Annotated in this window: 173 protein-coding genes and 3 tRNA genes (1 of these 176 cut by a window edge); 66 read left to right on the forward strand and 110 right to left on the reverse strand. The window is 71.2% G+C overall.

Annotated elements, in window-relative coordinates:
- The 4 genes from JOE64_RS13520 to JOE64_RS13535 all read left to right on the forward strand — a co-directional run.
- Positions 1–530: the final stretch of a transglutaminase family protein gene (locus JOE64_RS13520; protein WP_239531781.1), read on the forward strand. 2743 nt of this gene lie to the left of the window's left edge; only the last 530 of its 3273 coding nucleotides appear in the window; its start codon lies off the left edge, out of view; the stop codon is at positions 528–530.
- Positions 527–3040: a circularly permuted type 2 ATP-grasp protein gene (locus tag JOE64_RS13525; protein WP_204964725.1), complete on the forward strand. Its 2514-nt coding sequence runs from the start codon at positions 527–529 to the stop codon at positions 3038–3040. Before JOE64_RS13520 ends, JOE64_RS13525 begins: the two co-directional genes overlap by 4 nt.
- A complete protein-coding gene (locus JOE64_RS13530; protein ID WP_204964726.1) occupies positions 3037–3972 on the forward strand; it encodes a transglutaminase family protein in 936 nt (311 codons plus the stop codon). The genes JOE64_RS13525 and JOE64_RS13530 overlap by 4 nt, the downstream gene beginning before the upstream one ends.
- Before the next feature lie 65 nt (positions 3973–4037).
- Positions 4038–5039 (forward strand): zinc-binding metallopeptidase family protein, encoded by a 1002-nt coding sequence (locus tag JOE64_RS13535; protein ID WP_204964727.1) that lies wholly within the window; start codon positions 4038–4040, stop codon positions 5037–5039.
- Positions 5040–5134: 95 nt separating this feature from the next.
- Here the strand turns inward: JOE64_RS13535 and JOE64_RS13540 are convergent, their stop codons facing one another.
- Positions 5135–7660, reverse strand: a complete 2526-nt coding sequence (locus tag JOE64_RS13540) for an ATP-dependent Clp protease ATP-binding subunit (protein ID WP_204964728.1) — start codon at positions 7658–7660, stop codon at positions 5135–5137.
- A 383-nt stretch (positions 7661–8043) separates the two neighbouring features.
- On the opposite strand from JOE64_RS13540, the gene JOE64_RS13545 reads away from it, so the two are divergent.
- Positions 8044–8832, forward strand: coding sequence for a hypothetical protein (locus tag JOE64_RS13545; protein ID WP_204964729.1), 789 nt, complete (start codon positions 8044–8046; stop codon positions 8830–8832).
- Positions 8829–9062, forward strand: a complete 234-nt coding sequence (locus JOE64_RS13550; RefSeq protein ID WP_204964730.1) for a helix-turn-helix domain-containing protein — start codon at positions 8829–8831, stop codon at positions 9060–9062. The genes JOE64_RS13545 and JOE64_RS13550 overlap by 4 nt, the downstream gene beginning before the upstream one ends.
- Before the next feature lie 154 nt (positions 9063–9216).
- On the opposite strand, the gene JOE64_RS13555 is transcribed toward JOE64_RS13550, so the two are convergent.
- The 4 genes from JOE64_RS13555 to JOE64_RS13570 all read right to left on the reverse strand — a co-directional run bounded on the left by JOE64_RS13555 (position 9217) and on the right by JOE64_RS13570 (position 13099).
- Entirely contained in the window at positions 9217–9957 is a 741-nt protein-coding gene (locus tag JOE64_RS13555; protein ID WP_239531782.1) for an endonuclease domain-containing protein, read from the reverse strand.
- A gap of 541 nt (positions 9958–10498) precedes the next feature.
- Complete coding sequence (locus JOE64_RS13560; protein WP_204964732.1) at positions 10499–11221, reverse strand: hypothetical protein; 723 nt, start codon at positions 11219–11221, stop codon at positions 10499–10501.
- A gap of 181 nt (positions 11222–11402) precedes the next feature.
- Entirely contained in the window at positions 11403–12863 is a 1461-nt protein-coding gene (gene cls, locus JOE64_RS13565; protein WP_204964733.1) for a cardiolipin synthase, read from the reverse strand.
- Between the two features lie 44 nt (positions 12864–12907).
- A complete protein-coding gene (locus JOE64_RS13570) occupies positions 12908–13099 on the reverse strand; it encodes a hypothetical protein (RefSeq protein WP_204964734.1) in 192 nt (63 codons plus the stop codon).
- Positions 13100–13201: 102 nt separating this feature from the next.
- Here JOE64_RS13570 and JOE64_RS13575 point away from each other — a divergent pair, with 102 nt between their 5' ends.
- A complete protein-coding gene (locus tag JOE64_RS13575) occupies positions 13202–14347 on the forward strand; it encodes a DUF4192 family protein (RefSeq protein ID WP_204964735.1) in 1146 nt (381 codons plus the stop codon).
- Positions 14348–14372: 25 nt separating this feature from the next.
- On the opposite strand, the gene JOE64_RS13580 is transcribed toward JOE64_RS13575, so the two are convergent.
- From JOE64_RS13580 to JOE64_RS13630, 11 genes are all read right to left on the reverse strand, one after another.
- Entirely contained in the window at positions 14373–15065 is a 693-nt protein-coding gene (locus tag JOE64_RS13580; protein WP_204964736.1) for a LysE family transporter, read from the reverse strand.
- Positions 15066–15074: 9 nt separating this feature from the next.
- Positions 15075–16601 (reverse strand): lysine--tRNA ligase, encoded by a 1527-nt coding sequence (lysS, locus tag JOE64_RS13585; protein WP_204964737.1) that lies wholly within the window; start codon positions 16599–16601, stop codon positions 15075–15077.
- A gap of 71 nt (positions 16602–16672) precedes the next feature.
- Positions 16673–17509, reverse strand: a complete 837-nt coding sequence (locus JOE64_RS13590; RefSeq protein ID WP_204964738.1) for a serine hydrolase — start codon at positions 17507–17509, stop codon at positions 16673–16675.
- Positions 17506–18570, reverse strand: coding sequence for a C45 family autoproteolytic acyltransferase/hydrolase (locus JOE64_RS13595; RefSeq protein WP_204964739.1), 1065 nt, complete (start codon positions 18568–18570; stop codon positions 17506–17508). Before JOE64_RS13595 ends, JOE64_RS13590 begins: the two co-directional genes overlap by 4 nt.
- Positions 18567–19409: a serine hydrolase gene (locus JOE64_RS13600; RefSeq protein WP_271202494.1), complete on the reverse strand. Its 843-nt coding sequence runs from the start codon at positions 19407–19409 to the stop codon at positions 18567–18569. The genes JOE64_RS13595 and JOE64_RS13600 overlap by 4 nt, the downstream gene beginning before the upstream one ends.
- Positions 19406–20398: a S66 peptidase family protein gene (locus JOE64_RS13605; protein ID WP_271202495.1), complete on the reverse strand. Its 993-nt coding sequence runs from the start codon at positions 20396–20398 to the stop codon at positions 19406–19408. Before JOE64_RS13605 ends, JOE64_RS13600 begins: the two co-directional genes overlap by 4 nt.
- A complete protein-coding gene (gene nikE / locus JOE64_RS13610) occupies positions 20395–22053 on the reverse strand; it encodes a nickel ABC transporter ATP-binding protein NikE (RefSeq protein WP_204964740.1) in 1659 nt (552 codons plus the stop codon). The genes JOE64_RS13605 and nikE overlap by 4 nt, the downstream gene beginning before the upstream one ends.
- 3 nt (positions 22054–22056) lie before the next feature.
- Positions 22057–22971: an ABC transporter permease gene (locus JOE64_RS13615; RefSeq protein WP_204964741.1), complete on the reverse strand. Its 915-nt coding sequence runs from the start codon at positions 22969–22971 to the stop codon at positions 22057–22059.
- Complete coding sequence (locus tag JOE64_RS13620) at positions 22968–24008, reverse strand: ABC transporter permease (RefSeq protein ID WP_239531783.1); 1041 nt, start codon at positions 24006–24008, stop codon at positions 22968–22970. The genes JOE64_RS13615 and JOE64_RS13620 overlap by 4 nt, the downstream gene beginning before the upstream one ends.
- 86 nt (positions 24009–24094) lie before the next feature.
- On the reverse strand, positions 24095–25945 hold the full coding sequence (locus tag JOE64_RS13625; protein WP_204964743.1) for an ABC transporter substrate-binding protein: 1851 nt from the start codon (positions 25943–25945) through the stop codon (positions 24095–24097).
- Between the two features lie 291 nt (positions 25946–26236).
- Entirely contained in the window at positions 26237–27394 is a 1158-nt protein-coding gene (locus JOE64_RS13630) for a M20/M25/M40 family metallo-hydrolase (protein ID WP_271202496.1), read from the reverse strand.
- Positions 27395–27570: 176 nt separating this feature from the next.
- Here JOE64_RS13630 and JOE64_RS13635 point away from each other — a divergent pair, with 176 nt between their 5' ends.
- Genes JOE64_RS13635 through JOE64_RS13665 form a run of 6 tightly spaced genes read left to right on the forward strand, consistent with a single transcriptional unit; the run spans position 27571 to position 34300 of the window.
- Positions 27571–28305, forward strand: coding sequence for a GNAT family N-acetyltransferase (locus tag JOE64_RS13635; protein WP_204964744.1), 735 nt, complete (start codon positions 27571–27573; stop codon positions 28303–28305).
- Positions 28302–28994, forward strand: a complete 693-nt coding sequence (locus tag JOE64_RS13640) for a MurR/RpiR family transcriptional regulator (RefSeq protein WP_204964745.1) — start codon at positions 28302–28304, stop codon at positions 28992–28994. The genes JOE64_RS13635 and JOE64_RS13640 overlap by 4 nt, the downstream gene beginning before the upstream one ends.
- Positions 28991–30115 (forward strand): o-succinylbenzoate synthase, encoded by a 1125-nt coding sequence (gene menC / locus JOE64_RS13645; protein ID WP_204964746.1) that lies wholly within the window; start codon positions 28991–28993, stop codon positions 30113–30115. Before JOE64_RS13640 ends, menC begins: the two co-directional genes overlap by 4 nt.
- Positions 30116–30139: 24 nt before the next feature.
- A complete protein-coding gene (locus JOE64_RS13650) occupies positions 30140–30994 on the forward strand; it encodes an aminodeoxychorismate lyase (RefSeq protein ID WP_204964747.1) in 855 nt (284 codons plus the stop codon).
- 4 nt (positions 30995–30998) lie between these two features.
- Positions 30999–32843, forward strand: a complete 1845-nt coding sequence (locus JOE64_RS14850) for a membrane dipeptidase (RefSeq protein WP_307821684.1) — start codon at positions 30999–31001, stop codon at positions 32841–32843.
- Positions 32840–34300, forward strand: coding sequence for a serine hydrolase domain-containing protein (locus JOE64_RS13665; protein WP_204964748.1), 1461 nt, complete (start codon positions 32840–32842; stop codon positions 34298–34300). Before JOE64_RS14850 ends, JOE64_RS13665 begins: the two co-directional genes overlap by 4 nt.
- 22 nt (positions 34301–34322) lie before the next feature.
- Here the strand turns inward: JOE64_RS13665 and JOE64_RS13670 are convergent, their stop codons facing one another.
- The 12 genes from JOE64_RS13670 to tilS form a co-directional block, all read right to left on the reverse strand.
- Positions 34323–35018, reverse strand: coding sequence for a DUF2520 domain-containing protein (locus tag JOE64_RS13670; RefSeq protein WP_204964749.1), 696 nt, complete (start codon positions 35016–35018; stop codon positions 34323–34325).
- On the reverse strand, positions 35015–36538 hold the full coding sequence (locus JOE64_RS13675; protein ID WP_204965101.1) for a PH domain-containing protein: 1524 nt from the start codon (positions 36536–36538) through the stop codon (positions 35015–35017). Before JOE64_RS13675 ends, JOE64_RS13670 begins: the two co-directional genes overlap by 4 nt.
- 89 nt (positions 36539–36627) lie before the next feature.
- The gene (locus tag JOE64_RS13680; RefSeq protein ID WP_204964750.1) at positions 36628–37281 is read right to left on the reverse strand and encodes a PH domain-containing protein; all 654 of its coding nucleotides are present in this window, start codon (positions 37279–37281) and stop codon (positions 36628–36630) included.
- Positions 37217–37717 carry a DUF3180 domain-containing protein gene (locus JOE64_RS13685; RefSeq protein WP_204964751.1) on the reverse strand — a complete coding sequence of 167 codons (501 nt, stop codon included), beginning with the start codon at positions 37715–37717 and terminating at the stop codon, positions 37217–37219. The genes JOE64_RS13680 and JOE64_RS13685 overlap by 65 nt, the downstream gene beginning before the upstream one ends.
- Positions 37714–38265 carry a 2-amino-4-hydroxy-6-hydroxymethyldihydropteridine diphosphokinase gene (gene folK / locus JOE64_RS13690; RefSeq protein ID WP_204964752.1) on the reverse strand — a complete coding sequence of 184 codons (552 nt, stop codon included), beginning with the start codon at positions 38263–38265 and terminating at the stop codon, positions 37714–37716. The genes JOE64_RS13685 and folK overlap by 4 nt, the downstream gene beginning before the upstream one ends.
- Positions 38262–38657 (reverse strand): dihydroneopterin aldolase, encoded by a 396-nt coding sequence (gene folB, locus JOE64_RS13695; RefSeq protein WP_204964753.1) that lies wholly within the window; start codon positions 38655–38657, stop codon positions 38262–38264. The genes folK and folB overlap by 4 nt, the downstream gene beginning before the upstream one ends.
- A gap of 2 nt (positions 38658–38659) precedes the next feature.
- Positions 38660–39628: a dihydropteroate synthase gene (gene folP, locus JOE64_RS13705; RefSeq protein WP_239531784.1), complete on the reverse strand. Its 969-nt coding sequence runs from the start codon at positions 39626–39628 to the stop codon at positions 38660–38662.
- Between the two features lies 1 nt (position 39629).
- Positions 39630–40238 carry a GTP cyclohydrolase I gene (gene folE / locus JOE64_RS13710; RefSeq protein WP_204964754.1) on the reverse strand — a complete coding sequence of 203 codons (609 nt, stop codon included), beginning with the start codon at positions 40236–40238 and terminating at the stop codon, positions 39630–39632.
- A 7-nt stretch (positions 40239–40245) separates the two neighbouring features.
- Entirely contained in the window at positions 40246–42255 is a 2010-nt protein-coding gene (gene ftsH, locus JOE64_RS13715; RefSeq protein ID WP_204964755.1) for an ATP-dependent zinc metalloprotease FtsH, read from the reverse strand.
- 101 nt (positions 42256–42356) lie between these two features.
- A complete protein-coding gene (gene hpt, locus JOE64_RS13720) occupies positions 42357–42908 on the reverse strand; it encodes a hypoxanthine phosphoribosyltransferase (RefSeq protein WP_204964756.1) in 552 nt (183 codons plus the stop codon).
- 146 nt (positions 42909–43054) lie between these two features.
- Positions 43055–43291, reverse strand: coding sequence for a hypothetical protein (locus JOE64_RS13725; protein WP_204964757.1), 237 nt, complete (start codon positions 43289–43291; stop codon positions 43055–43057).
- A gap of 258 nt (positions 43292–43549) precedes the next feature.
- Positions 43550–44587, reverse strand: a complete 1038-nt coding sequence (gene tilS / locus JOE64_RS13730; RefSeq protein WP_204964758.1) for a tRNA lysidine(34) synthetase TilS — start codon at positions 44585–44587, stop codon at positions 43550–43552.
- A gap of 74 nt (positions 44588–44661) precedes the next feature.
- Between tilS and JOE64_RS13735 the strand changes: the two genes are divergently transcribed.
- Positions 44662–45195 (forward strand): inorganic diphosphatase, encoded by a 534-nt coding sequence (locus JOE64_RS13735; RefSeq protein WP_204964759.1) that lies wholly within the window; start codon positions 44662–44664, stop codon positions 45193–45195.
- Between the two features lie 76 nt (positions 45196–45271).
- Here the strand turns inward: JOE64_RS13735 and JOE64_RS13740 are convergent, their stop codons facing one another.
- A complete protein-coding gene (locus tag JOE64_RS13740; RefSeq protein WP_204964760.1) occupies positions 45272–46696 on the reverse strand; it encodes a M23 family metallopeptidase in 1425 nt (474 codons plus the stop codon).
- 245 nt (positions 46697–46941) lie between these two features.
- On the opposite strand from JOE64_RS13740, the gene JOE64_RS13745 reads away from it, so the two are divergent.
- From JOE64_RS13745 to JOE64_RS13765, 5 genes are all read left to right on the forward strand, one after another.
- Positions 46942–47014, forward strand: a tRNA-Glu gene (locus tag JOE64_RS13745).
- A gap of 27 nt (positions 47015–47041) precedes the next feature.
- Positions 47042–47115, forward strand: a tRNA-Asp gene (locus JOE64_RS13750).
- A 77-nt stretch (positions 47116–47192) separates the two neighbouring features.
- Positions 47193–47265: transfer RNA gene (locus JOE64_RS13755), tRNA-Phe, on the forward strand.
- A gap of 640 nt (positions 47266–47905) precedes the next feature.
- Positions 47906–48118, forward strand: a complete 213-nt coding sequence (locus JOE64_RS13760; RefSeq protein WP_204964761.1) for a hypothetical protein — start codon at positions 47906–47908, stop codon at positions 48116–48118.
- On the forward strand, positions 48115–48579 hold the full coding sequence (locus JOE64_RS13765; protein ID WP_271202500.1) for a BLUF domain-containing protein: 465 nt from the start codon (positions 48115–48117) through the stop codon (positions 48577–48579). The genes JOE64_RS13760 and JOE64_RS13765 overlap by 4 nt, the downstream gene beginning before the upstream one ends.
- Before the next feature lie 101 nt (positions 48580–48680).
- Here JOE64_RS13765 and JOE64_RS13770 read toward each other — a convergent pair whose 3' ends face one another.
- Positions 48681–51038 carry an FdhF/YdeP family oxidoreductase gene (locus JOE64_RS13770; RefSeq protein WP_271202501.1) on the reverse strand — a complete coding sequence of 786 codons (2358 nt, stop codon included), beginning with the start codon at positions 51036–51038 and terminating at the stop codon, positions 48681–48683.
- 61 nt (positions 51039–51099) lie between these two features.
- Here JOE64_RS13770 and fdhD point away from each other — a divergent pair, with 61 nt between their 5' ends.
- Positions 51100–51957: a formate dehydrogenase accessory sulfurtransferase FdhD gene (fdhD, locus tag JOE64_RS13775; protein WP_204964763.1), complete on the forward strand. Its 858-nt coding sequence runs from the start codon at positions 51100–51102 to the stop codon at positions 51955–51957.
- Between the two features lie 35 nt (positions 51958–51992).
- Here the strand turns inward: fdhD and JOE64_RS13780 are convergent, their stop codons facing one another.
- From JOE64_RS13780 to JOE64_RS13790, 3 genes are all read right to left on the reverse strand, one after another.
- The gene (locus JOE64_RS13780) at positions 51993–52307 is read right to left on the reverse strand and encodes a hypothetical protein (protein ID WP_204964764.1); all 315 of its coding nucleotides are present in this window, start codon (positions 52305–52307) and stop codon (positions 51993–51995) included.
- A 33-nt stretch (positions 52308–52340) separates the two neighbouring features.
- Positions 52341–53465 (reverse strand): carboxylate-amine ligase, encoded by a 1125-nt coding sequence (locus JOE64_RS13785; protein ID WP_204964765.1) that lies wholly within the window; start codon positions 53463–53465, stop codon positions 52341–52343.
- A 117-nt stretch (positions 53466–53582) separates the two neighbouring features.
- Positions 53583–55397, reverse strand: coding sequence for a lipase family protein (locus tag JOE64_RS13790; protein WP_204964766.1), 1815 nt, complete (start codon positions 55395–55397; stop codon positions 53583–53585).
- Between the two features lie 161 nt (positions 55398–55558).
- On the opposite strand from JOE64_RS13790, the gene JOE64_RS13795 reads away from it, so the two are divergent.
- From JOE64_RS13795 to JOE64_RS13810, 4 genes are all read left to right on the forward strand, one after another.
- Positions 55559–56722, forward strand: coding sequence for a polysaccharide deacetylase family protein (locus tag JOE64_RS13795; RefSeq protein WP_204964767.1), 1164 nt, complete (start codon positions 55559–55561; stop codon positions 56720–56722).
- Between the two features lie 121 nt (positions 56723–56843).
- A complete protein-coding gene (locus JOE64_RS13800) occupies positions 56844–57980 on the forward strand; it encodes a glycosyltransferase (RefSeq protein WP_204964768.1) in 1137 nt (378 codons plus the stop codon).
- Positions 57977–58243: a glutaredoxin family protein gene (locus JOE64_RS13805; protein WP_204964769.1), complete on the forward strand. Its 267-nt coding sequence runs from the start codon at positions 57977–57979 to the stop codon at positions 58241–58243. The genes JOE64_RS13800 and JOE64_RS13805 overlap by 4 nt, the downstream gene beginning before the upstream one ends.
- 166 nt (positions 58244–58409) lie before the next feature.
- Positions 58410–60254: an aldehyde dehydrogenase family protein gene (locus JOE64_RS13810; protein ID WP_271202502.1), complete on the forward strand. Its 1845-nt coding sequence runs from the start codon at positions 58410–58412 to the stop codon at positions 60252–60254.
- A gap of 597 nt (positions 60255–60851) precedes the next feature.
- Here the strand turns inward: JOE64_RS13810 and JOE64_RS13815 are convergent.
- On the reverse strand, positions 60852–62414 hold the full coding sequence (locus JOE64_RS13815) for a DEAD/DEAH box helicase (RefSeq protein WP_204964770.1): 1563 nt from the start codon (positions 62412–62414) through the stop codon (positions 60852–60854).
- 868 nt (positions 62415–63282) lie between these two features.
- Positions 63283–64152, reverse strand: coding sequence for a KPN_02809 family neutral zinc metallopeptidase (ypfJ, locus tag JOE64_RS13820; RefSeq protein WP_204964771.1), 870 nt, complete (start codon positions 64150–64152; stop codon positions 63283–63285).
- A gap of 46 nt (positions 64153–64198) precedes the next feature.
- Here ypfJ and JOE64_RS13825 point away from each other — a divergent pair, with 46 nt between their 5' ends.
- From JOE64_RS13825 to JOE64_RS13835, 3 genes are read left to right on the forward strand one after another with little or no spacing between them, the layout of a single operon-like run.
- Positions 64199–65260: a malate dehydrogenase gene (locus JOE64_RS13825; RefSeq protein ID WP_204964772.1), complete on the forward strand. Its 1062-nt coding sequence runs from the start codon at positions 64199–64201 to the stop codon at positions 65258–65260.
- 16 nt (positions 65261–65276) lie between these two features.
- The gene (locus JOE64_RS14855; RefSeq protein WP_204964773.1) at positions 65277–67016 is read left to right on the forward strand and encodes a cation:proton antiporter; all 1740 of its coding nucleotides are present in this window, start codon (positions 65277–65279) and stop codon (positions 67014–67016) included.
- A 49-nt stretch (positions 67017–67065) separates the two neighbouring features.
- On the forward strand, positions 67066–67494 hold the full coding sequence (locus tag JOE64_RS13835) for a recombinase family protein (RefSeq protein WP_204964774.1): 429 nt from the start codon (positions 67066–67068) through the stop codon (positions 67492–67494).
- Positions 67495–67578: 84 nt separating this feature from the next.
- On the opposite strand, the gene JOE64_RS13840 is transcribed toward JOE64_RS13835, so the two are convergent.
- The 14 genes from JOE64_RS13840 to JOE64_RS13905 form a co-directional block, all read right to left on the reverse strand.
- Complete coding sequence (locus JOE64_RS13840) at positions 67579–67962, reverse strand: hypothetical protein (RefSeq protein ID WP_204964775.1); 384 nt, start codon at positions 67960–67962, stop codon at positions 67579–67581.
- 182 nt (positions 67963–68144) lie between these two features.
- Entirely contained in the window at positions 68145–68441 is a 297-nt protein-coding gene (locus JOE64_RS13845) for a WXG100 family type VII secretion target (protein ID WP_204964776.1), read from the reverse strand.
- A gap of 93 nt (positions 68442–68534) precedes the next feature.
- On the reverse strand, positions 68535–73016 hold the full coding sequence (locus JOE64_RS13850; protein ID WP_204964777.1) for a type VII secretion EssC family protein: 4482 nt from the start codon (positions 73014–73016) through the stop codon (positions 68535–68537).
- A complete protein-coding gene (locus JOE64_RS13855) occupies positions 73013–73810 on the reverse strand; it encodes an FHA domain-containing protein (RefSeq protein WP_204964778.1) in 798 nt (265 codons plus the stop codon). Before JOE64_RS13855 ends, JOE64_RS13850 begins: the two co-directional genes overlap by 4 nt.
- Entirely contained in the window at positions 73807–75486 is a 1680-nt protein-coding gene (locus JOE64_RS13860) for a serine/threonine-protein kinase (protein WP_204964779.1), read from the reverse strand. The genes JOE64_RS13855 and JOE64_RS13860 overlap by 4 nt, the downstream gene beginning before the upstream one ends.
- The gene (locus tag JOE64_RS13865) at positions 75483–77021 is read right to left on the reverse strand and encodes an FHA domain-containing protein (RefSeq protein WP_239531785.1); all 1539 of its coding nucleotides are present in this window, start codon (positions 77019–77021) and stop codon (positions 75483–75485) included. Before JOE64_RS13865 ends, JOE64_RS13860 begins: the two co-directional genes overlap by 4 nt.
- Positions 77021–77848: a PP2C family protein-serine/threonine phosphatase gene (locus JOE64_RS13870; RefSeq protein WP_204964780.1), complete on the reverse strand. Its 828-nt coding sequence runs from the start codon at positions 77846–77848 to the stop codon at positions 77021–77023. Before JOE64_RS13870 ends, JOE64_RS13865 begins: the two co-directional genes overlap by 1 nt.
- A complete protein-coding gene (locus tag JOE64_RS13875; protein WP_204964781.1) occupies positions 77845–78981 on the reverse strand; it encodes an RDD family protein in 1137 nt (378 codons plus the stop codon). The genes JOE64_RS13870 and JOE64_RS13875 overlap by 4 nt, the downstream gene beginning before the upstream one ends.
- Positions 78974–81424, reverse strand: coding sequence for a transglutaminase TgpA family protein (locus tag JOE64_RS13880; RefSeq protein ID WP_271202503.1), 2451 nt, complete (start codon positions 81422–81424; stop codon positions 78974–78976). Before JOE64_RS13880 ends, JOE64_RS13875 begins: the two co-directional genes overlap by 8 nt.
- The gene (locus tag JOE64_RS13885; protein ID WP_204964782.1) at positions 81421–82809 is read right to left on the reverse strand and encodes a DUF58 domain-containing protein; all 1389 of its coding nucleotides are present in this window, start codon (positions 82807–82809) and stop codon (positions 81421–81423) included. The genes JOE64_RS13880 and JOE64_RS13885 overlap by 4 nt, the downstream gene beginning before the upstream one ends.
- Positions 82809–83780: an AAA family ATPase gene (locus tag JOE64_RS13890; RefSeq protein WP_204964783.1), complete on the reverse strand. Its 972-nt coding sequence runs from the start codon at positions 83778–83780 to the stop codon at positions 82809–82811. Before JOE64_RS13890 ends, JOE64_RS13885 begins: the two co-directional genes overlap by 1 nt.
- Positions 83781–83818: 38 nt before the next feature.
- A complete protein-coding gene (locus JOE64_RS13895) occupies positions 83819–89878 on the reverse strand; it encodes an Ig-like domain-containing protein (protein ID WP_239531786.1) in 6060 nt (2019 codons plus the stop codon).
- A 214-nt stretch (positions 89879–90092) separates the two neighbouring features.
- Complete coding sequence (locus JOE64_RS13900; RefSeq protein ID WP_204964785.1) at positions 90093–92453, reverse strand: ATP-binding cassette domain-containing protein; 2361 nt, start codon at positions 92451–92453, stop codon at positions 90093–90095.
- A gap of 64 nt (positions 92454–92517) precedes the next feature.
- A complete protein-coding gene (locus JOE64_RS13905; protein ID WP_204964786.1) occupies positions 92518–93156 on the reverse strand; it encodes a TetR/AcrR family transcriptional regulator C-terminal domain-containing protein in 639 nt (212 codons plus the stop codon).
- 65 nt (positions 93157–93221) lie between these two features.
- Between JOE64_RS13905 and JOE64_RS13910 the strand changes: the two genes are divergently transcribed.
- Positions 93222–94178, forward strand: coding sequence for a quinone oxidoreductase family protein (locus JOE64_RS13910; protein WP_204964787.1), 957 nt, complete (start codon positions 93222–93224; stop codon positions 94176–94178).
- Positions 94179–94205: 27 nt separating this feature from the next.
- Here JOE64_RS13910 and JOE64_RS13915 read toward each other — a convergent pair whose 3' ends face one another.
- Entirely contained in the window at positions 94206–94784 is a 579-nt protein-coding gene (locus JOE64_RS13915) for a DNA-3-methyladenine glycosylase I (protein WP_204964788.1), read from the reverse strand.
- A gap of 203 nt (positions 94785–94987) precedes the next feature.
- Entirely contained in the window at positions 94988–95983 is a 996-nt protein-coding gene (locus JOE64_RS13920) for an epimerase (RefSeq protein WP_204964789.1), read from the reverse strand.
- Positions 95984–96042: 59 nt separating this feature from the next.
- On the opposite strand from JOE64_RS13920, the gene JOE64_RS13925 reads away from it, so the two are divergent.
- Positions 96043–96648 (forward strand): DUF4166 domain-containing protein, encoded by a 606-nt coding sequence (locus tag JOE64_RS13925; protein WP_204964790.1) that lies wholly within the window; start codon positions 96043–96045, stop codon positions 96646–96648.
- A gap of 182 nt (positions 96649–96830) precedes the next feature.
- Here JOE64_RS13925 and JOE64_RS13930 read toward each other — a convergent pair whose 3' ends face one another.
- Positions 96831–98948: an acyl-CoA dehydrogenase family protein gene (locus tag JOE64_RS13930; RefSeq protein WP_204964791.1), complete on the reverse strand. Its 2118-nt coding sequence runs from the start codon at positions 98946–98948 to the stop codon at positions 96831–96833.
- A gap of 320 nt (positions 98949–99268) precedes the next feature.
- Here JOE64_RS13930 and JOE64_RS13935 point away from each other — a divergent pair, with 320 nt between their 5' ends.
- Positions 99269–100756: an APC family permease gene (locus JOE64_RS13935; protein WP_204964792.1), complete on the forward strand. Its 1488-nt coding sequence runs from the start codon at positions 99269–99271 to the stop codon at positions 100754–100756.
- Positions 100753–101673 carry a universal stress protein gene (locus JOE64_RS13940; RefSeq protein WP_204964793.1) on the forward strand — a complete coding sequence of 307 codons (921 nt, stop codon included), beginning with the start codon at positions 100753–100755 and terminating at the stop codon, positions 101671–101673. Before JOE64_RS13935 ends, JOE64_RS13940 begins: the two co-directional genes overlap by 4 nt.
- An 87-nt stretch (positions 101674–101760) precedes the next feature.
- Here JOE64_RS13940 and recQ read toward each other — a convergent pair whose 3' ends face one another.
- The 11 genes from recQ to JOE64_RS13995 form a co-directional block, all read right to left on the reverse strand.
- The gene (gene recQ / locus JOE64_RS13945; protein WP_204964794.1) at positions 101761–103830 is read right to left on the reverse strand and encodes a DNA helicase RecQ; all 2070 of its coding nucleotides are present in this window, start codon (positions 103828–103830) and stop codon (positions 101761–101763) included.
- A gap of 137 nt (positions 103831–103967) precedes the next feature.
- Positions 103968–105740 carry a DUF8696 domain-containing protein gene (locus JOE64_RS13950; RefSeq protein WP_204964795.1) on the reverse strand — a complete coding sequence of 591 codons (1773 nt, stop codon included), beginning with the start codon at positions 105738–105740 and terminating at the stop codon, positions 103968–103970.
- Complete coding sequence (locus JOE64_RS13955) at positions 105704–111121, reverse strand: leucine-rich repeat protein (RefSeq protein ID WP_204964796.1); 5418 nt, start codon at positions 111119–111121, stop codon at positions 105704–105706. The genes JOE64_RS13950 and JOE64_RS13955 overlap by 37 nt, the downstream gene beginning before the upstream one ends.
- A gap of 209 nt (positions 111122–111330) precedes the next feature.
- A complete protein-coding gene (locus JOE64_RS13960; protein ID WP_204964797.1) occupies positions 111331–114009 on the reverse strand; it encodes a DEAD/DEAH box helicase in 2679 nt (892 codons plus the stop codon).
- A 38-nt stretch (positions 114010–114047) separates the two neighbouring features.
- The gene (locus tag JOE64_RS13965) at positions 114048–115199 is read right to left on the reverse strand and encodes a glycoside hydrolase family 3 N-terminal domain-containing protein (protein WP_239532292.1); all 1152 of its coding nucleotides are present in this window, start codon (positions 115197–115199) and stop codon (positions 114048–114050) included.
- Between the two features lie 222 nt (positions 115200–115421).
- Positions 115422–116879, reverse strand: a complete 1458-nt coding sequence (locus tag JOE64_RS13970; protein ID WP_204964798.1) for a sodium/solute symporter — start codon at positions 116877–116879, stop codon at positions 115422–115424.
- A 7-nt stretch (positions 116880–116886) separates the two neighbouring features.
- On the reverse strand, positions 116887–117291 hold the full coding sequence (locus JOE64_RS13975; RefSeq protein ID WP_204964799.1) for a heavy metal transporter: 405 nt from the start codon (positions 117289–117291) through the stop codon (positions 116887–116889).
- On the reverse strand, positions 117288–118082 hold the full coding sequence (locus tag JOE64_RS13980) for a LytR/AlgR family response regulator transcription factor (protein ID WP_204964800.1): 795 nt from the start codon (positions 118080–118082) through the stop codon (positions 117288–117290). Before JOE64_RS13980 ends, JOE64_RS13975 begins: the two co-directional genes overlap by 4 nt.
- Positions 118079–119296: a sensor histidine kinase gene (locus tag JOE64_RS13985; protein ID WP_204964801.1), complete on the reverse strand. Its 1218-nt coding sequence runs from the start codon at positions 119294–119296 to the stop codon at positions 118079–118081. The genes JOE64_RS13980 and JOE64_RS13985 overlap by 4 nt, the downstream gene beginning before the upstream one ends.
- 130 nt (positions 119297–119426) lie before the next feature.
- Positions 119427–119789, reverse strand: a complete 363-nt coding sequence (locus JOE64_RS14920; protein WP_372432894.1) for a YbdD/YjiX family protein — start codon at positions 119787–119789, stop codon at positions 119427–119429.
- A gap of 12 nt (positions 119790–119801) precedes the next feature.
- Positions 119802–122090, reverse strand: coding sequence for a carbon starvation CstA family protein (locus JOE64_RS13995; protein ID WP_204964802.1), 2289 nt, complete (start codon positions 122088–122090; stop codon positions 119802–119804).
- Positions 122091–122341: 251 nt separating this feature from the next.
- Between JOE64_RS13995 and JOE64_RS14000 the strand changes: the two genes are divergently transcribed.
- The 7 genes from JOE64_RS14000 (at position 122342) to JOE64_RS14030 (ending at position 129911) form a co-directional block, all read left to right on the forward strand.
- A complete protein-coding gene (locus JOE64_RS14000; protein ID WP_204964803.1) occupies positions 122342–122710 on the forward strand; it encodes a GNAT family N-acetyltransferase in 369 nt (122 codons plus the stop codon).
- Positions 122707–123726: a pirin family protein gene (locus JOE64_RS14005; RefSeq protein WP_204964804.1), complete on the forward strand. Its 1020-nt coding sequence runs from the start codon at positions 122707–122709 to the stop codon at positions 123724–123726. The genes JOE64_RS14000 and JOE64_RS14005 overlap by 4 nt, the downstream gene beginning before the upstream one ends.
- Before the next feature lie 170 nt (positions 123727–123896).
- Entirely contained in the window at positions 123897–124451 is a 555-nt protein-coding gene (locus JOE64_RS14010; RefSeq protein ID WP_204964805.1) for an ECF transporter S component, read from the forward strand.
- 898 nt (positions 124452–125349) lie between these two features.
- Positions 125350–127548: an ABC transporter ATP-binding protein gene (locus tag JOE64_RS14015; RefSeq protein ID WP_271202504.1), complete on the forward strand. Its 2199-nt coding sequence runs from the start codon at positions 125350–125352 to the stop codon at positions 127546–127548.
- Positions 127545–128354, forward strand: coding sequence for an energy-coupling factor transporter transmembrane component T family protein (locus JOE64_RS14020; protein WP_204964806.1), 810 nt, complete (start codon positions 127545–127547; stop codon positions 128352–128354). The genes JOE64_RS14015 and JOE64_RS14020 overlap by 4 nt, the downstream gene beginning before the upstream one ends.
- Before the next feature lie 154 nt (positions 128355–128508).
- On the forward strand, positions 128509–129381 hold the full coding sequence (locus JOE64_RS14025) for a siderophore-interacting protein (protein ID WP_204964807.1): 873 nt from the start codon (positions 128509–128511) through the stop codon (positions 129379–129381).
- Complete coding sequence (locus tag JOE64_RS14030) at positions 129381–129911, forward strand: ECF transporter S component (protein ID WP_204964808.1); 531 nt, start codon at positions 129381–129383, stop codon at positions 129909–129911. The genes JOE64_RS14025 and JOE64_RS14030 overlap by 1 nt, the downstream gene beginning before the upstream one ends.
- 102 nt (positions 129912–130013) lie before the next feature.
- Here JOE64_RS14030 and JOE64_RS14035 read toward each other — a convergent pair whose 3' ends face one another.
- Positions 130014–131177 (reverse strand): acyl-CoA dehydrogenase family protein, encoded by a 1164-nt coding sequence (locus JOE64_RS14035; protein WP_204964809.1) that lies wholly within the window; start codon positions 131175–131177, stop codon positions 130014–130016.
- A 159-nt stretch (positions 131178–131336) separates the two neighbouring features.
- Complete coding sequence (locus JOE64_RS14040; RefSeq protein WP_271202505.1) at positions 131337–132374, reverse strand: M15 family metallopeptidase; 1038 nt, start codon at positions 132372–132374, stop codon at positions 131337–131339.
- A 75-nt stretch (positions 132375–132449) separates the two neighbouring features.
- Between JOE64_RS14040 and JOE64_RS14045 the strand changes: the two genes are divergently transcribed.
- On the forward strand, positions 132450–133511 hold the full coding sequence (locus tag JOE64_RS14045) for an Rv2578c family radical SAM protein (protein WP_204964810.1): 1062 nt from the start codon (positions 132450–132452) through the stop codon (positions 133509–133511).
- Positions 133512–133583: 72 nt separating this feature from the next.
- Here the strand turns inward: JOE64_RS14045 and JOE64_RS14050 are convergent, their stop codons facing one another.
- From JOE64_RS14050 to JOE64_RS14075, 6 genes are all read right to left on the reverse strand, one after another.
- A complete protein-coding gene (locus tag JOE64_RS14050; protein WP_204964811.1) occupies positions 133584–134336 on the reverse strand; it encodes an ABC transporter permease in 753 nt (250 codons plus the stop codon).
- Complete coding sequence (locus JOE64_RS14055) at positions 134336–135226, reverse strand: ABC transporter ATP-binding protein (protein ID WP_204964812.1); 891 nt, start codon at positions 135224–135226, stop codon at positions 134336–134338. Before JOE64_RS14055 ends, JOE64_RS14050 begins: the two co-directional genes overlap by 1 nt.
- Entirely contained in the window at positions 135223–135522 is a 300-nt protein-coding gene (locus tag JOE64_RS14060; protein ID WP_204964813.1) for a transcriptional regulator, read from the reverse strand. The genes JOE64_RS14055 and JOE64_RS14060 overlap by 4 nt, the downstream gene beginning before the upstream one ends.
- On the reverse strand, positions 135519–136175 hold the full coding sequence (locus JOE64_RS14065; protein WP_204964814.1) for a hypothetical protein: 657 nt from the start codon (positions 136173–136175) through the stop codon (positions 135519–135521). The genes JOE64_RS14060 and JOE64_RS14065 overlap by 4 nt, the downstream gene beginning before the upstream one ends.
- Positions 136176–136332: 157 nt before the next feature.
- Positions 136333–136977: a RodZ family helix-turn-helix domain-containing protein gene (locus JOE64_RS14070; protein WP_204964815.1), complete on the reverse strand. Its 645-nt coding sequence runs from the start codon at positions 136975–136977 to the stop codon at positions 136333–136335.
- A gap of 76 nt (positions 136978–137053) precedes the next feature.
- Positions 137054–139387, reverse strand: a complete 2334-nt coding sequence (locus JOE64_RS14075; RefSeq protein ID WP_204964816.1) for a DEAD/DEAH box helicase — start codon at positions 139385–139387, stop codon at positions 137054–137056.
- Between the two features lie 275 nt (positions 139388–139662).
- Between JOE64_RS14075 and JOE64_RS14080 the strand changes: the two genes are divergently transcribed.
- Together JOE64_RS14080 and JOE64_RS14085 are read left to right on the forward strand one after the other, a co-directional pair.
- Positions 139663–140607: an aldose 1-epimerase family protein gene (locus JOE64_RS14080; RefSeq protein WP_204964817.1), complete on the forward strand. Its 945-nt coding sequence runs from the start codon at positions 139663–139665 to the stop codon at positions 140605–140607.
- 104 nt (positions 140608–140711) lie between these two features.
- On the forward strand, positions 140712–141791 hold the full coding sequence (locus JOE64_RS14085) for a DUF998 domain-containing protein (protein ID WP_204964818.1): 1080 nt from the start codon (positions 140712–140714) through the stop codon (positions 141789–141791).
- Between the two features lie 83 nt (positions 141792–141874).
- Here JOE64_RS14085 and JOE64_RS14090 read toward each other — a convergent pair whose 3' ends face one another.
- From JOE64_RS14090 to JOE64_RS14115, 6 genes are all read right to left on the reverse strand, one after another.
- Positions 141875–143395, reverse strand: a complete 1521-nt coding sequence (locus JOE64_RS14090) for an amino acid permease (RefSeq protein WP_204965110.1) — start codon at positions 143393–143395, stop codon at positions 141875–141877.
- Between the two features lie 207 nt (positions 143396–143602).
- Positions 143603–146776, reverse strand: coding sequence for an efflux RND transporter permease subunit (locus JOE64_RS14095; RefSeq protein WP_204964819.1), 3174 nt, complete (start codon positions 146774–146776; stop codon positions 143603–143605).
- A 184-nt stretch (positions 146777–146960) separates the two neighbouring features.
- Complete coding sequence (locus tag JOE64_RS14100) at positions 146961–147338, reverse strand: fluoride efflux transporter FluC (protein WP_204964820.1); 378 nt, start codon at positions 147336–147338, stop codon at positions 146961–146963.
- A complete protein-coding gene (locus tag JOE64_RS14105) occupies positions 147335–147793 on the reverse strand; it encodes a fluoride efflux transporter FluC (RefSeq protein ID WP_204964821.1) in 459 nt (152 codons plus the stop codon). The genes JOE64_RS14100 and JOE64_RS14105 overlap by 4 nt, the downstream gene beginning before the upstream one ends.
- Positions 147794–147810: 17 nt before the next feature.
- Positions 147811–148773, reverse strand: a complete 963-nt coding sequence (locus JOE64_RS14110) for a DNA topoisomerase IB (RefSeq protein WP_204964822.1) — start codon at positions 148771–148773, stop codon at positions 147811–147813.
- Position 148774: 1 nt separating this feature from the next.
- Positions 148775–149044, reverse strand: coding sequence for a DUF7218 family protein (locus tag JOE64_RS14115; RefSeq protein ID WP_204964823.1), 270 nt, complete (start codon positions 149042–149044; stop codon positions 148775–148777).
- A gap of 138 nt (positions 149045–149182) precedes the next feature.
- On the opposite strand from JOE64_RS14115, the gene JOE64_RS14120 reads away from it, so the two are divergent.
- From JOE64_RS14120 to JOE64_RS14130, 3 genes are all read left to right on the forward strand, one after another.
- On the forward strand, positions 149183–149344 hold the full coding sequence (locus tag JOE64_RS14120; RefSeq protein ID WP_204964824.1) for a hypothetical protein: 162 nt from the start codon (positions 149183–149185) through the stop codon (positions 149342–149344).
- A 652-nt stretch (positions 149345–149996) separates the two neighbouring features.
- Positions 149997–150947: a DUF4097 family beta strand repeat-containing protein gene (locus tag JOE64_RS14125; RefSeq protein WP_204964825.1), complete on the forward strand. Its 951-nt coding sequence runs from the start codon at positions 149997–149999 to the stop codon at positions 150945–150947.
- A gap of 2 nt (positions 150948–150949) precedes the next feature.
- Positions 150950–151570 carry a PadR family transcriptional regulator gene (locus JOE64_RS14130; RefSeq protein ID WP_204964826.1) on the forward strand — a complete coding sequence of 207 codons (621 nt, stop codon included), beginning with the start codon at positions 150950–150952 and terminating at the stop codon, positions 151568–151570.
- 159 nt (positions 151571–151729) lie between these two features.
- On the opposite strand, the gene JOE64_RS14135 is transcribed toward JOE64_RS14130, so the two are convergent.
- Positions 151730–152257, reverse strand: coding sequence for a universal stress protein (locus JOE64_RS14135; RefSeq protein WP_204964827.1), 528 nt, complete (start codon positions 152255–152257; stop codon positions 151730–151732).
- Between the two features lie 186 nt (positions 152258–152443).
- Between JOE64_RS14135 and JOE64_RS14140 the strand changes: the two genes are divergently transcribed.
- Positions 152444–152626 carry a DUF3073 family protein gene (locus JOE64_RS14140; protein WP_204964828.1) on the forward strand — a complete coding sequence of 61 codons (183 nt, stop codon included), beginning with the start codon at positions 152444–152446 and terminating at the stop codon, positions 152624–152626.
- A gap of 67 nt (positions 152627–152693) precedes the next feature.
- Here the strand turns inward: JOE64_RS14140 and JOE64_RS14145 are convergent, their stop codons facing one another.
- From JOE64_RS14145 to purM, 3 genes are read right to left on the reverse strand one after another with little or no spacing between them, the layout of a single operon-like run.
- On the reverse strand, positions 152694–153944 hold the full coding sequence (locus tag JOE64_RS14145) for an MFS transporter (protein ID WP_204964829.1): 1251 nt from the start codon (positions 153942–153944) through the stop codon (positions 152694–152696).
- A 52-nt stretch (positions 153945–153996) separates the two neighbouring features.
- On the reverse strand, positions 153997–155460 hold the full coding sequence (purF, locus tag JOE64_RS14150) for an amidophosphoribosyltransferase (protein ID WP_204964830.1): 1464 nt from the start codon (positions 155458–155460) through the stop codon (positions 153997–153999).
- Between the two features lie 27 nt (positions 155461–155487).
- Positions 155488–156609: a phosphoribosylformylglycinamidine cyclo-ligase gene (gene purM / locus JOE64_RS14155; protein ID WP_204964831.1), complete on the reverse strand. Its 1122-nt coding sequence runs from the start codon at positions 156607–156609 to the stop codon at positions 155488–155490.
- Positions 156610–156708: 99 nt separating this feature from the next.
- On the opposite strand from purM, the gene JOE64_RS14160 reads away from it, so the two are divergent.
- Positions 156709–157311 carry a zinc-binding alcohol dehydrogenase gene (locus JOE64_RS14160; protein ID WP_204964832.1) on the forward strand — a complete coding sequence of 201 codons (603 nt, stop codon included), beginning with the start codon at positions 156709–156711 and terminating at the stop codon, positions 157309–157311.
- Between the two features lie 36 nt (positions 157312–157347).
- Here the strand turns inward: JOE64_RS14160 and JOE64_RS14165 are convergent, their stop codons facing one another.
- Complete coding sequence (locus tag JOE64_RS14165; protein WP_204964833.1) at positions 157348–157686, reverse strand: potassium transporter Trk; 339 nt, start codon at positions 157684–157686, stop codon at positions 157348–157350.
- 81 nt (positions 157687–157767) lie between these two features.
- On the reverse strand, positions 157768–161265 hold the full coding sequence (locus JOE64_RS14860) for an HtaA domain-containing protein (protein ID WP_271202506.1): 3498 nt from the start codon (positions 161263–161265) through the stop codon (positions 157768–157770).
- Positions 161266–161425: 160 nt separating this feature from the next.
- Here JOE64_RS14860 and JOE64_RS14180 point away from each other — a divergent pair, with 160 nt between their 5' ends.
- The 4 genes from JOE64_RS14180 (at position 161426) to JOE64_RS14195 (ending at position 165598) form a co-directional block, all read left to right on the forward strand.
- On the forward strand, positions 161426–162589 hold the full coding sequence (locus JOE64_RS14180; protein WP_204964836.1) for a heme/hemin ABC transporter substrate-binding protein: 1164 nt from the start codon (positions 161426–161428) through the stop codon (positions 162587–162589).
- Between the two features lie 74 nt (positions 162590–162663).
- The gene (locus JOE64_RS14185) at positions 162664–163725 is read left to right on the forward strand and encodes a FecCD family ABC transporter permease (protein ID WP_372432906.1); all 1062 of its coding nucleotides are present in this window, start codon (positions 162664–162666) and stop codon (positions 163723–163725) included.
- A gap of 11 nt (positions 163726–163736) precedes the next feature.
- The gene (locus JOE64_RS14190) at positions 163737–164606 is read left to right on the forward strand and encodes a heme ABC transporter ATP-binding protein (RefSeq protein WP_204964838.1); all 870 of its coding nucleotides are present in this window, start codon (positions 163737–163739) and stop codon (positions 164604–164606) included.
- Between the two features lie 68 nt (positions 164607–164674).
- A complete protein-coding gene (locus JOE64_RS14195) occupies positions 164675–165598 on the forward strand; it encodes an NADP-dependent oxidoreductase (RefSeq protein ID WP_204964839.1) in 924 nt (307 codons plus the stop codon).
- Between the two features lie 58 nt (positions 165599–165656).
- On the opposite strand, the gene JOE64_RS14200 is transcribed toward JOE64_RS14195, so the two are convergent.
- Entirely contained in the window at positions 165657–166025 is a 369-nt protein-coding gene (locus JOE64_RS14200) for a sterol carrier family protein (RefSeq protein ID WP_204964840.1), read from the reverse strand.
- Between the two features lie 173 nt (positions 166026–166198).
- On the opposite strand from JOE64_RS14200, the gene purD reads away from it, so the two are divergent.
- Positions 166199–167470, forward strand: a complete 1272-nt coding sequence (gene purD / locus JOE64_RS14205; RefSeq protein WP_204964841.1) for a phosphoribosylamine--glycine ligase — start codon at positions 166199–166201, stop codon at positions 167468–167470.
- Between the two features lie 19 nt (positions 167471–167489).
- Here the strand turns inward: purD and JOE64_RS14210 are convergent, their stop codons facing one another.
- From JOE64_RS14210 to JOE64_RS14220, 3 genes are all read right to left on the reverse strand, one after another.
- On the reverse strand, positions 167490–167825 hold the full coding sequence (locus JOE64_RS14210; protein ID WP_204964842.1) for a hypothetical protein: 336 nt from the start codon (positions 167823–167825) through the stop codon (positions 167490–167492).
- Between the two features lie 256 nt (positions 167826–168081).
- The gene (locus JOE64_RS14215) at positions 168082–169575 is read right to left on the reverse strand and encodes a DHA2 family efflux MFS transporter permease subunit (protein ID WP_204964843.1); all 1494 of its coding nucleotides are present in this window, start codon (positions 169573–169575) and stop codon (positions 168082–168084) included.
- A complete protein-coding gene (locus JOE64_RS14220; protein ID WP_204964844.1) occupies positions 169572–170189 on the reverse strand; it encodes a PadR family transcriptional regulator in 618 nt (205 codons plus the stop codon). Before JOE64_RS14220 ends, JOE64_RS14215 begins: the two co-directional genes overlap by 4 nt.
- Positions 170190–170258: 69 nt before the next feature.
- On the opposite strand from JOE64_RS14220, the gene JOE64_RS14225 reads away from it, so the two are divergent.
- The 3 genes from JOE64_RS14225 (at position 170259) to JOE64_RS14235 (ending at position 173148) form a co-directional block, all read left to right on the forward strand.
- On the forward strand, positions 170259–170585 hold the full coding sequence (locus tag JOE64_RS14225) for a hypothetical protein (protein ID WP_204964845.1): 327 nt from the start codon (positions 170259–170261) through the stop codon (positions 170583–170585).
- Positions 170586–170649: 64 nt separating this feature from the next.
- Positions 170650–171597 (forward strand): phosphoribosylaminoimidazolesuccinocarboxamide synthase, encoded by a 948-nt coding sequence (locus tag JOE64_RS14230; RefSeq protein ID WP_204964846.1) that lies wholly within the window; start codon positions 170650–170652, stop codon positions 171595–171597.
- A 201-nt stretch (positions 171598–171798) separates the two neighbouring features.
- Complete coding sequence (locus JOE64_RS14235; RefSeq protein WP_204964847.1) at positions 171799–173148, forward strand: uracil-xanthine permease family protein; 1350 nt, start codon at positions 171799–171801, stop codon at positions 173146–173148.
- 634 nt (positions 173149–173782) lie between these two features.
- Here JOE64_RS14235 and JOE64_RS14240 read toward each other — a convergent pair.
- The 5 genes from JOE64_RS14240 to JOE64_RS14260 all read right to left on the reverse strand — a co-directional run bounded on the left by JOE64_RS14240 (position 173783) and on the right by JOE64_RS14260 (position 179690).
- Positions 173783–174799 (reverse strand): LacI family DNA-binding transcriptional regulator, encoded by a 1017-nt coding sequence (locus tag JOE64_RS14240; protein ID WP_204964848.1) that lies wholly within the window; start codon positions 174797–174799, stop codon positions 173783–173785.
- A 9-nt stretch (positions 174800–174808) separates the two neighbouring features.
- A complete protein-coding gene (locus JOE64_RS14245) occupies positions 174809–176302 on the reverse strand; it encodes a GH1 family beta-glucosidase (RefSeq protein WP_204964849.1) in 1494 nt (497 codons plus the stop codon).
- A 33-nt stretch (positions 176303–176335) separates the two neighbouring features.
- Entirely contained in the window at positions 176336–177244 is a 909-nt protein-coding gene (locus JOE64_RS14250; RefSeq protein ID WP_204964850.1) for a carbohydrate ABC transporter permease, read from the reverse strand.
- Positions 177241–178332, reverse strand: a complete 1092-nt coding sequence (locus JOE64_RS14255; RefSeq protein ID WP_204964851.1) for a carbohydrate ABC transporter permease — start codon at positions 178330–178332, stop codon at positions 177241–177243. Before JOE64_RS14255 ends, JOE64_RS14250 begins: the two co-directional genes overlap by 4 nt.
- An 83-nt stretch (positions 178333–178415) precedes the next feature.
- Positions 178416–179690 carry an ABC transporter substrate-binding protein gene (locus tag JOE64_RS14260; protein WP_204964852.1) on the reverse strand — a complete coding sequence of 425 codons (1275 nt, stop codon included), beginning with the start codon at positions 179688–179690 and terminating at the stop codon, positions 178416–178418.
- 173 nt (positions 179691–179863) lie between these two features.
- Here JOE64_RS14260 and purS point away from each other — a divergent pair, with 173 nt between their 5' ends.
- The 3 genes from purS to JOE64_RS14275 all read left to right on the forward strand — a co-directional run bounded on the left by purS (position 179864) and on the right by JOE64_RS14275 (position 181494).
- A complete protein-coding gene (purS, locus tag JOE64_RS14265) occupies positions 179864–180109 on the forward strand; it encodes a phosphoribosylformylglycinamidine synthase subunit PurS (protein ID WP_204964853.1) in 246 nt (81 codons plus the stop codon).
- Positions 180106–180813, forward strand: coding sequence for a phosphoribosylformylglycinamidine synthase subunit PurQ (purQ, locus tag JOE64_RS14270; protein WP_204964854.1), 708 nt, complete (start codon positions 180106–180108; stop codon positions 180811–180813). The genes purS and purQ overlap by 4 nt, the downstream gene beginning before the upstream one ends.
- Positions 180814–180894: 81 nt before the next feature.
- Entirely contained in the window at positions 180895–181494 is a 600-nt protein-coding gene (locus JOE64_RS14275; protein WP_204964855.1) for a nucleoside deaminase, read from the forward strand.
- Positions 181495–181515: 21 nt separating this feature from the next.
- Here the strand turns inward: JOE64_RS14275 and add are convergent, their stop codons facing one another.
- The 7 genes from add to JOE64_RS14310 all read right to left on the reverse strand — a co-directional run bounded on the left by add (position 181516) and on the right by JOE64_RS14310 (position 187994).
- Positions 181516–182547 (reverse strand): adenosine deaminase, encoded by a 1032-nt coding sequence (gene add / locus JOE64_RS14280; RefSeq protein ID WP_204964856.1) that lies wholly within the window; start codon positions 182545–182547, stop codon positions 181516–181518.
- Between the two features lie 23 nt (positions 182548–182570).
- Positions 182571–183428 carry an ABC transporter permease gene (locus JOE64_RS14285; protein ID WP_204964857.1) on the reverse strand — a complete coding sequence of 286 codons (858 nt, stop codon included), beginning with the start codon at positions 183426–183428 and terminating at the stop codon, positions 182571–182573.
- Positions 183425–184261, reverse strand: a complete 837-nt coding sequence (locus JOE64_RS14290) for an ABC transporter permease (RefSeq protein WP_239531788.1) — start codon at positions 184259–184261, stop codon at positions 183425–183427. Before JOE64_RS14290 ends, JOE64_RS14285 begins: the two co-directional genes overlap by 4 nt.
- Positions 184251–185060, reverse strand: a complete 810-nt coding sequence (locus tag JOE64_RS14295; RefSeq protein WP_204965112.1) for an ABC transporter ATP-binding protein — start codon at positions 185058–185060, stop codon at positions 184251–184253. Before JOE64_RS14295 ends, JOE64_RS14290 begins: the two co-directional genes overlap by 11 nt.
- A gap of 41 nt (positions 185061–185101) precedes the next feature.
- The gene (locus JOE64_RS14300; protein ID WP_204964858.1) at positions 185102–186172 is read right to left on the reverse strand and encodes an ABC transporter substrate-binding protein; all 1071 of its coding nucleotides are present in this window, start codon (positions 186170–186172) and stop codon (positions 185102–185104) included.
- Between the two features lie 125 nt (positions 186173–186297).
- Positions 186298–186861, reverse strand: coding sequence for a nucleotidyltransferase family protein (locus tag JOE64_RS14305; protein WP_204964859.1), 564 nt, complete (start codon positions 186859–186861; stop codon positions 186298–186300).
- Positions 186858–187994, reverse strand: coding sequence for an XdhC family protein (locus tag JOE64_RS14310; RefSeq protein ID WP_204964860.1), 1137 nt, complete (start codon positions 187992–187994; stop codon positions 186858–186860). The genes JOE64_RS14305 and JOE64_RS14310 overlap by 4 nt, the downstream gene beginning before the upstream one ends.
- A 130-nt stretch (positions 187995–188124) precedes the next feature.
- Here JOE64_RS14310 and JOE64_RS14315 point away from each other — a divergent pair, with 130 nt between their 5' ends.
- Together JOE64_RS14315 and JOE64_RS14320 are read left to right on the forward strand one after the other, a co-directional pair.
- A complete protein-coding gene (locus tag JOE64_RS14315; RefSeq protein WP_204964861.1) occupies positions 188125–188928 on the forward strand; it encodes an FAD binding domain-containing protein in 804 nt (267 codons plus the stop codon).
- On the forward strand, positions 188925–191663 hold the full coding sequence (locus tag JOE64_RS14320; protein WP_204964862.1) for a molybdopterin-dependent oxidoreductase: 2739 nt from the start codon (positions 188925–188927) through the stop codon (positions 191661–191663). The genes JOE64_RS14315 and JOE64_RS14320 overlap by 4 nt, the downstream gene beginning before the upstream one ends.
- Positions 191664–191748: 85 nt before the next feature.
- Here JOE64_RS14320 and JOE64_RS14325 read toward each other — a convergent pair whose 3' ends face one another.
- On the reverse strand, positions 191749–193125 hold the full coding sequence (locus JOE64_RS14325) for an amidohydrolase family protein (RefSeq protein ID WP_204964863.1): 1377 nt from the start codon (positions 193123–193125) through the stop codon (positions 191749–191751).
- Between the two features lie 72 nt (positions 193126–193197).
- Between JOE64_RS14325 and JOE64_RS14330 the strand changes: the two genes are divergently transcribed.
- The gene (locus JOE64_RS14330) at positions 193198–193815 is read left to right on the forward strand and encodes an LOG family protein (RefSeq protein WP_204964864.1); all 618 of its coding nucleotides are present in this window, start codon (positions 193198–193200) and stop codon (positions 193813–193815) included.
- Between the two features lie 439 nt (positions 193816–194254).
- Here JOE64_RS14330 and JOE64_RS14335 read toward each other — a convergent pair whose 3' ends face one another.
- From JOE64_RS14335 to JOE64_RS14365, 7 genes are all read right to left on the reverse strand, one after another.
- Positions 194255–195547 (reverse strand): allantoate amidohydrolase, encoded by a 1293-nt coding sequence (locus JOE64_RS14335; RefSeq protein WP_204964865.1) that lies wholly within the window; start codon positions 195545–195547, stop codon positions 194255–194257.
- A complete protein-coding gene (locus tag JOE64_RS14340) occupies positions 195544–196803 on the reverse strand; it encodes a pyridoxal-phosphate-dependent aminotransferase family protein (protein WP_204964866.1) in 1260 nt (419 codons plus the stop codon). Before JOE64_RS14340 ends, JOE64_RS14335 begins: the two co-directional genes overlap by 4 nt.
- Positions 196800–198440 (reverse strand): AtzH-like domain-containing protein, encoded by a 1641-nt coding sequence (locus JOE64_RS14345; protein ID WP_271202507.1) that lies wholly within the window; start codon positions 198438–198440, stop codon positions 196800–196802. The genes JOE64_RS14340 and JOE64_RS14345 overlap by 4 nt, the downstream gene beginning before the upstream one ends.
- A 318-nt stretch (positions 198441–198758) precedes the next feature.
- Positions 198759–199844, reverse strand: coding sequence for an acetamidase/formamidase family protein (locus JOE64_RS14350; RefSeq protein ID WP_204964867.1), 1086 nt, complete (start codon positions 199842–199844; stop codon positions 198759–198761).
- Positions 199841–201205, reverse strand: coding sequence for an allantoinase AllB (gene allB / locus JOE64_RS14355; RefSeq protein WP_204964868.1), 1365 nt, complete (start codon positions 201203–201205; stop codon positions 199841–199843). Before allB ends, JOE64_RS14350 begins: the two co-directional genes overlap by 4 nt.
- Positions 201187–201975, reverse strand: coding sequence for an aspartate/glutamate racemase family protein (locus JOE64_RS14360; RefSeq protein ID WP_271202508.1), 789 nt, complete (start codon positions 201973–201975; stop codon positions 201187–201189). Before JOE64_RS14360 ends, allB begins: the two co-directional genes overlap by 19 nt.
- Complete coding sequence (locus JOE64_RS14365; RefSeq protein ID WP_204964869.1) at positions 201972–203624, reverse strand: NCS1 family nucleobase:cation symporter-1; 1653 nt, start codon at positions 203622–203624, stop codon at positions 201972–201974. Before JOE64_RS14365 ends, JOE64_RS14360 begins: the two co-directional genes overlap by 4 nt.
- A gap of 234 nt (positions 203625–203858) precedes the next feature.
- On the opposite strand from JOE64_RS14365, the gene JOE64_RS14370 reads away from it, so the two are divergent.
- The 5 genes from JOE64_RS14370 (at position 203859) to JOE64_RS14390 (ending at position 209069) form a co-directional block, all read left to right on the forward strand.
- Positions 203859–204500, forward strand: coding sequence for a helix-turn-helix domain-containing protein (locus tag JOE64_RS14370; protein WP_204964870.1), 642 nt, complete (start codon positions 203859–203861; stop codon positions 204498–204500).
- Between the two features lies 1 nt (position 204501).
- Positions 204502–205032, forward strand: a complete 531-nt coding sequence (gene uraD, locus JOE64_RS14375) for a 2-oxo-4-hydroxy-4-carboxy-5-ureidoimidazoline decarboxylase (protein WP_204964871.1) — start codon at positions 204502–204504, stop codon at positions 205030–205032.
- Positions 205033–205056: 24 nt separating this feature from the next.
- Positions 205057–205377 carry a hydroxyisourate hydrolase gene (uraH, locus tag JOE64_RS14380; protein WP_204964872.1) on the forward strand — a complete coding sequence of 107 codons (321 nt, stop codon included), beginning with the start codon at positions 205057–205059 and terminating at the stop codon, positions 205375–205377.
- Positions 205378–205449: 72 nt separating this feature from the next.
- The gene (gene hpxO, locus JOE64_RS14385; protein ID WP_204964873.1) at positions 205450–206643 is read left to right on the forward strand and encodes an FAD-dependent urate hydroxylase HpxO; all 1194 of its coding nucleotides are present in this window, start codon (positions 205450–205452) and stop codon (positions 206641–206643) included.
- Positions 206644–206705: 62 nt separating this feature from the next.
- Positions 206706–209069, forward strand: coding sequence for a hypothetical protein (locus tag JOE64_RS14390; RefSeq protein WP_204964874.1), 2364 nt, complete (start codon positions 206706–206708; stop codon positions 209067–209069).
- Positions 209070–209125: 56 nt separating this feature from the next.
- Here JOE64_RS14390 and JOE64_RS14395 read toward each other — a convergent pair whose 3' ends face one another.
- Together JOE64_RS14395 and JOE64_RS14400 are read right to left on the reverse strand one after the other, a co-directional pair.
- On the reverse strand, positions 209126–210613 hold the full coding sequence (locus tag JOE64_RS14395) for a nucleobase:cation symporter-2 family protein (RefSeq protein ID WP_204964875.1): 1488 nt from the start codon (positions 210611–210613) through the stop codon (positions 209126–209128).
- Positions 210614–210787: 174 nt separating this feature from the next.
- A complete protein-coding gene (locus tag JOE64_RS14400; protein ID WP_204964876.1) occupies positions 210788–212278 on the reverse strand; it encodes a MinD/ParA family ATP-binding protein in 1491 nt (496 codons plus the stop codon).
- A 163-nt stretch (positions 212279–212441) separates the two neighbouring features.
- On the opposite strand from JOE64_RS14400, the gene JOE64_RS14405 reads away from it, so the two are divergent.
- Positions 212442–212822 carry a hypothetical protein gene (locus JOE64_RS14405; RefSeq protein WP_204964877.1) on the forward strand — a complete coding sequence of 127 codons (381 nt, stop codon included), beginning with the start codon at positions 212442–212444 and terminating at the stop codon, positions 212820–212822.
- Positions 212823–212837: 15 nt separating this feature from the next.
- Here the strand turns inward: JOE64_RS14405 and JOE64_RS14410 are convergent.
- Positions 212838–213122, reverse strand: a 285-nt coding sequence (locus JOE64_RS14410; protein WP_275587414.1) for a phosphoribosyltransferase family protein, incomplete at its 5' end; no start/stop codon positions are given.

A 213122-nucleotide genomic window follows, 5' to 3' on the forward strand; every position in this document is an offset into this window, starting at 1 on the left:
AGCTCGAGATGCGCCAGGCCATCGAGCCGTGGCACGTCCTCGGCGAAGAGGCGACGGCCGGCGGAACCGCCCGATACGTGGATTCCTCTCTCGAGCGGATGCAGATCAAGGTGTCGGGCCTCGACGCGACGCGTCACGTCGTCGTCGCCGGCGGGGCCGTGCTGCCCCTGACCTCCACCGGCCGCCACGGCGAGTACTACGCGGGCATCCGCTATCGCGCCTGGCAACCGTGGTCGGCACTGCATCCTTCGATCCCGATCCATGCCCCGCTCACGGTCGAGGTCGTCGACGCGGATGCCGGGGTCTCGCTCGGCGGCGCGACGTATCACGTCGTCCATCCCGGCGGCCGCGCCTACGAGCGCCCCCCGGTCAACGCCAGCGAGGCCGAGGCCCGCCGGTCGGGCCGATTCGAGCCTCGAGGCCACACACCCGGTAGGTTCGATGTGGCTGCGGCGCGCGAGACGGGGGCGCGTGCGGCGACACCCGACTATCCCCGCACCCTGGATCTACGGAGGGTTCCTTCCGCGTGAGCGTTCTGCGGGACTACGCGACGGCGGTGTCGCAACCGACACTGCCGCTGTCCACCGCGCTCGAACCGGCCCGGTACGACGAGGTGGTGGATGCCGACGGCGCGCTGCGCGCCCCGTGGCAGGCCCTCGCCGGTCTCGCACTCGGACTCACCGGAGACGAGCTCAGCCGGGTCGCCGGCGAGATCTCCCGCTTCCTCGCGGACGACGGCGTGTCGTACCTGCGCCCCGGCGCCGTCGCCGAACCCTGGCAGCTCGACCCGATCCCCCTGGTCATCGACGCCGCGACCTGGTCGAAGCTCGATCTCGGACTCGCCCAGCGCACCGAGCTGCTGAACGCGATCGCCGTCGACCTCTACGGCGAACAGACCCTCCTGCGCGAGGGCATCGTCCCGTCGGCGGTCGTTCTGGGGCACTCCGGCTTCGTGCGGCCGATCGCCGGCTCGCGGACGACCGACAGGCATCCGCTGCTGCTGGCCGGCGCCGACCTCGGCCGCGACGCGGCGGGCGAATGGCACGTGCTCGCCGACCGGGTGCAGGCCCCGTCGGGGCTCGGCTTCGCCGCCGAGAACCGCCGCGTCATCTCGCAGGTGCTGCCCGACCTGTTCCACGAGAGCAGCCTGCACCGGATCGACCCGTTCCTGTCCGCACTGCGGGCGGCCCTGCTGTCGTCGGCGCCGGAGGGAGTCACCGATCCACGCGTCGTGATCCTGTCGCCCGGAACGCACAGCGAGACCTCGTTCGACCAGGCGTTCCTGGCCACCGCACTCGGGTTCCCCCTGGTGCAGGGCAGCGACCTGGTGGTCCGCGACGGCACCGTGTGGATGAAGCCCGCCCGGTGGCCGGGTCGCGCACCGACCGACCGCGTCGACGTGATCGTCCGGCGCGTCGACGCGGAGTGGTGCGACCCGCTCGAGATGCGCGGCGACTCGCGCCTCGGCGTCGCGGGGCTGTCGGAGGCGGTCCGGCGCGGGCGCGTGCGCCTGGTGAACGGGCTGGGCACGGGCGTCCTCGAGAACCCGGGGCTCCTGCCCTTTCTGGCGGACGCGTGCGAGCATCTGCTCGGCGAGCATCTGCGCCTGCCGTCCGTGCGGACGCTGTGGTGCGGCGATCCCGACGCGTACCGTGATGTGCGGGCTCGCCTCATCGAGGGAGACCCGACCCTGCTGCTGCGCTCCATCGACGAGCCCCGCAAGACGTTCGCGTCACTTCCGACCGACGAGCTCGCGGCGCGAGTGGATGCCGCTCCGCACCGCTTCGTCGGTCAAGACCTGCTCTCCCTGTCGCAGGCGCCGATCTGGCGCACGGGCGGCCAGGCCCTCGCCGCCCCCCTGAACCTGCGGGCATTCACCCTGCACTACGGCTCGGCGTACCGGCCGCTGCTGGGCGGGCTGGCCACCGTCCGCGAGCATCCCGACGCTCCCCCGCGCACCAAGGACGTCTGGGTGCTGAAGGCCGACCTCGCCGACGCGGACCAGAACCTGGCCGAGATCACTCCGATCGCCACGGCCCGCACCGTGCCGGCCCTGGCTCCGCGCGCGCTCGCGGACATGTTCTGGACGGGCCGATACGCGGAGCGCGCCGAGGACTTGCTGCGCCTATCGCTCGCCGCGCAGGCATTGCTCGACCAGCCGGGAGCTCCCGCCGCGACGCGCATGCCCGAGAGCGCGCGGGTGCTGTGGCGGGTCATCGCGCGGCTCATGGGTCAGCGCTCGTCCGACCACGAGTCCGAGTTCCGCGACGTCCTGCTCGACTCTCGACGCGCCGGTACCGCCGCGCACTCCGTCCGAAGGTTGCGCGAGGCGATGGAGGGAGTGCGCGATCAGCTGTCGGGAGACACGTGGCGCGTGTTCTCGAACATCGAGCGCGCCACACGGGCGCTCGAGCTGTCGCCGCGACCGCACCGCGCCGCCGAATCCGCCGGCCGCATGCTGGCGGCCATGCTCTCGCTGTACGGGATCACCGCGAACATGATCCGCGACTCCGGGTGGCACATGATGGAGGCGGGACGATTCCTCGAGCGCGGCCTGCAGCTGACCCACCTGTTGCACGGTCTCACCGAGCGGCGTGACCCGCGACGCGAACACGAGGTGCTCGACGGCATCCTCCTCTCCGCGGAGAGCGTCGTGACCTACCGTCGCCGCTACCGCGGATCGGTGCGCGATGCCGATGTGCTCGATCTGCTGCTGCTCGATGAGAGCAACCCCCGCTCGCTCGCGTTCGCCCTGTCACGACTGCGTGAACACCTCGGTGCCATGCCGGCATCCACCGGTTCGACCCGCGCGGAGCGGCTGCTCGACCATCTCGAGTCCGACGTGGCCGAGCTCGATGTGGCGAACCTCGGACGCGCGCACAGCGGCCGCCGCGAGGACCTCGCCGACGCCCTCGACGACATCGCGACACGGCTCGAGCAGCTCGCGGTCGCGATCCACGAGCAGCACTTCGAGAGCGGCCCGCCGCCGGTGCCGCTGTCCGAGCTGTCGCTCGTCGAACTGATGGAGGCGCGCGCATGAGGCACTATCGCGTGTGGCATCGCACGGCGTACACCTACTCAAAGCCGGTGCAGGACAGCGTGGGACTCTTCCACCTCGTACCGCGCCAGCTGCCGTGGCAGCACGTCACGGCTTCGGCGGTCACCGTCGACCCTCAGCCGGGCGACATCTCGCCCGATGTCGACTACTTCGGAAACCCGTCGACCTACTTCCACCTCACCGACCCGCACGACGCCCTCGCGATCGAGGCGGCGAGCGATGTGTCGGTCGAGCTGCCCGCGTACGATCCCGAGGCTCTGGCGTCGCCCTGGGAGCGGGCACGCCCCCTCGTGCACTCCGATCTGCCGCATGCGTGGAGCGCCGCGGAGTACGCCCTCGAATCGCCGCGCGTGCGCCATGCCGCGGCGGCGACCGAGTACGGCGCGCAGTCGCTGACCCCGGGGCGCCCGCTGGGAGAGGCGGCGACCGACCTCATGCAGCGCATCTTCCGCGACTTCGAGTACGACAAGACGGCGACGACCGTCACGAGCACGGTCGACGATGCGATGCGCAAGCGCGCGGGCGTCTGCCAGGATTTCGCCCACGTCGCTCTCGCGTGCCTTCGCGGCAACGGCGTGGCCGCGCGCTACGTCTCGGGGTACCTGGCGACGCAGCCACCGCCCCGCAAAGAGCGGGTGTTCGGAGCGGATGCCTCGCACGCCTGGCTCGCCGTGTGGCTGCCGGGCACCGACCAGTGGCTCGCAATCGACCCGACCAACGACCAGTGGGCGAACGATCGCTACATCACGGTCGCCTGGGGGCGCGACTACGGCGACGTCTCGCCGGTGAAGGGCATCATCTACACGAAGGCGAAGAAGTCGACCCTGCGCGTGCAGGTCGACGTCGCCCCGGTCGAGGCGCCGGCAGACCTCCCCGCCGCTCCCCCGATTTCCCGCGCCGCGGTCACCGGCTGAGCAGTCCGCGACGGCCGGCTGTCAAGGCCCGACGCCCGGCACGCGGACGATGACATGCTGGGCGGGTGAAGGCCTACTCCTGCCGCGTCTGCGGAAACGTCCTCTACTTCGAGAACTCCGTGTGCGTGTCGTGCGGCACTCCGCTCGGCTATGCGCGCAGCGAGCGCGCGATCGTCCCCGTCGACGCGTCGGGCGTCTACGTCGATGACGAGGGGTGGGTGTGGCACGTCTGCCGCAACCTCGGGCTCTCGGGGTGCACGTGGCTCGCCCCGCTGGCAGGCGGGCAATGCGCGGCCTGCGACCTGACCCGCACGCGCCCCGCCGACGACGACGCCGCAGGGATGGCCGCGTTCCCCGTGGCCGAGCGCGCCAAGCGCCATCTGGTCGCCGAGTTGGACTCTCTCGGCTTCGACGTCGTGCCGAAGTCGGCCGACCCCGCCGCCGGTCTCGCGTTCGACGTGCTGTCGTCGGTGCACGCCCCCGTCATCATCGGCCATTCCGACGGCATCGTGACGATCGATCTGGCCGAGGGCGACGACTCGCACCGCGAGAAGATCCGCCACGAGCTCGCGGAGCCCTACCGCACCATGCTGGGGCACTTCCGCCACGAGGTCGGTCACTACATCGAGTGGCGTCTCGTCGAGTCCGACCCGACGCGACTCGCGCGGGCGCGCGAGCTGTTCGGCGACGAGAGCGCCGACTACGACGAGGCCGTCCAGCGCCACTACGCCGAGGGCGCGCCGGCCGGCTGGCAGCAGAGGTTCATCTCGGCGTACGCGACGATGCACCCGTACGAGGACTTCGCGGAGACCTGGGCGCACTACCTGCACATCTGCGACACGGTCGAGACCGTGGTCGCCACAGGCCTCCTGCCCGCCACCGACATCATCGGCTACCCGAGCTTCGCCGCGTTCGTCGCCGACGTGTGGATCCCGCTGTCGACCGCGCTCAACCTCGTGAACCGGTCGATGGGCGAAGGAGACCTCTACCCGTTCGTGATCCCGCCGGCCGTGCTCGACAAACTCGAGTTCGTCGCGTCGCTGCGCCCGGGGACCACGGAGGCGTGACCTGCCGAGGCGCCGCGTACGGCGCCTCGGGGTGAGCGAAGGGGGGTGGATGCCTGCAGGCATCCACCCCCCTTTATTCGTGCGTGTGGCTCGGCTCAGCCGCCGGCCACGATGTCCGGGGTGGCCTCGATGGCCCCCGCCGCACCGATGCCGACCGCGACCTTCTCGCCGCGCGGACCGAGCTCGAACAGGAACTTTCCGTTCTCGGCGTCGACCTTCACGTGGTCGCCGGGGTTCAGCTCGCCGTGCAGGATGCGCTCGGAGAGCTGGTCCTCGACCTCGCGCTGCATGGCGCGGCGCAGCGGGCGCGCACCGAGCGTGGGGTCGAACCCGATCTCGATGAGGCGGTCCTTCGCGGCATCCGTCAGCTCGACCGTCATGTCGCGGTCGAGGAGACGCTCGCTGAGACGCTTCGTGAACAGGCCGACGATCTGGCGCAGCTCGGCCTTGTTCAGCTGCGGGAAGACGATGACGTCGTCGACGCGGTTGAGGAACTCGGGCTTGAAGTGACGCTTGAGCTCTTCGTCGACCTTGCCCTTCATCCGCTCGTAGGTGGTCTGCGCGTTGCCCTCGACCTGGAACCCGACCGGGCCGCCGGCGATCGCCGACGAACCGAGGTTGGTGGTCATGATGATGACCGTGTTCTTGAAGTCGACGACGCGGCCCTGACCGTCGGTCAGGCGACCCTCTTCGAGGATCTGCAGCAGCGAGTTGAAGATGTCGGGGTGGGCCTTCTCGATCTCGTCGAACAGCACCACCGAGAACGGCTTGCGGCGCACCTTCTCGGTGAGCTGGCCGCCCTCTTCGAAGCCGACGAACCCGGGAGGGGCACCGAACAGCCGCGAGACGGTGTGCTTCTCACCGAACTCGCTCATGTCGAGCGAGATCAGTGCGCCCTCGTCGTCGAAGAGGAACTCGGCGAGCGCCTTGGCGAGCTCGGTCTTTCCTACGCCCGTGGGGCCGGCGAAGATGAACGAACCCGAGGGACGCTTCGGGTCCTTGAGGCCGGCGCGCTGGCGACGGATGGTGCGGCTGAGCGCCGCGATGGCCTCTTCCTGGCCGATGACACGCTGGTGCAACGCCTTCTCCATGAAGACGAGGCGGCTGGTCTCCTCCTCGGTGAGCTTGAAGACCGGGATGCCCGTGGCCTGCGCCAGCACTTCGGCGATCAGACCCTCGTCGACGACCGCGTGGGTGGCGACGTCGCCGCTGCGCCACTGCTTCTCGAGACGCAGACGCTCGGCGAGCAGGGACTTCTCCTCGTCGCGGAGCGACGCGGCCTTCTCGAAGTCCTGCTCCTCGCTGGCGAGTTCCTTGTCTTCGCGGACTTTGGCGATCTTCTCGTCGAATTCGCGGAGCTCCGGCGGGGAGGACAGGATCGACAGGCGCAGGCGGGCGCCGGCCTCATCGATCAGGTCGATCGCCTTGTCGGGCAGGAACCGGTCGGCGATGTAGCGGTCGGCGAGGTTCGCCGCCGCGACGATCGCGCCGTCGGTGATCTGCACCTTGTGGTGTGCCTCGTAGCGGTCGCGCAGACCCTTCAGGATGTTGATCGCGTGGGGGAGGCTCGGCTCGGCGACCTGAATCGGCTGGAAGCGGCGCTCGAGCGCGGCATCCTTCTCGAAGTGCTTGCGGTACTCGTCGAGGGTCGTCGCACCGATCGTCTGCAGCTCGCCGCGGGCGAGGAGGGGCTTGAGGATGGATGCCGCGTCGATCGCGCCCTCGGCGGCACCCGCACCCACGAGGGTGTGGATCTCATCGATGAAGACGATGATGTCGCCGCGGGTACGGATCTCCTTGGTGACCTTCTTCAGGCGCTCCTCGAAGTCGCCGCGGTAGCGGGAACCGGCGATGAGCGAACCGAGGTCGAGCGAGTAGACCTGCTTGTCCTTCAGCGTCTCGGGCACGTCGTTCTTGACGATCGCCTGCGCGAGGCCCTCGACGACGGCGGTCTTGCCGACGCCGGGCTCGCCGATGAGGACGGGGTTGTTCTTCGAGCGGCGCGACAGGATCTGCATCACGCGCTCGATCTCCTTCTCGCGCCCGATCACCGGGTCGAGCTTGTTGTCGCGCGCGGCCTGCGTGAGGTTGCGGCCGAACTGGTCGAGCACCGCCGAGCCGCCCTGGGCGCCCTGCTGGTTCTGCTCGCCGGCACCGGCGGCGACACCCGCGGGCTCCTTGCCCTGGTAGCCCGAGAGCAGCTGGATGACCTGCTGACGCACCTTGTTCAGGTCGGCGCCGAGCTTGACGAGCACCTGGGCGGCGACGCCCTCGCCCTCGCGGATGAGGCCGAGCAAGATGTGCTCGGTGCCGATGTAGTTGTGGCCCAGCTGCAGCGCTTCGCGCAGGCTCAGCTCGAGCACCTTCTTGGCGCGCGGGGTGAAGGGGATGTGGCCGGTCGGCTGCTGCTGCCCCTGGCCGATGATGTCCTGGACCTGCTCGCGGACGGCGTCCAGCGAGATCCCCAGGCTCTCGAGCGCCTTGGCGGCGACGCCCTCGCCCTCGTGGATGAGACCGAGCAGGATGTGCTCGGTGCCGATGTAGTTGTGGTTGAGCATCTTCGCCTCTTCTTGGGCGAGGACGACCACACGACGGGCACGGTCCGTGAATCTCTCGAACATGTCTGGCTCCTCCGGGTACCCAGTCTTCTGGCACCTACGTAGAGGCTAACGAGCAGGGCATCCGCATATGCCCGTGTTCGCTGGCGGCGTGATGACCGCATGTGACGCCCTCGGCCGTCACTCGCCTCTGTGTTCGGCGGCGCGTTCGCGTCCGGGAGTCGCCTTCACGTTCGGGGTCGCCTTCAGGTTCGGGGGCGTGTTCATGTTCGGAGGCGCCTTCACGTTCCGAGGCGTGTTCATGTTGGGAGGCGTCGATTTGTGGCGCGGATGCCACGGCATCCGCAACTCGGCGCCTTCGAACCCGCACACGATGCACCTCTTGCCCCTCAGCAGCGTGCTGCATATCGTTTATCGATAACAACGATTAACGATAGGGAGAACCTGTGGATGTCATCGGTTTGCTCGTCACCGCACTCGGCGCGATCGGGGTGATCGTGCTGGTCGCGGCGATCGCGCTCTCGCCGCGCGCGAGGAAGGACTCCACGCCGAGTAACATCCGCAACGCCGGGATCGAAAGGAGGTCCGCGGTCGTCCGGCTCGCCGGCTGGGTCGGCGGGATCTGGGCCACCGTGGCAGCCGCAGCGGCCGTCTATCTGGTCCTCACCATTCTGCTGGCGCCGTCGGTGCAGATCACGATCCCGGTGCAGACCTTCTGGCCGACTCTTCCGGCAGGGGCGACCTACGAGGGAACCACGGCGGTCCGCGAGCAAGGCGGCTTCACCAACGCGCAGGTGACGCTGACCGGCCTTTCGTTCGGTGCCCGCAGCGCATGGGCTCTCAGCCAGGCGCTCTGGTGCCTTATCCCCGGCGCCATTGCCGCGCTCGTCGCAATCGCCGCTTCCCGCTTGCAGCGCGGAGAGCCGTTCACGCCGCTCCTCTCGCGGTTCACCACGGTGACCGCCGTCATTGTGGCGCTCGGCGGGATCGTCGCACAGCTGTCGGGTGACCTCGCCGGCACCGCAGCCGCGGCCGAGCTCCTGCGGTGGTCCGGAGCAAACTACCCCGACATCCCCGTCTTCCCGGACTCCAGCATGTCCACCTGGCTGCCTCAACCCGGATCCAACGTCGAGATCGCTCTGTGGCCGCTCGCGGCAGGACTCGGCCTCGCCGCCCTGGCCGCCATGTTCCGTCACGGAGGGCACCTCCGCCGCGACACGGAAGGCCTCGTATGAGTCCGGCCGCGGAGGACGAAGAGTCCGCCGGCATCCACTGCCGGCTCGATGACCTCCTGATCGAGCGCGGGATGACCCTCACCCGACTGTCCGAACTCGTCGGCGTCTCGGTCGTCAACCTGTCGATCCTCAAGAACGACCGCGCACGCGCGATCCGCTACTCGACGCTGTCGGCCGTCTGCCGAGCGCTCGACTGCGAGGTCGGCGAGCTGCTCGTGCGCGCCGACTGAGGCTTCGGCCCTCGCGTTACCCCCTCCCCTCTCTTCAGGGGCTCACCCTGCTCAAGGTCGTGAACGCCCTCTTCCTTCCGTCCGGAGGCGCCGAATCGCGGGTCGGATGCCCCGGCATCCGCACATCGGCGCCTCCGAACGGCCGCCCACGGCCTCACCGCGCCGCGGCCCCCAGCGCACGACCCACGCGCGCGATCAGGGCGCGCGGGTCGCGGAAGACGTCCGCCTTCGTCACCCGGATCACGCGCCAACCTGCGTCGACGAGACGGTCCATGCGCGCGATATCGAGCGCCCACTGCGCCGGATCGGTGAGGTGATGCTCGCCCTCGTACTCGAGCGCGACGCGCGCCCGAGGGAACGCGAGATCCACCTGGGCAAGCCACCGGCCACCCTCGACGACGTCGACGTTCACCTCGGGCATGGGCAGGCCCGCGTCGATGATCGTCAGCCGCAGCCACGTCTCGGCCCGTGATCGCGAACGCGTGCTCACCCGCGGAATCGCGAGCCTCAGCCGATCGCGACCGATGCGCCGGCCCGCATCCAGCGCCTCCACGAGAAGATCGACCGTCGCAAGGGCAGGAGGATCCGTGGCGTGGAGGGGCTCGCGTGCAGCGGCATCCGCCACCGCGACGAGGTCGTACGGATGCCGCAGCACCGAAGCGAGCATCGCCACGGTCGTCGCGGGCGTCGTCACGGCGACCCCGGTGCGCGGATGCGGCATCACCTCGGCGAGCGCAGGTCGCACCGTATGGCCCGTCACACCCACGCCCGCCGGGCCTCGGCGGGGCGCGAAGACGCACACGTCGAGGCCACCGGAATCGACGACGTGCAGGGGCAGCGGCATCCCCCACAGCACCGCGGCGGCGCCATGGCTGAAGAATTCGTGCTCCGTCATTCTCGGCGCATACTGCATGACCCGCGCGAGAAGTCGCCCCTCCGGGGTGCGCTGCTGCTCCCGCTCGAGGCTGCGCACTCCGTGGAACGGTCGGTCGAGGTCACGTGCACGCACGCGCGATGGCGTGACGCCCGCCGCGTAGGCGGTGCGCACAGAGAACGCAGCGCCCAAAGATGCCGGGAGAGGTCCGCGATTCATGGTGCCAGCGTGGAGTGTTGCGCGCCGTGGCATCCGACTTTCCACAGCATTCGGGGGCTTCTCGCGTGATCGCCTCGTTGTGGAGGAAAGGATGCCGCGGAGCGCCCCCGCTCGGCGGCGCCGATTCGCGGGTCCGACGCGGCCACACCCACAACTGGGCGCCTCCGAACTCGGGGGGAGGGAGCCTGCACCCGTGGGCTCACCGGTCGAGGTCTCGAAGGCGCCGATGCGCGGGTCGGATGCCTCCGCACCCGCAATTCGGCGCCTCTGAACCCAGGCACCACGACCCAGGCGCCACAGCCCAGGCGCCACAGCCCGGGTCGCACCCGCGGGCGGGTCGCGCTCAGCCGAGGACGGGCACCGTGACCGGGGTCGCGAACTGCGCGTCTCCGCCGCTCAGCACGACGCTCGCGCCGGCGCGTTCGACGCCCGCGACGCTGGCGAGGGCGACACGCGGAGCCATGTCCATCGTGCACGGCCTATTCTCGGCGGGGGTCGCGAAGGTCACAGCGACGGTCGTCGGGGTGGATGCCACGGCATCCTGCACCACCGGGGCGCACGTCGACGACCCCCACGTGAGGATCGCGATCAGGTCGCCACCCACCCACCCGGCGCTCGGCGCGTAGTCGGTCGCCTCGCCCGCCACCGCGCCGGCGATCCCCGTGAGTGTTGCCTGACCGCGGTGGCCCTGGCCTCCTGTGATGACGAGGTCGACACCCTTCGCCGGGTCCACACCCTCGGGCACGCCGACGAGGGTCGCGCGCGGCGCGAGGTCGGCCGTGCAGACACGGTCGGCGGGTCCGTCGTCGAGAGTGACGGCGAGCGAGCCGTCGGGCTGCAGCGCGACGTCGGACGCCATCGGCACGCAGGTGGATGACCCCCACGTGACCAGGGCGATCTGACGGCCGCCGTCGAGCCATCCTGCTTCGACCTGCACGGGCCCCGCCTCGGACGCGACGGGCGAACCCGACCCCGCCGGAGAGGCGGTCGTGGCGCACCCGGCGAGCGCGAGAACACCCGCAGCGACCAGGGTGAGAAGCGAAGCGGTGCGACGTGCGGTGTTCATGAGGTCATCCTTGCTGTGCGGTCGAGTGCGGTGCGGGTGGCCGAGCGTCGGAAGCGTCGAGGTGCGGGTGCGTCGGCATCCGCCCCACGAATCGGCGCCTTCGAACCGGAGCGACATCCCACCCCGAGGGCGCCGACAGCACGGGCCCCACCATGGCAGTGTCGCGCCCGCCCGGTTCGTCTCATTGCAACGACGACGTGAGCCGGGCGATGTTGTCGAGCACGGTCGAGCGCAGTGGCTGCTTCATCCACTCCTCGAGCGTGAGCTCGCGGCTGAGAGATCGGTACTCGTCCTCGACCGCGCGCAGCTGACGTACGTACTCCTCGCCTCGCACCAGCAGCGAGATCTCGAGGTTGAGACCGAACGAGCGCATGTCCATGTTGCTCGAGCCGATCACCGCGACCTCGTCGTCGATCGACATCGACTTCGAGTGCAGGATGTAGGGCTTCTTGTACATGAAGATCTTCACGCCGCCGCGCAGCAGCGCCTCGTAGTAGCTGCGCTGCGCGTGGTAGACCATGGCCTGGTCGCCCTCTTCCGAGACGAACAGTTCGACGTGCACGCCGCGCTGGCACGCGGTCTGGATCGCGAGCAGCAGGCCCTCGTCGGGCACGAAGTAGGGCGAGACGATGATGAGCTTCTCGCGCGCGGCGAATAGCAGCGACATGAACAGCTTGAGGTTGTTCTGGAACTCGAACCCGGGGCCCGACGGGATGATCTGGCAGTCCAGGTCGCCCGTTCCCGGCCGCACGTCGAAGACTTCGAGGTCTTCGACGATCTCGTCGGTCTCGCTGTACCAGTCGCTGAGGAAGACCGCGTTGATGGATGCCACGACGGGCCCGTCCACGCGGGTCATCATGTCGACCCAATGCAGGCCACGACGGATGTTCTTCGGCAGGTTGTAGGTCGAGTCGGTGACGTTCTGCGAGCCCGTGAATCCGACGACGCCGTCGACCACGAGAAGCTTGCGGTGGTTGCGGAGGTCGGGCCGGGTGTACGCACCGCGGAAGGGTTGCACGGGCAGCATCAGGTGCCAGTCCGCGCCCATGGCGTCGAGGCGACGCAGCGTCTGCTTGTAGAACGGCTTGCCACGGTTGGCCCAGTGGTCCAGGAGCACCCGGACCTTCACGCCCCGCGCCGCCACCTCTTCCATGGCGGCGAAGAAGGTCTCGGTCGTGGCATCCGCCTGCAGGATGTAGAACTCGACGTGCACGTAGCGGGTGGCCCCGCGGATGGCCTCGGCCATGGCGTCGATCGAGTCCTGGTAGCCCGAGATGAGGGTCGCCCCGTTGTCGCCCGAGATCGGCATGGCCCCCAGATTGCGGTTGAGACGCACGACGGCGCGGAACCAGTGCGGCGCCCCGGGGCGGAGCGTGCCGAGGTCGAGGCCCCGGCTCATCTGGCGGATGGTCTCGTTGATGACCTCCTGCTCGCGGCGGCGCTTGCGGGGAAGACGCGGGTTCCCGATCAGCAGGAACAGCAGCACGCCGACGATGGGGATGAAGTAGATCGCCAGCAGCCAGGCCATCGCCGCAGTGGGGCGCCGATTGCGCGGCACGAAGATGATGGCGAGGATGCGCACCGTCACGTCGAAGATGAAAACAACGATGACCCAGGCGAGGGCCCACCCGGTCTGCTCCACGAATCCCCCTGCGCTGGTCGGCTCGGTTCAGCGTACCGTCAGCCTCAGACGGTGCGTCGTTCGCCGTCCACCGGCGGCAGTCCGCGCTTGGCGCGCTCTTCCGCCTCGACCCGTGAGTATGCGCGACGCTCGGAGCGGTCCATCCGCAGGATCGCCCGCACGACGAAGACGAAGAGCCCGAGAACGACCACGGTGGGCAGCAGTGACCAGGCGACGGCAGCCCAATACGAGTCCATGGCATCCATCGTACGGACGTTATCCACAAGGCGACGATTCGGCTTCCACAATCGCGCCCCGCAGGCCACGACACGATCGCCTGGCCGGGCACGCTCGTGCCCATGTCGATCACCGTCAAGGCCGCCGATGCGGCACAGTTCCTCGCTCTCGTGCCGCGCCTGCTCGGCTGCACCCCGAACCGCAGCCTCGTGCTCGTGCCGATGTCCGGTAGTCGCAGTCTGGGCGCCATGCGCCTCGATCTGCCATCCGACGATCTGGCCGACGGCGTCGCGAGCGCTGCGATCGGCATGCTCTGCCGCATCGCCGACGTCGATGCGCTGGCCGCCGTCGTGTACACGGATGCCCCGATCGGACGCTCTCCCGACGGCGACGGGCCTCCGGCCCTTCCCGGCGCCACGCTCGTCGCGGCTCTCGCCGTGCGGGCGGATGCCTGCGGGTTGCGCCTCGTCGATGCGCTGACCGTGGCCCGCGACGGGTGGGGGTCGCATGAAGACCCCGCGCTGCCGCCCGGCGGACGCGCCCTCGACGACCTCCGCGTGCACGACACGACCGCGCGGCAGCTCGCGAGCGCGGGAATCACCGCCGACGGCGATCAGGCGTCGGGGGCGACTCTCCCCCGCGTCGAGGCGTCTGCGCGGCGCGCCGTGGCCCAGGCCTTCGCCTCACTCGCATCGGCACTGGAGGTCATCTGCGGCATCCCGTCCATGTCGGGGGCGGCGTCGCGGATCGACCCGGCGGCACTCGAGGCGGCGTGCGAGCTCGACGACCTGCCGACGCTGTTCGAGGATGCCCTGTCGTGGCATCCGGGCCCGTCGCCCATGCGCGCGGCGATGCTCGGCTGGTGCCTCTCGCGGCCGTCGCTGCGCGACATCGCCCTCGTGCAGTGGGCGACCGATCAGAACGGCGGCGACGTCGCGATGGACGCGCAGCGGCGCTGGGAGGATGGCGCGGAGTACCCCGCCGATCTGGCGTCGGTGATGTGGGGCGAAGGGCCGCGACCCGACGCGGAGCGTCTCGAGGCGGCGCTCGCGATCGTGCGCGAGGTGGCGGCGCTCGTCCCGAAGAAGCAGCGCCCGGGGCCGCTCGCCCTGTGCGGGTGGCTGTCGTGGGCGCTGGGTCGCTCGTCGCATGCCGACCGGTATACGACGCTCGCCCTCGCGATCGACCGCCGCCACGGGCTCGCCGACATCGTGCGCTCGTTCGTGCGCGCCGGCCACCTGCCCGACTGGGCGTTCCGACAGCACTGAGCGCGCTCGGCCTCGCGGTGAAACGTCAGTGCAGGAATGCGAGCAGAACGGCCACGGCGAGGAACAGGGCGCCGAACACCCGATCGATCACGCGCTGGCCGCGGGCCGTGCGGGTGAAGCGCCGGAACCCCTGGGCCGCGAGAGCGAAGAAGCCCCACATGACGGCGATGTCGACCGCGACGACGGTGACAGCCACCGCGACGTACTGCGACAGCAGCGGCTCGCCGGGACGGATGAACTGCGGCAGGAACGCCAGGAAGAAGACGATCGCCTTCGGGTTCAGGAGGTTCACCCATAGCCCGCGCCGGAACATCGACCAGCGCGACTCCATGACGACGCCGGGGCCTGCGGTGGTCGCCGTGGTTTCCTCGGCGCCCGCCATCTCGGGCGCAAGATCCGCGCGCGGGTCCGAGGCCGGCTCAGTAACGACAACCGGCCGCTGCAGAATCAGCCGGATGCCGAGGTACGCGAGATACGCGGCGCCGGCGTAACGGATGATCGCGAACAGCACCGGCGACGACGCGACGAGCACGCCGACCCCGGCGGCGACGATCGCGATCAGCACGACGAGTGCCGCCTGCTGCCCGAGGATGCCCCAGATCGCCCGCCGGAACCCGTGCGTGAGCGAGTTGCCCATCGTGTTGATGGCACCGGCGCCCGGCGTGAAACTGATCACGACGCACGCCGCCAGCAGCGTGAGCCACAGCGAGAACGCCACGCGCGGCCGCTACTTCACGAGGGGGAACAGGATCGTCTCGCGGATGCCGAGCCCGGTGATGGCCATCAGCAAGCGGTCGATGCCCATTCCCATGCCACCTGTGGGCGGCATGCCGTGCTCGAGCGCGCGCAGGAACTCCTCGTCGACGCGCATCGCCTCGTCGTCACCGCGTGCGGCGAGCTTCGCCTGCTCGACGAAGCGCTCGCGCTGGATGACCGGGTCGACGAGCTCCGAGTAGCCGGTGGCCAGCTCGAACCCGCGGACGTACAGATCCCACTTCTCGACGACGCCGGGGATCGACCGGTGCTCGCGCACGAGGGGCGACGTGTCGAGCGGGAAGTCCATGACGAACGTCGGACGCGTGAGGCCGCCCTTGACGAAGTGCTCCCACAGCTCCTCGACGTACTTGCCGTGCGTCGCGACCTTCTCGGGCACCTCGATGCCGGAGTCGGAGGCGAGGTCCTTCAGCTGGTCGAGCGGCGTGCGCGGGGTGATGCGGTGGCCGGATGCCTCCGACAGCGATTCGTACATCGAGATGCGGTCCCACTGTCCGCCGAGGTCGAACTCGGTGCCGTCAGCCCACGTGACGGTGGTCGATCCGGAGACCGCGACCGCGGCGTTCTGGATGAGCTCCTGCGTGAGGTCGGCGATGCCGTGGTAATCGGTGTAGGCCTGGTAGGCCTCGAGCATCGCGAACTCGGGGCTGTGGGTCGAGTCGGCGCCCTCGTTGCGGAAGTTGCGGTTGATCTCGAACACCCGGTCGATGCCCCCGACGACGGCGCGCTTGAGGAAGAGCTCGGGCGCGATGCGCAGGAACAGCTCCGCGTCGAACGCGTTCGAGCGCGTGACGAACGGGCGCGCCGCGGCACCGCCGTGCTGCACCTGCAGCATGGGCGTCTCGACCTCGAGGAAGTCGTGACCGGCGAAGGTCTGGCGCAGCGACGCGTTGACTCTCGCCCGGGCGATGACCGTCTCGCGGGCCTGGTCGCGCACGATCAGGTCGAGGAAGCGCGAACGCACGCGACTCTCCTCGCTCAGCTCGCTGTGCAGGTTCGGCAGCGGCAGCAGCGCCTTGGCGGCGATCGCCCAGGCGCTCACCATGATCGACAGCTCGCCCCGACGGCTCGAGATGACCTGACCGGTCACCGAGACGTGGTCGCCCAGATCGACGAGGTCCTTCCAGGCCTGCAGAGACTCGTCACCGACCTCGGCGAGCGAGACCATCGCCTGGATGCGGGCGCCGTCGCCGGACTGCAGCGAGGCGAAGCAGAGCTTGCCGGTGTTGCGGCTGAACACCACGCGTCCGGCGACCGATGCCGTGACGCCGGTCTCGGCGCCGGCGTCGAGGTCGGCGTAGCGAGCCCGGAGCTCGGCGATCGTGTCGGTGACGGGGACGGCCACGGGGTACGGGCCCCCGGCGGCATCCGTCCGCTCCGCGAGCAGACGGTCGCGCTTGCTCAGCCGGACCGCCTTCTGCTCGATGACGTCGTCTTCTGCGTCGGCAGAGACGGGGGACGCGGCGGACGGGTCAGTCATGTCGGGCGGCTCCTCGGTATCGACCCTCGATTCTATCCGGGCGACCCGGACGGTCCGCGCCCCGCACCGCGTCAGAGAGCGAGGTGCTTCCGCAGCGTGTCGCCCGCTGCGCGCATCGCGGCGAGCGCAGCGTCGCGCGCAGGGATGCCCGAGGGCCAGTTGACGAGCACCGCGTACGCGATCCGCCGTTCCGGCGACATGACGAGGCCCGTATCGGCGCGCACCGTCGAAATCGTGCCGGTCTTGTTCCACAGCCACACGTCGCGGTCGAAGTAGTAGTGCGCGAGCGGATCGAGGCCGAACGCGGAGGCGACCATCGACAGGTCCATGCCCGCTCCGAGCCAGCGCTGCAGAGTGTCGGCCGACGCCGGCGACAGATCCTCGGCCCGCGCCGTGCGGGTCACGAACCTGACCAGCTCGCGTGCCGTCGCGTGCGACAGTGTGCGGGGTGCCCCAGGCGGAAGCGGCCAGCGCACGACGTCGTCGAGCGCGGATGCCTCGTAGCCGAGGCGGCGCGTGTGCTCCTGCACCAGGGGCAACCCGATGACGCGCGCCAGCGTGTTGGTGGCCGCGTTGTCGCTGACGGCGCCGATCAGCGCGGCGACGTCGTAGAGCGAGAGCTCGTCAGCCTGCAGCAGGTACCAGAGACCCGAGTTGTCCATCCACTCGACGGGGCGCCGCGTGACCCGCTCCTCGAGAGAGCGCGTTCCCTCGTCGACCTCGGTCAGCAGGCGATGCAGAAGGAAGATCTTGCCGACGCTCGCGGTATCGAGTGCCGCGTCCGGACGGTGCGAGAACACCGTTCCGCCTGTGTCTGCGTCCGCGGCGTCCAGGTCGACGGCGAGCGCAGAGACGACGAGGCCCTCGAATCTCGATTCGAGTTCCTCGAACGGCGCGAACGCGCTCATGCGTCCACCCGCTCGCCTCTGGCGAAGGCGCCGAGGCTCCCCCGCCACGGTTCGCCCTCGGCCTGCACGGTGACGAGGTCGGCGCCGGTGTCGACCATCGCCGTCGCCAGCGTGAACAGATCGTCGCGGAGGTTGCGCACACCGTCGGCGCGCAGCGCGCCCCATACGGCGTCGGCATCTGCCGCATTCCGCGAGACGTCCGAGAGCACCGCGAGCCGCGCGCGGCTCTCGGCCAGCCATTCGTCATCGGCGGCGACGGCGAGATCACCGCGGGCACCGTCGACGACGCGCAGGTGATTCGTGTGTCGGATGACGCCGCCCTCCTGCATGGCGCGCACACCCGCCGCATTCTCGATGAGGTCGACGCGCCCTGCCTCGGCGTCGGCGACGTCGAAGGCGAATCCGCCTGCGCACCCGAATCGGGTGAGTGCGTCGCGGGCCTGAGCGCCCGAGTGCTGGCGCTGCGCATGGCGGGCGACGAGATGCCGACCGCATCCGCGCAGGTCGGCGACGCGCACCGGAACGTGGTCCATCCCGAACGACAGGCCGGCAGAGGTGGTGACGAACGAGTTCGACGGGAGCATGCCCGGGTACCAGACGACGGTGATCGACGGGTCGCCCTCGATATCGAGGGTCACCAGACGCAGGAGACCGCGCAGGCCGGCATCGCCGTCTTCGTTGTGGCCGAGCACGACGGATGCGCCGTGCAACAGCGACAGGTCGCTGCAGCCGGTGCCGTCGCGTCCCAGGTCACCGCGCAGGTTCTGCGCCCACAGTTCGTCGGGCGCGATGTCCGCGCCTTCGGCGATCCAGTCGAGTTCCTGCGATTCGACCGGCAATGCCGCGCGGGTCGAGTCGGCGACGGCCGCGAATCTCTCGGCGGCGACGCCCCGCGACCGGCGCACGTTCGCGCTCCACCCGCCATCGGAGTCGGCACGTTGCGCCTCGATGAGCGCTGCGTGCTCGGCCCCGAGCGCCCGCATGACATCGGCGCGGGCGCCGCGCAGCACGGTCCATCCCATCCCGGAGACCGCATCGCGCCGTTCGATGACGACGCTCACGACACCGTCCCGGCGTCACGCGGCAACCCGGTCGCATACGCCCGGATCGACTCCCCGATGGCGGCCATGGCGTCGAGCACGGGCGCCCTCAGGTCCTCGTCGATTCCGCGCCAGTTCGCGCAGACGGCGTAGGCCACCGCGCCGGCATCCGCGCTCACGTGTCCGACGTCGACCCGGGTCACCTCGGTCGTGCCGGTCTTGTGGCGCAACACGACGCGCTGGTACTCCGGGTCGAGGTGCGCCAGCGGGTCGAGGAGAAATGCGGAGGCGACCATCGAGGTGTCGGTGTCGACGCCGAGCCACGCGAGCACCTGCGCACTGACGTCCGGCGAAATGACGTCGCCGGCGCCGAGACGCCGCATCAGATCGCTCAGCTCCGCCCCGGTGCCGTGCGACGGCGTCCACGGCATCCCCTCCAGCCGTTCGTTGCGGATGTAGTCGAGAAGAGTGGTGTCGCGATAGCCGAGGTCCGTGGCGACGGCGCGCACCGCGCCCAACCCGCACAACGAGATCAGCGCGTTCGTGGCGAGGTTGTCGCTGACGGCGCCGACGAGCAGGGCGAGATCGGCGACGCCGAGCCGCTGATCGCGCATGAGGTAGAGAAGCCCGGAGTCGGCCACCCGGTGCTCGTCGGGGATATCGACGGGCTGGTCGGGTGAGAGCGCGCCGGATGCCAGGCGCGATGCGACCTCGATGAGCAGGAACACCTTGCCGACGCTCGCCGTCTCGCACACGACGTGCGGGGTGTGCTCGGCCAGGATCTCGCCGGAACGGGCATCCTCGACGCGGATCGACCATCGGACGCGATCATCCAACACGGGCAGCGCGATGCCGCTCACGGCGCCTGCTCCGAGCCGCGCGGGCCGGTGACCTCGATCCGCGGATCGTCCGCGTCGGCGATGAGAAGACCATCGACGTTCAGGGGCACACTGATCGCGTTCGGGTCATGGCCGAACCCGACCTCCCAGAGCACGGGGATCCCGCGCGCGCCGAAGAACTCGTCCATGAGCGGGCGGAGACCCTCGACCGGCGTGCACTCCTGCCACGAACCGAGGGCGACGGCGGTCGCCGCATCGAGCCGACCGGAGCGCTCCAGGGCGAGCAGGAAGCCGTCGAGACGATAGATCTCCTCGGCGACGTCTTCGAGGATGAGGATGCCGTCGTGGTCGGCCCCGAGCGACTCCGGTGAGCCGAGGCTTCCGGTCAGCAGCGCGAGACAGCCTCCGGTGATCCGTCCGCGCGCCGTCCCCGGCGCAAGGACCGCCGTGCGAGGCCCCGCGATGCGCCCGCCGCGCCAGGGCTCGAACAGCCAGCGGTGCACATCCCGGCGGATGATCTCCGAATCGAGGAACACCTGGTTCCCCGCCATGGGGCAGAACAGCGTCGGTCCCCCGATGTGGAAGCGGAAGGCCTCGTGCAGAGCCGTGATGTCGGACGATCCGGTCAGCAGCTTCGGACGTCCGTCAGGGCGAATCGCCGCCGCCGCCATCTGCACCCAATCGATCTCGTCGAGCAATCGCATGGCGCCGTATCCGCCGCCCAGGCTGACGACGGCGGCGATCTCGGGATCGAGCCAGGCCTCGACGAGATCGCTGCGCCGCCCCGCATCCGCTCCGGCGAGGTAGGGAGCGCGCGGCGGATGCGGCTCGAGCACGTGCGCCCCGAGCGTCACGTCCAGTCCCCAGTCGCGGTAGTGACGGATGGCCTGTGCCACCCGGTCCGCGCGGCCCGGACCCGACGGAGTGATCATCGCGACGCGATCGCCGGGCTGGAGGGGGGCGACGTCGAGATAGGCATGGCGGTCGATGCCGCCCGGCAACGCGCTCACGCCCGCGGCTCGATCGCCGCGACGGCCGACAGGAGCGTGCGGGTGTACGGATGCTGTGGCGAGAGGAGCACCTGCTCGGTCGGCCCGTACTCGACGATCTCGCCCTCGTACATCACGGCGACGGTGTCGGCGATGTTCCATGCGAGTCCCAGGTCGTGCGTGATGACGAGGGCCGACAGCCCGAGCCTGCGACGCAGCGACAGCAGCAGCGAGAGGATCTCGCCGCGCGCCGAGGCATCCAGCGAGGCGACCGGTTCGTCGGCGACGAGCAGCTGCGGGCCGACGGCGAGCGCCCCCGCGATCACCACGCGCTGGCGCTGACCTCCGGAGAGCTCCTGCGGGATCGCGTTGACGTACTTCTCCGGCGGGGTGAGCTCTGCGTCCGTCAGCGCCTGCAGCACCCGTTCGCGCTCGTCGCCGCGATAGTGCTGCACGCGCAGACCCTCGGCGACCGACTCGTAGACGCTGAGTTTGGGGTTGAGGGCGGCCGACGGGTCCTGCAGCACCATCTGCACGTCGTGCCGGAACGCGCGCAGCGACGCGCCCCGCCGGGGCAGGTCGGTACCGCGGAAGCGGACGGTCGATCCGGCATCGGGCTGCTGGAGTCCCACGAGGGTACGGGCGAGCGTGCTCTTGCCCGATCCCGACTGACCGACCAGCGCGACGATCTCGCCGCGGTGCACCGTCAGGTCGACGCCGCGGACGGCCCTCAGCCACGTACCGCGCGCACGGTAGGTCACGGTGAGGTCCTTCGCCTCCATGACGACATCGGCCTCGCCGGGTACGTACTCGTGGACGGTCTCCGGATCGATGTCGACGGGCGCCCGGTTCGTGGCCGGGTTCATGCGGGATGCCGGATCCCCGATTTCGGGGAACGCCGCCGCGAGCTGCTGCGTGTACGGGTGGTTCGGCGCCGTGCAGATCATGACCGACTCGCCGACCTCGACCAGCTCTCCGCCGCGCATCACGGCGATGCGCTCGCAGACGCTCGCGAGCACAGAGAGGTCGTGGCTGATCATGAGGAGCGAGATGCCCCGCTCGGTGACGAGGCGTCCGATCATGTCGAGGATCTGCTTCTGCACGATGACGTCGAGCGCCGTCGTCGGCTCGTCGGCGACCACGATGTCGGGCTCGCACGCGAGGGCCATCGCGATCATGATGCGTTGCTTCTGACCGCCCGACAGCTCGTGCGGGTACGCATCGGCCTTCGCCGCCGGGAGGTCGACGGCGTGCAGCAGCTCGCCGACGCGGGCCTTGCGCGCCTTCTCCGTCTTCCACTTCTCGGCGACGTGCAGCTCGAGCGCCTCGATGATCTGCTGCCCCACCGTGCGCACGGGGTTCAGCGAGTGCATCGCGCCCTGGAAGATGATGGATGCCTCCGCCCAGCGAACGGCGCGCAGCCGCCCGAAGCTGAGCTCGGCGACATCCGTGTCACCGATGAGGACGCGCCCGTCCAGACGCGCGGACTTCGGCAGCAGGCGCAGCACGCTCATGGCGAGCGTGGACTTGCCCGAACCGGACTCGCCGGCGATGCCGAGCGTGCCTCCGGCGGGCAGCGTCAGCGAGACACCGCGGACAGCGGGCACCTCGCCCCGGTCGTTTCGCCCCGACGTGCGGTAGGTGATCGAGACATCGTCGAACACGAGATCAGGCATCGGTCACCGACTCCTCAGGGTGGGGTTGACGATGGTCTCCACGGCACGGCCGACGAGAGTGAAGGCGAGCACGACCAGCACGATCGCGAGGCCGGGGACGACGACGTACCACCAGTACCCGCTCGTGGCGGCCGAGACATCCATCGAGTTCTTCAGCACGGCGCCCCACGACTGCTGCGTGGTGTCACCGAGCCCGAGGAAGGAGAGGGTGGATTCCGCGATGATCGCCGAGCCCACCGTGAGCGTCGTGTTCGCCAGCACGAGCGGGAGCACCGCCGGCAGCAGGTGCTTCACGATGATGTGCCCGTGCCCGGCTCCCAGCACGCGGGAGCGCTCGACATAGTCGCGCGCCTCCACCGACAGCGTCTGAGCACGCACGACACGCGCCGTGCCGGCCCACGACGTCAGACCGATCGCGATCACGATCGTCCAGACGCCCCGACTGAGCACCGAGGCCAGCACGATCGCGAGGATCAGCGAGGGAAGCACGAGGAAGAAGTCGATGACGCGCATGAGCGCCCCGCCGGCCCATCCCCGGAAGTGACCGGCGGCCAGACCCACGATCGTTCCGAGGATCATCGACATGGCCGTCGCCGCGAAGCCGACCAGCAGCGAGACCCGGGCACCCCACAGCATGCGGACCCAGAGCTCACGCCCCTGATGGTCCGTGCCGAGCGGATGCTCCCATGACGGCGGCGCGAAGCGCGGGTTGTCGATCACCTGCGTCACGTCGAGCATCGACGCGGGTGCCAGCAGGGGGGCGAGCAGCGCGAGGACGACGATGACCAGGAGGAAGACCAGGCCGACCATTCCGGCACGTTCGTGGGAGAACTCACGGCAGAACTGCGCGAAGGCACGCCCGCGGCGCTGCCACGCCATGGCCAGAGGGGAGCGGATGGAGGTCGCGGCGGTGCTCATGAGCGCCTCACTCTCGGGTCGAGCTGGCGGTAGACGAGATCGGCGAGCAGATTCATCACGATGATGATCGCCGAGAAGACGACGAACGTCCCCTGCAGAAGCGGCAGGTCGGGCCCGCTGATCGCCTCGAAGGTCAGTTTGCCGAGGCCCGGCCACGAGAACACGGCCTCGACCGTGACCGCGCCCGCGATGAGCCCGCCGATGTGCATGAACACCAGGGTGACAGCGGGGAGGAGAGCGTTGGGCACGACGTGGCGGGTACGCACGAGATCGTCGCGCAGGCCCTTGGCGCGAGCGGTGGTGATGTAGTCGGCGTTCATCTCCTCGATCACCGAGGCCCGCATCACCATGACGTACTGCGCGTAGACGACGGCGACCATCGTCAGCACCGGCAGGACCATGTGCGAGAGGACGTCCAGCACGTCGGCGAAGCCACCGGGCGGGTCGGGCGAGGTCATGCCGCCGGTCGGGAACCAGTGCAGCGTGCCGCCGAACACCATGAGCAGCAGCAGCGCGAGCCAGAAGGTCGGTACCGACCACAGGACCAGCGAGATACCGGAGGTCACCCTGTCGAACATGCTTCCGTGGCGCCATCCGGCGCGCTGGCCGAGCCACAGCCCCAGGGCGATCGCGATGACCGCCGAGGTGCCCGTGAGCAGGATCGTGTTCCAGAAGTACTGACCGATGAGGCTCGACACCGACGTCTTGTAGACGTAGCTCTCACCGAAGTTCAGGGTGAAGACGTTGCCCAGATAGTCCCAGAACTGCTGCAGGAGCGGCTTGTCGAGACCGAGCTGCTCACGCAGCTGGGCTATCTGCTCGGCGGACATCTGGCGCTCGCGCGCGATGCGTGCGACGGGGTCACCGGGAAGGATCTTGAAGGCGAAGAAGCCGAGCAGGATCACCATGACGAGGCTGATGGCAGCCCCGCCCAGCTTCGAGCCCAGGTATCCCCACCCGGAGCCGCCGCGCGGGCTGCTCTCGGGACCCTCCTCTTCGAGGATCACCGCCTCGGTGGGGGGAACTGTTGTCGACAACGTCATACTCCTCACTCGTGTCGTCGGATCGTTCCGCGAGATCTGCGCGCGACGCCCGGCGGGGCGTCGCGCGCAGATCTCATGTGCTACTCGCGGTCGCCGGCCCGGCGGCGGCGGATCACGGCGATCACGATCGCCAGGATGACGGCGAGCGCGACGATCACGCCCACGACGATGAGGCCGACGTTCACGCCGCCGCCCGCGTCGCCGCCGCTGGCGGGCTCGACGGTGAGGAAGCCCCAGTACCCGGCCTGGTTCGCGATGATGCCGTCCTTCTCGGGCTGCAGCGAGAAGTTCGTGAATCGGTCGGAGCGGTACGCCTCGAGTCCGTTCGCGTACCAGAGGACGACCTGGGCGGCATCCTCGTAGTTCATCGCGAGCATGTCGTGGACGATCGACTGACGCTTGCCTTCGTCGAGCTCGGAGCGCTGCTGCGCGTAGAGCTTGTCGAACTCCGGGTTGCAGTAGCCATCCTGGGTCGTGCCGCCCGAGCCGTCGACGTCGGTGGGCAGGTTGGCGCAGGTGTTGATGCCGAGCTGGTAGTCGGGGTCGGGGTTGACGCTCCACCCGGTGAAGTAGATGTCGTAGTCGCCCTTGACCGAGCGCGTGCTGATCGTGTCGTCGTCGGTCGACTCCACCTGGATGTCGATGCCGATCGCCTTCATCCACGGCACGAAGTACTCGGCTGTCGACTGCTCGGTCACGTCCGACGCGTCCACGAGGAGCCGCAGGCTCAGACGGTTGCCGTCCTTGACGCGGATGCCGTCCGCCCCGGCGACCCAGCCGTCGGCCTCGAGGAGGGCCTTGGCCGCGTCGGGGTCATAGGACTTCACGACCGAGTCGTCGGCGGGGAGGGTCCATTTCGCGAACGAGGCGGGGATGAACGACGTTCCGGGCACGCCCTGGTCCTGCAGGACGTTCTTCAGGAGCGCCTTCGTGTCGATGCCCTGACGGATCGCCTGACGCACCTTGACGTCGGCGAGGGCGGGGTTGCCCGTGCCGAAGCTCTGGCCGTCGCGGGTCTTCATTCCGGCGTTGAAGCTGTACGAGGCATACCGGCGACCCTCACCGGAGTGCGTCGTGATGCCCGGCGCCCCCTTCAACGCGTCGAACTGCGTCGGCGTGAGGCTGCCGACGAAGTCGACCTCGCCTGCGCGCAGAGCCTGCACCTGAGCGTCGGAGTTCGTGTAGTAGATGTACTGCAGTCGGTCGATCTTCGGAGCGCCGCGCCAGAACGTGGGGTTGGCCTTCAGCGTGATCGACTGGTTCGCGCTGTAGGAATCGATCAGGAACGATCCCGAACCGACGACGTTGCTGTCGTTCGCGTAGGTGGACCGGTCGGCGATCTTCTCCCACACGTGCTTCGGGACGATCGGGATCTCGCTGCCCGGGTTGGGAGCCTGGGGCGCCTTCAAGGTGATGACGACGGTCTTGTCGTCGGGTGCATCGACGGACGCGAAGTTCGAGACCAGGTTGCCGTTGGCGACGGCGAGCGCCGGCACCGTCAGCATCTGCTCGTAGGTGTAGACGACGTCGGCGGAGGTGATGGGCTCACCGTCCGACCAGGTCAGTCCGTCCTGCAGGGTGTACGTCCACTTCTGACCACCGTCGTCCGTGGTCCACGAGTCGGCGAGACCCTTCGTCGGCGAGCCGTCCTGCTGGTCGTTCTGCACCAGGTTCTCGTACATGTACCGGATGAGGTTGGTGGGAAGCAGGTAGATCGACGTGAACGGGTTGAACGAGTCCACGTGACCCGACGTCGCGATGCGCAGCGTGGTGGCCGATGCGCTCGTATCGGGCGCGGGCGTGGCGTCCGCCGCCACCGAGAGCCCTGCGGGAGATTGAGCATGCGCCGCGCCGACAGGCAACGCCACGAGAGCGGCCGCCACAGCGAGCGTCAGCGCTCGTCGGACGCCCACACGGTTACGAATCGACATTCCGGTTCCTTTCCGCCGGGGTCGACCTGGCCGACCCCGATGATCACTGGCATCAGTGAACATGATGGTTCGCGTCGAGACAAGCCCTTACGTACCGCATCCTTGCATTCTTCACACGCTCGTAACAGGGCGGAGGCGGATCGCACCCATCTGTGAATCCGCCGCCTCGCCCCCATATCACATCGACAACACCTGGTTTCACCAGGGAATCGGGGCATGAGTGCACCAGCACGAGCGAGTGCATCAGCGGCACGACCCGCCACGCATCCCGACGAAATTGTCGATGATTCGTTACATATCCTCGGCACACACGTCGTCGTCGACGTCGGCCAGGAACTCGGTGAGCAGCGCGATGCGCTCGGCGAGGGATGCCAGGACGATGTGCTCGCCGACGGCGTGCGCCCCGCCGCCCCGGGGGCCCATGCCGTCGACCGTCGGAAGGCCCCACGACCCGAGCGCGTTCGTGTCGCCCGCACCCGCCGCCGGGCGCGACTCCAGCTGCTGCCCCACCCGCGCCGCCGCGCGAGCGAGGCGGCGCGCCACGTCACGATCGCGCTCCGTGGCCGCCCACGCGGGGCGATGGCTCAGCACCTCGATCCGCACATCCGCACCGGCGCGAAGGGGAGTGAGCGCATGCAACTCGGCGAGCACCTTGTCCTGGGCCTGGGCATCGATGAACCGCAGGCCGATCTCCGCCTCGGCCTCCGCCGCGACGACGTTCGCGCGGGTGCCGCCCGACAGCGACCCGACATTGCAGAGCACCTCCGACGGCAGACCGGGGTCGCTCACGATGCGACGAACGCGCAGCAGCTGGTCGACGAGCTCGTCCACCGCCGAAATCCCTGCGCCGGGATCGAGAGCCGCATGCGCGGCGCGGCCGGTCACCGCCAGACGGATCCGTGTGCTCCCCCGCCGGCCCACCTTCAGAGCACCGTCCGGGTGCGGCGACTCGAAGCCGAGAACGGCCGAGACACCGGCGGATGCCTCACGGAGAAGCCCTCCGGTGGTCGGCGAGCCGACCTCTTCGTCAGCGACGACGACGACGCGCACCGCACGTCGGTCACGGCCCGTCGAGGCCTCGACGGCCGCAAGCATCGCCGCCAGCCCGCTCTTCATGTCGTAGACGCCGGGACCGCGGAGGATGCCTCCGTCCTCTCGCAAGGGCACTTCCCCGGCCAGCGTTCCGTGCGGCCAGACCGTGTCGGAATGCCCGACGAAGAGCACGGGGTCTCCGCGCCCCGGGAGGTCGGCGATCAGCGAGACACCGGCCCCGGTGGTCACCAGTCGGGTCTGCGCGCCGGCGTCTCGCCACCAGGCATCCAGCAGATCGGCGATCCGCGCGCTCGACTCCACATCGAAGGAGGGAGACTCGATTCGCACGAGCGAATCGAGTCGTTCACGGCAGCGGTGGAGGATCTCGTCGGTGACGGAGTTCATCGGTGTGTCCACCTCTCCATCCTCGCCTCACGGCGCCAACAAGTCGAGATACGAAACATATCTGTCACATTCGTCATCTTGTATGGCGTTATCTGATGCCATAAATTCAGTGATGTCCGCCCGACTCTCGCAAACTTAGGTTCCGTATCGTGCCCCCCTCCCTTCTCTCCTCCGTTCGAGTGGAGACGTTGTCCACGGCCGACGACTATCGCCGCGCCGCAGAGCTCTATTCCCGCGTGTTCGGATACGCGGGATCCGATCTGGGGCTCAACGCCAACCTCCTGAGCGCGCTGCGCAAGAACGGCGGAGCGACTCTGGGAGCGGTCGACGATTCCGGAGAGCTCGTCGGCTTCGTCTACGGGTTCGAAGGAACCGACGAGTCGCGCGCCCGCTACCACTATTCACAGGCGGCCGTCGTGGACCGCCGATACCAGGGCACGGGCATCGGCCGTCGCCTGAAGACCGCGCAGCGAGAGGTCGCGCTGGGCTGGGGTCAGACGCACATGCGATGGACGTTCGACCCGCTTCTCGTGCGCAACGCCCACTTCAATCTCGTGACCCTGGGCGCCGAGGGCATCCGGTACGAACGTGACTTCTACGACCGCCCGGGGTCGGACCGCCTCGTCGTGGACTGGAACCTCTCACGGACCGATGACCCTCATCAGGCGTACCGGCGCGCGCACGCGCCGGCGACGCTGGCGGGGCGGCCCGGCGCCGTGGTCGACGCGGACGGACTGGGTGACGGGGCGTGCTGGATCGCGATCCCGAGCGCTCCCTCCGTCGGCGCGGACCCCGTCGCCGACCGGGCCCGCCTCGCTCTCGCAGAGGCCATGAACGGCCGGATCCTCGTGACCTGCACCCGCATCGACGAAGCGACCAGCGCCTATCTCGCCGTGCCGACGACAGAAGGGGAGACCCCATGAGCGACGACAGTGTGGAGTCCCGCGATCGCCGCCTCCGGTCGCCCGGAGACAGGTACGGCGACAGGTTCCGCACGAACGTGTCGGCCGAAGCGCTGCTCGCCCGCGTGATCGACACCGAGAGCCGTTCACTCGCGCTGACGTTCGCCGAACTGGCATCCAGCGGCGATGTGTCGCGCGCGGCGGGCCTGATCCTCGGTGCACGCCGGCGGTATCTGACAGGCCGGGGCAAGAGCGCCGCCTACGCCGAGCTGCTCGGCGCGGATCTGGCCACCACACTGTCGAACGTGTTCGTCGTCGACGGGCGCAGCCTCACCGACCTCACCGTGCTCAGCGACGTGCGGGCATCCGATGTGCTGATCGCGTTCAGCATGCGCCGCTACCGCGAAGAGACAGTGCGGTTCGGTGAACTCTTCCGCCGCGCAGGCGGCGAGGTCATCGTCATCACAGACACAGTCGATGCACCGCTCGCGGCGGCGGCGACGGTGCTTCTGCCGGTGCACACCCACTCCGCATCCTCGTCGGACTCGCCGACCTCGGTCGCCGCGGTATGCCATCTGCTCAGCACTCTCACCGCGGCCAGCGCGAAGGGTGCCCGCCGACGTCTCGCGGCACGCGACGTGATCGCGGCCGATCTGGACCTGTACCACCCCGACGACCACTTCCCCGCGGGAACGGAGACGACGCCATGAGAGTCGACCGCGTACGGCTGCACCGCGTGCTGCTGCCCCTCGTGCACGAGTTCCAGACGAGCTCGCACCGAAAGAGCTCCCTGGAGCACGTGCTCGTCGAACTCACCGACGAGTCCGGCCTCACCGGCTGGGGCGAGATCGCCTCACCGGCCGATCCCTACTACGGCTCGGAGACGACCGAGACCGCTCTTCTCATCGCCGAACGCTACCTCGCACCGGCCGTGCTGGGCGCGTCGTGGGACACACCCGCCGAGCTCGAAGCAACGTGGGCGCGGATCCGCGGCAACGAGTTCGCGAAGGCCGGATTCTCGATCGCCGCGTGGGACCTCTTCGCCCGCGCGGGCGCACAGCCACTGGCCGCGGCCCTGGGCGGCACGCGCACACGCGTGGACGCGGGGGTCTCACTCGGCATCGAACCGACCATTCCCGCACTGCTCGAACAGGTCGCCACCCACGTCGGCGCGGGGTACCGCCGAGTCAAGCTGAAGATCGCGCCCGGCTGGGACGTCGAGCCCGTCCGCGCCGTGCGAGCGGAATACCCCGACCTCGATGTGCACGTCGACGCCAACGGCGCCTACCCCGACTGCGACGAGTCGTTCGCCGTGATGACCGCGCTCGACACGCAGCGGCTCACCATGATCGAGCAGCCGTTCGCGCCCCGCGCCTTCGCCACGCACGCGCGCCTGCAGAGCAGTATCGACACCCCCGTCTGCCTCGATGAGAGCGTCGAGACCCTCGATGACCTGCGCACCATGCTCCTCACCGGGGCCGGACGAATCCTCAACGTGAAGGTCTCCCGCATGGGCGGTCTGAGCGTGGCACGCGCAGCGCACGACCTCGCCCGCGACGCGGGCGTCCCGGTCTGGTGCGGCGGCATGCACGAATTCGGCATCGGTCGCGCCGCGAACGTCGCCCTGTCGTCGCTGCCCGGATTCACCCTGCCCTCCGACGTGTCGGGATCGGACAAGTACTACGCGCGCGATGTCATCCTTCCTCCCGTGATCGCCGTCGACGGTCGCGTGCAGGTTCCCACCACCCCCGGGCTCGGGCACGAGATCGACCTCGCCTGCATCCGGGAGCACACGGTCGACCTCGTCGAGGTCGACGCCGCACTGCGCTGAGCCCCTCACTCCACGGAAAGAGCCATGACCCCCGACGTCCTGTTCCTCGTCGACGCGACCGCCGCCGCCCCGATCGAGGTCTCCCCCCACGATCCCGCCCTGACCGTCACCCAGCTCGCCGCCACCCGCGGCGACGGGATCTTCGAGACGATCGTGGTCGTGCACGGCGTACCGCAGGCGATGCGGGCCCACCTCGATCGATTCGCCCGGTCGGCACGCATGCTCGACCTGCCCGCGCCCGACCTCGACGCGTGGGAGGCGGTGATCCAGGCCGCCGCTGATCGGATGCGAGCCCACCCGCGAGCGGCGATCAAGTACGTCCTGTCCCGCGGCGACGAGGCCGGAGAGAACGCGACGATGGGCTGGGTCCTCGGTTTCGTGTCGCCCCCGCGACAGGCCGGTCCGATCCGGGTCGTGACCCTCGATCGCGGCTACCGCTCCGATGTCGCGCAGACCTCGCCCTGGCTGCTGCAGGGGGCGAAGACCCTCTCATACGCCCTGAACATGGCGGCGCTGCGCGAAGCCCGGCGTCGCGGAGCGGACGATGTGGTGTTCGTCTCCACCGACGGGCTGGTCCTCGAAGGCCCGAACTCGACGGTGATCGCCCGTGTCGGCGACACGTTCGTCACCCCGCCGGTCGACCTCGGCATCCTTCCCGGCACGACGCAGCACGATGCCTTCGTAGTCCTCGCCGCAGCGGGGCACGCGACGGCGGTCCGAACGGTCACCGTCGACGAGCTCCGTGACGCCGACGCTCTGTGGCTGTGCTCGTCGACACGGGGCGCGGCCGCCGTGTCGCACCTGGACGGCGTGGAACGATCGACGGATGACGACATCACCGCGCTCATCGCGACGGGACTGGACGCACGGAAGGCCTGACGGCATGCACCTCGTGATCGACGGACACAACGATCTGCCGTGGGCGCTGCGCAGCTCTCACGGCTCCCGGGTCGCGGGCGTGGCATCCGCCCTGCCCGACCTGCACACCGACATCCCGCGACTGCGCCGTGGCGGCGTCGGCGGCCAGTTCTGGTCGGTGTGGGTCGACCCGACGTTGCGCGGTGCCGAGCAGGTCACGGCGACCCTGGAGCAGATCGACCTTGTGCGCCGCCTCGTCGACGCTCATCCCGATCACCTCGCCTGGGCGCCGACGGCCTCGGACCTGCGCGCCGCGATGAAGCGGGGACGCATCGGCTCGCTCATCGGCGTCGAGGGCGGCGCACAGATCGACGGGTCGCTCGGTGTGCTGCGGCAGTATGCCCGATTGGGCGCGCGCTATCTCACCCTGACGTGGTCGCGCACGATCGCTTGGGCGGATTCGGCGACCGACGCGGCCCGGCACGGCGGCCTCACACCGTTCGGTCGTGACGTGGTGCGTGAGATGAACCGCATCGGGATGCTGGTCGATCTCGCCCACGTGTCGCCCGACACCATGCGCGACGCCCTCGACACCTCCGTGCGCCCGGTCATCGTCAGCCACTCCGGCGCGCACGCGGTGTGCGGGCACCCCCGGAATGTACCCGACGACGTCCTGGCCCGCATCGGAGCTTCCGGCGGGGTCGTGATGGTGACCTTCGTCCCCTCCTTCCTCTCCCCCGAGCGACGCGCCTGGGTCGAGGCGGGCGAGGTCGGACCGGCTCCCGTCGTCGATGTGGCGGCCGTGGCCGACCACGTCGAGCACGTACGTGCCATCGCCGGGATCTCGGCGGTCGGGCTCGGCGGCGACTACGACGGCACGGATGCCATGCCCGCCGGACTCGACGATGTCGCAGGCTACCCGGCGTTGGTGGACGAGCTGGCTCGCCGGGGGTGGACGTCCGACGATCTCGACGCGCTGACGCACGGCAACATCCTGCGGGTGCTCGGCGTCGTCGACGAGGACTACCGCACCTTCCTCGCCGGAACGGCGGGCGAGCCGGTCGGCATCCGCCCCGCCGTCGACCTCACGGCCGCGGGCGAGGGCACCACCCGACGCCCCCGGGTCCTGGTGGTCCAGAATGCGAAGCCCTCCGGCCCGCGCCGATTGAGCGGGTGGCTGCGCGACGAGGGCCTCGACCCCGAGGTCATGCTCGGCGCCGGCGGTCTTCCCTCGAGCCTCGAGGGATTCGACGGCCTGGTGATGCTCGGCGGCGGACTCATGCCCGACGACGACGCGGCGGGCCCGTGGCTCGCCGCGGAGCGCGCACTCGCCCGTCAGGCGATCGACGGCGACATCCCCACCCTCGGCATCTGCCTCGGCGGCCAGATCCTGGCGCACGTCGGCGGCGGCGAGGTCGCAGCCGACACCGGACCGAAGGAACGCGGGGCGACCGAGATCCTCCCGACCGCCGCAGGGCGCACCGACGCGGTCATCGGCGGCCTCGGCACGAGCGCGCACATGATCGAGAACCATCAGGACATGATCACGCGACTCCCTCCCGGAGCGGTGCTGCTCGCGTCGAGCCGTGCCGTCGCGAACCAGGCCTTCCGCCTGGGCGAGAACGTGCGCGGCCTGCAGTTCCACCCTGAGGTCGGTGCCGACGACCTGCTCGGCTGGGAGGAGCCGACCACGCCCGCCCCTGGCGACGAACCCCTCGCCGTGGTGTTCGCCGGCGCGCAAGCGGTCGAAGCCGAGAGCACGCGCGCCAGCCGGGCGCTCGTCGCGGGATTCGCCGCGGACGTGCGCCGGGAGGCGTCGCTCAACTCGCAGGATCCTGCCGATGCCGGTGCCCCGGGAGGCACGGCGTGACGGAGGATGCCTCGTTCGGGTCCGTCTTGGAGCAGGCGCTCTCGGAGGATGTCCGCCGCCTCGCGATCGGCGGGATCGCGGCGGTCGTGCGGGACGGATCGGTCATCGCCGTGCATCCGTTCGGCGAGCTGCGGCGCGACGGCGGCTCCACCGCCCGCGGGAGCGTCTTCCGCGTCGCGTCGATCACGAAGAGCTTTCTCGCCGCGACCGCGCTGTCGCTCCGGGACGAGGGTCGGCTGGATCTGCACGCTCCCCTGACCGCGTACCTCCCCGAGATGTCCGCGACCCGTCTGCGCGGCGCGCCCGTCGAGATCGCCCTCGACGATCTGCTCTCCAATCGGTCGGGCCTTCCCGAAGACAACCCGTGGGGCGACGAGCACCTCGGCGCGAGTCGAGAGGAGATCGGTGCGCTCATCGCCGCGGGCCTGCAGCTCTCGGCCGCCCCCGGCGAGCGCTACCAGTACTCCAACGTGGGAATGTCGCTCGTCGGCCGTGTCATCGAGGCAGTCGAGGGTCGACCTGTCGAGCAGGTCGTCAGTGAGCGGATCCTGGTTCCTCTCGGGCTTTCCGACACCCGGTGGGATGCTGCGGCGTTCCCCGCCGGGGCGGATCTCGCTGCAGGTTTTCGCACCTTCGATGACGGAGCGACGTTCGCGCCCGAGCCGTACGTCGGGTCGGGCGCACTGGCCTGCATCGGCAGCCTGTTCTCCACGGTGGACGACATCGGCCGGTGGGTCGGCTTCCTGGCATCCGCGTTCGAGGACGCCGGCGCCACGGGGTCGCCCGAAGCGGACGCTGTGCTCAGCCGCCGCTCACGTCGTGAGATGCAGCGCGTCCACACCGTCAACCCCGCGCGCATCACCCGGTTCGGGGACCGTCCCCTGCTGGCGACCGGATACGGCTACGGCCTCGTGGTCGAGCACGACGACGTGCACGGCGTGACGGTCGGCCACTCCGGGGGCCTGCCGGGGTTCGCCGCGCACATGCGCTGGCACCCCGAGTCACGGTTCGGTGTGGTCGCCTTCGGCAACTCCGACGCATTCCCCGCATGGCAGGTCACCGCGTCCGCCCTCGATGCCCTGTTGAGCGCACGCGATGCCCCCGCGGTGGGCGCCATCGTCTGGCCGCAGACGCGGCGCGCCGCGGGAGCGATCGACGAGGCCATCCGACACGGAGCCTCGTTCGCCGACCTGCCGATCCCCCTCGCCCGGAACGTGCTGCGCGACATCCCGACGAAGGTGCGTGATGACCGGCTGCGCGCACTGATCGAGAGCGTGGGCGCGCCGCTGACGGATCCGCCGACCCTCGACGCACGCGTGGTCGCCGCCCCCGAGGCGTCGACGCTGCGCTGGCGGATCCCGACTGCGCGGGGAGCGCTCGTGTGCTCCGTGCATCTCATGGGCCTCTCGACCCCGATCGTGCAAGCGATCGACGTGTCGCCCGAGACGGCGGTCTGACCGGCGCGTACGCCCCGGTCGGTCAGAGCTCGAGGTCGGGCTCGGCGCCGCCGTCCTGCAGCGCCCGATCGACGGCGGAGTGCACGAGCGTCGACAGATACCGCCCGGGGGCGGTCACGCCGACGTCGCGCAGCAGCGACGTCGACTGGCGGACGACCGAGGCCGAGAACTCCGTGGCGGTCGCGATCGCCTCGCCGTACGCCGGCCGGTCGGCCTCGGCGATGACGACCGGCTCGCAGCCGAGCTCGACGGCGAGCGCCTGCGCGATCGGCAGCACCGCCGCGGGCGCCGTCACCGCGGCGAACGCGTCGTGCAGCTGTCGCACATCGATCGAGGTCCCGGTGAACGCGATCGCGGGATGCACGGCGAGCGGAATGGCTCCGCGGGATGCCGCCGGCGCGAGCACCTCGACGCCGAAGCCGGGCGCGGTGTGCAGCACCAGCTGGCCCACCTGCCACGCGCCGAGCTCCGCCAGGCCCGCGACGACGCCGCCCAGCTCCTCGCTCGGCAACGCGAGGATCACCAGCTCGCTGCGGCGGACGATCTCATCGGCCGCCAGCACCGGGATACCGGGGAGGATGGCCTCGACCCGATCGGGGTCGGAACCCGCCGTGATCCCCGTCAGCGCGTGCCCCGCGCCGGCCAGTGCGGCGCCGACGACCGGCCCCACCCGCCCGGCTCCGATGATCCCGACGCCCAGTCTGCTCGCGGCGCTCATCGTTCGCTCTCCTCCCACCGGTGCGACCGGTCGCGGGCAGCCGCGTCGATGACGGATGCCTCGATGTCGTTCCAGACCGCGAGCGCGTCGTCGCGGTCGATGATCCCGAGTCCGCCCGACACGCGTCCGATCACGGTGTGGCCGGTGAGGTTCGCGACGCGCAGGGCCCGATCGAGCGGCCCCTGCGAGATCCGCACCGACTGCAGTCGGGCGAGAGGCAGAAGAACGAGCCCCCGCCGAATGGCACCTCGGCGCAGCAACAGGGCGCGCGGGGTCAGCAACAGTCCGTTGCGACGCCACGACAGCGGGCGCAGCCAGCGTGCGCGTCGCGGCGTCGCGGTGAACGGGTCGTCGTCGGTGCGGCGGCGCAGCGCCAGCATCCCGTCGGTGGCGAGGGTGTCGATCTCGGCCTCGGTGAGACCGCTGAGGAAGAGCCCGAGCACACGTTCGACGTCGGCGCGGGTACCGACCGGAAGTACCTCGGCGAACTGCAGCGACTGCGAATCGGTCGCCGAGCGGCCCGACATGCGGTTGACCCGGATCGACCACCACCCGAACGGCCGCCACATCAGCGGCTGATGGATCTCGTACGCGTGCACACGCCCCGGCGGCAGGGTCTCGGTGATGGTCGTGAACAGTCCGAACGTGATGCGCACACCCGACGCGGTGGGGGCGATCGAATAGCGCAGGGACCGCGTGATGGAACGGAACCAGTACGCGCCGAACGCGATCACCGTGGGAACGATCGAGAAGAGCACCCAGGGCGTGCCGAAGACGGCACCCGCGATGACCGCGGCGATGAGCCCCAGCATCCACAGGGTCGAGCTCGACAGCAGATGCGAGGCGATCAGCCGGCCCGGCGGGATGTGCACGACGGATGCCGGTTCGGCGGCCTCGGTGTCGACGCCCTCGATGAGGCCGGTGAGTCCGGCCGAGACCACGCCTGCGGCGGCACGCACGCGAGGCCCGCCGCGGCGCTCCGCGGCCTGCGCCTCGGCGAGCCGGCGCCCGGAGGCCAGGCGCAGGATGTCGGCACGCACGGCCTCGGCGTTCGCGGTGGACAGGTACTCCAGCTTGACGTTGGCGTCGAGGCCCGCCCCGACCACCTCGAGCTTCGCCGTGCCGAGCAGGCGCGCGACCATCGGCCGGGTGAGGTTCACCCCCTGCACGCGGTCGAGGGGCGCGCGCCGATGGGTGCGGAACAGCACGCCGCTGCGCACCTCGACGTCGTCGCCGGTGATGCGGAACGTGTGGAATCGCCACGAGAGCCAGAACACTCCGAGCAGGATCAGCAGCGCACCGAGGACGACGAGGCCGGCGACGAGCCAGAGATTGTTCTCCCAGACGTAGTCGACGGGATCGCCCTCGTACCTCTCCCACTCGCCGAGCCCGGGAAAGAAGAGGACGACGAGCCGGTCGCGCAGGTTGGCGACGACGAACCCGATCACGACGATGAGGAAGAGCCCGCCGCGCAGCACCGGCGTGAGCGGGTGCAGGCGATGCCACTCGCCGTCGCTCAGCGGAGAGCGGACGTCGGCGACGGCGGTCGGCGCGAGAGGCGCGCTCCCTGGGGCCGGGCCGGACTCGTGAGGAGTGCTGTCGGAGTCGCTCACAGGCCGGTCCGCCGGGTCTCGGCGACGGCGATGAGAGTGTCGCGCAGCCGCTCCGCGGCATCCTGACGCAGCCCGGGGATCGTGACGCCGGTCGTCGCGGCCGCCGTCACGAGCTTGAGCTGGGCGATGCCGAATCCGCGGTCGAGCGGCCCGTGGGTGATGTCGACGAGCTGCATCCGCCCGTACGGGACGGCGACCATGCGCTGCCAGAGGATGCCACGACGAAAGACCAGGTCGTCGGTGCGCAGCTGATAGCCGTAGGCGCGTGCCTGCCGCGGGAGGATCGCGAGGGTCCAGAGGCAGATGATGGCGACGACACCGCCGGGGATCAGCGGCCACGGCATCCCGGTCACGAACCACACCACGAGTGCGGCTGCGACGGCGAGGACGAGGACCGCCCCGGTGGAGATCAGCTGCACCGTGACGTACCTCGGTGAGATCTGGTGCCAGACCCCGTCGCCGAGCGGCAGCCGATTCTCGCTGCGCGGCTCGCGCAGCCGGTCGTAGGTTCCCGCGTCGAGCACCTCGTCGGCGGGCGGCTGCACCGCAGCCGCGTCCATCGCGGTGGGGCCGGTCGGAGCGGGGTCAGTCGCGGTGGGAGAGCCCGAGTCCCGGCTCGGGAGGCCCGTCGGGTTCGGCGTGTTCGTCATCGTCGTCCTTCCGGATGGTGCACAGGTGCTCGGCCACGAGGGCCGCGGCCAGGAGCACGAGGCTCGAGACAAGCGTCGTGACAACGGCTACCACCGAGCCTACGGGGGCGACCGGACGCGTGAGCAGGAAGGCCAGCAGACCGGCGGACAGACCGGCCATGATCGCGCCGACGAGGCTGGATGCCTTGGCGAGCATCGCGACGCGCACGGCGCGGAACGGATCGACCGGGGTACGGTCGCGCCCGGTGATCGCACGGCGGATGGGCAGGGCCAGCAGCACGGTCGCCGCGGCGAGCAGGACGAGCAGCACCGGGAGCAGGAGCGAGGGGGTGAACGTCGCTCGGCCAGCACTCGTCAGCAGCTGATCGACGCCGAAGCCGACGACGGCGCCGAGCACCGCCGCGATGATGAGGACACTGGGTCGGGTGCGTCTCATGCGTCGGCGTCCGTCCGGAGGTGCGCGAGGAGATCCGCCACACGCCCGGCGCCCGGCAGCACGGCATCCGGGTCGACGACGAGCCACGGGGCGAGCACGAAGTCGCGCTCCGCGGCGCGCGGATGCGGCAGCTGCAACGCGGGATCGGTGCTGCGGACGTCGCCGTACGCGATCAGATCGAGGTCGAGAGTGCGGTCCTGCCAGCGCGGCTGATCCGCTCCCCGCGGTGCCCGCCCGTGCCGCCGCTCGATCGCGTGCAGATACGCCAGCAGGACGCTCGGAGCGAGGCGGGTCGTCAGCAGGGCGACCGTGTTGAGGTAGGCGGGGGCGGAGGCATCCGGCCCGTCGAGCGTCAGGGCGACCGTCTCGATGGGCGCCGCCGCCCGGATGTCGGTCGTGAGCGGCAGGCGGGCGAGGTCGCGCAGTGCCTCGTCGATCGTCGCAGCGCGATCGCCGAGGTTCGCACCGATCGCGACGACGGCGGTGGTCTCGGGCGTCGTGGGGGTGGGCGGCTCGGCGCCGATACCCTGGGCGAGCCGACGGTTCACGCGGCGCCTCCCGGCATCGAGGCATGCGGTGCGGTGCGGCGGATGGTGACGGCGACGTCGGCGAAGGGCACGGGGATCGGCGCGGCGGGCTTGTGCACCGTCACGGTGACAGCGGCGACGCCGTCGCGTGTCAGCAGGTCGTCGGCGATCCGCGCGGCCAGGCGTTCGAGCAGGTTCACCGGTTCGGCACCGACGAGCTCGACGACGCGTTCGGCGACCTCGCCGTAGTGGATCGTGTCGGTGACCTCGTCGGTCTCGGCCGCGCGACGCGTGTCGACCGACAGCGTGAGGTCGACCACGAACTCCTGCCCGTCGCGGCGCTCGTGCGCGTAGACGCCGTGGTGCCCGAAGGCACGCACGCCCGTCAGCACGATCTCGTCGGTGGCATCCACTCTCAGCATCCTCCTCGGTCCCAGGCCCGCAGCACCGCCAGCGCATCGCGCGTCGCGGACACGTCGTGCACGCGCACTCCCCAGGCACCTGCCTGTGTCGCCAGCACACTCGTGACGGCGGTCGCCAGATCGCGCCGCCCCTCGTCGACCTCATCCACCCGGCTCACCGATCCCCGCGAGACCTCCCCTATGTACGCTTTTTCGGCGTCTAACGGTACATACGCGAGGTTTCGCGGGGACTCCGCAGCGGCAGAAGCGGCGGCGGCAGAAACCGCACCAGGAGCGGCCGGCGCGGCGGCGGCAGAAGCCGCACTAGACGCGGCGGCGAGGGTCTCGGCGAGGAAGCGTTTGCGGCTCGTGCCGACGAGCACGCGCGGCCCGATCGAGACGATCCGGTCGAGTGCGCGCAGCGCCTGCCAGTTCTGGCCGCCGCGCTTGCCGAATCCGATGCCCGGATCGAGGATGATCCGGGCGGGCGAGATCCCGGCCGCCGCGGCGGCACGCACACGCGCCTCGAGCTCGCCGGTGAGCTCGGCCGCGAGGTCGGCATAGTGCGCCTGGGCGTACATCTCGGCGGACGGGCCGCGCCAGTGCTGCAGCACGACGTCGGCGCCGGATGCCGCGACGACGCCCAGCATCTCGGGGTCGGCGAGGCCGCCCGACACGTCGTTGACGATGCGGGCCCCGGCAGCGACGGCGGCGGCGGCGGTCTCCGCACTCATCGTGTCGATGCTCACGACCGCTCCCGCCGCGGTGAGGGCGGCGACGACCGGCAGCACGCGCTCCTGCTCCGTCGCGGCGACGACCCGCGCCGCGCCGGGCCGGGTCGACTCCCCGCCGACGTCGAGGATCGCGGCCCCCGCGGCGTGCAGGGCGAGACCGTGCGCGACGGCGGCATCCGTGTCGAGGTAGCGTCCGCCGTCGCTGAACGAGTCGGGCGTGACGTTGACGATGCCCATGATGACGGTCATTTCAGGCTCCCAGGCCCGCGCCCGAGCCCGAGCCGGTGAGGAGCATCATGATCTCGGCGCGCGCCGCCGGTTCGGCGAGCTCTCCGCGCGCGGCGATCGTGATGGTCGCGGCATCGGGCTGGCGACCGCCGCGCATCGTGACGCATTCGTGGCGCGCCGAGAGCACCACGATGACGCCGCGGGTATCGAGCGATCCCGCGATCGTGTCGGCGATCTGCTCCCCGAGCCGCTCCTGCACCTGCGGGCGCGCGGCGAGGATGTCGACGACTCGCGGCAACGCGCCGAGCCCGACGACCTGCTCGCCGGGCAGGTAGGCGACATGGGCGAACCCGGCGAACGGCAGCAGGTGGTGCTCGCACACCGACCGGAAGCGGATGTCACGCAGCAGCACCGCGCCGGACGGGAGCGTATCGGGGGCCGGCCCGCGCGACACGGAGATCGTGTGCGCGAGCGGCGCCCCGGCATCTTCACCGACTCCGGCGAAGAACTCGGCGTAGGCATCCGCGACACGCTGCGGCGTCGCCTTCAGGCCCGGACGCTCGGGATCCTCCCCGATCGCGGCGAGGATCTCGCGAACGGCGGCGGCGATGCGGTCACGATCGACGGCCACAGCGTCCTCAGGCCGTGGCAGGTCGCGCCTGACCCGCCTGACGCCGTGCGGGAGCCTTCTCGGCGGCTTGCTCGGTCGTCACGGCGGTGGATGCCGCGAGCCCGGCCTCGCCCTGACGGCGCGGCACCTCGACCGGCGGCAGCGTCGAGACGGGGCGGTCGCTGCTCGAGAGCCACTGCGGGCGCGGGGGCAGCCTCTTGACATCGCGGAAGATCTCGGCGAGCTCGAGGTGGTCGAGCGTCTCCTTCTCGAGGAGCGCGAGAGCAAGCTTGTCGAGCACGTCGCGGTTCGCGTTGATGACCTCGTACGCCTCGTTGTGCGCCTGTTCGATGAGCAGGCGCACCTGCTGGTCGACGCGCTCGGCGATGCGCTCGCTGAAGTCGCGGCCGTGGCCCATGTCGCGGCCCATGAAGACCTCACCCGACGATCCGCCGAGCTTGACGGGGCCGACATCGGTCGTCATGCCGTACTCGGTGACCATCTTGCGGGCGATGCCGGTGGCCTTCTCGATGTCGTTGGATGCCCCGGTCGTCGGATCGTGGAAGACGATCTCCTCGGCGACACGTCCGCCCATCGCGTAGGTGAGCTGATCCTGCAGCTCATTGCGCGTCACGGAGTACTTGTCCTCGAGGGGCAGCACCATCGTGTATCCGAGGGCCTTGCCGCGGGGCAGAATCGTGACCTTCGTCACGGGGTCGGTGTTGTTCATGGCCGCGGCGGCGAGCGCGTGACCGCCCTCGTGGTACGCGGTGATGAGCTTCTCGCGGTCCTTCATCACGCGCGTGCGACGCTGGGGGCCGGCGATGACGCGGTCGATGGCCTCGTCGAGGGCGCGCATGTCGATCAGCTGCGCGTTCGAGCGCGCCGTGAGCAGGGCCGCCTCGTTCAGCACGTTGGCGAGATCGGCGCCGGTGAAGCCGGGGGTCTTGCGGGCGATCACCGACAGGTCGACCGACGACGAGAGCGGCTTTCCGCGGCCGTGCACCTCGAGGATCTTCTGACGGCCCTTCAGATCCGGGGCATCCACACCGATCTGACGGTCGAAGCGGCCGGGGCGCAGCAGAGCCGGGTCGAGGATGTCGGGGCGGTTGGTCGCCGCGATGACGAGCACCGAGACCTTGGGGTCGAAGCCGTCCATCTCGACGAGCATCTGGTTCAGCGTCTGCTCGCGCTCGTCGTGACCGCCACCCATGCCGGCGCCGCGGTGACGGCCGACGGCATCGATCTCGTCGATGAAGATGATCGCGGGGGCGTTCTCCTTGGCCTGCGTGAACAGGTCGCGTACGCGGCTCGCGCCGACGCCGACGAACATCTCGACGAAGTCCGAACCCGAGATCGAGTAGAAGGGGACGCCCGCCTCACCGGCGACGGCGCGGGCGAGCAGGGTCTTGCCGGTTCCGGGAGGGCCGTACAGCAGCACGCCTTTGGGGATGCGGGCACCGACGGCCTGGAACTTGGCCGGGTCCTTCAGGAAGTCCTTGATCTCCTGCATCTCTTCGATCGCCTCGTCGGCGCCGGCGACGTCGGCGAAGGTGACCGTCGGGGTCTCTTTCGTGACGAGCTTGGCGCGCGACTTGCCGAACTGCATGACCTTGCTGTTGCCGCCCTGGGCGGCCGAGAAGAAGAACCAGAAGAGCAGGCCGAGCAGCAGCAGCGGCAGCAGGAGCGAGATCATGCTCTCGAAGAAGGTCGTGCGCGGCACGACGTCGTTGAAGCCGTCCTTGGGGTTCGCGGCATCGATGGCCGAGACGACCTCCTGCGAACGGGCTCCCACGTAGTAGAACTGCACCTGCGTCGCGCCCTCGTAGGGCTTCGACAGGGTCATGTCGACGCGCTGGTCGCCGTCGGTGGTGGTCACCTCGGTGACGGACCCCTCTTTGAGCAGCGTCATGCCCTCTTGCGTCGTGATCTGCTTCGCGCCGGTGAGCGACGAGATGAGCGTCATGCCGGCGATCAGGAGGGCGCCGATCAGCAACACGTAAACGAACGGGTTGCGTGCGAGCTTCTTGAAATCCATGGTCCGCTCAGGCTACCTCGCCGGGACTATGCCTCGTCTGTGCATTCGCCACAGGCGAACCCGGAACGCCGGGCCGTCGGATGCCGCGCCGGAAGGAGTTCTCAGCTGTACACGTGCGGGGCGAGAACGGCGACGTCGCGCAGGTTGCGGTAGCGCTCGTCGTAGTCGAGTCCGTAGCCCACGACGAAGTCGGTCGGGATGTCGAAACCGACGTAGCGGCAGTCGATCTCGACCTTCGCCGCTTCGGGTTTGCGCAGCAGGGCGAGGATCTCGATCGAGGCTGCACCGCGCGAGGCGAAGTTCTCGAGCAGCCAGCTGAGCGTCAGCCCCGAGTCGATGATGTCCTCGACGATGAGCACGTGCTTGCCGTGCAGGTCGGTGTCGAGGTCTTTGCGGATCTGCACGACACCGCTGGACTTCGTTCCCGCGCCGTACGACGAAACCGCCATCCAGTCGATCACGACGTCGCGGTGGAGGCGGCGGGAGAAGTCGGCCATCACCATGACGGCGCCCTTCAGCACGCCGATGAGCAGGAGGTCCTTGCCTTCGTAGTCGGACTCCACCCGCGCGGCCAGTTCGGCCAGCTTCTCGTGGATCTCCTCCTCGGTGACGAGGACGGTCGTGAGCTGATCAGCGATGTCGGCTGCGCGCATAACTCGATGCTAGGCGACGGATGCCCAGCATCAGCACGCTCAGCAGCGCGACGGCTGCCCACACACGTCTCGTCATCATGTGATCTTCACGTATCCGGGCGTGCACGCCGGGGGCCGATGCGCCCCGGTGTCAGCGATGGCGCGCCTCAATGGTCGCCGCGCACCGTCTCGGGGCTCACGATCGCGAGGTCGAGCGCTTCGGCCTTGCCCGCGACGGTGGCGTACCAGGCGATGTCGGTGTACCAGCCGTCCTTGCGAAACCCGCCCACCGTGCGCTCGTCATCGGAGCGTACGAGCTTCTCCGTCCACCCGTCGGCGGTGAGGTGAGCCGCGATCGCCGCCGCCGCGTCCTTGGCGGCGTTCGCGACGGGAGCGGGGGTCACCGATTGGTCGACGCTCCACCACGCGGGCGCTCCCGCCCCCCTCGTGCGAAGAGATGTCGGCTCCGAGAGTCATGCGCGAGTTGAGCACTCCGGTCGAGCCCGCCAGCTCGGCGGGGATCGCGGCGATGAGCTCGCCACTCAGTCGCTCGGCCTGACCGCGGTAGTCGTCGAGCCGGCTCTGCGGCGGGGTGGACGCGCACCCTCCCAGAGCGAGGGATGCCGCGGTGACCGCGGCGAGGACGAGCAGGCGTCGCGTCGTCATGTGCGCTCGTCTCGACGCGGGCCACTGTCCGTCGACCCGGCCGCCGCGGTGAACTCCAGCCGAGCGCCGAGGCGCGCGGCGCGGCATCCGGGAAGGTCGATCGGCCCCTGGCCCCGCCAGTCGGTCACGAGGCGTGCGACTTCGAGGGTCTGGGCGCGGGTGAGACTCACGCCGAACTCGCTCGCGACGACGTGGCGGATGATGCGGTGGCGGAGCGCCGGCGGGTTGGCGGCGAGCGCGGCGACCGACACCGCGATGCCCGCCTCGGCATGCTCGACGATGTCTTCGATCGTCTCGTCGATCATCTCGGTGAAGGCAGCCGCATCTTCCCGCAGCTGGTCGCTCGTGCGGGCGAGGGCATCGGCGACGCCGGGGCCGAGCTCGGCTTCGAGCACCGGCATGACGTCTTGGCGCACGCGCACCCGAAGAAAGCGGCGATCGAGGTTGTGGGGGTCTTCCCACACCGGCAGCCCCTGCGCGGCGCAGGCGGCGCGGGTCTGCGTGCGGCGCACCTCGAGGAGCGGGCGGATGATCCGGATGCCCTCCTCGACCCGGTCGGGGGCCATCGCGCCGAGGCTCGCCGCACCCGAGCCGCGGGCGAGGCCGATGAGCACGGTCTCGGCCTGGTCGTCGAGGGTGTGAGCGAGCAGCACGGCTTCGGCCCCCGCCGTGCGTGCGGCATCGAGGAGCGCGCGACGGCGGGCGTCGCGGGCCGCGGCTTCGGGGCCGCCGTCGAGGCCGACATCGACCTGCACGACGCGCGCCGGCACGCCGAGCGATTCGGATACCGCCGCGGCGCGGGCGGCGACTCGGTCCGATCCGGGCTGCAGTCCGTGGTCGATCACCGTCGCGGTGACGACGACGCCGACCTTGGGAGCCTCGAACGCGACGGCCGCGACCAGAGCCAGAGAATCCGCTCCGCCGGAGAGCCCGACCAGCACAGGGCCGGTGATCGTCGAGAGCGATTCGCGCACCGCTCGGCGGATCTCGGCGACAGCGGGATCGAGGCTCGGACGGTGCTCCACGGCATCCACGCTATCCCTCGCGCGTGTGTGCCCCGACTAGGCTGATGCGCGGAATCCACCAGACTCTCCGAAGGAGCACCAGCATGGGCGCATACGACGCCGTCATCGAGATCCCGCGCGGCAGCCGCGTGAAGTACGAGGTCGACCACGGCACGGGTCGCGTGTTCCTGGACCGCGTGCTGTTCACGCCGATGGGCTACCCCGCCAACTACGGCTTCTTCGAAGACACTCTGGGTGAAGACGGCGACCCGCTCGACGTGCTGCTGCTGCTCGACCGCGACCTGTACCCGGGCGTCATGGCGAAGGTCCGCCCCGTCGCCGTGCTGAAGATGCTCGACGAGGCCGGCGGCGACGACAAGGTCGTCGCCGTGCTCGCGAAGGACCCGCGCTGGGACCACATCCAGGACGTCGGCGACCTCGACGAGTGGACCAAGGGCGAGATCGGTCACTTCTTCGAGCACTACAAGGACCTCGAGCCGAACAAGTGGGTCAAGGTCGACCAGTGGGGCGACGCCGCCGAGGCCGAGCGCCTGGTCGGCGAGGCCTTCGAGCGCTTCCAGCAGGAGGGCGCCCAGACCGCCACGCAGGGCGAGGGCCACGCCCCCAAGACCATCTGACGCGACGCGTCGAACGAGAAGAGCGGATGCCTCCGGGCATCCGCTCTTCTGTGGTTTCGGGCTCGGTGCGCTCGCGTCAGTAGACGTCGATGCCGCGATCGAGCAGGTAGGGGGCGGGGTCGATGCGGCCGCCGTCGATCCAGACCTCGAAGTGCAGGTGGCATCCGGTCGACGCGCCCGTGCTGCCGACGTAGGCGATGACATCGCCGGCGTTGACCCACTGGCCGTCGTTCACGTTGTAGCCGCCCGGCATGATGTGGGCGTAGGCGGTCTGCGTGCCGCCGCCGTGGTCGACCTTGACGTAGTTGCCCCAGTCGCCCGTGTACTGCGCCCAGACCACCGTGCCCGAGGCGGCGGCGTAGATCGGCGACCCGCAGCCGGTCGCGAAGTCGATGCCGCGGTGCCCGCTGCTCGTGCACGAGCCGTTGCCGCAGACACTGCCGCGCACGCCGTACCACGAGCTGATGTAGCCGGATGCCGGGCGCACCCAGCCGCCGGTGCCGGCCGATCCGCCGGACCCGCCCGATCCGCCGGTGCCGGCCGAGCTGCCGCCCCCGCCGTTGTCGCCACCGCCGCCTCCCCCGCCACCGCTGTTGGCATTGGCGTTGGCGGCAGCTGCGGCCGCGGCGGCTGCGCGCGCGGCGGCCGCTGCCGCCTGGCGTGCCTCTTCTTCTTTGCGCGCCTGCTCGACGCCCGCCTGGTACTGGGCGACCGTCTTCGCGGTGGTGTCTTGCAGGGCGGCCAGCTGCGCCTGCAGCGTGCCGAGATTCTGGTTCTGCGCGTCGAGCGCGGCCTGGGCAGCAGTCGCGGCGTCACGGGCCGCGTCGGCCTTCTGCTCGGCCTCTTTGCGCAGGCGGTCGCATTCGTCACGGGCGACCTGGGCCAGGTTGCTGAGGTTCTGCGCGTTGTTGCGGGCACTCACCGCGTCGGCGTAGACGCCCTGGTTGGCCGCGACCAGGCGATCCATCGTGCCGAGCTTCGCCAGCAGGTCATCGGCGCTCGCGGCGGATCCCGAGAAGAAGAGGTCCATCGCCGCATCGTCGCCGCCGGCACGGTACTGCTGCGCGGCCAGGCGGCCGAGCTTCTTCGCCGACTCGGTGGCGCGGGCCGCCTCGGAGTCTGCTTGCGCCTGCAGGTCGTTGGCCTTGTCGACGGCGGTCTCGTAGGCGATCTGGGCGGCGACGTACTCGTTGGCGAGACGCTCGGCCTCGGCCTGCTTGGCCGCGACGTCGCCCTGCAAGCTCGAGATCAGCCCCTGGATGCGCTGGATCTCGGCGCCCTTGGCCGACTCGTTGGCTTTTGCCGCCTGCACGTCGTCCCACGAGGGGTAGTCGGCGGCGAACGCGGTCGAGCCGAAGCTCCACCCGAGAACACCCAGGCCCACGACGCCCAGGCCGCCGAGCCCGAGCGCGGTGCGCCGCGACAGGGGCGAGCGCAGCGCCGTCAGTTCGCGCGCACTCGGCGCGCAGCCGCAGTCCTCTGAGGATCCGGCTTCGTCCATCACCACGTTCTGGCTCTCTTTCCGCGCGCCCGGGTTTTCGCACGCCTGAGGCTCGGAGTCACTCCGACACCACGAGTCACACTAACAACATTCGCCACAGAGACAAGGGGTTCGATGGCATCCGCGACCGCCGCCATCCTCTCCCCGCAACGCGGCGTTCGAGGGACCCCACGCCCTCGATTTCGTATTTGGCGCAGGATCTCTTATGCTTGAGCGTCGGTAAGAATGAGCCTCCGGGTTCGCTCGGCCCCATCGTTTAGCGGCCTAGGACGCCGCCCTTTCACGGCGGTAGCACGGGTTCGAATCCCGTTGGGGTCACTCTCCGGCACACAATTGAATACGTATGGCCCTGTAGCGCAGTTGGTTAGCGTGCCGCCCTGTCACGGCGGAGGTCGCGGGTTCAAGTCCCGTCAGGGTCGCTCCAAGCGACGGGCCCTTTCTTTCGAGATCAGGGCCCTTCGTGTAGGACGCGGCAGATGTTCATCGGATGCCGCGCGGCTCTGTAGCTCAGTTGGTAGAGCGCACGACTGAAAATCGTGAGGTCACGGGATCGACGCCCGTCGGAGCCACAAGGACCGTCGTTACAACGGTCCCAGAAACCCTCGCCTAGCTTCTACATGGCGGGGGTTTTGCTTTGCCCTGGTCAGAGTGAGGTTCCGGGCTACGCCGACACGACGACGTGGAGAAGACGCCGCCGCAAGTTCACTCAGGCGCGCCTTATAGCGCCGTCACCGTGACGTGAACGGGTCGACCGTGTCGCCCGAAGGTTGCGGACGCCGCTTTCCACCGCGAGCTCGCATCCAACGCACGCACCCGGGAATGAGGGCCACAATCGCGATCGCCCAACACACGTAGTTGAGGGGTGTTGAGCCGAGAAGAACGGCGTTTGCGATGAAGGTGACGACCGCAAGCGCTGCGACGACAACCTCAAACGGCTTGATCATTTCTGCCACTCCATTCGGGTGAGTTGTTCGACTTTCGACCACGCGGAGGCGACTGTCGCTCGAAGAACTCGACGTTCCCGGCGTTCCGGGGCAACTCATTGCTCCGGCCAGCGGGATCACTACGCCCATCCTCAATGTAGGGAATCCGCTCAGTGTCGACAATGGTGTTCCGCCGGCAGCACCCCACCCCACCCATGTCCATACCGACGCGGATGTCGGCGCCCATCGGTATCGTGAGGTCGATCGGACGGGAGGCCGATGAATCATGAGTGAGACCGCGACACTGGTCTGGGCACAAGTCGAAGCCGGCTTCTACGTCGCCAGCCTTCCCGGAGTGTTCGTCGGGTGCGTCGAGCGCACGTCCGACGGCCGCTACCTGGCCCGCGACGGCTTCAGCAACCCTCTCGGCACAGCCGACGAGCTGGCGGGGGCGACGGAGCTGGTGACCTCCGCGTCGACGGCGGGAGGCATGCTGTGACGCTCATCGACCCCCTGAACGACGCATCGGGGGCATCCGATCTGTACTCGCTCATCTATATGAGCACCGCCACCTCACCCGCCATGCCCGAGGATCTGGAAGCCCTGCTCGTCCAGAGCCGCGCGAACAACGTCGACGAAGACATCACCGGCATGCTGCTCTACCGTCGCGGTCGGTTTCTGCAGTTCCTCGAAGGCCCCGAGACCGCGGTGCGCGCCCTGCTCGACCGCATCCGCGCCGACCCGCGGCACACCGGCATCCGGGTGCTGCTCGACGGGTATTCCCCCGAACGGCAGCTGCCGGACTGGACGATGGGCTACGAGCGGATCTCCGCCGAGCCCACCCCGCCGCCACCCGGTTTCCGCGACACGTTCGACGACCTGGAGAACGCCGACGACACGCAGGCGGCCATACGGGCCCTGCGCGAACTCACCCTCTGGTTCCGCGTCCGCGCCGGCTGAACAGCCGACCCCCGCGATCCGACGCGGAGGCTCCGCCGCCCGAGCGAACAGCCGACCCCCGCGATCCGACGCGGAGGCTCCGCCGCCCGAGCGAACAGCCCTCAGGCGACCTCGCGCTCGGCGCTCGGCGTGATCCGCACGCGGATGTCCTTCATCAGCGGCTGATCGCTCTGCGCACTGAAATCGTTCACGCCGATCAGCACGTTGAGCTCGGGCATGTACCCCGCCGCGCTGCCCCGGGGGATGTTGTACTCCAGCGCACGGAACGCCCGCACCGAGCGCGTCGAACCGTCCTTCACCGACGTCGCGACGATGTCGACGACATCGCCCTCGCCGATTCCCCGCTCGCGCATGTCTTTGCGGTTCATGAAGACGAACTCGCGGATGTTCCGGATGCCCCGATACCGGTCGTCGTTCGTGTAGATCGTGGTGTTCCACTGGTCGTGCGAGCGCATCGTCTGCAGCACGAGCACATCGGCCTCTTCAGGAATCACGTTCGGCAGCGGCGCGTGCGAGAACTCGGCGCGCCCCGACGGCGTGCGGAAGTCGCGCTCGCGCGCGGGCTGCGGAATGCGGAACCCGTACCGCTGGCGCACGAGCGTGTTGTACCCCTCGAACCCCGGCAGCACCCGGGCCATCACATCGCGGATGCGGTCGTAGTCGTCGATGTAGTCCTGCCACGGCGTCACCGTGTCGGTGAGGGTCGCCATGGCGATGCCGGCGATGATCGCGGGCTCGCTGCGCAGGTGGGCGGATGCCGGGCGCCGCGCCCCGAGCGAGAGCTGCACCGAGCTCATCGCGTCTTCCATCGAGATCGACTGGCGCCCCGCGCGCTGCTGGTCGGTCTCGGTGCGGGCGAGGCACGGCAGGATGAGCGCCTTCTCGCCGTGCACGATGTGACTGCGGTTGAGCTTGGTGCTCACCTGCACGGTCAGCTCGCAGCTGCTCATGCCGGCGGCAGTGAACGGTGTGTCGGGCGCGGCGAGCACGAAGTTGCCGCCCATACCGACGAAGACCTTGACCTCACCCGAGTGCATGCCGGCGACCGTGTGCACGGTGTCGAGGCCGCGCTCACGCGGCGAGCGGATGCCGCACACCTCGTCGAGCTTCGCGAGCCATTCCTCGGTCGGGTGGTGGTTGATGCCGCAGGTGCGGTTGCCCTGCACGTTGCTGTGGCCGCGGACGGGCGCGGGCCCGGTGCCGGGCCGGCCGATGTTGCCCTTCAGCAGCAGCAGGTTGACGATCTCGCGCACCGTGTCGACGCCGTGCTCGTGCTGGCTGACGCCCAGGCACCAGCTGATGATGGTCCGCTCCGACGCCAGGTAGATCTCGGCGGCACCGCGGATGTCGGCCTCACTCAGCCCCGACTGCTCGACGAGCTCGTCCCACCCGCTCGCCTCGACGAGGGCGCGATAGTCGTCGAGACCCGTGGTGTAGGCGTCGAGGAAGGCCTGATCGAGCACCGTCGGGTCGGTCGCGGCCGCCTCGAACACGACCTTCGCCATGCCGCGGATGAGAGCGAGGTCGCCACCCGGACGCACCTGCAGGTTGCCGGTGCTCGTGTCGGTCGCTTTGAAGCGCGCCATGTCGAGGATCTCGTGCGGCACGATCGTGCGGGTCTCGGCGACCTCGATGAGCGGGTTCACGTGGATGACCTGGGCCCCGCGGTCGACCGCCTCGGCGAGGGTCGTGAGCATGCGCGGCGCGTTCGAGGCGGCGTTGACCCCGAGCACGAACAGCGCGTCGCACTGCGCCCAGTCCTCGAGAGACGCCGTGCCCTTGCCGGTCGCGATCGAGGCGGTGAGCGCCCGTCCGGATGCCTCGTGGCACATGTTCGAGCAGTCGGGCAGGTTGTTGGTGCCGAGCTCGCGCGCGAAGAGCTGGTACAGGAAGGATGCCTCGTTGCTGAGGCGACCCGAGGTGTAGAACGCCGCCTGATCGGGGCTGTCGAGCCTCCGCAGCGTCTCACCGATGAGGCCGAAGGCGTCGTCCCACGAGATGGGCACGTAGTGGTCGGTCTCGGGGTCGTAGACCATCGGCTCGGTGAGCCGGCCGGCCTTCTCGAGGGCGTGATCGGTCCACTGGCTGAGCTCCGCGACGGTGTGCGCGGCGAAGAAGGCGCGGTCCGCGCGCTCGCGGGTCATCTCCCACGTGACGTGCTTGATGCCGTTCTCGCAGATGTCGAGCGTGACGCCCTGATCGTCGGGCCACGCGCATCCGGGGCAGTCGAATCCGCGCCCGGGGTGGTTCATGGTGAACATCGCTTTGGTGCCGATGATCGGCTCGCGCTCGCGCAGCAGCACCTCTCCGACCGAGATCGCCGCGCCCCATCCGGCCGCCGGGTGGCGATAGGCGCCCTTGCTCTCCCACGGTCCCGTGGTCGCGGGGCCGAATCCGCCCTGCCGCGGGGCATCCGTCATCAGTCCGAACGCCGAACCCTCGTTACTGTCGATCGCCACACAGGTCATCCTCCTCCCGCCGTCCGGCGACGGCAAGGCGAGCGCGGTCTAGGCTCGGCACGTGGGACGGATCACGACCAGACGACCGGTGCTGAGCGTCTCGCTCGACGCCTCACCGCGTCGTCGTGCCGACACCCTGGCGGTGGAAGAGCCCCTCGAGCTCCGTATCGACGGATCGCCGCTCGTCGTCACGATGCGCACGCCGGGGCACGACGTCGAGCTCGCCGCCGGCTTCCTGCTGTCGGAGGGGATCATCCGCGACGACAGCGACTTCCGCGGCGCGATCCATTGCGGCGGACCGGGCACCGGCGGCGCCGAGAACACCTACAACGTGCTCGACATCGCACTCGGCGCCGGCGCCCGCCTGCCCGAGTCGCCCGCCCGAAGATTCACCGTGACGAGCGCCTGCGGCGTCTGCGGCCGGGAGAGCATCGACGAGGTGGAGCGGCACTCGTCCTTCGATCTGTCGGCGGATGCCAGTCGCGTCGACGCCGCTTGGATGCTGACCCTGCCGGACCGACTGCGCGCGGAGCAGGCGGCCTTCGACAAGACGGGCGGCCTGCACGCGGCGGGACTGTTCGACACCGCCACCGGTGACCTGCTCGTCGTACGCGAAGACGTCGGTCGCCACAATGCGGTCGACAAGGTGCTCGGCTGGGCCCTGCTGCAGGGGCATCTGCCCCTCACCGGCACCGTGCTGCAGGTCTCGGGGCGCGCGAGCTTCGAGCTGGTGCAGAAGTGCGTCATGGCGGGAGTCCCGTTCCTGTCGGCGGTCTCGGCGCCGTCGTCTCTCGCCGTCGACCTGGCCGAGCGCACCGGGCTCACCCTCGCCGGATTCGTGCGCGGGGCATCCATGAACGTGTACAGCCACGGCGAGCGGCTTGTGCTGCCCTCAGCGTCCGCCTCCGCCCCGGCCTGAGCGCCGCGCGAGCGCGTGCGGCGCGGGCGCCGGAGTCAGGAGCGCGCGACGACGATCGCGGCGATCGCCGATTCGAGATCGGTCGCCTGCGCGATCTCGACGGCGCGATGATAGTCCGGGCCGGCGAGCGCGACATACACTGAGCCGACGACGTCGACGAAGCCGACGGTGTCGGCGTCGCACGTGACCGCGTAGGCGTCGACGTCGATGAGCTCCCATACGATCCCGCGGACGGGCGACGGAGGCGCGGACGGGGCGGGGGAAGACAGCTCAGCGGCAACCGGCTCGGCGCCGGCGACCCTCGTCGACGCCGGAGCAGAGCCGACCTCGGCAGTTCTCGGTTCGATCATGATGTGCTCCTCGCTGCGCATCGCGCATGCTCCTCAGTCGCCCGCGACGCGCGAGCGGTACAGTCCGGCCAGTTCCCCTGCGGCATGGGCCCGCCGCTGACGCGACGCTCCCGTTCCCGACCGCTCCAGCTCGGCGAAGAATCCGTCCACCTCGCGCCGCCCGTCGGCGTCGAGGTGGCGTTCGACGATCGAGCGCAGCGCCTCGATGACCACGACCGCGGGAACGGGATGCCCCGACGCCGGATCGATGAGGGTCGATGAGGTGCCGTGGCGTGCCGCGTGCCAGTGCGCGGCATCCCACCCTTCGTAACGGGTCGGACGCGGGGTGACGGTGTCGAACCCCTCGACCACCAGCGCACGGATGATCGCGGCGAGTGCCACCGACGAGCGCGGATCGAGCTGGGCGTCGCACACACGGACTTCGAGGGTGGGATGCCGCTGCGACAGCCGCGCGTGCCAGTTGATGGTCCCGGCATCCGATGTCGCACCGACCCCCGCCAACCGGTCGAGCGCGTCGTCGTACTCGACCGCGTCGGCGAAGTACGGAGGTGTGCTGTGCGTCGTCCACCGCCTGCTGTGGATCGCCCGCCAGCTGGCGAAGCCCGTGTCGCGCCCCTGCCAGAACGGCGAGTTCGCCGACAGCGCGAGAAGGGCGGGCAGCCACGGCCGGAGGAAGTTGGATGCCCGCACGCCCGCATCGCGGTCGGCGATGCCCACGTGCACGTGCAGTCCGTTGAGCTGATGGTCGGGGGCGAGCCCGGCGATCTCGTCCGCGATGACGGCGTATCGCCCTGACCAGTCGTCACCGCGCGTCAGCGTGCGAAACGGCGTACCCGTTCCCGCGACGACGACACCGGCGGCATCCGCGAACGCGGCGAGCGCCCGGCGGAACGCCAGGATCGCGGCGAGCGCCTCATCGGTGCGCGTGCACACCGGCGTCGCGTACTCGATCTGCGACGGGAAGAACTCGGCGGCCACCGCACCGGCGGCGTCGGCGCCGAGCTCGGTGATCGCCGCCGGGCCCAGGTCGATCGTCTGCAGCGTGCGGCGGTCGACGAAGACGAACTCCTCTTCGATGCCGAACGTCACGGCGGAGCGAACGGCGTCGGCGACGAGACCGGGGCGATCACCGGTCAGAATCCCGACGCTGTGGTCCATCTCCCCAGCAGACGCGCTCGGGAGGCATCGGACGAGGGACTTGACATCGCGTCGACGACCTGCGCTCGTGGCCTCGCTCGCCCCGCTCCGGCGGCCGGCGGCCGGCGGGTCAGCCGATCAGCACGTCGAGGGCGGCGCCGCGCGCCCGGCGAACCGGTCCGCGGTCCACGAGACCAGCAACGGCAGAAAGCCCGATCCCTCCGTCACGACGCCCATGTGCGAGAGCCCCGGGTACTCGTGCGAGGTCAGATCGACCCCCGCGGCGCAGAGCTCGCCGACGTAGTCGTGCTGCAGTGCGGGGGCGATGACCTCGTCCGACCCACCCCACGCGATCAGCAGGGGCGCACCCCAGGGGCCGAGGGTCTTGTTGTCGTCGAGGCGGGCGCCGAGCACCCCGCCGGTCAGATCACCGAGGTACAGCCGATCGCCCGAGCCGACGCCGATCGCACTCAGCACGCTGACGAGCAGACCCGGCTGGCTGGCGCAGCGGGCCGACATCTCGCGGACGATCGCGCGCCCCGCGGGGGCGACCTGCGCCGCGAAGTCGACGTCGTCGTATGCCTGGCTATAGGGGATCAGCACCCACGCGACCGCGAGCGTCGTCACGGGACTGGATCCCGCGGCGCCGATGATCCGCTGCGCGAGACCGCGCGGGTCGGCCGCCGGAGAGACGGCTGCGACGCCGAGGATGTGCAGTTCGGGCGCGTACTCCGCGGCGAGCGCGCCGGTCCACAGTGCGGCGTGACCGCCCTGCGAATGCCCCCAGACGACGGCCTCGGCGGGCAGGTCGAGCCCGTCCAGGTGACGCGCGGCGCGGAACGCGTCGAGCGTCGAGCGCGCCTCGCCCTGACCGATCAGATAGGGAAAATCGCCCGCCGCGCCTTGACCGGAGTAGTCCGTCGCGACGATGACCCATCCGGCGGAGACCGCCTGAGCGACGGCAGGGATGCCCTGGATGTCGAACATGTTCATCATGAGGCTCGGCGCGCAGTCGCGGGCGATGCCGGTGGTGCCGTGATCCCAGAGCACCACCCGCGCCTGTCCGTCCGGCAGCGTGTCGGGAATCACGACGATCGCGCTCGCCACGGCGGGGGCGCCGTGCAGGTCGGTCGTCGTGTAGAGGATGCGTTCGACGTGCGCGCCTGCCGGCGCCGTCCCGGGCCACGCGTCGGCCCGCAGCAGCGCGCCGGGGGCATCCGGCACCTCCGCCGGTGTCGAGTAGAACGCGTCGACGACAGGGAGCCCCGCCCGCAGGTCGAGGCTGACCATCCACGCGCCCGCCGAGACCGCCACCACCAGCAGCGCCGCCACCCAGCGGCCCACAGCCGCCGCGATGATCCGTCCACGCGGCGCCGGATCGCGCGACGCCCGCGTCGCTCGCAGGCGACGACGCCACGGCGCCAGCGCGCGCCAGAGCAGGGTGAGGCCGAACACGACGGCGCGCAGCCCGAACAGCACCGCCACCGTCACCGAGGTCAGATCGGGCCACAGCAGCGCGAGCACGCCGAACGCGATCTGCGCGAGAATCCACGCAGCCGTCAGGACGCGGGCGCTGAGGGGCCCCTGGCGCAGCCGCGGCAGGTCGGAGAGACCGCCCACCACGAGCAGCGCCGCCATCACGATCGGCAGCAGCGCGATGCTGACACCGAGCCACGCGATGAGCGCGATGCCCACGACGATCCAGACGACGCCGACGACCATGCGCAGGATGCCCGGGCGCCGCCCCCGGACGAGCTCGGCGACACCCGAGAGGATGCAGCTCGCGCCGGCGTAGACCGCGAGCACCCACAGCGACGTCAACGGGCGCACCGCGATGAGCGCACCCAGTACGACGAGCGCCGCCCCCACCGTCGCGACCAGCCAGGTCGGCGCTTCAGCGAAAAGGCCGGGCAGGGCCCGGAACCGGCGCAGTCGCACGTCGGGATCGCTCACACGATCACCCTACGCATCCGCGCCGACGCCGCCCAGCATCTGGCTCCGCGACGCGCGCGAGGGACGGGGCCCAGTCGAGGCCCGTCGTCCAGATCGTCGATACCCGCGACCTCTAAGATGTTCCCGGCGCGAGCGGCGCCCGGCACCGGGGGTAGTACGACATGAGCATCATTCGCGCGCAGCGGCGCGGCTTCGCGCGAGCGCTGACCGTGGGCATCCTGGTCGCCGTGACGTCCGCGGGGCTGTCCGCCTGCGCCGGCGCGACCACGGATGCCGCCACGCCCGACGTCAGCGCGACCGCGGCCACCCCGACGCCGACTCCGACGCCCCAGACGCCCGGCGAGAAGCTGCTCGCGGCGCACACGGGCCAGGCCGGCGCCTGCGCCGTGTCGTTCGTGCTGGACGGCGCCTCGATCGACCCCCAGCTGCAGGTGCAGGACCGCCTCTACGACCACCTGCCGATCCCGCGGCACGACGGCCGGGCGTTCGCCGGCTGGTACCACGACCAGGCGGCGGCCACTGCGGCATCCGCCGACCCGACCACGAACGCCGCCAGCCCCGCCGTGCGTGTCAACGGCTCGGACCTCGTCTCGTGCACGAACCAGCAGACCACCCTCTACGGCGCGTGGACCACGCCCGCCGCCGTCACCGGTGCGAAGACCCGCGTGCCGATCCTGATGTACCACCAGTTCACGGCGAAGCCCGGGGGCGAGGAGGGGTGGCTGCGCGGCAACTACTCGTACATCGAGGACTACCGCTCGCACATGCAGTACATCAAGGACCACGCGTTCTACCTGCCCACGTGGGACGAGCTGAGCGCGTTCATCGACGGAGCGCTCTACCTGCCCGACCACTCGGTCATCGTCACCGACGACGACGCCGACCCGACCTGGTTGACGATGGCCTCGCCCATCAACGAGCAGCTGCAGGTCATGGCGACCTCCTTCGACATCACCGGCGACGGCGCGGCGACGCAGAACCGGTTCATCCTGCCCCGCTCGCACACCCACGACATGCATCACGCGGGCGCGAACGGCAAGGGCCAGATGGTGAACCTGTCCGCGCCCGAGATCGCCGCGGACATGAAGGCTTCCGCAGACGCGCTGCGCGGTGTCGGCGTCACGGCGGGCGCGACCGAGATCATGGCGTATCCGTTCGGTCACACGAACGACACCGCCAAAGAGGGCCTGCGCGAAGCCGGGTTCGAGATGGCCCGCACGATCGAGCAGGGCTACGTGCAGGTCGGCAGCGAGAAGCTGGCGCTGCCCTGCGTCCGCATCAACTACGGGATGGGCGTCGCCGATCTGAAGGACCAGATCGGCTGAGGGGGCAGGCCGCCCAGCGCTCGCCGAGCACATCGGCGACTGACAGATCGTACTCAGGTAGCGCCTGCATACCACCGATATGCTGAATCGTCCCAACCGCCGGAGATTCGTGAGCAGCGCCATGGAACTGTCCATCATCGTTCCGACCTTCAACGAAGGCGGGAACGTCGCCGAGCTGGTGCGCCGCATCGGTTCGTCCCTCGACGGCGAGGACTTCGAGATCGTCTTCGTCGACGACTCCACCGACGACACCCCTTCGATCATCACGTCCGTCGCGGCCAGCGCACAGGTGCCCGTGCGCCTGATCCACCGCGACGCCCCCGACGGCGGCCTCAGCGGCGCCGTGCTCGAAGGCTTCCGGTCCGCCCAGGCACGCTGGTGCCTCGTGATGGACGGCGACCTGCAGCACCCGCCCGAGGACATCCCGCGGATGCTCGAGCGCGCCCGCCGGGGCGACGTCGACGTCGTCGTGGCATCCCGCTACGTCGCCGGCGGCACGGCCGGTGGCCTCGCCGGGGCGACGCGCACCGCGGTCTCACGCACCTCGACTGTGCTGACCAAGGCCATGTTCCCGCGCAAGCTGCACGGCTGCACCGACCCGATGACCGGGTTCTTCCTCGTCGACCGCGACAGCATCGACATCGAGTCGCTGCACCCCCGCGGGTTCAAGATCCTCCTCGAGATCCTCGCGCGCCGCCAGATGCGCATCGGCGAGGTGCCCTTCGCCTTCGCGACGCGGTACGCGGGCGAATCGAAGGCCAGCTTCACGCAGGGCATCCGCTTTCTGACGCAGCTCGCGATGCTGCGCTTCGGCCGCATGTCGGCGTTCGCCCTCGTCGGCGGCGTCGGCGCGATCGCGAACCTCGTGATCATGTGGGGACTCATCCGCCTCGGCATGGAGTACCTGCCGGCCGCGATCATCGCCAGCGAGGTGACGATCATCGGCAACTTCCTGCTGCTGGAATACCTCGTCTTCTCGGACATGCGCGCCGATTCCGGCCTCATGCGCACACGGTTCATCAAATCGTTCGTCTTCAACAACGTCGAAGCCGTCGTTCGCATCTCGGTGCTGCCTCTGCTGGTGCAGGGCGCACACATCCCGAGCGTGCTGGCCGCCGCCATCACTCTCGCCGCCGCGTTCGTGGTGCGTTTCGTCTACCACGCCCTGTGGGTCTACGCGCCGAAGCGGGTCGCAGCCGCTGCCGTCACGCGTGAACCGGCCGTCATCACCGCCGCCAGCCGTACGCTGGACTCATGACTTCGCAGGACGCCTCCACTCCGATCACGATGTTCGGCGCCGACTGGTGCCGTGACTGCGTGCGCACCAAGCGCCAGCTCGACGAGCTCGGCGTCGAGTACACGTACGTCGACCTCGTCGCCGACCCGTCTGCCGCCGACGTCGCGCGCGAGATCTCGGGTCGCACGAACATCCCGGTCGTCGTCTACCCCGACGCGACCCACCACGTCGAGCCGAGCAACGCCGACGTGGAGGCGAAGCTGCGCGAGCTCTCCCTCATCTGACGCCGCGGCCCGCGGGACGCGTGCCGTACGGTCGCCTGGCGGCGGCACGGCCGCCAGCCGGTAGCACGGCCGACGATGACGGGTACGGTCGTCTGGTGGCGGCGCGGTCGTAGGCTGGCACGGCGACGCCTTCTCACCGGCGACGCACCGCTTCGAGGGGGACGCCGTGACCGCAGCTTCTGAGACGACAGACTCCGACGCCCTCCCCGCGCACACGCGTACGGTGCTGGATGCCGCGATCGCCGACCTCGGGCAGGGCACCCGCACCTGGCGCGCGCTCACCCTCGGGCAGCGCCGCACGCTGCTCCGCCGCCTGCACGCGACGACCGCCGCCGTCGCCGAGGAGTGGGCCGACGTCGCCGCGACGTCGAAGGGGCTCGAGCCCGGGCATCCGCTGCGGGGAGAGGAATGGCTGTCGGGGCCGTACGCCGTGCTCGTGGCGCTCGACGCTTACGCCGACACGCTCGGCGCCCTCGCCGCCGGCCGGTCCCCGCTCGACGGAATCCGGCTCGGTGCGGCCCCCGGCGGGCGGACCCGCGTGCGCACATCACCCCTGTCGACGGCCGATGCCGTGCTGCTGTCGGGGTACTCGACCGAGGTGTGGCTGCAGCCGGGTGTCGACGCGGCCACGGCGCGCCGTGAGGCCGGACTCGGCCAGCTGCATCCGACCGAGCCGGCCGAGGTGGGCCTCGTGCTCGGTGCGGGGAACGTCACCTCGATCCCCGTGCTCGACGTGCTCTACGAACTGCTCGCCTCGAATCGGGTGTCGATCCTCAAGGTGAATCCGACGCAGGACGCCCTCGTGCCCGTCTTCGAGCGCGCCCTGGCGCCGCTCATCGAACCCGGGCTGCTGCGGATCGTGCGGGGCGGCGGTGACGCGGGCGGGTACCTGACGCGGCATCCGTCGATCGCGCACGTGCACATCACCGGGTCGGAGGCGACCTTCCGCGCGATCGTGTGGGGGACGGCAGATGGCGCGGGGTCCGGGTCTGAGCGCGAGGCGGGCTCTGAGGTGGGGCCGGTTTCGGACGCGGAGCCGGGGCCGGAGGCGGGGCTTGGCTCGGGTGGCGCCGGTCGCGCCGCGACGGCGGAACGCGAGCCGGTCCTGCAGGTTCCGATCTCGGCCGAGCTCGGCGGGGTGTCGCCGATCATCGTGGTGCCGGGTGCGTGGTCGCGCGCCGACCTGCGATTCCAGGCGGAGCACGTCGCGACGATGCGCCTGCACAACAGCGGCCACAACTGCATTGCAGGTCAGGTCGTGATCGTCAGTCGCGACTGGCCGCAGCGCGCCGCGTTCCTCGCCGAACTGCGCGCCGCCTACGACCGCGCGCCCGCACGGCCGGTCTGGTATCCGCACAGCGAGGCGCGGCTCGAGGCCGCACGAACGGCGTATCCGGATGCCACGTGGTGCGGCGGGGGCGACCGGATGCTCGTCGAGACGACGGGCGAACAGGCATCCGCCCTCGAAACGACGGAGTATTTCGCGCCGGTGCTCGGTGTCGTCGACCTGCCCGGCGTCGGACAGGGCTTTCTCGACGCGGCCGTCGCGCACGCGAACGAGCGGCTCGTCGGAACGCTCGGGGCCAACGTGCTGGTCGATCCGGCGACGCAGCGCGCGCTCGGCGCGGGGCTCGAGCGTGCGATCGCCGACCTGCGGTACGGCACGGTCGCGCTCAACGCGTGGACGGCGTTCGGCTTTCTGACGCCGACCGCGACCTGGGGGGCCTTTCCCGGCGGGACACTCGAGCACGCACCGAGCGGCATCGGAGTGGTGCACAACGCGCTGCTGCTCGATCAGGTGGAGCGCACCGTCGTGCGGGGCCCGTTCCGCCCGTTCCCGCGCTCGCTGAGCGGCCTCGCGCACGGCTTCGGCCTGTCGGTGCTGCCGAAGCCGCCGTGGTTCGTCACCGCCCGCACCGGGGCTGCGGTCAGCGAGGGCTTCACCCGCTTCCGGATGGGTGGCGACGGCATCCGCATTCTCGCGACGCTCCTGCGCGCGTTCCGTGCCTGACCGCGGAGCCGCTGGTGGTGCGGGCCGGCAGTCGCGGCCGGATGTTGGTGGTGGGCCGATTGGGGGTCGGCCGGCGTGGTGCCGCTGGTGGCGCGGGGCGGCGATGGCACCGGGCGGGTGGCTGCGGCGACGGCCGCGGGGTTGGTGCTGCTGCGGCTGGCGTGTTGGCACCGCATCGTCGCACCGACCGATGTCCCACAATCGGCGATGCATGTCCCACAATCTGTCGCTGCGGCATCCCCTAAACGACAGAAACTGGGACACACCCGAGGCACAGGATGTCTCAGGAGCGAAGCCACCACCGGGCGCCGGACATGGCCCCCGCCGATGTCGCGCCGCCCGGCCGCGGTCCCGACCGACCCCACGGCCCCGTCCCACTATCCACACGACATGTCCCGCTATCGGCAGAGCATGTCCCACAATCCGTCGCTCCGACATCCCTCGAGCGACAGAAAGTGGGACACACCCCAGGCACAGGATGCCTCAGGCGCACAGCCACCCCGGGCGCAGCGGATGCCTCACAAGTGAGACCCCGCCACAGATCCGAGCAGGCCTCAGGCCGACGCCGCTCTGAGCGGCCGCGCGAGGCGCGCCGGGTCAACGACCCGAGCGGCGCTGGCCACCGTTCTGACGCACGACCGAGCCGACCATGAGCTTGCCGCTCCCGCCGCTGTGCGATGCACGACGGCCGGTGGTGCGAGCGTTGCCGGATGCCTGAGCGCTGTGCGTCTCGCGAGGTGCTCCCGCCCCGTCACGCGCAGCACGACCGGCGCCCTGCGAACGCTCGGCGTCCGGGCGTCCCGACCGGTCCTTGCGCGGCTGGGTCGACTGTCCCCCGCGCCCGCCGGCGCTCTGGCCGCCACGCCCGCCGGCGCTCTGGCCCTCGCGTGCCGCGCGCTTGCGCTGCGCGTTGGCCCCCTGGCTGCGGCCCCCACCACCCTGACCCCGCGCGGGCGCGGCGGCCTTCGGCTCGGGCTTGACGTACGGCGCGACCTCGCCGACGAGCGCGGTGACCTCGGGCGAGGTCGCCGTGACCCGGATGGGCGCCGCGGTGATCGCGGCCTTGCGGAGGAGATCCTTGACGTCCCTCTCCTGACCGGGCAGCACGAGCGTCACGACCGAGCCTTCGGCGCCCGCACGGGCGGTACGGCCGGAGCGGTGCAGGTACGCCTTGTGCTCCATCGGCGGGTCGACGTGGATGACCAGCTCGACATCGTCCACGTGCACACCACGGGCGGCGACATCGGTCGCGACGAGGACCTTCGCCGCGCCCGACGCGAACGCGGCGAGGTTGCGGTCACGCGCCGGCTGCGAGAGGTTTCCGTGCAGGTCGACGGCGGGGATGCCCTCGGCCGTCAGCTGCTGTGCCAACTTCTTGGCGTGGTGCTTGGTGCGCATGAAGAGAATGCGGCGGCCCGTGCCGGAGGCGAGCGTGCGAACGAGCTCCTTCTTGGCATCCGCCCCTTCGACATGGAACACGTGGTGCGTCATCGCGGCGACGGGAGAGTTGGCCTCGTCGACCGAGTGGAGCACCTCGTTCTGCAGGAAGCGGTTCACGAGCTTGTCCACGCCGTTGTCGAGCGTGGCGCTGAAGAGCATCCGCTGACCGCCGGTCGGCGTCGCCGAGAGGATGCGCGTCACCGACGGCAGGAAGCCGAGGTCGGCCATGTGGTCGGCCTCGTCGATGACGGTGATCTCCACGGCATCCAGCTTCACGAAGCCCTGCTTCATGAGGTCTTCGAGACGGCCGGGGCAGGCGACGACGATGTCGACGCCGTCCTTCAGCGCGGCGACCTGGCGGTTCTGGTTCACGCCGCCGAAGATCGTCGTGGTCTTCAGGCCGTAGGCGGATGCCAGGGGCTCGAGCGTCGCATTGATCTGCGTCGCCAGCTCGCGCGTCGGCGCGAGGACGAGGCCCAGGATGCGACCGGCACGACGCGAGCCGCCGGCGAGCGCCCCGCCCAGGCGCGCGGCCATCGGAATGGAGAAGGCGAGGGTCTTGCCCGAGCCGGTTTTGCCGCGGCCGAGCACGTCGCGGCCGGCGAGCGTGTCGGGCAGGGTGTCGACCTGGATCGGGAACGCCTCGGTCTTGCCGTCCTTCGCGAGGACGTCGAGGAGCGGAGCGGGCACGCCGAGCGTGCGGAAAGTGATGTCAGACATGAAGGTGTTTCTGGGCAGGGATGCCCGGATCGGTGGCCTCTGCGCGGATGCGCACAGGGTCGCCGTACGAAGAATGTCAGCCGATCATCCGGTCGGTGCCGGGCGGCGAGGGAAGCGTTCTACGACGCGAGAGGCACCGGAGTCGGCGCCGCAAGTGGGTCCACTCTACCAGGGCCGCTCCTGCTGCCGCCCCGGTGGCGGCCGGCAGGGGGTGCGGGGCGTGGGTCTTGGGGTGGGCGGGGTTTGCGGTCTGGGTGCGGGGGGCGGGGCGGTCGGGACGTGAGGCGCGGGGGTAACTCACCCGGGTTTGGGGTCGCCCGAGGCCATCGCGAGATGCCCCCGCTCGGTTCGGGGTCGCCAGGGGCCGCTTCGGAGCATGGGGGTCGACCACATGCGACCCCGAACCGAGCGGGCATCGACCACACGCGACCCAGAACCGAGTCAGAGGGCAAGAATCGAGACCCCTGGCATCCTCAGCAACCGCGGCATCCTCGGCGTCCTCAGCGTCATCGCCGCGCCGACCACGCTGACCTCCGAGCGATGCACCCCGCCACCGGCCGCATGTCCCACTATCCGTCGCTCAACCGCTGCTGGGAGAGCAGAAAGTGGGACATCCCCCGCAGAAAGTGGGACATGCGCCGCATCATGCAGGAGAGGACTGTCGCGACGGCACCGGCATCCGGCGATTCGCCGGGCCGCCGGGCCGCCGCGCCGACCACGTTGGCTTCCGAGCGATGCGCCCCGCGACCGGAGCATGTCCCACTATCTGTCGCTCAACCGCTCCTTGAAGAGCAGAAAGTGGGACATCCCCCACTGAAAGTGGGACATACCCCGCATCAATCGGGACACGGCCGCGCCGGCTCGGCGCTCACAGATCGTTCCCCGCGGCGAAGGTGTCGCAGGCTCGGGGACCGCCCTGCAGTCCCGCGCCGAACCACTTCTGCCGCTGCGCGCTCGACCCGTGCGTCCAGCTCTCCGGATTGACCCGCCCCGACATCGCCTGGATGTGGTCGTCGCCGACCGCCGCGGCCGCATCCAGCGCATCGCGGATCTGGTCACTCGTGGGTCGCTGCAGGAACGCGACGCCCTGGGCATCCTTCTGATCCGCGGCCGCCGCAACCCAAGCCCCGGCGTAGCAGTCGGCCTGCAGCTCCGCGCGCACGCTGTTGCTGCGCGGTCCGGTGCCGTTTGAGGGATAGCGATCGAAAACACCGGTGATCTGCTGGATGTGGTGACCGTACTCGTGCGCCACGACGTACAGCTGCGCGAGAGGCCCCGTCCGGTCGCCGAACTGCTGCTCGAGCACGTCGAAGAACGTCGGGTCGATGTACACCGTCTCCTCGGGCGGGCAATAGAAGGGGCCCGTCGCATTGGATGCCGTGCCGCAGGCGGTCGGGGTCGACCCGTCGACGATGATCAGCTGCGGCTCGCGGTAGCCGCTCACCTGCTTCGCCCAGTACTGGTTGATGCTGAGCGTGCCCGCGGCGAGCCGGCAATCGATGCGCGCGTTGGCGTCAGCACCGGTGCGGCAGTTGGAGATCTCGGTGCCCTCGCCCGACGCGGAGGATCCGCTCTCGGGGCCGACGAGCAGGCTGGAGAAGTCACCGCCGGTGAAGATCTGCAGCAGGATCACCGCGATCGCCCCGAGCCCGCCGACACCACCCGCGATGACTCCGCCACCGGGCCCGCGCCTCTTCGCGCCGCTCCCGCTGACATCGGCGTTGCTGTTGAACGTCATGGCCTCACCGTACCCTCTGAGGCGACTGCGCCCGTAGGCTCTGACCATGGATGCCACCAACGACCCTTCGACCGACTCGGGGCCTGCGGCGACAGCAGGCTCGCCGCCGCAGCCGGTCACCGTCACGATCACCGGAGCCGGCGGTCAGATCGGCTACGCGCTGCTGTTCCGCATCGCCGCAGGCGCCATGCTCGGCGATCGGCCCGTGCGGCTGCGGCTGCTCGAGGTGCCGCAGGGAATGAAGGCGGCCGAAGGCGCCGCGCTCGAGCTGCAGGACTGCGCGCTTCATCTGCTGCGCAGCGTGGACATCACCGACGACGCGCGCAGCGGCTTCGAGGGCGCGAACATCGCGATGCTCGTCGGAGCCCGCCCTCGCACGGCGGGCATGGAGCGTGCCGACCTGCTGTCGGCCAACGCCGGGATCTTCGGCCCCCAAGGTGCGGCACTGAATGCCGTGGCCGCCCCCGACATCCGCGTCGTCGTGGTGGGCAACCCGGCGAACACGAACGCGTTGATCGCGGCGGCATCCGCCCCCGACATCCCCGGCGAGCGCTTCGCCGCCCTGACCCGTCTCGACCACGACCGTGCGGTGGGGCAGCTCGCCCAGGCAGCGGGCGCCTCCCCCACCGACGTCCGTGGCGTCACGATCTGGGGCAATCACTCGGCGACGCAGTTCCCCGACGTCGATCACGCGCTCATCGCGGGCCGCCCCGCCCGCGATGTGCTGTCGGAGCGGCTCGGAGGACCGGGCGCGGCCCTCGCCTGGCTCGACGACGAGTTCGTGCCCCGCGTCGCGAAGCGCGGAGCGGAGATCATCGCCGTCCGCGGGTCGTCGTCTGCGGCATCCGCGGCGAACGCGGCGATCTCGCACGTGCGCGACAGCGTGCTCGGCACCGGTGACGAATCGGTATCGGCCGCGGTGCTCTCGCACGGCGAGTACGGCGTCGCCGAGGGGATCTACTCCTCCTTCCCGGTGACGAGCGACGGAACCGGGTACCGCATCGTCGAAGGCCTCTCTCTCGACGATCGCGCCCGCGCCCGCATCGACGCCTCGGCCTCGGAGATCGTCGCCGAACGCGACGCCGTCCGCGCCCTCGGCCTGCTCTGACACCTCGGGAGGCTCCGTGGATCTCCTTCTCGTCGTCCTCATCGGCGTCATCGCGGTCGCCGTCGTCACCGCGCTCGCGCAACGCCTCGGCGTCGCGGGGCCCCTGCTGCTGGTCGCGCTGGGCCTGGGCGTCGGTCTGCTGCCGTTCATCCACGTGCCCGAGATAGACCCCGAGATCATCCTCGTCGGCGTGCTCCCGCCCCTCCTCTACGCCTCGGCCGTGCGGTTGCCGGCGATCGAGTTCCGACGGGACCTCGGTCCCATCTCGGGCCTCGCGGTGTTCCTGGTCGTCGTCACCGCGCTCATCCTCGGCTGGTTCTTCTCGCTCGTGCTGCCCGATGTCGGCTTCGCGCTCGGCGTGGCCCTCGGCGCCATCCTGAGTCCGACGGATGCCGTGGCGACCGGCATCGCGAAACGGCTCGGCATCTCGCCGCGCGTCACGACGATGCTCGAGGGCGAGAGCCTGCTCAATGACGCGACGGCGCTCGTGCTGCTGCGCACCGCCCTGATCGCCGTGGTCGCCGGAACCTTCTCGTTCGGCGCGTCCGTCGGCAGTTTCCTGTGGGCCATTGTGATCGCCGTCACCATCGGTGGGGCCGTGGGTCTGCTCGCCGTGCGCCTGCGCGCCTGGGTCGGGAACTCGGCCGCGAGCACCGCCATCGGGTTCACCGTGCCCTTCATCGCCTACCTGCCCACGGAGCACCTGAACGGATCGGGCCTCGTCGCCGCTGTCATCGCCGGAATCGTGGCCGGTCAGGGCGCTCAGCGTTGGTTCACCCCCGAGCAGCGACTGTCGGACCAGGTGAACTGGCGCACCGTGGAACTGGTGCTCGAGGGCGGCATCTTCCTCATCATGGGGCTCGAGCTCGACCAGATCGTCACCGACGTCACCCGCCGTCACGAGGGCCTCGCGCTGCCCGCCGTCGTCGCACTGGCCGCGCTGCTCATCATCCTGGTCGTGCGGGCGGCCTACGTCGCCTTCCTCATCTGGGCCGGGCGCTCCCGCGCCGGGAAGATGGATCGCTCGCGCTACGACCGGATGGATGCCCGGTTGGACGAGATCGAGGAGCACGGCTGGCCCGAACGCGCCGCGGGCCGCGGGCGCACGACCCCCTCGCCGGAACGCGTCGCGAAACGCGTGGGGTCCATGCGCGAACGGGTGGCCCGGGCGGTGGCCGATGTGGACTATTACCAGTCCACACCGCTCGGGTGGAAGCACGCGACCGTCATCGTCTGGGCCGGCATGCGGGGCGTCGTGACCCTCGCCGCGGCGCAGACGATCCCCCGCACCGTCGAAGACCGTCCGGTCCTCATCCTCATCGCCTTTCTGGTCGCGTTCGTGAGCCTCATGCTGCAGGGGTTCACGCTGCCCTGGGTCGTGCGTGCGCTCCGGCTCGAGTCCGACGGCGAGGGCGCCGGCGACAGGGCCGAGCAGAAGCGGATCGATGACGAGCTGCGGGTCGCCGCCGCGGCGGCGCTGGCCGATCCTGCGCTGCATCGCCTCGACGGTTCACCGTTCGACCCGGCGCTGCTCGAGCGCATGGGCGCACGCTACATCGAACCGCCCGGTGAGCAGGCCACCTCCTCCACCCGCGACATCCTCGAGCTGAGGATCGCGCTCATCGAGGCGATGCGGGCACGGCTCACCCAGCTGTCGACGGGCGGCACCTTCAGCACCCAGACGCTGCGGCACACACTCGCCGAGCTCGACGCCGACCAGCTGAGCGTCGAGCTGAGACTGCGCGGTCAGGAGTGATCGCACAGCGACCGGACCTGGGACAATGGACCCCGGACGAGGGAGCGCCATGACCGATCAGACGGATGCCACCGACCGCGGACCGGCGGACTACGCCGAGTCGATCGCCCTGCCGGCAACGACCGAGGCCGTGCCCGTGATCGTCTCGCGCACGGACTGGTGGGCCGCGCGCCCCGCGGGCTCACGACTGGTCGGACTCGTCGTCGCCCGCGACGACCTGCCGTCGGTGATCGCCCAGCGCGACGCGCTGGCCGAGTTCGGAGTGCCGATCGAAGGCTTCCGCCACCCCGCCCCCGAGACCGGGGAGAGCTGGTCGGAGCGTCTCACACGCCTGTTCGGCCGGCTCACATCCGGCGATGTGGTCGTCGTCGCCGACAAGCATGCACTGGGGCGCACCGCGCCGGAAGAGACCCATGCCATCGCCGAACTGCGCCGACGCGGCATCATCGTGAAGGTACTGAGCGCCACGCGCTCCTGAGCCCGCTTCTCCCCTCGCGCGCCGCGGCCGGCGCCTCGTCGCGCCCCGTCTGCAGGCGCCGCCGGATGAGAGCCGCGGTGCCGCTCAGTGCTGGGCGACCGCGCGAACGTCGGCGGCGCTGAGTTGGAGGATGTCCTCGACGCCCGTGCCGACGCCGAGCCGATCGGCGACGCTGCCCATCACGGACGCACTGTCGGTGATGGTCGCCGTCAGAGGGTCGGAGAAGTCCGCCGGCGCACCCTGGACCGCCATGAAGGTGAGCGGCTCGCCGCGAAGGTCCGGGTCGTCGACGGCGACCGCGGCGACGGAGCGAACGTCGCGCGCGACTCCCTCTGCGGTCGCGTCGGCGACGAACATCCGGATCACGATCTTGTTCACCCACGGCGCGCCGGGGTGCTGCACCTCGACGAGCGCTCCGTTCAGACCGGCATCCTCAGCCAATCGATCCGAGACGCTCTTCTCGTTCATCCCGGCGCATCCCGACATCGTCACGGCGAGCAGCGCCGCGACCACGACAGCGCTCGCGCGTCTCCGAAGCCCGGCCACGGTGGTCGGGGCTATCCCCTCGCGAGACCGCACGGATGCGACGCTGTCGTGTTGAAAAGCGCGCATTCGTGCGGTCTCGCGTAGGCAATATGCCCGCAGGAGTCTTACTGGCCGAGCTGGCTGGCGAGCTGCTCGTCCGTGGACTGCAGGGCCTGGGCGGCCTTCTCGAGGAACGAGGCCATACCCTCGATGCCCTGGACGGTCTTGGTCGCGCCGGTGGTGAACTCGGTGTACGACGCGTCGAAGGCACCCGAGGCGCGCGACGTGGTGAAACCGTCCTGGACGAGCTGGGCGACGAGCTGGCGCAGACGCTGCAGGTTCGCCTCGAGCTCGTTCTGACCATCGCGCAGACGCCCGGCGGCGCTGTTCATCTGGTCGTAGGTGACATTCAGATTGGCCATGACGGCTCTCCTTCTTTCGGGCCCGGCTCGTGTGCCGGGGGTCTGTGGTGTTACGAATCTATGCGAGGGGTCCGCATCGATCCATGGGGAGAACTACCCATGGGTGCCCGTCCCGTCCGCTACGGGCACGGTGACCAGCGGGAACTGGATGCGCACGGTCTTGCCGCGGTGCGCGAGGATGCCACGCCCCACCGGCAGCTCTCCGCGCACCAGCCGGGGGAACGGCGTCTTCAGCACGACTTCACCGTCGATCGTCTCGGGCTGCAGGACCACGCCGCGGCGGGCCGCCTTGATCTCGCCGAGAAGGCCGAAGTTCGTCGTCCATTCGGCGAGCTCTCCGACGACGACGAAGAAGACCTCGCCGCGGCCGGCGCGCTTGACGAGCGTGGAGAGGTTCATCTCGATGATCGAGCTCGCGAACTCGCCGATCCCCTCGAGCACCACGATCGGCACGGGTCCTCCGGCCGCCGCGCGATCGGCGACCTCGTCGATCTGGGTCATGACGGCCATCGCCGCCGATCCGCTCTCGGCCGTCGCGGTCCACGCCACGGCCGCGTGCACGGGCGAGCGCCGGTCTCCCAGATAGAACGCCGGGGTGTCGGCGCGCGCCCGCAGCACCTGCCGCGCGATCGTCGCGGCCGCGTTGGAGCGCCCGGCGCCGGGCGAGCCGGCCACGATGAAGGTTCCGGTCGGCTCGATGCCGTAGGGGCCGAGGTCGCGGTCGGACAGACCGATCGCGACGCCCGCGGCGGTCGTGGCGGGCAGCAGGTCGAGGGCGTACTCGGTCGGCAGCGCGCGGATGCTCGGCGCGGGCGCGGTGCCGCGGCGCGTCATCGCCTCGGCCATGCGCAGGGTCGCCAGCGACTGGTCCTTGGTGCTCGGCGTTCCGCCGATGACGGCGATCTGCGCCTCGTGGTCGTCGACGATCGCGCGCCCGGGGGGCGAGTCGGCCGACAGGATGTCACGGGGCATCCCGAGCAGCGCGTACGCGTCCTCGTCGGCCATGCGCAGCACGATGCGTCGCTGGATCATCGCCTGCAGGCTCGTCGGCACACTCTGCCCGCGGTCGGCGGTCAGGGCGATGTGGATGCCCAGGCCGCGGCCGTCGGTGAGCACCTGCTGGAACGCGCGGTACGTCTCAGCGCGGCCAGGAACGCCTTCGAACGCCGTGCGGAACGCCGGGAAGCCGTCCACGAGCAGCAGGATGCGCGGTTCGTCGGGGCGCCCGGCGAGCGCCCGGTACTCGGTGAGGGTCGCCGCGCCGGCGGCGGCATACGCGTCGCCGCGGCGATCGAGCTCGGTGCGGAGCATGGCGAACAGGCGCTCGATGCGTTCGGCGTCGTCGCCCGAGATCACGGCTCCCACGTGCGGCAGCGGCTCCAGCATCCGGAGTCCCCCCGTCGCGGCGTCGAGACCGTACACGTGCACGGGGCCGCCGCGGGGCGTGATGCCGGCCGAGACGGCGAGGGTGCGGAGGGCGACGGATTTGCCCGACCCGCCGGTGCCGAAGATCGCGAGGTGGCCCTCGGTGTCGGGCTCGAAGAAGAAGGGCACCTGATCCTGGCGCTCGGGAACGTCCACGACCCCCAGCACAAGGCGTGCGTCGGTGCGCTGGTGGAGCTTCGTCTGGTCGAACGTGCGGGCGAGCTCGTCCAGCCACGGGCGCCGCGGCGGAGCGATGCGCGCGAGCTGAGCCGCGTCACCGAACCGGGCGACGAGCAACTGCTGGTCGTTCGGACCGAGGTCCTCGGTCTCAGCGGGGGCATCGCCGGTGGCGGGCTTCTCCCATGCCGGGGCCTCGCCCAGCAGGAACGGACGGATCTCGACGGCCGGCGCGGGGTCGGCGCGCAGACTCCAGCCGCCCGAGTAGGCCGACTGGAACAGGTTCATCCGACCCGGTCCGGTCTTGGCGATGCCGCGCCCGGGGATGCCCGGGTCGAACAGAGCCGCTTCCTTCGATCCGATCACGTCGTCGGAGTCGGTCTCATCGGCCATCCGGAGCGCGACGCGCAGGTTGGTGTTCGCCCGCAGGTTGTCTTTGATGACACCCGCCGGGCGCTGCGTCGCCATGATGAGGTGGATGCCGAGGGAACGGCCGCGCTGGGCGATGTCCACGACGCCGTCGACGAACTCGGGCACCTCTTTGGCGAGCGCCGCGAACTCGTCGATGACGAGGACGAGCGCGGGCGGGGCATCCGGGTCGGCGGCCTTCTCGAGCTCGAGCAGGTCCTTCGCCTTCTTGCGGTTGAACAGGTGCTCGCGGTGGTGGAGCTCGGCCCGCAGGCTCGTGAGCGCCCGCCGCACGAGGTGGGGGCTCAGGTCGGTGACGAGCCCCACGCAATGCGGCAGGCTGACGCAGTCGGCGAAGGCCGAGCCGCCCTTGTAGTCGACGAAGAGGAACGTGACCCGCTCGGGGCTGTACTCGGCCGCCATGCCCAGCACCCAGGCCTGCAGGAACTCGCTCTTTCCCGACCCGGTCGTGCCGCCCACCAGCGCGTGCGGGCCCTGCTGACGCAGGTCGAGGTGCAGCGCGCCCTGGGCGCCCTGCCCGACGAGCGCGCGCAGCTTCGGCTGGTAGCCCGCTCCCGACCGCGTGGCGCGGATGGAGGCGTTCTGCGTCCAGCGGTCGATGACCGCGTCGGCGCTCGTCGCCATGTCGGAGCCGAGCAGCTGCAGCAGCGGAATCGTCCGCGGCACATCGCCGGCGTCCTCGGCGACGTCTCCGATGTCGGTGATGCGCGCGAGCGCCCGCGCGACGACGCCGAAGCGTGCGGCATCGAGCGCTTCGACCCGCAACGGCGAGATCACCGTTCCCAGCCGCACGAAGTTGGCGCTGGCCTCGCCGTCGGCGGGCAGATCGACCCACGTGCGGCAGGCCGCCGGCAGGTCGGAGACGCGCGAGACGGCCCACACCGGGATGACCCCGCTGCCGGCGGCGCGCTCGCTCAGCTGGATCAGACGCCCTCGATCGACGGGAGCGTCCGGGGTGATGATGACGATGTATGCCGGAAGCGGCATCTCTTCGTCGCGCCCCCGGGATTCGCCGACCTCGGCACCGGCCGCCGTCGCGGCATCCGTCGCCTTGAGCGCGCGCAGACGACGCAACTGCTTCGTGCGCGCGTCGACGAGCTCTTCGAGCTGCGCCAGCAGACGCGACGCGGTGGCGGCGTTGTCGGCGATGGGCGCCGTGCCCAACGCGTCTTCCGCGGCCCACGTGTGCGGCAACCATTTGAGGTCGGCGAGAGCGGCGCGGGTGGCCGAGCCCACGAACGCGACGATGTGCACGTCCGAGGGGGCGTGCAGGCCCGCCGTCTGGGCGAGCAGAGCGCGGGCGGTGTCGCCGACGCGCGCGGTGGAACCGGCGATGCCGATCGCGCCGGCCTCGGCGAGCGACTCGAGGACCGGCACGTCGTCGACGTCGCGGAAGGTCTCGACGACCTCGTCGAGGCGATCGACGTACGAGGGGATCGCCGCGTCGCGCTTGGACGACTCGGCCACCGTGTTGCGGCTCGCCGACGTTCCGTCGCCGAGGCGCACGTGCAGGAACGACCAGTGCTCGGGCCGGCGCGTCCAGATCAGTGGCCCCGCGACGAGGGCGTCGGCGCAGATCGGATCGAGCTCGGGCACCTCACCCCGGCGGACGCGCCGCTCGGTCTCGCGCTCCTGCTCGAGGCGGGTCTGCAGGCGGGTCAGCTGCTGCTCGAAGCGATCCTTGTCGCGCTGCAGCTGGGCGCGGGCCTGCAGGCGCGTCGTCAGCCACGTGCCGAGCATGAGCAGTGGGGATGCCGCGACGAAGACGAGCGCCATCGGATTGTTCATCACGAAGTAGAGCACGACGCCCATGATCACCGGCGCGATCATGGCGAGCCACGGGAACATCTGGGGCGCGGGCGGCGCGGGAAGGTCGGTGCCCGGCAGCTCCTCGCCGAGGTAACGGGCCTCGACGCGCGGCGAGCGCACGAACGGCACCTGGCGCCAGGTGGACGCCGCCGCGGCATCCTCCCCCGGCGCTGCGGTGATCCGCAGGCGGGTATCGCCGAGCACCGCCTCGATCTCGCCGTCGGCCGCGGTCAGGTAGGTGACCGGCGCGCCGTCGACGAGGATGCCGTTGGCGGAGTTCAGGTCGACGAGCTCGGCGCGCCCCTGCCCCACCTCGAGGCGCGCGTGACGCTTCGACACGAGCGGATCGTCGAGGACGATGTCGCACTGCGGGTCGCGCCCGATGACGACGACCGTCCGCTCGAGGGGCAGCGTGGTGCCCGCTCCGGGGCCCGAGACGATCTGCACCTCGCCGACCCGGCGGGCCGGCTGATATCCCGCCGGAACGACGCGGATCGCCGACCCGGCGCCGAGCTGCACGTGCGAGACGGATGCCGCGGCATCCAACACCTCTCCGGGGGCCTGAGCGATCGTGCCGAACGCTTCGATCGTGACCTCGTCGGGGGCCTGGCCGCCGCGAGGATCGACCTCGACGAGCGTGCGGGCGAGATCTCCGACGGTGGCATCGGCATCGGCGTTGATGACGAGGTCCTGGGGATCGCCTCCGGGCCGGACGAGCGTCGTGCGCAGCTTCATCCGTCTTCCTTCCTGCGCGCGGCGTCCGCGGCGTCGTCGTTGTCGTGCGCGGCGGGGTCGTCGAGCATCGCGAGGTCGTCTCGCACGACCAGGCGTGACGCGACGGCGTGCTCGACCAGGCGCACGCGCCGGTTGGTCGCGGAGCTCGTCACCCCGCCGCGCAGGCCGGGCACGCCCTGACGATCGAGCTTGTCGCACACGTTGTCGAGCTTGCGGTTGAAGCGGGTGATGCTCCAGCCGAGCCGGGCGGCGGCCGCGGCCGAGCTCGGCAGTTCGCTCATGCCGGTGCCCTCGCGGCGGAGCATGGGCTCGGCCAGCGCGAGGATCAGCAGCTTCTGGCTGGGGGTGAGCGGCACGGCACCGATCGTCGACTCGCCGTCGCCGAGATGTTCGGGCGCCGTCGCCTGGAACGCGGGCTGCGCGGTGTGCACCGACAGCTCGTACGTCGTCGGTCCGGCGCTGAAGACGACGGTCGTCACCCCGAACACGATCGGCAGGCGCGCGCCCGGCGCGAGCTGGGCCTGCACCCGGCCTTCGGTGTCGGTGACGGTCGCCGCCAGGCGCGACCCGATGTTCACGAGCCACCACAGACCGCCGGCCTGCTCGATGGAGAGGAAGTGCCGGTGCAGGAACCGGTTGTCGTCGAGGGCGAGGTCGCCCTCGCGCCCGATCGTGAAGCGCGTGCCCGAGGGAACGGTCACGTACTCGCCGGCGAACTCGACGGTGACGTCGGTGCCGGCGGCCTCGGCGCTCGGCGCTCCGACGGGCGGAACGGTGTCGTGGATGTCGGTCATGGGGTGCACTTCCGCGTCTCGGCCCCGGCGGTGCCGTCGCCGCGCACGAGGGTCACCGCGATGCAGGTGGGGCCCCCGGCATCGGCCGGCATCGTCACCGTCGGCTCGGTCACCTTTCGGGTCTCGCCGTTCCCGGAGAGCGTGTACGTGTACCAGAGGTAGCCGTCGCCGCTCTTCGGATCGGGATTCGTCCACGTGAAGACGGCGTTGCCGCCCTGCACGCTGCCGGCGAGGGCGGTGACGGCGGGCACGTACCCGCCGAGCGGATCCTGAGGCGCCACCGACGCCGACGCACTCGGCTCGGCGGGAGGGGGCGCCACCGACGGCGCGAGTATGCTCGCCCCCACCGCCACCCCGGCGACGACCACGACGACGGCAGCGACGGAGAGACCGATCCACAGCCCACGGCGCGAACCGCGAGCCGGGGTGCCCGCCGCCGCGGCGGTCATCGACTCGTCGACGCCCGACCCGGCTGCGGCGTCGGGGCGCGGATCGCGGGTCGGGTCGACCGTGTGCGCCGGCGCCGCCTGGCCGCGCGCGGGACGGAGGATCGTCGAGGAGGTGTCGAGATCGGCCTGCGCGGGGATCGTGACGGGGCCGCGCAGCATCGTCGGGTCGGCGGTGTCGGCCGGAACCGGCCACGCCGGCACGTCCGCGGCTGTCGCGGTGTCGGGAGCGGGCGCAGGGCTCTCGCGACGACGCGTCGACCCCGCCGCAGGGTTCGTCTGGGGCTCGATGCTGACGATGCCGCGGACGCGGGTGAGCTCGCCGTCGGACTCGTCGTCGTCGGCGCTCTCGGGGGCGTCGTCGAGGATGTCGATGGGCGTGACGGAGTGCGCGAGCTCGATCTGCACGCGCTGCAGCGCACGTGCGAACGCGATCGCCGACTCGTACCGGTCGGAGGGGCGCTTGGCCATCGCGCGCTCGAGCACGAGCTGCAGCGAGGCGGGGGCATCCGCCCGCTCGAGACGCGGAACGGGCTGCGACTCGATGCGTCCGATGAGATCGGCGCCGCCGTTGCGGCCGCCCGGCTGCTCGAACGGAGAGCGCCCCGCGAGCAGCGTGTACACCGTCGCGCCGAGGGCGTAGACGTCGGTGGCGACGCCCGATCCGGGTTGCTCGGAGAATGCTTCCGGCGGCGACCACGGGATCGACATGCCGCCCGCCGACTCCTCGCCGTCGGCGGTCGTCGCGATGCCGAAGTCGGTGAGGGCGGGACGGTTGTACTCGGTGACGAGGATGTTCGCCGGCTTGATGTCGCGGTGCAGGATGCCGGCGCGGTGCGCGGTCTCGACGGCGGCGGCGACCTGCACGCCGACGCGCAGGGCCTCGGCGATCGAGAACGCGGCGGCCCGCGAGCGCACCTGCAGGTTCGGCCGCGAGCAGTACTCCATGACCAGATACGGACGCCCGTCGTCGGATACGCCGGCCTGATAGATCGTGACGATCGCCGGGTGCGTCGACAGCAGAGCCATCACGTTCGCCTCGGCCGTGAACTGCTCGGCCGAGCCCGACGCCATGCGATCGGGCAGCATGACCTTCACCGCGACGCGACGGCGCGGCAGGTGCTGCTCGTACAGGTAGACGTCGGCGAACCCACCCGAGCCGAGGACGTCGATGTAGGTGAAGCCCGGGAGCGCCGGCGGCGGTGCGGGCGGCCGCTTCGCCGCGCTCACGGCAGGTCCTCGAAGGTCACGGTGACGTCGTCGCCGAGATCCAGCACGTCGCCGGTGACCACCATCGTCGGCTCGCCCGGATGCAGACGCACCGGCTCGTGCCCTCCGCGCAGCAGGATGGTGCCGTTGGTGGTGTCGAGGTCGATCACGAGCACGTGCTCGCCTTCGGCACGGATCTCCACGTGGCTGCGGGAGATGTCCTGCTCGGGGCTGTCCACGGCCACCAGTGTCGGCAGCTCCGCGCCCGAGGTGCGCGTCGATTTGGGCCGACGACCGATGACGACCGGGCGTTCCAGTTCGACGACGCGCCCCGTCGACAGCCGGATGCGGCCGCGCGCGGGGCGACGAGCCGGCACGTTGTCGGTCGACTCGAACGCCTCGCGTTCGGCGCGCTCTGCGCGCATGGCGCGCAGGTCTGCGACGGCGATCGTGGCGCCGTCGTGGTCACCGAGATCCGCCGAGAACGCCTCGGATCGAGAGGCGGCCCGCGCGGGCTCGGCCGCTGCGGGGGCCTCCGACGCGGCCGCGGGGTCCGCGTCGGGGTCGGCGCTCGCGATGGCGGCGGCCGAGATGGGCCGCGCCACGGTCTCGCCCCACAGCATGTCGTACTCGTCGGCCGGCGCGGGTTCGACCTCCGCGGCGGTCGCCTCGGGCAGGAGCGTGTCGGCCGAGGTGTCGGGCACGGCCGGTGGCGCGTCGTCGCGGTCGTCGTCCCGGCCGATCGACGCGGGCTCGACCTGGCTGTCGTCCTCCTCCGCCGGAGGGTCGCTGCGCAGTCCCGGTGGCAGGGCATCGATGACGGATGCCTCGGGTGCGGCGTCGGCGACCGCCGCCGGGATGTCGGCCACGGGCGCGACGGCGCGCGACGGGAGCGGTTCGGGCGCCGGCAGAGAGTCGGCCGCCGCGGGGACGGCGGCTGCGGGCACCGTCGGCACCGAGACGGCGGGTACTGCGGCGACGGGGTCGGACGTCGCCGGCGCGGTCGCCGGGCGGGAGGCCACCGGCGAGGGGACGGCAGGGGACGCCACAGCCGCCACGCGGGCGGGCGCGCCGTCCGCGCGCGGGGCCAGGTCGAGGCTCACGAGGTCGGCGAGCACGACGCCCGAGCGCAGCGGCACGTCGGCTGCGGGGGCGAGGGCGGATGCCGCGGGGTTCACCGTGGCGCGCGTCGCGCCGGCCACGAAGCGCTCGGTCCAGGTCGCGACGCCCGCTCCGGAGACCGACTCCGGGGCATCCGATTCGACGATGATCTCGATGTCGCCGCGCACCGCGACGCGCAGGCCGCCCGATTCGACGACGGCCAGCGCGAAGGGCGGGATCGCGGTGAGCGAGGTGCCGAATGCACCCGTCAGCGCGTCGAGGACCGCGCCGATGCCGCCGGCACCGAGCCCGCGCCACACGGCGGCGGCCGTCACGGCGGACACCGCCGGAGAGAGCACCGCCAGCGCCCCGTCGTCGGCGGCGACCCACCATGCCGCATCCCCCGACGCCGCTCGATACCCGACCCGCGTTCCCGTCATCGTCTGCCCCGCCATCACTGCTCGTTCCTCGTCCCCGTACGCGGACGCGTATCGTGATCCGCCGGTCCGCGGGCGCCGCCCGCGGGTGCCGTGTCGTACACGTCGTCGTGACCGGCCACCGAGACGGCATCGACGACGATCGCGGTCACATTGTCCCGCCCTCCGTGCACGAGCGCCTCGTGGATGAGCCGGGTGGCCGCGGATTCCGGCTCCGGCTCTTCCGCCAGGATCTGGCACAGCCGCTGCGCGGACAGCTCGCCCGACAGCCCGTCCGAGCACACCAGGATGCGATCGCCCGGCTCTGCGGGCACCATCCAGTAGTCGGCCTGCCCGTCGCTGCCGGCGCCGATGGCGCGCGTGATCTCGTTGCGACGGCTGTCGGTGGCGGCATCCTCACCCGACAGCGCACCCGCGTCGATGAGCTCCTGCACGACGGAGTGGTCGACGCTGATCTGTTCGAGGACACCGCCCGAGAACCGGTAGGTGCGCGAGTCGCCGACGTTGACCGCCAACCAGTACCCGACGCCGCCGACCTCGGCCACCACCACACCGGCGAGCGTCGTACCCGCGGCGCGGCTGTCGCTGGCGATCGCCTCGACACGGGCCCGGGCCCGGCGCAGCGCCGCCCGCACCTCGTCGATGGCGAGGCTCGCACCGCCCGCGAGCCGGGCGAACTCGGCGACGACCGCCGCGCTCGCACGATCGCCGGCATCGTGCCCGCCCATGCCGTCGGCGACCAGGAACAGCGGCGCCTCGGCCAGGAACGAGTCCTCGTTCACCCGCCGCCGGAGTCCTGTGTGGGTGGCGGCAGCGGCGCGGACGACGATCGGAGCCTCGGTCACGAGGTCACCTCGACCGTCACCTGCCGGTCGCCGAACTCCAGCACGTCGCCCCGGTGCACGCGGGTGCGCTCGCCGGGCACGAGCTCTTCGACAACGCCGTCGCGGCGCAGGGCGACACCGTTCGTGGAGTGGCGATCGATCACCCATACGGCACCGACCGCGTCGGGCACCAGTTCGAAATGGGTCTTCGACAGCGACAGGGTCTCGTCCCGCACCGGCGACACCATCGCCCCGGTCTCGGGCGCGGGATTGCGGCCGAACAGCGTGCGTCCGTACACCGCCTGGCGCGTGCCGTCGTCCCAGACGAGTCGTGCGCAGGGGCGCTCGCCTGTCGAGAGACGCGTCTCGTCGATGCCCTCCACGAGAGGGAGCGCGCCCGACACCGGCACCGCACTCGGCGCCGGGCGCGCCGGCGCGTCGACCGTGGGAAGTCCCGCCGGGGGCTCGGGTGCCGGCTCGTCCACCCGCTCGGCATCGCTCACTCCCGGCACGAAGGAGATCACGCCGCTGGCGAGCGGGGACGGGCGGGAGGGCGCCGCCGCCGCGGGCGTCCAGTTGTCGAGATCGGGCAGGTCGCCGGTCGGCAGGTTCGGCGCCGCCGGCAGCACCGACGGTGCCACGGCGGCGACCGGCGGCGACGAGGATGCGACCCGATCGTGGTCGTCGTCCTCGAGCGGTGCGGGCCGCCCCGCGACATCGGTCATGACCGCGCGTGCGGCGCGGTCGTGCCAGCCGCGATGCCACGGCGCGGCGTCGAACAGCGGCGAGAAGTAGCCGACGACGATCGCCCCGCCGAGTGCCCACACGACGTTGCGCCCGAGAGCGCGCCCGAAGCCGAGCCGCTCGCCACCCGTGGCATCCTCGCGCGCGAGGCGCAGGCCGAGCGCCCGCATACCCAGCGAACCGGCGCCGGCCTGCAGGAGGGTGTAGACCACGAACCAGACGATGCCGACGGCGTAGGCCAGCAGCCCGGCGACCACGAGCGGGAGCGCCCCGTTCGTGGCGTAGGACACGCCCCCGAACACGGCCGCGCCGAGCATCAGCACCACGACGCCGATCACGAGGTCGATCAGGTAGGCACCGACCCGGCGACCGGTCCGCGCCGGACGCCTGCCGAGGTCGAGATCAGTCATCCGATGACTCCGTCCCACCCGGACGCCGCGGACGGTCGCCGCGACGCACGATCGTCATGACCGACGCGCCCAGCCCCGAGACGCTGCGCCGCAGCCCCTGCCACGGCGAGCCGCCGCGACGCAGCGACCGCAGGCTCAGACGAGCGCGCAGGCGCTGCCACACCGACGTGGAGCCGCGCATCTGCCCCACGATGTCGTCGACCTCGCGCCAGAACGCGTCGACGTCCTCCGGCGCGGGGTCGCCCGGTCCGAAGACGTCGAGGTCGGCACGGGTGGCGAGGTCGCCGACCCGCGGCTGATCGAACGTCGATCCCACCACCGCCGCACTCTCGGCACGCGTGGCGCCGACGGACACGGGCGCGCGCAGGTCGACGGCCGAGTCGACCAGCTCATCCCAGCCGCCGGAGATGCGGTCGGCGGTGCGCGCGGCGCCGCGGCGTCGGGCGCGGCGCGCGCCCTTGATGACGCCCATCACGATGAACGGTGCCGCCAGCAGGGCGAGCACGCCGAGGGTGATGCCGCCGTACAGCAGCACGGGACCGAGCCAGCTGAGCCCCGGGTCCTGGTCGTCGTCGTGGTCGCGGTTCTCGGCGATCGCAGGCGGAAGGTCGGCCGGCTCCTGCGCGGGCGGCGGCGGCTGCAGCACCTGCGGCTTCGGGTTGGCCTTCGGCTTCGTGGACTGGTCGTTCGGCTTGTTGTCCTCGTCAGGGGTCGGGTCGAAGGGGATCCAGCCGTAGTCCTGGAAGGCGATCTCGACCCAGGCATGCAGGTTGCTGCCCGTCGCGGTGAGCGTCGTGCCGTCCTGCGGATGCTTGTCGTCGGCGTGCCACCCCATCACGACACGCGCCGGCATGCCGAGCTGCGTCGCCATGAGCGCCATCGCAACCGCGTACTGCTCGTCGTCGCCGACCATCTGCTCACCGCTGAAGAGCGACATGATGCGGTTGGCGCCGTGCCCCGACAGCGAGACGACGTCGTCGCCCAGGCCGTGGCTGAAGAAGCCCTGCGTGTGCAGGTAGCTCTCGAGCGCGCGGGCGCGTTCGATCGGCGTCTCCGCGTTCGCCACGGCCTTCGACGCGAGGTCGGCGATCTTCTCCGGGATGCCGGTCTGCTTCGGCATCTTCAGCGCGGCGAACCGAGCCCCGGCGAGCACGGCGTCGCTCGGCTGATCCGGCAGCAGCGTGTCGATCGTGTACGAGTCGCCCTTCGCCAGGCCCACCGGGACGGCGGCGGTGCCGGTGGCGTCGTTGAAGTAGGCGGAGCGGGTCAGCTCGGCAGCGCGGGCACCGTCGAAGGCGAGGTCGCGCACCGCTCCCACGTCGGGCACCCACACACCGGTGAGGTCACCGATCTCGACCTGCACGGTCTCCGGAGTGCCGGTCGCGGTGGGCGACATGTTCGATCGCAGCGGGGTGAAGGCGCTCGACGAGCCCGCGCCGTCGTCGGAGACGTTGTAGACGATGCCGTCGTAGGCATCCATCGTCGCGAGCCGGACGCGCGCATCCTTCGGCAGGCCCGACACCGTGAACAGCGTCGTGTCGGCGTCGTCGCGCACGTAGCCGCGGAACGACTGCAGCGGGCTCGGGTACTGCGTCACGTCGAACGGGGGCACGATGAAGTCGCGCAGGATGTACCGGGGCGGCGTGGCGACCGCGGCGGTCGCGAGCCCGACACCGGATGCCACGGCGAGGACGAGCCCGCCCGCGACGAGGCGACGCGTACGAGAGCTCCGCACGCTCGCGGCATCCGATACGCCTGCGGATTCGACACGCACCGCCGCACGGTCGTGATCCCAGGTTCGACGCAGGGCGAGCCACACCGTCGCGACGACGGCGAAGACGATGCCCTGCACGAGGGGCGCGGCGGGGCGGGAGACGCCGAGCAGGATAGTGGCGACCAGCACGGCGAGCGCAGGGATCAGCGACCATGCGGCCGCCCGGGCCCGTAGCGCCAGCGACCCGGTCAGCACCCCGCCCACCAGCATGAGGATGAAGGGCACGACGAGGTGGCCGTCGGCCGCGGCGACCGGCGGCACCGTCGTCAGCAGCTGCTTCCACGAGATGACGACACCCGCGGCGAGCTGCTGCAGGGTGTCGAGCGTGGGCGCCACGCCGAACAGTGCGGTGTGCGGCAACGCCAGCGCCCCACCGAACACGACGTACGCGCCGATCGTGGCGGCGGCGAGGCCGAGCACGCCCCAGCGCCAGTGCGCGCCCGCCCAGGCGAGGGCGAGGCCGAGCGCCAGCCCTCCCACCCCTGCGACGAGGTATTGCGCCGAGTCGAATGTCGGCGCGAAGCCGACGATCGAGACGGCGAGCAGCAGGGCGGCCGCCGCGAGGTCCAGGGCGACGATGCGCGGGTCGCGATGCCGGCGATCGGTCTCGGGGGCCTCAGGCACCGCGGCACGGCGACGGCGGAACGGGAACCGCGCGCCGCCGCTCACGAGAGCACCTTCCGGATGGCGCGCGGAAGCTGGTCGAGGGCGCCGATCGTGATGACGTCGGCCTCGGCGATGCGCTGCAGCGCGGGAGCGCCGACCCGCGTGTCGGCGACGACGGCGAGGGCACGCACACCCTGCGGGAGACGCGAGCAGGCGAGCCGCAGCTCGGCGGCATCCGTGCGCGATCCGGTCACGAGCACGACGACGGCCGCGTCGGGGGCCTGCGCGGCGATACCGCCGGCGAGGGCGACGATGCCCCCGAGGCGCCCGCGCGAGTGCCCGAGCATGGAGAGCTCGTCGAGGAACCGACGGGCGGTGATCGAACGCAGCGGCCCCTGCTGGGTGCGTGCGTCGAGCACCCTCGAGTCCCGCAGCGCCCGCAGTCCCACCGAGCCGGCAACGGAGATCGCGAGCTCGAACTCCTCGGCCTCGCGGTACTCGTCGGGCAGCGACGAGAGCCCCACGACGAAGTGCGATCGGCGGGTCTCCTCGTACTGGCGGACCATGAGCTCGCCGATGCGCGCCGTCGACTTCCAGTGCACGTGGCGCAGGTCGTCGCCGGGCTGGTACTCGCGCAGCGCGTGGAACGACACGTCGTCGCGCGCGAGATGCTGCGCAGGCAGGCCCTCGAGGTCGCGCAAGTGGCCGAGCGAGAGGCCGTCGAGCGCGGTCGTGCGCGGGTGGACGTACAGGTCCACCGCCTGACGGCGGTCGTTCGCCCGCTCGAAGAGGCCGAGGGGGTCTCCGCGGCGCACGCTCACCGGACCGACCGAGAGGACGCCCCGCGAGGTCGTCGGGATCGCGAAGACCTCTTCGTGCTCCTGATCGGGCGCGAGCCGCGGCACCTGGAACACGCCGCGACCGGCACCCACCGGCAGGATCACCTCCGAGGGCAGCAGCGTGCGCGAGGTGCGGTTGGCGAGCGTCAGACCACCCACGGCGCGTTCGCCGACGACGACGTGCGTGCGGGTGAGGTCGAGTCCGACCTCGTAGGTCGTGCGGCCGAACAGGAACCCGAGGCTCACCAGGATCGTCGCGGTGAGCACCCCCGCCACCACGAGGAACTCGCGCCAGCCGTACGCGAATGCGAGCCACCAGACGAGGATCGCCACCGCGATGAGCACCCAGCCGAGCGGTTGGACGACCTCGGCGACGGTGCGGAGCACCCGCGTGACGCGGCGGCGGGCGGCCTCGAGCCGCTCCCGTCGACGTTCGGCCGAGGTCGCGTCGCGCGGGGCGACCAGCGCGGCGTCGTCGGCCCCGTCGTCCTCGGCGAGCGCGTCGATCGGCTCCGCCGGCCCCCGGGTCGCGCTCGCGGGGACGCCGGAGACACCATCGCGCCGACGCACGCGGCGCGACGGATTCAGAGTGTCCGGCGCCTGCGACATCAGCCGGCGGCCCGCGCGAGGGGCGCGTCGACGGCTGCGAGCGCGCGCTGGATCACGCTCTCGGCGGTGGTGCCCGAGAACTCCGCCTCGGGGTCGAGCACGAGACGGTGCGCCCACACGGGCACCGCGAGCGTCTTGATGTCGTCGGGCACCACGAAGTGGCGACCCTGCGCGGCGGCGTACACCTTCGCGACGCGCATCATCGAGATCGCACCGCGCACCGACACACCCAGGCGGGTCGCCTCGGCGGCGCGCGTGTGCTCGACGAGCTGGGCGGCGTAGCGGGCCACGACCGGGTCGACGTGCACGGTCGCGGCCAGATCGGCCATGTCCGCGACGGCGCCGGTCGTGATGACGGCGCTCAGCGAGGCCGACGGGTTGCGGTCGACGGCGCCGACGAGGATGCGCTCGGTGACGGCGAGGGTCGGGTAGCCGATCGAGATCTTCAGCATGAAGCGGTCGAGCTGCGCCTCGGGCAGCTTATAGGTACCCGACTGCTCGATCGGGTTCTGCGTCGCGATGACGAGGAACGGGCGACCGACCTCGTGGGCGACGCCGTCGACGGTGACCCGCGACTCTTCCATGACCTCCAGCAGTGCCGACTGCGTCTTCGGCGAGGCGCGGTTGATCTCGTCGGCGAGCACGATCGAGGCGAACACCGGGCCGCGGTGGAACTCGAAGCGGTGATTCTGCTGGTCGTAGATCGTGACGCCGGTGACATCGGAGGGCAGCAGGTCGGGCGTGAACTGGATGCGCGTGCTCGTCCCCTGCACCGACGCGGCGATCGCCTTGGCGAGGCTGGTCTTGCCGGTTCCGGGGGCGTCCTCGAGCAGGACGTGGCCTTCGGCGAGCATCGCCGACAGCACGAGGCCGACGACCTCGCGCTTGCCGAGGAGCGCCTGGTCGACGTTGTCGACGAGCCGCGTGAAGGTGTCGCGGAACCACGCCGCCTGTTCCGGAGTCATGCTCATTCGTTCGTTCCTTGTCCTCGATGATCGGTGCGGCCGGGTCAGCCCCGTGGCCACCATTGCTTCTCGGTGTCGACGTCTCCGCCCCAGCCGACGATGTCGACCCAGGCGTTGTTGCCGTCGGCGCCCTTCCAGCAGTACAGCTGCACCGAGCCGTTCGCGGGAAGGTCGAACGCCGCCCGCGTGCCGAAGCGCGTCGGGCCGCCCGTGTCGTGCCAGCAGTCGATGGAGTACCGCCCCGCGGGGAAGTTCTGCGTGTTCACGACGTACTTGTAGCAGCCGTTGACGCAGCCGCCTCCGGAGACATAGTCGCCGCGCGACACCCACACCCGCGGCTGCGGGGGCGGCGGTGCGTCGACCGTCCGCGCCGACGCGGACGCCGCCGTGGTCTGCGCGGCAGCGCTCGTGCGCACCTCGATGGTGTGCGTCTCGCTGTACCCGTGGCCCCTGGTGATCGAACCACTGGCGTCATGACTGACAAGCCCGCCATCGATGTACACGTCGGTCGAGATGTCGCGCCCGTTGCGCGACGGCGACGACCACGAGTACGTGATGTTCGTGCCGGATGTCGAGGCGCTCGCCGACGGGTTGCCGATCTGGCCATAGGGGGCGACCGCGTTGGACTCGTTCGAGGCGCCGCTGGCGTAGGTGCTGCCGTCGACGGTGGAGACGGCCCGCACGCGGATCGTGTAGGTGCCGTTGTTGTTCACCTGGCCGTTGCCGATCGTGCCCGCGCCGTTGCCTCCGCCCGAGATCCAGTCTCCGCGCCAGTTGCCACCGCTGACGGAGTACTGGTACACGATCTCGCCGCTGGCCGCGCCGTTGCCCGCGCCTGCGGCCCAGGTCACGCCGACGGTGTTGTCGCCCTCGGAGGCCGCGACGTTCGTGGGTGCCGCCGGCGCGGTCACACCGCGGCGCGGCGCCGACTGCGGACTGCGCTCGCCCCAGCCCGCCTTGTTCTGCGCGCGCACGTCGAACGTGTAGTTGGTCGTCGAGGTGTCGACCACGACGGCCTGACTGGTCTGGCTGCCCGAGACGGGAACGGTCTTGACGACCGAACCGCCCTGCAGCACCCGCAGCTCGTAGCCCGAGATCGTGTCGCCGTTCTTGTTCGGCGCGTTCCAGTCGACCCGGATCTGCGCCTGCGACCCCACGGGGTCGAGCAGCGTCGTGGTCGGAGCGCCCGGGGCGGACGGCGGGGCCGCCGGCACCATCGACGCCGACCACGGGCTGAACTCACTCGGGTCCGGTGCCTTGTTGTGGGCGCGGACGCGCACCTGGTACGACGAGCCGTTCTCGAGGCCGTCCCAGACGATCGAGGTTCCGGTGACGCCCGACTTCTGCACGATGCCCGACGGCGGCGCCGGCGAGATCTCCAGCGTGTACGAGGTGACCGGCGATCCCTCGGTGCGCGGCGGCACCCACGAGACCGTGAGGCTGCGGTCGCCGAAGACGAGCGTCGGCGGCGCGGGGGTGTCGGGTCGCACGTCCGGACGCGCCGTTTCGGACGGCATCGACGGGTCGGAGGTGCCCACCTTGTTCGTCGCGGTGACGACGAAGTTGTACTCGACGTTGTTGGTCAGCCCGTCGAGGGTGCACGTCGTCGAGGCGCACTGCTTCGTGTAGTTGTTCGCCGTCGAGGTCACGGTGTAGCCGGTGATCGGCGCCCCGTTGTCGGTCGGGGGCGTCCACGACAGCACGACGGTGCGGCTCTGGATGCTCGAGACGACCGGGCGACCGGGCGCATCGGGCTTGCCCTGGACGGTGATCCGGATGCGGCCTTCGGCCGCGCGGTCGGGGTCGCCTGTGGCATCCAGCACGCGATAGCGCGCCACGACGACGCCGACGAACGCCGGGTCGCTGGTGACGTTGACGCGATCTCCGTTGACGACGACCTGCGCCTTGCCGGTCTCGAGCGACGCGCTCTCGATCTTCAGCGGCGTGCCCGGGAAGGGGTTCACATCGTTCTCGAGCACGGCGACCGACTCGGTGGCGCCCTGGTTCGACTGGGCGATCACGTCGTCGTTCGCGGTCGCGAGCGGCCGGGTCGACGCGGTGACCGTGATCGAGATGGTCGCCTCGGCCGGAGTCGTGGTGCCGTCGTCGGCCGTCACGGTGAGGTCGGCACGCGTGCCCTTGGCGGTGGAGGTCGCCGCCGAGACCTTCAGCTGGGTGCCCTCGACCGACGAGGTGAGCCCGTTGGGCGTCGACCCCTTGATGCGGAAGGTGAGCTTGCCCTGGTCGCCCGGGTCGGGATCGGTGGCGAGGGCCGCGAGGTCGAGGACCGTCGCGTCCTCGCCCGGTGCGACGTTCATCGAGGCGCCGAGCATCGTCGGCGGCTGGTTGTCGGGCGGCAGGACCGTGATCGGGATCGTCAGCGTCGCCTTGCGCCCCGCGGGGTCGTCGGGTCCGGTGCCGTCGGTGACCTCGAAGGTGAGGGCGTCGGAGCCGAAGTAGCGGTCCGCGGACGTGTAGACGAGCGTGTGCTGGTCCTTGATGAGGCCGGCGCCGTTCGAGTGCACGGCCGAGACCTTCGCCGCCTCGGTGATGCTGACGTCCTTGCCTCCGGCGGCGCGCACGTACTGCGACAGCGGCAGGTCGATGGACTGACCGCTCTTGACCTCGACCGGCTTGGTGGAAATGAGGCTCGGCGGCAGCTCCGACAGGGCCGGGACCCGGATGAAGGCCGAGTCCGTCAGCCCGTCGGGGTCGGTGATCGTGTACGTGATGAGCTGGCGCTGATCGGTGACCTGCACGTGCACCGTGCCGTCCGCGTTCACCCGGGCGTTCTCGCTGCCGGCACCGAGACTGACGGCGAGATCGCTCTTGGTGCCGTCGGGGTCGTCGTCGTTCTCGAGCACGGCGACATCCGCGGTCGTGCCGTCCTTGAGGTCTTCGGCGCGCACCCGGTCGTCACGGGCGATGGGACGCTCCAGCGGCACCTCGGGGTCGACCGTGATCTGCACGCTCGTCGAGGCACGCGCGCCGCGCGAGTCGGTGATCGCGTACTGCAGCGACGTGTTCATCTGCTCGTTCGGGGCGGTGATCAGCAGGTACTTGCCGCTCACGCGCGCCTTCAGGCCCGGAACGTCAGGCACGGTGACGGGATCCTCTTCGGCGAAACCGAACTCGTCGCCGTCGGGGTCGGAGTCGTTCGCGAGCACCGGCACGGCCACCTCGCGCCCAGGCCGGATCACGACCGAGTCGCGCACCGCGTACGGGGCCTGGTTCACGGATGCCGCCGGCGCGATCCCCACCTGGATATTGGCGGTGGCATCCTTGCCCAGGGCGTCCCGGACGCGATACGAGAAGGTGTCGACGCCGGTCGCGTCCTGGAACGCCTCGTACGTGAACGCATTGGCGCCCGTGTCGACGATGCGCCCCTTCTTCGGCGCATCGGCGATGCCGACGAGCTCGACGGAGTCGCCGTCCTGGTCGATACCGTCGAGCGGAACGGGGATCGTGACCTTCGAGCCGCTGAGCGTGCGCGCCGTGAGGTCGTGCGGCTTGGGGGCGGAGTTGGCCTCGTCGTTGCGCGGCAGGATCTGGATCGTGACGTAGCCGGCGTCGCGCTGACCGGTCGAGTCGACAGCCTCGTACGTGACGTACACGGTCTTCGGGGTGTCGCCCGCCCGGAAGCGGACCTTGTCCTCCGAGACGAACGCCTCGCCGTCGGCGGGGTTCACCAGCGGGGGCACGAGGTCGGGGGCGACGTGCATCGTGTCGCCGTTCGGGTGGTAGTCGTTGGCGAGCACCGGGATCGACACGGTGTCGCCGACGCGCACGACCGCCTGGTCGTCGTTCGCGACCGGCGGGCGCAGCTTCGCGGGCGGCGGCACGGGGATCACGACGATCTCGCCTGTCGCCGAGTGAGATCCGTTGGAGATCGTGTAGCCCACACGCACCTGACGGCTGAGCGATCCCACGTCGCTGATGCGCACGGTCTCGTGGCCGAGGACGGCCGCGGCGACGCCCGAACCGGGCTCGGACGAGACGGACTGCACGACGAGGATGCCACCGTTCGGGTCGGTGTCGTTGGAGAGCACGTTGACGAGCACGTCGCCGCCGACGGGGAGGAGGGCGATGTCGCGCACCGCGACCGGCGGCAGGTCGTCGTCGGATGCCGGGAGCACGTCCACGCGGACGAGACCCGGAACGGAGTTGGGCCCCGCCGAGACGAGGTACTGCGCGTAGTAGGTGCCGGGGCCCGCCGCGGTGAACGTGAAGGTCTTGTTCGCGAAGTCGGGCACGATCGTCGCGCCGGGCACGTCGTCGACGCGGGTGAGGCGGAGCGGCTCGCTGCCCGAGCTGGTGTCGTTCGTCAGAGGCGACACGGTCACCGTCACCCCCGCACGGGTGACGACGTGGTCGGCGTTCGTGACGGGCACGGTCGTACCGAGCGGTCGGATGTCGTAGCGCGCGACGCCGGGGCCGTCGGCCGTGCCGTCGGACACGACGATGGGCACGTCCTTGCGCCCCTGGACGCCGCCGATCGCCCGATAGGTGATCTGCCCGTCGGGGGTGAAGTCGGCCTCGTCGCCGCCGTCGGGGGCGACGTCCTTCAAGAAGATGTCGTCGCCGTCGGGGTCGATCCAGTCCGAGAGCACGTTGTACGACGCGGTGCCGCCGGACTCGACCGTGATCGGGGTGGTGCGCTTCTGCACCGGCGCCGAGTTGACGTCGAACGGATGCACCGTGAGCGTGACGGTCGCCGACGCCTCTCCGCCGCGCCCGTCGTCGACGGAGTACCGGAAGCTCGTGGTCCCGGTCGCTCCCTCGGGCGTCGTGAACTGCAGCGCGGCTCCGTTGTTGATCGACGTGACGGTGCCGAACGAGGGGGTCGATGTCGGGGATGCCACGAGCACGTCGCCGTCGGCGTCGGTGTCGTTGTCGAGCACCGGCAGCACCGTGGTGCGGCCCGGGCGCACGCCGTACTGGTCGTCCTGGGCGATCGGGGGCGTGTTCTGATCGGTGCGCTCGGGGAGGGTCGTCTGCACCGTCTCTTCGGTGGTCTTGTCCTCGTCGTCGCCCTGACCCTCGGGCGGCGTGATGTCCTGCCAGTTGTCGACGCGCTGCATCGAGTCCGACGCCATCCAGGCCGCACCCCCGAACACGTCGTTGAGCACGACCACGTCGCGGTTCACGCGGAAGCGCAGCTTGCTCGTGGGTTCGACCCCCGGCACGTCGCGCACCGTGTCATCGGCGTCGCCGGGGCAGTCGCGGACGAAGCGCCCGGTGCCCGACCACGCGCCGTAGGCGCAGCCGGCCACGTAGACCGGCTCCGACGGCGTGCCCTCGCCGCCCCCGGCATCCACCGTCTGGATCGCTCCGCCGTCGACGGCGACCCGGACGAGAGCGCTCGGCGTGGCGAGGGTGACGGCGTCGGCGGTGCCCGAGGGCTGCTGCAGCACGGCACCGTGCGGCACCTGCACGCGCGAGCCGTCGCCGCCGTAGAGGGTGTCGGTGTCGTGGTCGAGCACGTACGGAGTGGTTCCGACGACCGTGATCGAGAGCTTGTGCCCGGGAGCGACCCCGTCGAGGGAGCGCGACGACTTCTGCGTCGTCGATCCGTCGTCGCCGGGCCCGTAGGAGCGCACCTGGGCCTCGGCCGCCGAGGCGGCGTACACGGTGCCGTCGACGCCGACGGCGATCTTGGCGTTCTCGCCCTCGTCGGCGACCGGCTTGGTGTCCTGCGCGCCGATGCCGCTGATCGCGGTGAAGGGGCTCGTCCAGAGCGCGCCGGTGGGCTCGATCACGGCGACCGTGTCGGAGCCCATCGCCACCGACGATCCGGGCTTGAGCTCGGCCGAGTCGGACATGATCACGCGGGAGGGATCGATCGCGGCGATCGACGAGGCCGTCGAGTCGACGACGAGCACGCGCGTTCCGCTCTGCAGCAGGTCGTAGTCGGCGGTGCCGGTGCGCAGCCCGCCGTCGAGGACGCGCGACTGGTGGTTGAAGTGCCCCACGAGCAGGCTCGACTGCTTCGTGACCCACACCCCGCCGTCATGCAGATCGACCTCGGTCGTCGGCTTTCCCTCGTAGGCGACGGCGAAGAAGCCGACGGCCAGGGCGGCGACGGTGACGACGCTCGCCGACATCAGCGTTTTCGGGCGCGCTCGCAGCCACGCAAATGAGGTCATTGCGGCTCGGCTCCCCTCCGGGCTCGGTTGTGTGCGTGGCGTCGGGACCTGGTGCTGAAGCAGGCGCTCACGTCGTGCAGACCTCGACAGCCTACGTCACGGAAGAGCCTGATCGGCACCTCTTCCCATGGGCAGAACTACCCATGTATAGGGCGTCGCCGAGGAGCGCGCGTCATGCGGCCGTGTATGCCGCGAGGTGGCGCGCGGTGAGGGTCGAACCGTCGGCCACGAGTTGCTCGGGAGTGCCCTCGAAGACGATGGCGCCGCCGTCCCTGCCCGCGCCCGGTCCCACGTCGATGATCCAGTCCGCGTGCGCCATCACCGCCTGATGGTGCTCGATCACGATGACCGAGTTGCCGGCATCCACCAGTCTGTCCAGCAGCGCCAGCAGGCCCTCGACGTCGGCGAGGTGCAGGCCCGTGGTCGGTTCGTCGAGGACGTACACCGCGCCCTTCTTCGCCATCGAGATCGCGAGCTTCAGCCGCTGTCGCTCACCGCCGGACAGGGTGTTCAGCGCCTGCCCGAGCGTGAGGTAGCCGAGACCCGCATCGATCATGCGGGCGAGCACCGTATGCGCGGGGCCCGAGGAGAAGAAGGCGGCGGCCTCGCCCGCCGACATCGCCAGCACATCGGCGATCGTACGTCCCTCGAGCGTGTACTCGAGCACCTCGTCGCTGAACCCCGAGCCTTCGCAGAGGTCGCAGCGCGTCTCGACGCTCTGCGTGAACCCGAGGTTCGTGATGATGACGCCGAGTCCTTTGCAGGCCGGGCAGGCGCCCTCGGAGTTCGCGCTGAACAGCGACGGCGTGACGCCGTTCGCCTTGGCGAACGCCTTGCGGATGTCGTCGAGGATGCCGGTGTAGGTTGCGGGACTCGAACGGCGCGACCCCTTGATCGGCGTCTGGTCGACGACGATCACCTCGTCCGACGGGGGCAGGCTGCCGTGGATCAGCGACGACTTGCCCGATCCGGCGACCCCGGTGACGACCGTGAGGATGCCGAGGGGCACGTCGACGTCGACGCCGCGCAGGTTGTGCAGGCTCGCCCCACGGATCTCGATCGCGCCGCGCGCCTGGCGGGTCGCCGGCTTGAGCCGGGCGCGGTGGTCGAGATGACGCCCGGTCACCGTGTTCGAGGCGCGGAGGCCCGCCACGCCGCCCTCGAAGGTGATCGTGCCGCCCGCCGCGCCCGCGCCGGGACCGAGGTCGACGATGTGATCGGCGATGGCGATGACTTCGGGCTTGTGCTCGACGACGAGAACGGTGTTCCCCTTGTCGCGCAGCTGCAGCAGCAGCGCGTTCATGCGCTGGATGTCATGGGGGTGCAGCCCCGCGGTCGGCTCGTCGAACACGTAGGTCATGTCGGTCAGGGCGGAGCCGAGGTGCCGGATCATCTTGGCCCGCTGCGCCTCGCCGCCCGACAGGCTGCCGCTCGAACGATCGAGCGACAGGTAGCCCAGCCCGATGTCGACGAACGAGTCGAGCGTGGCGCGCAGTCCCGCCACGAGCGGCGCGACGGCGGGATCGTCGATGGATGCCACCCAGACCGCGAGGTCGGTGATCTGCATCGCCGCGGCATCCGCGATGTTCACGCCCCCGATCCGCGACGACCGCGCCCCGTCGTTGAGTCTCGTACCCTCGCATGCCGGGCACGGCATGAACCGGACGGCGCGATCGACGAACGCACGGATGTGCGGCTGCAGGCTGTCGCGGTCTTTCTGCAGCATCGACTTGGTGATCTTGGGGACGAGGCCCTCGTAGGTCATGTTGGTCGAGGCGATCCGCACCTTCGTCTGCTCGTGGTGCAGCAGGTCGTGCAGCTCGGTCTCGGTGTAGTCGCGGAGGGGCTTGTCGGGATCGAGAAATCCCGACTCGGCATAGATGCGCACGAGCCACCCGTCGGGCGTGTAGCCCGGCACCCGGATCGCCCCCGCCGACAGCGACAGCGAGCGGTCGAGCAGCTCGTCGACATCCACGTCGCTCACCTGACCGAGCCCTTCGCACTCGGGGCACATGCCGCCGGTGACCTCGAACGAGCGCCGCTGCTTCGTGCCCTTGTTCTTGCCCACGGCGATCGTGACCGCTCCGGCGCCCGAGACCGAGGGCACGTTGAACGAGAACGCCTGGGGCGATCCCACGTGCGGCTGGCCGAGCCTGCTGAACAGCAGCCGCAGCATGGCGTGCACATCGGTCGCCGTGCCGACCGTGGAACGGGCGTTGGCACCCATCCGCTCCTGGTCGACGACGATCGCGGGGCTGATGTTCTCGAGCGCGTCGACGTCGGGGCGGCTCAGCTGCCCCATGAACTGCTGCACGAACGTGGGGTAGGTCTCGTTGATGAGTCGCTGCGACTCGTTGGCGATCGTGCCGAAGACGAGGCTGGACTTGCCCGAGCCGCTCACCCCGGTGAAGACCGTGAGACGGCGCTTGGGGATCTCGACGTCGACGCCGCGGAGGTTGTTCTCGCGGGCGCCCACGACCCGGATCACCTCGTGCGCGTCGGCGATGGCGTTGTCGGAGCGTGGGGATGTCATGGGGTCAGTCTGCCGCCCCGCTCGCAGACCCGCGACCGGGGGGCGATCCGGTGCGCGAGGTCGCTCACACGCCGAATCGCGCGGCGAGCCCGGCGATCACGATGCCGAGCTGGCGCGAGAACCGCGCGTCGGCGTCGCCTCCCACGTGCCCTGCGGCGGCGACCAGAGGAGCGTCGGGCCCGATGGCCGCGTCGCGGGCGTCGACGGAGTAGCGCTCGGGGTCGGATGCCGCGGACTGCGCGCGCTCCTGCTCTTCGATCACGAAGCCGACGACGTAGGCCGTGACGATCTCGGCGGCGTCCACGGCATCCGCCAGGTCGAGCCCCTGCGCCACCCAGCGTTCGAACCAGGGCTCCTGCGCGCGCAGGGTCTGCGCGTCGGTGAGTCGGGTGCCGCTGAAGGTGCGGGCGCCGTCGCGGTGCGCCAGGTACTCCCGACGAAGAGCGTGCGCGTAGGCGTCGAGCACGACGGTCCACGCCGCGTCGGATGGGACCGCGTGGAGCGAGAGCTGCACACGTCGCTGGATCTCGGTGCCCATGTCGTCGAGAAGCTGCTGTTTGCTGCCGACGTGCCAATAGAGCGCGGGTGCGCGCACGTCGAGGCGAGCCGCGACCGCACGCAGCGTCACCGCCTCGATCCCGCCGTCATCCAGCACCGCGAGGGCGGCGTCGACGATGCGCTCCTTCGTGATCCCCTTCGCCATGCTTGACAGCTTAACAACGTTAAGGGACGATGGATGACATCATTTAACTTAGTTAAGGAGTCATCATGCGCGCCGCCCTCATCACCTCGTTCGACACCCCGCCGCAGGTCGCCGACATCCCCGACCCCGATCCGCAGGACGGCGGCGAGATCGTCACCGTCCTGGCATCCGCCGTGCACCCGCGCGTGCGCTCGCAGGCCGACGGGTCGCACTACACCACCACCGGCGTCCTGCCGCTCGTCCCCGGAATCGACGGCGTGGGCCGAGACGCCCGCGGCAACCTGCGCTACTTCGTGTGCGAGAGCGGAGCGATGGCCGAACGTGCCGTCGTCGACCCGCGCCGCAGCGTGGTGCTGCCGCCCGACGTCGACCCGGTCGTGATCGCCGCGGCGATGAATCCCGCGATGTCGTCGTGGATCGCGCTGCGTCGACGCATCGAGTTCACCCCCGGTTCGCGCGTGCTCATCATGGGTGCGACCGGAAACGCGGGGCGGATGGCGATCCAGATCGCCCGTCGCCTCGGCGCCGGGCACGTCGCCGCCGCCGGCCGGGATCCGCAGAAACTCGCCGCCCTGCCGGGCCTCGGCGCCGACACCGTCATCGACCTCGCCCGTGATCCGCAGCAGGTCGCCCTCGACCTGGCCGCCGCGGGGCGCGAGGTCGACGTGGTGCTCGACTATCTCTGGGGGCCGTGGGCGGCCAACGCGCTGCGGGCGATCGTCCCCGCACGCGAGGACGACACTCAGGCCCTGACCTGGGTGCAGATCGGGTCGATCACCGGTCCGGAATCGCCCCTCCCGTCCGCGGCGCTGCGCGCCTGCAACCTCCGCATCGTCGGCAGCGGACAGGGCTCCGTCTCGCCGCGGGACATTCTCGCCGAGCTTCCGGGCCTGGCGGCAGAGGTGATGAGCGGCGGGTACGAGATCGACGCGGTGCCCGTGCCGCTCTCGGACGTCACCGCGGCGTGGGAGCACCCGGCATCCGACGGCGCACGCACGGTGATCGTGCCGACCGCGAGCTGAGAACCGCGGCGGCTCGCCACCGGGTCGTCAGACCGCCCGGTGGCAGCCGACGAGATGGTCGTCGACCATGCCCGCCGACTGCATCAGCGCGTACATCGTGGTCGATCCGACGAACCGGAATCCCGTCTTCCGGAGCGCCGTCGACAGGGCGTCGGATGCCGCGGTCACCGCCGGGACGTCCGCGAAGCTGCGGGGGCGCTGCGCCCCGGCGCGCGGGGCGGGGGCGAACGACCACATGAGGGCGTCGAACTCTCCCTGCTGCATCGCCGCCACGAGGCGGGCGTTGCCGATCGTCGCCAGGATCTTGGCGCGATTGCGCACGATCCCCGCATCGGCCATCAGCCGCTCGACGTCATCGTCGGCCAACGCGGCGACGACGTCGGGGTCGAAGCCGGCGAACACCTCGCGGAACCGCGGTCGCTTGCGCAGGATCGTGATCCACGACAGTCCCGCCTGGAAGCCTTCGAGGCTGGTCTTCTCGAACAGCGCGCGGTCGCCGTGCAACGGCCGCCCCCACTCCTCGTCGTGGTAGCGGCGGTACTCGGCGTCATCCCCGACCCAGCCGCAGCGCACGATTCCGTCGGGCCCCGTGCGCAGATCGTCCATGCGCCCAGGCTAGCGACGGCCTCCGACCTCGCCGCCGAGCGCGTCAGGCCCCGGGCGCGGAGCGCGGCGGGGCCCGGCGACGGAGCCCCGGGCATCCCGCCCTCGCACCCTCATCCCGCCACGAACTCCGCAGAAAGTCACGAACTCCGCAGCCGATCGCCGCTTTGCCTGCGGAGTTCGTGCTCGCGTGCGGAGTTCGTGCGTCACCGCCCGGGGCGCGACGCGCCGGCGCCGAGCGCGTCGCGCAGCGCGTCCTCGAGGTCGGGATGCCGGAACACGAAGCCCTGGTCTGCGAGAACCCCCGGCAGCACCCACCGGCTCTTCAGCACGAGTTCCGGCTCGGTGCGCAGCGCCCACATCGCGCTCTCCAGCATCCAGCGCCGCGCCGGCAGCCCGATCGGCACGCCGACGATGCGGCGCAGCGTCGCCATCAGCGTGGCGTCGTCGCTCGGGTGCGGGCTCGCGAGGTTCACGACGCCCGAGATGTCGTCGTGATCGCGGATGAAGCGCACGGCCGAGACGACGTCGTCGATGTGGATCCAACTGAACCGCTGGCGTCCGCGCGTGTCGTGGTGCGGCGGGCAGCCGTCGCCGGTCGGCGCCTCGCCGATGCCCCGGTAGCGCGCGTGCGTCGGCCCCCAGCCGTCGAGGTGCGGCCCGCCGAGTCCGGTGCGCGCGAGCGTCGCCAGCAGCCGGGTGGCGGGACCCTCGCCGAGCACGATCGCCATCCGGAGGGCGACGCGCCGGGTGCCGGGCATCTCGCCCGCGAAGAACGCTCCCTCCCACGCGCGGGCGACGTCGACCGAGAACCCGGTGCCGAGCTCTCCCGTCGCCTCGGTGTTCGCGCGGTCCATCGCGTGCCGGTAGATGGTGGCGGTCGAGGCGTTCATCCACACCCGCGGCGGGTGGCGGGCGCGCAGGACCGCATCATGCAGCGCGCGGGTGGTCTCGACCCGGGATCGCAGGATCTCATTCCGATTGCGATCGGTGTAGCGGCAGTTCACCGACCGGCCGGCGAGGTTGACGAGCACATCGGCGCCGTCCACCGCCTCGGCGATCTTCTCGGGGTGCCCCCACGAGACGGGGCCACCCCTCCCGATCGTGACGACCTCGTACCCGTCGGTGCGGAAGGCCCGGACGAGTGCCGACCCCACGAATCCGCTCGCTCCGGCGATGACGACCCGACCTGCGGCATCCATTTAGACCTCTCTTCGTTCAGCATTTCTGAACATGTTCAGATTAATGTACCGTGAGAGATATGAACACCGTTCCGGCGACCTCGGTGTACGAGCGCACCCTCGGCGCGCGGCTCGACGAACTCGACGCCCGCCTGCGCTCTTACTTCAGGGCCCTGCCCCCGGGCGCCGTCGGCGTCGGGCGCGGCACGTTCGAGGCGGTCGGCCCGACGAGCCGCCTGCTGCGCCCGGTCTTCGCGGCGCTGGTCCGCCCGCGCATCCTCTTCGCCGAATCGGGTCGCGATGTGCCCTTCACCGTGCGCAACGCCCCGCAGCCGGACGGATCGCTGACCGCGTGGCGCGATGTCCACTTTCCCGGCGGCACTCGGACGATGCAGGACCGCATGCGAGCCGAGGGCGCGGCGCTCATCGACCGGATCGGCCGCCGCGGCGAACTGGAAGTCACCCTTGACGTCGCGATCATCGACGGCGGGCTGCGCCTGGCATCCCGCCGTCTCGCCTGGTGGATCGGCGGCGTGCGCATCCCGTTGCCACCCCTTGCCCGCGTCACCGTCGACGAGCGGATGCGCGGCCCGCGCCAACACGTCGACGCCCGCGTCCACGTCGCACTCCTGGGCGAGGTCTTCCGCTACTCGGGCTCGTTCACCTACGAGGTCGCCGCGCGCTGACGGCGCGCCGGGCCGCCGACGCGTCCGTCCGCCGCCCGGCTGTCCTCACGAACTCCGCAGAATGTGACGAACTCCGCAGCCGATCCGCCCCTTCCGTGCGGAGTTCACGCCCATCTGCGGAGTTCGTGCGCCGAAGGATGCCACGGCGAAGGATGCCACGGCGCGGCACGCCGCCGCGCGGGTCACTTCTTCTTGAGCGACTTCTCCGAGGCGGGGGCCTCGCCCGACGCGGCGAGGTCGGCGTAGTACGCGCGAGCCTCGGCCTGACGCTCGTGCTCGGCGCCGGAGGCGATCGGAGCGCGCACGTGCTCGGGCGCGAAGCCGTAGGCGTCCACGAGGTCCTGCGCGTGGGGGCGCAGGCGCAGGCACAACCGGTCGATGTACTTCGAGACCGCGGCCGCGCGCTGCGACGACAGACGTCCGTTGATGAGGTACCAGGCCAGGTGCTTCTCGATGAGGTGCAGCCCGAACAGGTCGCGCAGCCACGTGAGCACCTGGGCGGTGCCCTCGTCGTCGACCCCGGCGATGCCGTCGCTGAACGCCTCCCACTGCAGCAGCTCGCCGTGGGCGCGCGCGGCCTCGATGAGCTCGGCCTGGTTCGCGTTGAAGAGCTCCGCCGCCTCGGCGGGCGACGCCTTGGCGGCGGGACGCAGACGCCCGGCGATGTCCGAGATCATCTGCTCCACCCGGCCCGCGAGCAGCTCGTGCTGCTGCTCGGCTCGCAGTCCGAGCTCGACCGAGCGTGCCGTCGACCCGAGGTCGGCGACCGACTGTCCGAACTGGCGCAGCCCCGCACCGTGGAAGACCTTGCCGACCGTCTGCCGCGCGGCGAACGAGGCGAGCTTCGCGGCATCCGCCCCCCGGAACTGCTTCGCGAAGTCGGCGAGCAGGCGCTTGCCGACCAGCTGCAGCAGGATGTTGTTGTCGCCCTCGAACGTGACGTAGACGTCGAGGTCCTGATGCAGGCCGACGAGTCGATTCTCGGCCAGGAACCCGGATCCGCCGCACGCCTCGCGGGCCTCTTGGATGGTCTCGAGGGCGTTCCAGGTCGACAGCGGCTTGAGCGCCGCAGCGAGCGTCTCGAGGTTCTCGCGCTCGGCGGGCGTGTCCTGACGCCCCGAGAAGACGCCGTCGAAAGTGCGCAGCAGTTCGTCGTTGGAGAAGAACTGCGCGTAGTTCTGAGCCAGGCGCGGCAGCAGGCGCCGCTGATGCTTGCCGTAGTCGAGCAGCACGACCTCGTCGCTTCCGGCGCCCGAGTCGAACTGTCGGCGCTGGTTCGCGTACGTGACGGCGATGTGCAGGGCGAGGGCCGTCCCGGTGGTGGCGGCGCCGTCGAGCGAGACGCGTCCCTGGACCAGCGCCCCGAGCATCGTGAAGAAGCGACGGCCGGGGCTCGGGATCTCGGAGCTGTAGGTGCCGTCGGATGCCACGTCGCCGTACCGGTTCAGCAGGTTGAACCGCGGGATACGCACGTGGTCGAAGTGCAGCCGCCCGTTGTCGATGCCGTTGAGACCGCCCTTGACGCCGTCGTCCTCGCCGCCGACTCCCGGCAGGAAGGCGCCGTCGTCATCCCGCAGGGGCACGAAGAAGCAGTGCACGCCGTAGTTCACGCCGTTCGTGATGAGCTGGGCGAACACCGTCGCCGCGCGCCCGTGCAGCGCCGCATTGCCGAGATAGTCCTTCCATGCGCCGCGGAACGGCGTGTGGATGACGAATTCCTCGGTCTCGGGATCGTAGGTCGCGGTCGTGCCGATCGCCGCGACGTCCGAGCCGTGCCCGGTCTCGGTCATCGCGAACGCGCCCGGCAGGTCGAGCTCGATGACGTCGCGCAGCCACGCGTCGTGGTGCTTCTTCGTGCCGAGCTGGTAGATGGCCGAGCCGAACAGCCCCCACTGGACGCCGGACTTGATCTGCAGGCTCGGGTCGGCCAGGACGAGCTCCATGAACCCGGCGAGGTTGGCGCCGTTGTCGTCGAGCCCGCCGTACTCGGTCGGGAACGCCCGGCGCGAGCCATTGTTCTCGACGAGCAGACGCAGCTGGCCCAGGACGCGCTCGCGATGCTCGGGCATCGGCTGGCCCTCGATGCGCCAGAATGCGGGGTCCTTGATCATCTCGCGCGCCTCGCGCCGCGTCTCGCGCCACGTGCCGAGCAGCAGATCGGTGACGGCGTCGACGTCGATGCGCGCCTCGTGCGCCTCGACCGCGCTGTGCGGCGAGGTCGGCGCACCTCCGACCGGGGTGCGCGTGTTCGTCGCGGGCTTGCGAGGGTGGGCGTTCTGGCGGACGGCGGCGTCGGACATCGGCGTGCCTCTCGATCGAAGCGGGCAGAAGTAATCACTGTCGACGCTAGGTCGCGCGGACGGCATGGAGAAACCGATTGGATGCCCCGGACAACGCCGGTCGGCACCGTGCGGCGTCCGCGTTGTATGAAACCGAAACCCACACTTCATGAGACTGGGTTTCACTCGCCGCGCCGTCATGAACCCCGCAACGGCGCGCCGCGCGACACGACACTCCGACCCGCGCGGGCGCAATGCGCTCCCACGGACGCGGCGCCCACGATACTGAGCCGATCCGGAGCCGCGCACGGTTCCCCTTCTGCCCGCATTCGGAGGCGGCCATGATCTCAGTGGGCACTCAGCTCGCCCGGCGCCAGCCCCTGGCCGCTCCCCTCGCCCCCCGGACCGGCAGCACCACGCTGGTGCGCAACCTCAGCACCTTCCAGCTGATGATGTTCGGCGTCGGGGCGACCGTCGGCACCGGCGTCTTCTTCGTGCTGAGCGAGTCGATCCCCGTCGCCGGGCCCGCCGTCATCCTCTCGTTCCTGCTCGCCGCGATCGCGGCCGGCCTCTCCGCCCTCTGCTACGCGGAACTCGCCTCGTCGATCCCCGTGAGCGGGTCGAGCTACTCGTACACGTACCACGCGCTCGGCGAAGGCGCCGCCGTCATCGTCGGCGGGTGCGTGCTGCTCGAGTACGGCGTCGCCGTCTCGGCTGTGGCGGTCGGATGGAGCGGATACTTCAACGATCTGCTGCACCATCTGTTCGGCTGGCAGCTGCCCGACACGCTCTCGCTCTCGTTCGTCCCCGGTGACGACGGCGCCGCCACCGGCGGCTTCGTGAACCTCCCCGCCGTCGTGCTGGTCCTGCTGTGCATGATCCTGCTCATCCGGGGTGCATCCGAGTCGGCGACCGTCAACGCCGTCATGGTGTGCATCAAGCTCGGCGTGCTGCTGCTGTTCATCGTCATCGGGTTCTCGGCGTTCAACGCCGACCACTTCTCGAACTTCTTCGCCCAGGCATCCGGCATCGGCGGCGCCGCGGGCACGATCTTCTTCTCGTTCATCGGGTTGGATGCCGTGGCGACCGCGAGCGAAGAGGTGAAGAACCCGCAGAAGGCGATCCCGCGCGCGATCATCGGGGCGCTGCTCATCGTCACGGCCTTCTACGTGTTGGTGTGCCTCGCCGGTCTCGCCGCGCAGCCGGTCGAGTGGTTCGGCACGAAAGAGGCGGGCGAGGCCGGCCTCGCGAAGATCATGGAGCTCGCGACGGGCACCCCGATCTGGGCGACAGTGCTGTCGGCCGGCGCGGTGATCTCGGTTTTCTCGGTGACGCTCGTCACGCTGTACGGGCAGACCCGCATCCTCTTCTCGATCTCGCGGGACGGCATGGTGTCGAAGAGGTTCCTGCGCGTCAATCCCCGGTTCGGCACCCCCGTGTTCAACACCGTCGTCGTCTCGATCGTCGTCGCGCTCGTCGCGGGGTTCGTGCCGGCCGACTACCTGTGGGACAGCGTGTCGTTCGGCACGCTCGTCGCCTTCAGCGCGGTGGCGATCTCGCTGATCGTGCTGCGGCGGCGCAGCCCCGACCTGCCGCGCCCGTTCCGCGTGCCGCTGTTCCCCGTGATCCCGATCCTCACGGTGATCGTGTGCGTGTACGTGCTGACGAGCCTGCGCCCGATCACGTGGATCATCTGCGTGAGCTGGCTCGTGATCGTCTTCGCGTTCTACCTGGTCTACGGGCGGCGCCACGCGACGCTCGGCTCCGCCGACGCGAACGGAGCGGATACACCAGACGCCGCGGCGATCCCGGTGGAGGACGAGCGATGAGCTACCTCGTCGGCTACGGCCCCCGGAACGACGACCGCAGCGCGATCGAGCTCGCGCTGCAGCTCGCGCGATCCCGGCCCGAACCCGTCATCGCCCTGTCGGTCGTGCCGCGCGGCTGGGGCACACCCGCGGCCGGCGGCACCGACCGCGAGTACGAGCTGCGGGCCGCCGAGGAGGGGCGCCGCAGCACCGAGCTGGCCCGCGCCGACTTCGCCCGTCACCACGACACGGATGCCGTCATCGCCGCCGATGCGGCGATCCCCACCGAGGCGGCCTGGATCGCGGGGCGCTCCGTGCCCGCGACCCTCATGGAGCAGGCGGACGAGCACGGCGCGTGGGTCATCGTCGTCGGCTCGGCCGAAGAGGCCGAGCCCGGTCGCGTGCGCCTCAGTTCGAAGACCGACCGCCTCATGCACTCGTCGACGCTGCCGGTCGCGATCGCTCCCCGCTCGTACCGCACCTCGAGCGCCGTCACCCGCATCACCGTCGCCTTCCGCGACGACGACGCCGGATGGTCGCTGCTCGACCGCGTCGCCGACCTCAGCCGGACCGAGGGCGCGAGGCTCAGGATCGTGACGTTCGTGGTCGCACCGGCGCGCACCCCCGTGATCAACGACGTGCCCCACGCCGAGGCCCAGGTCACCGACGCCTGGACCCAGCAGGCGCGCCTCGCCCTCGCCGAGGCGCGGACGCACCTGGCCGCCCACGGCCCGGTCGACGACGTCGAGTTCCTCGTGACCATCGGCGCCGACTGGCCGTCCGCCGTGGCCTCGGTCGCCTGGAAGGACGGCGACATCCTCGTCGTCGGATCGTCGTCGACGCACCGACTGGCGCAGGTGTTCCTGGGCTCGAGCGCCGCGAAGATCGTCCGGAACGCCCCCGTCCCCGTCGTCGTGATCCCCGGCACGGCGAGCTGAGGGCCGCCCCGCTCGCGCGGCCGCATCACGGCGACCGATCACAGCGCCCAGTCACCGCGACCGAGCCGCCGCACGGAGAGACCGGGGTCAGTCCGCCTCGGCGATGACGGCGATCACCGCGTCGCCGTAGGCCTCGCGCTTCTTCGCACCGATGCCGGTGATGCCCTCGAGGTCGGCGACCGTCGCCGGGCGCCGATCGGCGAGCGCGCGCAGCGTCGCATCGCCGAACACGATGTAGGCGGGCACGCCCTGCTCCTTCGCGACGCCGGCCCGCCAGGCCCGCAGCGACTCGAACAGGTCGCGATCGCCTTCGGCCACGGCATCCGTCGCCGCCTGCTTGCGGACCCGCGCGCCCCCGCCGCTGCGCCCCAGCACGTCGCGGCGCAGCGGGACGGAAGCCTCGCCGCGCAGCACCGCCGCGCCCTCGTCGCCCACCGCGAGCACGCCGTACTCGCCCTGCGCGGCGATGACGCCGCGCGCGAGCAGCTGGCGCACGACGCTGCGCCAGTCCTGCTCGCTGAGGTCGGCGCCCAGCCCGTAGGTGGTGAGCGTGTCGTGCTTCTGCTGGCGGATGCGGTCGGTCGACGCTCCCCGCAGGATGTCGATGAGGTGCCCCGCGCCGAACGCCTGGTTGCGCTCGCGCTTCAGACGCACGATCGTCGACAGCAGCTTCTGCGCCGGAACGAGGCCGTCCCACGTGTCGGCCGGCTGCAGACACGTGTCGCAGTTGCCGCAGGGGTCGGATGCCTGTCCGAAATAGGCGAGCAGGTTCTGCCGACGGCACGACACCGTCTCGCAGAGGGCGAGCATCGCGTCGAGGTGCTGACCCATGCGCTGCTTGTAGGCACGGTCGCCGGGTGACTGGTCGATGAGCCTGCGCTGCTGCACGACGTCGCCGAGCCCGTAGGCCATCCAGGCGAGGGCGGGTTCGCCGTCGCGGCCCGCGCGCCCGGTCTCCTGGTAGTAGCCCTCGATGGACTTCGGCAGATCGATGTGGGCGACGAAGCGCACGTCGGGCTTGTCGATCCCCATGCCGAAGGCGATGGTGGCGACCATGACGACGCCCTCTTCGCGCAGGAACCGCTCCTGATGGCGAGCGCGCATCGCGGCATCCAGCCCTGCGTGGTACGCCAGGGCGTCGACACCCTGCCCACGCAGGTACTCCGCCGTCTGCTCGACCGATTTGCGGCTGAGTGCGTAGACGATCCCCGCGGGAGACGTCGTCGCTCCGCCGCCGGTGGTCGCCGGGACGCTGCGGATGAACTGCAGCAGCTGGCGCCGCGGATCGACCTTCGCCTCGATGCGGTACTGGATGTTCGGGCGGTCGAAGCTCGCGACGAAGTGCTGCGCGTCGTCGAGGTGCAGGCGCTCGGTGATCTCCTCGTGCGTCGCCCGGGTCGCCGTCGCGGTGAGCGCCATGCGGGGAACCCCGGGGAAGCGCTCGGCGAGATCTCCCAGCGCGAGGTAGTCGGGGCGGAAGTCGTGCCCCCACTGGCTGACGCAGTGCGCCTCGTCGATCGCGATCACGCTGAGGCGTCCGCGCTGCAGGAGCGCCGTCGTGGCGGCGCCGCTGAGCCGCTCGGGCGCGACGTAGAGCAGGTCGAGCTCGCCGGCGAGGTACGCCTGCTCGACGACGGCACGTTCGGCGGCGCTCTGCGTGGAGTTGAGGAACGCCGCGTTCACGCCGTTGGCGACGAGCGCGTCGACCTGGTCGTGCATGAGGGCGATCAGCGGGCTCACCACGAGGCCCGTCCCCGGTCGGACGAGCGCGGGCACCTGGTAGGTGATCGACTTGCCGCCGCCGGTCGGCATGAGCACGACGGCGTCGCCGCCCGCGACGACCTGCGCGACGATGTCGGCCTGGTCGCCGCGGAACGCGTCGTAGCCGAACACCTCTTTCAGGACGACCAGCGGGTCCTGGCCGGTGCGGTCCGGTCCGGTGCGCGGACGGGCGACGAGCGCGGTGGCAGGTGCGGCCGCGGCCGCACCTCGGGTCTGACGAGGCATCCCTTCGTCGCGGGTCGCCCGCGCGAGGGCGCCGGCGTACCCGTCGTACTCCGGCGGGGGCGGCGCGTCGAGGTCGTCGGGCGGCGTCAGATCATCGACATCCCACGGGACATCCGCATACGGGTCGTCGCGGTCGATGGATGCACTCACCCGTCCAGGCTAACCGCGGCATCCGACAGGTGCGCCCGCGTTGCCCTCCCCGCGGCCTGCGGCCGGAGGCGGAACGGCGGAAAGACAGAGGGGGCGGATGCCGCAGCATCCGCCCCCTCACGAGGTCAGGCGACGGGTCAGGCGAGCGGCCGTCGCCGGCGCGCGGCCAGCAGCACCGTGGCACCGGCACTCAGAGCCGCGAACGCGAGGAGCGCAGCACCCCAGGCCGCGGACGGCGACCCGCCGGTCCCGGCGAGCGGCTGCCCGGGGGTACCCGCCGCGTCACCGATCGAACCCCCCGAACCCGAGCCCGCATCGGTACCCGAGCCGGCACCGGCGTCGCCGCCCGATCCGTCGCCGGGCCCGTGACCCGCGCCTCCCTCCGATCCGCCCGTGCCGCCGCCCTGGGCGAGCACCGGGATCCACCCCAGCAGGGTGCCATCGCGCAGCTGGAACGAGAGGCGATGCCCCTCGCCCGTGCCGGCGGGCGGCGTCACCCGGACGACACCGTTCGCGTCCGCCTGCATCCAGCCGAGGAACGTCGGGTCGGAGTGCAGCGTCACGCCGACCCATGCCCCTGCCGCGCGCTCCCCGAGGACCACCCGGTACGTGCCGCCGTCGAGCGTCCACTGCAGGTCGCCGCGGTTGCCGTCGTCGAGCTGCGCCGCCGGCGGAGCCGGCCACGTCGACGGGTCGGAGCCCGGGTCCGTGCCCGGATCGGTCCCGGGATCGGTCCCCGATGCGGTCACCGTCAGCGTCGCCGCCGCCGAGGTCGCGTGCCCCGCGGCGTTCGAGAACACCGCCCGGTACTGGGTGCCGGACGCCGACAGGGCGACCGCGGGCAGCGCGAGCGTCGCATCCGTCGCGCCGGCGACATCCCGCCACTGCCCCCCGCCGTCTCGGGACTGCCACTGCACCGTCATTGGATCGGCTCCCGCCGCCGCGGCCGTGAAGCGGGCATCGGAGCCCGCCACGATCGACAGGTCGGTCGGGTCGGTGACGACGACGGGCGCCGCCGCGTCGGTCCAGGATGCCCCGGCGCTCAGACGCGTCGCATCGCGCACCTCCGCCGTGAGGACGGCGCCGGGTGCGAGCACGACATCGGTCGTCGCTTCGGCATCCCAGTCTCGAAGGATCGTCCGCGCACCGTCCGCCGCCACCTGCGTGAAGCGGTACTCGTACGGCTGCGTCTCGCCCGACACCTCGAGCACGCCTCCCGCGCCCGCCGCGGTCGCCCGAAGGGTCCCCGCATCCCCCTGCGTCGCGGTGAGCGTCGCGGACAGCGGCGTGTACGGACGCACGTGCGCATCGGCATCCAGCCCCGAGTCCGCGACAGCGTGGCGCGCGACGTCGGCTCCGGCCGACCCCTCGGGCGCGTAGACGACGAGGTCGCTCGGTCGCGCCCAGCCGGTGAACGACAGTTCGCGCAGATCACCCGGGACGACGACGACGGACGGGATCGCGATCGTGTAGTCGATCGAGGTCATGCCCGGGCCGAAGTACGCCGTGCGCGGGGCGCCGTCGACGACGAACCCGTCGCTGAACGATCCGTCCACGCCGCCGCGCACGACGAGGTGCTCGAGCGTCGTGCCCATCGACCACATCGGCTCGAACCTGCGGATCTGCGTGCCGAACTCGAGGGTGCGCAGCGTCGTGTCGAAGTAGAACCCGTCGACCGTCTGCACACTGTCGGGGACGACGACCTCGCGTAGCCGCGGCATGCTGTTGAACGCCCCCGTGCGGATATCGCGGAGCCCCTCGGGCAGCACGACCCGCTCGAGACTGCCGTTGCCGCGGAACACCTGCGCATCCAGCACCACCGTGCCCGGCGCCACCGCGTACGACGTGTCGGTCTTGGTGGGCAGGTAGAGCTTCAGATGGACGCCGTCGGACTCGCGCCCGTACAGCACGTTCTCATCAGTGAAGTAGGTGGCGTTGTGCCGGATGCCACGGTGAGCTCGCGCAGCCGGGGCAGCCCCGTCAGCGCGTTCTCGCCGATCGACGCGACGCCGGCGCCGAAATGCACCCGCAGGAGCGCCGTGCTGTTGAGCAGCGCCGACTCGCCCACCGTCCTCACCGAGTCCGGCGTCACGAACGAGGCCAGCGACGTGTTGGCTTGGAACGCGTACGCGCCGATCTCCACGAGGGCGTCGCCGAGGTCGACATCGGTCAGGCGCTCGGCGTCGGCGAAGGCGAAGTCGCCGATGCTCTGCACGTGGCCGAGGGCGAGCCGCGTCAGCGCGGCCGATCCCGAGAACGCGCCGCGCTCGATCTCCCGCAGCGAGTCGGGGGCCACGAACTCGGCGATCCGGGTCTGCTGCAGCGCGTTGGCGCCGATCGTGACCAGGCCGTCCGGCAGACGCAGGCTCGTCGCCGGAACACCGTAGCCGGCGAAGGCCGCGATGCGCCGAGTCCCCTCGGGCACCACGATCGCGCCGTCGACGAGGTGGACAGCGGGGTACGCCACGAGGGTCTCACCGGACTTGTCGTAGAGCAATCCGCCCCGCGCGCTGTACGACACGGCGTCGTCGGGCACGATGAACTCGCGCAGTGACGGGTTGGCCGCGCCGTCGGCGTTCGCCGCGAAGACGCCCACGAGAGCGCCGGCCTCGATGTTCCGCCCGACCGTGACCGACTGCAGGTCTCGGTTGTGCGCGAACGCCGCCCGCCCCACGACACGGAGGGTGTCGGGCAGCACGAGCGAGGTCAGCGCCGTCTGAGTGAAGGCCTGCGTCCCGACCTCGCGCACCGCACCCAGGTCGAGCGTGCGCAGCGGGGCCCCCGAGAAGGCGCCCGCACCGACGGTTTCGGTGGCCGCCGGGAGGGTCAGCTCCCGCAGACGGGTCGAGATGAAGGCGCCTTCGCCGATCGTGCGCAGGGCGGTCGGCAACGACACGTGCGTCAGCACGAGCGCCTGCCCGAAGGCGTAGGGGCCGATCTCGGTGACGGCGTCGCCGAACCCGACGCGCTCGAGACGGGTCGTTCCGTTGAACGCCCGCTCGGGCACCACGGTGAGGGATGCCGGGAGGTCGACCTCGCGCAGCGATGTGGTGGAGAACACCCCGACGCCCAGGTGCGCGATCGTGTCGGGCAGATCGACGTACGTGAGCCGCATGCTGCGGTTGAAGGCGTTGTCGCCGATCCAGGCCAACCGGCTCGCGCGGCCCGCGGCGGCGTCATCCTCGATCTCGACCCGCTCCAGCAGCGGCATCTCGCGGAACGCGTCGTCGCCGATGCGCTCGACCGAGGCGGGCAGGCGGATCTGCGTGAATCCGGCCTGGGCGAAGGCGCCCGCACCGATCTCGCGCACGCCGTCGGGGACGGAGATCACCGAGCGGGTGCCGGTGTAGCCCTGCAGCACGCCGTCGCGGACGACGAAGTCGGCGGCATCCTGCTGACGCACCTCGACGTCGGCGCTCGCCGAGACCTCGGTGCCGTCCGTGCGGGAGGTTGCAGCCGTCACCCGCGTGCGCCCGACGGCCGCGCCCGTGACGGTGCCGTCGGCATCCACGCTCGCGATCGTCTCGTCGTCGCTTCGCCACGTGACGGGCCGGTCGCGCAGCGAGGGCGCGAGCAGGGCCTGCAGCGAGCCGTGGGCCTTCTCGGTGATCACGAGCGTCTCGGGTCGGACGACGATGCCGTTCTCTTCGGAGACGTCGGCGACCGTGACGTCGACCGTCGCCGAGACCGCGTCTCCTCCGGCGGTCGGGGTCGCCGTCACCGTGATCGTCGTCGTGCCCGCCGCGACGCCGTGCGCGGTGCCGTCGGCGTCGACCGTGGCAATGCGGTCGTCGGCGGAGGACCACGAGAGATCCGCGGGGACCGCGTTGGACGGCTGCACCTCGGCATCCAGTCTCATCGTCTGGCCGGGCGCGAGCGACACGTCGGAGGTCGTGACGCGGATGCCGGTGAGGGGGCTCTCCTGCAGGGTGATCGGCAGCGGGCGCGCCGCGTTGAGCCCGTAGTCCCAGACGTAGAGCACGGCCGAGTCGGGAAGGGCGCGGTGGGTGCCGAGTTGGCTCTCCGAGTAGTCCCATCCGGAGCGGATGGTGCGCAGCGGAATGGTCGCCTCGAAGGTGTTGCGCCCGTTCGCCGTCCGCACCGGCTCAGCGCCCAGCGTGCGGGAGAAGTATCCGGCACCCGGGTACTCCTGCAGGTCGAAGGCGGCGATCCAGGTGTCATCGCTCACGACGATCGACAGCGCCTGGTCGTCGCCCGTGCCGACGAGTTCGGCCTTCTCGATGACGGCGGGGGTGTTGTCGTAGGTGAACGACGCCTCGTGGTGGTGCTCCGCCGGAGTCGGACCGGCGGTGGTGGCCGTCTGCTCGATCGTGTAGCGCCCGGGCTGCAGCTCGGTGCCGTCCGCACCGAACGCGCCGAACACCGGGGCGGGGTTCAGGAACGCCTCACCGTAGAGCACGTCGCCGACGCGGGAGTTGTAGCTGGACTTACGGGTCTGGGCGTCGTCGTACGACCGGATGACGTTGTGGTCGGCATCTCGCACCAGCCGGTAGTTCAGCTGGTCGGCGCTGCGCAGCATTCCCGTGAGCGTCTGCACGCGCACGTTGCTCACGTCGTACCGTGTCGGCGAGACGACCGCGCGCGACGGATCGACCGCTGTCGGGTCGATCAGAGCGAGCGCCGCCCGGTCGGAATCGAGCGGGTTGACGCCGAGAGGCGCGCCGGTGGCGGCGTTGACGAGCGCGTTGCCGTAGAGGTGCGGGGTACCGCCCGTGCGGTCGGCGTCGAACACCGGCGCCGCGCTCCAGTCGCCGTATAACCCGAGGTAGGGGATCGTGAGGGTCGGCACGTCGGTGCCCCGCAGGGTCACGAAGCCCTCGACGAAGGCACCGTTGACGGCCGCAGCCACCGCCTGCGCGAAGGCCGGTCCGACCCGCAGCGACACCTCGACCGTGGTCGACCCGCCGGCGGGCACCGTGACGACATCGCCCGCGACCGCGTCGCCGCCGAGGGTCACCTCGATGCCACGGCCCGCGTAGTCGGTGGCGTGGCTCTGGAAGAGCCCGTCGGCGATGCGCTCGGACAGCGCCGACACGTCGACGGTGTACGCGCGCGGGGCGGCCGAGCCGTTGTGCGCCGTGAAACGGAACGAGAACCGCCCGTCGCCGCTCTCGCCGAGGGATGCCGAGGGGCGCGCCTGCTCGGCGGCTCCGTCGACCGTGAGCCACACCGGCGTGGTGATCGCGGCCGGCACGTTCGCGATGCCGGCGCCCTGCTTGCGGGGCAGGTACGGCACGCCGGGGGCATCCGCGTCGATCACCGGCACCGCGGTGTTCATGATCAGCTGCATGGCGCGCGTCGCAGCATCCTGCGCGCCGAGACGCTGCCCACCGATGCCCTCGGTCATCAGGTGCTGCTTGACGACGGCGAGCAACCCCGTCGTCTGCGGCGTCGCCATCGAGGTTCCCGAGAGCCAGTCGTACCCGCCGCCGAGCACGGCGGAGTAGATGTTGCCGCCGGGCGCGGCGACGTCGCGCTTCAGCTGCAGATCAGGGGTGACGCCGAGGCTCGAGAACCACGACGCGCGATAGGCCGTGCTGGGGGCGTCGATCTGGTCGGCCGCGACGACGAGCGTCCGGTCGGACGAGGCGAGGAGCGCGTCGCCGTCGGCGCGCGAGACGAGCGCGACGGGGAAGCGCGAACCCGTCAGCGCGGGCGTGGTCAGCCGCGAGGCGTCGACGTTATCGAGGATCAGGAGGGCCTGGGGCAGCGCGCCGTCGAAGGCGTACGTGGCGGCATCCACGGCGTCCTGGAACGTGATCGGCGAGCCGTACTGCGTGCCTCCGCGACGGATGACGACGATCAGCTGCGAGACGTCCTGGCCGGTGCGTCGGAGCTCGGCGGCGAGCGCACCGAGGTCGTCGTGGCTGCCCACCCCCGCCGCGACGTAGCGGTGCGTTCCGGCCGACAGGTCGGAGAAGGGGGCGATCCCGCCCGCACCCTCGGTCGCGGGCTTCGCGGGGGCGAAGTAGACGTGGCGGCCGTCGGAGGCCCGCAGGTACGGGCGCACCTCGGCGTTGTCGATACTGGCGACGGAGAGGTTCGGGACGTAGCTCGACGGGTCGGAGACGATGCCCCGGTCGGGGTCGCTCGCAAAGGCGAGGCCCTTGCCGCTCTTGTTGGCGACGGCCGAGTCGACCGAGTTGCCGGCGGCGGCGTTGACGATCACGCCGTTGTCGCGGAGGGTCTGGTAGATCCGCCCGTACACTCCCGTGCGGTCGACGCTGTAGCCCGCGTCGGCGCCGAGGGAGAGGTTCACGACGTCGGGGCGGACGACGGCCGCGTCGTCGAGGGCGGCGAGGATGGCGCTGTCCTTCGCGCCGCCGTTGAGGTCGTCGAAGACCTTCTGCACCATGATCTGGGCGTGCGGGGCGGTGCCGCGGATGCGGCCCGCGTCAGCGGCGGCGATGCCCGCGACGTGCGTGCCGTGCGTCATGTCGCCGCCCGTGGACGGAACCACGTTGTCGTCGCCGTCGGCGTAGTCGTACGCGAAGGGGATCTTCGTGTCGACGAAGCGCGCGCCCGCGCCCTGGCCGAGTTCGCCGCGCAGCGCGTCGAGACCGGACGCGCTCAGCCGCGCAGTCGAGGCATCGAGCGTGCCCGAGAACGCCTCGTGATCGACCTGGAGGCCCGTGTCGATGATGCTGACGAGCATGCCGTCGCCGAGGGCTCCCACCTGGTCGGCGCCCGTCATCGCGAGAGAGGTCCAGTTCGCCACCTCGTCGCTCTCCGTCGCGAGCGAGGTCACCTCGGGGGGCGCCGGGATGCGGTAGGTCGTCTCTTCGAAGGCGGCACCGACGTTCGCTGCGGTACGGATCGTGTCGAGCGCCCAGCGCGGCGCGCGCACCGCGAGGCCCGAGAAGGCGTGCCGGTACTCGTGCACGAACGACACCTCGGCGTTCGTGTGCCCGTCACTCGATGCCGCGTCGCGCACGTCGCGCTCGATCGCCTGCTTGGCACGATCGACCCCCCACCAGGCGGTGTCGGCGATCTGGACGATCGTCGTCACGGTCTCTTCGGGGTCGGGCTGCGCGATGCGCGGCAGGCCGCCCGGCGCGGGCGTGGTGGCCTGGCCGACGGGCGCGGTGGCGGCATCCGTCGACTCGGCGGGGGCGGTCGCATCGGCCGTCGCGGCCGTCGGTGCCTGCACCTCGCCGGCCGGCTTGAGCAGGTCGTCCTGCGCCGGGGCTGCGTCGGGAGCGGCGGCCGCCGACGAGGCGGAGGGTGCGATGAGCAGTCCCACGCCCAGCGTCCCCGAGACGAGAGCCATGACCGTCGTCGTGGCGATCGCGGCGCGTCCGCGCCGGCCTCGGTGCGTCGATCTGTGGGGTGGGCGGAATCTGATGCGGGGGGAACGTGTGGCACGTTCAGGAATCCTACAGAGTAAGGTCAGCCTTACCTAACCACTTTCGGAGGGGTTTCATAGCCGTCTCCCCTCGGTGTTTCCGCCGACCGCGGAGCGCGATGGGCGACGCGGCGTCAGAGGCGGAGGACCTCGAGGACGCGCACCACGGCGGTGCCCTCGTCGACGGATGCCGCGAGATCCACCTCGGCGCGGATACGCCAATCGTGGTCGCCGGCCGGGTCGTCGATCACCTGCTCGACACGCCAGATTCCCGCCGCGCCGGCATCCGAACGGTCGATCAGGCACAGTCGCGGCGAGCGCGCCGGACCGCCCGTGAGGATCTCATCGTGCTCGTCGTAGTACCGATCGAGGATGCCCGGCCAGTCGATCCCGGGGTCGAGGGCGACGAGCGCGTCGTCGTCCTGCCGCGCCGCCAGCTGCACCCGGCGGAACAACTCGTTGCGCACCAGCACGGTGAAGGCGCGCTCGTTCGTCAGGATCGACGGCGGCGCCGGGGGCACGACCGGGGCGCCGTCTTCGGGCAGGTGCGCGTTCGGGTCGATGAGGGCGGCCCACTCGTCCACGAGGCTCGAATCGACCTGCCGGACGAGTTCGCCCAGCCACTCGATGACGTCCAGGAGGTCGTCGGTACGGGCATCCGCCGGCACCGTCTGCCGGATCGCCCGATAGGCGTCGGACAGGTAGCGCAGCACGAGGCCCTCGCTGCGCTGCAGCTGATAAAACGAGACGTACTCGGCGAACGACATGGCGCGTTCGAACATGTCGCGCACGACCGATTTCGGACTCAGCTCGAAATCGCGTACCCACGGCTGGCTCGAGGCGAACACCTCGAACGACTGGGCGAGGAGCTCTGCCAGCGGCTTCGGATGGGTGATCGCCTCGAGCAGCGCCATCCGCTCCTCGTACTCGATGCCGTCGCGCTTCATCGCCGCGACCGCCTCGCCGCGGGCCTTGAACTCCTGCTGGGACAGGATCGCCCGCGGGTCGTCGAGCGTCGACTCGATGACGCTCACCACGTCGAGAGCGTAGTGGCCGGTGCCGGTGCCGGTGGTCGCGGCGGCGCCCTGTTCATAACTCCGGAACGACGGCTCGGATCGCCCGGAATCGGCGTCAGCAGAAGGATCCGCACCGACTTCTCCGGAGTTGTGAACGCCCAGCCCCCGACCCGCGACCGCTCCGCCGCCCGGCGGCACGTCGTCATCGGGCGAGAGCAGCTCGATCGCGGCGAGCGCGAAGGGCGACAACGGCTGGTTGAGCGCGAAATTCGGCTGCAGATCCACCGTGAGGGCGATGCGGGGGCCGGATGCCCCGCCGCGGTCGATCTCGACGATGCCGGCATCGACGAGTGTGCGGAAGATCGCGATCGCCCGCCGCGCGAGCCCGTACCGGCGGGCGCGCGGCTCGTGGTTGTCGAACACGAGCGACTGGACGTTCCCGAAGACGTCGCCGCCGCGCGCGATCACATTGATGAGCATCGCCGCGGTCAGCTTCAGCTGCGGCACGAGCGGCTCGGGAGGCGCCGCGATCAGCCGCTCGTACGAGCCCTCGCCCCAGTTCACGACCCCGGTCGGCGCCTTCTTGCGCACGATCTTCTTGCGCTTCGCGGCGTCGTCGCCCGCCTTCGCGAGCGCGACGGCGTTCTCGATCTCCCACTCGGGCGCCATGACGACGACGTTGCCGTGGGTGTCGTACCCGGCGCGGCCCGCACGCCCCGCGACCTGGTGGAACTCGCGCGCCGAGAGCTGGCGCATCTTCGTGCCGTCGTACTTGCTCAGGGCCGTGATCATCACGGTGCGGATCGGCACGTTGATGCCGACGCCGAGGGTGTCGGTGCCGCAGATGACGCGCAGCAGGCCCCGCTGGGCGAGCGTCTCGACGAGGCGGCGGTAGCGCGGCAGCATGCCGGCGTGATGCACGCCGATGCCCGCGCGCACGAGGCGAGACAGCGTCTTGCCGAACCCGGTCGTGAATCGGAATCCGCCGATCGCCTCGGCGATCTCGTCGCGCTGCGCGCGCGTGGTGAGCGTGACGGATGCCAGGGCCTGCGCCCGTTCGAGGGCCGCGGCCTGCGCGAAATGGACGATGTAGACGGGAACCTCGCGCTCGTCGACGAGCATCGTCAGCACCTCGTGCACGGGGCGGCGCTCGTACGAGAAGTGCAGCGGCACGGGCCGTTCGACCCCGGTCACGAGCGCGACGGGGCGCCCGGTGCGCCGCTCCAGGTCGCGGGCGATGTCGGTCACGTCGCCGAGGGTCGCCGACATCAGCAGGAACTGCGCGCGCGGAAGCAACAGCAGCGGCACCTGCCACGCCCACCCGCGGTCGGGGTCGCCGTAGTAGTGGAACTCGTCCATGACGACCTGGTCCACCGCGGCATCCGCCCCTTGCCGCAGCGCGATGTTGGCCAGGATCTCGGCGGTGCAGCAGACGATCGGGGCATCGGGGTTGACCGAGGAGTCGCCCGTCACCATGCCGACGTTCTGCGCTCCGAAGACCTCCACCAGTGCGAAGAACTTCTCGCTGACGAGGGCTTTGATCGGGGCGGTGTAGTAGGAGCGGCCTCCGGCGGCGAGGCAGACCGCGTGCGCGGCGATCGCGACGAGCGACTTGCCGGTGCCGGTCGGGGTGGAGAGGATGACGTTCGCCCCCGAGACCAGCTCGATGACCGCTTCGTCCTGCGCAGGGTACAGCGTGAGCCCGCGCCCGGTCGCCCACGCGACGAAGCCGTCGTACGCGGCATCCGCCGTCGCCCCCGCGGGCAGGAGTTCGGTCAGCGCCGCGGTGGAGGTCATGCCTCGAGTCTGTCAGGCCGGCGATGCGGGCGCGGTCGTCAGAGGCGCGCCGCCTTCGCCGCCACCACTCGCCGGGCGGCATCGTCGACCCGCTGCGCGAACGCGGGATCGCTCTGGGCCTTGGCGAGCACGGCGTCGTACATCGGGGCGAACACGCTCGGGTCGGCCGAGACGAGCACGAGGTCGACGCCGGCCGAGAGCGCTCCGACGGCACGGTCCGCCGGCGACCGGTCCTGCACCGCGACGGCCGCCGACACGTCGTCGGTCATGATGACGCCGCCGAAGCCCACGGTGCTGCGCAGCAGCCCGACGACATCGGGCGAGAACACCGCCGGGCCGGACGGATCGATGTTCTGATAGATCGCCGACGACACCATGACGACAGCCGGACCGCTGCGGGTCAGCGGGCCGTACTCCGTCACGTCGGGGCCGCCGGAGGTGACGGTCGTGTCGACCACGTCGGCCGTGACGTCGGTGTTGCCCGTGACGTGACCGAGACCGGGAAAGTGCTTGAACGTCGGCATGACGCCCGCGGCCCGCATGCCGGCGGCGAACGCCCCCGCCTTGGCCTCGACCGTCGCGGCGTCGTAGCCGTACTGCCGCCCCATGGCACCGATGGGTGCGTTGTCGAAGCGCGTGTCGGCGCTCGTGACGATGTCGGCGACCGGGGCGAGGTTCATGGTGACGCCGGCCGCGGCGAGCTGGCGCCCCCAGGTCGTCGCGGATGTCTGCAGCTGCGCGGCGGACTGGTCGGCCTGCCGGATCGCGTAGGGCATGTCGTCGAAGCCCGGCCCCTGAAGCACCTGGACCTCGCCGCCTTCCTGGTCGGTCGCGACCCACAGCGGGATGCCGCCGGTCGGTCCTGTCCCGGCGGGGGTGTCGGCGAGGGTCGTGAACTGCGCGACCACCGCCGCCACGTCGCTCGTCGCGCCGTCCGTGCGTCCGTGCAGGAAGATGCTGCCGGCGTGGCGGTCGGCGACGGCCGAGAGCGTCTCGGGACTCGCGGATGCCACCTGGGTACCGACCATGAACAGCTGGCCGACCCGCTGTTCGAGGCTCAGGCCGGCGATCGGATCGACGGTCGGCGACGGCGTGGGGGTGGGCGTCGGTGTCGGCGACGCGGTGGGAGCACTCGTCGACGGGCCCGGCACGGGGCCCGAGGCGGCACACCCGGCGAGGCCGGCGATCAGCGCGAGGCCGGCGACGGCCGCGAACGCCGGCGAACGGCGCCGCCCGGAGCGCGGCGCCGTGAGGGAGCGCGGCTGCGCGTCGAGGCGGCGGCGGGCACGCGAGCGGAAAGGCACGGCATCCATCATCGACCGCGCGCTCGGCGAGCGGAACCCCCGTGACGGACGACGGGCCGCGCGCACCGCCCATCCCCCCGGTGCGCGGGCCTGGTGGCGACTGCCGCGTCAGCCCGGCTCGGGCGCGTGCAGCCGGGCCAGGTAGCGATCGGCGCTCAGCGGTGCGCCGCGCCGGTCCGAGAGCGACACCACGATGGTCACGGCGGCGGCCAGCGGGATCGTCCACGCGGCCGGCTGGGCGAGCAGCGGGGCCGCCGCCCCCACACCGCCGACCGCGGCATGGACGAGCAGCGAGAGCCCGCACGCGAGGCCGCCGACGAGCATTCCGGCGATGGCGCCGCGCGCCGTGAGGCCCCGCCACCACACCCCGAGCAGCACGACCGGAGAGAGACAGGATGCCGCGAACACGAACACCATGCCGACGCTCGATCCGATGCCGGCGGGAGCCGTGAACAGGGCGATCGCGAGCGGCACGGCGGCGCACAGCAGCGCCGACGCCCGGAACGAGCGCACGGACCCGCCGAACACGTCCTGGCTGACGACCCCGGCGAGCGAGACGATGAGACCCGCCGAGGTCGCGAGAAAGGCGGCGAACGCCCCCGCCACGACGAGGGCGGTGAGCAGGTCGCCGGCGAGCCCCGGGAAGACGCGCGACGGCAACGCGAAGACGGCGGTGTCGGCGGCACCGGGCGTGGCGAGGTCGGGGGCCACGATCCGCGCGACGAGACCCATCGCGCTCGAGACGGCGTAGAACGCGCTCACCATGACGACGACGAGCACCGTGGTGCGGCGGGCCGAGCCGCCGTCGGGGCTCGTGTAGAACCGCACGAGCACGTGCGGAAGTCCCATCGTGCCGAGCAGGAGCGCGATCAGGAGCGACCCGGTGGCATATGCGTCGATGCCGCCGGGACCGGCGTCGGCGGGGAAAACGGCGGAGGAGTCGATCTCGGTCGGCGCGCCCCGCAGGGCGAAGACGATCGCGACGAGCGGCACGAGCAGCGCCGTCAGCTTCAGCCAGTACTGGAAGCCCTGCACGAACGTGATCGCCCGCATGCCGCCGGCTGCGACGAGGGCCCCCACGAGCACCGCGACGAGGGCCGCCCCGACCCAGAGCGGCAGGCCCGCCACGACCTCGAGGGTCAGTCCCGCGCCGTGCAGCTGAGGCACGATGTAGAGCCACCCGATGATCAGCACCGCGGCGCTCGTGACCCGACGGGCGACCGGCGACTCGAGCCGCGCCTCGAAGAAGTCGGGGATCGTGTACGCGCCGCTGCGCCGAAGCGGCGCGGCGACGAACACCAGCACCAGCAGGTAGCCGGCGGCGTATCCGATGGGGAACCAGAACCCGCGCGCGCCGTCGAGCAGCACGAGCCCCGAGAGCCCGAGGAACGTCCCGGCGGAGATGTACTCGCCGCTGATCGCGGAGGCGTTCCACACCGGCCGGACGGTGCGGGATGCCACGAAGAAGTCGCTCGTCGTCCGCGACAGCCGCAGGCCGTACGCGCCGATGAGCACCGTCGCGATGATGACGGCCGCGACGGCGAGAAGATCGAGCACGCCGTTCACGCGCGCCTCAGTCGCGCTCGCGCAGCGCGCGGTAGCGCCGCTCGTTGCGCGCGGCGGCGCGCGTGTAGAGCAGGGCGAACACGATGACCACGGGGTAGAAGGCGAAGGCGTGCAGCAACCACGACAGCGGCACGCCGCCAGGCGCGACGGCATCCAGCTCGGGGATGAGCGCGACGGCGACGGTCAGCGCCACGACCACGACGACGAACCCCGCGATCGTGCCGAGCGCGAGCCGCAGCTGCGCGCGGCGGAGTGCGCGGTCGTAGACGGCGTCGGCTCCGCCGGACGCGCCTGCGGCCGCCCCGGCACCCGGCAGGGCGATGCCGCGGGTCACCGGTGCCCGGCGCGGAGCACCCACGGGGCGCCCCGGAGGATCGGCCGTGACCCGCACGCGACGTGGCGGCTCGGTCATCGGCCGCGTCCCGGCGTCGGAACGAGCGCCTCGCGGACGCCCGGCAGCATCCGTCTGCTCACCGGCAGCACGACGGGGAGCACTCCCCGGGAGTCTCCCCCCTGGGCATCCGCCCCCGCCCCGCCGACGACGATCGCCGGGTCGGCACCGGTCAGCCGGGCCTCGACGACCGCCGCCACGGCGGCGAGGTACGAGCGGTGCACGCGCACGAAGCCGTGGGGCGCCCATCTCTCTTCGAGCTCCGAGATCGGCACGCGCACGAGATGGCCCGGCCCGTCGTCGACGTGCAGCCGCGAGTAGTCGCCCTGCGCGTGCACCCAGCGCACCTCGCTGCGGCGCACGAAGCGCACCGCCGACCCGACGGTCACCGGCAGCACCTCGTCGCCGGTCTCCGCCGTGCCGGGCTCGGTCGCCGTGCCGGCGGCGTCGCGGACGAGCTCGACCGCGCGGTCGACCGCGCGCCGCACCCGCTCGATCCGCACGGGCTTGAGCAGATAGTCGGCGGCCCGGACATCGAAGGCATCCACCGCGCGGGCATCGTCCGCCGTCACGAAGACGACGACGGGCGGGGATGCCAGGCCCTGCAGCGCCGCGGCGAGCGCGAGCCCGTCGAGCCCCGGCATGTGGATGTCGAGGAACGCCACGGCGACCGCGCGCGTGCTCAGCACCGCGACGGCCTCGCTGCCGGAGGCGGCGGTGAGGATCTCGCCGATCCGCGCATCGCCGCGGAGCAGGTGCGCGAGCTCGGCGCGGGCGGGTGCCTCGTCGTCGGCGATGAGCACATCGATCATGCGGGCGCGCCCTCTCTCTCGCGCGCGGTGTCGTGCGCCGGCTGCGACTTGGGCACGCGCATGCGCACGAGGGTGCCGGCGCCCGTGTTCGTCTCGACGACGAGACCTCCGCCCGGCCCGTAGAGCTGTCGCAGGCGCGTGTCGACGTTCCGCACGCCGACGTGACTGCCGTCGCTCTCGGCACCGAGGAGCGCCCGGAGGGCCTCGGGATCCATGCCGACGCCGTCGTCCTCGACGACGATCTCGGTGTGGGTCGCGTCGTCGCGCGCCTCGATGCGGATGGTGCCGCCGCCTTCGCCGGGCTCCAGCCCGTGGCGCACGGCGTTCTCGACGATGGGCTGCACGGTGAGGAACGGGATGACCGTCGCGAGGGTTTCGGGAGCGATCCGCAGGATCACCGTCAACCGGTCTCCGAATCGGGCGCGTTCGAGCTCGAGGTAGGAGTGGATGCTGCGCAGCTCCTCCGCGAGCGTCGTGAACTCGCCCTGGCGGCGGAACGAGTAGCGCGTGAAGTCGGCGAACTCGAGCACCAGCTCGCGCGCGCGGGCCGGGTCGGTCGTGATGAACGAGGCGATCGCGGTCAGCGCGTTGTAGATGAAGTGCGGCGAGATCTGCGCACGCAGCGCCCGCAGCTCGGCTTCGGCGAGGGCCGTGCGGGATGCCTCGAGGTCGCCGAGCGCGACCTGCGCCGCGCACCAGTCGGCGACCTCCGCGACCGCACGCACGAGCGCCGCGCGCACGGGGGCGTGGAAGGCGACCAGGACGCCGGCGACCGCACCGTCGACGACGATCGGAGCCGCCACCGCCTCGAGTCCCGGCCCGCCGTCGTCGGCCTCGACGCCGCGCACCTCGCGCCGGCCCGAGGCGGCGACCGCGCCGGCGAGGGCGACCGCGGCATCCGCGTGGCCGGCACGATCGGCGGCGGCACCGTCGCGGGCGACCACCCGCCCGTCGTGCACGATCGCGACGCCCGACGAGCCGAGCAGGGCCCGCAGCGGGCGGGCGGCCCGGTCGACGTCGGGCGCGGCGAGTCCGCCCCGCAGGTGCACGGCGGCGGAGCTCGCCTGGTGGAGAGCCTGGTGCGCGGCACGGTCGGCGTCGCTGCCGAGGTCGGTGGTGCCCTTCGCCAGACGCCGCGCGAGGACCAGCAGCACGGTGAGCACGACGCCGCCGAGCACGCCGCAGGCAGCGGCGAGGACGACGTCGTGGCTCATGCCGCCAGCCTACGCATCGGGCCACTCGGGACCGGTCGAGTGGGGCACCAGCGCCGGCACCCGGCCCCGGCCCGGGCCCGGGAGCGCACGGTCAGGGCGTCGGGCGCCGTCTCGCAGCCGGGCGCAGGCCTCAGCAGCACCGGGCGCCGGGGTTGCGGTCCTGATCGTCCATCCGCTGCCGCCAGAACTGCCGCTCGGTGAGGGCGGGCTCGTCGGGGTGATGGCGACGGTGATGCGCGACATACGTCGCGTAGGCGGTGTCGCCCATCAGGTTCGTCACGTACCAGCGCACGGCGCGCCCCGCCCGGGCCGCCCCGGCCAGCGCCCGCCGCGTCGGCCCGGCGGCCGACCCCGACCGCGCCTGCTCTGGCGGGCGCGGCCCGCCCGGCCGAGCGGACGCCGGGCGCGGCCCGAACTCCTCCACATCGGCGCCGCACGCGCCCGCAGAGGGCGCGCCGCCGGAATCCCGGAGCGACATGGAGGAGTTCGGCACGGCGGTCACGGCTCAGTGCCCCCGGTGGGCGAGCTCGGCGCGCTCGTCGGCGAGGATCGGCTCCCACTGCTTCTCGAGCTCGCGCTCGGGCTTCGTGCCCAGGAACCCGGCCGGCGCGTAGCGACGCGAGGCGACGGGTGCATCCTCGGTGTTCTCCCCGCCGCCGTTGCGGATCGCGCGGATGGTCACCGCGACCGCCGAGATCATCACGACGATGGCGAGCGCGACGAACACGATCGACAGCGTGCCCTGCACGGCGGTGTTGCGGATGACCGCGTCGACCACCTCGGGCTTGCCCAGCTTTCCGTCGCCCGCGGCCTGCGCCGCCCGGTACTTGGCGTTGTTGGCCCAGTAGCCGATCGAGGGGACGGGCGAGAAGATCTTGTACATCGACGCCGTGATCGTGACGACCGCCGTGAAGGCGAGCGGCACGGCGACGATCCAGAGCCACCGCAGGTAGTTGCGTCCGCGCTTGGCGACGATCGCCAGCACGACGGCGAGCGCGATCGCGGCGAGCAGCTGGTTCGCGATGCCGAACAGCGGGAAGAACGTGTTGATGCCGCCGAGCGGGTCGGTGACGCCGAGGATCAGGATGTACCCCCAGCCGGCGACCATGATCGCCGTGCAGATCCAGACGCCCGGGCGCCAGGTCACGTCGCGGAAGCGCGGGAACCAGTGCCCGAGCGAGTCCTGCAGCATGAAGCGGGCGACGCGCGTGCCGGCATCCACCGCCGTCAGGATGAACAGCGCCTCGAACATGATCGCGAAGTGGTACCAGAACGCCATCATGGCCTGACCGCCCAGTGCCTGGTGCATGATGTGCGCGAGGCCGAGCGCGAGGGTCGGCGCGCCACCCGTGCGCGAGACGATCGTCCCCTCCCCGACGTTCGCCGCGGTCTCGGTGAGGATGTCGGGGGTCAGTGGCGCCCCGGTGAGCCCCAGCGAATTGACGAACGCGACGGCCCCCTCGACCGTGCCCCCGGTAAGGGCCGCGGGCGAGTTCATCGCGAAGTAGATGCCCTGGTCGATCGAGATCGCGGCGACGAGCGCCATGATCGCGACGAACGACTCCATGAGCATGCCGCCGTAGCCGATGAAGCGGGTCTGCCGCTCCTTCTCGACGAGCTTCGGGGTCGTGCCCGAGGCGATCAGCGCGTGGAAGCCGGAGAGTGCGCCGCAGGCGATCGTGACGAACAGGAACGGGAAGAGCGGCCCCGAGAACACCGGGCCGAGGCCGTTCTGACCGAACACCGTGATCGCCGGAACCGAGATCTCCGGGCGCACGACGATGATCGCGCCGGCGAGCATGACGATGACGCCGATCTTCATGAAGGTCGACAGGTAGTCGCGCGGGGCCAGCAGCAGCCAGACCGGCAGGATCGCGGCGACGAAGCCGTAGATGATGATGCCCCACGCGATCGTCGTCTTGTCGAGGTGGAAGAGCGCGTAGCCCCACTCGGTCGAGGCGACCCAGCCGCCGCCGATGATGGCGGCCATGAGCAGCACGAAGCCGATGATCGAGACCTCGGTGACCTTGCCGGGGCGCAGGTACCGCAGGTACACGCCCATGAACAGCGCGATCGGGATCGTCATCGACACGCTGAAGACGCCCCACGGGCTCTCGCCGAGGGCGTTGACCACGACGAGCGCGAGGATCGCGACGATGATGAGCATGATGAGCAGGGATGCCACGATCGCCGCGGTCCCGCCGATGCGGCCGAGCTCCTGGCGGGCCATCTGGCCGATCGTGCGACCGCCGCGGCGCATCGAGAAGAAGAGCACCGTGTAGTCCTGCACGGCGCCGGCGAGGACGACGCCGACGATGATCCAGATGGTGCCGGGAAGGAAGCCCATCTGGGCGGCGAGCACGGGCCCGACGAGGGGGCCTGCGCCCGCGATGGCGGCGAAGTGGTGCCCGTAGAGTACGCGGCGGTCGGTGGGGACGTAGTCCTTGCCGTCGGACTTGACCTCGGCCGGGGTCGCCCGGCGGTCGTCGGGGCGCAGCAGGTGCTTCTCGATCACCTTGGAGTAGAAGCGATAGCCGATGAGATACGTGCAGACCGCGGCGAAGACGAACCAGATGGCGTTGACGGTCTCGCCGCGGACGACGGCCAGCATGACCCACGCGAGCCCGCCGAGGAGGGCGATGGCGATCCACAGGACGACCTTGGGCCACGTCCAGCGCGAGGTCGCGGCCTCTTGAGTGGGGGTGATGGCCGTCGGCGGAAGGCTCGGATCGGGGACGATCACGGGATCGTCGTCGACCACGGCTGCTCTGCGGCGGGATGACGGTGTGGACATGGTGGCTCCTCACGAGACGCGGCGTTGCGCGCCCCCAGGTTAGGGAGCGCGCGGTGCGCGGTCCCTAACCTGGGCATCCGCACGCGACGAACGGCACCGATCGCGCGACGAACGGCGCCGCGCGGGACGGAGCGCAGCGCGGCGCCGGAGGCCGTGGCGCGTCACGCGGGATGCCTGATCGCGCGTGATGCCTGGCGGAGCACCGGCGGCCGCGCCTACGGTGGAACACGTCCCCATCGGAAGGAGAGGCCATGTCCGAGAGCATCGAGGTCGCGCGCAACGAGGCCGCCGGCCGTTACGAGATCAGCGTCGACGGCGCGGTGGCCGGATTCACGGCGTTCTTGCCCGATGCCGAGGGCCGGCTCGTGTTCCCCCACACCGTGATCGACCCCGCCTACGGCGGACGGGGCCTCGGCACGAGACTCATCGCCGACGCGATGGCGGATGTCGCCGGCCGCGGCGAGACGGTCGTGCCGGAGTGCTCGTTCGTCGTGCGGTATCTGCAGGGGCACGACGTGCCGGGCCTCTCGGTGCACTGGCGCGAGCGCGACGTCGAGACCGCGCAGCACGCCCCGGCCGACGAGCCGGGCCCCGGCGATGAGGGCGTCGGGCGCGGATGACACGACTCGACACCGGCCCGGAGGAGACCGAGGCGCCGCCGCGGTGCGACGGGCCGCGTGCGCTGGTGCTCGAGGCTCGCGAGGTGCCCCTCGGCGGCGTGCGGGCAATGTCGGTGCACCGGAGCCTGCCGCAGCGCGCGCTGCCGATGGTGGGTGCGTGGTGCTTCCTCGACCGGTTCGGGCCGCAGACCGCACGGATGCGGGTCGAGCCGCATCCTCACATCGGCCTGCAGACGGTGACGTGGCCCCTCGTCGGCGAGGTGCGCCACCGCGACGTGCTCGGCAGCGACGTCGTCGTGCGCCGCGGCGTGCTGAACCTCATGACGAGCGGCGCGGGCATCGCGCACTCCGAGTACTCCGTCGGCGACGACGCCGTGCCGCTCGATGCCCTGCAGCTGTGGGTCGCCCTTCCCGAATCGCGCCGCCACGGCGGTCCCGGTTTCGAACGGCACGAGGATCTGCCCGTCGTGACGCTCGGCGGGGGCGCGACGGCGACCGTCGTCGTCGGGGACTTCGCCGGGGCATCCTCACCCGCGACGATGCACACCCCCATCACCGGCGTCGAGATCGCACTGCCCGCCGGGTGCCGGGTGACCCTTCCACTGCACCCGACGTGGGAGTACGCGCTCGTCGGCGTGTTCGGCGCCGCGACGGTGATGACCGGGTCGACTGGCGACGGGGGCGGGGCGGATGCCGCGGCATCCGTCGATCTCGCCCCGCAGCGCCTGCTCTACCTCGGCATCGAGCGCACGGAGATCGCGCTGCACGCGACCGAGGAGGCGACCGTGTTCCTCCTCGGCGGGGAGCCCTTCGAGGCCGACATCGTCATGTGGTGGAACTTCGTCGCCCGCTCGCACGATGAGATCGCGGCGGCACGGGATGCCTGGGAGGCCGAGGGTCGCGGCGAGGCATCCGGCCCGCCCCGCTTCGGGCACGTCACGGGCCATGGCGACGAGCGGATCCCCGCGCCCCCGCTGCCGTCGGTGCGCCTGACGCCGCGCCGTCGGCGGGACTGAGCCGGGCCGGGTCTGGCGGGAATGAGCAGGGCCGTCGGCGGGAATGAGCCGGGCCAGGCAAGTCCGGACGGGGCGGGCCGCCGCCGGCCCGCGGTCACCGGGTCGCGGGCCACGGCGCCGCATCCCGGGCATCCGGATCGAGGGCCTGCGCGCGCCGGTACGCTGGAGGGGTGCCCCGCAATCCGATCCTGACGACCAGGACGCTGCTCGTCTGCGCCGCGATCGGCGTCGCGACCGGCATCGTCGGAGGGATCGCCGGCGTCGCCACGCCGGTCGTCCTGGCCACCGCGCCGTTCCTCTACGGCCTCGTGCTCGGGGCGCACGTGCTGCCCGGCATCATCGCGCAGGAAGTGCTGCGGCTGCCGCTGGTCGCGATCCTGACGCACGTGCTCGCCGCGCTCGTCTCGAGCGCCTTCAACCCGGCGTGGACGATGCGCTTCATCGGCACCGCCCTGCTGTTCGGCGCCATTCAAGAGGGCGTCGCGGCGCTCACCCGCTACCGCGCCTGGGGCGCGTGGCGGTTCTTCATCTCCGCCGTCGCCATCGGCGCCCTCGTGGCGGTCGTCGTCTTCTTCGTCGCGCACCTCGGCACCCTCGCCCCGTGGGCCCAGATCGCCTACCTCGCCCTCTCGGTCGCGGGCCCCGTCGCCTGGACCGCCCTCGGCCTCGGCGTGGGAACCTCGCTCCGACGGGCCGGCGTCGCCCGCCACGCCACCCGCCGCTGACCCGCGGCGGCGCTCCGAGCGCGGTCTGCGCGTGGCATCCGCCCCTCGGCGTGGGCGTGGGCGTGGGCGTCGCCGCGGCATCCGGCGCCACACGTACTCCGCAGATCCACGCGTACTCCGCACCCGCACGGGCGAATGGGTGCGGAGCACGTGACATTCTGCGGAGTACGTGGATGCCCCCGCACCCGCCGTAAGCAGCACGCGGCCTCGCGGGACCCGTACGTCGGCGCCCCGCCGTCACCTCGCCCTGCACGCTGACGCCCCGCCGTCACCTCACCCTCGCCCCACAGGTACTCCGCAGATCCACGCGTACTCCGCACCTGCACGGGCGAATGAGTGCGGAGTACGTGGATGCCCGGGGCACACCCCCGAGGCCGCGCGGGCCTTCAGGTACCCCTATTCCACGCGCCCGGCACCCGGTGATCGCCGACGCCACCGCCGTCGCCGCGGCATCCACCCCCGCACGCACTCCGCAGATCCATGCGTGCTCCGCACCCGAGCGGGCGAATGGATGCGGAGTACGTGACATCCTGCGGAGTACGTGGATGCCCCCCGCACCCGCCGTAAGCAGCACGCGGCCTCGCGGCGCCCAGAACGCCCTCGTCGCATTCGCACGCCGCGCGCCGCCCCGTCGCGCTCTCGCCCGCACGCCATCGCGTCACCCTCGGAGCCTCCCTCGCCGCGCCCGTACTCCGCAGATCCACGCGTACTCCGCACTCCAAACCCCGATCCGATGCGGAGTACGCGACATCCTGCGGAGTACGTGGATGCCCGAGCCCCGGCCCCAGGCAGCACCCGCGACCTCCCCGCGCCCCAGCGCAGCACCACCGAGGTTGGTCGAGAAGTAAGGGCAGGCTAACCTAGAGAGGTCCGCCCTCTTCGACCGCTGGGATGCCCCGTGACCTCTGCCGTCTCCGACACGGCGTCCGCGGCCCCCGTGGGAGCGCCGTCGACGCCCCTCCTGCGCGTGCGCGGGCTGGGCGTGCGGTACGAGGGCAGTGAGGTGGCGACACCGGCATCCGTCGATCTCGTCGTCGCGCCGGGGGAAGTCGTCCTCGTGCTCGGACCGAGCGGGGCCGGCAAGTCGACGCTCGCGCTCGCGCTGAACGGGCTGATCCCGCATGCCGTCCCCGCGACGCTCACCGGCGGCGTCGAGGTTGCGGGGCTGTCCACCGCGACGACCCCGGTCTCGGTGCTGAGCACGCAGGTCGGCATGGTGTTCCAGGATCCCGACGCGCAGCTCGTGACGGGCACCTTGCTCGACGAGGTCGCCTTCGGGCCCGAGAATCTGCGCCTGCCCGTCGACGAGGTGCTCGCCCGCGCCGAGGATGCCCTGCGACGGGTCGGCCTGTGGGAGCGACGGCACGAAAACCCCGATCGGCTGAGCGGCGGCGGCCGGCAGCGACTCGCGATCGCCTGCGCCCTCGCGATGGGATCGCCGCTGCTCGTCCTGGACGAGCCGACCGCGAACCTCGATCCGCAGGGCATCGAGGAGGTCTACGACGCACTCGGCGATCTCGTCGCCGCCGGCGATCGCGCGATCGTCCTCGTCGAGCACAATCTCGATGCCGCGACGCGCATCACCGACCGCGTCGTCGTACTCGACCGCACCGGACGCACGGTCGCGGACGGTCCGATCGACGAGGTGCTGCGCGGCCGCGCCGAAGAGCTGCACGAGCTCGGCGTGTGGCTGCCGACCTCGACGATGGCTGCCCTGCGCCTACGCGCGGCCGGCTGGTCGCTCGACCCGCTGCCGCTCGACCCGGACGAACTGCGGACCGCGCTCGAGGCGGCTGCGGACCCGCGGCTCGCCCGCGACGTGGGCCAAGCGGCCGGCGCCGGAGGCATCGGGGCGGCGGATGCTCCGGCCCCACCCGCGCGTGACGACCAGACCGCACGGGATGCCGCGGCAGCGCCGGCCTCGCAGGGCGCGACCGCACGATCCGCGGATGCCCCCGCGTCGGCTACCGCACTCACCGATTCGAAGGCGCGAGCTGCCGCCGCCGCACCCGGGCCGGCCGCCCCCTTCTCCGCCCCCGGACTGGCCGCAGGATCAGCGACTCACCCGACGCTCGGGCAGGATGCCACGCCCGCACCGCTCATCCGAGTCCGCGATCTGCGCACGCGGCGCGGCCGCACCGAGATCCTGCACGGCATCGACCTCGACGTCGCGGCGGGCGAGTTCGTCGCCATCGTCGGCGCCAACGGGGCGGGAAAGACGACCCTGCTGCAGTCGATCGCCGGCGTCGTGCGCGTCCCGCGCCGGCAGGTCCGACTCGGTGACGTCGACGTCGCGACGGCCGACCGCCGCACGCTGTCGCGGCGGATCGGCTTCGTGTTCCAGAACCCGGAGCATCAGTTCATCGCCCCCACGGTCTTCGACGAGCTCGCCCACGGGCTGCGCCAGCAGCGCCTGTCGGAGCCCGAGGTCCGAGACCGCGTCGACGACGTCCTACGCCGGTTCGGACTCGAGGACAAGGCGCAGACGCATCCGTTCCTGCTCTCGGGCGGGCAGAAACGCCGGCTCTCGGTCGGGACGGCGCTCGTCGCGGGCGCCCCTGTGCTCGCACTCGACGAGCCGACGTTCGGTCAGGATCGCGCCCGCGCGGACGAGCTGATGAGCCTGCTGCGCGAGCTCGGCGACAGCGGCACCACGATCCTCGTCGTGACCCACGACATGCAGCTGGTCACCGAGCACGCCGATCGCACGATCATCGTCGGCGAGGGACGCGTGCTCGCCGACGGTGCGACCCCGGACGTCTTCGCCGACGACGAGCTGCTGCGCGCGTCGGGGCTGCGCCAGCCGCCGCTGCGACGGGCGCTGGCGGGCCTGCAGCGGCATCCGGCACTCTCGCGCGTCACGCGCCTCGCGGACCTCGACGAACTCCGCACCCGTGACGCACTCACCGACCGCGTCGAACTCCGCAGGATTCCACGAACTCCGCACGATTCCGGCGATTCCCTGCGGAGTACCCGCGATGCTGCGGAGTTCGTGGCGGATGCCGGAGCGAACGCCGCGCAGGATGCCCAGGCGCACGACGCGCAGGATGCCGGGGCGCAGACCACGGCGCACACCCGCGCGGAGGGCGCCCCGTGACCACGACCACCGTCGACCCGTACACGCGGGCCGTGCCCGAGGGGCGGTTCCTCTTCGGGCTCAACCCCCTCGCGAAGCTCGCCGCACCGCTGCCTGCGATGGCACTGCTCGTCTTCGCCCGCGACCTCGCGACGCCGCTCGCGTTCATCGCGCTCGCCTACGTCGTGCTGCTCGCCGGAGCCCGGCTGACCGGCCGACTCGCCCTGCTGATGCTCGTCGCGCTGCCCGTCGGGGCGCTGGTCCTCGGGCTCGGCATGGCCGTCTGGACGGATGCCTCGCGCGTCGACACCTCGGTGACCGTCGTGCAGCTCGGCGGCTGGACGCTGTACGGCGGGGCCGTGCTCATCGGACTGGCCACGGGGGTGCGGCTCGCCGCGATCATCGCCCTCGCCCTCATCGCCGGTCTCACGACGAACGGGCCCGACCTCGTACGGGCGAGCGTGCAGCAGCTGCGCGTGCCGTATCGCATCGGGTACACCGCGCTCGCGGCGTTCCGCTTCGTGCCCCGGTTCGGGCACGAGCTGGAGATCATCCGGCAGGCGCACCGGGTGCGCGGGGCGCACGGCGGGCGCGGACCGTTCGCCGCGGTCGCGCGATGGTGGGGCTACGTCGTGCCGCTCTTGGCCGGTGCGATCCGACACGCCGAACGCGTCGCGCTGGCGATGGATGCCCGCGCCTTCGGCGCCCACCCCGACCGCACCGAGCGGCATCTCGTGCCCTGGCGTGCGCGTGACACCGTGTTCGTCGCCCTGTTCTGGGCGGCGAGCGCCGGCATCCTCATCGCCCTCTTCCCCTGGGCCCTCTGACCTCGCCCCCGTCCGTACCGATCACGCCCGCACCACCCACACACCGCCGACTTGCCCCGAGACCCCGCGAAACCTCCCGTATGTCACGTTTCGAGCCCCGAAACCGTACATACGGGAGGTCTCGCGGGGACTCAGGGCCACTGAAAGGACTCGCATGGCCCGGTTCTCGTCCCTGGTGAAGCCCGCCGCGCAGGAGCTCCTGCGCCTCGAGGTGCTGCGCACGGAGCGCCTCAGCCCGCACTGGATGCGGATCACCCTCGGCGGCGGCGAGATCGCCCGCTTCACGCCGATGGGCTACGACCAGTGGTTCCGCCTCTTCCTGCCGCACAGCGGGGCGGGCGGCGATGAGGGGCTCGAACGCATCCCCGCGAAGGCGAACAGAATCTTCGGCTACCTGAAGTACCTGCGCATCCCCGACGGGGTGCGCCCGGTCATGCGCAACTACACGGTGCGCGCCTACCGTGCCGAAGGGCCGAGCGGCGGTCCCGAGATCGACGTCGACTTCGTGCTGCACGGGTCGGGCCCGTCGGCGGGCCCCGCGTCACGATGGGCGGATGCCGCCGCATCCGGCGAGTCCGTCGTCATCATCGACGAGGGGTTGGGCTTCAACCCGCAGCGCGGCATCGACCGGGTCGTGCTCGTCGGCGACGAGACCGGGGCTCCCGCGATCGCCGGCGTCTGCGCGTCGCTCCCCGCCGACGCGACGGGCACCGTGCTGCTGGAGGCGCCGTCCGAGGCGGACGCCCTGCCGTTCGACGCGCCCGCAGGAGTCGACGTGCGCTGGCTGGTCCGCGGCGCCGACGCCGCCCCGGGCTCGGTCGCGCTCGCCGCTCTCGATGCCCTCGAGACACCGGCATCCGATGCGCACGTGTTCGTCGTCGGCGAGCAGTCCCTGCCGACGACGGCGCGGCGGATGCTCGTCGCGCGCGGCGTCGAGAAAGACCGGATCAGCTTCGTCGGCTACTGGCGGATCGGGTCCGCCTCGCCCGCGCCGAAGTCGGAGCGCGCACGAACAGAGGAGAACTGATGGGCAAGGTCACGACCGCGTACCTCCTGACGTGTGCCGCCATCGGCGTCGCCGGCGGCATCGTCCTGTGGGGCGCCGGATGGCTGTCGACGGTGCTCACACCGGTCGCGCCGATCGCGGCGATGGTGTTCGCCGGCCTCTGGCTCATGCCCGCGACGATCGCCCTCCGCCTGCTGCAGCGCCCTCTCGCGGGCATCCTCGTCGGGGTGCTCTCGGGGCTCGTGGTGTTCCCCTTCCTCGGCGCCGCGGTGTGGTGGGCGTTCTTCGCCGAGGTCGGGTTCCTCGTGGTGCTGTATCGGTGGTGGACGCTCTGGCAGCACTACGCGGGCGCGCTCGTCGTCGGCCTCGTCTACCCCGTGCTCGCCGCGGCGGCGTTCGACCTGTGGGCGATGCCCGCGTGGGCGCGCATCGCGTTCTGGGCGGTCACCGTGGCATCCTGCCTCGGCGGCACCGCCCTGGGCATCCTCGTCTGCGACCGGCTCCGCGCCGCCGGGGTCGCCCGACTGGCGCGCCGCCGCATCCCGGCCTGACCGGCACATCCCGCTGTCTCGACACGACCCCTGCCCCGGCACGGGTCGAGGGCCGGCAGCCACCCGCGGCCCGGATGCCCCGCGGGAGACGCTGGCGCGCCCTCAGCGCTTGCCGACGATCTGGCGCGACACGATGTCGCGCATGATCTCGTTCGTACCGCCGTAGATGCGGTGCACGCGCGCGTCGAGGTAGGCGCGGGCGATCGGGTACTCGGTGATGTAGCCGTAGCCGCCGTGCAGCTGCACGCCCACGTCGAGCAGTTCGGCCTCGCGGTCGGTCGCCCAGAACTTGACCTTGGCGGCCTCTTCGGCGGTGAGCTTCTTCTCGGCGTAGAGCTCCATCGCGCGGTCGATGTAGGCCCACATCACGTCGACCGTCGTCGCCATGTCGGCGAGGCGGAAGCGGGTGTTCTGGAAGTCGGCGATGCGCTCACCGAAGGCCTCGCGGCTGATGACGTAGTCGCGCGTCCAGTCGAATGCGGCCTCGCCGGCCGCCGCTGCGGCGACACCGATCGACAGGCGCTCGAGGGGCAGGTTCATCATGAGCTGGATGAAGCCGAGGCCTTCTTTGCCGCCGATGAGGTTCTCTTCGGGAACGAAGACGTCGGTGAACGAGAGCTCGGCGGTGTCCCAGCCGTGGAAGCCCATCTTCTCGAGCTTCTTGCCGTGCTCGAAGCCCTCCATGCCGTCTTCGAGGATCAGCAGGCTGAAGGCATCCGGTCGGTTGCCCTCGCCCGTCTTGACGAAGGTGACCACCATGTCGGCGGTCTTTCCCGACGAGATGAACGTCTTCGCACCGTTGACGAGGTAGCCGCCGTCGACCTTCTTCGCCGTGGTGGTGATACCGCGGAGGTCCGAACCGGCGCCGGGTTCGGTCATCGCCAGGGCACCGAGGATCTCGCCGGTCGCCATGCCCGGCAGCCACTTCTCTTTCTGCTCCTGCGTGCCCATGTGCACGATGTAGGGAACGGCGAGGTCGTCCTGAATGCCGAAGGCGCCGGCGAGCGAGCCCTGGCCGGCCTTGATGACCTCTTCGAGCACGATCGCGCGGAAGCGGTAGTCCTGCAGCATTCCGGCGCCGCCGAACTCTTCGGGAACGCTCAGGCCGATGATCCCGGCATCGCCCGCCGCGCGCATGGTGGCGCGGTCGATCTCGCCGGCGGCTTCCCACGCCTTGCGCTTCTCTTCGGTGGCGTAGCGCTTCAGGAACTCCTTGACGACGTCGCGGAACGCCTCGTGGTCTTCGTCGTAGATGTCGCGCTCCATCGTGCGCCCGTCCTCTCGTCGTCGAGTGTCGAAGGGATGAGATGGAATGCCGTGGCATCCCATCTCAGGATCAATGGTACTGGGTTTCACGGCGTCATGAGAGGGATCTCTCAGGTGCGCCCCCGACGCGCGACGCCACGACCGCGCCCGACGGAGCGCTCAGTATCCGGGCGCCGCGGGCAGCCCGAAGAACTCTTCGAGCGTGTGGTAGCCACCGTCGTGGTAAGCCTTGGCCAGATCCGGACCGATGTAGCGCAGGTGCCAGGCCTCGGCCTCGTAGCCCGTGATCGCGGTCTGGCCCGGCTCGTAGCGCACGATGAAGCCGAAGCGCCACGCGTTGGCGGCGGTCCACGCGCCTTGCGCGGTGCCCCCGAACGACTCGATCGCGCCGCACCCGTTGTCGCACGCGGCGACATCGGTCGCGAGCCCCGTCTGATGCTCGCTGTAGCCGGGGCGCGCGCTCTGCTGGTCGGCCTGGTCGCGACCCATCGAGTCGACGTAGCCGTTGTAGGTGCGGGTCTGCGACGCGAACGACCGATACGCGCTGTTGAGGCCGATGGCGCCGGCGCCCTCCTTCGCCGCCGCCGCGACGAGCGCGGTGAGGGCGTTCGCGGCATCCGGCACGAGGCGCCCGTCGACGGTGCGCTGCATGTCGGCGGGGGCGACCACCGTGGCGGGTTCGAAATCGACCGGATCGAGCGGGCGCTTCTTGTCGACCACGACCCACAGATGCCGCGCGTCCGACAGGCTGACGCACGGCGCCGCACCGCTCACGACAGCGGCGCGGAAGGCTTCGCCCCCTCCGAACGCCGCGATCACATCGGCGTCGCCGCCGCTCGCGAGGGCGGTGACGACGGCGGGCGCGTCGCAGGATGCCCGGGCGACCGAGGTCTGCGCCGGGGCGGGGATGCTGTCGGCAGCGGCGGCACTCGCCCCCGCCGGGAGCGCCACCGCATCGGCGGACGCGGACACCGCCGACTCCGACATGTCGCCCACCGCATCGGGCTGCCCGCCGGAGGCCAGCGCCGTGGCGACGGTCGCCGTCACGCCGACGACGAGCAGTGCGGCAACCGCGAGGATCCCCCACCGGGCGCCACCGGGTGGACGCCGGCGCCCTCCGGCCGCGTGCGTGGTGTCGCGCGTCGCGGGATCGCGGCGCGCATCACGTCGGGTCATCGGCTGCTCGGGCTGCGGCACCGGTCCATTGTGACGCCCCTTCCCGTGGAATCCGTGTGCATTGCGCGACTTTCGTATCTATGTTCTACTCTCCGTATGCGGTGGAACGGACAACGGGTCGATGAGTCGGATGCCGCCGCGCTCCCCGGTCTCGAGACGATGAGCGGTCTGGTGCGCAGCGTCACGACCCCGGACTTCGCCGGTATGACGTTCCACGAGGTCGCCGCGAAGTCGGCGCTGAACCACGTGCCGTCGGGGTCGGCGATGCCGTTCGACTGGACGGTGAACCCGTACCGCGGCTGCAGTCACGCATGTTCGTACTGCTTTGCGCGGAACACCCACACCTACCTCGATCTCGACGCGGGGCGCGATTTCGACGAGCAGATCGTCGTCAAGGTCAACGTCGCCGAGGTGCTGCGCCGCGAGCTCGCCGCGCCGGGATGGAGTCGTGAACCGGTCGCGCTCGGCACGAACACCGACCCGTATCAGCGCGCCGAGGGCCGGTACCGCCTCATGCCCGAGATCATCGACGCCTTGGCGTCGAGCGGCACACCGTTCTCCGTGCTCACCAAAGGCACCCTGCTGCGCCGCGACCTGCCGCTTCTCGCCGAGGCGAAGCGCGTCGTGCCGGTCCACCTCGCGATGTCGATCGCGATGCCCGACGAGCGGGTGCGGCAGACCCTCGAGGCGGGAGCGCCGACGTTCTCCGCGCGGCTCGAGACGGTCCGCGCGGCACGGGCGGTGGGATTCGCCGTGACGGTGTTCCTCATGCCGATCGTGCCGCACCTGACCGACGGGGTCGACGTGCTCGACGACGCACTGGCCCGCATCGCCGCGGCGGGGGCGACGCGGGTCGTCTACGGCGCTCTGCACCTGCGACCCGGCGCGCGGGAGTGGTTCTGGGGATGGCTGGAGCGAGAGCACCCGGAACTCGTGCCCGCCTACCGCGGGCTCTACCCGGGGGCATCCGTCTACGCGCCCGCCGGCTACCGGGCGATGCTGGCCGACCGGGTGCGCCCGCTGCTGCGCCGGCACCGGCTCGCCGGCGGCGCGGAAGAGGATGTCGAGAACCGGCCCCCGCGCGGTGCCCGACCGGGCCCGGTGCGCGCGACCCGGCGCGCGGCGGCGACGGCAACGGCGCCCGCCATGCTGTTCTGACGCCCGGAGCGGCCGGAAGACCGCCGACAGGCGGGCCAGCGAGTCGGGCCCGGACCACCGGGCCCTCGCCGATCAACGGTAGCGGCGACCCTCGTCCCGGCGCGCCAACCACACCGCGGCGACGGCGAGCACGACGGTCCAGCCGACGATCCCGCCGATCGCCCACAGCGGGATCTGCTCGCCGGTCGCGGCGGCGATGACGATCTCGCGCGCCTGACGGACCGGAAGGGCGCGCGAGGCGGCGTCGAGCCAGTCGGGAAACATGAGCGGGGGCAGGAACAGCCCCCCGCCGAACGCCAGCAGGAACATCATCACCTGGGTGACGGCGATGGCCGCCTTGGGGCCGAACGCGGTGCCGATGATCACGCCGATCAGCATCGAGGGGATGGCGGTGAGCACGACGAGCACGATCGCCGACACGAGCGGCAGCACGCCCGGGCGGGCGGCCGTGAAGAGGCCGCCGATGACCAGCAGCGGGATCATCGCGACGAGGGCGATGACGAGCGTCGCGGCGATCAGCCCGATCATCCGCGCCGCCGGAGAGCCGGGAAGCGTCCGCAGGTAGGGCGCCCACGGCTTCGAGCGCTGCTCGGCGAGGTCGAGCCCGATCGAGAAGAGACCGGATGCCATGAAAGCGAACACCACTATCGAGCACACGGCCGCGGTCGCATACCCCGGGTCGCCGGTGACGGTGCTCTGCGGCAGCACGAACATGCAGAACGCGAGCGTCGGAAAGACGATCGAGCCGATGACGGCGATGGGGATGCGGGCCGTCTCGACGAGGTTGTACTTCGTGTGCACGGCGGCGAGGGCGAGAGTGGACATCAGCGGGATCCTTCCGGGATCGCGGTCAACGAGAGGAAGGCCTCTTCGAGAGTGGCCCCGCGCACGGCGAGGTCGTGGAACGGATGCCCCGACGCGACGAGCGCGCGCACGAACGCGTCGGAGTCGGCGACCAGCACCGTCACCGCGTCGCCCTCGCCGGTGACGACGGCATCCGGTGCGATCGCGCGCACCGCCTCGGGATCGAGGCCCGCGAGGGAGACCCGCCGGCGCGAGACTCCGGCCACGACGGCCGCGAGGGTGTCGTCGGCGCGCACCCGGCCCTCGTCGATCACGACGACGCGATGGGCGAGCTGCTCGATCTCCTCGAGGTGGTGGCTGGTCACGACCACCGCGCACCCGGCGGCGTGGCGTGCGCGCACGGCATCCCACAGCATCCGTCGACCGTCGACGTCGAGCCCTGTCGTCGGCTCGTCGAGGAGGACGAGCTGCGGGTCGCCGACGAAGGCGAGCGCCACGGCGACCCGTCGCTGCTGACCGCCCGAGAGCGAGCCGCACTGCTTGCGGACGAGGTCTCCGAGACCGAATTCGTCCACGATCGCCCCGCGCGAGGCGGGGGACGGATAGTGCGCGGCGACGAGGTCGATCACCTCTCCGACGCGCAGCGCATCGGGCAGCGCAGTGGCCTGCGGCGTGCTGCCGAGGCGGATGCGCGACGCGGCGTCGCGCGGGTCGCCGCCGAAGAGGTGCACTTCGCCGGACGTCGGCATCCGCAGTCCTTCGATGAGGCTCAGCAGCGTGGTCTTGCCCGCCCCGTTCGGGCCGAGCAGGCCGACGGATTCGCCGGCTTCGATGTCGAGGGACACCCCGTCGAGAGCCGCATGGTCACCATAGCGCTTGGTCAAGTCACGGGTGTGGACGAGGACGTTCATCGGGATCCTCCGAGGATGTCGAGCAGAGTCGTGCGGTACGCGCGGAACGCGCCGCGCCCCGCGGGGGTGAGAGAGATGAGCGTCACGGGCTTCTTGCCCGCGAACGTCTTCGCGATCGCGACGTAGCCGGCGTCCTCGAGCTTCGCGAGGTGGCTGGTGAGGTTTCCCGAGGTCATCGCGAGCATCTTCTGCAACGCCGGGAACGCGATCTCGTCGCCGTCCTCGAGCGCCTCGTCGAGCGTCGTCATGATGCGCAGTCGCGCGGGCGTGTGGATGACGGGGTCGAGGTCGGTCACGACGACACCGGCGCCGTCCGCTCGTCGGCGGGCAGGATGCCGCGCCAGAGCAGCGCGCCCGTCACCGTCATCGCCGCGGGGCCGACCGTCGCGTAGATGAGGTAGTGCCAGGGCGCACCGGCAAAGGTGGCGATCACGACGACGACGAGCATGATCACACCGAGAATGAACTGCGCCGGGGAACGCCAGATCGCACCACCGGCGAGATACATCAGGCCGACGGTGAAGATGTAGAACGCCGGGTAGATCAGCTGGGCGAGCTCGGCGGTGAAGCCCGCCAGACGCAGCGCCTGCAGCAGGAACGTGACGGCGAACATCGACACCATCCACGAGTAGCCGTAGAGCTTTCCGCGCAGCTGGGACCGGCCGCGGATGCCGCCCGACGACATCCACACCGCCATGACCCCCGACGAGACCACGGCGGCGATCGTGAGCGCCCCGAACGCGGTCCAGGCGATCGGCGCCGGGATGAGCGGCACGCCGCCGACGCCGTCGCCGAGCCACAGCGCACCGAACCCGACGAACCACGCCACCGCCCACACGAAGAGCAGCCACGACGTCACCCGCGCCATCCGTCCGCGGGTCGCGCGACGCGTCGACTGCATCACCTGCAGCATCTCCGCAGGGTCGATCGGTCGCTCATCGTTGCTCATACAGATCACTTTGCACTGCAAACTTGTCTGCGTCAAGGTCGATCGCGCCGCTCAGCGCGATTCCGCGCCGCTCGGTCTTGCTCAGCGCGGATCGGCCCTGCTCGGCGCTACTCGGCGCTACTCAGCGCTACTCAGCGCTACTCAGCACTGCTCTGCGCTACTCGGCGCGCAGAGTCTCGAGCGCAGACGTGAGAACGGCCGTGGCGACGGCCTGGTCGTACCCGCGCCCCCCCATCACCAGCCACGCGTCGCCCTGGAAGACGTAGACCACCAGGCCGTCGCTGATGCCCCACGGCGCCTCGGTCGAGAACGCCGGCGAGTCGTCGATCGTGAAGGCACGGTACTCATCGGGCGCCGCGGTCAGCTCGTCGACGAGGGCCTTCGCCGACGCCTCGTCGATGCGGAACATGTCGACGCCCACACCGCTGTCGGAGTTCGGCGCTCCCCATCCGCAGTCCTGCCGGTGGGTCGCCGCCTGGGCCGTGCGGACCGCGAGCGGACCCGGCAGGTTCGGCGCCTCGTGCGCATCGACCGCCTGGCTGATGAACTCGAACGGCGCCCACCTCGGCTGCGCCTGCACCACCGACAGCGGAATGAGCGTCTGGCAGTCGGGGAACGCGCCGGCGGCGCCCGAAGGACTCGGCGTCGGCGTGGGTGTCGCAGATGGGGCCGGCGCGGAGGTCGGAACGCTCGTCGAGGCATCCGTCGGCGGGACCGGGCTGCTCGAGGGAGCGCAGGCGGTCGTGGACAGTCCCGCCGTGAGCAGAAGGGCACCGGCGAGGATGCGGGTGTGACCAGTCATAGGCCGACGCTAAGAAGAACGCCCGAGCGGCGCGAGGGGGTCGCGACGCTCGGGCGTTCTCTCTACAATCGGCGCGTCAGCGGTCGACGTTCGCAGCCTGGCGACCGCTGATCTCCTCGAGCAGGTCGTCGCCGACGCGCACGTCGTCGAACGGCGCGTCGATCTCGGCGCGGTCGAGCATCTCCGTCATGCGACGGCGACGCTGACGCGGGATGAGCGTCACCACGGTGCCCGCGCGGCCCGCGCGACCGGTGCGGCCGGAGCGGTGCAGATACGTCTTGTACTCGTCCGGGGCATCCGCCTGGATCACGAGGTCGATGTCGTCGACGTGGATGCCGCGGGCGGCGACATCCGTCGCGACCAGCACGTTCACCCGACCCGACGTCATCTTCTCGAGGTTGCGCGTGCGCTTGGCCTGGTTCAGGTCGCCGTGCAGCGCCACGGCACGGATGCCGGCGTCGTCGAACTGCTCGGCGAGCATCTCGGCGTACGCACGCGTGCGCGCGAAGACGAGCGTCTTGCCGTCTCGATCGACGAGCGACGTCAGGATCTCGGCCTTGTCGCGGTGGTCGATGACGAGCACGCGGTGGTCGATCGTGCCCGAATCCTGGTCCTCGCCGGCGACCTCGTAGACGGCCGGGTCGACGAGGAACTCGTCAACGAGAGCCGCGACCTCGCGGTCGAGTGTGGCGGAGAAGAGGAGCTTCTGCGCATCCGGGTCGACGAGACGGAGGATGCGCTGCATCGGCTCGAGGAAGCCCAACTCGCTCATGTGGTCGGCCTCATCGAGCACGACGATGCGGATCTCGGAAAGGTCGAGCTTGCCCTGCTTCTCGAGGTCTTCGATACGCCCCGGCGTGCCGATGATGATGTCGACGCCCTTCTTCAGGGCCCCGACCTGGCGTGCCTGCGGCACACCGCCGTAGATCTGCGTCGTGAAGAGGCCGACGCTCCGGGCGATGGGCTGGATCGTGCGATCGATCTGCAGCGCCAGTTCACGCGTCGGCGCGAGGATCAGCGCCTTCGGGCTGCGGCCGAACTCACGGCGCTTGCCGGCCTGGCTGCGCAGCACCGACTCGACCAGGGGAGCTCCGAAGGCGATCGTCTTGCCGGAGCCGGTGCGGCCACGGGCGAGCACGTCCTTGCCGGAGAGGATCGGGGCGATCGTCGCCGCCTGGATCGGGAACGGGGATGCCGCGCCGAGGTCGGCGAGAGCGCGCACGATGTTGTCACCGAGCCCGAGGCTCGAGAAGCTCACATCGGCGACCTCCTCGGCCTGGACGGCCTGGGCCTGCAGCTTCTCGTGCACGACGTCGGCGTGCTGCTCGTAGGCCGCGCGCTTCGCGGCATCCTTCGCGTCGGCGTTCCAGTCCGAGCGGTTGCCCGAGAAACCCTGGCGGTCGTCCCGACGGGCACGGTCGTCGCGACGGGCACGGTCGTCGCGGGCCGGGTGGTCGCCGTGCGAGCGCGCCGGGCGGTCGTCCGGGCGGGCCGGGCGGTCGCCGTACGAGCGCACGGGGCGGTCGTAGCTCCGGAGATTCTGGCCATCTCGGCCCATTCCCGACGTCCCGCGGCGATCCCGGTCAGAATCTCCGGAGTTGCGCACAGTCCGGTCGTCGTACGAACGGCCCGGGCGGTCGCTCCGGAAGGACGGGCGGGCATCGCCGAACGTGCGGCGGTCGTCGCGCGGCTGCCGCTCGCCGCGGGGCCGGTCATCGAACGAATGAGCGGAGCGGTCATCGCGGCGCGGGCGGTCATCGCGGCGCGGGCGGTCGTCGAACGAACGAGCCGGGCGGTCGTCACTCCTCCGATCCGCGTCCCGCGAGCCGACACCGGGCCGCTCACGCCGCTCCGGGCGCGAGGTGGAGGAGTTACGGTCGCGGTCATCGCGACGCGGGCGGTCATCGAACGAACGAGCGGGGCGGTCGTCGCGACGCGGACGGTCGTCGAACGAACGAGCCGGGCGGTCGTCACTCCTCCGATCCGCGTCCCGCGAGCCGACACCGGGCCGCTCACGCCGCTCCGGGCGCGAGGTGGAGGAGTTACGGTCGCGGTCGTCACGACGCGGGCGGTCATCGAACGAACGAGCCGGGCGGTCATCACGACGCGGGCGGTCGTCGAACGAACGGGCCGGGCGGTCGTCACGACGGCGGTCGCCGCCGGCCTGCGAGCGGATGCCGCGGGCCTCGTCGCGGCCGGCGCGTTCCTGCGCACCCCAGCGCTGCTTCTTCGCGGGAGCCTCAGCGTCGGCGGGGCGGTAGCCGCGGTGGCTCGGGCTCTTGCTGCCGGCCGTGCCCGCGGAGGACTGGCCCGGACGGCGCTTCGCGTCCTGGTAGGAGGTCTTCTTCGCGCCGTAGCGCGGCTCGAAGCTCTGTGCGCGGCCGCCGGCCGGCTTCTTGTTCTTGGGCATGATGTCTTTCCGGGTTGTCTCGTGTGAGAACAGCCTCCGCGCGCGCACTCGTGCGGCGCCGTGCGAGCGCACGGCGTGGGAGTATCCCGGACATCCGTCGACCGGGGCCATTCATCTGATGGTTCATGCGCACCGCCCGGACCTGCCGGGAACGGCGCTCACCATCGGCCCCATGGACTCACAAACCCATCCGCGCACAGCGCGGTGTCCAGAGCCGACCGACCCACTGTACCCGCACTGCCTGGGAAGCACCTCTGCCGCGGCACAATGGAGCCATGCGCACCGACGACCCCCGCCTCGACCCCGCGGAGCCCCTCGATCCCACGGGCGAGCAGTTCACGATCACCTCGGATGACGGGGGCACCACGGCGACGATCGCTCAGGTCGGCGCGTCGCTGCGGCACCTCGTCTCGGGCGGAACCGACCTCGTGCCGCCGTACCCGACCGGATCTCCCACTCCTGCCGGGTCGGGGATCGTCCTCGTGCCCTGGCCCAATCGCGTGCGGGACGGCCGGTGGAACGACGAGGGCGAGACGCGCCAGCTCGCGATCAGCGAACCGGCCTACGGCAACGCGTCGCACGGCCTGCTGCGGTTCGCGCCGTATCGGCTCGCCGCGGCATCCCCCGACGCGGTGACGCTGACGGCGACGATCTTCGCGCAGACGGGGTACCCCTATGTGCTCGGCACGGCGGTGACCTACGCCGTGACCGATGGAGCGCTCTCGGCGACGCACGTCATCCGCAACCTCGGTGCGGGTTCGGCGCCCGTCGCCCTCGGCACGCACCCGTACTTCTGCATCGGTGACGCTCCGACCGAGGACCTCGTCCTCACATCCTCCGGCGCCACGATGTTCACCGCCGACGCGCAGAAGATCCCGACAGGCGTCGCGGCGGTGGATGCGGCGACCGACCTTCGCGCCGGTCGCCGCCTCGGCGACCTCGACCTCGACACCGCGTACACCGACCTCGTGCGCGGCGACGACGGACGGGTGCACACGACCCTCGCCGCTCCCGACGGTCGTGCGATCGACGTCTGGCAGGGCGAGGGCTTCGACTACGTGCAGGTGTTCACGACCGACCGCTACCCCGGTCGCCCGCTCACGGTCGCGATCGAGCCCATGACCGCGCCGGCGGATGCCTTCAACTCGGGCCGGAGCCTTCGCCGCCTCGCCACGGGCGAGAGCTGGACCCTGGAGTGGGGTGTGACCTTCTCGGCCTGACCGGCCAGCCGCCCGATCCGGCACCTCCCGCCCCGGCACCCGCCCCACCGGCCCACCGACCCACCGGCCACAGAGCCGTTCGCCGGCGGCCCTACACTGGCGCCATGACCACGACCGACGCCACCGACCGGACCCCGACGCTGCGCGCCGAGGCCGAGGCCCTCATCGCCGCGGCGGTCGGAGGGATCGTCGGCGGGGCGATGGGCCTGCTGCTGAGCATGTTCGGCCTCGCGTCATCGCTGTGGGGCGAGTGGAGCTTTGCGGTGTGGGCGGGGCTCGCGGCATCCGTCTCTGCGGGCGTCAGCTCTGCCGTGGGCTACTGGCGCGCCCGCTCTCTGGGCGGAAGGTCGTGGCGGCGCGACGTCGCGAACTGGCGCTACGTGGTGTCGACCGTCTCGGTGGTGATCGCCCACGGAGCCCTCGCGGCCATCACGACGGCGGCGCTGTTCGCGGTGCTCGCCCGTGCGTTCATCGGCGTCTCGCTGAACGGATTCTGGTCGACGGTTCTCCTCGGTGTCACGGCGGGGCTGGCGGGGTGGCTGAGCTACCTCTCGGCCTCGCGAATGACCACGCAGCGGCTCACGACCCTGCTCGTCTCGTTCATCACGATCGGCACGCTGGCCGCGATGGTCACGACGTCCGATCCGCTCTGGTGGGAGTACCACTTCAGCCAGCTGGGCACCTTCGGCGACGTGTCGAGCCTGCTGTTCAACGGCACGCTGATCGCCGGCGGCCTGCTCGTCACGACGTTCACGCTCTACGTCGGCAACGACCTCAGGGCTCTCGGAGAGTCGGAGCGGGGCATCCGGACCGTGATGACGGCGCTCGGCATCATGGGCATCATGCTCGCCTGCGTCGGCATCTTCCCCGTGAACGTCAACATGCTGCTGCACAATCTGTCGGCCTCGGGCATGGCACTGATGTTCCTGCTGCTGCTCGTCGGGGGACCGTGGATCGTGCGGCGGATGCCGCGTGCCTACTTCCTGGCGTCGTGGGCCTTCCTCGCCGCACTCGTCGTCTCGATCGTGCTCTTCGCGGTCGGCTACTTCGGGCTCACCGCGTTCGAGATCGTCGTGTTCGCGCTGATCTTCGGGTGGCTGTCGGTGTTCATCCGCTTCATGGGCGTCGCCGACCAGCCCGAACCGCCGATCCCCGGCATGCCGGCGCGTTCCGCGCGCGACTGATCGGCCGCACCACCGGCATCCGGGAGGGAGTCCGCCGTCGGGAAGTCCTCCCGAGCACCGATCTCCTCTCGAACGATGACCGCTTACAGCACCGGATGCGTGCCCGTGTAGCCCTCGCGCTCGCGCGCGGCCTCGGCGATCCGCCCGCGCTGGGCGTACCAGCCGGCGATCAGCAGCGGGACGAGCAGCACGGTGGATGCCAGCACCCATCGCCCCGTCTCGGAGAAGGCCATCGTGACCAGCACGAAGGCGAGGAACACGAGCGTCAGCCACGCGGTGAACGGCGACCCGAACAGTCGGAAGGAGGGCCGGGTCGCCCGGCCGGCGGCCGCCCACTTCTGCAGCCGCATCTGGCAGAGGATGATGGTCGTCCAGCCGCCGATGATGCCGATGGCCGACACCTCGAGCACGATGTCGAACGCCTTCGAGGGCGCGATCGCGTTGAGGCCGACGCCCAGCAGGGTGATCGTCGCGGTGAGGAGGATGCCTCCGTACGGCACGCCGTTGCGGCTCATGCGCTCGGTGAAGCGGGGCGCCGAGCCGTTGACCGCCATGGAGCGCAGGATCCGCCCCGTGGAGTACAGCCCGGCATTGAGCGATGAGAGCGCCGCCGTCAGGACGACGAAGTTCATGACGGATGCCGAGACGACACCCGCCTGCGGTGAGCCGATGTGGGAGAAGAACGTCACGAACGGCGACTCGTCGGCCGAGTACGAGGTGGAGGGAAGCAGCAGCGACAGCAGCAGCACCGAGCCGACGTAGAACACGGAGATCCGGAAGATCACGGTGTTGACCGCCTTGGGCATGACCTTCCGCGGCTCGGCGGTCTCTCCGGCGGCGATGCCGACGAGCTCGATCGCGGCGTATGCGAAGACGACGCCGCTGATCGCGATGCCGGGGGCCCAGAGTCCGTTCGGGAAGAGACCGCCGTTGTCGGCGATCACGCTGAGACCGGTGGCACCGACGTCGGTGTGACCGACGAAGACGAGGAAGATCACCCCGACCACGAGGAAGACCACCAGCGCGGTCACCTTGATGAGGGCGAACCAGAACTCCATCTCGCCGAACACCTTGACCGAGACGAGGTTCAGCGACAGGACGACGACGAGGGCCACGAGGGCGATGACCCACTGCGGCACCGCCTGCAGCGGCGGCCAGTACGGCGCCCAGAACTTGACGTAGAGCGCGATGGCGGTGACGTCGACGATCGAGGTGAACGCCCAGTTCAGGAAGTACAGCCAGCCCGCGGTGTACGCCATCTTCTCGCCGTAGAACTCGCGGGCGTACGAGACGAAAGATCCCGACGACGGGCGATGCAGCACGAGTTCGCCGAGCGCGCGCAGGATCAGGAAGGCGAAGAAGCCGCAGATCGCGAAGACGATCACGAGCGAGGGGCCCGAGGCTTCGAGCCGGCCGCCCGCGCCGAGGAACAGTCCGGTTCCGATGGCCCCGCCGATCGCGATCATCTGGATCTGCCGCGGCCCGAGCGTCCTGTGGTATCCGGCCTCTTCGCTCGAGAAGTCCTGGCTGGCCTGCGCGACGTCGCCGACGAGCTCACGTCTGCTCTCCGCCGCCTGCCCCGGGTCGTGTGCCGCGTGGCGCATCGCGTTCTCGCGCGACCTCGGATCCTGCGTCATGACGGTGCTCCCCTCTCGCCGCCCTGCGGGCGATGCCCCACCGTACTCCTCGCGGCATTCTTCGCGTGGGACATCCGCCACCGGCCGCGCCACGATCGTCTCGACGTCGCCGAACCGGCGATGCCCGGCGGGGTGGTCTCCGCCGGGCATCCCCGTTCGCGTTCTGGTGGTCCGTCAGTGCGCGTGGCGCGCGCGGCGCGGATGCAGCTCCGGGTCGGCGTCCGCGGCGTCGTCCGGCCCCGCAACGGCCGCCTCGTCGCCCGCGTGCGCACGACGGGCATCCCGCCGCTCGCGGCGCCCCTCGACGAGGTTGTACAGCGTCGGCAGCACAAGGAGCGTGAGCACCGTCGACGAGATGAGTCCGCCGATCACGACGACCGCGAGGGGCTGCGAGATGAAGCCTCCATGCCCCGTGATCCCGAGCGCCATGGGGGTCAGCGCGAAGATCGTCGCGAGCGCTGTCATGAGGATCGGGCGGAGCCTGCGCGAGCCGCCCGCGATCGTCGCATCGTGCGCCGACAGCCCCTTCTCGCGGTACTGGTTGACGAGGTCGACGAGCACGATCGCGTTCGTGACGACGATGCCGATGAGCATGAGCACGCCGATGAGGGATGCCACACCGAGCGGCACACCCGTCGCGATCTGCAGCAGGATCGCACCGGTCGCCGCGAACGGCACCGACACGAGCAGCAGCAGCGGCTGGCGCAGCGACTTGAAGGTGGCGACCATCACGATGTAGACGATGAGGATCGCGGCGAGCATCGCGAGACCGAGCTGCCCGAAGGCATCCTGCTGCTGCGTGATCACGCCGCCGATCTTCGCGTTGGCGCCGGTCGGCAGGTCGAGGCCGGTGAGGGCTGCGCGCACCGAGGCGGACGCGGTGTTGAGGTTGTCGGTCGACGGGGTGACCGTGACCGTGGCAGTGCGCTGCCCGCGCTGCGTGGTGATCGTCGTCGGCCCCTGGCTCTCGGCGACCGTCGCGATCTGGTCGAGGCGGCGCAGGCCGGCGGCGGTGGGCACCTCGAACGCGCGCAGCTGGTCGATCGTCGCCGGCACCGACGCGGTCTGCAGGTACACGGTGACGGCGGTGCCGTCGATCTCGACCGTGCCGATCTGACGCGGCTGCATCGTGTTGGCGACGATGCCGCCGACGGCGACCTCGGACAGGCCGGCCGATGCGGCCTTGTCGCGGTCGACGGTCACGGCGACGTAGGGCAGGGATGCCGAGAGGTTCGAGGTGACCTGGCCGATGCCCTCCTTGCCGCCGAGCGACTGGACGACGGCGTCGGTGGCGGTCCGCAGGGCATCCGACGACGGTGCGTTGACATCGACCTCGACGCTGCTCGACCCGAATCCGCCCTGACCGGCCGAGACGGTGACGTCGCCGACGTCGGAGAGCGCACCGACCGCGCTCTGCACGTCGTCACGCACCCGCTCCTGGTTGGCGGCGGGGTCGGTCGTGATGGAGTACGTGATGCCTGACGACCCACCCGAGAACGCGTCGCGCACGGCCGAACCGGTCGAACCGATCGACGTCTGGATCGTCTTGATGCCGGTGACGCCGAGCAGGGCCTGTTCGACCTTCTTCGCCGCGGCGTCCTCGGCGTCGAGGCTCGCCGCGGGCGCGAGCTGCTGACGCACCGTGAAGGTGTTCTGCCCGCTGTCGCCGAGGAAGTTGGTCTTCATGAGCGGCACCGCGGCCAGCGTCCCGCCGAGCACCAGCACGGCGACCAGCAGCGTCACCCACGAGTGCTTCAGCGTCCACGACAGGATCGGCAGGTAGGCCCGCTGCAGGCGCGACGGCGGCGCGGCGGGGTTCTCGGGGTCGATCGGATCGCCGTTCTCGTCGACCACCGGCTTGCCGGGGCGCAGGAACCAGTACGCGAGCACGGGGACGATCGTGAGCGCGACGAAAAGCGACGCCGCCATCGCGATCGTGACGGTCAGCGCGAAGGGCCGGAAGAGTTCTCCGGTGACGTCCCCGACGAACGCGATCGGCAAGAACACGGCGACGGTGGTGATGGTGGATGCCGTGATGGCGGCCGCCACCTCGCGCACGGCGAGAAGGATGGAGGCCCGTTTGTCGGCGTCGCCGACGTAGTGGCGCTTGATGTTCTCGATGACGACGATGGAGTCGTCGACGACACGGCCGATGGCGATCGTCAGGGCGCCGAGGGTCAGGATGTTCAGCGAGTAGCCGAACGCCTGGATGCCGACGAAGGTGATCAGCACGCTCGTCGGGATCGAGATGGCGGCGACGAGGGTCGAGCGCACCGACAGCAGGAACAGGAAGATCACAAGGACGGCGAACACGAGGCCGAGCAGGCCCTCCTGCGCGAGCGACTCGATCGACTGCTCGATGAAGGGCGCCTGGTCGAAGACGACCGTGAACGAGGCATCCGCACCGATGTCGTCCTGCAGGTGCGGCAGCAGCGCGGTGACCGCGCGCGACACGTCGACCGTGTTGGCGGCGGGCAGCTTGGTGATCGCGATCGTGAGCGCCGGCTCGCCGTTCACCCGCGAGATCGACGTGATCGGGTCTTGGACGAGCGCCACGGCGGAGACGGTCCCCACCGTGACGGTGCCGGCCGCGGCCTGGGCGGGGGTGGAGGGAACAAGCGGGAGTGCCGCGATTTCGTCCGACGAGGTCAGCTTGGCACCGGTCTGCACCGTGAGGCTCTTGTCGCCCTCGCTGACCGACCCGCCCGGGAAGAGCACACCATTCGCTTTCAGCGCGTCGGTGATGGCCGTCTGGCTGTATCCGGCGGCGGCGAGCTTGGCCTGATCGGGGGTGATCGTCACACGCTCGCCCCGGCCGCCGACGATCGAGGCCGACGCGACGCCCGAGACGTCCTCGAGGTCGGGGATGACGCTCGCTTTCAGCTGGCTCTGGATCTTCGCCGCGTCGCTGTAGCCGGTGACGGCGAGCGAGATGACCGGCAGGTCGTCGATCGAGAACGACACGACGTTCGGCTCGACACTGTCGGGCAGAGTCGACTTGATGCGGTTGATCGCCTGCAGGAGCTTCTGCTCCGCCGTCGCGAGATCGGTGCCGTACGTGAACGACGCCTGCACGATCGACGCGTTCGTCGTGCTGGTCGCCGTCGTGGACTCGAGGCCCGGGATGCCTTGGATCGCGGTCTCGATCGGGGTCGACACGTCGTTGTTCACGACATCGGGTGACGCGCCCGGATACGTCGTGAGGATCGACAGCTGCGGGAACTCGATCGATGGGATGAGTTCCTGTTTGAGGCTCGTCAGCGCGATTCCGCCGAAGATCGCGGCGACGATCGTGATCAGCGCGATGAGCGCGCGGTTCTTCAAGCTCAAGACGGCGAGGTGCGACACCACGTGCCTTTCCGGTGAGCGCCCCTGCGTTGCGGCGGATGTGCGACGGATCGATACACGGATGTATCGATCCCATTCTCGCACGCGCCCCACGGACCGTCGGCAGGGGGTTATCCCTACGATGCGCAATGCCCGCGTCTCGGATGCGTGCGCGTGCGCGTCGCCCCGCGACGGCGGCGCGGATTCATCCCGCGACGAGCCGCCCGAGCATGAGTCCCGCCGTCGCGGCGGCGACGCACACCAGCAACGTGCCGACGATGTTGAGCCACGCCCAGTTGCGGCGGCCCCGCCGCGCCAGCAGAACCGTGTCGACCGAGACCGTGCTGAACGTGGTGAAGCCGCCGAGCACCCCGACCCCGATGATCGCGAGGCCCACAGGAACGACCAGTGCACCGAGTCCCGTGACAAGACCCAGCAGGAACGATCCGACACCGTTGACGAGGAGGATGCCGAGGGGGAAGACATCCTTTCGACCGCGCATGACGAAGCCGTCGATCAGGTAGCGCATGCCCGCTCCGACCCCACCCCCGACGAGCAGTGCGATCCACGCCGCCGGGGTCACTCGGCATCCCCCGGCGCGAGCGCGTCCGGATCCGCCGACCCGTCGGCGTTCCGGGCAGTCAGCCGCAGCCCGAGGTCGAGGCCCAGCGCTGCGGCGACCATCCCGCCGAACAGGGACACCGCGATGAGCGCGACCCCCACGATCGGCACGGCGGCCGAGACGGTCGAGGCCTGCACCGCGAACGCGCTGTATGTCGTGAACCCTCCGACGACTCCTGTGCCGAGGAACAGCCGCAGATGCGGGCGCCGCTCGCCCGCCCAGCCGACGACACCGCCGAGTAGGAACGATCCCGCGAGATTGATCGCGAGGGTCACCGCGGGGACGACGAGAGGGTGGACGCCATCGCCGGGAACCGTCAGCGGCACGACGATGATCGCCCGCGCCGCCACCCCGAGCACGCCGCCGAGGACCACGAGCCCGAGAGCGAGCGGGGAGAACCAGGGATGCCGGACCATGTCCGCAGGATATTGCCTCAGCCGAGGAGGAGCGCACGGATCGCCGATTCCGGAGAGACCGTCGTGTCCAGCAGCGCCCCGCGCCGATAGCGTGCGAACACGCGCGGATCGATGTACGAGCTGCGGGCGACGGCGGGAGTGTTGCCGAGCGTCTCGGCCGCCGCCTTCACTGCCAGCACCTCGGCTCGTCTGCGCTCCGAGGTCGTCGACACGGTTCCGATCCGGGCGAGGGCGTCGGCGGCGCGGACCGTCCCGCGCAGCGTCCGGAAGTCCTTCGCCGTGAAGGCACCGCCCGTCATCGTCCGGACGTACACGTTCACGTCGCGCGGTGTCAGCGCGACGCGTCGCCGCCCCCGTTCGTAAGCCAGGAGCGGCGAGGCGGGGCGGCCCGCGACGAGCAGCTCGACGACGGCCGCGAGCTCGGCGTCGTCGACGTCGATGCTCTGCCGCTTTCCGCTCTTGCCCGGGAACCGCAGGCTCGTGATGGATGCCTCGACCGCGGCATCCCGTCGACGCAGCGTCGTCAGCCCGCGACTGCCGTTCCTCACCAGATAGCGTGCGCTCCCCACGCGGGGTGCGGCGAGATCCAGCAGCCGGAACGCGGTCGCGAGCACGCGTTCGCGGTCGAGTGCGGCACGACGCAGCGACACGGTGACCCGCCCACGGGCGCGCGGCAGCGACTCGGCCAACTGCAGGGCGCGGGCGTACTTGCCCTTGTCGCGTCGGGTCGACCAGTCGGGGTGGTAGAGGTACTGAACCCGCCCCGCCTCGTCGACGCCCGTCGCCTGGATGTGGCCGTTGGGTGCGGCGCTGATCCAGACGTCGGACCACGCGGGCGGGATCACGAGAGACGCGATCCGCTCCCGCTCGGCGGCGGGAACGGCGGCACCGTCGGCATCCGTGTATCGGAAGCCCGACCCGGCGCGCAGGCGGCGGTAGCCCTGGTCGGAGCCGGGGCGCACGCGTGCGAGACGCGGCACGTCAGGAGTCTCGGAGCATGTCGACGAGCTCCGCCTTCCGCTTGCCGGAGTACCCGGTGAGGCCGAGCTCCTTCGCCCGTGCGCGCAGCTCGGCGACGGTCCAGTCCTCGTACGACCCGGCCTCGCCGCCGCGCCGGCCGACTGCTTTCGCGCCGTCGCGGGCCACGGCGTTCGAGATGCGCGCGGCCTTCTGCTTCGAGTCACCCTGCTCTCGGAGCTCTTCGTACAGCTGCGGATTCTTCAGGGATGGAGGTGTCGAATTCTGTGGCATACATCGGCCCTATCGCAGGGGGAGGGCGCCTGGCAAGGGGGTCACTGCGCAGCCGATGTCGGAGGTACCGTCGGGTCGTCACGGAGCCGTGGCGTCATGGCGTACCCCATGACCTCCCCGAAGGAAAAGGAGCATTCCATGAACATCGCTCTTCTCGTCATCATCATCGTCGCGATCGTGCTCGCCATCGTGGGCGGCATGAACGCCGCACTGAACTGGCTGCTGTGGGTCGCGCTGATCGTCGGTGTGATCGCGATCATCGCCTTCCTGTTGCGCGTGGTGCGCGGCGGCAAGGCGTAACAGCCCGCCGCGCACGATCAACAACACCCCCTCGCGCCGTCGAGGGGGTGTTGTTGCGTTGCGGGGGGCCCGGCGTCCGTGTCCCACTTTCTGTCGTTCCGGCCGCCGCCGGACGACAGATTTCGGGACATGCCTCGCCGAAAGTGGGACACACCAAACCCACCAGGCCGTCACCTCGAGTCCCGGGCCCCGCCTCGAAGCCCCGTCGGATGCCATCGGCCACCACCCGGCATCCATGTCCCACTAGCTGTCGCTTCACAGGCCTCCGAGCGACACATTTCGGGACATGCTCTGCCGAAAGTGGGACACCACCCCGAAGAAGGTGGGACATACCCCGAACCCACCAGGCCGTCACCGTGAGTCCCCGGCGGTCACCCCGAAGCGCTGCCGGATGCCATCGGCCACCACCCGGCATCCATGTCCCACTATCTGTCGCTTCGCAGGCCTCCCGGCAACACATTTCGGGACATGCTCTGCCGAGAGTGGGACACCACCCCGGAACAAGGGGGACACCACCCCGCAGAAAGTGGGACATGGCCCGGGGCAGCAACAGCAGAAGCCGGAGCAAGGACCTTCTCGCAACTCGAGATATATCGTGTTACTCTCGAGGCAACGCGATATATCTCGATGCGCGCGATCCAGGAGAGAACCCATGACACTCGAGAAGTGGCTCATCAAGCCGGGCGAGACCCGGGTGATCGACCTCGACGACATCCACAAGCTCAAGATCGGCCTGGTCGGCGGGCAGATCGACGTCGTCGCCCACGACGAGCCGGGCGTGCGCATCGAGGTGCACTCCGTGACGGTGAAGGATCTGCGGATCGAGGCATCCGGCGACCTCATCGAGATCGACCATGCGCAGTTGCGCTGGGACAGCTTTCTCGAGGTCTTCCGCAACTTCGGCTCGGGCGGACCGAAGGCCGAGATCAGCGTCGCAGTCCCCCGCGGCGTCGAGCTCACCCTCGGCGTCGTCAGCGCCAGCGCGCTCGTGGCGGGCCTCGCCTCGGGCGCGCGACTGAACACCGTCTCGGGCGACCTGATCGTCGACGGACTGGTCGGCGACCTGTCAGTCAACGCGGTCTCGGGCGACGTACAGGTGCGCGGCCTCGACGGAACGATGACCGCCAACTCGGTCTCGGGCGACGTCGCGGCCACCGGCAGCATCCGCAAGGCGACGATCGACACCGTCTCGGGCACGATGACCGTCGACTCCACCGGGCGCGTCGACGCCGTCACCCTCAACACGGTGTCGGGCGACGCCACGGTGCGACTCGACGAGGGCCACGCCGCCAACTTCGTCCTGCGCAGCGTCAGCGGCCGCCTCACCGTCGACGGCGTCAAGCGCTCCACCTCGGGGCCCTCGAACTACGCCGACTCGGTCGGCGAACTCAGCGGCAGCTTCGCCGACGTGCGCGCCAACTCGGTCTCGGGCGCCGTCACGGTGCTGCGCCGCACGGCATCGGTCGACGAGGCGTCGCGGGCGTCCGTGGATGCCCCGGCCCCGACCGACGCGGACGCGCCCGCCCCGGCGCCGCACAGCGCCGACGCCTCTCCCGTGTGGCCGACGGACGCACCCACCGGCGCGCGCGACGAGGAGGCCTGAGCATGGCCCCCGTCTTCTCGCACGGCGACCTGCGCCTGTACCTGCTGAATCTGCTGGACGAGTCGCCGCGACACGGGTACGACCTGATCCAGGCGCTGTCGGACCGTACCGGCGGCACGTACACGCCGAGCGCCGGCACGATCTACCCCCGCCTCGCGAAGCTCGAAGAGGAGGGCCTGGTCACCAAGACCGTCGACGGCCGCAAGACCGTCTACGCGATCACCGAGGCGGGCCGCGCCGAGGTCGTCGCCCGCGCCGGTGACCTCGAAGGCATCGAGGCGGGCCTCGCCGACAGCATCCGGCTCATCGCCGACGAGGTGCGGGGGAGCGTCCGCGAGGCGATGAAGAGCCTGCGCGCCGATCTCGCCGCCGCGGCGCAGGCCGATCACGCCGCCGCGGACGCCCGGCGGGCGGCGTCCGCGACCACCGCCGACGGCGCACGGGCGGATGCCCGGGAGCAGCTGCGTCGGGCCGAGACGATCGTCGGCGAGTTCCGCGCCAGCGTTCGCGCCGACCTGCGCGGCCACCTCGCGCGGGGCGGCACCCTGGCGTCGTCGACCGTCGACGACCTCGCCCGGTCGCTCGACGACGCCCTGCACGCGCTCACCCGCTCCCTGCGCTGACCGCGCCTCCGGGGCCCGAGCGCTGGGCGCCGGGGCCCGGCGGCGGGAACCCCGAGCGCCGGGGCCCCGGCGACCCCGTCTGCGAGAACCAGGCCCCGGGCCCCGAGACCCGAGCGCCGCGGCCCCCGCGGACCCGACCCCCGAGCCCGGAACGACAGGTCAGGCCTCGGGCCAGAGGTCCTCGTCGTCGTGCGCGGGCTCTTCCAGCGGCACGACCAGGATCGGGCGCGACTGGCGGTGCGCGAGGCGGGCGGCCACCGACCCGGTGAAGAACTCCCGCAGCGACTCGCCGAATCCGCGACGGCGCGTGCCGACGACGATCAGGCGCGCGTGCGAGCGGTCGGCGAGCTGCTTCAGCGCGAGCGCGGGGTCGCCGACCAGCTGGCGCACCGACCAGTCGACGTCGCCGGACCCGGGCTCGCCCAGAACGGATGCCACGGCGGCCCGCACCGCGGCGAGTTGAGCATCCCCGGTCGAGATGTCGAGGTCGATCGGCGCGGAGTGGATATAGCCGTCCGGATCCTCGTACGTGACGAACCGCGTGATGTCGACATGCACGACGACGAGGGGGGCGCCGAACAGCCTCGCGTAGCGCGCGGCCTCTCGCACGACGCGGTCGGGCTGGTCGGGCACGACTCCGACGACGACCGCGTGCGGGGGAACGACATCGGTCTCCGGGTCGGTCATGACAGCCTCCGGTCCATCGCGGCGGGCTTCATCCGACACCGCTCCGCCAGGGTCGGAAGGCCACCGTGTTATTCTGGATGCTACTCTTCCCGGCGTCAGGCCGGTTCGAAACGCATCGTGAATGCATCGGGTGAGTGCGAGAAATGCAGCCGCACCGCCCGTGACTCAGAAATGAGGGGGTCTCGCATGGGGCGTGGCCGTCAGAAGGCGAAGCACACCAAGATCGCTCGTGAGCTGAAGTACGACACGTACACCGTGAACTACTCGGCCCTCGAGAAGGAACTCGGTCACCACGACGAGGATCCGTACGTCGACAAGTGGGCAGATCAGTACGCCGACGAGGACGAGGACAAGCTCGAGACGGCGTGACCGTCACCCTCGTCTGATGTGAAGCGGATGCCGCGGCATCCGCTTCACTCGTGTGCCCTCCGTGCGCTCACCACGCGCTGTGGCGTCTCTCCCACTCGTCTTCGAGCGTGCGGGTGCGCGTCACGACGACGGCGGCCGGGATCGCCAGCAGGAACAGTCCGCCCAGCGCAAGCAGCGGAGCCTGCCAACCTCCCGTCGTCTCGTGCAGCACGGCGAAGGCGAGCGGCATCGTCGCGGCGATCGCGTAGCCGACGCTCTGGCTGAAGCTCGACAGCGCGACGGCTCCCTCGTGCGTGCGAGTACGCACCTGGATGAGGACGAGCACGCCGGGGAACAGCGCCTGCGGCACCCCGAGGAGCATGACCCACAGCACCGTCGCCGCCTGCGGCGCCCACACCATGCCGGCGATGCCCGCGACGCCCGCCGCCACCGCGATGACGTAGACGACCCCGATGCGGTGCCAGCGGGTGATGGCGATCGGCACGAGCACCGACCAGGGCAGCCCCATCGCCCCGAGCAGCGACAGCAGCGCGCCGGCGGCCGCGTGGTCGACGCCCGCCGCATCGACCAGCACGACGGGGAGCCACGCGAAGCACGTGTAGACGCTCGCCGACGACACCGCGAACGTCACGGCGAGCGCCCACGCCAGCGGGATGCGCGGCAGGCGCCCGAGCACCCGAGGCGCGGGCTCGTCGATCTCGGCGACGGCAGACCCGGCGACCGAGCCCGGTGCACGGCGCCCGTCGAGCACGAGACGCGCCACCCACGGCACGATCGCGGCGACCGCGAACACCGCCCAGAGCCCGAGCGACAGGCGCCAGCCGACGGCATCCGCGGTCGGGACGGCGACCAGCGGAGGAACGAAGGATGCCACCGCGAGCAACGACGAGTAGAGCGCCGTCATCGCTCCCGTGCGGTCGGGGAAGTACGCCTTGATGAGCGGCGGGAGCACGACGTTCCCGACGCCGACGGCGGCGAAGAGCACGGCCGTACCGAGCAGCAGGATGAGAGCGTCGCCGGCGAGGGCGCGCGCCACCATCGCGACCGCCGCCACGATCATCGCGGCCACCGCGAGGCGTTCGAGCCCGAACCGACGCTCGAGTGCGGGAGTGACGATGCCGAAGACCGCGAAGCACACGGGCGGCGCGGCCCCGATGAGGCCGACGACTCCCGTCGGCACCGGGAAAGTCGCCGACACCTCCGCCAGGATCGGCGAGAGCGACGCCACACCCGAGCGCAGCGAGAAGGCGACGAGGACGATGCCGACGAGGGCGAGGGTGCGCCCCCGCCACAGGGGACGCGAGGGGACGGATGTCACTCGGTCCAGCCTAGGCCCGGCTCGGCATCAGGGGATCCGGAGAGCGGACCGGTCAGCTCTCCTGCGAGCCCTCGACCCACGCGAGATACTCCTCGGTGACGGTGCCGGTGACGTAGCGGCCGTCGAAGCAGCTCATGTCGAGGTCTTCGACGCCGGGCGCACCCTCGAGGATCGCCGCCTTCAGGTCGTCGATCTCCTGGTAGACCATGTAGTCGGCGCCGAGCTCGGCCGCGATCTCGGGGATGGTGCGACCGTAGGCGACCAGCTCGTGACGCGAGGGCATGTTGATGCCGTACACGTGCGGGAAGCGCACGGGCGGCGCCGCCGAGGCGAACGTGACGCTCTTCGCGCCGGCATCCCGCGCCATCTGGATGATCTCTTTCGAGGTCGTCCCGCGGACGATCGAGTCGTCGATGAGCAGGACGTTCTTGCCCTTGAACTCGCTCGACATCGCGTTCAGCTTCTGGCGGACGCTCTTCTTGCGCACGGCCTGGCCGGGCATGATGAAGGTGCGGCCGACGTACCGGTTCTTGTAGAAGCCCTCGCGGTACTCGATGCCGAGCTTGCGGGCCACCTGCATCGCGGCGGGACGCGCCGAATCCGGGATCGGCATGACGACATCGATCGCACCGGCGGGGGTGTACTTCGCGATCGTGTCGGCGAGCCGCTCGCCCATGCGCAGACGCGCCTCGTAGACCGAGATGCCGTTCATGATCGAGTCGGGGCGGGCGAGGTACACGTACTCGAACGAGCACGGCACGAGCGTCGGGGACGCCGCGCACTGCTGCGTGTGCAGGGTGCCGTCGAGGTCGATGAACACGGCCTCGCCTGGGTCGACGTCGCGGACGACCTCGAAGCCGCCGTTCTCGAGCACGAGCGACTCCGAGGCGACCGTCCACTCGGCGTGGCCGTCCTCGTTCCGGCGCGTGCCGAGGATGAGGGGACGGATGCCGAACGGGTCGCGGAAGGCCAGGAGCCCGTAGCCGGCGATCAGGGCGATCGCGGCGTACGACCCCTCGACGCGCTCGTGCACGCGCGAGACGGCCTGGAACACCTGCGCCGGGTCGAGCTCGAGGCCCGAGATGGATGCCTGCAGCTCGTTGGCCAGGACGTTGACCAGCAGCTCGGTGTCGGAGCTGGTGTTGAGGTGGCGGCGGTCCTTGCTGAACAGCTCTTCGGTGAGCTCGCGCGTGTTGGTGAGGTTGCCGTTGTGGACGAGCACGATGCCGTAGGGCGCGTTGACGTAGAAGGGCTGCGCCTCTTCTTCGCTGGACGCGGTGCCCTTCGTCGCGTAGCGGACGTGGCCGAGGCCGATCGTCCCGAGGAGCGAGCGCATGTCGCGCGTGCGGACCGCTTCACGGACCTGGCCCTTCGCTTTGAACAGGTGGAAGACCCCGCTCCGCTCCGCCGTGGCGATGCCCGTGGAGTCCTGCCCGCGATGCTGCAGCAGCAACAGGGAGTCGTAGATCTCCTGGTTGACGTTTCCCTGGCCGACGACGCCGACGATTCCGCACATGTGGTGTTGCTCAGCCCGTTTCTGCGCCTAGTTCGATGATGAGTATGCGCCGACGAGTCGCACGGCGCCGCCGTCGACTCCCTTCGCGCCCTGCTCGAAGTGCCCGAGTCCGTCGTCGGGCGCGTCGCCGACGCGCACGACGCCGACCTGCCAGGTGTCGATCCCCTGAGCGCGCAGCACCGCGGTGGCCTCGCCCGCCCGGTCGGCCGCGACGACCGCGAGGAAGCCGATCCCGAGGTTCCAGGTGCCCTCGGTGTCTTCGAGGCGCAGCCCGCCGAGGTCGGCGAGCACACGGAAGACGGGCAGCGGCGACCAGGTCGAACGGTCGACGTCGACCCAGGTGCCCTGGGGCAGCACGCGCGCGAGGTTCGCGGCGATCCCGCCGCCGGTGACGTGGCTGAGGGAGTGCACCGCGCCGGGCACCTGCTCGATGAGGTGCAGCAGCGGCAGCGTGTACAGCCGCGTGGGCTCGAGGAGCTCCTCGCCCCACGTGCGAGCGAAGTCGGGGGCATCCGCGCCGTACGCGACGCCGGCGCGGCTCACGATGTGGCGGATGAGGGAGTAGCCGTTGGAGTGAGGTCCGCTGGATGCCAGGGCGAGCACCACGTCTCCGTCGCCGACGCGCTCGGCGCCCAGCACCGCGCCCGCCTCGACGACACCGGTCGCCGCGCCCGCGACGTCGTAGTCGTTCACGCCGAGCAGTCCCGGGTGCTCGGCGGTCTCGCCGCCGACGAGAGCGGTGCCGGTGAGCTCGCACCCGCGGGCGATGCCGCGGACGATGTCGGCGATGCGCTCGGGGACGACCTTGCCGCACGCGATGTAGTCGGTCATGAAGAGGGGCTTCGCGCCGACCACGACGATGTCGTCGACGACCATGCCGACGAGATCCTGCCCGATCGTGTCGTGCACGTCGATGGCCTGCGCGATCGCGACCTTGGTCCCCACGCCGTCCGTGCTCGTGGCGAGCAGAGGCTTGTCCATCGTCAGCAGCGCCGACGCGTCGAACAGCCCGGCGAAGCCGCCGACGCCGCCGAGGACCTCGGGGCCGTGCGTGCGCCGGACGGCCGACTTCATCAACTCGACGGCGAGGTCTCCCGCCGCGGTGTCGACGCCGGCTTCGGTATAGGGGTTCCGTGGGGTCTCTGCCACCCGGACAGCCTACCGGGCGCCCGGGGGAACTTCGGCCGGGCATCCGTCAGGCCGAACGGCCGACGCCCTGCGCGCGGTCCGGCTCCCTAGGATGGCCGCATGAGAGCGGCAGGCGGACCCGAGTGGGTCGTGCGCGAGGACGCGGCACTGCCCGTGCTCGTGGCCCTGAGCCTGCGCCAGTCGCTCGGCCTGCGCTATCCGGAGGAGCTGCCGGCACTGCGCGGCCTCGCCCGCAGCGAACCCGGCGAGTTCACCGATACCACGACCCTCGAGCGCCAGTGGCGGACGTATTGGGAGATGACCGTCGAACCGCAGGCGCACCCCTCCCCCGTGCCGCTGGAGCTCGTCGACGGTTTCGACATGATGGTCGCCCTGCCGACCGAGGGCTTCGACGAGCTCGCCGCCGCGATCGCCCCGTTCGGCTCCGAGGTCGTCGCCCACGCCCGCGCCGCGCACGAGCGGTACCGGGCGGGCAGCGGCACAGGTTCCTCGTACCGCGCCTACGCCAGCGCCGTCGCGCAATACGAACGTCAGGCGGGTCGGCGCCCTCACGCGTTCGAGCTCAACGTGCAGGTGCTGCCCCTCACCCAGCGCGGGGTGTGGTGGATCGGCGCGCTGACGATCGCCGTCACGGATTCGCTGCGCAGCGACGTCGTGGCGTTCGACGCGGCGATCGCCCCCGTCATCGCCGACATCGCCTGACGCGGCCGCGGGAAAAGGCCCGCCGGCAGAGGATGCCTACGCGCCGCGCTCGTGGTCGTCGTCGATCACGATGCGCTCGTGGTCGACACGCACATCGCGCACGCGCCGCGAGAAGCCCCGGTCGATGAGCAGAGCGACCGCTCCGAGGACCGCCACGCCGACCGGAATGCAGAAGAGGCACAGGAAGCCGAACACCTGCCCCGTCGAGTACTGCGCCTGGGTGGTCGGACTCACGTCGAGCGTGCCGTTGAATCCGAACGTGAGCACGAGAGCCACGAGCACCCCGAGCACGCCGCCGACGAGGAAGAACATCGCGTACCGCGGGCTGCGGCGCACCTGCGCGCTCTCGATGCGATGCTCGGCCGACTCGGTCATCTTCCCATTGTCACACCTCGACGCGGCGGCCGGGCGCCGCGGTCCCGTGGGACCGACGGCGCCCGGCCGCGGACGCGCCGGTCACGCCTCGTGTACGGACTCCGCTCGGCGACGACGCGCGATCAGCACACCGGTGACGACGAGGGCGGCCACCAGGACCAGACCTCCGCCGAGCGCCCAGGGCCACAGCGGGGCGGCCTCGGCGGCGGGCTCGGCCTCGTGCACCGTCACGGGGGGTGCGGCTGCCGCCTCGGCCTTCTCCGCCGTCACCGGCGCTCCGCAGTCTGCGGCCACCGGGATCGTCGCCGACACCGGGTCGAGCTCGGACCCCGCCGGGTAGGTGCCGAAGGCCGCGGCACCGGCATCCGTCAGAGTGGCCGGCACGGCGTCGAGCGTGATCGCACCGCCGGAGATCTCGAGATCGCCGAGCGGGAACTGCGCGAAGCGCACCCCCTGCGCGGCGACCGCCGCGCCGCCCTGCGTGGTGCCGGAGATGTCGAAGACGAGATAGCCGACGTTCCCCGCGAGCTCGAGCCGCGCTGCGGAGAGGGTCGTGTCCAGCGCACCGCCGTGACCGGTGAAGCGCAGGCTGCCACCGTAGGCGATCAGCCCCGACTTCTGCGCCACGTCGAGCGGGCCCGACCCGGCCGACCAGACGAACCGGGGGTAGTCGTAGGAGATCCCGTCGAGAGTCCACCCGCCCTGGGCGATGCCCTCGATGTAGGTGCGGAAGCTCTCCTTGAAGCCCCACGAGAGCGTCGCGCCGGCCACCGTGCACTGCCCGGCGACGGCGCCCGCGGCGGTCGCGCGGGCCAGGGTGAACATGACTCCCCGATCGACCGAGCCCTGGAAGGTGAGGGTGTGCTGCCCGTCGGCGAGCGTCGCCGGCAGCGAGCCCGTCCAGGTCGCGACCCCGTCGGCATCCGCATCGACGGTACCGAGGAGCACCGGAGTCGAGTAGACGACGACACGGATGCCGGTCTCGTTCGGTTCGAAGCCCGTCGCGCGGACGGTCGCGGTGCGCCCCGATCCCAGCAGTGCGAGCTGGTCGGCGGGCAGGGTGATGCCGGATGTCGCCGGTGGCGCCTCGGGCAGGGTGACCCGCGCGGTCGTCGTGGTCGAGGCGGTGGCCACGGTGCCGGTCGATCCGGACGGCGCGGCGGCGACCGCGCCGATCGTGAAGGTGACCGGGTCGAGGGCCGTGCTGAATCCGGCCAGCACCTGGTCGCGTCCTGCGGAGGTCAGCGTGGCGGGCGCGTCCGTGTAGGTGACGGCACCGCCGGCGCTCGATCGCGACGCGGCGCCGAGGTCGAGGGTCGCGAAGGGCACCGATCCCCCACCGCTCGTGACCGACAGGGTCGCGGAGGTCGGCGAGGTGATCCGCACCTGCGGGTTCGAGATCGTCACGTCGAGCACGCCGCCGTGACCGGTGAACCGCACGGACCCGGCGTAGTCGATCGTCCCGGTGCCGCTCGCGGCGTCGTAGCCGCCCGTCGTGGCCTGACCGAACTGGAAGAGTCCGCCCGAGCGGGTCGCACCCCCGCCGACCGCGATCTGCCCGTGGGCGATCGAACCGGTGACGTAGCCGGCGAAGCTCGACGAGATCGCCCAGCGGAGCGATCCGCCCGGCACGGTCTCGACCGGCGGAGCGGTCGGCACCGTCGGAGTCGTCGGCGTGGTCGGCTGCGGCTGGGGGCCGCGCGGGGCGAGAACGTCCCACTGCGCGGGGGTGAGGGAGACGTCGGCGCGGGCGTAGATCGTGTCGGCGCCCGGGGTCGTGTGACCCTGCCAGACGACGACCTCGTAGCTGGTGCCGCGCACGAGCTTCGCCGCGGGGACGCTGAGGGTCTTGTCGAACGCGCCGCCGGTGATCGCACCGGGGGTCATCCAGTAGCCGAAGGCCGCGTATCCCCCGCTGGCGCTGAGCCCGGCCTCGGTGCCCTTCTCGATGAGGGCGGCGTACGCGCCGGTGATGTCGCCGAAGCCGGAGCCGACGACGCGCACGGTCGCCGCCTCCGCCGAGACGGTGGGCACCGTCACCGCGATCGCGCGCGGCTGCTCTGCGCGGAACGTGATCGGCGTGAACGTCGAGAACGCGGCGTACGTCGAGCCTCCGGCCGGGTCGGTGCGGATGCCGAAGCGCGCGCCGTCGGGAGCGTCATCGGGCCGCGTCGCGGTCAGCGTCGTCGAGAACGATCCGTCGGCGGCGATCGCGACCGCGCCTCGTGCCACGCCGCCGATCGCGGCGACGTCATCGGCGTTCACGGCCCACCGGGTGCCCGCGGCCCCGCTGCCGACGGTCGTCCAGGCGTCGGAATCGCCGTGGAAGTAGCCGAAACGCACGTAGGCGCCGGCGAACGTGCCGGCCAGCGGCGGGCGCGTGCCGTTCGTCGCGGGCGGGTGGGGCAGGAACCCGACACCGCTCACGGCGAGCGGGGCGCCGGCCACGATGTCGGAGGTCTGCGCGAGCGAGACCGCGGGTGCCGGGGCGAAGGCGACCTCGGTGAACGTGTCGAACAGCGCGTGCTTCGCACCGCTGCCGGCGAAGGTGCGGACGCCGAAGCGGGCCCCGGCCGGCGCGTCGGCCGGCCGGTCGGCGACGAGCGTCGTCGAGAAGGTGCCGTCGGATGCCACGGCCACCGCACCGGCGGCCGTGCCGCCGATGGCGGTCACATCGGCGGCATCCACGACCCACTTGGTGTGGTCGGCGGTGCGCCCGAGCGCTGTCCACGTCGCGCCCGTGTAGTAGCCGAACTGCACGTAGGCGCCGCCGAACTTGCCGGCCAGCGGCGGCCGGGTGCCGTTCGTCGTGGGAGCCTGCGGGAGGAAGCCCGTTCCGGTGATCTGCAGCTCGTCGCCCGCCGGGACGGTCGTGCGCGCGAGCGCCACCGTGACGGGAACCGGCTGCGGCGTCGGCGTGCTGGTGGGCTCGGGAGTCGGCGTCGGCTCCGGCGTACTGGTCGGCTCCGGGGTGGCGGTCGGCTCGGGCGTGCTGGTGGGCTCCGGCGTCGCCGTCGGCTCGGGCGTGCTGGTGGGCTCCGGCGTCGCCGTCGGCTCGGGGGTGCTGGTCGGCTCGGGAGTCGTCGTCGGCTCCGGTGTCGGGATGTCCGCCCAGTCGAGAGCCGTGGTGGTGTCCTGGCTGCGATCGGCCATCCCCTGACCGTGCGCCTTCGAGGTGTACACGGCGTACTCGGCGCCCTCGGTGTACGCCGGGACCGTGACGGTGAACGTGAAGCTGCCGTCGTCGTTCATGGGTTCCGTGCGCCCCTGGCCGGAGCCACCGGACGCGTTGCCCACCGCGACGAAGACGACCTCGGTAAGGGACCCCGAGCCCCGGTAGAACCCGGGTAGCCCAGCCGGCCCGACGCCGAAGTAGATGCCCGGCTTCTCTGCGGCGAAGCCGGATCCCGACACCGTGACGGCGCCGCCCTCGCGCGGGACGGTGTCGATCGAGACCGCGGGGGCGGCGGCGTGGGCGAGTGGCGCCGTGATCGTGCCGGCGATCACGAGGAACAGCGAGAGCAGGGCTGCGAGGAACGTGCGAGGCAGTGGACGGGCGGGCACAGGGGTGTCGGTCACGGGGATCTCCGGAGGGATCGCGCGTCGAAGCAGCGATCGCGGCAGCGAGGCAGTCGGGCAGGTGAGGCATCCGAGTAAGGCAAGCCTCACCTGACTCGAATTCTCTCTCGACGCTAACGACACTCACAGGTCACGTCAAGTTTGAGGTTAGGCTTGCCTAATGCACAGACGATCCTCGACCCCGCTCGTCCTGCTCGTGCTGTCCGCACTCACCGCCGCGGTGCTCACCGGCTGCACCAGCGCCGGCGCCGCGACGGCGCGGTCCGCGGAGGCTTCCGACCCCGCCTGCCCGGCCGCGACCGCCGCACTGTCGACGCTGCAGCTGGTGGACGACGTCCGCGGGCACGTCGGACCGTCGACGGCGTGCCTCGCGTCGCGCAGCATCCCGGTGGTCGCAGATGACACGGCGCCCGTTCTGCCGGTCACGGTCATCGACGCCGAAGGACGCGAGGTCACGGTCGCCGATGCGAGCCGCATCCTTCCGATCGACATCTCGGGAACGATCGCCGCCACCGTGTTCGCCCTCGGGCTCGGCGGGAACGTCGTCGGCAAGGACACCTCGACCAACATCCCGGGAACCGAGGACCTGCCGCTCGTCACGAAGTCCGGGCACACGCTCAACGCGGAGGCGATCCTGGGGCTCGCCCCCACCGTCGTGCTCACCGACACCACGATCGGGCCCAAAGAGGTGCGTCAGCAGCTGCGCGACGCCGGCATCGCGGTCGTCGTGATCTCGAGCGAGCGGAGGCTCGACACGACGGACGCCCTCGTCACCGAGGTGGCCGCCGCCCTCGGCGTGCCCACCCGCGGCACCGCACTCGCGGCGCAGCTGGATGCCTCGGTCGACGCCGCCCGGCAGGAGATCGCCACGGTGGCGCCCACCGATCCCGCACGGCGGGCCCGGATGCTGTTCCTCTACGTGCGCGGCAGCGCGAACGTCTACTACATCTTCGGCGAGGACTCGGGCGCCGACTCTCTCATCGACGCCGTCGGTGGAGTCGACGTCGCCGCGGAGATCGGATGGTCGGGCATGAAGCCGATGACCGCCGAAGCCCTGGTGGCCGCCCAGCCGGACGTGCTCGTCATGATGACCGACGGGCTGTCCTCGGTCGGCGGCATCGATGGACTGCTCGAGCGGATTCCCGCGATCGCACAGACCCCCGCCGGGGCGCACCGCCGGGTGATCGACATGGCCGACACCGCCGTGCTGAGCTTCGGCCCCCGCACGGCCGACGTCGTGCGCTCGCTCGCCGGGGCCCTGTACGCCCCGGCCGACTTCCCGGCCCGCGCGGACGCGTCCGCCTCGCCCGCGCCGACCTCGTGACCTCGGCACTCGAGCGCACCGCGGGCCCTCGTCGAACCCCGCGCACCGATGCCACCGCTGCCGGCGCGGGCGAGATCGCGACCCCCGTGCCGCGCACCCACCGCGGAGCGCGGTTCGCCATCACGACCACCGTGCTCGCGGTCGCGCTCGTCGTCGCCTGCGTCGTGTCGCTGGGGTCGGGTCAGTTCGCGCTCGCGCCGAGCGAGGTCGTGGGCATCTTGGCGCGCGCCGTCGGCATCCCCACCGCGTGGGCCCCCGGCACCCCCGCCGCAGCCGGTGTCGTCCTCGACATCCGTCTGCCCCGCATCGTCCTGGGCCTTCTCGTCGGGGCGGCACTGGCCGTCTCGGGCGTACTGATGCAGGCGATCTTCGGAAACCCCCTCGCGGATGCCGGGGTCGTGGGCGTCTCGTCGGGCGCGGCGGTCGGCGCGGCGGCATCCCTCACCTTCGGCCTCGCCACGTTCGGCATGTGGACCACACCGGTGTTCGCCTTCGCGGGCGGCCTGCTCGCCGTGTTCTCGGTGTACCTGATCAGCCGCTCGGGCGGGCGCACCGAGGTCGTGACGCTGCTGCTCACCGGCATCGCGGTGAACGCGATCGGCGGGGCTGCACTGGCGTTCCTCACGTTCATCGGCACGACCGCCACCCGCGAGCAGATCGTGTTCTGGCAGCTGGGATCGCTCAACGGCGCGCTCTGGCCCAACATCGCCCTGGTCGCCCCGCTCGTGGCCGTCGGCATCGCGGTGGCGCTCGTCGTCGCCCGCCGCCTCGACCTCTTCGCCCTCGGCGAGCGCACCGCGCGCCATCTCGGCGTGCGCGTCGAACTGCTGCGCGTCGTCGTCATCGTCACGGTCGCCCTGCTCGTGACGGGCGCCGTCGCCTTCGCCGGGATCATCGGCTTCGTCGGGCTCGTCGTTCCCCACCTCATGCGCATGGCGATCGGACCCGCGCACCTTCCCCTCATCATCACCTCGGCCCTCGGAGCGTCGCTGCTGATCGCCGTAGCCGACCTCGTGGCGCGCACCGCGGTGCCGCTCGCCGACATGCCGATCGGCATGATCACGGCGCTCGTCGGCGGGCCGTTCTTCCTGTGGCTGCTCGTGCGTACGCGCCGCCGTTCGGGAGGCTGGGCATGAACGGGCGCCGGATGCCTGCGCCCACCGCCGCACCGTCCGCGCAGCCCGCGCAGCCCGCACCGTCACCGCCACCGTCACCGAGCCGGGGCCAGGCGGCGGGCCCCGGATCCGTCCGCCTCCGGGCGCGAGGGGTCACGGTCCACTACCCCGGCGCTCCTGCCGCGGCTCTCGCGGACGCGGATCTGGTCGTCCGCTCGGGCGAGGTGCACGCGCTCGTCGGCCCCAACGGGGCGGGCAAGTCCACCCTGTTCGGTGTGCTCGCCGGCGACGTCGTCCCCTCGACGGGATCGGTCAGCCTCGACGGGCATGAGCTGTCGGGCATCCGACCGATCGAACTCGCCCGCCGCCGTGCCGTGCTGCTGCAGGAGCATCGCGTGACCTTCCCGTTCACGGTGGCCGAGGTGGTGCGGATGGGCCGCGCGCCGTGGGCACGCACCCCGGCCGAAGGCGACGACGACATCGCCGTCGCCGATGCCCTCGCCGCGACCGATCTGACGGGCCTCGCGCACCGAACGCTGCCGTCGCTCTCGGGCGGCGAGCGCGCACGTGCGGCCCTCGCCCGGGTGCTCGCCCAGAACGTCGACGTGCTGCTGCTCGACGAGCCGACCGCCGCGCTCGATCTGCGCCACCAGGAGGACGTGCTGCGCCTCGCCCGCGATCGCGCCCGCTCCGGTGCCGCCGTCGCCGTCGTGCTGCACGATCTGAACGCCGCCCTCGGCTTCGCCGACCGGGTCACCCTCTTGGCGCAGGGCCGTGTCGTGGCATCCGGCCCGCCGCACGAGGTCCTGACGGCGGATGCCGTCGCGGAGGTCTACGGGCAGCAGGTGGATGTCTTTCCGCACCCGCGTACGGGGGCGCCCGTGCTCGTGCCGCGCCGCTGAGCGCCGCGTCGGAACCCCTTCGGGGCCGCGTCGGAATGCCACACCGGGCGCATCGGTTGAGCTCCGGTATGAAGGCACTCGTCTATTCCGACTTCGGCGGCAACGACCGCTTCGAGATCACCGAGCGGGAGAAGCCGCACAACGGCCCCGACACGCTCGTCGTGCGGGTCGTCGCCGCCGGCATCAACCCCGTGGACTACAAGATCCGCGAGGGATACCTGCGCGGCGTCATCGACACGCGGCTGCCGGCGATCCCCGGCTGGGACGTCGCGGGCGTCGTCGAGCAGACCGGGCTCGACACCCCTGAGTTCGCCGTCGGCGACGCGGTTCTCGCCTACGCCCGCGCCGACGTCGTCGAGCACGGCTCGATCGCCGAGTTCGTGCCCGTGCCGGTGCGAACGGCCGCGCACAAGCCCGACGGGCTCTCGTTCGAGCAGGCCGCGGCACTGCCGCTGACGGGGCTCACCGCCCTGCAGGCGCTCGAGCGTGCCGGCGTGCACGAGGGCCAGACGGTGCTGATCCACGGCGCCGCGGGCGGCGTCGGCTCGATCGGAGTGCAGCTCGCGGTGCGCCGCGGTGCCCGCGTCGTCGGCACCGCCTCGGAGCGCAACCACGACTATCTGCGGGAGCTCGGCGCCGAGCCCGTGCGCTATGGCGATGGCCTGGCCGACGCGGCGCGCGCCCTCGCACCGGAAGGCTTCGACGTCATCGTGGACTTCGCCGGCGGCGCGTCGCTCGACAGCACGCCGGCCCTTCTCGCCGACGGCGGCACCGTGGTCTCGATCGCCGACCCGCGTGCCCGTACCGAGTTCGGCGGCCACTACCTGTGGGTGCGCCCCGACGCGGCCCAGCTCGCCGAGCTCGCACAGCTGGCCGCCGACGGCGACCTGCGCGTCGAGATCGCCGCCACCTACCCTCTCGATGAGGCCGCGGCCGCCTATGCCGCTCTCGAAGAGGGGCACACCCGCGGCAAGATCGTCGTCACCGTCTGACGGTCACAGCCTCAGCTCTCGCGCGCCCGCCGCACAGCGGACGCGCGAGAGCGGCGTCTCAGGGGCGCAGCGGCAGCAGGGCGGCGAGATCGGCGCGCGTCCCCGACGCGAGGATCCGCCCCGCAGTGAGTGCGTCGGCCCACGAGCTCTCGCCCGTCGCGAGAGCGATCCACGTCGCGGCATCCGTCTCGACGACGTTCGGCGGGGTTCCTCGGGTGTGCCGGGGGCCCTCGATCACCTGGACGGCGCCGAACGGGGGCACCCGCACCTCGACGGTGTTGCCGGGCGCTTTCTCGGCGAGCAGCTGCAGCAGATAACGGACCGCCGTCGCCAGATCGGGTCGAGCGGGTGCCGCGCCGCGCTCGGATGCCGCAGAGACGGCGAAGAGGGCGGCGCGGCCGTCGTCGGTCGAGATTCTGCGGGCCATCACCCCACGGTAGCCCGTTCACAACTCCGGAGAAGAGGACTCCCAGCCCGCGGCGCACCACGGAAAGCCGCGGGGGTGGTTCAGGCCTCCGGACTTCTGAACCGGCAACACTCCGGAGTTCTGAACCGGCAACGGACAGGCACGCGCGCGAGCCGCCTCGGTAGGCTGACCGGGTGCGCATTCTCGTCCTCGGTTCCGGTGCCCGCGAGCACGCCATCCTCCTCGCCCTGAAGGCCGAGGCCGACGAACACGAGCTGTTCGCCGCGCCGGGCAACGCGGGGATCGCCGCGGATGCCGCGATCGTGGCCGGCCTCGACGCCGAGAGCCCGTCGGCGGTGACCGAGTACGCCAACGACGAGAACATCGACCTGGTGATCATCGGGCCCGAGGCGCCGCTGGTCGCCGGTGTCGCCGACGCTCTGCGCGAGCGGGGCGTCCCGGTGTTCGGCCCCGGCCGGGCCGCCGCCCAGCTCGAGGGATCGAAGGCGTTCGCCAAGCGGATCATGGACGCCGCCGGCGTGCCGACCGGCCGCGCGACCCGCGCCGCCACGCGCGCCGAGGTCGAGGCGGCGCTGGATGCCTACGGTGCACCCCACGTCGTCAAGGCCGACGGACTGGCCGCGGGCAAGGGCGTCGTCGTCACCGACGACCGCGATGCCGCGCTCGCCCACGCCGACGCGTTCCTGCCGACCGGACCGGTGCTCGTCGAGGAGTTCCTCTCAGGGCCCGAGGTGTCGCTCTTCTTCGTCAGCGACGGCGACACGGTGCGCGCGCTCTCCCCCGCGCAGGACTTCAAGCGCGCCTACGACGGCGACGCCGGCCCCAACACCGGCGGCATGGGCGCCTACTCGCCGTTGCCGTGGCTCGCCGACCGCTTCGGCAGCGAGCAGGCGTTCGTCGACGAGGTCACCCGCACGGTCGCCGAGCCCGTCATCCGCACGCTGGATGCCGAGGGCACCCCCTTCATCGGCCTGCTGTACGCGGGGCTCATCCTCACCGAGCAGGGCGTCAAGGTCATCGAATTCAACGCCCGGTTCGGCGACCCCGAGACGCAGGTGGTCCTCGCCCGGCTGACGAGCCCCCTTTCGCGACTGCTGCTGTCGGCCGCCGGCGGGCACCTCGAAGACGAGCCGACCCCGACGTTCGCCGAGACGGCCGCCATCACGGTCGTCCTCGCCAGCGAGGGCTACCCCGAGAGTCCCGCCGTGGGGCGCGTCATCGAGGGGACCGATGCCGCGGCATCCGTCCCGGGCGTGCACCTCGCCCACGCGGCGACCGCGCAGCGCGGCGACGCCCTGGTCGCGACCGGGGGGCGTGTGCTCAACGTCGTGGCGACCGGCGAGACGTTCGGCAAGGCCCGCTCGCGCGCCTACGCGGCGCTCGATCGGATCTTGCTCGAGGGTGCGCACTTCCGCACGGACATCGCCGCTCGCGTCGCCGACTGATCCGCCTGACCGTCGTCTGTCAGAACGGCGGATCGACGTTCATGACGCGCACCCAGGCGGCCGTCACGGAGTCGGTGCGCACGAACGAGACCTGGATCGGACCCCGGTAGCCCGGGCTCACGATGAAGGACTGCGCCGGGTCGGCGCAGTCGATCGTTCCGGGGAGCAGCGTGCGTCCGGAGTCGGCGGGGTCCGCCGTGAGGACGCGGTACGCGAACGAATCCCCCTCGCACGCGGCGTCGATCGTGAAGGCTTCCCCGAGCGACGCGGGGCCGGTCGTGGACGCCGCGCTGTTTCCGGGATCGCCGGTGTAGACCGCGATGCCGGCCTGATCCGGGTCGCCCCCCCTTGACACCCCGACACGCTCCTTGACCCCGCACCTGACTCGTCCCATGCCACCCCGTCTGCAAGCCCCGTCCACTCCCCGCTCACGCCCTGCTGACGCCCGGAGAACCCGCGAAACCTCCCGTATGTACGGTTTTCGGGGCCGAAAGCGTACATACGGGAGGTTTCGCGGGAATTCGTACGGCGGATGTCGCAGCGGCGAATCGCGACGAGGCGGATGGAAGAGGGGCGGATGCCGCAGAGGCGGATGCCGCGAGGGCGAGGAGTCAGCGCTTCACGAGGTGCGCGGGACGCTGGATGAACAGCACCGCGATGACGCCGACCGCCATGACCGCGGCCGGCAACAGCATCGTCTGCGCCATGGCGCTCGAGAAGCCAGGGACGACCATGTCGGGGAGCTTCCCCGCGCCGAAGTCGCCGCCTGCGCCACCGGCTCCCGGGAGGTTCGCTGTGAGGCGGTTCTGCATGAAGGCCGCGATCGCCGCCGAGCCGAGCACCGAGCCGATCGTGCGCGTCGTGTTGTAGATGCCCGATCCGGCGCCGGCCTGGCGCGGCGCGAGGTTGCGCGTCGCGGTCGTCGCGAGGGGCCCCCACATGCCGGCCTGGGCGATGCCCATGAGGCCCGACGGCAGCAGGAACATCCAGGTCTCGCTGTCGGGGTTCATCAGCGACGAGTACCAGAGCAGCGCGGTCGTGGTCAGCAGCAGGCCGGGCACGAGGAGCACGCGCGGGTCGACCCGGTCGAGGATGCGCCCGGCGATCGGCGCGAGCACGCCCGCGAACACCGCCATCGGGATGAGCAGCAGCGCCGCCTCGGTCGGGGTGAGGCCGCGGGCGAGCTGGTAGAAGAACATCATCGGCAGCGACATCGAGGTGACGGTGAAGCCGACCGTCGCGATCCCGATGTTGGCGACCGAGAAGTTCCGGTCGCGGAAGAGCTCGAGGGGCACGAGTGCCTCGCTCTTGGTCTTCGCCTGCTGCCAGATGAACAGCGCCATGACGACGACGCCCGCCCCGATCATGGCCCAGATCCAGGCCGCCCAATCGTAGTGCTCGCCCTCCTGCAGGCCGAACACGATGAGGAACAGGCCGATCGCGCTGAGGAAGACGCCCACCATGTCGAAGCGGTGCTGGTGCGTCTCGAGGTTCGGCACGAGCATCCAGGCGAGGACGAAGCCGATGACACCGACCGGCAGGTTCACGAAGAAGATCCACTCCCAGCCGAGGCCGTCGACGAGCAGACCGCCCGCGAGGGGGCCGACGAGCATCGCGACGCCCGACGTCGCACCCCACAGGCCCATGGCTGCGCCGCGCTGAGTCGGCGGGAAGGTGCGCGTGATGACCGCCATCGTCTGCGGCGTCATGAGGGATGCCCCGAGGCCCTGCACCGCCCGGAAGACGATCAGCATCTCGAGGCTCGACGACAGTCCGCAGCCGAGCGAGGCGAGGGTGAAGATCGCGAGCCCGATGAGGTAGATGCGCTTCGGACCGAAGCGATCGCCCAGGCGGCCTGTGATCAGCAGCGGCACGGCGTAGGCCAGCAGGTACGCCGAGGTGACCCACACGACGTTGTCGAGGTTGTGGGTGCTCGGGTCCAGCGCCTCTTTGATGGCGGGGTTGGCGACCGAGACGATCGTCGTATCGACGAGGATCATGAAGAACCCGATGACCAGCGCCCAGAGGGCGGGCCACGGGCTGCGGGCGGGCGGGGTGTCGGTGGCGGCGTTCGCCTGCCGGGACGGGGTGGTGGAGTCGGTCATTGCCGTGCGGCCTCTCTCTGAGCCAGGTAACGGTCGGTCTTCTCGTGTGGTCCCCACACGAAGTCGGGGTGGGCGAGCCGCTCGATGAAGGCGGCGAGCCAGTCGTGGTCGGCCCGGAGCAGCACGCTGCGCCGGTCGGCCTCGATCAGGTGCTGCTCGATCGAGGCGTCGCTGCGCGCACCGGCGAGCGCGTCGCGGTACTCGTCGCATTCCGCGGCGAGGGCCGCGAGGCGCGTGCGCAGCAGGGTCAGCACCTCGTCGCGGTCGAGGTTGTGCGCCTCGGCCAGCGCGACGCGGAACTCGACGGAACGCCCGAGGATCGGCAGCTCACGACGCACCCAGTCCGTGATGGCGGCGTTGCCGGCATCCGTCAATGCGTACGTCGTGCGCTCGGGGCGATTGCCGTCGCGGTCGACCCCGATCTCGGTGACGAGCCCGCACGTCTGCAGCCGGGTGACGGTGTGGTAGACCGTGCCGTTGGTGAAGGGCACCATCCGGTGATCCTGCCGGTGGCGCATCAGACGCATCATCTCGTAGGGGTGCATCGGGTCCTCCCGCAGGAGGGCGAGCAGCACCACCCCGAGCGGGGTCAGGCGGGCCAGCGGGTCCTTCATGAATTACTCCGTATCGATTAGTCCACGTGGACTATACAACGATTGCGACGATGCCACTAGCGTCTGACCATGACCGAGGAGCCCCGTGCCGTCTTCGACGACATCGCCGCCGAGTACCTGGTGCGCCCGGGCGTCGACATCGGGCCCATGTTCGGCAGCGAGGGCCTGCGCATCCGCGGCAAGGTGTTCGCCTTCCTGGCCTCACGGCAGAGCCTGATCGCGAAGCTGCCGGAGGCACGCGTGACCGAACTCGACCGCAGCGGCCGAGCCGAGAGGTTGACGATGCGCGATCGTGCGATGCGCGAGTGGGTGCTCGTCGACCCCGAGGCGATCGACCTCTGGCCGGCGGTGATCGCCGAGGCCTTCGCGTTCGTCGACGGGATCACCCCGCGCTGAGGTCGGGCGGGCGCGTGGCGGGATCGCCCCGGCATCCACCTCGGCCGACCGCGATAATGGACGCGTGACCGACGCTCCCACGCCTTCCCCCGCCACCGCAGATCTGCCCGGCTGGACCCACGTCTACTCGGGCAAGGTTCGCGACCTGTACCGTCCGGACGGGAGCGCGGACGGCGGCGCGGACCGGATGCTGGTGGTCGCGAGCGACCGGGTCAGCGCGTTCGACCACGTGCTGGCCCCCGGCATCCCCGGCAAGGGCGTGCTGCTGACCACACTCAGCCTGTGGTGGTTCGACCAGCTCGCGGGAGCCGACGGGGGACCGGCGATCGCGAACCACCTCGCCGCATCGCACACGCTCACCCCAGGCGGCGACGACCTCGTCTCGCTCGTTCCGGACGCGGTCGAGGGGCGCGCGATGATCGTGCGCTCGCTCGACATGCTGCCGATCGAGTGCGTCGTGCGCGGCTACCTCACCGGCTCGGGGTGGAAGGAGTACCAGTCCAGCCGCACCGTGTGCGGGATCGCACTGCCGGGCGGCCTGAACGACGGCGACCGCCTGCCCGAGCCGATCTTCACCCCCGCCTACAAGGCCCCGATGGGCGAGCACGACGAGAACATCTCGTTCGCCCAGGCGGAGGAGCTCGTCGGCGCCGAGCGCGCGGCCCAGCTGCGCGACCTGTCGCTGGAGATCTACCGGCGCGCCGCGGCCACCGCGGAGGCCGCCGGGCTGATCCTCGCCGACACGAAGTTCGAGTTCGGCAGCGACGCCGACGGCGTGCTCACCCTCGCCGACGAGGTGCTCACGAGCGATTCGTCGCGGTACTGGGATGCCGCGGCCTGGGCATCCGGCACGACGCCCGCCGAACGGATGGCGAGCTTCGACAAGCAGATCGTGCGCGACTGGCTGGCGACCCACTGGGACCAGCAGGGGACGCCGCCCGAGCTGCCCGCGGAGATCGTCGAGCGGACCGCCGCGAAGTACCGCGAGCTCCTCGAGAAGCTCACCGCCTGAGCCCGGTCGGGCGCGTCGACGTCGCTATGAGACGCGCCGGCGTACTCACGGCGCGCGTCCTCGGTTCACAGGGCTCTCCCAGGTAGCCTGGGGAGGGGCATCCGGCGCCCGCTCCACGCGCAGCCCCGCCATCACCCCGTCGCCGTCGCCCGGTGCCACCGCACCCGCCGCGGCCGCGCCACCGAGAACCGAGGAGTTCGCATGCCCGTCTGGACCCTGCACGGAGACGGCCGCACCGTCGCACCCGGCGCCGTCGTGAAACCGGGCGAGCGACTCGCCTGGCCCGCCACCATCGCGATCGGCGCCCAGCACGTCGTGGCAATGTTCGGCGCGACCTTCCTCGTGCCGATCCTCACCGGGTTCCCCGTGACGACGACGCTCTTCTTCTCGGGCGTCGGAACGCTGCTGTTCCTCCTCCTCACCCGCAACCGGCTGCCCAGCTACCTCGGCTCGTCGTTCGCGTTCATCGCGCCGATCCAGGCCTACAACGGCGGCAAGGCCCTCGAGACCACCGAACAGATCACCCAGGCGATGGTGAGCGTCGCCGTCACCGGCGTGCTGCTCGCCCTCGTCGGTCTGCTCGTCCAGCGCGTCGGCACCCGGTGGATCGAACGCCTCATGCCGCCGGTCGTCGCCGGCGCCATCGTCGCCCTCATCGGTTTGAACCTGGCCCCCGCCGCGTGGAACAACTTCAGCCAGCAGCCGGCGGTCGCCACCGTGACCCTCGCCGCGATCATCCTGTTCAGCGTGCTGTTCCGCGGCTTCCTGGGCCGGATCTCGATCTTCCTCGGGGTGCTGGTCGGTTACGTCTTCGCCGCGATCACGGGCGAGGTGCACTTCGAGGCCGTCGCCGCCGCGTCGTGGGTCGGCCTTCCCGAGTTCCACTTCCCCGCCTTCGGCGACCCCGCGTCGTGGAGCCTGCTGCCGATCTTCCTTCCCGTGATCCTCGTGCTCATCGCCGAGAACGTCGGGCACGTGCGCGGTGTCGCGACGATGACCGGCGACCCCGGCATCAACCGGTCGACGGGGCGCGCCCTGACGGCCGACGGCGTCGCGAGCGCCCTGGCCGGACTCTTCGGCGGATCGGCGACGACGACCTATGGTGAGAACATCGGCGTCATGGCGGCCACGCGCGTCTATTCCACGGCCGCGTACTGGGTCGCGGGAGCCTTCGCGATCCTGCTGTCCTTCTCGCCCGCCTTCGGCGCCGTCATCAACACGATCCCCGCCGGCGTCATCGGCGGAGCCACCACCGCGCTGTACGGCCTCATCGGCGTCATCGGCATCAAGATCTGGGTCGACAACCAGGTCGACTTCTCGCGCCCCGTCAACCAGTACACGGTCGCGGTCGCCTTCGTCATCGCGATCGCCGGCTTCACGATGAACCTCGGCACCCTCACCTTCTCGGCGATCGTGCTGGGCACCGTGGCGGCGCTCGTGATCTACCACGGCGGCAACGCGATCGCCCGCGCCCGCAAGACCGGCGCGGACGACGGCGGCCCCATCGTCCCGATCGGCCAGCTCGGCGGAGACCCCGAGAACGCCGCCTGACGCCCTGACCGCCGGTGGATGCCCGGCGCCCTGCCCCGGGCATCCACCCTCGTCGCGCCCGCAGCACCCGACCCTCGTCGGTTTGGGGTCGCCAAAGCCCCCCGCCCCCGCCGGTTTAGGGTCGCCAGTGGTCGCCTCACCACCCCGCGAGCGACACCACGCGACCCCAAACTCGCCCAGCGCCGACCCCACGCGACCCCGAACCCACCCAGCGCCGACCCCACGCGACCCCACACCCACGAACCCGCCGCCCGCCCCGCCCCGCGGGTTCGGGGTCGCCAGTGGTCGCCTCACCACCCCACGAGCGACACCACGCGACCCCAAACTCGCCCAACGCGACCGCACACCCACGAACCCGCCGCCCGGGCGCCACGCGACCGCAACGCTGCACCCACGCACCCCACACCGCCCCGCCCCGCCGGTTTGGGTTCGCCGGTGGTCGCCTCGCCATCCCGCGAGCGACACCACGCGACCCCGAACCCACCCAGCGCCGACTCCACGCGACCCCGAATCCGCGCGCCGAGGGCGCCCGCGACCCCACACCCGCGAACCCGATCCCGGCAACACCCGCGAACCCGGTCCCGCCCACGGCCACGCCCACGCCCAGCCCGCGCGACGCGAGGGCCCGAGCGGGTCAGGCCGAGTCGCGGACGATGAGCTCGGTCTCGAGCACGGTGACGTGCGGGGGCGTGCCACCGGCCAGCAGCGACAGCAGCACATCGGTCATGCACGCGCCCTGCTCGTGCGAGGGCTGGCGCATCGTCGTCAGGCGCGGCGTGACGCTCGTGGCCACCGGGGAATCGTCGAAGCCGACGATCGCGAGGTCGTCGGGCACGCGGATGCCGGCACGCGCCAGCACCGAGAGGGCGCCGCGCGCCATCAGGTCGCTCGCGACGAAGAGGGCGTCGAGGTCGGCGTCGCCGGCATCGAGTATCCGCTGCATCGCCGCCGATCCGCCGTCGGCGGTGAAGCCGCCATCCTCGATCGGGCCCGGCTCGAGGCCCGCAGCGGCCATCGCCGCGCGATAGCCGTCGAGTCGGTCGATGCCGGCCGGCATGCTCACGGGGCCCGAGATCATGCCGATCCGACGATGGCCCCGATCGATCAGGTAGCGGGTCGCCTCGCGTCCGCCGGCGACGTTGTCGACATCGACGTAGTATGACTGCTCGCGCTCGCTCACGGGCCGGCCACCGTAGACGACGGGCACCGAGGCCGCGATCCGGTCGATGAAGGTGTCGCTCGTGTGGTGCGAGACGACCACGGCGCCGTCGACAGCGCCGCTGCGCACATACGCGGCCGTCTTGTCGCGCGGGTCGTCGCTCGCGATGATCAGGTTCAGCACGTAGTCCGACCGGCTCAGTCGCGCGTTGATCCCCGAGACGACCGCGGCGAAGAAGGGATCGCCGAAGAACCGCGTCGTGTCCTCCGGCACGACCAGGGCGATCGCCATCGTCGCGCGCGACGCCCGCGACCGCGCGGCCCGATTGGGCACGTAGTTCAGCTCGGCGATCGCACGCTGAACGGCGTCGAGAGCGGCGGGACTGACCGCGGTCGACCCGTTCACGACGCGTGAGACGGTCGACCGCGACACCCCTGCGGCGGCTGCGACCTCTTCGATGGTCGCTGTGGCGCGCGGCGCATCGATGGTCACAGCGGAGCCCTAACTCTTGACGTCCAGCAAGGGAACGGATGCCACCGGCACCTCGATCGCACGGTCGGCGATGACCCGACGATACTCCAGAGCGCTGTCCTTCATCGTGCGCTCCTGGGTGGAGTAATCCACATGAATGATGCCGAAGCGCTTCTCGTACCCCCAGGCCCACTCGTAGTTGTCCATGAGCGACCAGTAGAAGTAGCCGCGCACGTCCACGCCGGCCTCCACCGCATCCAGGATGGCCTCGAGATGACCGCGCAGGAAGACGACGCGGTCATCGTCGTGGACGCGGCGCGCGGAGGCATCCCCCGCGTCTTCGACGACGAGGACGTCGTCGTAGGCGGCGCCGTTCTCGGTGACGTAGAGCGTCGTTCCTGCCTCACGGGCGTAGCCGTCCCAGACCCGCTCCAGCAGTCGCGTCAGCGACGCCGGGTCGACCTCCCAGTTCATGCTCGTGCGGGGCAGGCCGCGCTCGTGCCAGTAGATTCCCTCGAACGACGGGAACGGCGAGCGCGCCGGGCGCGACGTGGGGGCATCGCCGGGCAGCGGCGGGTGCGGGTCGGGCGTGCCGGCCACGAACTCGCCGTGGTAGTAGTTCACACCGAGCGCCTGTAGCGGCGTCGAGATCGTCTCGAGGTCGCCGGGCAGCGTCGCCGCTTCGAGGGCGTCGATCGCCGCAGGCTCGACCGCGCGGATGTCTTCGATCGCGTCGGCCGGGTAGGCGCCACGGAAGATCGGGTCGAGGAACCAGCGGTTGAACTGTCCGTCGATGCGGCGGGCCGCGTCGACATCGGCCGGTTCGGTCGGGTCGACCGGGTCGGCCACCGTGAGGTTGAGGGTGATGCCGAGGTCCAGCGAGGCATCCCGCGCCCGCAGCTCCTGCACGGTCATGCCGTGCCCGAGCAGCAGGTGGTGCGCGGCGAGCACGCCGTCGGTCACGCTGTAGCGGCCGGGGGCGTGGATGCCGGCGGTGTAGCTGAGGAACGACGAGCACCACGGCTCGTTGAGCGTCGTCCAGTTCTGCACCCGGTCGCCGAGGGCGTCGTGCACCGACAGGGCGTACTCGGTGAACTGCTCGGCCGTGGAGCGGAGGGTCCACCCGCCGCGCTCCTCGATGGCCTGGGGCATGTCCCAGTGGTACAGCGTCAGCCAGGGCAGGATGTCGTTCTCGCGCAGCTGGTCGACGAGCCGCTTGTAGAAGTCGAGCCCCTTCGCGTTGACGGCGCCGCCGTCGGGCCGCACCCGCGACCACGACACCGAGAACCGGTAGGTGTCGAGTCCGAGCTCCTTCATCAGGGCGACGTCCTGCGGGTAGCGGTGGTAGTGGTCGCAGGCGACGTCGCCGGTGTCGCCGTTGATCACGGCGCCGGGCACACGGCTGAACGCGTCCCAGATCGACGCCGTGCGGCCGTCTTCGAAGGCGGCGCCCTCGATCTGGTAGGCGGCCGTAGCCGCGCCGAAGAGGAACTCGGGCGCGAAGGTGCGCACGTTCTCGGTCATGAAGGGATCCTTCCGTGGATGCCGGTGCGGGCCTCAGCCCTTGACGGCACCGGCCATGATGCCGCTGACCAGCTGCTTGCCGGCGAAGATGAACAGGATGAGGAGCGGGATCGTCGCCAGCAGCACGCCGGCCAGCACGATCGAGTAGTCGACGAAGTAGTTCGACTGCAGGAGCGACAGCGCCACCGGGAGCGTGGGGTTCTGCCGGTCGAGCACGATGAACGGCCAGAAGAAGTTGTTCCAGGCGGACACGAACGTGAACAGGGCGAGCATGGCGGCCGCAGGCCGGGCGGCGGGCAGGCCCACCGTGAGGAACGTGCGGAACGAGCTCGCGCCGTCGACACGGGCCGCCTCGATGAGTTCGTCCGGCACCGCCTGGCGCAGGTACTGGGTCATCCAGAACACGCCGAACGCGCTGACCAGGGCGGGCACGATGATGGCGCCGAGCTGGCCGGTCCAGCCCATGTCGCTGAAGAGGATGTACAACGGCACGACGCCGAGCTGGGTGGGTACGGCCATCGTCGCGATCACGAACACGAGCAGCCAGCTGGAGCCCTTGAACTTGAGCTTGGCGAACGCCCACCCGGCGAGGGTGGAGAAGAACACGACCGACAGCGCGATCAGCGCCGAGCTGACGATGGAGTTCCACAGCGCCGGCCAGAAGTTCACGGCCGGGTCGTTCATCACCTTCGCCGCGTTGGCGAAGAAGTTGCCGCCCGGGATCCACGACATGTGGGGGTCGCGGATCGTGTACGAGTCGCCCGACCCGATCAGCAGCGACCAGTAGAACGGGAACAGGCTGCCGGCCAGCACGACGCCGAGGCAGGCGTACACGAACCAGCCCGGGCGCGTGCCCTTGATGTGGCGGGGACGCTTGTTCCTGGCGGGCGCGGGGCGCTCGGGGTCGGCGAGCGGGACGGCCTGCTGGGTGAGGGCGCTCATCGTGTCACCTTCGTCTGTGCGGGGCGGTCGGTCGAAGAAGTGGATGCGTGCGCGGCGCGGTCGCCGGCGACGGATGCCCGGGCACGGCGGCGCGCGGCGCGCAGCTCCGCCCTGCTGAGCGTGGCCCGGCTGCCCTCGTCACGGACGAGGTTCCGGGTGATGAACAGGTTGATGACGCCGATCACGAGGATGATGAGGAACAGGATCCAGGCGAGCGCGGCGGCGCGGCCCAGGTTCCACTGGCCCCAGCCGATGTCGTACAGCCACAGCGAGATGGTGAGCCACTGGTTGTTGGCCCCGCCCGTGCCGGTCTGGTCGTACATGCGCGGCTCGTCGAAGATCTGCAGACCGCCGATCGTCGAGGTGATGATGACGAAGATCAGGGTCGGGCGCAGGCTCGGCATGGTGATCGCGAAGAACTGGCGCGCCTTTCCGGCGCCGTCGACGGTCGCGGCCTCGTAGTAGTCGCGTGGGATGGCCTGCATCGCGGCGAGGAGGATCAGCGTGTTGTAGCCGGTCCAGCGGAAGTTGACCATCGTGGCGATCGCGATGTGGCTCGCGAACGTGTTCGAGTGCCACATGACCGGGGAGAGTCCGATGTTGCTCAGCCACGTGTTGATGAGGCCGTACTGGTCGCCGAACATGTTCGAGAAGACCAGCGCGACGGCGACGGGGGCCATGACGTAGGGGACGAGCACGCCCATGCGCCAGAAGGTCTTGGCACGGATGTTCTGGTCGAGCAGCGCCGCGATGAAGACGGCGACGATCAGCTGCGGCACCGACGACAGCAGGAAGATGCTGAACGTGTTGCGCAGGGCATCCCAGAACTTCGGGTCGTTGATCACGGTGATGTACTGATCGAACCCGACGAAGGTGCCCGAGTTGCGCACGAGGTCCCAGTCCATGAACGAGATCACCGCGGTGTACCCGATCGGGAACAGGCCTACGACCAGGAACAGGATGAAGAACGGGGAGATGTAGAGGTACGGCGAGAGCTTGAGATCCCAGGCGCTCAATCGGCTGCCGAAGCCGATCCGCTTCGGCCGCCGGGTCGCGGCGCCGCGGGATGGGGAGGTGGTGGTGTCCACGTCAGTCCTTCGATTCTCGTGGGTGAGGCAGAGAGCGGGCCCGGGAGGGTCCCCCCGGGCCCGCTGTCACTGTCCTGCCGGCGTCACTTGATCGCGGCGACTTCCGTCTGCCACTGGGCCCAGGAGGCGGCCTTGTCCTGCGTCTTCTCCTCGACGCGGGTCAGTGCCTTCTGCATCGCGTCGTTGATCTGGAAGTAGAACTTGCCCTTGAACGGCGAGACCGTGACCGCGTTGGCGCGCTCGGTGAGGATCTTGCCGACGGGTGCGTTGTTGAAGAACGCGTTGGTCGAGCTGAGCAGCTCGTCGGACTTCATCGCGTCGACCTGGCTCGGGAACGTGCCCGCCGCGGCGAAGGCCTTCATCTGGGTCTCGGGGCTGCTCAGCCAGTCGGCGAGCTGCTGCGCGGCGGCGACGTGCGCGCCGTTCGCGGGGACGGTCAGGTACGAGCCGCCCCAGTTTCCACCACCACCGGGGAAGACGTTGGCGATGTCCCAGGTCTTGACGTCCTTCGCGTTGCCGGAGACCACGCCGAGCATCCAGCCGGGGCAGAGCATCGTCGCGAACGAGCCGTTGGCCAGGCCCGCCATCCAGTCGTCCGACCACTGGCTGAGGTGCGCGGACTGCGTCGAGGCGGCGTCGAGGACCTGGTTGTAGGTCTGCTCGACCTGGGGGGCGATGTCGATCTTGCCGGACGAGGGGTCCTCGTATGCGTTCTCGATCTGGTTGACCATGCCCTGGTAGGTGCCGCCGGCCGAGTCGAAGAAGGCCTTGCCGGTCGCCTTGGTGTACTGGTCGCCGACGGAGAAGTACTTCGCCCAGTCGCCCTGGAGGAGCTTGGCGACCTCGTCGCGGTCCGTCGGCAGGCCGGCGGCGGCGAACAGGTCGGAGCGGTAGCAGACGCCCTCGGGGCCGATGTCGGTGCCGTACCCGATCAGGTTGCCCTTGGGGTCGGTCGCGGCCTTGACCTTCCAGTCCAGCCAGCGGCTGCTGAGGTCGGCGGGGACGGGCGCGAGCAGGTCGGAGTACTTCATGACCTCGGGCAGCCAGTCGACCTCGATGGCCTCGATGTCGGCGAGACCGGTCTTGCCGAGCTTCTGGAAGTAGTTGGCGCGCGCGTCGTTGCTGGTCGCGGCCTTGTTGTGCACGATCGTGACGTTGGGGTGCTCCTTCGTGTACTCGGCGAACAGGGCGTCCGAGTAGCCGAAGTCGTTGAAGGTGGCGACCGTCAGGGTCACCTTCTCGTTGGGGTCGGCCGTGGCCGCGCCGCCGCCACCGCCGGCGCAGCCGGCGAGGACGAGAGCGGAGGTGGTCGCGACGCCGGCGACGAGGCCGACGCGGCGCAGTGCGCGTGTGTTCACGTGTCACTCCTTTGTGGTGTGGGTGCGAAGGTCTTCTTCTGCCCGACGGGTGAGCACTCGAGCCCGGAGGCAATCCGTGGGAGCGCTCCCACGGTTTCGATCACACTTCGGTAACGGCCCCGGGGCCGTAGACTGTGCGGGCACCCCTTCCCGCGATTTCCACGGAGACTCGAATGCCCACCATCGTCGTCGACGTCATGCCCAAGGCCGAGCTGCTGGACCCGCAGGGCAAGGCGGTCGCCGGAGCGCTCGCCCGTCTCGGTCACGAGGGCTTCGAGGGCGTCCGCATCGGCAAGCGGTTCGAGCTCACGGTGGCGGATGCCTCCGAAGAGACCCTCGCCGCGGTCAAGGTCATCGCGGACGAGATCCTCTCCAATGCCGTGATCGAGGACGTCGTCGGCATCGAGGTCGCCCCGTGACGACCCGCATCGGCGTCATCACGTTCCCGGGGTCGCTGGACGACGGCGACGCCCGCCGCGCGATCCGTCTCGCCGGCGCCGAACCCGTCGCGCTCTGGCACGGCTCGCACGATCTCGAGGGCGTCGACGCCCTGGTCCTGCCCGGCGGATTCAGCTACGGCGACTACCTGCGCGCCGGGGCGATCGCCGCTCTCGCGCCGATCATGGCTGAGGTGAAGGACGCCGCTGCGAAGGGGATGCCCGTGCTCGGCATCTGCAACGGATTCCAGATGCTCGTCGAGGCGCACCTGCTGCCGGGCGGGCTCATCCGCAACGCCCACCAGCAGTTCATCCGTCGCGATCAGCGACTGCGGGTCGAGAACGCCACCACCGCGTGGACGTCGGAGTTCACTGCGGGCCAGGAGATCACGATCCCGCTGAAGAACGCCGACGGCGGCTACATCTGCTCGTCCGAGACGCTGAAGCAGATCGAGGGCGACGGTCTCGTCGCGTTCCGCTACGTCGGGGTGAACCCGAACGGATCGCTCGACGACATCGCCGGGCTCACCAACGAGCGCGGCAACGTCGTCGGCCTGATGCCGCACCCCGAGCACGCCGTCGAGCCGGGCTTCGGCCCGAGCACGCCGGCCGCGATGCGGTCGGGCATCGACGGGCTGGCGTTCTTCACGTCGGCCGTCGCGGCGCTGGCCTCCTCCGCCGCCTGATCGGGAGCGCAGCGCGCACGACGGATGCCCCGGCATCCGGGCGTAGCCTCGCCGAAACATCCCGGCGGTAGCGTCACGAGCATGACCGCACTCGCCACCTCGTACACGGCGTCGCTGCCCTCGTGGCTCATCGCCGACCTCGACTCGCTGCCCGCCGTTCTGCCGACGGCCCAGGAGCAGATGCTGCTCGTGAACGAGCTGGCCGACCGCAACTGGCGGGCCGGCAACGGGGGTCCGTTCGCCGCGATCGTGGTCGACGAGGCATCCGGAGCGCTCATCTCGGTGGGCGTGAACGTCGTCCTCGAGTCGGGCGTGACCTCCGCGCACGCCGAGGTCATGGCACTCGCCCTCGCCCAGCGCGCCGTCGGACGCTGGGACCTCGGTGCGGGCGGCGAACGCCTGACGCTCGTGGTCAACTGGCGTCCGTGCGTGCAGTGCTACGGCGCGACGATGTGGAGCGGCGTTCGCTCGCTCGTCGTCGCCGGAGAGGGCGACCTGCTCGAGGAGCTCACCGGATTCGACGAGGGCCCCATGGTCGACGACTGGGCGGAGCAGTTCGAGCGCCGCGGCATCCGCGTCACCTCCGGCATCGGATACGACGAGGCCGTCGCCGTGTACCGCGCGTACGGCGCGAGCGACGCGGTCGTCTACAACGCGCGCGGCGCGGTCGAGGCGGTCTGAGCGACCGCCTCGACGCGAGACTCAGCGCGAGAGGCTCACTCCGTGCTCCGCGGCGTAGTCGCGGACGGCGGAAACGTACGCGTCGCGGCGGGCGGGGGTGAGCCAGGACGCCTCGAAGGAGTTGATCGCCAGCTGCGCCAGATCGGCCTCGTCGAGGCCCGCCTGCGCGGCGAGGGCGACGTAGTTCTCCGCGACGTAGGCGCCGAAGTAGGCCGGGTCGTCGGAGTTCACCGTCACCCGCACGCCCTCGCGCAGCAGCGTCACGATCTCGTCGGCCTTCATCTGCTCGGTCACGAACGAGTTCGACACCGGGCAGCAGGTGAAGCCGAGCCCGCGCTCCTTCGCGAGCGCGACGAGCGCGGGGTCCTCGACGATGTTCGTGCCGTGGTCGATGCGGTCGACGCGGATGTCGCGCAGCACCTCGCCGATGTTGTCGATGGAGCCCACCTGATCGATGTCGCAGTGCATCGTGAGGAAGAATCCCTCGGACTTGGCGCGGGCGAACACGGCGGCGAACTTGGACGGCGGGTTGTCGCGCTCGTCGGAGTCGAGCCCGACGCCCACGATCCACTGCTTGTACTCGAGCGCCTCCATGAGCGTCGCCATGGCGAACTCGGCGGAGAAGTCGCGCAGGAAGCAGAGGATGAGCTCCGCCGAGATCCCCAGCTCGTCCTGCGCCCGCACGGCGGCGCGGCGGTACCCGCCGATGACGGCGGAGAAGGGCACGACCCGGCTCGTGTGGGCCTGCGGGTCGAAGAACATCTCGGCGTGGACGACGCCCTGCTCCTTCGCGCGCAGCAGGTAGGCCCACGCCAGGTCGTGGAAGTCGTCGGCGGTCTGCAGCACCTCCATGGCCGGGTAGTACACCGCGAGGAAGCTCGTCAGATCCGTGAAGTCGTACGTCGCGCGCACCTCTTCGACGCTCGTCTGCGCGAGCTGGATGCCGTTGCGTGCGGCGAGCTCGAACTTCAGCTCGGGCTCGAGCGTGCCCTCGAGGTGCAGGTGGAGCTCTGCCTTGGGCAGGCCGAAGGCGAAGGCGGCGAGGTCGGACATGGGGGCCTTTCGGGGGTGGGGCATCAGACGCGGTCGGACATGCCCATACGGGCGAGCAGGACCGCTTCCAGGATATGGACCAGGTTGTAGAGGATCAGCGCCGCGACCGTGATCACCGCGACCGAGGACCACAGCGCGGAGAACTGCGCGGCGGCGATGTAGCCGCCGAACGCGCCGCCGATCCCGCCGCCGACGGCGAGCCATTCGGCCAGGAGTGCACCGGTGATGGCGCCGGGCACCGAGATGCGGACGGCGGCCAGGAGCGAGGGCAGGGCGCTCGGCAGGGCGACCTTGCGCAGCACGGTCCACGACGAGCCGCCGTACACCGAGACGAGGTCGCTCATGTGGGCGGGCGCCGACTTCAACCCGAAGGCGATCGTGACGAGGGCGGGGAAGAGGACGACGATCCCGCCGAGCACCGCGATCGTGGCGAAGTCGCGCGCGAAGATCAGGATGATGACCGGGGCCATCGCGATCAGCGGCACGGATCGCAGCAGCATCGCGAGCGGCATGAGCGCGTGCTCGACCCCCGCGCTGAGCTGGAAGAGCGCCGCGACCAGCACGGCGACGACGAGCCCCGCGACGAAGCCGACCGCGGCGTGCCCGAGCGACACCCACAGCTGGCCGAACACGGCGGCACGGTTGGCTTCGGCCGCGGGCACCGTGAACAGGTAGTTCCAGACGTCGAGCGGGCCCTTGCCCACATACGGATTGACGCGGAAGATCCACAGCGAGCCGGCCCAGAGCACGAGGACGGCGGCGAGGGTCAGCACGAAGGTCATGAGGCCCGATCCGACGGCGCGCAGACCCGCGGAGCGTGTGCGGCGTCGAGCGGTCGCGGACGCCGACACGATCGACGTCGCCGAGACCGCGGCGCTCATCGTCGCGCTCCCTTCGACCACGGCGCGACCGACCGCGCGATGATCCCGAGCAGGGCGTACCCGATCAGCGCGACCGCACCCGACACCAGGGCGAGACCCCAGACGCGCGGCGCGTCGAGCGCCTGCTGCGCCGCGATCATCGCGGGACCGACGCCCAGCTCGACCTTGCCGAAGAACTCTCCCAGGACAGCGCCGAGGAACGCCGCCGGCACGGCGATCTGCAGTGCGTTCAGGATCGACGGCAGCGCGGCGATCAGTCGGATCTTGCGCAGTTGCGTGAAGCGGGAGCCGCCGTAGACGGCGACGACGTCGAGGCTCGCCCGATCCGCCGCCTTGAGGCCCAGGAGTGCGCCGACGACGGTCGTGAAGAAGACCGCGAGCGCGGCGAGGAAGGATGCCGTGCCCGAGGGCTCGCCCGGCTTGGGCACCGGGATGATGACGACCAGCAGCATCCCGATCGCGACGATGGGGATGCAGTAGGTGATGATCGCCAGCTGCATGACCACGCCCTCCAGACTCGGCACGACGAGCACGAGCCCCGCGAGCACGAGCGCGAGACCGTTCCCCCAGAGGTATCCCGTGCCCGCCTCGGTGATGGTGACGGAGAAGTTGCGGGCGTAGTAGGCCCACCCGGTCTGCACGAACTCCTCGACGACCTGGGGCGGGGTGGGGATGGCCTGGACGCCGCCCGGTCCGACGTTCGAGAACACGGTCGCCGCGAGCACCCACCACACGAGGACGATCCCGATCGCGCCCAGGATCCCGGTCGCCCACGCCGGAAGACGCATGGCGCGCAGGGCGCCGCCGCGCCCCATCGCCTGGTCAGTGGTCATCGGCTGCGGCACCTCCCACGCCGAACAGCAGCTCGGAGGCCCGGTCGACGTAGGCGTGGAACTCGGGTGTGCGCATCATCTCCGGCAGCCGCGGACGCGGCAGGTCGATCTGCATGACCTCCTTGATGCGGCCGGGGCGCGGGCTCATGACAGCGACCTGGTCGGAGAGGAAGATCGCCTCGGAAATGCCGTGCGTGACCAGCAGGGTCGTCGCCGGCTTCTCGGTCCAGATGCGCAGGAGCTCGAGGTTGAGCTTCTGCCGCGTCATGTCGTCGAGCGCGCCGAACGGCTCGTCGAACAGCAGCACCGACGGCTTCATGATGAGCGATCGTGCGATCGACACGCGCTGGCGCATGCCGCCGGACAGCTGCGCGGGCTTCGCCTTCTCGAACCCCTTGAGACCGACGAGCTCGATCATCTCGCTCACGTACTCGCGATCCACGGGGCGTCCGGCGACCTCGAACGGTAGCTGGATGTTGGACTGCACGCTGCGCCACGGCAGCAGAGCCGAGTCCTGGAAGGCGATCCCGAGCTCTCCCGCCCGCCGCAGCTCCTTCGGGCTCTTGCCATCCACGCGGGTCGTGCCGCTGGTCGGGTCTTCGAGTCCCGCGAGGATGCGCAGGATGGTCGACTTGCCGCAGCCGGAAGGCCCGAGCAGGGACAGGAAGGATCCCTGGTCGGTGTGCAGGTCGGCATCCTGCAGCGCCACCACTTGCTTTCGCCCGACGGTGAAGATCTTGTTGAGGGCGGTGATCTGCAGACCGGTGCCCAGGCTCGTCGCCTGGGCACCGGTCTGGATGGCCGTGTCGGTCACGAAGGCTCCGTCATCCGTTGCGGGTCTCAGTGCGCGTACGCGACGAGGCCCGGGTTCTCGGCGTACACCTCGGACAGGAGGCTGAGGTCGAAGAGGTCGGATGCCTTGAGGGTGATGCCGGCGCCGGCGAGGCTCGCGATCGTCATCTTCTGCAGGTCGTCCGAGATCGTGAACAGGCCGTTCTTGGTCGTCTCGTCGGAGACGACGAGAGCGTTCTGCGCCTTCGAGCCGGCGAGGGTCTTGGCGGGGTCGAGGCCGAGGTCGGCGCCGTAGGTCTTCAGCGCCAGGTCGGCGCCGGCCTGCGGGTCGGCGAGGGCGTCGGTCCAGCCGCGGATCTCGGCCTTGAGGAAGTCCTTGAGCATGCCGCGCTTGTTCGCGATGGTGTCATCGGTGGCCGCGACCGTCTCGGCGACGAAGGGCAGGCCGTTCTCCGCGAAGGGCAGGTTGGTGGTCGACAGCCCCTGCATCTCGAGCGTGATCGCCTCGTTCGTGATGTAGGCGACGAAACCGTCGACCTCGCCGTTGACCAGCGGCGCCGGGTCGTACTGGACGGGGACGATCGTGAGCTCCGACGGGTTGATCCCGTTGGCGGCCAGCAGCGCCTTGAAGAGCGAGGCGTTGGAGTCCTGGACGCCGATCTTCTTGCCCTTGAGGTCGGCGGGCGTGGCGATGTTGCCGCCGTTCTTCAACGAGAGGATCGTGAACGGGTTCTTCTGGAAGGTCGCCCCGATGATCTTCACCGGTGCCCCTTCGTTCGCGACGGCGGCACCGACCGACACCGAGTCGCTGAGGGCGACCGTGGCTGTGCCGCTGGCGAGCTCGGCGACGCCGGTCGACGGGCCGGGAACGAGGTTGACCGAGGAGAACCCGGCCTCGGAGTAGTAGCCCTTGCTGTCGGCGAGATACTCACCGGCGAACTCCTCGTTCTTGATCCAGCTGAGCTGGACGGTGAGGTCTCCGTGCGATGCCGAGGCGGACGACGCGGAGTCGGCAGGCGTCGTGGAGGAGGAGCAGCCGGCGAGGGCGGCGGCGGCGAGGGCGGTGCCCAGGAGGGCGGCGACGGCGCGCCGTGCGCGCCGCGAGGAAAGGATGCTCATGTGCTGTGATCTCCGAGTTCTTGGCGGTTCGCTTCGGGCGACGAGCTCGTGCACCGCCCGGCACGACTGCAAGCGACGCTAGAAGACGTAGATTTCGCGCACATCGGGGGTCTGTTTCGGGGCGGTTACGCCGGTGCCGCGCGGTGGTCGACATCCTGTCCGTGCCAGAGATCGGCGCATTCCACGGCATCCGCGACGTGATCGCGCAGATACGCACCGGCCCCTCGATCACCGGTGAGCTCGGCCGCCACGCGGTACCAGTGGTCACGGCCGATGAGCACCGGATGCCCCGGCGCCCCCTCGTAGCGGGCTCGGCGGAGCGAGGCCCGCCCCGCCCCCGCCATGACCCGTCGACACGCGGATGCCGTGAGGTCGGGCACGTCGACCGGCACGATCAGCGCGGCTTCCGCCGGTGTCTCGGCCGCCGCCGACAGGCCCGCGCGGACGGATGCGGACAGCCCGTCGGACCAGTCCTCCGCCGGCGCGACGACGGCCCCGGCCGGGACGAGCGCGGCGACGGCGTCGGCCGCCGCCCCGACCACGACGATCACGGGGTCGCAGCCCGCGTCGCGAAGCGTGCGGACGACCGTGGCCACCCAGGGGGTGCCGTCGCCGGCCCGCGCGAGGCCTTTGGGCCCACCGAACCTCGTGCCCGCACCGGCGGCGAGCACGATGCCGCACGTGGTCATGGGCGGGCGGACGAGAACGGCCCCGGCGCGCACACCACGGGCACGACCGCACCGGCGGGAGCATCCGTCGCGCGCCGCACCGCCTCGTGCGCCGCGCCGGGAATCTGCTCACGGGCGGCGCCCTCCGCGGCACGGGCGGCGCCGCCGTGGATCGGTCCCGCGAGCGCCGAGAGCCGGGTCCCGGATCCCCCGTGCCGGTCGGCGACGATCTCCGCAAGGATCGACAGCGCGGTCTCGGCGGCCGACGAAGCTCCGAGATCGAGCCCGATCGGCGAACGCAGCCGTGCGAGGTCACCGGCCGACACGCCGGCCTCGGCGAGTCGTCGCAGGCGGTCGTCGTGCGTGCGCCGGCTGCCCATGGCGCCGACGTAGCCCGCCGGAGAGCGCAGCGCCAGCGTCAGCGCGGGCACGTCCAGGCGCGGGTCGTGGCTCAGCACGCAGACCGCGGTGCGGTCGTCGAGGGTCTGGGTCGCGAGGTAGCGGTCGGGCCAGTCGACGACGACCTCGGCCCCCGGGAACCTCTCCGCGGTCGCGAAGACCTCGCGCGGATCGACGACGCTCACCCGCAGGCCGAGCGCCGATCCCAGCTGCGCGAGGGCGACCGCGAACTCCACCGCACCGACGACGATGAGCCGCGGAGCCGTCCCGACCTCGATGAGGACCGACCACTCCGCACCGGAAGCGTCCGCCGCGGCATCAGCCGCCCGGTCATCGAACAGCCCCGTCCCGCATCGCGGCCCCGACACGACCAGCCGGAATCGGGTCGGCACGGCCGCGGCATCCCTCTCGGCGAGCAGGGCGATCGCCGCCGCGGCGTCGCTGTGCGGCGCGACCGGGCGCACGAGGACGTCGACCGATCCCCCGCAGGTGAGCCCGACGGCGAGTCCGTCGCCGTCGCTGTAGCCGAAGCTCTCGACCGACGCCGCTCCGGTGGCGATCGCGTCGAGGCATCGCTCGTACACGGCGCCCTCGACACAGCCCCCCGACACGTTGCCGAACACACCGGCATCCGAGACGATCATGCTCGCTCCCACCGGCCGCGGCGCGCTGCCGGCGACGCCGATGACCGTCGCGATCGCGAACGGACGCCCGGTGCGGACCCATTCGGCCGCCGGTGTGAGGATCTCGCGCATGGCCGCCACGCTAACCACCGCGCGTTGCGGGCCTGTTGCGGGCGCGTGAAACACGGGCGAAACGGCGCTCTGTTTCACTCGGTCTCGAGCCGGGTGACCTGCAGCCCCGCCGATCGAGGAGACCACCGCCATGGACATCACCACCGTGCGCTCCTACCGTGTCGCCCGTACGCGCGGCGATCTGACGCTCGCCCCCGGCGAGGTCGTGCTCGCAGGCGGCACCTGGCTCATGAGCGAGCCGCAGCCGGGGACCACCGGTTTCGTCGACCTCGCGGGCATGGACTGGACACCCCTCGAGATCGAGGCGAGGGGCCTGCGGATCGCGGCCACCTGCACGATCGCGCGGCTCGTGGCGTTCGCCCGCGACGCCCCGGCCGAGTGGACGGCCGCCACGATCATCCCGGACGCCGCGAACGCCCTGCTCGCCTCGTTCAAGATCTGGAACACCGCCACCGTCGGCGGCAACGTGTGCCGCGCGTTCGCCGCGGGCGCGATGGTGTCGCTGTGCGTCGCCCTCGACGGCGTCGCCGAGATCTGGGGACCCACGGGTGACCGGCAGCTGCCCGTCGCCGAGCTCGTGACGGGCAACGGAACCACCTCGCTCGGTGCCGGCGAGGTGCTGCGCGGCATGCGCCTGCCCGCTCATGCGCTGCGCTCGCGCGCCGCGCTGCGCAAGATCGCCCTCGCGGAGCACGGACGGTCCGGAGCCGTCGTCACGGGCCGGATCGATGCGGACGGCACGAGCGTCTTCACGATCACGGCCGCCACGTGGCGGCCGACCGTCCTCCGCTTCGACGAGGTGCCGGATGCGGCGACGCTCGCCGCCGCCGTGGCGGAGGCCCCGGGGTACTACACCGACCCGCTCGGCGAGGCGGACTGGCGCCGCGGGGTCAGCGGCACGCTGGCGGAGGACATCCGGAGGGAACTCGCATGAGATGGATCGTCGACGGCACCGAGGCCGAGGCCGAGCCGCGCCCCGGACAGTGCCTGCGGACGCTTCTGCGCGAGACGGGGCACACCGAGGTCAAGAAGGGCTGCGACGCCGGTGACTGCGGCGCCTGCAGCGTGCTGCTCGACGGCGAGCCCGTGCACTCGTGCCTCATTCCCGCCGCGCGCGTCGAGGGGCGCACCGTCACGACGGCGGCGGGCCTCGCGCCCGGCGACGACCTGCATCCGGTGCAGCGAGCGATCGCCGAGGGCTTCGGCTTCCAGTGCGGGTTCTGCACGCCGGGGATGAGCGTGACGGCATCCACCCTCTGCGCCGACGACCTCGACGACCTCGACCGGCGGATGAAGGGGAACCTCTGCCGCTGCACGGGGTATCGCCCCATCCGTGAAGCGATCCTGACGGCCGTGCGTGAGACCGGGCCGCGGCGCCCCGCGGAGATCCCGCCCGCACCCGCCCCGGACGCGCACACCGTGGGCCGATCGGTTCCGCCATCGGCCGGCCCGCGCCTGACGCAGGGGCGCGAGCCGTTCACGTTCGACCTCGAACCGGGGCACCCCGCGGCCGGCGCGCTGGTGCTGCGGCTCGTGACGAGCCCGCACGCGCACGCGCGCATCACCGCGATCGACACGGATGCCGCGCGCGCGGTGCCCGGCGTCGTCGCCGTGTTCACGCACGCGGATGCTCCGGACGTGCGCTACTCGACCGGTCGGCACGAGCACCGCACCGACGACCCCGACGACACCCGTCTGCTCGACGACGTGGTGCGCCACATCGGCCAGCGCGTCGCGGCGGTCGTCGCCGACACCGCCGAGGCGGCGGATGAGGCGTGCCGGCTCGTGCGGGTGAGCTACGAACCCCTCGACGCGGTGTTCGACCCCGACGAGGCCCGGCGCCCGGGCGCTCCGTTGCTGCACCCCGACCGCACCCCCGACGACCGGGTCGACGAGGCCGCGCGGAACGTCATCGCGAGCGTGCACACGGGGCCCGACGTCACCGCGGCGCTCGCCGCGAGCGCCGCGACGGTCACCGGCACGTGGCAGACGTCGCGGGTGAGTCACGCCCAGCTCGAGACCCACGGATCGATCGGCTGGCTCGACGAGGACGGACGCCTCGTCATCCGTTCGTCGACGCAGGTGCCGTTCCTCGCGCGCGACGAGCTCGCGCACATCTTCGGCCTCGACCGCGATCAGGTGCGCGTGCACACGGCCCGGCTCGGCGGAGGCTTCGGCGGCAAGCAGGAGCTGTTCACGGAAGACCTCGTCGCCCTCGCGGTGCTGCGGACCGGGCATCCGGTCGCGTTCGAGTTCACCCGCGCCGACGAGTTCGCCCGCGCCGCCGTGCGGCATCCGATGCGGGTGAGCGTGACGCTCGGCGCCGATGCCGACGGACGTCTCACCGCGATGGCGATCGACTCGCTGAGCGACACGGGAGCGTACGGCAACCATTCCCGCGGCGTCATGTTCCACTCGCTGGCCGAGTCGACGACGATCTACCGGGTGCCGTTGAAACGGATCGACGCGGAGGTCGTCTACACGAACAACCCGCCGTCGGGCGCGTTCCGCGGGTACGGGCTCGGACAGGTCGTGCTCGCCGTCGAATCGGCGATGGACATGCTCGCCGAGCGCCTCGACATCGATCCGTTCGAGCTGCGACGACGCAACGCCGTGACGGTGCACGACGATCCGGGTCACGACGACCTCGTCTGGGGCAGCTACGGGTTCGACCAGTGCCTCGACCTCGCCGAGAGCGCGCTGCGCCGCGGCAACGGCGTGGAGGCACCGGAGGGCTGGCTCGTCGGCGAGGGCATGGCGGCCGCGATGATCGCCACGATGGCCCCGTTCGGTCACATCGCCCACACGCGGGCGACGCTCCGCCCCGACGGCACGTACCTGCTGCGTGCCGGCACCGCCGAGTTCGGCAACGGCACGACGACCGTGATGCGGCAGATCGCCGTCACCGACCTCGCGGCCGACCCGTCGCGCATCGAGCTGTGGCACGCCGACACCGATGCGGTCGCGCACGACACGGGGGCGTTCGCCTCGGCGGGGATCACGGTCGCCGGCAAGGCCCTGCATGCCGCCTGCCTCGCCCTGGCCGCCCGTCTGTGCGAGCGTGCCGCGGAGCTCACCGGCACGGATGCCGCCGACGCCGAACTCATGCCCGACGGCGTATACACGTCGGCGGGGGTCATCTCGCTGGAGGCGCTGACCGCCGACGGCGAGATCTCGGCAGACGGCAGCGAGCTCGGCGAGCAGCGTTCGCTGGCGTTCAACGTCCACGCGGTGCGCGTCGCGGTGAACCCTCGGACGGGCGCCGTCCGCATCCTGCAGTCGATCCAGGCGGCGGATGCCGGATTCGTGATGAACCCCGCGCAGTGCCGCGGACAGATCGAGGGCGGCGTCGCGCAGGGCATCGGCAGCTCGCTCTACGAAGAGGTGATGGTCGAGGACGGTAGGGTCACCACTCCGGTGTTCCGGCTGTACCGCGTGCCCCAGTTCGCCGACGTGCCCGACACGGAGGTCTACTTCGCCGACACGGCCGACGACCTCGGACCGTTCGGAGCGAAGTCGATGAGCGAGTCGCCGTACAACCCGGTGGCCCCGGCGATCGGCAACGCGATCGCCCGAGCCCTGGGCTCTCGGCCGTTCGTCCAGCCGTTCCGTCGCGACCGGGTCTGGCAGCTCGCGGCATCCCACCGCGACGTCTCCCCCGGCGCCTGACGGGTCATCGCCCGCGCGCACGCCCGGGCGGGGCCGCGGTTTCCGGCGCCCGGGGTGCCCGGGATCGCCGGACACCCGGCCCCGGTCAGTGCGGGTGGCCGCGCAACGGCACGAGCGCGGCGGGCAGCTCATGCAGCTTCGCCGACGCCTCGGCGGCCAGGGGGTTCGTCGATACCCCGTCCGCGTTCACGAGGCGACCGCCGACGTAGACGGCCTTCAGGTTCCGCGGGCTCATCGCGAGCACGTACGAGCGCACCGGATGCCACAGCGGCCCGACGTCGGGCCGGCGCGGGTCGACGACGACGAAGTCGGCGAACTTGCCGACTTCGAGCGAGCCGACCCTGTCGGCGACGCCCATGATCTCCGCCCCGCCCAGGGTGTGCAGGCGCAGCATCCGCTCCGGCATCATCGACAGCGGGTCCTTCGTGCGGGCGCGCTGCATGTAGATGCCCATCCGCATGTTCTGCCACGGATCGCTGACGTCGGTGCAGGCCTGGTCGTCGAGCCCGACGCCCACCCGCATGCCCATCTCGAGCATCTCGGGAACGAGCGCGACACCCGAGGCGAGGCGCCCGTTGGATGCCGGCTGCCACGACATCGCTGCACCGCCCGCCACCGAGCGCTCGATGATGTCGGGCGTCGTCTGGATGAAGTGTCCGAAAACGAGGCCGAGCTCGAGCGCACCGGCATCCCGGTACAGCGCGAACTTCGACTGCTGGTGCTCGACCGCCTCGGGCGACTCGAGGAAGTGCGCCTGGTTGGTGACGCCGAACCGGCGCATCGCCTCGACCTCGAACTCGGCCGCCTCGGGGTGCGGCGACCACTGCACCTGCCCCATGATCGAGCTGCCGAGGGCGAAATCCGGGTCGAACGTGCGGGTGTGTGCGACCTCGGCGGCGAAGCGCTCGAACACCTCGTCGGGGGTTCCGGCCGTGACGTCCATGCCCGCGGCATCCACGAAGCGGATGCCGGCGTCGCGCGTGCCCTCCGCCTGACGCCAGTGGTACTCCAGTCCGCGCAGGCCCGCCGTGCCGGTGCGCTTGCCGTCGACCATCGACTCCCACGCCTGCAGCGGGTCGGTGAAGTTGTACGCGGTCGTCACACCGTTCGAGAGGAAGTCGAGCGAGCCGTGCAGGGTCGACCAGTACAGCTGGTCGGCACTCATGTGCGCGGTCGAGCCGAGCATCGAGTCGCACCAGCCGTACAGGGTGTCGGCCACACCGAGGCCGCGCAGGCCGCTCGTGAACAGGTGCGAGTGGCTCGAGACGAAGCCGGGAGCGACGAACGCGCCGTCCACGTCGAGGGTCTCGTCGGCGACCGTGCCGACCGGCGGCGTGCCCGCCCCGAGCGCGGCGATGCGGCCGTCATCGCCCACCAGCATCCAGCCGTCGTCGATGTACCCCGGGTCGTCGGTTCCGGCGGGAACGGTGATGAGACGCGCGTGGAGGACGAGGAAGGACATGCCCAGCACGCTAACGAGTCGATGTTTCCGACCTGTCACGGCCAGGAAACACGCGCGGATTAGCGTCGGTGCATGTCGCGCTTCACGGTCACGGTCTTCTGCGGATCCTCGTCGGGCTTCGACCCGGTCTACGTCGACGCGGCCCGCGCCGTCGGCACGGCGATCGGCCGCGCCGGCATGGCGCTCGTGTACGGCGGCGGCCACGTGGGGCTCATGGGAACGGTCGCCGATGCCGCCCTCGCGGCCGGCGCCGAGGTGACGGGGGTGATCCCCCGCGCCCTGCAGGCGCGCGAGGCCGTGAACGAAGACCTCACCGAGCTGATCCTCGTCGACACGATGCACGAGCGGAAGATGCTCATGGCCGACCGCGCGGATGCCTTCCTCGCCCTCCCCGGCGGACCGGGCACCCTCGAAGAGCTCACCGAGCAGTGGACGTGGGCGCAACTGGGCATCCACGAGAAGCCGGTCGGGCTGCTGAACGTCGACGGCTACTTCGACCCGCTGCTCGCCTTCGTCGCGAACATGCGCGATCGGGGCTTCACCCACCCGCGCTACACCGACATGCTGGTGGTCGCCACCGAGGCATCCGAGGCCCTCGCGCGCCTGCGCGACTACGTCCCCCCGACGCGATCCGAGGCCTCGCCCGGCGCCGAGATGACCGGCGCGCTGTCTCTGCCCGTCCGCCCCTGACCTCGCGCCCGCCCTGCCCCGGCGTGCTCGGTCTCGGGGCCTACCCCCGCTTCGGAGGCGCCGATCTGCGGGTCTCCCCCGCCCAGACCCACACAACGACACCCCCGAACGCAGCGAGACCAGGCTGGGGATGCCAGGGCCCCCGCCCGCGCGGCGTCCCTCACCTCAGGGCGCACCCGGTCTCGGGGGCATACCCCGGGCTTCGGAGGCGCCGACCTGCGGGTCTCCCCCGCCCAGACCCACACAACGACGCCCCCGAACGCAGCGCGACCAGGCTGGGGATGCCAGGGCCCCGCTCACGCGGCATCCCCCCACCTCAGGGCTTGCCCGGTCTCGGGGGCACACCCCAGGCTTCGGAGGCGCCGACCTGCGGGTCTCCCCCGCCCAGACCCGCACAACGACGCCCCCGAACGCCAGGACGGGAGGGCGCGAAGCCGGGTCAGGCGGGCTCGGCGCCGCGCAGCAGCACGGCCTCGGCGAGGGCACGGATGCCGTGGGCCACGTCTCCGGCCGAGACCGCCTCGTCGGGGTGATGGCTGATGCCGTCGGGGTTCCGGAGGAACAGCATGCCGACCTCGGCGATCGCGCCGAGCGCCATGCCGTCGTGCCCGGCGCGGCTGAAGATCACGGGCGGCGCATCGGCGCGTGCGGGCAGCGTCGCACGGATGCCCGCACCCACGACCTCCTGCAGGAGCGGCGCACAGAACACGGCGGGTGCGCTGTGCACTTCGCGCGACCGCCAACGCAGCCCCCGGCGGCCCATGATGCGGTCGAGCTCGATCGACAGGGCATCCCACACGTGGTCGCGCGAGTCGTCGAACTCGCCGCGCAGGTCGAGCGAGAACCGCACCTCGCCGGGGATGACGTTGACGGCCCCGGGGAACGCCTCGAAGCGCCCGACCGTGCCCACGATGTGGTGCTCGGCGGCGCAGATGCGCTCGACGGCGAGCGCCGCCTCGCTCGCCCCGAGCAGCGCGTCGTGGCGCATGTCGTATGGCGTGCCGCCGGCGTGGCGGGCCTCGCCCTCGACGACGAGCTGGAAGCGCCGGGCCGACGCGATCGACGACACGACGGCGAGGGGCTCGCCCGCGCGGTCGAGCTCGGGGCCCTGCTCGATGTGCGCCTCGAGGTAGCCGACCAGCTCGTCGGGGCGGCGCGCGGCCTCGCCGACGCGGCCGGGGTCGAGACCGAACTCGAGGAACGCCTGGCGCAGGCTCACGCCGTCGGCATCCGTCAGCGCCCACCACGACGCGTCCCAGGTGCCGGCGACCGCCGACGAGCCGAGCAGCGCCTTGCCGAACCGGGTGCCCTCCTCGTCGGAGAAGGCGATCACCTCGAGGGCGAACGGCAGCGGCACGGTCCAGCCGTCCCCCGCCGGCACGCGCAGCAGCCGCACGACCTCGAGGGCGATCAGCACGCCCGCGATGCCGTCGTAGCGACCCGCGTCGATCACGGTGTCGAGGTGAGAGCCCATGAGCAGTGCCGGCGCCGAGGGGTCGCCGATGCGCCCGACCTGGTTGCCCGCGGCATCCTGCCAGGTCTGCATGCCGAGCTCGCGCATCCACTCCGCCGCGAGGCGGTTGACCCGCGCATGCTCGGGCGAGAGGTACACGCGCTCGATCGAGCCGCTCTCGGAGCTCACGCGCGCCAGCTCGTCGCAGCGCGCCATCACCCGGCGCGCCGCCGCGGCGATCGCATCGGGTGCGGCGTGCAGCAGCGCGGTGGTACTCACAGCGCTCCCGCGGGATCGGAGGCGGCGGGGGATGCCGCGGCCGCCCGGAACACGTCGGCGGCGGCCTCCACGCCCCCGCCCGCCGGCACCGACGCACCGAAGCGGCGGAGCACCGACTCGAGGGCGGCGAGGGTCGTGAGCACGGCGTCCTTGCGGGCGTTGTAGCCCATGGTCCCGATGCGCCAGACGCGACCGTGCAGCGGCCCGAACGACGTGCCGATCTCGATGCCGAAGTCCTCGAGCAGGGCGGTGCGCGCGGCATCCCCCGGCACGCCTTCGGGGATCTCCACGGCGACGACGTTCGTCATCTTGTGTGCGACGTCGCCGAAGACGCCGAGCCCCAGCGCCTGCACGCCCGCGAGCATCGCGGCGCCCGCGACGGCGTGGCGCTCGAGCACGGCGTCGCGCCCCTCGAGCAGCATCACCCGGGCGCACTCGCGTGCCGCGTAGAGCATGCTCGTCGCCTCGGTGTGGTGGTTGAGCCGGCGCGGACCCCAGTAGTCGAGGATCTGCCCCAGGTCGAAATAGTTCGATCGCACGAAGTCGGCGGCCGAGGCATCCCCGGCTTCGCGAATACCCGCCTCGACCTTCTTGCGCGACTGGATCACCTCGACCGCACGCGGGCTCAGCGTGATCGGCGACGAACCGCTCGGTCCACCCAGGCACTTCTGCAGGCCGGCGGTCGCCGCGTCGAGACCCCAGGCATCCGCGTCGAACGCGTTGCCGCCCAGCGACGCCGTCGCGTCGGTGTAGAACAGCACCCCGTGGCGGCGGCAGATCTCGCCGATGTCCTCGAGCGGCTGGTTCATCGTGGTCGACGTGTCGCCCTGCACGAGGGCGAGCAGGGTCGGCTTCACCCGCACGATCGCCTCTTCGATGACGGATGCCGGGAACACCTGCCCCCAGTCGGTCTCGATCGTGTGCACCTCGGCGAGGGCGCGCTCGGCGATCTCGGCGAGCAGGTGCCCGAACCGGCCGAACACCGGCACGAGCACGCGATCGCCGGGGCGCACGAGCGAGAGGATCGCCGCCTCGATGCCCCCCCGGCTCGTGCCGTCGACGAGGAGCGTCGCCTCGTTCCGGGTGTTCCAGACGCCGCGGTACAGTTCCTGCGTCTCGGCCATCGCCGCGGTCATGAACGGGTCGTACTGGCCGACGAGGGGCGCCGACATCGCACGCAGCACGCTCGGGTAGGCCGAGATCGGACCCGGACCCATGAGCAGGCGGGCGGGGGGATCGATGGGACCGGGGATCATGGAGCTTCCGTTTCTTCGATCAGCGCGGACAGGCGCCGCGCAAGGCGCACGAGGGCGATGTCGGTGCCGCTGCGCGAGATGAGGCACACGCCCACGGGCGCGGGCCCGAGCGCAGTCGGCACCGTGAGGAGCGGAATCGACACGGCGGGGAGGCCGGCGACCGCGGCGGGGGTCGTGAGGCGCAGCGTGGCGGTGCGCACGGCATCCACCTGCGCAGGGTCCGCCGATCCCGTGCGCGCGGGTGCGGGCCCGGGGACGGTCGGCAGGATCAGCACGGCGTCGCGCACGAGGGCGTTCAGGCGCTCGCGCAGCGGGGTGAGCGCCGCGCGGGCGGCGGACTCCTCAGCCGGCGTGATCGAGGCCGCCGCGTGGAAGCGGTCGGCGACCGCGGGCCCCGTGGCACCCGGGTGATCGCTCAGCCACTCGCCGTTGTTGCGCCAGGCCTCGGCGCCCTGCACGGTGCGGAACGGCTCGTGGTACTCCGCCAGATCGCCGATGCTCGCGCGCGAGAGCAGGGCCGGGTCATCGGATGCCTCGAGCCGCGCCAGCAGGCGATCGAACGCCCGCCGAGTGTCGGGCTGGATGGCGTCGAGCGCCTCGTGCGGCACGGTGAACCGCCACGGCAGATCGGCCCCGGACTCGCCGAAGACCGACTCGGTCGAATCCGACCCGTCGTAGCTCAGGCACCAGTCGACGACGCGCTGGAGCGTCGCGCCGTCGCGCGCGAGCCACCCGACCGTGTCGAAGCTCTGCGCGAGCGGCAGCAGCCCCTGGCGCGGCACGAGCCCGTGCGACGTGCGCAGGCCCCACAGGCCCTGGTACGACGCCGGCACCCGGATGGACCCGGCCGTGTCGGTCGCGAGGGCGATGTCGGCCTGGCCGGTGGCGACGGCCGAGGCCGGACCGCTCGACGAGCCGCCGGGCAGCGCGCCGGGCACGGCACCGTTGGGCGGCGTGCCGTAGTGCGCGTTGTCGCCCGCGATCGAATAGGCGAACTCGTCGGTGCGGGCGATGCCCCGCAGCGACGCGCCGCCCCGTAGCAGATCCGAGACGGCGGGGGCCGTCGTCGTCTCGGCGCGGGCCGAGTCGAGGAACGCCGGGTTCCCCGCCCCGATGCGGTACCCCTTGATCGCGAACAGGTCCTTCACCGCGACGGTGAGGCCCTTCAACGGCCCCTCCCATGCCCCCTGGAAGAGCGGGTCGCCGACCGTTCGCCAGATGGAGCGGTCGAGCGCCTGCGCGCGGGGGGTCACGTGCGCGGCCGAGATGCGCCACACACCGGCATCCCGCTGCCAGATCTGGGTCTGCAGGCCCGTTCCGCCCCCCGCGTAGCGCGAGACCGAGACGATGAGGGCCGTGTCGTCGGCGAGGGAGCGGTACTCGATGCGTTCGATCGTGCGGGGCGACACCCCGCCGCGCAGGCCCCGGAACGCGCTGATCGCGTCGTGCCCGACGAGCAGGCCGGCCGCGTCGCCGCGGAGCGTGTCGGCGCCGGGCGCGAACGCGGCATCCAGCGCGTCGAGGTCGTTGGCCATGATCGCCCGCTCGTACGCGTCGAACGCAGCGCGCAGGTCCACCGGCAGCCCTTCGCCCCGGTCGGCGCTCGTCTCGGACAAGTCATCGAGATCCGTGGTCACCGTCGTCCCCCCTCGTTCGCCAGGCTGCCGCGCCTCGGCGCGGCGTCCCCATGTTCACAGCTCCGGAGATTCGGCCGGCGAAGGCCGCGAGAGCCGCGCAGACGCCGCGAAACGGCCAGGGTTCCGGAGTTGTGAACCGGCATCGCGCGGGCCGGGGTGGTCTCGGCGGCGGTCATCGGCCGACTCCCCTCGGGGTCGGTGTCCCCAACTCCTCCACGGCGGCGTGCCGCGGGGCCCCCGAGCGGGCGTGGGGCCGATTCCGGCCTCCGATGGAGGAGTTCGGGACGCGCGCCGCCGCCAACGGCCCGACGCCGCGATTCACGCCGCGTCCCCGGCGGGGCGAACGGCGTCGAAGTCGGCCTCGCGGATACGGGCGTGCACGCCGCACACGATGTCGACGACCTGCGAGATGTCGAAGTCCGTCGCCGCCGACAGATAGGCATAGGCGAGGTGCTCGTCCATGCCGTACCGCGCCTGCAGCAGGTCGAGGGCGGCACGCACGGCCTTGCGCATCGCCTCGTTCAGGTCGGGGTCGAGGCCCGTGGGCACGAGATACTCGGCCGTGCGCACGAGCGGGCCGGTCACCTCGCCGAAGGCGGCGAGCGCCTCGGCGCGCGGCACGACGTCGAAGCGGACGGTCGCACGCAGGGATGCCTCGAGGGCGGTGAGGGCGACCTCGCCGTCGCCCTGGGCGAAGTGCGGGTCGCCGACGTAGGCGAGGGCGCCGGGAACCTGCACCGGCAGGTACAGCACCGCGCCTTCGACGAGCAGGTTGATGTCGATGTTGCCGCCGTGCGCGCCGGGCGGCACGGAGTGGGGGCGTTCGTCACCGGCGACGGCGACCCCCATCGTGCCGAGGAAGGGCGCCAGCGGAAACCGCACCACCCGGTCGCCGCCCTCGACGAGCGGCAGCGCACCGGCCCCGTCCTCGACGGGGGTGAAGACACTCACGTTCTCGGGCCCGCGCGGGAGGACGCCGACGAGGGCGCCCTTGCCGTGCCGGTTCGAGATGACGCCGTACGGCACGCGGGGTCGAAGGTCGACGACGGTGATCTTGAGCAGGTCGCCGGGCTCGGCGCCCGTGACGAACACCGGCCCCGTGACGACGTGCGGACCGTCGGCGGCGGCGTCGCGCGCGACGGTCGCCGCGACCTCGATCGCGTCGCTCAGCACCTGGTCGGCCGGCACGCCGTGGCCCGTGAAGTAGGCGAGCGGATCCTGCCCCTGATCGGGCAGGATGCCTTCGTGGCTGATCGTGTCGAAGGTCACGGTGGCTCCGGGCTCGACCTCGAGCACGGGCGCATCGGCGGCGCAGGGCAGGCGCCCCCACAGGACGGTGCCCGGCGTCGCCGCCACATAGTGGTCGCCGGTGATCTCACCGACGCCCGGCTGCAGGATCGTCATACCGTCCCCCTCGTCAGAAGCCGACCGCTCGGCGGGCGGCGAAACCACGGCGCCTCGCCGGCGCCCCCTTCACTGGCGTCGAAGACGCTCTGTCCGTGCAGCCAGGTGCGGCGGATCTTGCCGGTGAGCACCTTGCCGTCATAGGCCGAGATGGGGTTGCGGTGCTGCAGCGCGCGCGCGTCGATGCGCAGCGCGTCGTCGACGCCGAACACCGTCAGGTGCGCGGGGGCGCCGACCTCGATGCGGCCGACGTGCGGCAGCCCCGCGACGCGGGCGGGGCCGGTCGTGAACAGCGGCAGCAGGGTCTCGAGCGGGATGCCACGGCGGCGCGCCTCGGTCCACACGGCCGACAGGCCCACCTGCAGACCCGAGATGCCGCCCCACGCGAGGCCGAAGTCGCCCGACCCGGCCCGCTTGCGCTCGACGGTGGAGGGCGAGTGGTCGCTGACGATCGCGTCGATCGTGCCGTCGACGATGCCCTGCCAGAGGAGGTCCTGATTGCCGGCCTCGCGGATCGGGGGGCAGCACTTGAACTCGCTCGCCCCGTCGGGGATCTCTTCTGCGGTGATGGTCAGGTAGTGCGGGCAGGTCTCGACCGTGAGGTCGACACCCTCGGCTTTGGCCGCGCGGATCGCGGGCAGGGCCGCCGCGTCGCTCAGGTGCAGGATGTGGGCGCGTCCGCCCGAGCGGCGCGCGGCGGCGATGACGGCGTCGATCGCGGCCTCTTCGCTCGCGGGCGGGCGGGATGCCAGGAACGCGGCGTACCCGCGCCCGAGCGCCCCGCCGTCGCCGAGCAGGTCGGGGTCTTCCGCGTGGACGATCAGGCGCGACCCGATGCGGGCGATCTCGTCCATCGCGGCATCCAGTTGTGCGCGATCGAGGTGCCCGAACTCGTCCACGCCGCTGGGGGCGAGGAAGCTCTTGAACCCGAAGACGCCGGCCTCGTGCACGGGACCGAGCTCGCCGAGGTTCTCGGGCACCGCTCCGCCCCAGAATCCGATGTCGACGTGCGCCGCGGCCGCGGCGGCGGCGCGCTTGATCTGTAGGGCCGCGACGGTCGTGGTGGGCGGAATGGAGTTCAGCGGCATGTCGACGATCGTCGTCACGCCACCCGCGGCGGCGGCGAGAGTCGCGGAGCGGAACCCCTCCCACTCGGTGCGGCCCGGCTCGTTGACGTGCACGTGCGAGTCGACGAGACCGGGCAGCAGCACCGCGTCGTCGGGGATCTGCACGGCGCCCCGCGGCGCGCCGACGGGCTCGGAGATCTCGCTGATCACACCGTTCGTCACGCGCACCTGCACCGGACGGAAGTCCCCGTCGATCCACGCGCGCTCGGCTCGGATCACCGTGTCGTCTGCCATGGGGCCGCCTCTCCTCGGGAACTCTCCGACGTTACCGGCGCAGGGTTTCGCTCGTGTTTCCGCGCTCCCGCGGGCGCCGCGTACTCGCCGCGCTGAGAGGTGCGGATGCCCATGCGCACCATGCCGGCGGCGAGGCCGACCGCGGCGGCGACCCCGTCGACGACGGGCACGCCCAGGCGCGGGGTGAGCACGTCGCACAAGTCGGCCATGCCCGCACAGCCCAGCACGATGGCATCCACCGCCTCGCCGCTGGGAGCGGCGACGGCCACCGAGCACTCCTGCTCGATGGCGGCGAGGGTCGCCGCGCTCGTCTCCTCGAGTTCGAGCACGGGGATCTCGATGGCAGCGTACGAGCCGCACGCGCTCTCCATGCCGTAGCGGGCGACGAGGTCGCGGGCGCGTCCCAGGGTGCGCCCGAGGGTCGTGACGATGCCGAAGCGGCGCCCCGCCATCGCCGCGACGTGCATCGCGGCCTCGGCGATGCCGAGAACGGGCACATCGACGAGCACGCGGGCGGCGTCGAGGCCCGGGTCGCCGAAGCAGGCGATGACGTAGGCGTCGCTGCCGCCGGTCGCGAGGTCGGCCTCGATGAGCTCGACCACGGCGAGCGCCGCCCGCACCTCGTCGAGGTGCGTCTCGACGGCGGCGGGTCCGACCTCGGGGCACACGGCGTCGATCTCGACGCCGGGCCCCGCGACCTCCCGGGCGGCGGCCGCGATCTTCGCGGTCATCGCCCGGGAGGTGTTGGGGTTCAGGAGCAAGATCCTCACGACGAGGCTGCTCCGCTCGCCGGTGCGGCCACCGGGATCTCGGCCGAGATCGCGGGGACGGTGGAGTCGATCGTGTCGGCGCCGCCGTCGATCGTGCCGTCCGAGACTCCGGCGCTCTCGCCGTCGAAGGTCGGCACCTGCGGGTCGAACCGCTCGAACAGGACGAACGAGGCGTAGCCGAGGCCGCAGCCGATGAACCAGCTGTAGTCGCTGATCCACGAGATGTCGAACAGCCCCATGTCGGCGAACAGCTTGGGGAAGACCCCGAGGAAGACGGCGGGGATGCCCGCGACCAGCAGCGCCTTCATCGCGTTGGGGTTGAAGCCCTTGCGGTACCAGTAGGGCCCCTTCGCATCCATCGTGAACATGGCATCCGTCTTGATGCGCTGGCGGGCGGCCACGTAGTAGCCGGCGATCAGGATGCCGAAGAGCGGTCCGATGAGCGCGCCGAGAAGGCCCAGCGTGTAGTGGATCGCGTCGTCGTTGGAGTACCAGTTCCACGGCGTCAGGAACACCGAGCCGACCGCGGCGATCATGCCGCCCGCACGCCACGAGATCTTCTTCGGGGCGACGTTGGAGAAGTCGAACGCTGGCGAGATGAAGTTCGCGACGATGTTGATGCCGACGGTCGCCGTGACGAAGGTCAGGCCGCCGAGCAGGATCGCGAACCAGCCGTCGATCGCCTCGACCGTCTTGATCGGGTCGGTGATGAGCTGGCCGAAGACCGGGACCGTGGCGGAGGCGGTGATGACCGTCAGCAGCGAGAAGAACAGGAAGTTGATCGGCAGGCCCCAGAAGTTGCCCTTCTTGACCGCCTCGAAGCTCTTTCCGTACCGGGCGAAGTCACCGAAGTTCAGCATCGGGCCGGAGAAGTACGACACGACGAGCGCGATCGCGGCGAACATGACGGGGATCGAGTCCCAGAAGCCGAGTTGTTTGGTCGACAGGTTGAACGAGATGTTCTGGATGCCCGCCTGCGAGACGAGGTAGATCGCGAGGAGGATCATGACGACGTAGACGGCGGGACCGGCGAAGTCGATGAAGCGGCGGATGACCTCCATGCCGTTCCAGAAGAGCAGGAACTGCGCGACCCAGAGGATGCCGTAGGAGATCCAGCCGAGGGCGGACAGGCCCAGGAACGACACGTCCAGGAGCGACGCCGAGCCGGGCACGAACTTCAGGAAGACGATGTTCAGCGACTCGGCCGCGAGGAAGGTCTGCACGCCGTACCAGGCGATGGCGATGAGACCGCGGATGATGGCGGGGATGTTCGCGCCGCGGATGCCGAAGATCGCCCGGTTGACCACGGGGTAGGGCACGCCGGTCTTCTGGCTGGGCTTGGCGACGAGGTTCGCGAAGTACTGCACGATGACGATGCCGACCAGCAGCGCGACGAGCACCTGCCAGCTCTGCAGGCCGAGGGCGAACAGCGAGCCTGCGGTGACGTAGCCGCCGACCGAGTGCACGTCGCTCATCCAGAACGCGAAGATGTTGTACGACGACCACTTCTGCTTGCGCAGCGGCGCGAGGTCTTCGTTCGCGAGCCGCTCGTCGTACTCGGGCTTCATGTTGCCGGAGCCGGCCGGCATGCCGGCGGCTTCGACGATGTCGTAGGGGCCCGTCACTGCGGGCGTGGGTGTCGAGGGCATGGGTACCTTCCAGGAATGTCCGATGGATGCCGCGGTCGCGGCGTGGAGGTGGAGCGGACCGCGACGTGGAGTCCGTGGCCTGGTGGTGCTGATGTGAAGTTATTGCTTCACGTTCCCCCGCCGGTTTCGCCGATGTAACAGCGTTGTGAAGTTGCCCCTTCACACGTTTCGGACAGATGTCGGTTCGCCAGGACGGCCACCCACCGGTCGGACGAGCCGGTTAGCATTCCGGACATGACCCCCACCCCGGCGAGCCCTGTCGACACCGCCGTCGCCGATGCCTCCGCCGGCGACGTCGCCGGCACCGTCGGCGAGCGCCTGCGCGCCCTGCGACTGCGTCAGGGGATATCGGCGCGCGACCTCGCCGCACGCCTCGGGATCTCGCCGAGCGCGGTCTCGCAGATCGAGCGCGGTGTCATGCAGCCGAGCGTGTCGCGGCTGATCGCGATCAGCGACGCGCTCGATGTGCCGCTGACCTCGGTGTTCGACGCTCCGGACGTCGACGACGTGCCCGCCACGAGGCCCGTCGACACCGGTTTCGGATTGCGCCGGGCCTCGCAGGATTCCGCCATCGAACTCGGCAGCGGCGTGACGTTCCGTCGGATCTCGCCCGTGGCGACGCCCGGCGTCGACTACTTCGAGTCGGAGTACCCGGCGGGCTCCAGCGCCCACGGCGGCGAATCGCTCTTCCGGCACGAGGGATACGAAGTGGGCACGGTCGTCTCGGGCGAGCTCACGATCGACTTCGACGACGAACGGGTGGTGCTGCGCGCGGGCGATGCGATCAGCTACCCCTGCTCGCGGCCCCACCGCCTGCACAACGCCGGCGCCGAACCCGCCGTGGCCCGCTGGCTCATCGTGCACGGAGGCCACTGACATGCCGCACCCCCCACTCACCCCGGCCGCTTTCGACGCTCTGGACGACACCGAGGCGGCATCCGTCGTCGGCGTGTGGGCCGCGATCACGCACTGGGTCGACGCGGTCGTCGCGGGACGCCCGTACGGTTCGGCCGACGCCCTCGCCGCGCGCGCCGACGCGCTCGCCCGGCTGTGGACGCCCGCCGATCTCGACACCGCGCTCGCACACCACCCGCGCATCGGCGAGAGACCGCGCGGCGAGGGGGCCGAAGCCGACGCGTCCCGCGCGGAACAGTCCGCGATGCGCACTGCGGCGGATGACACGACGGCGGCGATCGCCGCCGGCAACGCCGCCTACGAGCGGCGCTTCGGGCGCGTGTTCCTCATCCGTGCGGCGGGGCGCACCCCCGACGAGATGCTCGGCGAGCTCACCCGACGCCTCGCCCTCGACGACGAGGCGGAACGCACCGAGGCCCTCGACCAGCTCCGTCAGATCGCCCTGCTGCGCCTGCGCAGCGCCGTCGCGGATGCCCCGGCATCCGCCCTCTGATCCCGCGCCGACCCGAGGAGTCCCATGAGCCACCTGACCACGCACATCCTCGACGCGACCGCGGGCACACCCGCCACGGGCGTGCCCGTCGTGCTCGCGGACTCGTCCGGCACCGAAGTCGCGCGCGGTCGCACCGACGACGACGGGCGGCTCTCGATCGGTCCCGATGCGCTGCCCCCCGGCGACTACACGCTGACCTTCGCGACCGGCCTCTACTTCGCCGGTCGCGGGGTCGAGACCTTCTACCCGTCGGTGACGGTCGAGTTCACCGTGGGCGACCGCACGCACTACCACGTGCCCCTGCTGCTCAGTCCCTTCTCGTACTCCACGTACCGCGGCAGCTGAACGCGCCGCGGTGTAACGGCGTGGCATCCGCGCAGTAACACGCAGGTGACACGGCCGCCCTAGCCTCCGAGCATGAAGGTCATCATCGTGGGCGCCGGCATCGGCGGGACGAGCGCGGGGATCGCGCTGCAGAAGCTCGGACACGAGGTCGTCGTCTACGACCAGATGCGCGAGAACAAGCCGGTCGGTGCCGCACTGTCGCTGTGGTCGAACGGGGTGAAGGTGCTCAACTGGCTCGGCCTCGCCGACGAGGTCGCCGCCCTCGGCGGCGACATGGCCGACATGGTCTACCTCGACGGGCGCACCGGCCAGACGATGTGCGACTTCTCCCTCGCCCCCGTGACGGCACAGACCGGGCAGAAGCCCTACCCGGTGGCGCGCGCCGATCTGCAGGCGCTGCTCATGCAGAGAGTGGGGCTCGACAACGTCCACCTCGGCATGAAGATGACGCGGATCACCGACGACGGCGCACAGGTGACCGTCACGTTCGCCGACGGCTCGACCGACACCGGCGACGTGCTGATCGGCGCCGATGGCGCACGCTCGATCACGCGTGCGTACGTGCAGCCCGACGGCGCCGACGAGATCGTGCGCGAGTACTCCGGGTACACCAACTTCAACGGTCTCATCCCCGTCGACGCAGGCGTCGGGCGCGCCGACGCCTGGACGACGTATGTCGCCGACGGCAAGCGCGCCGCGGTCATGCCGGTCGCGGGAGACCGCTTCTACTTCTGGTTCGACGTGCCGCAGCCCGCGGGTCTGCCGTACGACCGTGCCGACGGCGTCGCACCCCTGCGCGAGGCCTTCGCCGGCTGGGCACCGGGCGTGACGTCGCTGATCGACGCGATCGATCCCGCGGCCTCGCTCAACCGCGTCGAGATCTGGGACATCACCCCGTTCGCCACGTGGGCGAAGGGTCGCGTCGCGATCCTCGGCGACGCGGCGCACAACACGGCGCCCGACATCGGCCAGGGGGCCTGCTCCGCGCTCGAGGACGCCTTCGCCCTCGGCATCGCGTTCGCGACCAACACCGTGAGCGTCGCCGACACCCTGCACCGCTACGAGAGAGTCCGGGCCGAACGCGCGGGCGAGCTCGTCCTGCGCGCGCGGCGACGCGGGTGGGAGACGCACGCGTTCGACGCCGCCGTGACCGACGCCTGGTACGACAGCCTGCGCGGGGCCGACGGCGCCGGCATCATCCGGGGTATCGTCGGCAACATCGTCGACAGCCCCGTCAACCTCGGCGGCGGTCTGCGACTGGAGTGACCGGGGAGGATGCCACGTCGGAGCCCGCGGGTCGGTTCGCGCGGTCGCCGCGTGCGGGCCTCATGCGCACGCGTCTCGGGGCGCATCTGGCCGGTCTGATCGCGGCGGCCGGCTTCGCACTGTCCACCGACGACCTCGCTCGGCTGGTGGGCCGCTCGCACGCCGCCGTCACCGCGCTGCTGCCGACCGCCGACACGACGGAGCTGCGGGTCGACGGCGATGGCGCGGGGCGCCGATGGTGGGTGCGGGACGAGGCATCCATCGGTCGGATCGTGCGCGCCCTGCACGTCGGTCCGCTCCCGGCCGGAGCCGAGGACGACGCCGGATTCCGAGCGCGCGCACTCGCGCCGTTCCGCACGGCGCTGCACGCCTCGGCGGCATCGGCGCATGACGACTGGGGCTGGGAGAACGCCCCGGACTTCACCCTCTCGGCGGCCTTCCCCCGCTCGATGCACGCGCGCCGCGACGAGCATCGACGCCTCATCGCGCTCGTCACCGACGCGCGCCGGGCCCAGGTGCTGACGGCGCGCGATCCGGATGCCGCGGCGCAGCAGGCCCGCGAGGCGGCGGCCGCGATCGCCGAGACAGCTCGCACCCCCGCCGACCTCGTCGCCCTCGCCACTGTGCTCGTCTCCGCAGCGGGGTGGGAACCCGCCGGGGGAACGGTGCCGCGGCGCCTCGCTCCCGTCTTCGCGCTGCTCGGCGACACCGAGCGGGCGGTCGCGCTGGGCGCCCGCGTGCGCACCGACGTCGCGATCGAGCAGGCGTACGTCGCGCGCGCGGCAGCACGGGCGGGCGACCCGGCGGCGCGAGGCATCCTGGACGATGCGCTGGCACGCCTCGGCGACGACGCCCCGCGCGGCGCGCTGCTGCGGACGGCCCAGGCCGTGGCCGGGACCGCCCTGCACCTGGGCGCCGACGGCGCCGGAACCGCGGTGGATGCCCGAGGGCTCATCGAGCGGGCGTTCACCGACCTCGACGCGGCGCCGAGCGTCGAGAACCTGCGCGGACGGCAGTTCCGGTCGTCACGGGACGAAGAGTGGGCGCTCGCCGCGCGCACGCTCGCGGTGGCCGCCGTCGCGCTGATGCAGGCAGGACGCGTCGACGCGGGCCGCCGCACGGCGGGCGAGGCGCGTGCCGTCGTCGACGAGATCGGCGACCGGGTGCGCCGGGCGGTCGCCGAGGCCGATGTGGCCGCACGACTGTCGGTGCGGACCGCTCTGGCGCTGAGCCCTGTCGCCGAGGCGGCGCTCGGGTCGGTGGCGACGGATGCCGCGGATGCCGCCCTCGCCTGCCCCGACGACATCTCGGGACTGGCCACCGTCGCCCAGCTGCTGGCGGCGCGCGAGCCCTCCGACGGCGACACCCCGGAACCCGCCGCTCCCGACCTGCCCCGTGCGCGCGCCGCCGCCGACCGTGCGCTCGCGCTCATCGAGCGCTCGGCGATGATTCCTCCGACGGGCGCCCTGCGCACGACCGTCGCCGTGACCGGCCCGACCGCCCCCGCGGTGCGCGCGGCGGAGGCGGTGGTCGCCGCCGTCGCGGAAGCGCGCCACGGCACCGCGCTGGAGCGCCGGACGCGGGCGCGTGGCGAGGCGACCGTACTGGCCGAGGCGGCCGTCGTGCTCGATGCGGCCGGACGGGTCGAACAGGCACGTGCCGCCGCGCACGCGGCGCTGGAGGCGGTCGGGCGCATCCCCGCCGCGACCCGGGCGCGCTGGTACGCCGAGGTCGCCGCCGTGCTGCTCGCGCAGGCGGACACGATCGACGACGACCTGTTCGCGGTGGCGGTGGCCGCCGCCGACGCCGAGCGCCGCGGCAGCGACGGGCCGTGGGATGCCGCAGCCCCCGCACGGCTCGTGGCCGCTCTTCTCGACAGCGAGGGCGCCGACCACGCGGCCGAGGCCCCGGGCGAGGCGCCGACCGAGTCCGCGTCGCCGGCCGAGTCCGAGGCGCCGGCCGAGTCCGCGTCGGGGCGGCCCGCGACGCGGCACCCGGGAACCGTCGAGGGCGAGGCATCCGGTGCTCGCCGCGCGAGCGTGGCCGGGATCCGTGCCACCGCCCTCGCCGCACTGCGACGCGGCGAGCACGCCCGCACGCTGACGCTGCTGGCCGATCGCGCCGTGCACGCGGGCGCCCTGCGTGCCGCGCGCGAGCTCGCCGCGCACGCCCTGCGCGCGGCCCACGTCGTCGATCCCGTGCGCATCGAGCGCGCGACCGCCGCAGTCGCCGAGCCGGCATCCTCCGACGCCGCTCCGCACGGCGGTGCCGGATCGACGGGCGACGCGCGCCTGGACGTGTCGGCCGTCGCCCAGCGGTGGCTCGCCGACGGCTATCCGATCGCGGCGCTGGGCACGCTCGCCGCCGCCGCGCCCGATGCCGCGGCACGCATCAGGGCTCTCATCCGCGCCGACCTCGACCGCTGAACGAACGCCCTCCGCGCGGCTCTCGTCCGCGCGGAGGGCGTGGCCGTCCGGGGGGATCAGGCCTTCGCGTCCTGTGCGGAGTCGGAGGCCTCGTCGAGCACGTGGGTCGGGATGAGCCCGGTGCCCTCCGCATCGGGGTGGGTCAGTGCTGCGGCGGCGGGACCGCGCACGGCGTCGTAGCCGCCGAGGGCGGGCTCGTCCTTCTGCGCCGCGCGCATCTGCTCGCTGTTGAGCAGCAGGTTCAGCAGGATCGCGACGATCGCACCGGCCGAGATGCCCGAGTCGAAGATCAGCTGGAACCAGTCCGGGAACTGGTCGTAGATCGTCGGGGCGACGGTCGGCAGCAGCGCGACACCCACCGAGAGGGCCACCACGAGCACGTTCTTGTTGTTGAACTTCACCTTCGTGAGGGTGCGGATGCCGCTGGCTGCGACCATTCCGAACAGCGCGATCCCGGCGCCGCCGAGGACGGCGCGCGGCACGCCTTCGACGAGGGCGGCGACCTTCGGGATGAGGCCGAGGACGACGAGGATGCCGCCGGCCATCGTGGCGACGTAGCGCGAGCGCACGCCGGTGAGCGACACGAGGCCGACGTTCTGCGCGAAGGCCGTGTACGGGAACGTGTTGAACACACCGCCCAGGAGCGTGCCGAGCCCGTCGGCGCGGAGGCCGTCCGCGAGCTGGCGACGACCGACCGGCTTGTCGACGATCTCGCCGACGGCGATCATGTCGCCGGTGGTCTCGGTCATGATGACGATGCCGACGATCAGCATCGACAGGATCGAGAAGATCTCGAACGTCGGCAGACCGAAGTGGAACGGGGTCACCACGGCGAACCACTGTGCCTCGCCGACACCCGACCAGTCGACCATCCCGGGCACGAACAGCGCCGCGATCGTTCCGATGACGAGGCCGAGCAGCACGGACACGCGCGCCAGCGCGGGCGGGGCGAACCGCTCGAGCAGCACGATGAACAGCAGCGTGCCGAAGGCGAAGGCGACGTTCACGGGCGGCGCGCCGGGGTGGTCGGCACTGGACCCCGTGACGATCCAGCCGGCGGCGACCTTCATCAGCGACAGACCGATGATGAGGATGACCGTGCCGGTCACGATCGGGGGGAAGAACCTGAGCAGCTGCGCGAAGAACGGCGCGACGAGGATCATGAACAGGCCCACGGCGATGACCGAGCCGAAGATCGTCGTGATGCCGTGCTGCTGCCCGATCGCGATCATCGGGCCGACCGCGGCGAACGTCACACCCTGCATGAGGGGAAGGCGCACGCCGAACCGCCAGAAGCCGACGGACTGCACGATCGTCGCGATGCCGGCGATGAACAGGTCGGCGCTGATGAGGAAGGCGAGGTCGGCCGAACTGTACCCGAGAGCGCCGCCGACGATGAGCGGCACGGCCACCGCTCCCGCGTAGAGGGCGAGCACGTGCTGCAGTCCCAGGGGGAACAGCCGCGCGAGCGGGGGGATCGTGTCGACGGTGTTGTCGGTACGGGTGCGGCGCGCTTTCTGCGGCGTGACGGCCGTCTCGGTCATGGGTCCTCCTCTTCGGCGGACCCGCGAGCAGAAGGCCACGCCTTCGTCGTTACCCGTGACCCTAGGGCGCTCGTGCGCGCCGGGCGGGCCGTTCGCGCACACTGACGCGGAGGATTTACGCGGCCGTCACACCGCGGAAAAACGGCCGGACGGGGCCGCTTCGGGGCCTACCGCTCAGAGGCGGGCGGCGATGGATGCCGCGACCGAGAGCCACGCGTCGCGCGTTTCGGGCGAGAGCGCATCGAAGTCGATCGGGCCGCCGTCGACGAGCGCCGCATCGAACGGCACGTGCACGACGTCGGCGGTGACCTGCGCGAAGTGCTTCTCGAGCCGTTCGGCGAGCTTGCGGTCGGGCTTGGCCGAGGGCGCGGCGAGGATCGTCACGGCCTCGTCGATCTTCTGGTCGAAGCCCTTCTCACGCAGGCCGTCGAGCAGCCACGCCGCGCTCGCGGCGGTGTCTTCACGCACGGTCGAGACGATGACGAGCTGGTCGGCGGCGGCGACCGCGGCCACCCAGTTCGAAGCGCGCATGTTGTTGCCGGTGTCGACGATGAGCAGGCGGTAGTAGCGCGAGAGCACGCCGTGCAGCCGGTCGAAGGCGGCCGCGTCGATCGTAGAGGAGGCAGCGGCGTCCTCGTCCGAGGCGAGCACGTCGAAGCGCGCATCCACCTGCGTCCGCACATAGGTGTCGAGAGCGGCGAGACTCGCCTGCGACGGCTCGGCGAACGAGTCGAGGTGCTCGAGCAGGTCGACCGCCGTGCGGTGGTGCGGGGCGTTCTGGGCGCGCCAGCCCAGGGTTCCCCGCGTCTCGTTGTTGTCCCAGGCGAGGGTGGCCCCACCGCGCTGCGTTCCGAACGTCGCGGCGAGCAGAAGCGTCGAGGTCGTCTTGTGCGCGCCGCCCTTCGGGTTGAGGATGACGATCGTCCGAGGTCCGTCGAGCCGGCGCTGCACGGCGCGCTCGCGGTCGAGGCGCGACTGCTCCGTCTTGCCGGGACGGGGCGAGATGAGACCGGCCGTCGCACGGCGGACCGCCCCCTGCCACCCCTGCATGGCACGGGGCTTCGCCCGGTCGGCGCGCGAGGCCAGCAGGTCGTCGACGGTCGGCGCCGTTCGCGCGGCGGACTCGCGACGCGGCGCCTCGCCGCGCTGCGCGGTGCCGCGGAGGGCCGGGGCCTCGGATGCCGGCGCCGCCGCCTCGGCACGCGCGGCCGATCGCGGCGCGGCGGGGGCCGCCGCCGGACGCGACGGGGCCGACGCGGGGGCGGCTGGGGCGGGGGTGACCGCGGCGGCCGCGGTGCTCTCGCGGGATGCGTCGTCCGCGGCATCCGGAGCGACGGCGGGGCGCGCGGCAGCGGGCGCATCACCCGCGCGCGCGGCGCGGGGCGACGCCGCGGGCTCGCCGTCCTCCGTCTCGGCGAGAGTCGTCGCCTCGATGAAGCTGCCGTCGGGGTGCACGATCAGGGGCCAGCGCACGGAGCCTTCGACGACGATCGCGGTGACCGGCTCGCCGGCCGACGCGGCGATGAGGCGGATCGACTCGACCACGCGGCCGCGCAGCCCCTCCGCCGTCGAGGCGTACACCTCGTCGACCTCACCGGCGTAGCGGATCTGCGCCGCCGTCGAGGAGGTGAAGTGCACGGTGGGTTCGGAGGTCGCGGTTCCCACGGGGGCCTTTCGGTCGGAGCGGCGGGGCGGGGGCCCTGCGCGCAGTCGCGGTGGAGTGCTCCGAGTATCCCATTCCCCGTGGCCCCGCCGCCTCCGCGCAGCTGAACCCCGCGTGCACCGGCGCGGGTCGACCGTGCGGACCACCGCGGCCAGAATGGGTCGTATGAGTGGCATCCGGATCGCCCGTCTCAGCCTGCGCGTCGACGCCGTCTACTGCGTCGCGCTCGGTCTTCTGATCGCCCTGTCCGCACCGCTGACGAGCGACTCCGTCGCTCTGCCGCCGCTGCTGCTCGCCGCTGTCGGCGTCGCGACGGCGCTCTGGGGCGGCTACGTGTGGACGGCGTCGTTCGCCCGCCCGCTCCGGTCGAGGACGCGCGCGGTCATGATCGCCAACATCGTGGCGAGCACGGGCCTGGCCACCACCGGGCTGTTCGCCGGCACGGTCGTGCTGTGCGTGGCCGCGCTCGTCCTCGCGATCGATGTCGCCGCGTTCGCGGTCAGCCAGGGCGTCGCCCTTCGACGCATGGCCACGCCGACGCTCTGAGCGCCGGCCTCCGCATCAAACGCGGAAGACCGAGTGCACCGGTCCGCAGACGTCCCGCCCGCCGAGACCGTCGAGCTCCATGATCACGGCGGTGCCGGCGCAGACGAGGCCCAGCTCCGCGAGCAGCTGCTGGCCCGCCCGCAGGGTGCCGCCGGTGGCGAGGATGTCGTCGACGAGCAGCACGCGGCAGCCGCGCGGCAGGTCGTCGCTCATCTCGATCGAGGCCGTGCCGTACTCGAGCGCGTAGTCGACGGATGCCGCCGGACGCGGCAGCTTGCCCGCCTTGCGGATCGGCGCCAT

The sequence above is a fragment of the Microbacterium dextranolyticum genome (genome assembly GCF_016907295.1).
GTDB lineage: Bacteria > Actinomycetota > Actinomycetes > Actinomycetales > Microbacteriaceae > Microbacterium > Microbacterium dextranolyticum.

Excerpts from the sequence above, each read along its gene's own strand:
- JOE64_RS13530 (WP_204964726.1), top strand. The coding sequence starts at position 3,037 with ATGAGGCACTATCGCGTGTGGCATCGCACGGCGTACACCTACTCAAAG.
- JOE64_RS13540 (WP_204964728.1), bottom strand. The coding sequence starts at position 7,660 with ATGTTCGAGAGATTCACGGACCGTGCCCGTCGTGTGGTCGTCCTCGCC.
- JOE64_RS13550 (WP_204964730.1), top strand. The coding sequence starts at position 8,829 with ATGAGTCCGGCCGCGGAGGACGAAGAGTCCGCCGGCATCCACTGCCGG.
- JOE64_RS13555 (WP_239531782.1), bottom strand. The coding sequence starts at position 9,957 with ATGACGGAGCACGAATTCTTCAGCCATGGCGCCGCCGCGGTGCTGTGG.
- JOE64_RS13560 (WP_204964732.1), bottom strand. The coding sequence starts at position 11,221 with ATGAACACCGCACGTCGCACCGCTTCGCTTCTCACCCTGGTCGCTGCG.
- JOE64_RS13570 (WP_204964734.1), bottom strand. The coding sequence starts at position 13,099 with ATGGACTCGTATTGGGCTGCCGTCGCCTGGTCACTGCTGCCCACCGTG.
- JOE64_RS13575 (WP_204964735.1), top strand. The coding sequence starts at position 13,202 with ATGTCGATCACCGTCAAGGCCGCCGATGCGGCACAGTTCCTCGCTCTC.
- lysS (WP_204964737.1), bottom strand. The coding sequence starts at position 16,601 with ATGACTGACCCGTCCGCCGCGTCCCCCGTCTCTGCCGACGCAGAAGAC.
- JOE64_RS13590 (WP_204964738.1), bottom strand. The coding sequence starts at position 17,509 with ATGAGCGCGTTCGCGCCGTTCGAGGAACTCGAATCGAGATTCGAGGGC.
- nikE (WP_204964740.1), bottom strand. The coding sequence starts at position 22,053 with ATGCCTGATCTCGTGTTCGACGATGTCTCGATCACCTACCGCACGTCG.
- JOE64_RS13615 (WP_204964741.1), bottom strand. The coding sequence starts at position 22,971 with ATGAGCACCGCCGCGACCTCCATCCGCTCCCCTCTGGCCATGGCGTGG.
- JOE64_RS13625 (WP_204964743.1), bottom strand. The coding sequence starts at position 25,945 with ATGTCGATTCGTAACCGTGTGGGCGTCCGACGAGCGCTGACGCTCGCT.
- JOE64_RS13640 (WP_204964745.1), top strand. The coding sequence starts at position 28,302 with ATGAGCGACGACAGTGTGGAGTCCCGCGATCGCCGCCTCCGGTCGCCC.
- menC (WP_204964746.1), top strand. The coding sequence starts at position 28,991 with ATGAGAGTCGACCGCGTACGGCTGCACCGCGTGCTGCTGCCCCTCGTG.
- JOE64_RS13650 (WP_204964747.1), top strand. The coding sequence starts at position 30,140 with ATGACCCCCGACGTCCTGTTCCTCGTCGACGCGACCGCCGCCGCCCCG.
- JOE64_RS14850 (WP_307821684.1), top strand. The coding sequence starts at position 30,999 with ATGCACCTCGTGATCGACGGACACAACGATCTGCCGTGGGCGCTGCGC.
- JOE64_RS13670 (WP_204964749.1), bottom strand. The coding sequence starts at position 35,018 with ATGAGCGCCGCGAGCAGACTGGGCGTCGGGATCATCGGAGCCGGGCGG.
- JOE64_RS13680 (WP_204964750.1), bottom strand. The coding sequence starts at position 37,281 with ATGACGAACACGCCGAACCCGACGGGCCTCCCGAGCCGGGACTCGGGC.
- JOE64_RS13685 (WP_204964751.1), bottom strand. The coding sequence starts at position 37,717 with ATGAGACGCACCCGACCCAGTGTCCTCATCATCGCGGCGGTGCTCGGC.
- folP (WP_239531784.1), bottom strand. The coding sequence starts at position 39,628 with ATGACCGTCATCATGGGCATCGTCAACGTCACGCCCGACTCGTTCAGC.
- ftsH (WP_204964755.1), bottom strand. The coding sequence starts at position 42,255 with ATGGATTTCAAGAAGCTCGCACGCAACCCGTTCGTTTACGTGTTGCTG.
- hpt (WP_204964756.1), bottom strand. The coding sequence starts at position 42,908 with ATGCGCGCAGCCGACATCGCTGATCAGCTCACGACCGTCCTCGTCACC.
- JOE64_RS13735 (WP_204964759.1), top strand. The coding sequence starts at position 44,662 with ATGGGCGCATACGACGCCGTCATCGAGATCCCGCGCGGCAGCCGCGTG.
- JOE64_RS13740 (WP_204964760.1), bottom strand. The coding sequence starts at position 46,696 with ATGGACGAAGCCGGATCCTCAGAGGACTGCGGCTGCGCGCCGAGTGCG.
- JOE64_RS13760 (WP_204964761.1), top strand. The coding sequence starts at position 47,906 with ATGAGTGAGACCGCGACACTGGTCTGGGCACAAGTCGAAGCCGGCTTC.
- JOE64_RS13780 (WP_204964764.1), bottom strand. The coding sequence starts at position 52,307 with ATGATCGAACCGAGAACTGCCGAGGTCGGCTCTGCTCCGGCGTCGACG.
- JOE64_RS13785 (WP_204964765.1), bottom strand. The coding sequence starts at position 53,465 with ATGGACCACAGCGTCGGGATTCTGACCGGTGATCGCCCCGGTCTCGTC.
- JOE64_RS13795 (WP_204964767.1), top strand. The coding sequence starts at position 55,559 with ATGAGCATCATTCGCGCGCAGCGGCGCGGCTTCGCGCGAGCGCTGACC.
- JOE64_RS13800 (WP_204964768.1), top strand. The coding sequence starts at position 56,844 with ATGGAACTGTCCATCATCGTTCCGACCTTCAACGAAGGCGGGAACGTC.
- JOE64_RS13805 (WP_204964769.1), top strand. The coding sequence starts at position 57,977 with ATGACTTCGCAGGACGCCTCCACTCCGATCACGATGTTCGGCGCCGAC.
- JOE64_RS13815 (WP_204964770.1), bottom strand. The coding sequence starts at position 62,414 with ATGTCTGACATCACTTTCCGCACGCTCGGCGTGCCCGCTCCGCTCCTC.
- ypfJ (WP_204964771.1), bottom strand. The coding sequence starts at position 64,152 with ATGACGTTCAACAGCAACGCCGATGTCAGCGGGAGCGGCGCGAAGAGG.
- JOE64_RS13825 (WP_204964772.1), top strand. The coding sequence starts at position 64,199 with ATGGATGCCACCAACGACCCTTCGACCGACTCGGGGCCTGCGGCGACA.
- JOE64_RS13835 (WP_204964774.1), top strand. The coding sequence starts at position 67,066 with ATGACCGATCAGACGGATGCCACCGACCGCGGACCGGCGGACTACGCC.
- JOE64_RS13840 (WP_204964775.1), bottom strand. The coding sequence starts at position 67,962 with ATGAACGAGAAGAGCGTCTCGGATCGATTGGCTGAGGATGCCGGTCTG.
- JOE64_RS13845 (WP_204964776.1), bottom strand. The coding sequence starts at position 68,441 with ATGGCCAATCTGAATGTCACCTACGACCAGATGAACAGCGCCGCCGGG.
- JOE64_RS13850 (WP_204964777.1), bottom strand. The coding sequence starts at position 73,016 with ATGAAGCTGCGCACGACGCTCGTCCGGCCCGGAGGCGATCCCCAGGAC.
- JOE64_RS13855 (WP_204964778.1), bottom strand. The coding sequence starts at position 73,810 with ATGACCGACATCCACGACACCGTTCCGCCCGTCGGAGCGCCGAGCGCC.
- JOE64_RS13865 (WP_239531785.1), bottom strand. The coding sequence starts at position 77,021 with ATGGCGGGGCAGACGATGACGGGAACGCGGGTCGGGTATCGAGCGGCG.
- JOE64_RS13875 (WP_204964781.1), bottom strand. The coding sequence starts at position 78,981 with ATGACTGATCTCGACCTCGGCAGGCGTCCGGCGCGGACCGGTCGCCGG.
- JOE64_RS13885 (WP_204964782.1), bottom strand. The coding sequence starts at position 82,809 with ATGTCGCAGGCGCCGGACACTCTGAATCCGTCGCGCCGCGTGCGTCGG.
- JOE64_RS13890 (WP_204964783.1), bottom strand. The coding sequence starts at position 83,780 with ATGAGCATGACTCCGGAACAGGCGGCGTGGTTCCGCGACACCTTCACG.
- JOE64_RS13895 (WP_239531786.1), bottom strand. The coding sequence starts at position 89,878 with ATGTCGGCGAGCGTCGTCACCGTCGCCGCCCTGGCCGTCGGCTTCTTC.
- JOE64_RS13900 (WP_204964785.1), bottom strand. The coding sequence starts at position 92,453 with ATGACATCCCCACGCTCCGACAACGCCATCGCCGACGCGCACGAGGTG.
- JOE64_RS13905 (WP_204964786.1), bottom strand. The coding sequence starts at position 93,156 with ATGGCGAAGGGGATCACGAAGGAGCGCATCGTCGACGCCGCCCTCGCG.
- JOE64_RS13910 (WP_204964787.1), top strand. The coding sequence starts at position 93,222 with ATGCGCGCCGCCCTCATCACCTCGTTCGACACCCCGCCGCAGGTCGCC.
- JOE64_RS13915 (WP_204964788.1), bottom strand. The coding sequence starts at position 94,784 with ATGGACGATCTGCGCACGGGGCCCGACGGAATCGTGCGCTGCGGCTGG.
- JOE64_RS13920 (WP_204964789.1), bottom strand. The coding sequence starts at position 95,983 with ATGGATGCCGCAGGTCGGGTCGTCATCGCCGGAGCGAGCGGATTCGTG.
- JOE64_RS13925 (WP_204964790.1), top strand. The coding sequence starts at position 96,043 with ATGAACACCGTTCCGGCGACCTCGGTGTACGAGCGCACCCTCGGCGCG.
- JOE64_RS13930 (WP_204964791.1), bottom strand. The coding sequence starts at position 98,948 with ATGTCCGACGCCGCCGTCCGCCAGAACGCCCACCCTCGCAAGCCCGCG.
- JOE64_RS13935 (WP_204964792.1), top strand. The coding sequence starts at position 99,269 with ATGATCTCAGTGGGCACTCAGCTCGCCCGGCGCCAGCCCCTGGCCGCT.
- JOE64_RS13940 (WP_204964793.1), top strand. The coding sequence starts at position 100,753 with ATGAGCTACCTCGTCGGCTACGGCCCCCGGAACGACGACCGCAGCGCG.
- JOE64_RS13955 (WP_204964796.1), bottom strand. The coding sequence starts at position 111,121 with ATGGCTCTCGTCTCGGGGACGCTGGGCGTGGGACTGCTCATCGCACCC.
- JOE64_RS13960 (WP_204964797.1), bottom strand. The coding sequence starts at position 114,009 with ATGACCTCCACCGCGGCGCTGACCGAACTCCTGCCCGCGGGGGCGACG.
- JOE64_RS13975 (WP_204964799.1), bottom strand. The coding sequence starts at position 117,291 with ATGACCGAGCCGCCACGTCGCGTGCGGGTCACGGCCGATCCTCCGGGG.
- JOE64_RS13980 (WP_204964800.1), bottom strand. The coding sequence starts at position 118,082 with ATGATCGATGTGCTCATCGCCGACGACGAGGCACCCGCCCGCGCCGAG.
- JOE64_RS13985 (WP_204964801.1), bottom strand. The coding sequence starts at position 119,296 with ATGAGCCACGACGTCGTCCTCGCCGCTGCCTGCGGCGTGCTCGGCGGC.
- JOE64_RS13995 (WP_204964802.1), bottom strand. The coding sequence starts at position 122,090 with ATGTCCACACCGTCATCCCGCCGCAGAGCAGCCGTGGTCGACGACGAT.
- JOE64_RS14000 (WP_204964803.1), top strand. The coding sequence starts at position 122,342 with ATGTCCGAGAGCATCGAGGTCGCGCGCAACGAGGCCGCCGGCCGTTAC.
- JOE64_RS14005 (WP_204964804.1), top strand. The coding sequence starts at position 122,707 with ATGACACGACTCGACACCGGCCCGGAGGAGACCGAGGCGCCGCCGCGG.
- JOE64_RS14025 (WP_204964807.1), top strand. The coding sequence starts at position 128,509 with ATGGCCCGGTTCTCGTCCCTGGTGAAGCCCGCCGCGCAGGAGCTCCTG.
- JOE64_RS14030 (WP_204964808.1), top strand. The coding sequence starts at position 129,381 with ATGGGCAAGGTCACGACCGCGTACCTCCTGACGTGTGCCGCCATCGGC.
- JOE64_RS14035 (WP_204964809.1), bottom strand. The coding sequence starts at position 131,177 with ATGGAGCGCGACATCTACGACGAAGACCACGAGGCGTTCCGCGACGTC.
- JOE64_RS14045 (WP_204964810.1), top strand. The coding sequence starts at position 132,450 with ATGCGGTGGAACGGACAACGGGTCGATGAGTCGGATGCCGCCGCGCTC.
- JOE64_RS14050 (WP_204964811.1), bottom strand. The coding sequence starts at position 134,336 with ATGTCCACTCTCGCCCTCGCCGCCGTGCACACGAAGTACAACCTCGTC.
- JOE64_RS14055 (WP_204964812.1), bottom strand. The coding sequence starts at position 135,226 with ATGAACGTCCTCGTCCACACCCGTGACTTGACCAAGCGCTATGGTGAC.
- JOE64_RS14065 (WP_204964814.1), bottom strand. The coding sequence starts at position 136,175 with ATGAGCAACGATGAGCGACCGATCGACCCTGCGGAGATGCTGCAGGTG.
- JOE64_RS14070 (WP_204964815.1), bottom strand. The coding sequence starts at position 136,977 with ATGACTGGTCACACCCGCATCCTCGCCGGTGCCCTTCTGCTCACGGCG.
- JOE64_RS14075 (WP_204964816.1), bottom strand. The coding sequence starts at position 139,387 with ATGCCCAAGAACAAGAAGCCGGCCGGCGGCCGCGCACAGAGCTTCGAG.
- JOE64_RS14080 (WP_204964817.1), top strand. The coding sequence starts at position 139,663 with ATGCGCACCGACGACCCCCGCCTCGACCCCGCGGAGCCCCTCGATCCC.
- JOE64_RS14085 (WP_204964818.1), top strand. The coding sequence starts at position 140,712 with ATGACCACGACCGACGCCACCGACCGGACCCCGACGCTGCGCGCCGAG.
- JOE64_RS14090 (WP_204965110.1), bottom strand. The coding sequence starts at position 143,395 with ATGCGCCACGCGGCACACGACCCGGGGCAGGCGGCGGAGAGCAGACGT.
- JOE64_RS14105 (WP_204964821.1), bottom strand. The coding sequence starts at position 147,793 with ATGGTCCGGCATCCCTGGTTCTCCCCGCTCGCTCTCGGGCTCGTGGTC.
- JOE64_RS14115 (WP_204964823.1), bottom strand. The coding sequence starts at position 149,044 with ATGCCACAGAATTCGACACCTCCATCCCTGAAGAATCCGCAGCTGTAC.
- JOE64_RS14120 (WP_204964824.1), top strand. The coding sequence starts at position 149,183 with ATGAACATCGCTCTTCTCGTCATCATCATCGTCGCGATCGTGCTCGCC.
- JOE64_RS14125 (WP_204964825.1), top strand. The coding sequence starts at position 149,997 with ATGACACTCGAGAAGTGGCTCATCAAGCCGGGCGAGACCCGGGTGATC.
- JOE64_RS14130 (WP_204964826.1), top strand. The coding sequence starts at position 150,950 with ATGGCCCCCGTCTTCTCGCACGGCGACCTGCGCCTGTACCTGCTGAAT.
- JOE64_RS14135 (WP_204964827.1), bottom strand. The coding sequence starts at position 152,257 with ATGACCGACCCGGAGACCGATGTCGTTCCCCCGCACGCGGTCGTCGTC.
- JOE64_RS14140 (WP_204964828.1), top strand. The coding sequence starts at position 152,444 with ATGGGGCGTGGCCGTCAGAAGGCGAAGCACACCAAGATCGCTCGTGAG.
- purF (WP_204964830.1), bottom strand. The coding sequence starts at position 155,460 with ATGTGCGGAATCGTCGGCGTCGTCGGCCAGGGAAACGTCAACCAGGAG.
- JOE64_RS14160 (WP_204964832.1), top strand. The coding sequence starts at position 156,709 with ATGAGAGCGGCAGGCGGACCCGAGTGGGTCGTGCGCGAGGACGCGGCA.
- JOE64_RS14165 (WP_204964833.1), bottom strand. The coding sequence starts at position 157,686 with ATGACCGAGTCGGCCGAGCATCGCATCGAGAGCGCGCAGGTGCGCCGC.
- JOE64_RS14180 (WP_204964836.1), top strand. The coding sequence starts at position 161,426 with ATGCACAGACGATCCTCGACCCCGCTCGTCCTGCTCGTGCTGTCCGCA.
- JOE64_RS14190 (WP_204964838.1), top strand. The coding sequence starts at position 163,737 with ATGCCTGCGCCCACCGCCGCACCGTCCGCGCAGCCCGCGCAGCCCGCA.
- JOE64_RS14195 (WP_204964839.1), top strand. The coding sequence starts at position 164,675 with ATGAAGGCACTCGTCTATTCCGACTTCGGCGGCAACGACCGCTTCGAG.
- JOE64_RS14200 (WP_204964840.1), bottom strand. The coding sequence starts at position 166,025 with ATGGCCCGCAGAATCTCGACCGACGACGGCCGCGCCGCCCTCTTCGCC.
- JOE64_RS14215 (WP_204964843.1), bottom strand. The coding sequence starts at position 169,575 with ATGACCGACTCCACCACCCCGTCCCGGCAGGCGAACGCCGCCACCGAC.
- JOE64_RS14220 (WP_204964844.1), bottom strand. The coding sequence starts at position 170,189 with ATGAAGGACCCGCTGGCCCGCCTGACCCCGCTCGGGGTGGTGCTGCTC.
- JOE64_RS14225 (WP_204964845.1), top strand. The coding sequence starts at position 170,259 with ATGACCGAGGAGCCCCGTGCCGTCTTCGACGACATCGCCGCCGAGTAC.
- JOE64_RS14235 (WP_204964847.1), top strand. The coding sequence starts at position 171,799 with ATGCCCGTCTGGACCCTGCACGGAGACGGCCGCACCGTCGCACCCGGC.
- JOE64_RS14245 (WP_204964849.1), bottom strand. The coding sequence starts at position 176,302 with ATGACCGAGAACGTGCGCACCTTCGCGCCCGAGTTCCTCTTCGGCGCG.
- JOE64_RS14250 (WP_204964850.1), bottom strand. The coding sequence starts at position 177,244 with ATGAGCGCCCTCACCCAGCAGGCCGTCCCGCTCGCCGACCCCGAGCGC.
- purS (WP_204964853.1), top strand. The coding sequence starts at position 179,864 with ATGCCCACCATCGTCGTCGACGTCATGCCCAAGGCCGAGCTGCTGGAC.
- JOE64_RS14275 (WP_204964855.1), top strand. The coding sequence starts at position 180,895 with ATGACCGCACTCGCCACCTCGTACACGGCGTCGCTGCCCTCGTGGCTC.
- add (WP_204964856.1), bottom strand. The coding sequence starts at position 182,547 with ATGTCCGACCTCGCCGCCTTCGCCTTCGGCCTGCCCAAGGCAGAGCTC.
- JOE64_RS14285 (WP_204964857.1), bottom strand. The coding sequence starts at position 183,428 with ATGAGCGCCGCGGTCTCGGCGACGTCGATCGTGTCGGCGTCCGCGACC.
- JOE64_RS14290 (WP_239531788.1), bottom strand. The coding sequence starts at position 184,261 with ATGACCACTGACCAGGCGATGGGGCGCGGCGGCGCCCTGCGCGCCATG.
- JOE64_RS14300 (WP_204964858.1), bottom strand. The coding sequence starts at position 186,172 with ATGAGCATCCTTTCCTCGCGGCGCGCACGGCGCGCCGTCGCCGCCCTC.
- JOE64_RS14305 (WP_204964859.1), bottom strand. The coding sequence starts at position 186,861 with ATGACCACGTGCGGCATCGTGCTCGCCGCCGGTGCGGGCACGAGGTTC.
- JOE64_RS14310 (WP_204964860.1), bottom strand. The coding sequence starts at position 187,994 with ATGCGCGAGATCCTCACACCGGCGGCCGAATGGGTCCGCACCGGGCGT.
- JOE64_RS14315 (WP_204964861.1), top strand. The coding sequence starts at position 188,125 with ATGGACATCACCACCGTGCGCTCCTACCGTGTCGCCCGTACGCGCGGC.
- JOE64_RS14320 (WP_204964862.1), top strand. The coding sequence starts at position 188,925 with ATGAGATGGATCGTCGACGGCACCGAGGCCGAGGCCGAGCCGCGCCCC.
- JOE64_RS14325 (WP_204964863.1), bottom strand. The coding sequence starts at position 193,125 with ATGTCCTTCCTCGTCCTCCACGCGCGTCTCATCACCGTTCCCGCCGGA.
- JOE64_RS14330 (WP_204964864.1), top strand. The coding sequence starts at position 193,198 with ATGTCGCGCTTCACGGTCACGGTCTTCTGCGGATCCTCGTCGGGCTTC.
- JOE64_RS14340 (WP_204964866.1), bottom strand. The coding sequence starts at position 196,803 with ATGATCCCCGGTCCCATCGATCCCCCCGCCCGCCTGCTCATGGGTCCG.
- JOE64_RS14350 (WP_204964867.1), bottom strand. The coding sequence starts at position 199,844 with ATGACGATCCTGCAGCCGGGCGTCGGTGAGATCACCGGCGACCACTAT.
- allB (WP_204964868.1), bottom strand. The coding sequence starts at position 201,205 with ATGGCAGACGACACGGTGATCCGAGCCGAGCGCGCGTGGATCGACGGG.
- JOE64_RS14365 (WP_204964869.1), bottom strand. The coding sequence starts at position 203,624 with ATGCCCTCGACACCCACGCCCGCAGTGACGGGCCCCTACGACATCGTC.
- JOE64_RS14370 (WP_204964870.1), top strand. The coding sequence starts at position 203,859 with ATGACCCCCACCCCGGCGAGCCCTGTCGACACCGCCGTCGCCGATGCC.
- uraD (WP_204964871.1), top strand. The coding sequence starts at position 204,502 with ATGCCGCACCCCCCACTCACCCCGGCCGCTTTCGACGCTCTGGACGAC.
- uraH (WP_204964872.1), top strand. The coding sequence starts at position 205,057 with ATGAGCCACCTGACCACGCACATCCTCGACGCGACCGCGGGCACACCC.
- hpxO (WP_204964873.1), top strand. The coding sequence starts at position 205,450 with ATGAAGGTCATCATCGTGGGCGCCGGCATCGGCGGGACGAGCGCGGGG.
- JOE64_RS14390 (WP_204964874.1), top strand. The coding sequence starts at position 206,706 with ATGCGCACGCGTCTCGGGGCGCATCTGGCCGGTCTGATCGCGGCGGCC.
- JOE64_RS14395 (WP_204964875.1), bottom strand. The coding sequence starts at position 210,613 with ATGACCGAGACGGCCGTCACGCCGCAGAAAGCGCGCCGCACCCGTACC.
- JOE64_RS14405 (WP_204964877.1), top strand. The coding sequence starts at position 212,442 with ATGAGTGGCATCCGGATCGCCCGTCTCAGCCTGCGCGTCGACGCCGTC.